This window comes from Sphingobium sp. TA15, assembly GCF_037101235.1.
Lineage (GTDB): Bacteria > Pseudomonadota > Alphaproteobacteria > Sphingomonadales > Sphingomonadaceae > Sphingobium > Sphingobium indicum.
The window spans coordinates 1,063,616-1,287,608 of sequence record NZ_AP025355.1; the positions used below are offsets into that span (position 1 = coordinate 1,063,616).

A 223,993-nucleotide genomic window follows, 5' to 3' on the forward strand; every position below is an offset into this window, starting at 1 on the left:
GCGGTCTTGGAGACGCAAAAGATCAGATATCGTTCGAGCGGTCGAACATAGCGAAGTGGGCGGACCGAGAAAGTGTGTTGTCAGCCGTTCTTGAAGGAGTCCGTCTCGCTGAATCGATGGGCGTCATCGACGAGGACCGCATCGGATTGACAGGACTGAGTGACGGAGTCTCAACCGTCATGCACGCGCTCATCGAGACGCATATCTTCAAGGCGGTGTCGATCAGCCAGTGCTGCGACGACCCAAAGATCCAGACTAACTATGTGGGCTCGCAGTTCTCCGACTTCCTCCATCAGGTTGGCTATCCTTCACTGGATGAGGGCCGCCTCGACTTCTGGCAACCTCATTCGCTGGCACTGAATGCTGCACGTGTTTCGGCCGCGATCCTTATCCAGGTATCCGAGGATGAATATCGCTCCGCGCTGGAGTCGTTCGCTGCTCTTCGCCATAGCGGGAGGCCGGTTGAAATGTATGTCTTCCCGGACGAACATCACATCAAGTGGCAACCCGCGCATCGCATGGCGGTGTATGAGCGCAATCTTGCGTGGTTCGACTTCTGGCTGCGCAGTATCGAGGATACATCGGTGGAGAGAGCCTCCGAGATCGCTCGTTGGAAAGCGATGAGAGACAGCTCGGCATCCGCCCCAGCTAGGCAGGTTGCGACCTGGCCCACGCCTCGACGTCGGCCAGGTCAAGAAGGCGGATATAGTCCGTGCCGGTCGTCGGGCCGGATCGAGCAAGTTGGGCCCGGACGCTGTCGACATCGATGATGTTTCGGCTGGCGAGCAACCCGTCGCACAGCCATTTAATCAGCGCAGGCCTGTTCAATTCGAGAATGGCGAGGAGGAGGCTGTCCGGACTTCCCTTGGATCGTCGCTGGATGATCTGCCGCGGAAGGTCTCGCTCGAAGGCTGCTCGAGCCAAGGCTCGATTGACGCCGCCCGCGCACCACATCCAGCTTGGTACGGCAAGGCAAAGTTCTACCAGCGGCTGAGACAGAAGAGGCGACACCATGAAAATCGGCCCTCCGCTTGCAAACCCTTCCCGATGATAGTGCGATTGGGCGAGGCCGGCGAGTTGTCCCAGTTTGCCAGGCAACAGCGTGGCATCAGAGTCAAGCCAGGGATGGGCTGAGGCATCGGGGCCAGCCGCGATCACGTCGGCGTGAAGATATCTCGTGTCCATCCGCCAGCGATAGGGCCGGCGCCAGGAGGCCGCTCGCGAGATTCCACGGTGTAGCACGGACCATATTCCCACACCGGTGATATGGCTGACATCGACGGATGTCTGGAGGGCACCGCCAATGCCATCCGCAAGCAACCGATCGGCAACGGGACTGGCTGATTGAAGAAAGCAGAAAACCGCGTCTCCTGCGTTCCCGTTGAAAACGACTTCGGCACCCACGGCCTTCGCCGCAAGCAGGGTCAAGCGGTCGGTTTCTTGCACATGGGAGCGAGCGCATGGGCGCGGAAGATGGGCGCCGTCGCAGACGGTTATATCGACCCTTCGCGGGTCGAAAAATGCGTCCTGAAGCGGAAATCCAAGATGGTCTGCCACCAGGCTTGCATGGTCTCGTTCGTCACCCTCGGGTTGTGTCGTTGCTATCGTCAATGCGGAAAGTTGCGCTCGGTTGCCCCGCAAGGCGGCCGCAAGGATCGAGCTATCGAGACCCCCTGATATCTGGATAAGAATGTTACGGTAGCAGGAGGCCCAAGCGTGAACGCTATTGAGCGTCACGCGACGCACACGTTCGATCGCCTCTTGCTTCCCGATCACGTTGTCTCGCGGGCGGGCGAATTTCGCAGGCGACCACAGTTCCTCCAGCTTTGATCCATCTTGTCTCAACGTCAGCCGGTGCCCTCCGGGCAATTCGGTGACCCCTGAAATGCATGTCGTGGCCGTTCTCAGATCGGGCCGCAAGAGCTGCTGGGTGATTGCCGACCAGTCGATTGAGGCAGGCGGCTCTGTGAATTGGCGGGCAGTCGCGATGTCTGACGCTACCAACCAGAGTTCGTCGCATCGAAAATAATAGCACGGGGCAGTTTCGAGGGGGTCGCGCAAAATATGGACTTCGTCAGCGCCGTTTCCGCCGAAAACTGCTACATAAGATCCCCAGTGCCTCTCGACGAATTCGTGTCCCGAGCTTTTCTGCACCCGCTCTGCCAGTGCGCCGTCGAGTTCCACCACTCGTTGCGGTTGGACTGTCCAGAATAGATGCCCGATGACCGCTGAGGACCATCGCTTGTTCGTAACCGCGCTTGTTCCGTCGGCTGCATAGATACTGAACTGTGGAGCTTCAAAGAGTTCGCGAAGTGCGAATTCCGGGTCGTCCTGTGGACGGATTCTCGCTCTCGCTGCGGCTGATCCGACAACGATGACGTATCGCAAGGCCATCAGATTGAAAGGATCGGCGTGAAAAGACGCGTGTGGTCGAGATCGTCGTTGAGCACGCAATCACCGTCCTGCACCCAGCAGTGGGCGGCAAAGGGCGCGAGCTTCACGCCGAATATCAACGTCGGGGAGGTGCCCGATGATAGCAGGAGCTTTGCGAGCGCGAGCGAATAGAGCAGACAGCGCTCGTGCTGGCCAAAAACCGAACCCAGCGTTTTGAGAGCCCCGGCAATTGCGAGGGAGCGCGCCGGTCTTCTCCGCGGCCCCAGCCCGCTCTTTCGCCGACGGATGCTTTCAAGGATCAAATGAAGGCGGCGGTACTTGAGGAGGAGTGCCGAATGACCCAGAGCTACAACCGCGCGAGCGATGTCGGCCGCAGTTGGAATCCGCTCGATGACCGCGCAATCAATACGGGCGATTGGGTGGACAGAGGGAGAAAGCCGGGTGTGACAATCCTTCTCCACGAGATAACCTTGGTCGAGCAACGCTCGCAATCCGGGGGCGACGCGGTCGATCTCTTTGCCAGCCATCATGCATAGCAACGCCGAGGATGTGCTCTCCCTAACGCCAAAATATCTGTCGTTTGCTACGTCGAGGAAAAGCACATGCTGTTCGATGATGCAGAACGAGAGCTGGTCACGCAGTGCCAGCGCCATTAGCTCCTCCGTTGAATGGTGAAACTGGCGCGCGGGCAGCCGCGCGCCAGCCTCTGCTGCAGTCAGTCGTCAGAAATGCCGCCGATCAGGTTTTTGGGCTGACCGTTCTGATCGGTCGAGCCGCTTCCCATCCCCTGGGTAACGGCGCTGGCGGTGCCGAGGTCGATGATCTCATCGACCTCGGAGTTGTCATGACGATCCATCTTCATCTCCATCGTGCGCGCGATATTGCGCGAAGGGAAGACTATCGAGCAGTCGCCATATTCCCGATCTTATATTCTCCCAATTTGAGAGCATATTTACCCGGCATGGCTACCTTCCACCGGGTTTTGAAATGAGAGCAGGCAAATCCTTGAATCTATGTGGCTCAGTCGTGGTTCAGCGCGCCATCATCTCAGCGACAAGCTTCGCCGATCGGCGTAGCCGGCGCCGATGGTACCCCCAGACGGCGTGTCGAATGGATACGGCGTCTCCGGTTGCGGATACAGTGACGAGAGACTCAAGCTCGGACAAAACTCCTTTGATGAGATCAATCTCCGCTAGTCGCACCCGAAACAGGCGAGCTGAGGCATTCGCGATGGCTTCAATATGCTCCGCATTTCCCGATGCGCCGCCGAGGACTGCAAATAGCGTTGTGACCGCTCGAGCGAGTATTTCAGGATCAAGGTCTGGACTTAGTGCGGGCAATATTCCTCGTTCTTCCGCAGTGAGACGTCTTGTTACAGCCTGTCGAATGAGCTTGTCGTGCCAGCTGTAGAGGTCGTGAAGAGACTCCTTCGATGGAATTGGCAGTTGGAACCCGCCAACCGGCAGTGCCTCGATTATTCTCTCTCCGACCAGGCGGTGCATGGCGTCGCGCAACGGGGAAACACTTACATTGAACTCTTCAGCGAGGCGTTGCAGATTTAGAGGCCAACCCGGCTTGATTGCACCAATAATTATTCGTTCCCGTAGAAGACGGTATGTTCGTTCTGCTGCGACAGGTTCGGGCGACATGATGAGTCGTCACGCAGCGGTGAGTGGATCACCGGGCTCGGCGTTGGGCCGAAATTGCCGTGCGATGGACTCCATATAGTAGTCGCCGATGCACTGGATGCACCGCTTCTCCACGCCATCCGGGTCGTCGAGGAACAGTTGGAGTGGAAACTTCATATCATTCTCCATGAAGATCAGAGGAAAGATCAAATGCGATGCCGCCATCCCGAGCGCGAATGCGCAGCGGAAGTGGTTCTCGATCGTCGATTTGGGATTTCCGGACTCGATTTCGCGAAGCCAGCGAACACCGATGCCGACTTTTGCCGCGAGTTGGCTCTGTGTCATCCGTACATGTTTGCGCCGCTCCTCGATGATCTTGCCGGATAACAGCTTGATCTGGCCGAGACGTTCGGGCTCTGTCACCTGGGTTGTACTTCGAAGCGGCATGTCCAGGTACTCCCTGAAACTTGCCCGAAGATCCCATGCGCAGTCCGAGGCTTGACGATGGGTGTTATTCACGCCCTACGTCAAATATTTTCTTTCCCAACTTGGGAGACGAAGTTACTGAACTTCCTTGGAAATCTTACCTTGCGGAGTAAACAGCTTGTTAGCCTTGCCGGCTTCTCCGCCGCGGCGGCGCTACACGCTCGAAGGCCTCGACAAGCTGTCGATCTTCTGCCGATGCCAAGGACAATAGTGCGATGATGTAGAGATGACCCATTTGCGGCGCCGATGGACATTCATGTCGATTCAATAACTTATCAGACACGCGCTTGGTCGCGTCAATAAGCGCCGTCGACGATCCGACGAACCGGATATTGTCGCCGATGCAGTGATGTAGCCGCTGCTCTTCGAGTTCCGCGACGACGTCACATGCGTCCTGGCCTTCCAATATCGCAACAGCCACCATCAGGGTCACACCGTAAGGAATAAAGTTCTGCAGCAAATGCGCGAGACGGCAATGACATTGAAGGAAAAGGTCTATGCCCTCTTTCGAAAGTCGTAATTTGTACGTCCGCGACTGCGCCATGGCTGTCCTTCCTTCGAGTCTCCGACTCGCTCTCTTTCTCCTTCGCTAGACGAAGCTTGCGCCGAAATGGCCAGCGCATGAAGCACAGGACACATAAGCAACCGGCACTACAGTGCCGATTGCGGCTTCTGTAGAGCCGCTAGCGGCGCCGCCAGTGCCTTGACCGGCTCCTGGAGTGCCCTGGCCCTTGCGGACGGCTCCGGCGTTCGATCATGAGTTCGCCATCCCGACAGGGGGACGGCGAGCACAGTCCGAGAAGCCCAAGCTCCCAGCCCGAACCCGGAAACATGGAAACGGAAGATCGGAACACCCGATTTTCCGAACAGGAGGTGCTGTGTCCAATGTACAAACATTCGTCGCGTCTGGTCGCCCTGCTCTGCGCCGTGGCGTCCGGTTCGATCGCCGAAGCCCGGGGCACGCGCCTGGTCTTGCCAACGCCGGCGATCGAGAGTCGCGCGGAAATCCGCGCAACGGAGGGTGGCTTCGCAATCTACACCTTGCCTCTGTCGCTGGACATCCACCCCTCGCCGGTAGCGGTCTCGGTCGGCAGCTCCGTCAGGATCGACAAGGCGATCCTCGTGCAACCGAAGCTGCCGGCCAGGAACGCAGTGCAATGACCGGCGCAAAGCGAGGTCTCCTCGCGGCGAGCGCAGCACTCGCGTTTGTCGGCCTCATCGCAGGTCCGGCTTCCGCGCAGTCGCAATCGGCGGCAGACAAGGATCTCGCAAAGGCGGCGGCGGAAGCTGAGCAGCAGCTCCATCAGACCTTCACGAACCTCAAGTTCGACGATTTCGGCCCGGCGCCGGTCAAAGGTCCGATCTACCAGGCGATCGCCGGCGGCAAGATCATCTATTATGCGCCGCAGAGCGAGCACATCCTGCTTGCCGCGATCTACGATAAGAACGGCGTCAATGTGACCGCGCTTGCGCAGGATGCCAGCACGAGGCGCAAGCTGGGCGTGGTCGATCCTGCAAAGGCGCTGGTCATCGGTCCAGCGGGTGCGCCGACGGTCATCGAGTTCACGGATCCGGATTGTCCCTATTGCCGCGCGCTCGAGAAATTCTGGGCAGTCAAGGAAGCGGAAGGCAAGCCGGTCCGGCGCCTGGTCTATTTCGTGAGCGGCATCCATCCGGAGGCGGCCGCGAAAGCCGAGCATATCCTGTGCTCCCCGGACAAAGCGGCAGAGTTCAAGGCGATCTACGCCGGAGCCGCGCCCAAAGAACTCCATAAATGCCTTCCCGGCCGGTCGAAGGTCGAGGCCGATGCTGAAATCGTCCGTCAGGTCGGGATCAGCGGCACCCCTACGTTGATCGTCGACGGGCGGGTGATCTCCGGGTTCCAGCAGGGCGAGCTCGAGGAATTCCTCTCGAAACCCAAGCAGGAGGGGAAGGCCCCGCAGTAGGCCGGCCAATCCACGGGAACAAACAGGTTTTTGGCGGCCGCCAGGTGCCCTGCCCAACATCGGCAGAGCGTCGACGGACCGGAATGCCGACGGCGGCGCGCTCCAAGGGGGAGCCGTCCAACGCCACCATCGGTGCCACCGAGACAAACTCGAGCGGCGATCGTCCGGACGGCTCCCCAAGCGGAGTAATGGGAATGATCAGGAAAATCGGTAAACATGCGGTGTCGTTCGCGAATGTCGGCGTCCCTTTGGTGCTGTTCGCGGCGATGAGCGGTGGCGCGCATGCCTTCACCGCGCCCGCCACGGGCGACCTTGGTTACGACATCTACGATATCGTCGTGAACAAGGGCGTGAAGGGGCCGCTGGGTTTCGTCGGCGGCGTCGCGGCCTTCCTCTTCGGCGTCTCGCGGCTGTTCTCGAACGTGATGGTCGGCATTCCGACCATCGTCGCCGCGGTCTGCCTGATCAAGTCGGACACGATCCTCCAGACCTTCGGAATGGTGATCTGAACGATCGGCGGTCGCACCTTATCGAAGGCGCCGCCGCGCACAGGTCGGGTCCATCCCGGGCCCGAACGAGGACAACCGGCTTGGCCGGTGTGTCTTGAAGCAGGAGGAGAAGAGCGTTGGACGAACGTCTGCCCCAGTATCTCCATCGGCCGGTGCAGATCCTCTGGTTCGGCTCGGACGAGTTCATATTGGTCATGTCGACCATCTTCGTCGCCGTCATCGTCGGCGGAGTGATCGGCTGGACGCTGATCGGCGCTCTTCTCCTTTTCATTCCCTGGAAGCGCACCAAGCCGCGCGGGTTCATCCCGCATCTCGCCTGGCGTTGGGGCCTGCTGCGCTTCCGTCACTATCCGGGTCCGACACAGACCCGCTTCTTCGAGTGAGGCGCCCCATGCCGTTCCTCAAATCCTGGGCCAAGTCACAGGCCGACCCGCTTTTGGGAAAGCCCGCAAGCTGGGGCATCCACCGCTATCTGCAAGGTTCCTCGAACCTGTTCGAAGAGAACCGGCTGCTAAAGTTCGCGATCGTCGGCCTGTTCGGCGTGGCCGCGGTGCTTGGCGCGCTCATATACACCTCCAATCAGAATCAGCGGACAGTCGTCGTGCCATTCGGTGCAGGTGGCGATCTGTACGTCACCGGGAACACCCCCTCGCCCGGATATCTGCGGATGATGACCCGCAATATCGTCAGTATGGCGGGGACCTATTCGGCCTACTCAGCGGATCGGCAGTTCCAGGAGTTGCTCGCGATCGCGCACCCCTCGGCCTATAACGGCCTGCGCGATAGCCTGAGCGGCATTCTCGACGAGCTTGCCGACAATCCGACCTTGTCCATCGCGACCTATATCCGTCCCGATCAGCCAGTCCTGACCACCAATACCGACATATTGGTGCCGGTCGAAAAGGTGCGCGTCATCGGCGGCGTGATCCGCAAGTTCCGCGGCAATCTGCGCATCGGTTACGCGCTCGAGAACGGCCGCTTCTGGCTCACCTCCCTTCACGAGGAGAATTTCGATGCCGATCGCTGATCGATCCGGCGTGGCACGTCCCTACGCACAAGCCGCCGCTCTTATCGCCTTTGCCGCCGTGATCGCCGGCCAGGCCCAGGCCCAATCCATCACGGCACTGCCCGATCAGACAAGCAGCATCCGCCTCTCCAATCGCGACATCAACCATGTCGTCTGCGAAGGCGGCGAGATCGAGGATGTCAAATTCTCGGCCGAGAAGGCGATAGCGGTCGAACGTGCTGGATCTGACGCCTGGATCAAATTCCTGGTGAAGGAGGTCGAAACCGAGGGCGTGCCAACCCGCACCTACGCGACGGCCGCATCTGAATTCTTTATCAGCTGCAATGGGGCGGTCTATCCGCTCTATGCCGAGCCGTCCGATATCCCCGCGCAGACAGTAATCCTGACGCCGGGCGCTGCCCAGCGCGCCCGAACCAACGCCGATTTACTCGGTCCTCTGGTCGAGGAAGAACGCGCGGTCTCGATCACTCTGGCCCTGCTGCAGGACCGCGTTCCCGCAAGTTTCTCCGAGGTAGCGCCCATCGCGCGCGATTTTGCCCTGCCCTCTCTGCCGGCCGCATCGCTGCATGAAAGGCGGCGGATCTCGATCGACGGCGCGGGGCTTTCCGCGAGTGAATATCTCGTCAGCGTATCGGCGGCCCAGCGCATCGACGAGCGAGCGTTTCTGGTTTCGAACCTCGGCGCCAATATTTTCGCGATTACGCTCGATCGCACGGATCTTCGCGCAGGCGATACCGCCCGGCTGATCGTGGTGCGCCGAGGAGCGGTCCAATGAGCGGCGAACGCGAAGAGATCGCGCCCGAGGATGGCGCACCGATCGAGCATAGCCCCTATCAGCAACGTCTTGCCGAGCAGGCATCCCTCGATCTTGACGTACCGCCGCCAGGTTCAAGCTGGGACGCGGTGCGGGCGCGGTGGGACGGCCTAAGTTCCCGTCAGAAGCTGCGGGCCAAGCAGTTGGGTGTCGCGGCCGCCATCGGCGTGCTCGGCTATGGCCTCTATTCGGCAAGCAGTTCGGATACGCCTGCCGCGACGGCGCCGGCTGCATCGAAGCTCGACATGGGCGCCGGCCTGCGCGGTGACAGTCTCGAAGTCAAACTGCGCGGCGACCTGAAAAAGGTCCTCGACGGCCAAAATCTGCTTGGCGACCGCATCACCGCGATCGAGGAAGGAAAGACGCCAATCGGCCCGCATGCTGCCCCCGGCAGCGATGCGGATGGTGGGCCGCTGCCGCCAGCGCTGCCTGGCAGTCCTCCCGATCTGCCCGCACCACCCTCCCCGTCTGAGATCGGCAGTGCCGATGGCAGCTTGCCCGCACCGCCGGTGCCACCATCTGCGCCCCCGGCGCCCCCCGCGCCGCCTGTCGAAAAAGTCGTAGGCGCGATCGGACAAGCGACGACGCCCGTCGTTCCCAAGGACGCCGCGGGCGGATCGGCGGACTCGAAAAAAAAGAATCGGACGATCTATTTGCCACCTGGTTTCATGAAGGCGAGGCTGCTGACGGGGATCGACGCACTGGCGAGCCGGGACGCGACGTCCAATCCGGAACCGATCATCGCTCGCGTCCAGGCGCCCGCCGTGCTCCCCAATGACGTCAAGGCCAACCTGTCGGGCTGCTTCGTGATCGGCAACGCGACCGGCAGTCTCGCGAAAGAGCGCGTCGAGATCCAGCTCGTCTCGCTCTCCTGCGTCGACTTCGATGAGCATTCGGTGGTCGACCAGCCAGTGAAGGGCTTTTTCGTCGACGCGGATGGGAAGAAGGGTCTGTCGGGCAAGGTCGTGACCCGCGCCGGCGCGGCGCTGGCCCGCACCTTCATTGCCGGCACGATCAGCGGAATCGCGCAGACGGTCGAAAACACCTTCGGCGACACGTCCACCTCGGCACTTGGGACGGTGCGCACGCTCGACGCCGGCGATGCCGCCAAGTCGGGCATTGCCGGCGGGCTCTCCAAGTCCTCGGACAAGCTCACCGACTTCTATCTCGACCTCGCGCGGCAGGCCGGACCCATCGTCGAGGTCGGCGCCGCGAAGGACGTGGTCGTCGTCATCCAGGAGGGCGTGACCCTCGAGATCAAGCCAACCGCGGGGAGCAAATTCTGATGCGCGTTCAATCTGTCATCTGTCAGCCGACGTTTCCGAACGGTCGCCTGGCTCTCCTCCCCGCCCTCGCGCTGCTCTCGTCCTGCGCGACAGTCGGTTCGCTGATGTCGCCCTATTCGGAGAAGTTCAGCTGCAAGAACAGCGACCATGGTCAATGCATCCATCCCGAGAAAGCGTATGAAGATGCGGTCGCGGGACGGGCGTCGCGCTCGGATCCCACCGTCACCGCCGATCGCAAGCTGCTTAAGAGCGGCGCGGCGGACGGCGCGGTTCCATCTGCGCCCGTCGGCGGCCGCACGGCGCGGCAACAGGCGCCGGCACCAGGTGCCTTCGCCGGCTACCGGGACAGCGTCTATCGCGAGCTTCAGGGCCTGATCGATGATCCGGTGACGCCGATGCTCAAATCGCCGCGTACGGTGCGGACTCTGATCCTGCCCTATGCTGACCGCCAACGGCCCGACCGGCTGTACATGCCGCGCTACGTCTATTCGATCCTCGAGGCGCCAAGCTGGGTCGTGGGCGACTATTTGGTCAATCCGGTATCGCCGGCAGCGCAGGCGCCTGTGCTCGGTCAGGTCCGCGACAAGCCGTCAGACGACGGCGCCCCTGCCTCGTCCCCGGAGCCGCGGCCGTGAGGGCGCCGGGAACCCGACATGGGGGCGGGCTTACCTTCACCCGGTTGCGCCAGAGCGTGGCACGCGATCGCTTCTCCGATTTCCTGCCGCTCGTCGCCTGGGACGAAAGAGAGGAAGCTTTCCTCTGCATCGATGATGGCTTTGGCTATGCGTGGGAGCTGGTGCCGTCCGCCTATATGTTCGCGCACGTCCATCAGGCACTGCTCGGGTTGCTCAATGTGCATTTCGATCCAGGCACGGTTCTTCAGATTCACAGCTTTGCCGATCCGCTGATCGACGCCGCGTTGGACGGATTCCTTGATCTCAAGACCCGCGCGGATCCGCTGATCCAGGCGTCGGCCCGGCGCACCGCCGACTATCTGGGGATGGGTCGCCACGGCCTTCGCGCCTTGCACGGCATTCCGCTGCGCGACTTTCGCACGATCCTGTCGGTGAAGACGCGGCGGCCGATGGCGAGCGACATGAAGCGCCAAATCGAGGAGCAGCTCGACAAGCTTGGCATCACCCGGCTTGCGCCCGAAGAGACCGTGTCCTTCTATCGCCGCATCTTCAATGGCGTCTACACGGGCGCGCCGGGCGTATTCACGAGCGAAGCGAACGCGCAAGGGTCGGCGCCACCGATCCGCAAGCAGATCATCGACGCCGGTCCCGATCTGCTTTTCGACGGTCCGGAGGTTTTCCTCGGAAACCAGGTTGCCCGTTGCCTGACGCCAAAATCACCTGCGCGGCGTATTTCCGCCGAACGCGCGAATCGTCTGACCGGCGGTATGCGAGGAAGCGCCGAGGACAGCGACCAGATCGGCGGGCCGTTCCTCTACACCCTCAACGTCCTGTTCGACCATTCCGCGTTCGAGATCCACAAGCGTGCTCAGGTCCTTTCCGCGCAAAAAGCAGCCGGCAGCTTCGCGGTCGAAGTGGGCAAGCAGATTGAGGAGATCGGCTGGGTCCTGGACGAGGCTGGCAACTCGAAATTCGTCCGCGTCATCCCGACGGTCTGGGTGTTCGGCCGAGACAGCGCGCACGCCCGGGAGATGGCCGCACGCGCCAAGCGGTTATGGGAGAGCGAGCCCCTGCCCTTCATGATGCAGGAGGAAAGCTATCTCAACCCGATCCTGCTGCCGTTGAGTCTGCCTTTCGGCCTCTATCCCGACAATCGCACGATGCGAATGCTCGAACGCGACTTTCGCATGCCCGTGAAGGCGGCGGTACTGATGTCGCCGATCCAGACCGATTTTCGTGGGGGCGGCCGCCCGGCCCTTCTCTATACCGGCCGCAAGGGCCAGTTGATCACGCTCGATCTCTTCGATCCGCGCATCAACAATTATAATTTCATTGTCTCCGCCGAAAGCGGCGCGGGCAAGAGCTTCCTGCTCAACAATCTCTGCCAGCAATATTATGCGCAGGGCGCGCTGATCCGCATCATTGATATCGGCGGCAGCTACCGGAAGCTCTGCACGCTCTGCTCGGGTCGCTACATCGACATCGGCGAGGAGCAGCTCGTCCTCAATCCGTTCGATATGGGTTTCGCCTTGGACGGCGAGGATAAGCAGTCCGCAATCTCGATGGCGGTCGCCATTGTCGCTGAGATGGCGAATGCCGCGACCCGCAAGGGTGTCTCAACGTCGGAGTGGAACCTTCTGAAATCGGCGGTCCAATGGACGATCGACGAAGGCCATGCCGAGGAAGGGATCGACGCGGTGCGCGCCTGGCTCGGCGCCTATCCCGAATTCGCCGCGTCGGATCTCGACCGCGTCGATCATCTGGTTCCCGTCGCGCGGGAGCTTGCGTTCAACCTACGCGATTTCGCGAGCGAGGGTGCCTACGGCCACTTCTTCAACGGTCCATCGACCTTCGACATCACCAGCGACGAATTCGTCGTGCTCGAACTCGAGCGCCTGAAGGCGATGCCGGACCTTTTCAACGTCATCGTCATGGTGGTGGTGAACGCGGTCACCCAGGAACTCTACCTCTCCGCCCGCGATCGGCCTCGCTTCGTGCTCTGCGATGAGGCCGCACAGTTCATGACCAAGACCGAGGGGCAGGATCTGTCGCGCTTGGCCGAAGCCTTCGGTCAAGGCTACCGGCGCGCGCGCAAATATCAGGGCAGCTTTGGCATCGTCCTGCAGTCGATGAATGACCTGTTGCTGTTCGGCGGCACCGGCCAGGTGATCCTGGAGAACGCTGCCACGCGGTTCCTGTTGCAGGGCTCGACCTACGATAAGGCCGTCGAGAACAAAATCCTCGACTATTCGGGATTTGTTCTCGAGCTGCTGAAATCCGTCCGCAATTCCAAGCCGCACTATTCGGAAGTCTTCATAGACTCGCCGCTTGGGCTGGGTATCGCGCGGCTCGTCGTCGACCCCTTCTCCTACTGGATCAACACAAGCGCTCCCCAAGAGGTTGCCGCTTTCGAAGCCAAGCTGCGCGCGGGCAAGTCGCCGCTCGAAGCCGTGTGCGAGCTCGCCGGCGTCGATGCGACCGAGATCCTCGGGCCGCGCGCCGAGGCAGCGGAGTGAGATCGATGCTCAAACGCAAACCGAACCTCGATCAATTCGCCTTCGATCTGTCGAAGGATGCTGCGCTCGAGCGTATGATCGAGGCACGCGTAGCGATCCGCTGCGAGAATGACGCAATTCGCTGGCGCTTCCGGCTCATTCTGATCGAGACCTGCATGATCGCGAGCCTGGTGTTGGTCGCGGGGCTCGCGCTCAAGCAGCCGACGGCGCTTGTCATACGCGGATCATTGATCGTCGGCGCGGGCTGCTTTGCAAGTGGCGTGATGCTGATCGGCCTGTCCGGGCTCACCGGCCATCTGCTTTCGATCTACCGGCGATGGAGGCAGCGGTGAGAGGCATTCTCTCTGGCTCGCCCGCGCCGTCCGCAATCCGCCTTCTGGTCGGTAGCCATTTGCTGCTTTTGATCCAGGCCGGACTGGTCCTGAACAGCAGGCAGCCCCTCGACAGGATGCTGGCGGCGCTCGTCCTGATGCTCGCCATTGTCGGGCTCGCTGCGCTCATCGCCGCGATCATCGGTGAGCCTCGCGAACAGCACTGTGATCCGCGCCGGAGATATCGCCATGTCCGCTGATCCTCCTATCCTGTCTGCGCGCATCGCCTGGTTTCAGGCAGGCACCGTCGCTATCCTGCTGATCGCGTCCATCTTTGTCGCGGGCGCGGCGCATGGCGAGACATCTACGATCGGGCGCACCTGGCCGATCGCGGAACCTGATGCGCTGGCCGAGATCGAGGCGAAGGCCGCGACATTGCCTATGGACTTTGGCGCTAAATTCGGGCCTCGCTCGCGCTGGTCGGCGATGAAATCAGCGAGCCTTGCGCCTGCGACTGCAGCGCGCGTGCGCACCCTCGTGCCCTTCTACACGCTCGACATGGATGTAACGCTGCCGGACGGTCGCGTGCTCTATCCCAAGGGCTTCACTTTCAACCCGCTCACCTATGTCTCGCTGCCGCAGCGGCTCGTGATCGTCCATGCACGCGAGCTTGGCTGGGCACTCAAGACTGCAGCGCCGACCGACTGGATACTGCTGGCCGCTGGCGGCGGCACCAGCGCCGATCCCATTGCGCTTGGCGAAAAGGTCGGACGGCCGCTCTTCATCCTCGAAGAGCGTGTGAAGGACCGCCTTGGCCTCACGGTCGCACCCGTGATCGTCCGCCAGGTCGGGCAGAAGCTTGAGTTGACCGAAGTCCGATTGGCGCAAACGGGGAGCGCCGCGCGATGACCCGCCTGAAACGCCTCTTCTGCGCTGGCGCTGCGGCCATTTTGACCGCACTGCTGCCATCCGCGCTCGCACAGGCCTCATCCTGCCCCGCCGGCGCGGTGTTCAACCCGATCACCAAGGTCCGCTGGACCTGCATCTTTCCGATCACGATCGGCGGCGTGCGCATCGGCACCTTCGACAAGCTTTCGAAGGAGCTCGACGCGCAGTCCTCGTCGAAGCCGCTTTGCGCGTGCCGCAAGGGCGCGACCTTCTGGTTTGGGGTGAAAGTAAGCTTCTGGTCGCCCAACCGCATGATCGACGTGGTGACCGAACCGGGCTGCATGATGGCCTTGGGCGCCGACCTGATGCCGACGCATGGCAAGCTGCAGGGCAGCCAGTCATCGATCTCTGACGGCACGAACACGCGCAAGATGTTCGCGCAGATGCACTACTACATCTCTCCCGTCTGGGCGATGCTCGATATGTTCACCGATCTTCCCTGCCTGGAAGATAATGGATTTGACGTAGCTCTGATCACCGAGGTGCTGCCGACCTGGCAGTCGGGAACCTTGGGAGCGATAATCCAGCCGGAGGGCATTCTCTTCGGGAACCCGGCTGCGGGCCTGGCCTGCATGGCGGACAGCGCCGCTGCGGCTGCCGGCAAGGTCATCGATCCGCTTTTCTGGTGCATGGGCAGCTGGGGCGCCACCTATCCGATCGCCGGGGACATCCATTTCGATGACTCGGTCGAGGCTTGGGCAGGACTCGCCGCGCGCGGCACCTTCATGATGGGGAGGCTCGGCGCAGCAACGATCAGCTCCGCCGACGGCTGCTCGTTCAAGGCGGCGCCGATCTGGACCAAGTCCCGCTACAAATATCAGCTGATGGAGCCGGTCAAAGGCGGCTCCTGCGTCAATGTCGGCCGCCCGGGTGCGCTCTGGTCTTCGATGAAACACGCGCCCGGCAAGGACAATGCCCAATTCATGGTCTTCGAAAAGGTGATCTGCTGCGCGGGAATTTCCACGCCATGAGCAGGTCGCCTTCCACCCGTTCCATGCCAGCCCGGCCCAGTGCCCGGTCTGTCCGCCACAGCCAGGATGGCGGTCGCGAGCGGCGTGGAATCGGGGCGGTGTCCTCAAGCCCCCTGGACGCCGTCCCGCCCCCGGTCAGCGCGGTCGATCCTCTCCCGCCGCGGCAAGGGCACGCCCCCCTCGCCCGCGTCGCGGCGGCGGCCGCGCTGACCACCCTGGACGGACAGGCAGTGTTCCGGATCATCGGGTCCGAGGATTCACGGCTGCCCCTGGGCGAAATATTCCGGCTCCGGCGCGGCACCCGCGCGCACCGGCTCTTCTTCCTGGAAGCGCGGACATGAAGCGGGTGTCTCTGATCGCCCTTCTCTGCGCCTGTGTATGCCATTCGGCGCAGGCGCAGACGCTCGAGGATCGCGCACGCTCAGCGGCGGCAGCCGCGCAGGCCAAGACCGGATCGAGCGATGCGCTGCAGCAGAATTATGTGACACCGGGCATGAGCGGGCAGCCGATCACGACTGTCGATAACAGCAAGAGCTTCACCCCGACGATCAACTGCCAAAAGACCGCAAGCCTGCTCGAAGTGCTCATCCAGCCTTCCTCGACCGGCGACATCGGTACAGTCCGCATATCGCAGGACACCGATTTTGACGGCAGTTTCGACAAATCAAGCACCTTGCCCGTCCCTGTGTCAGGCATTTGCGCCAATGGCATCGTCTCCTGCCAGCCCGGCACATGGAATCAGTGTCATTCCTTCAAATGGGACGTGGACGGCGCCAAGGCCTTGAAGCTCACGGAAGTCGCGATGCCCGAGCTGGCCGGCTGCTACTGTGTCAACAACAGCTGCGGGACGAACCTCGTCTTCGGCAATCTTGCCGAGGTGCTGAAGGACCTGGGCGGCGGCATGGTCGGCGCACTCACGACGGTCGATCCCCGGATTGGTGTCGCGCAGGCGCAGGTCAACGGCCCGGTGATCGACTATGTCGGCGCGCAGGCGACGGCATGTGCCGCCGATCCGACCATCGGCCAGACCGCCTATCGCGCGAACCCCGCCGCGATCCAGGGCGACGCCGGGTCGATCGCCGCCGGCAACAGCATCTTCCAGGCGCTCAAGGGCTCGCCAGCCGGGATCGGCAAGGCCGAGCAGCTGCGCAGCTGCACGATCGAACGTGAAGTGACGTTGACCTCTGCCACTTTCGACGACATCGTCTCGGTGAGTGGCGCGTTGCTTGGCGTTTCGAGCTGCGGCACGGATTGCCGCCGCTATCGGATCGGGGGGACAGGCAATTGCAGCGCCGCACCCCCGATTTTCTCCGCCCGCTTCGACATTCACAAACCAGGCCGCGTCGTCTCGGCGCGGATCGTCGGCATGGCTGCCGAGGACTGGGTCCAGGGTCGGGTCGATGGCGCGATCGTCGGCTATGCGGGCAAGCGGCCTTGGCTGACCGAAGCCTTGCCGTCCGGCGATTGCGCGGTCGACGGCACTTGGGGCAACGGCGTGGTCATCGACTTGCTGGACAAGTTCAAAGCGGGCGGCGCGGTCGTCGCGGCCAGGGTGCGAGGCGGCAAGGATGAACGCTGGGGTTATGTCGATGTCGAGGTGAAGGTCGACACCAGCTGTTCAACGTCGGAGCGATTGGTCGATCTCTGTGCTGGCTATGCGGCAGATTCAGCCTGCCGGCTCGACGATGAAGATGTCGACGGTGTCGAGACCTTCCGGAACGGCGTGGGCACCGGCCTTAAACCATTGCCCCAGACCCGGCTGTTTGGAACCGACAGTTGTACCGTTCAGCTCACGCGGGATTTCTTCAAGCGCAGTCGGTCCTACAAATGCGTCCTGGATACCGGCAGCATGCCCGAGCCCGACCTTAGCCGCGGTGCCTACATTATCGATCATTCGACCGAAACGTTGCTCGCCGACCAGATGAAGAAGCCTGACGGCAGCGTGACGCAGACGAGTTCGCCCTTCTCCCTTCCCGACCGTGGATCGGTGCCTGCTTGCGAGGCGATCTGCAAGACCCGGGCCCCAAAGATGAATACCGCAGCGGCTCCCGCAGGCGTGGTGGCGACCCAGCAGAACAATCCGATCGGTTGGGACACGTTCTACCATGTCTGCGAGGTAGCGAACGTTTGCCCGACGGGTCCCGGCGAGGAGGTCGTGAGCGCGTGTGGTTGCCTCGACGATTTCCCTGAGGCGGTCGTAATGATGCAGTCTGTTCGCCTCGCCGGTGCCGACATGACGTGCACGAGTGCTGTACCATGAAGCGGCCTTCTCTCCTGCGCGGCGCGCTGCTCGGCGTATCGCTGGCCTTTGCGGGTGGCATAACCGGACCTGTCCATGCGCAGCAGCTTTGCGCTGTCGATCTCAATGGCAATGGTGACGCTGCCGATCCAGGGGAGACCGCAAGCTGTCTCGGTACCGCGTCGGGCGGATGGCAGTGCCCGATCCAGCAAGTTGCCTGCACGGTGGCCGCGCCAGGTGTCTATGCCTGTCCGCTCGGGGACCAATATGCCTGCGAGGCGCCGGCATCAGGCGGCGCGCCGACCTGTTCGCCCAATGCCTGTATCGACGGCGGTGCGAACCCGATCGAGGATGAACCCGTCGTCGATGATCCAGGTGTGCCGGCTGATGGCGAGATCGACGCCGACGGCAATTGTACGGCCAATATCGAGATTTTCTCAGGCCGCGCGGTCCGCTGCCGGCCACCCGGTCTCAAAACCACCTTCAGCAACTGCTGCAAGGACAAGGGAAAGATCGTCAAGGACGGCATGGGATCGTCCATCTCTTCGATCGGGACCAAGATCGCCATCGCAAAGGGCGTGTTCACGGGTATGAAGGCGGCCTACACGGCATTCAAAGCCGGAGCGACGGCGAGTCAGGCCGCCACGTCGGGCGCCAATGCGATCATAGCGGGTATCGATCCCACCTCAATCGCAATCAGCCTGGCGGTAAATTTCATGATCGAAGTGCTGCTCCAGGGCTGTGACCAGCAGGACATGGAGACCGGCATGCTGCGCGGCTCGGGCATGTGCCATGAGGTCGGCAGCTACTGCTCATCGAAGATCCTCGGCATCTGCGTGCAGAAGGCCAAGGGTCATTGCTGCTTCAACACCAAGCTCGGCCGGATCATCCAGGAGCAGGGGCGGCCGCAGCTCAAATCGTTTAATGGCATCGGTTGGGGCACCCCCAAGAATCCGATGTGTCGTGGTTTCACGCCGGAGGAGTTCCAGGCGCTCGATTTCAGCAAGATGGACCTCTCCGAATATTATTCCGAGATCCAAGCCCGCACCGCCGGTGAGATCCAGGTCGACATGAAGGACAAGATCGATGCCTACATGCAGACGGTCGGCCACTGACGTGCGCCTGAGACCGATAGTCATCATGACCCTATGGGGTTTGGCGCTGCCTGTCATGGTCCAAGCGCAGACGCAGCCTGATGGCGCAAAAGCGCAGATCGAACAGCAAGGTGACGCCGCCGTCGACCGGCTCAAGGGCGCGATTGCTAGACAGAAACCGCACGATGCAAGCAGGACGCCAACAACGCCTTCCGAGGCGACGCCGGAGACCCGTCGGCGCGCCTTTGAGGCGATGCGCCGCCGTGCACCGGCACCCGCGATGGATGCGCGCGCTCGATCAGCGCTCGAGGCTGGTCGCGCGGACGTAGCACGCGAACGCGAGGCGATGGCGAAACGCCTCGGCCAAGCGCTCGGGCTCGAAGCGCCTGACACCACGGCGCTTGCAAAGACTATTGCGCCGCCCGCGAAGGCAGGCTGGGTGCCGGTTCTCTTCGTGTCTTCGTCGATACCGGTCTCGACCTTGCGTACTTATGTGGGACAGCTCGAAAAGGCGCGCGGTGTGATCGCGTTTCGGGGCATGCCGGGGGGCCTCAACAAGGTCGCGCCGATGGCAAAGCTCTCGGCAGAAATCCTGCGTATCGACCCCGGCTGCGAGGGACCGGCTTGTGCGATGCGCGATATCCAGTTGATCGTCGATCCGATCATATTCAGACAGCATGGCATCACCCGTGTGCCGGCACTGGCCATGATCCCTGGTGACCCAACACAGCCCTATTGTGAGCGCGAAGACAATAGTCCGCGTAGCTCGCACATTGTCCAGGGGGATGCCGCCCTTCCCGGACTGCTCGAAGAATATGGCCGCCTCGGCGGCAGGGAGGAGGTGCGCGATGCTCAGGCTCGCCTGGAATCTCGGTAAAAGAGCCTGGCCGGAGGTCAAGCTCCTGCCACTGCGGGCGGCCGTGGCGCTTGGCGCTTCGGGCCTGGGACAGCCGCTGCGCCCCGAGCAGCTCTTCAAGGCTTATTGCATCGTGCTGCCGATCGGACTGCTCACCTGGTGGGCGATCCCGCAGGTCACGTGGGTGATGAGTCCGTCGATCGACGCTTGGGCGGTCCGTGCGGATCCCGGCCCGATCCATCGCGGCGACCTTGTGTCCTTCATGCTGTCGCATCCACTGGCTGGACCAAAGCCCGTCGCGGTCACCAAATATGCGCTCTGCATGCCGGGTGATCGGCTCGACATGATCGAGAAGCCCTCAATGGTGCATGGGCAATGGGATGGCTGGTATTATTGCAACGACAAGCTGCTCGGTGTCAGCAAGCCGATAGGCCGCAACGGACAGCACCTCGAGCATTTCCGACCGACGCAGCGACTGATTCCGGCCGGGTTCATATTCGTCGGCTCGCGCCATCCCAGCGGGTTCGACAGCCGCTATTATGGCCCGATTTCGATCGGACGGCTAACGCGAATGGAGCGCGTGCTGTGAAGGGGAGCGCGATCGTCCTCGCCGCTGCGCTCGGACTTGCGCCGCTGTCGGCTTCCGCGCAGGCGCAGTCAGACCCCGCGCGTGAGGGCTATTGGTGGTATGCACCGAAGCCTGAGCCGGCCGAACCCAAGCCGGCCGAGGAAGATGCGTTGGTCAAGCCGGCGATCCCGCCGATGGCAGAGCTTGCGACATGGACACCCCCTAAGATTCGCAAGCTCATTGAACAGCAGCGCGACTATGCTGCAACCGTGCTCACGGTCGATGCAGTCGCCGACTTCTGGCGGCTCCAGGATTTTGCACGGCGAAAAGCCAGGGCGTTCGCCGGCGTCACGCAACTCGCGATGCTGCAGCATCCCGAGCTCAACTCGAAGTCCGCCAATCCGATGGTCGGCGATGCACGCGATCAACTGCTTGCCTACAAGGACGACACGCGCCGCCAATATCTGCGGGCGCACGCCGGTGAGTTCGCGCTGGTCATGTTCAGCCGCACCACCTGCGGTTACTGCCGTGTCCAGTGGCCGATCGTCCAACGCTTCCAGGACGAGATGGGTTGGCAGGTGACGCTCATGGACATCGATCGCCGCCCGGAGCTCGGGGCCCGCTTTGGGGTCGAGGTGACCCCGACCACGATGATCATTCGTCGGAACAGCCAGCAGCGCATGATCATCGCAAGCGGCGTAGAAGCCTATCCGAATCTCGCGCAGATGGCCTATCAGGCAGTGCGCCTTCTGACCGGCGATATTCGGCCCGAGCAGTTCATGACCGGAGCCGGCGAGGAAGGTGGTTTCTTTGACGCTCTGGGCCTGGGGCCTGTCTCAGCAAGCGATCCACGAGCCGCAGAAGAGATGGTCGGTGGCAATCTCATCAGCTCGCCGCCGGACCAGAAGCCACGATGAATCGGGCAGACTATGAGCGCGTTGATCGCTTCTCCCGACTACTTCGGTGGGCGCGCGGCCTCGCCATTCGCGCGAAGAAGCCGCACGGCTTTTTTGTCGAAGCTCACGAATGCCTCGGCGCCAAGCGACTTTCCCGCTGCGGCAATCACCCCATCCGCGAAATCCCCACCGGCATCGAGCATCTGAAGACCTGCATTAATGGCGATATGATCTGCGGCTACGTTGCTCGCCTCAAGCAACTTGCGGATCGAGGTAGCGATATCGGCCGGCGCCAGTCGATAATTACTCGAGAGCACCCAACCGAACTCGCACAACGCAGGCAGAGTCAAAGCCACGAGAGCGGCCTTGTCGAGTTCATGTTCGGCTGCTTCGGTCTGACGCACGTCGTCCAGAACGATCGCGCGGACAAGCAGATTTGTATCGGCGGTAATCTTCACAGCTTTCCGGCCCATCCTTTTTCGATCGTCTCATTCATGTCCTCAATCGAGATCGTCGGGCCGTCGTGCTTGAACAGCCGGAAGGCATCCGAGATTTTCCCAGTCGCCTTCGTCGCAGTAATTTTGATGCTTCCGTCAGGCAACTTGTCGATATTGATCCTCTCGCCGGGATGCACGCCGAGGTGCTGCATGAACTCCTTGCGCAGTGTGATTTGTCCCTTGGAGGTCAAGGTATACGCATTCATCGCGGCACTCCTTCGGCCAAAGTTTGTAAGGGGAAACCACCTTAAAGTCAACGTCTGCACTGCTATCGTTAAACGGCTCGACCTCGTCGTGGCTCCCACTGCAGCGATCCATGTTAATGTCCAGGACGCGCCTACCAACGGTGACGTTTCGGATCGTGCTTCAGGATCGCCAGCCAAGCTCAAACATAGCCACGCGACCGTCTACGAACGAGGAGACCGGCTATGAGAACGCCTCTCCGATTCCTTCTTGGAATACCGGGAATCGTGATTGGCGGGCTGACTGTCGATCCCGCCGGCGCACAGCAGGTTTCGCAGGATGCATCGCGGCGTGCTGCGATCCACCCGGTGGCCGATCCCGCGGCAATGCAGGCCTGGCTGTCGCGCGTCCCCCTCACCCGCGATTTCCCACCGGATTTTAGTGCGACGCTGAAAGGAGATGCCCCGGCTTTTGTCGTGGAAATGACGACTTCGCCTCAATGCGCGCCCTGCGCCGACCTGTGGGCCAAACTCCAGATCCTGCGCCGTCAGTACGGTGTGAATGTCGCTGTCCTTTCGCGCGAGGAGGCGATCGTGCGATCTGGCCGGCTGGGGCTCCCCTGGGTCGGACATCCCGTGGCGTGGGTGCGAGCCACCAACGATCCCAATCGCGTGATCCCGATCGCGATCGGAACCGACCATAGCGTCAATCTCGCGCGGAACATCTATCTTGCCTTCAAGATGATGACCGGTGTGAGGCCGGACGTCGGCGTCCGTGCCATGGCCAAGTTCACCGGCATTGTCGGCATCGCAGCATCACCTCCACCCTATTCGAAGGGGAATTGAGCATGGCGGGCTCACTCCTCTCGATCGCAGCTCCAACCCGAGGACATCCGCCATGTCTCGCTTATTGTCGCGCCTGAGTATCTCGCTAATTGCCGTGGTTGCCGCGTGCGGCACAACCGTCCCCGCGCATGCCCAGAGCTGGGCCGAGAGCTGGTTCGACAATGTCACCTATACCAGCCCGGGAAGCTTCGAGGATCAAACCCGGGGCTATCTGACCGCCGGCGGGATGTCGGGACGCGTCGACGTGCACAACGACTATCTCATGTCGCTGAGCCTGCCCAAGGTGAAGGCAGGGTGCGGCGGCATCGACATGTTCCTTGGCGGCATGAGCTTCCTGGACCCGGACTATCTCGTCCAGAAGCTGGAGAGCATCCTGCAGGCAGCGCCTGCGGTCGCATTCCAGTACCTCCTCGAAACGCTCGACGAGAAGATGGGCAACATCATTTCGAAGATGGAGGCGGCCACCAATTTCCTGAACTCGATCCAGGTCAACGACTGCCGCCTCGCCAACCGTATGGTCCAGATCGCCAAGGGCGACGACAATATGTCCGGGATCATCGAGGAGATGACTGGATACCGTTCCGTCAAGCAAGGCTTCGCCAAGAGCTATCAACAGAGCCGCGAGAAGATCCAGGCCAACAACAACAACCCGACCGAAGATCTGAAGGACGCGCTGGAGAACTGCCCGGCGGAGGTCACCGACATCTTCCGTACCGGCTCTCTGCTCTCTCACGCGGCCTCGCGCGTCGGCGCGGCCGACTGGGCCGAGGTCATGCGGGCGCGGGTGGGCGACGTCTATATGCGGTGGGATCCGAACGACAAGGTTCCGCTCTTCTCGGCGATCCCCGCCTGCCCGCGCCAGGACACCGAATCCCCGGATGATTTCCTGAGCGGCCGCGTTCAGCGCCGCGTGCTCAACATCCCGGCAACCGGCGCCGACTGCTCAAACGATGGAGGCAAGGGCGCCCTGGAGCTGGCGCGCACGCGCATGGATTCGATTGCAACCAAGATTCGAACGCGCGCGGCGCTCACAGCCGAGGAACGACAGTTCGTAGCCAATGTCAGCACGCTGCCCGTCTACCGTATGCTCGAATGGGGCGTCCGTCAGGGCGTGGCAGGCTCGGTAATCGGCGATACCGACGAATTGGTCGCGCTCACCCTTGCCTATCAGATGCTGAATGACCTCACACGGTCAATCGACTTTGCGCTGAGCAATGCCGAGCGCGGCACAACGGCTGCGGGCGCGGCCGATGCTGCCAACACCAGCATTTGCCAGACTCGCATCCTGACCAAGGGGATCGAGCAGCTGCGCGATCTCCGAGAAGAAGTTCTGCGCCAGCGCGCGCAGATGCGACAATCGTACCTGGCGGCGTTGGGAGCCGCGAACCTGTCCGCCAATTATGCGGGCTTGATGAGACAGCGCGATCGCGATGCCCGCGACGCTGCCGGCGCCGCCGCCGCACGGGAGCAGTGAGATGATGATCCGCCGCCTTATCCGCGTCGCGCTTGCCCTCGCAATGGTGGGCGCCGCAACGCCCGCTTTCGCGATCGACGCCAGCTTCTATACCTATGACGGGTTTGCCGAGACGGTCGATGCCTTTCGCCTCGTCGCAATGATCTTCGCTGATCCGCGCTACGAGACGCTCGTGATCGTGATCGCGACCGTCGGCATCTCGCTCGGCGCGCTGCTGGCGAGCGTTCGCGGACAAGGGATGGGTCTCGTCGCCTTCGGTTTCCAGATGCTGATCGGGATCGGCCTGTTCGTCGGCATGATCGCCACCACTGGGACCGTCCACGTCTACGACAAGGTCCGCAACGCCTATCAGCCGGTCGGTGACGTTCCCAATCTGCTGGTGTTGGTGGCCGGCACCACTAACCTTATCGAGCGCGCGTTGGTCGAGACGATCGACGACAATACGCTCGATCCCAACATCAAGATCGAGTTTGGTGCAGGCGGACACACGTTCGACCTCTTCTTCAATGCCGTATCTCCGCGCGGCCCAATTACCGACACCTTTCTCGACGCGACGATCAAGGATTATGTGCGGCAATGCTATCCCGTGGCCCGGGTCTCCGCAGCCTATGGCGTCGATGATGATAGGCTGTTCCGAACTGCCACCGATCTGCCTGCGGCGTTCGCAGCAATGGCCGGACCAGCGACATTCTCAACCGTCTATACGGCCGCCGACAAGGGCGGAACGACGGTGAGCTGCGACGAGGCATGGCAGCATATCTCGACAGCCCTTTCGGACCCCGCGCTGTTCGACGACTACAGCCGGCAGGTCTGCACACGGACCGGCTTCGATGTGACCCAGCCCGACCAGCTCAATCGCTGCCGGAGCCAGCTGGGCGAAATGGGCGACATGATGATGGGCACTCCGCTCTCTCTCCAGGCGTTCATGACCAATATCCTGCTCGGCAACAGCGTCGGCGACGTTCTCTTCGAGGATAGTCCGGCTTCTGCGGCCAGGGTCATGGCCAATCGTGCCGTGATATCGAACGGCCTTGCCACCATGTCAGTGGCGAACGAATGGATGCCAACCATCCGTGCCGTCGTGTTCGGGATCATGTTGTTCATGATCCCGATCGCGCTGCTCTTCATCCTGACGCCGATCAACCTCCGCGTGGCCAGCTTCGCGCTCGGCCTGTTCGTGTTCGTGGCGCTCTGGGGTGTGATCGACGCCGGCATCTATCAGCTGACACTGGGCCGCGCGATGGATGCGCTCGCCGAGATGCGCTCGAATGCGGTGGCGACCAATGCGTGGCTCCTGGCGCCGTCGGCAGCGCAAAAGGCGCTCGCCATCTTCGGCAGCTTCAGGACAGCAGCGGCGGGTCTCGCCGGTGCCTTTGTCTTCACGGTGTTCCGTTTCTCCGGGAATGTCTTCACATCCTTCACCAGCGGATCTCTCGGCGTACATGGCCAGGCGAGCGCCGCGGCAGCACCGCTCGCCACCGGCGAAGGCTATGCCTCAGCCCTCGAGGCGCAGGCGTCCGCAACGGGCACGATGGCGCGCCGGAACGCCTCGTCGAACTTCGGAGATTTCGGCGAGCGCTCGACGTTCGGAGCAAATCGAAGCTTTGGCGCAGCCGGCGGTCTGCTCAGCGAGCGGGCATCCGGCGTTCCGGGCGTTCCTGCGTTTGGAATGGGCGGCATCGATGCCGCCCGGGAATTGGGCGGCCTGACCCCTGCCCTCGTCAACGGCGATCTCTCGAACCCGGCCGTTCAACGCGCCGTGCGCGCGAACGCGACGACGGCCGCCATCCATCAGTTCGCGGAGAAAGACGCGCTCAGATCTCTCGGGAATCGATATTTCGGAGAGGGCCAGGCGGGCGAGCGCGCTTTTGCATCATTCGCGCAGAATATGGTGCAATGGCGGGCGTTCGGCGACCAGCGTGCATACGACATGATGCTGCAGGGCGCGACACGGCACTTTTCCCGCAACGGTTATGGCGCGGACGATGCGCAGCTAAAGGCGGCTAGCGTCATCAGTGAGGCATCGGCTGATCCGACGTTCGCCAAGCTTATCGCCAATACCTTCGATCAGGAGGCGATGCTGCAAAATGACCTCACGTCAGCGCAGGTGCAGGTAGGCGCGATGGAGGGGCGGCGGGACTATGCGGGCGACCGGGTCGCGCAGGTTGAGCGCGGCAATGTGGCTACCGAGCAGGCGCACCGAACCGGCAGCAATGAAGGTCAGCGCAACGCAGCGGCCATGCTCGGCCTCTCGGTCGACGAAACCAGCCGGCGCATCTCCTTCATCAATGCGCTGTCGGGTGAAGCGCGCTCGTCCGCCATCAGCCAACTCTCCCGCGCAACGGGTCGCAATGAGGCTCAGGTGATGCACGCGCTGGAGAGCTACAATGCGGCGGTCCATGTCGGAACCGCGGACGGCGCTACAGCCGAGGCGGCGCGTGAAGGAACCAGCGTCTACGGTCGGACACGCGAAGCGGCCGGCTATGATTTTGCGGAGCGCGCCGGCAAGCTCGATGCACAGCGCGAAGTTGGTCACGATGGAACGCGCAACGCGGCGCGGATCGGCGAGCAACGTCGGCAGTCGGAGAATTTCGGGTTCGCCGAGGGAGCTGAAGCGGCAGGTGTCTCAACACGCGAGGCCGCTCGGCTCGACAGCTTCATCCAAACGCTGTCGAGAACTGCCGGCAACCAGGTCGACATGGCGGAAGGCGGATCTGCCGGCGTCGCCGATCGCGCTCGGAACGAGCGGCTTACCCGCATCGTGGACAATGAGCGCCTTACAAGGGCTCAAGGATTGCTGCGGAGTCATGGTATCGATCTGACGAAGCGCCAGATCGCGATGGATCAAAATGGAGACTTTAGCCTCAATCTGACACCGGAAACTGCAGCGCAGATGTGGCGGGCCGGGCTGATCAACCAGGACCAGCTTGGCGCGGTCGCCAATGGCGGCAGCGCGCGGTTCAGCTTTGCTCACAATGATCTGCTCATCTCGAGCAGTACGGGCTTCCAGCGGTCGGCGCGGAGCGATACCAGCACACGGTTCGAGGCCGGCAAGCAAGCGGGACCCGATACGATCGAACATTTTCTCGGTAGTGGCACGGAAGGCCAGGCGGCGATGGCGAATTGGCTCAAGGGCGGGTTCGAGATGGATCGCAGCGGCAACTGGCGGCTCAAACCACAGGTTGCCGACACGTTGGAACGCGATGTAACGGCGATCATGGTTCAAACTGGTTGGCAACGCTCCTTGTCTCGCGGTGCCTCCCATCAAGTTACGAATGGCGATGCCGAAAGCATCGGAATTAGTGGCGGAGTTGGGGGACGCGGTAGCCAAACCGCCAAAGGAAAAGCAGGGCAAGCATCTGGGAACGAAGGTGGATCTACCGCTAGTATCAATTTGCAAACATCCGACTTAGGCGTCGGCTCGACAGATGCGCGTTCGTCCATTGATATCGTGAATCATGACGTACGCAACGCTATCGCAAATGCTGAACGAGCTGCCTCAAGGTCCCGCACACCGGAGGCGGCATTCAGTAGCGAGCTGGGTCGCGCGATCCTCGGTGCTGACGGCCTCCGAAATCGTTATTTGGATCAAGCGGATGCGGGGCGTGGCCCTTGGGACGCGACAGCGCCATTCACATCGATTGAACAAAGCCAAATCTTGCGAAGCGGGCGCTTCACTGGCGATCGAACCAATGGCCTGGAAGACGGCGATCCTGAATTTAAGCGCCGTTAGGAATGGCCGCGAACGTGCTGATTACGCCATGCCTCACTGGCCGGATTGCATGGAAGGCCCACAAATCGAGGATCGGCTGGATTCGTCGGGTCCATATTGCGCCCGAGAAATCCGAAGCCGGTCGAACAATCATAGGCCCCTGCGATCCAACCTTCGCCCTCACCACGTGGTTGGTTGGACAGCGCCCACAGCCAACCGAAGGCGAGGACGGGGACGATCAAGAAAGGGTGGAACAGGAGCAGCGCCCCAAGAATCCAGCCTTCATATTGATCGAAAAGTGCGTGCGAGAGAGAACGGGGAACGAAAGCCTCTTCGAGGATGAAAGCGACCCAGAAAATGGCTGCGGTCTTCCACCAAAGCTTGGCGTACCACGGACGCCACAGCCACTGGGACAGGCGCGGTGCCTTAGGCTGCGCCTCGGTCGGACAATCCGAAGTCTTAGGTGTCGCGCCTTGCGGGTCCATCGCCGGCTCCTTTCAGTCCTACTCATAGCACTGAGGCTGTGAAAAAGGAATCGGCAATGATTTCCATTATGGGAGCGATGGCCGCCCTCACTATCGCGGAGGTCAGGCATGATCCTTCGTGTTTCCCGCTGCCTCGATCGAGCCGTTAGCAGCGATAATGTCCTGCCTAATCATCGGGGACAGCATCGCTGTGGGGATCGCCGGGGCACTCGGTGCGCTCCATCCGCATGATTGTGATGTTCGCGCTACGGTTGGTGCCAGTGTCGAAGCGGTAAGTGCCATGCTTCCTCAGCGCCGCTATCGATCAGTCATCGTGGCTGTAGGGTCGAATGATTCGACCCGCGAGCTTCGAGTACGCCTTCCAGATCTTCGCGCGAGACTTGGTGGGGCTCGGGTGACATGGATCTATCCATATGGTCGATCGGTGGCGTGGGAGATCTATGCCGTCGCGAGACTGAACGGCGATCGCGCTTTCGGCTTTTGGAACGTCGGATCGAGCGACAAGGTTCATCCAGCCGATTACCGCGCAGTTATCAAAATGCTAGGGAGGCCAAAATACATCAGCTGGGAGTTCGGGCGAAGGTGATCATGCACTGCACCAAATCGATTGAACAGCAAGAAGGTTCCGTCGCCGAAGCAAGCACAGCGGCAATCTTACTCGCCGCGGGGCAATCGGTGCGATTCGGCAAAGAACACAAAATTGCCACTGCCGTGCGAGGTAAGGCCCTTGGTCATTACGCCGCGAAGCGATTGGCAGCCATACCTTTTGCCGCGCGTTTCGTTGTAACAAGCAACTCGACGCTGCAATGGCCCCATTTTCAGGCTTTGATAAACAATCGACCCGAGGATGGGATTGCGCGCTCGATAGCCTTGGGCATAGCGGCAGCCCACAAGCGCGGTGTAGAAGCTGCCTTGATCGCCTTGGCCGATATGCCATTTGTGCCGATCGTTCATTTCCAACGATTGTTGGCCCAATATAAAGGAACGGGCACCCTCGTTGCGTCAGGGGTTGATGGAAGCCGGATGCCCCCTGCCCTATTCGGTGCGGAATGGTTCGAGATGTTGCAGCAACTTAATGGCGACCAAGGCGCGCGTAGCCTCATTAGCCGTGCTACGTTGGTTGTAGCTAGGCCCGAAGACCTTGTGGATATTGACTCCCCGGCGGACCTTGAACGGAGCATGAAGCATTTCGATTGGTGATGGGCCACTTGAAGTTAATCACGATTTGAGCGTGGTGAGCTTTAGGCTCTCGTCATTCCACCGAGAGGTAATAGTAGGACTGCCACGAAGTTCATCGCGGCCGCGATGAACAAAAAAGCCGGCAAGACGAGCCCGAGGCCAATCACGGCCCAAGTCGCATTTCCTTCAGGGGCGCCGGCCTGATAATGAAACAGCTGGAGCAGGCCATTGACGATCCCGACGGCGACGGCGTAGCCAATGTTGTTGGTCATGGCGAGCAGCGCCAGATGCAGACTTACCTGGTCGCGTCCACTCTCAGCACGGTCCAGGCTCGCGAGGGCGACCATGGCGGCGTTGAGGATGAACTGATAGCCCCGGTGAAAAGGCCGACCAAGCTGTAGGCGATCATGGCGGTCGTTGCGCCGCCGGACGGGATCGCCGTGAACGCCAGGCTCGAGAGAGCAGCGCCCAGCATCGCGCAAGCGACGCCGAAGCGCGTGCCGCGCAACTGGCTGAGCCGTATCAACACGGGAATGCCCAGAACCATTCCGAGCATGAAGCACAGCATGATCGTCGGCTAGCTGGCGCCGAGCCGAAGATGGTCCGAAACGATGAAGAAGGCCCGGGGTCGCGTCTCGGTTAAACATCCGAAGTATCTCGGAGCTTTTCTTTCGACACGATTCGCAGCCTTTTCTTGTCGTAGAGGGTCGGGACTGAGGTTCACGCCGAACCTTCAGTCTCATAGATCTGCCGTGCGAGTCTGTGGTGCGCTCGGCTCGCGCCTTGCCGTGGGCAACGGACCCTGCCTGACTGGAGACCGTTTCGTCGAAGCTGATCTGTGCCTGTTCCCGACGCTCTACAGCGATGACCCCGTCTACTATCTGCGCAAGAAGCTGAACTGCGCCGATGTCCTCGATTACACGACGAAGAACAACGAGTTCGCGCCAGTCGCCAGACGCTAATGCAGGAAGCCGCGAAATGGGGCTATACCCGAGTCCGGCTTGACCAAAGCGGCTCAGCTCAATGGCTCTTTGCCAGTTGGAACGCGGAGCAAGCAGTGACGCGAGAGAAACGCTGCTCCGGTAAGGATCGAGGCCGTCACGGCCACGAGGCCGATCAGTTCGAGCGTTGAGCCGTTTGCCGAAAACATGATGCCGGCATTGGCTATGGCGGGCGGGTGAAGTCGATCCGCGACAAGGACAATCAGCAGCGCAAAGCCGACGGCGGCCGCAACCGACCATGGGCTTATCGGCAAAAAGGATCGTAGCACGAGTCCCGTCAAGGCCGCGACTAGATGGCTCGTGAGCACACGGGCAGGATAGCTCGCCTTGCTCGCAGGCGCCGTGATGATCACGACAGCGCTCGATATGAGCGAAGTCAAAAGGATGCTTGTGTCGACGACCATCTGTCCCACCAGGATCGCCAAGCCGACCAGACACGCGCAGATCAGCGAAAGGAGTATGGGTCGCGCAAATGCACCGCGAGACCCGTCGCCTTGAGACTTCGCAGAGTCCTCGGGCGCGCCGGCGGTTCTGTCGCTTGCCTCAGACCGACTGTTTCCATCCTGATCACCTGAGCAGAACAAGTTCTTCTGCCATTGTCGGATGCAACGCCATCGTGTCATCGAAGTGCTGTTTGGTCGCACCGGCGCGCATGGCCACGGCTGCGATCTGCAGGATCTCCGGCGCCTCGGGTCCGAGCAGATGGAGCCCGATCACGGCGCCTGACGCGCGATCCACGATCATCTTGTAGAAAGCGCGCTCGCATGATCCTTGGAGGGCATGCTTCATGGGGCGAAAATCCGATGAGAAGATATCGACTTCGATGCCTGCGGCCTTGGCGGCCGCCTCCGAGAGCCCGACCGAGGCTAGGGGCGGATCGCTGAATACGGCCGAAGGAACGGCAGTATAGTCGATGTCGGCCGGCCTGTTGTTGAAGAAGCGGTCGGCCAGCGCATGGCCCTCTCGGATTGCAACGGGCGTCAGCTGAATGCGATCGGTCACATCACCAACCGCAAAAATACTCGCCACCGAGGTCCGATTCTCGGCATCGACCGTGACGCCGTCGTTGGGTCCGGTCGCCACTCCTACCTCGTCGAGCCCGAGCGCAGTGATGTTCGGCGAGCGGCCCACAGCGAACATAAGCGCATCGGCCACAAGATGATCTCCGTTGCTGAGTTCCATGGCGATGCGGCCGTTGACGTCCCGCTCGGCGCCCACCAGCGACGTGCTGAAGAGGAGCTTGATCCCGCGCGCCCGGTAGATGTCGACGAGTTTCGCCGTCAGCTCGGCATCATAGCTGCGCAGGATCGTGTGCGTACGGTTCAGGAGGGTCACCTCGCTGCCAAGACTGTTGAGGATGCCGGCGAACTCGATCGCGATATAGCCGCCTCCAATGATCACGATGCTGCGCGGCAAGGATTCGAGTTCGAATATCTCGTTCGACGTGATTCCATGCTCGACGCCGTGAACATCAGGAATTGTCGGCTTTGCCCCTGAGGCGATCAGTATTTTCTCAGCGGTCAGGTGCGAACCAGCAACGTCCACAGCATTTGGGCCGACGATCCGCGCTCCGCCGCGAAAGAGGTTGATATTGTGCGTGAAAAGCGTCTGGCGATACAGCCCCTCTAGCCTGGAGACTTCGGCGCTCACATTGTCGCGTAGAACCTGCCAGTCGAACGTGCCCTCGGTGCCGGCCCAGCCGAGTCTTTCGCGGTATCGCCCGTCCTTGGCGAACTGGGCACCATAGACGAACATCTTCTTCGGCACGCACCCGCGAATGACGCAGGTGCCTCCGACCCGCGACACCTCTGCAACCGCGACCCGCGCGCCAGCAGCCGCGGCAACCCTAGCAGCACGAATACCTCCCGAACCCGCTCCAATCACGAAGAGGTCATAATCGAATTGGGGCATTCTGTTTTCCTGTTCTAGCGATTGGAGCTCCGACCGTCACCCTTCGCGCGGCGCGCGGTTCGGAAGTCTCCCCGGGTAGGTCGCGGCCGAGCCTTAGCGATCAGAGCCGACTCGCATGCCAATTCAGATGGTCTTCCATGAAGGTCGAGATGAAATAATAGCTGTGGTCGTATCCGGCGCGCAGGCGAAGCTCGAGCTCGATGCCAGCGCGCTCGCAGGCGCCCTGAAGAAGCTCGGGGCGCAGTTGTTTTTCAAGAAAACTGTCGGCTTCGCCCTGGTCGACCAGGAGCGCCGGCACCCGAGCGCCGTCCTCAATCAAAGCGACCGAATCATGTCTGCGCCAGGCAGCTTGATCCGCGCCTAGATATCCACCCAGCGCCTTTTGTCCCCAGGGGACTTGGGAGGGTGCGACGATGGGAGCGAACGCGGATACGGCTTTGAACCGGCTCGGAAAACTGAGCGCAATCGTGAGCGCTCCGTGCCCACCCATAGAGTGGCCAAGGATCGACTGTCGATCCAGATCGGCCGGAAAATTCGCGCCTATGAGGCAGGGCAGTTCCTCGGTCACGTAGGTCCACATCTTGTAATGCTGTGCGAAGGGCGCCTGCGTTGCATCGACATAGAATCCCGCGCCCAGCCCAAAGTCATAGGCTCCTGTGGGATCGTCGGCGACGTCTTCGCCGCGCGGCGAGGTATCAGGCGCGACGAAGATCAGGCCAAGATCCGCGCACGCCCGGCGATACTCCCCCTTTTCGGTGACGTTCGCGTGGGTGCAAGTCAGCCCGGAGAGATACCAGACGACGGGCAGGCTGCTTCCGGGCGCATGGACCGGCACGAAGACAGAGAATGTCATCTCCGTCCCCGTGCTGGTCGAGGCATGCTTGTAGACACTCTGGACACCGCCATGGCTGTTGGTGGTGCTGACTTGTTCGATCATCAAATGTCACTCTCCAGCCACGGTCGAAAATGCTCAGACGAAGGTGTAGGCGCACACCTTGTTGCCCGCCGGGTCGCGCAGATACGCGGCATAGGCGTTAGGCAGATGGCCACGCGGCCCGGGCGCCCCCTCATCGACGCCGCCCGCGGCAAGACCGGCCTTATGGAACGCGTCGACATCGGCCTGGCTCGATGCCGCGAAACCGACGGTGACGCCGTTGCTCGATGGGGCCTCGCCGTTGCCGGGCGTGAGGATCAGGAGCGCGGGCTTGTCCTTGCCGTAGAGCACGATGTTATCGCCAAACGGGCCGAGGTTCGCGACACCGAGTGGCCGGAGCGCGGCATCGTAGAAAGCCGTCGACTGCGCCAGATCGCTGGCACCGAGACATGCGTGCGAAAATACACCATCACCGGAAATAACTGCCATAATAATTCTCCTTTACTTGAAATTATTGAATTCTTCTTTGAGTCCCTCAGTGAGACGGCGTGTACCACTTGCGCGAATGCCTTCGCCAAGCCACAGTTTGTCCCCGGTGTTGGGGCTGATCGCGAGCCGCTCCAGAATATGCTCTGGCTTGCGACATTCCCGGCGCCGCTCCATCTGCCCGCACGACGATAGGATCGATCCTGTGTGTTGCGGCGCGCAACGAAACACCGAGCGTGTGGATTTGGCCGCCATCAGAAAACCACGACGGAACGAATACTCTCGCCGGCGTGCATCAGGTCGAAGCCTTTGTTGATCTCCTCAAGCGAGAGGACGTGCGTGATCATCGGGTCAATCTGAATCCTGCCGTTCATGTACCAATCGACGATCTTGGGGACGTCGGTGCGACCCTTCGCGCCGCCAAATGCGGTGCCCCGCCAATTGCGGCCGGTGACGAGCTGGAAAGGGCGCGTGGAGATTTCCTTGCCCGCTTCGGCAACTCCGATGATGATGCTCGTACCCCAGCCGCGATGGCAGGCTTCGAGCGCCTGGCGCATTACGGTCGTGTTGCCGGTGCAGTCGAAAGTATAGTCAGCGCCGCCGTCGGTCAGGGCCACCAGATGCGCAACGATATCGTCGGCGATCTCCTTCGGGTTAACGAAATGGGTCATGCCGAACTTGCGCCCCCATTCTTCTCGGTCGGGATTGATATCGACGCCGATGATCATGTTGGCGCCCGCCATCTTCGCGCCCTGAAGCACGTTGAGGCCGATGCCGCCGAGACCGAAAATGATGACATTGTCGCCGGGAACGACCTTCGCCGTGTTCACGACTGCGCCGACGCCAGTGGTGACACCGCAACCGACATAGCAGCTGGTCTGGAACGGCGCGTCTTCTCGGATTTTCGCAACCGCGATCTCGGGCAGGACGGTGAAGTTGGAGAAGGTTGAGCAACCCATGTAATGGAAGATGCTTTCCCCTTTGTAGCTGAAGCGGCTCGTCCCGTCAGGCATCAGGCCCCTGCCCTGCGTGGCGCGGATCGCGGTGCACAGGTTCGTCTTGCCTGAGAGGCAGCTTTTGCACTGACGGCACTCGGGAGTGTAGAGCGGGATAGCATGGTCGCCGGGTTTTAACGACGTGACGCCGGCGCCCACTTCGCGGACGATCCCGGCACCTTCATGACCCAGGATGCTGGGGAAGATCCCTTCGCTGTCGTAGCCGTCGAGCGTGTAGGCATCAGTGTGGCAGATGCCGGTCGCCATGATCTCCAGCAGGACTTCGCCAGCTTTCGGCCCTTCGACGTCCACTTCCACGATTTCTAATGGCTTTTTGGGTTCGAACGCCACGGCTGCACGCGATTTCATACACCTTATCTCCTAGTTTCGATGAGGAATATTCGCGCTCGCAGCCATTCGGAATAGCTGTTACGGCAAGACATTATTCCAGATTAGGCATAATCAAATGACATCAGAATGGGATGGGATTGAGGAGTTTCTGGCCGTCTATGATCGCGGCCGCTTTGCGCCCGCTGCAAAGTCATTGCGCAAGTCTCCGTCACATGTGAGCCGGGCGATTTCTAGACTGGAGGCGCGGCTCGGCGAACGGCTATTTCAACGCAACACCAGGATCGTGACCCCGACCGAGTTCGCGCACGCTTTTGCGGACCGCTGCCGACACATGGTCGAAGACAGGATTGAGGCTTTCGCGTTGAGCGACGGTCAGGGGCCGCCGCGCGGCGCGCTGAATGTGACGTGCTCCATTGCCTTCGGCGAGCGCGTTATTGCGCCACTCATCCGCCACTTTGTCAAACAGTATCCGCAGGTGATCGCGACATTGGATCTCAACAACCGAGTAGTCGATCTCGTCAGCGAGAATTACGATGTGGCGATCCGCACCGGCCATCTTTCGGATTCTCGATTGATTGGTCGCCGGATAGGGTCACGAAAGCTTTATTTGTGCGCGACACCGGATTATCTGGAGAAGCACGGCGTTCCCTCGGACATCAATGATCTCAAGTATCATGCCTGTATCCAGGGGACCGCGGACGTCTGGCACTTCATCGTTGATGATAAACTCGTCGATTTTCGTCCGAAGGGCCCCTTGCGCGTGAATAGCGGCACGGCCGTCGCCGACGCGGCGCTCGCCAGCTTCGGCATCTGCCAGCTTCCCGATTTCTATGTTGAGCCGTACATCAATTCGGGCTCACTGGTCTCGCTGCTCGAGACGTCCTCCGTCCCGGAAGAACCGATCTGGGTCGTTTATGCGCATCGTCAACATCTGCGGTTGAGCACAAGATTGTTCATCGAGATGCTGCAGGGCGGCGTCGCTCGCAATCCCTAGCGTCGATTGCGCCGCCGGAACCGACCCTAATCGGCTCACCCCCAATTCTGGCACTGTCAGTTTCGCCGTTCGGTAGCGCGTCGAAAATTTGCCGGCGTCATGCCGTTGAACTTCGTGAAAACGTTCGAGAAATGCTGTTGATGTGAGAAGCCGCACGCGAACGCGATCTGGGCGATGGGCTGACTGGTGCCGCGCAAGAGGTGCTGGGCTTTCTCCACGCGTCGGCGAACGATGAACTGATGCGGTGTCTGACCTGTCGCGACTTTGAACAGGCGCAAGAAATGCGAAGGACTTAAGCCGGCAACGTTGCTCAATCGCGGTATGGCAATCTCGCCTGCGAGATTCTCGTCGATGAACTGCGTCACGCACTTGAGCTTGTTGGGTGCAAGACCCCTCTGATCCTGGGGATCCTCCTCCCTTATGAGCATGTTGGACTCGATCAGGCGGGCGGCGATCGCACATGCCAGCCAATCGACATAGACGTGAGAGGCACGGTCCTTGCGCGAGGCGAGCCGGCGCGCTTCCAGTGCCAACTGCTCGAGCAGTTCATCGTAAACGCCCAGGCGTGGTTCGAGCACAAGATCGATGCCGTCATATCCCATCGCCAGCCCTACCTCTTCGACGAGCGAACGCCGCACATAGAGATGAAGAGTTTCCACCGGCGCATCGACGCTGATCTGAAACCCGTGCCCGGCTGGCCAGACGAACAGGCTACGGCGGGGAATGACCGCGCAAGCCGTCATGTTGTCGGCTTCGAGCTGGACCCGCGCCGGATCGCTGAGATGCATGACGATCAGATGATCATTGGTCGCATTCACCTCCGCACTGAACGGCGCTTCATCCTGCTCGGAGAGAAAGAGGCTTGACCATTCCAGTTCGGCGCTCGAGCGGCGCACCCTGCAGCCCGGCAGTTCAAAGATGCCGTGGGTCTCGCAGAGCGTGAAAGGGCTCAACGGCGCGGGGGGCGGCGCGAGCATGCTCAGACCTTCGCCGCATGCAGCGGCAACGGAGGATGTCCCCTTTTGACTGGTTCGATTGCTCTCTCCATGGCCCTGCCTTTTCGTTTTCTCTCTTCTACCTCATTGCGGACCATCGCAACAAGCGCTGCAACATCATCCCGCGAGGTTCCTTCACTCCGCTAAAGATCAAGAACGAGCCGAAGTGATCGCGCGCGCGAGCAGCATGGCGTAAACTGGTCGTTCGCGGCATGCTCCTGGTCCGTCATGAAGAGGTCTCGGTGGTCCGGCTCGCCGCGCAGCACGCGTGTGACGCACGTCCCGCATATGCCTTGCTCGCACGACACCGGTATATCGATGCCGTTCGCGGCAAGGATCTCAAGCACCGTCTTGTCTGGCGGTATGTGAAAAGTCTGGCCGGAGCTGGCGAGCTCGACTTCAAAGCTTTGGTCCTCGGCGCTCGTGGTCGCCGCGGCCGCAAAATACTCCCGGTGAACGCAGCTACCGCTCCAGCCGAGCTGACTGGCAGCGCCCAAAACGAAATCGAGGAAACCCGACGGACCGCACGCATAAAGATGGGTATCGGCACTGGGCGATGCCAAGATGGCGTTCACATCGAGGCGTTGCTCCTCTGGCCCATCGTCGAAATGAAAATGCGCCTGTTTGGAGAAATGCGAGGACGAAATCCGGTCGAGGAAAGCCGTCCGCGATCTTGAGCGCCCACAATAATGGAGTTCAAACGGCGCATCGATTTGCGCCAGTCTTTCGGCCATTGCGAGGATCGGCGTGACGCCTATGCCGCCGGCGAACAAGATGCTTCGGCGCGCGTCGCGCGCAAGCGCGAACAAGTTGCGCGGCTGGCTGATGGTGAGGGTGTCGCCCTGCTGTACTCGATCATGCATGAAAGCCGACCCACCACGGGTGTTTGGATCGCGGAGTACCGCGATGAGATAGCGGTCCGTCTCACCGGGCACGTTGCACAGCGAATATTGCCGCACGAGTCCGTTGGCCATGTTCACGTCGACGTGCGAGCCGGCGCTGAAATGGGGCAGCGATGAGCCGTCGCAGTTCTTCAGCTCGAAGCTCGCGATATCATCCGCCTCAAGGGTCTTTTTTGTTACGCGTACTTCGAGAAGTGTTTGATCCATATAAGAAATCCATGCTCGTCCTGGATTCGAGCGCTGTTGAATGGTCTCGGCCCTGCCGGACGACGCGTTCAGGGCATGGACCGCGTCGCTTGCGGACGGCGCGGTGGTTGCCTTTAGGCGTTGCTCAGGAGATGGATGACATTCTCGCTCGGCGGATGGCCGGGCCACTGGATGATCGCATCCTTGACGGAGGGCCGCGCGAAGAGCCGATTGGCATAGGCCTCGACACGGGGCTTGCCTGCACCGTCTTTCCAGAAACCCGAATAGCCGAGCCAGAGGAAGCGGTAGAGACTGACGGCCCAGAACAGGTCGGCGAGCGTGAAGCGGTCGCCGAACAGCCAAGGTCCGGTGGACGCCCCGAGGTCGCGATCGAGATCGGTAACCAGCTGCTCCGCCTTCGAGATGGCGGTCCGCATTTGCGGCTCGTTGATGACGAACGAGGCGGCGGCTTCCTCCTTCACAATCTTGTGTTGGTAGGCTTCGAGGAGAAGCGGGTCGCCGTCCGCGAGCGGGATATTGCGGCGCACGGCGTCGATCTTGTGTGCGTGGATGCCGGGCATGACCGCCTGCATGCTTTCGGGCCGACGATCACCGTCCGGATCGGCGCCGTAGAGCAGGGCTACATGGGGCGTCGTGTCAGCGAGCTGGACCTGCTTGAGCACAGCCTCCCGTATGTCGGCGGGCAGAAGATCGGTACCGCCGGACAAGGCGTCGCAGAGGTAGAGGCAGATTGCCTTGGAATCGGCGAGGATCCGGCCGGTCTCATGGTCGACGAGGGTCGGTACGACGAGCGGGTCGAACCCTTCGGAATCAACAGACGACTGCCCAGTGAACGAGCTGACAGGACGGTGCTTGGCTGCGGCTTCCGATCGCAACCGCAGCCGGACATATTGCGGACAATAATTCTCATTCTGCGGGGGAAGGATCGTCAACTCGTTGGAGCCGAAGGTCACGCCCTTCTCCATTAGGGTGCCGCGCACCTTTTGCGAGCAGACTGAGAACACGAAGTGGAACAGTTCGAACCGCGGTTCGACCGTCGCTTCGCGGCGAAGGAGGCTCGGTGACTGTCGATCCGGGCTAATCAGAGTCGATTGCTCAGGCTTGATAACCTCTTCACGGACTTTCCTCGCCAGGGTTTCTGTATCAGCGCTCATATTTTTATGATCCTTTTGCCTGGAACTGAGACGTTCGGGGATTTTTGCGGGCTAAATCGTCATGTAGAATGAGTGTGTTCCGCCGGCGGCCGGATGGCTGGTGAACTTTCCCGGCGCTCCTGCCCCACGCAGCGCGCAAGGCCGGTAAGCAGCGGCAGTGCAACATAGGTCGCGGCGGGCACGACAAGCCCCACGACCAAGAAGGAGCGCAGCAAAACGGGAAGATGGGCAATGGTGTCGCCCAAGAGAATGTTGACGAGGGCCACTAGCGGCGCGAGCGTGGTGATCAGCAGCAACACTCTGAGATGGCGTGTGCGGAGCGAAGGTTGGGGCGCAGCGCTCACCCCTTCCTTATTCAGACTTTGATGCGCTGCGTCTTGTCTCTCGACGTTCGCCCCTTGCCAGGGGTATCGCCGATCGAACCCGCCCATCCGCCATTCAAGAATGTCGATGCTTTGACGTGCCCCGGACACGGTCATGGGGTCTTCGGCGATGAAGGCCCGGGCTGCGTTCCAATCGTCGACATCAACGAGATATGTCGATCCGACCAAATCGCCGCCTTCGGCGAAGGTGGTCCCCACTGCCAAAATGCTTGCGGTGTGCGACGCAAGATAGGCGCGGTGTGCCGGTATGGCTGCTGTGCGCTCTGCCAGCTTTTCAGGCGAGATGGTGGTTATGACGGAGAACAGCATGGGACGTTCAATCCGTCAGACTTGGCGTGCTTTGCGGCACGAGCGGCTGATGTCGCGGCCCGCGCGTAGGGACCGGCGGGTTCAGCTCGAAGCGTGCGATCAGGGTGTCTCGCAACAACGCGATCTCGTCCGCCCCAATTCCATGGTCCTTGATCGGTTGAATATACTCGCCGACATCAGCACCAGAGAGTCTAAAGCGCTCAGCTGTCTCCCGCACATGCTCTGCCTTGACCCAATCGTCGTTCAGACCACCTGTGAATATCGCCTTGAGACCGGTAAACCGAGGCTCAACTGGCGCGGTTGGGAGCTCAAAACCCGGGAGGCTTCCGGTCAGCGAGCCCAGGAACCCCATTTTCGCAGCGCCGCACCACATGAAGTGACTGGCGAGGCAGGCACCCTGGCTGAAGCCGACTATGCCCTGACGGTCTAGCGCGACCCAGGCTGCTTCCAGCCGCGAGGAGATCTCAGCCAAGGCGGTGCAGGCGTCAGCCACAGACCTGTCGCCGTCTGGATCGAACCCGTCATATTTGGGCGAGTACCACGCCCCGGCGGGCGCTTGCAGGGCAAGCCAGGCGACAGAGGGCAGATCGAGCTGTCTCGCAAGTTCCAGCATCGCTTGCGCACGCTGGCCACGGCCGTGCAGAAGAATGATCGCAGCATTTGCCTGTTCGACAGGCGGGCCGGTCACGATTGTCCCATAGGGTCCTTCAGGGGAAAACGTCATCGCGGCGCTCCAGCAATATGGCGGCATAGCCGGTCCGCAAAGGCGACAGGATGCTGCATCGCGACCTGGTGCGCGGCACCCGTCACAACTTCGAATGCGGCACCTGGAATGAGAGCGGCGGTCGCGCGGACCGCCTCCGGTGGCACGGCGGCATCGTTCGCACCGGCTATGACGAGCGTTGGCGTTTCGACCTGCGGAAGAAGGCTTCTCGCGTCATGGCCCTTGATCGCTGCGACAGCGCCGGTGAATCCGGCAACTGTCGTGGCCAAGATCATCGACTCAGCAAGATCCAGCAGACCTTGGTCGACCGCTCCGGAAAACCATGCCGGATACACGATCGGCACCTGCGTAATGAGCCCGCCGCTGCGCACTGCGGCCACCCGCTTGTCCCAGATCGGCCAAGCTGGCTCTGGAACGAGAGAACCTGCTGCCACGAGTGTCAGCGAGATAAGCCGGTGTCCCGCCGTGGCGCCAAGATATTGCGCGACCATCGACCCGACCGACGTGCCAACAAGATGAACTCTTGCAAACGCGAGGTTATCCATTACATTAAGCACGTCGGCCGCCAGTTCGGCTAGACTGTAGTCGCCGGCACTCGGCGAACTCGTTCCATGACCCCGCAGGTCCATCGTGATCGCATATACCCCTGAAGGTAAACGACCGGCCACGTCATTCCAGGACCGCCAGTCGGCCAGCAGGGAAGAAAGGAGCAGGATCGGCTCACCGCTCGGCAAGCCAGTGGTATGAACACCGATCCGCGCACCATTTCGGCTATTGACTGCCCGATGTCGCCACATTCTCTTCACCCAGCCTGCGGAGTCATCCTTGCGATCAAATGACGATCGGATCGTTCATCGTCCGGAGGAGCTCGTCCTTTACACCTTCGAGCTGCGGCGCGACCTTGACCTCGCTGCCGAGCTTCTCGGGGCTCTCGTCATGGGTGAAACCAAGCGTGACCGAGGCTTCGAACAACACGCCGCCCGGCGTACGAACGTAGATCGATTCGAAGTAGCCGCGGTGCTTGCGATCTGAGAAATCGGTGTAGCCGAGGCCTTCCACGTCAAATTTGAGCGCGGCCTGCACGTCGAGGTCGGCGACTTCAAACGCGGCGTGATGAACTTGGCCTTCGCCAAGCGCCCAGGTGCCGGGCCTTTCGTCCTCATCGATATAGACGTCTAGCACCTTGGCCGCACCGCCATTGCCGAAAGCGTAGCGCTGGTAATTGCCGTCGCGTCCCTGGGGCTTCAGGTTCCAGGCATTGCGCATGAAGGAGTCCATCTCCTCATTGCGATTTAGGGTGGCCGTCCAGCTGTGAAAGCCCCGCAGCGCGACCTCCTTGGGCACATAGGGAGAGTCCCAGGGCTCGAACTGGCCGTCCGTGTCCTGCTCGATGATTTCGAAGCCGACACCGCAGTCGGGGTGCTCGAACGACAGATATTTCTGCCCGAACCGCTCACGCACTTCCGAGACGGTCACAGCGCGCTTTATGAGATGCTCCTGCCACCAGGAAAGCGTACCGACGGGTGCGTTATAGGAAACCGCCGATATCTGCCCTGCACCACGCTTTCCGGTGTAGCCAGCCTGGCGAACGGGGAAAGTGGTGTACAGCGTGCCCGGTTCGCCAAGCTCATTGCCGAAATACAGATGATAGACCGGCCGTGCGCCGTCGTAGAACATCGTCTTCTTGACGAGCCGCTGTCCCAGCGTCTTGACGAGAAGATCCACGTCGCCTTGCGCGGATCCGGTCGCGACGGTGATGTGATGAAGTCCTTCGACGCGTTCGGGCAGTTGCATCATGATCGCTCTCCACTATTTTCTGCGATTGCGGATCGTCTCTTCAAACCTGCACAACGATCGCTGCTGCAGCCTGTTTGAGGGATCAGGGAGTATTTGACAATTGGCGGACCTTCATAGATACAATTCAGATTGTGAATATAGATGACCTGGATTTTCGGCACTTGGTGCTTTTGGATGCGCTGTTAAAGCGGCACAGCGTCAGCGCCGCTGCACGAGAACTCGACCTACCGCAGCCCACCGCCAGCCATGGGCTGGCGCGCCTGCGCAAAGCATTGGGCGACCCGCTTCTCGTCCGGGCGCGCGACGGCATGGAGCCGACACCACGTGCCGAGGCGATCGCCGGGGTTGTTCAGCAACTGCTGGAACTGCGTCGCGACCTGGCTGAAGGCGGGCAGACATTCTCACCTGACCGTCTCAAGCGCGAATTCATCATTGCCGGATCGGACATCGCCCATCTTGTCGTTTTGACGGCGTTGCATTCGGCGGCGCGGTTCGAGGCACCACACACCAGCTACCGCGCACTCACGCTGAGCGGCGATGAAATGGTGAGCGCGCTCGAGACCGGGCATGTCGATATCGCCGTCGGCGCCTATCCGAGCCTTGTTGCCGGCATCAAGACGCAACGGCTCTACCAGGAGGAATATCTGTGCTTCGGAAAGGAAGGTCATCCGTTCATCAAGTCCGGTGAGACCGATGACTTCATGGCCGCAGATCATATCGTGGTCAGCACCAAGGGTATGGCCCATGCCCATCGTGCCGTCGAACGCGCTCTCCTCGACAAGATCCATCCCGATCGGATCAGGATCGTCGCGAGCAGCTTTCTCGTGGCGTTGGCAGCTTGCTTCGAGTCGGACCTTATTCTTACCGCTCCGGCTCGCGTGATTGGTCGGCTCGCCGAGGTCTACGGACTCCGGGCCGTGCGGCCGCCAATTCTTATGGAAGCATTTGAGGTCAGGCAATATTGGCATGCGAGGAACCAAGACGACCCGCCTCACCGCTGGTTGCGACAGCTCCTGCACAAGGTGCTGTCCGCGCGGATGTGAGAAAGCTGCCATCGACCTAGCAAAGAAAGCCCGGCCTAGGTTAAACCCGGGCCGGACAGATAGGAGCATCCGGAGTGGGATCAGTCCGGGTCGATCAGAATTTAAACCTCAAAGTCGCATAATATTCAGACGGCCTGTTCGGCACCGCGCTCAGCAGGCCAGCTCCATTGAGCTGATTGACGCCATTTGCGATGTAGCGTTTGTTGAAAACATTGTTCCCGCCAATTGCGAGAGACCAGTCGTCGCCGGGCGCGCTGTACGTGAGCGAGGCATTGACGAGGCTGACATTCCCACTGAACAACTCGGGCGTGTTTTCCGCATCCGCCGCCATGGTGGACTTGTAGGAATAATCCGCCCGCAGTGTGACCCGACCTTCATTGGCCAGGAAAACGTTGAACTCGGGAGATAGCGTCGCGGTCCACTTCGGGACACGCGGCAGCCGGCTCGCCAGCGTGATCGTGCCCGACGGATCGTTGATCCTCCGATAGTAAGCGTCAATGTATCCCGCCGACGCGCTCACGCGGAAGACGCGGCTCGGCGCGAAGATCGTCTCGACCTCGAAACCCTTGATTCTGGCGTTGCCGGCGTTCTCGAAGGAGGCACCGATGCCGCGCTGGATCTGGATCTGGATGCCCTTGTAGTCCGTGTAGAATGCCGCAGCATTGACTTGCAGCATTCGATCGAAAAGCTGCGACTTGAAGCCGATCTCGAACGTGTCGGCTTTCTCCGGATTGAAGCTCGGCGCCTGCTTGTCCGCAGGCTTGGTCGGATCCGGCGGGACCGGAGCGGCGACGCGGGTCGTCCAGCCGCCCGACTTGAACCCCTTCGAGAATGATCCGTACAGCATTATCCGCTCGGTCGGATGGAGTTCGATGCCGACGCGCGGCGAAACATTGCTGAACGAGAGCTTCTGCTCCCCTGTCGGGTAGAATTGCGACAGGTCTGTCGGATCCGGGAACAGAAATGCCGGAGTACCGAGTTTGGTGAGAAGCATATTGAGGTCCCGCTGGCTTCCAACGAGCGTCTTATCTTCCTTGGTATAACGTCCGCCCAGCGTGATCCCGATGAGATCGTTCACACGGTAGTTGAGGTGCGTGAAGAGCGCGTAGGACTTGGTGTTGAACCGATAGTTTCCGACGATCTGCAACAGACCGCCGGGAAATGCGACATCCTCCGATTCCCTACCACCTTCTGAGAAATAATACGCGCCGACGAGATAATCGAGTTTGTCATTGAACGCCTTGCCCGAAAGCTGCAGCTCTTCGCTGAACTGATGCTGCTTCACCCGGAATGAGCCCTCGAACCCCACGACCGGTGAGTTGTCGAGATCCTGTCCGAAACGGGTGTCGAGATTGCGATAGGCGGTGATCGACTTCAAGGCAGGTCCACCCAAGTCGATATCGACGGTCCCTGTGAATCCGAAATTGCGCGTGTTGGTAAAATTGATACCCGTGCCGTAACCACGGTTGAGGCTACCGGTAACGAAGCGGTTATCGATCGGAAGCCGACTATTGGTGGGATCGGCGTCCGCGTTCGCGCCGGCGATAGCCGGGAGGCCGCCCGCACGCGGGCCACAGGCGCCGCCGAGACCAATCGCGCCGAGCACTGACTCCGGAAGGCTGATGCAGGTATTATAGAGGTCGGCCAAAGTGGAGTCCGGGACGCCGTTTCCGTCCGCATCGACTGGCGTTCCGGCCGGTGACAACACAGTTGACCGTGTACCGAGAAGAGTGCTTGGCGAAGCGCTCGTTTCCGAGTTGAGATAGTCGCCCTCCAGCGTCACATCGATCGCATTGGTCGCGTTCCATAGCAATTTACCGCGAACGCCCTGTTCGCTGATGCCGCCTGCTGCGGTCCGCGAGGTATAATCGATCTGCTGGAAGGCTTCTGAAGGATCCGAAGCAAAGCCTGCAGCTCCAGGGAACGGGATCCGTTTCTGCCAAGCGTTCCGGTTCTTCGACGAGAAGGCAATGCTGCTCTTGAGCTTGCCCTCGACGATCGGGATGTTGATGACGCCACCGACATCGATTCGGTTGAAGCGACCGCCCGAGACCTGACCCATCACGCTGAAATCGTCTGTCGGTTTGCGGGTGACGACGCTGATCGCGCCACCGATGGTGTTGCGTCCGAACAGCGTACCCTGAGGGCCCTTCAGGATCTCGATGCGTTCCACGTCGAGAAGATCGACATTCGACCCGGCGGTACGCGCGAGGTAGACACCATCGACATAGGTGCCGACGCCCGGGTCGAAGTTGAGTGCGAAGTCGTCCTGGCCGATGCCGCGGATGAATCCGGACAACATCGATGGCGAACTGAAAATCTGCGACGTGGACGATAGCTGCACGCCGGGGGTGAGGTTCGCGAGCTGCGAAACATTGTCGACGCCTTTTTCCTGCAGGGCCGCACCGGAAAAAGCTGCAACGGCAATCGGGACCTGTTGGACATTCTCCGCGCGGCGCTGCGCCGTGACCACGATGTCCCCGATGCCGACATTGGACGCGGGGTCTGTGCTTTCCGCCTGAGCAGGCGCCACGGCTTGAGGCAGCGCCGGAGCAATCTGTGCCTCAGCGGGGGCCTGCGCGTATGCCGGGGTCCAGCCGAGCGCACCAGCCGTGCCGAGCATCAGCCCAATTTTGATGCGGTTTTTCATATTGTACCTCTCCCTCCCTCTTTATTTTTCGCAAGCTGGCTGGCTGCTTTGGCAGCCAGTGGCACTTGCGCGCTTTCAAACAGCGTTAATGCAAGAAGTCATCACACCTGACTTTCAACTCACGTGCAGACTGGATCTCGCTAGACTTACGACAGAAGCGACAGTCAGCCAGGAAACAGGCGGACTGAATCCTAAGCGTCCACTGACTGCTTCTGATCGCTCGCCTCTTCGCCGTTGGATTGCTCCTGCGCGATAAGTTTACGCAGCATGCGACGAGCGCGCACCGCGCCAGCATCGCCAGCCAGGAGCACAGGCCGCATGGACATGATGTCCCGATCGCCGACTTGCGCCTGTTGGAGAGCGATCATCGGCTTGTCCTCTTCCTCGAACGCATATTCGATGCCGGCGCGCAATTTTGCGGAGAACTCCTCATTGTCCGGATGGATGTCGCGCCCGAAAGCCCAGAAATAATGTGTGGTGTCCGGTGACTCCGGCGTCATCACGTGGATGGACGTGTGCATATGCCCGTCCTCCTTTGGCGTGCCAGGCTCGGCATAATAGCTGAGCAGCGACATCGACCCGGGCGCTGTCCACTGAACGTCCGTCCATGCGTCGAAGCGCTTGCCATGCGAGTTGAACATGTTGTTCATGATGTCCGAGATGAAGTCGTTAGGATGAGAGACATTGCTCCACACCGTGTCGCCATCCTGGAACACGTGCCTCTTGCCGATGGTGAAGGCCGGCGCGCTTAGACCAGTATGCAGGAATGCCGCATGGCCAAGGTCGAGAATATTGTCGGTGAAAAGCTCATAATAACCCGAGCCGTGAATATGACCCTTCACGTAGGTCCAGCGCGTGTCGTCCATGAAGTCGAAGTTTGGAAGCTTTGCGGGATCGGCGGCCTTCTGCCCCATCCACACCCAGACGAGTCCGAATTTTTCGAGGACCGGATAGGTCCGGGTGACCGCGGCCTTCGGGACGACCCCGTCGCCGTGCGGGTTGAAGACACATTGACCATTCGAATTGAAACGCAATCCGTGGTAGGGGCACTGTAGTTGATCCGAGATGATCTTTCCCTTGGACAAGGGCGCGAACCTGTGCGGGCACATGTCACGCAACACATGGAGTTCACCATCAGCGGTTCGGTAGATGACGAGCGGATCTTCGATAACTTTGCGACCAAATGGCTGGTCGCCGATCTCGTCACTCCACGCAACCGCGTACCAAGTATTCCATGCTTACACCCTCTCCGGCGCGAGCTCGATTGTGGATCCGAGTTCGTGCAACAACCTTCCTGTCGCCCGGGCCTTGTCGAGCGAACCAAGCCGCATCGCGGGCCCGTTCTATCGGATTTCCGCGCGCCACCTTTTTTCAGTTATCGGACATATCACAGCTTCTGCATTCGAAAGATTGCGAATTTCAGCTCTTTTGGTGCAAATTCTCGCTTTGTTTCCCCGGGCCGATATGGGACAGATCGTTGAACCTACAGGCACTTACCGATCATATTCGTCTTCGGAGGTCTGCATCGCCGAACCGGGCATGACCTTTGGTTAGAACCCATCGCTCGAAGACGACGGTGAGTCTCCGGCCGCTCCCTATGCACATCGCCTGGACTCCCTAGCGCAGGTCCCGCTGGCGCAGTTCGTGGGCGAGTGTCCCTCGAATGCGAGCGCCGGATACCCCGATAGGATGACCAAACGAGATTCCCGACCCATTGACGTTGAGCCGCTCGTGCCAGCTATTATCCGCACTCCGTCCCCAAGCCTTGACTACTGCCAGAACTTGCGGCGCGAAGGCTTCATCGAGCTCAATCAGATCGATAGCGTCCATTCTCTACGACGAGAAGACCCTTCCAGGCGAAGGGGCCAGATGGAGGGGTGCCTTCGCTTGCCCCCGCCTATAGTCGTTCGAGATCGCGAACGGTGCGCTCGTTGGTGACATTGCCCGTGTTGAGCGCCGATTTCGGTTCTAGCAGGATAACGCTGCATTCGTCGGTGAGCGCCTCAGGGCGATGCTCGATCCCCTTGGGCACGATGATGAACTCGCCGGCATCCAGATCGATGTCGCCGGTTCGGAGCCCCATAGGCAAGCGACCGCTGACCACCAGGAACAGTTCGTCCTCATGCTCGTGGTGGTGCCAGTGGAATTGGCCGGAGAATTTCGCGAGCTTCACGAAGGAGTCATTGAGTTCGCCCGCGATCTTCGGGCTCCAGTGATCGCTGAAGCGACCGAACGCCTCGCCAAGATTGATTTTGTACATGTCGGGTCCCTTGCCTATTCAGTCCATGAGAGCGTGCGCGTCCCTATCCGCTTCATCGCTCGATCGAACACTGCATTATCGTCCAGCGAGCGGGCAATGACGATCGCGCCCTGGATGGCGAGCACGGCGTCCTCGGCAAGCGCTGCGGCCACGCCATTTGAAGCCCCTTTGCGCTGCAGCGTCAGCTCGCGACGACCTACGGTGACGCCCGCTGCCAATCGATCAGTGCGCGGCCGGTCGACAAGCTGGTCACGACGCTGATCCTTGAAGCGCTGTCGCCTGCGGCAATCGATGTGAGCCTGCAGGCGGCCGAGGATATCGAACTCGAACGTCAGCAGCTTCATGAGCAATGGAAGCTGCGCCTGGAACGCGCCGGCTACGAGACGGCGCTCGTGCGCCGTCGTTACGAAGCGGTCGACCCGGATAACCGCTTGGTCGCCCGGACGCTCGAGCGAGACTGGGAATGTGCACTCTCGGCCGAACAGGCGCTTCGGGATGAGCAACAGCGTGCCCTGGCCGAGGAACCCGAGCATCTCACCGACGCCGATCGTGAAGCGATACGACAGTTAGCGCAGAATATCCCGGCGCTATGGAGCGCTGCATCGACGACGCCACGTGACCGACAAACCATCGCGCGCATGCTGCTGGAACGCGTCGAAGTTCTGGTTCTGGGCGAAACCGAGCACGCCGAGCTCACCTGTCATTGGTCTGGCGGCGTTGTGACCAAACATGCGTTCATCCGACCCGTGCGGCGCTTCGAGCAACTGGAGCACTTCGACAAACTACTCGCCCGGATTACCCAACTCCGAACCCACGGGGCGACGGCGCAGAGCATAGCGGACATCCTGAACACCGAAGGTTGGGCGCCGCCCAAGAAGGACAGCTTCAACGCCCCGATGATCCACCGCCTGCTTCAGCGGTGCGGACTTGGCACGACACGCCCGATCTGGTCAGGAAACGTCCCGCGCCAACATGATGGCGAGGTCACCCTCCAGGAATATGCCGATCGCGTCGGCGCTCACCGCCAAACCGTTTACGGATGGCTCCGTCGTGGCCAGATCAAGGGCCGACTCGTCAAGGTTGGCTCCCAGCGCATCTGGCTCGTCAACGCCGACGACACCTCAACAGGAATCTGCACTGGAGAGTCATCATGAACACACGATCGAGATGCTGTTCGCGCACCTCAAGCGCATCCTGAAGCTCGACCGGCTTCGCCTTCGCGGTCCGAACGGAGCCCGAGACGAGTTCCTCCTCGCCGCCACCGCCAAGAACCTCCGCAAAATGGCCAAGCTTCTTCCGATGCCGGTCCCGGCAGTTGCCGCCTGAAGCTCACGAAAGCTGCCGTCGCGCTCCGGTCCCGCTCTCAGCTTCGATCTCGAACGCCCTTTTTCAACGCTATCGACCAGGCTCGGTCGTCCGGCCTCTTGTCCGAAATTGCAAAGGCGGACACGCAAGGCCATACCGGAGGGCGTGGGACGGCCCCGATGTTCTGCTAAAGGGTCGAAATGCTCATCCGCCATCTCGCCTATTTCGTGACGCTCGCCAAAGAGAGGCATTTCGCCCGCGCCGCCGATGCCTGCCATATCACCCAACCGACCCTGTCGGCGGCGATCCGCAAACTTGAGGAGGATCTCGGCGTACCGCTCGTGGCGAGAGGCCATCGCTTCACCGGGCTCACGCCTGAGGGCGAGAAGCTCCTCGCCTGGTCGCGCCAGATCCTGACCGACTATCAGAGCCTGATCAACGATCTCGCCGGTGCTCGGACAGGTCTGGTGGGTGAGCTTCGGTTTGGAGTGATTCCTGCTGCCATGCCGGCTGTGTCGTTCATCACGGCGCGTTTCTGTGACGCCAATCCCGGCGCCACGGTTTCGATCCGCTCGCTCACCTCGCGCGCGATCGCTGAGGGGCTTGACGCTTTCGAACTCGATGGCGGGCTTACCTATCTCGAGAACGAGCCGATCGAAAATGTCCGGCGTGTGTCGCTCTATCGGGAACGCTACAAGCTCGCGGTTCCGGCGAACCACAAATATGCACGGCGAAAGGCTGTGAGCTGGCTGGAAGCAGCGGGCGAACAGCTTTGCCTGCTCAGTCCCGACATGCAGAATCGCAGAATCATCGACCGCCTCACCAGCCGGATCGGCCTCACCGTGCATCCGGCGATCGTCAGCAACTCGTTTCTCGGGGTCTGCGCGCATGTGCGACAGGGTGGTTGGGCGAGTATCGTGCCGCACAGCTTCTTTCATGTGCTCGGCCAGCAGCCGGACATCGTCGCCATCGACATCGTCGACCCGGTCCACAGCGAGGCGATCGGTCTCGTAATATCGGATCGTGAGCCGCGCTCCCCCATGGCTGCTGCGCTGCTCGCCGCCGCGATCGATGCCGGCATCGAGGAATCTTTCTCAAGTCTTTGATAGACATCGTCTATCGATCCTTCGAAAGCTTTCATTGGATCGCAAGCAAGCCGAGGATCATGGTCAACCTCACCGACGCGTCGCCATAACGGCGCTATCGGAAGAGGATGCGCTGAGAGGCTCTGTTGCAAAAATCGTGAAGCTTGAGCATGCTTGGCGGAGATTGGACGGACGGAACGATGACGGATTTCAAGTGGCGCCATTTCCAGGGTGATGTGATCCTGTGGGCGGTGCGCTGGTATTGTCGCTATCCGATCAGCTATCGCGACCTTGAGGAAATGCTGGCGGAACGCGGCATTTCGGTCGACCATACGACGATCTATCGCTGGGTCCAGTGCTACGCCCCGGAGATGGAGAAGCGGCTGCGCTGGTTCTGGCGGCGTGGCTTTGATCCGAGCTGGCGCCTGGATGAAACCTACGTCAAGGTGCGGGGCAAGTGGACCTACCTGTACCGGGCAGTCGACAAGCGGGGCGACACGATCGATTTCTACCTGTCGCCGACCCGCAGCGCCAAGGCAGCGAAGCGGTTCCTGGGCAAGGCCCTGCGAGGCCTGAAGCACTGGGAAAAGCCTGCCACGCTCAATACCGACAAAGCGCCGAGCTATGGTGCAGCGATCACCGAATTGAAGCGCGAAGGAAAGCTGGACCGGGAGACGGCCCACCGGCAGGTGAAGTATCTCAATAACGTGATCGAGGCCGATCACGGAAAGCTCAAGATACTGATCAAGCCGGTGCGCGGTTTCAAATCGATCCCCACGGCCTATGCCACGATCAAGGGATTCGAAGTCATGCGAGCCCTGCGCAAAGGACAGGCTCGCCCCTGGTGCCTGCAGCCCGGCATCAGGGGCGAGGTGCGCCTTGTGGAGAGAGCTTTTGGCATTGGGCCCTCGGCGCTGACGGAGGCCATGGGCATGCTCAACCACCATTTCGCAGCAGCCGCCTGATCGGCGCAGAGCGACAGCCTACCTCTGACTGCCGCCAATCTTTGCAACAGAGCCCGAAAGGGTACAAGGCGGGAAGTTTCCCGGGCGTCTCCGCCGGAACGTTCGCGCAATATGCCGCCGTCACGCAGGAATCGCTGGTCGATTACGAAGCAGGCTTCAAGACCACACTGTTCGATCGCAAAGTGACGCTGAATGGCGGCGTTTTCTATTATGACTACAAGAACAAGCAGCTGCGCGCCAAGATCGTCGATCCGTTCTTCAATGCGCTGGATGGCCTGGTCAATGTCCCCAAGTCGCGCGTCAAGGGTGCCGAACTGGAACTGAGCGCCAGAGTGGTCGAGGGGCTCACGGTCAGTGCGGCCGCGACCTATATCGACGCCAAGGTTCGCCACTATCAGGGGATCGTCGGCTCCGTTGCCAACGAAGTGGGCCTGTTCGATCCGATCCGGGGCGATTTCAGCGGCGCACGGCTGCCGTTTTCGCCCAAATGGCAATCGAGCCTGAGCGCGGACTACAGCCTGCCGCTGGGTGGCGTGAACCTAACCATGGGCACGACGATCTCCTCACAAAGCAAATCGCTGGGCGTTCTGGCCATCACCAACGCGGACAAGGATCTCTACGAGGTGAATGGCCGCACGCTCGTTTCCGCGCGGCTTGGCGTGGAAGCGCCTGATGGCCGCTGGGCGGTCTTCGGCTGGGGTCGCAATATCTTCAACAAGTATTACTTGACAAACACGATCCAGACTTACGATACCGTTGTTCGCTACGCTGGTCGACCCGCCGAATATGGCATGACCGTGCGCTTCAAGTTCCAGTAATGAAACCGGAACGCCGATAAGAAACTGTTGGAGGGATAGATGTCTGATTTGAGCGGCAAGACGATAATCGTGACGGGTGGTGGCAGCGGCATCGGGCGCGCCACCGTGGAATTGCTGGTGGCCAGTGGTGCCAACGTCGCGGTGGCGGACATCAACGACGAGGCCGGTGAGGCGGTCGTCGCTGCGTCTGGCGGGAAGGCCGCCTATTTCCGGTGCGACATCGCACAGGAAGAGGACGTGAAGGCACTTGTCGCGCAGACTCTGGCGGCGTTCGGCGGGCTTGACGGCGCGTTCAACAATGCGGCGATCCCGCAGGCCGGACTGCCGCTTGCCGAAGTGTCGCTCGAACGGTTTCGGCAGAGCATGGATATCAATGTAACCGGCACGTTCCTGTGCATGAAGTACCAGATCCTTGCGATGATCGAGCGCGGGACGAAGGGATCGATCGTCAACACCGCATCCGCCGCTGGCGTGGTCGGCGTGCCGATGCACGGCGAATATGTCGGCGCGAAGCATGCGGTGGTCGGGCTGACCCGCGTGGCGGCGGCAGACTATGGCAAGCACGGCATTCGCGTGAACGCGCTTGTGCCCGGCGCGGTGCGCACGCCTATGCTGCAGCGCGCGATGGACAATGATGCGGGCCTTGAGCCCTATCTGAACTCGATCCACCCGATCGGCCGTTTCAGCGAACCGCACGAGCAGGCCCAGGCCGCCGTATGGTTGCTGTCCGACGCGGCTTCGTTCGTCACCGGCTCCTGCCTTGCAGCAGACGGCGGCTTTACCGCGATCTGATCATTTTACGGAGCAGCCTCCATGCACAGCATCAAGATACTCGCGACGATCCCGCGCCGGAAGGACATTTCGGAACAGCAGTTCCACGATCACTGGCGCCATCCGCACGGCACACTCAGCAAGAAGATCGCGTGCCTGCGCGGCTATGTGCAATCGCACCGGATCGTCTCTCCGCTGCTGCCTGATACACAGCTGGCCTACGACGGCATTACCGAGCTGTGGTATGACAGTCTCGACGATGCGCTCAACATGGGCAAAGATCCCGCGCATCGCAAATACAACATCCCCGACGAACCGCTGTTCGTCGACATGGACGGACTGAAGTTCACCTTCTTCGAGGAGGACATTATCCGCTCGCGACCGGCGGTGGACGATCCCGATGATGCGGCCGTGCAGTGGTCGCCCACCGAATGGTCGGTAAGCGTCAAGATCCTGCAACTGGTCAAGGCGGATGGCAATCCGGCCTGGGCAGGCGATCAGGACAAGGCGCTGGGCGATCGCATCGGCGCGTTTCGGCATGTCCGCTCGTTCGCGATAGACGCGGTGCACAAGGGCACCTCGCCGTTCATCGGCGCGCGCGAACTGTGGTGGCCGACGCTATCCGATTTCGAACGCGGCGTGGCGGGTGATCGCGCGGCGTTCGATGCGCTCCTGGCACAGGCCGGCCAGCATTACACGATGCTGGCATCGGCCGAGCGGGTGATCTGATGCCGGCCCCCGCGCTCGACGAGGAGCCCGTGCTGCCCCCCGGCTTCGAGGATCTTCTCGAATTCGTGCCGCACTGGATCGGCGAGACGGCGCAGGAACGATGGGATATCCGGGCGCGCGCGACTATGGCGGAGATAACCCGCTTCTACGATGTGCTGCTCTCCCGTTCGGAAGCCATCCTCGACCATGTCGAGACCTTTCCGCTCGACGCGATGCCGGCGCCGACGCTGCGCCTGTTCAGGCTACAGCTGGCGCTGGCTCACGCGGCGATGTCCGTAGAATTGCACAAGCAGCCGCGCGCGCACAATTCGCCCTATCCGCACCAGGTCCGCATCCTGCGGACGGCAGAGCCAACGCTGTAAAGGAGTTCGTCGCATGAACGAGATGACCGAGCTTGCCAGCATCTGCACCAGCGATCTGACGCAAACCGCCGGACTGGGCACCGGTCCAGTCTCCTGCGAGCCTTATCGTTCACCCGCCTATTTCGAGCGAGAACGCGAAAATCTGTTCAAGCGCGCCTGGCTGACCGTGGGCCGGGTGGAACAGCTTCCCGAAAAGGGCAGCTTCTTCACCAAGACCATCGAGATCTGGAACGCGCCGATCGTGGTGACGCGCGGCAGCGATGACAGAATTCAGGCGTTCTACAATGTCTGCGCCCATCGCGGCAATCAGGTGGTGTTGACCGAGCGCGGCCGCGCCTCGCGCTTCTCCTGCAATTACCACAACTGGGTCTACCGCAACGACGGCAGCCTGATGGGCGTGCCAGACGAGGCGAACTTCTTCGATCTCGACAAGAAGAAATGCGGCCTCGTGCCGATCGCCACCGATGTGTGGGAAGGCTGGATATTCCTCAACCACCAGAAGCAGCCCGAAGTCAGCCTGCAGGAATTCCTTGGAGACTTCGGAACGCGGTTTGCCGGGGTTTCTTGGGAAAATACGGATACGTCACTCTATTTCGAGGCGCATCTCGATGCGAACTGGAAAGTGCTGGCCGATGCCTTTTCGGAAACCTACCATATCCCTTCGATCCACCCGGCGACGATCGGCAAGACTTTCGCCAGCGCGGTCAATCCGCATTCCCGCCCGCTCGATGCACGCTTCTGGGGACCACACCGCCAGTTTTCCACTTTCGGCAATCCGGACTACGCTCCGCCCGAAGATGCGATGGTCGAAAAGATGGCCTATGCGAACCGCGATACCGGCAACGTGCTGGGTGCCGCGGAAACGGCGGGGATGACCGAGTATCTCGATCATCCCGCGATCAATCCCAAGCAATCGAAACACTGGGCGCTGGACATCGCCGTCGCTTTTCCCACGCTGCACATAAACCTTTCGCCCGGCGGTTTCTGGTCGCACAGGTTCTGGCCGATCAGCGTCAATCGCACGCGGTGGGAAGCCGAGTTTCATGTACCCAAGCCACTGACCGGGCGGGAAAAGCTGCAACAGGAACTCTATATCACGCGCATCGCGGGAATCCTGCTGGAGGACGTGACGAACACCGAACGCACCCAGCGCGGCATCGAGGCCGGCGCATACGATACGATGCAGTTGCAGGATGGCGAAGTACAGATCCGCCACAACCTTCACCACGTCGATCGCTGGGTGAACGCCAGGACCGTGCGCGAAGCGCTGGGCATCTGACAGGCAGCGCCCTTCACTTGCCCGTCAGTCAAAAATGGGGTCCTCAATGTCCGGATTGGAGCAACGCAGCTATATCGTGACGGGCGCAGGCGGCAGTATCGGCCGCGCTGCCGCCCTTATTCTTGCCCGTCGGGGCGCGAATGTGGTTGTCGCCGATATCGTCGAAGCCGCAGCCGAGGAAACGGTCAGACTGATACGCGCGGAAGGTGGCAACGCCGTCTACAGCCATTGCGACGTCAGTATCGAGGACAACGCGTGGTCGACCGTGGAACTCGCCATCACCGAATTCGGTCGCCTTGATGGCGCATTCAACAATGCGGGGCTGCCGCCGGTCAACGTGCCGCTTCATCAACTGACGAGCGCCGATTTCCAACGATCCCTGGATATCAACGTGCTCGGCGTTTTTCATTGCATGAAACATCAGATCGCAGCGATGCTGAAAGCGGGGAGCGGCGGTTCGATCGTGAACACGGCGTCGGTTGGCGGCACCGTCGCGATCCCCGCACATGGCGAGTACATCGCAGCCAAACATGCCGTTATCGGGCTGACGCGGATCGCTGCCGTCGATTACGGGCAACAGGGAATCCGCGTGAACGCAGTTCTACCGGGCGCTATCCGCACTCCGATGCTGATGTCGGTGATCGAGAACGAGCCTTCGCACGCGGAATTCCTGAAAACCGCCCACCCGATCGGTCGATATGGCGAACCGGCGGAGATCGGCGAAACGGCAGCCTGGTTGCTGTCGGATGCCTCTTCGTTCGTCACCGGCGCCGCCATTGCTGCCGATGGCGGCTACACCGCAATCTGAACTGCCAGAACCGTTGGGAACCGGACTATGAGCGCAATACGAATGATGGCGGTCTTCGCACGGAGAGTGGGAATGACGCCTCAGGCGTTTCACGATCACTGGCGCTATCCCCACGGCTCGCTGGGACAAGGCATCCGGATTATCAAGCGCTATGTCCAGAGCCATCAGGTCGACGTCGATTTCCTCGATGCCGATCAGAACCGCTACGAAGGCATCGCCGAAGTCTGGTTCGACAGCGAAGCGGACGCTGCCGCCTTCGTGACCGATCCTGATTATGTGGCCTATGCGCTGAAAGATGAGCCGAATTTCGTCGACATGGACAACTTCTTTGCCGTTTTCGCACGCGAAGAGGTTCTCAAAAGCCGCGCCGAAGCGCTGCGCGGTGACGAGGCGGCCTATAACTGGTCGATCGACCGACGACCGAACTTCGCCAAGCTTACCCAGGTGGTGTTCGAGGAAGGCGGCACGGCCTGGGCCGGAGACGACGATTTCGCACTTGGCGAGCGTCTTGGCGCATTTCGCCATACCCGGTGCCATCCGATCGAAAAGCTCGTCCTCCCCGGCCCCTCGGTGATCGGTGTGCGCGAACTTTATTGGCCGACGCGGACATTGGCAGAACAGGGCATAGCTGCAGCAGGTGACGCTTTCCATGCGCTGTTTAGCCGAGCGCCAAAGGCACAAACGATCTTCTCGATAAGTGAGCGCTACGTCTGACGGTGCAGGTTAACCGCCCCTGCGCCTCAAGACGCTTCTCAACCAGACGCCGCTCCTGCGCAGCCCATGGTAGAGCCAGAATGCGATCCATACCGAGCTTCAGCGGCCCTTCCAGGCGCTTCTGCAAATAGCGGCCGATCTCGAACGGGTTAGTCTTCGCCTGCCCTTCCACCACGGTCTTGCCGTCGGGATCGAGAACACAGATGCTCGTGCTGCGCTGGCTGACATCCAGACCCACGCTGTATGTTGCTTCGTGCCGGATAGGCGAGCCGTCCGATCAGGCGCAGGATGTTGCGCTCTGCCGGCGATTGTGGCGCATTGCGCAGCCAGGATAGCCATGTCGCGGCCTGCCCCGGTCGTCGGGCTAGCAAATCGTCCAGACCCTGAGCCAGCCAGCGCGGACGACGGCGATGCTGGCCGATGCGCGAAATCGTCGAAGCCATTTTCTATCTGCTACGGGCAGGATGTCCCTGGCGGCTTTTGCCCGACAGTTTTCCGCCATGGCGCACGGTATACCAGTGGTTCTGCACCTTGCGCGACGATGGGGTATTCGAAAGCCTCAATCATCATCTCGTTCGGATCGATCGCATCCGGACAGGGCGAGAACCAGCACCATCCGCGGCAGTCATCGACAGCCAGAGCGTGAAGACCACCGAAGCAGGCGGACCTCGTGGTTACGACGCAGGCAAGAAGACCATGGGACGCAAACGCCATGCAATGGTCGATACCGATGGTCGCGCCCTTATCATACTGGTCCATCCTGCCGATGTGCAGGACCGCGATGGCGCGGTGCCCTTGCTCCAGCAGTCTCACCAGCGGCATCCCTTCGTCGCGCGCGCCTATGCCGACAGCGCCTACAACAGCGATCGCGTCCGGGACGCCACCTCCATTACGATCGAAATCGTCCGCAAATTCGCCGATCAGACCGGCTTCGTCGTCCATCCCAGACGATGGATCGTCGAACGCACCTTCGCATGGATCAACCGCAATCGCCGTCTGGCCAAAGAGGGGTGACTACACGAAAGTGACGTATCTGCACGCTAAGGGCGAACGGATAGCGAACTTCACGCGGCGAGCAGGGAGCTGACGGCGCGCAGCGGCCGCAAGGCATCCGGATCGGGCCGATCTTCGACATTCCAGCTATAGTCCCCCGTCAGCGAGATATGCTCCCAGCCCAATGGCGCGACGTGGCGCGCGATCTCGTCGGGCGTGCCGATGTCAGCCAGCGCCATTTCGAGATAGCGAGTGTTCCACAGGATGATGGCGGCGACGAGCAGGTTGAGGCCGGAGGCGCGATAAGTCTGGTTTTCGAACCGCCGATCACGCAATTCGCCGAGCTGGTTAAAGAAGAGCGCGCGGGCGAGCGCGTTGCGGGCTTCGCCCTTGTTGAGGCCCGCCTGGGTGCGCCGGCGCAGGTCGATGTCGCGCAGCCAGTCGAGCATGAAGATCGAGCGTTCGAGGCGGCCAAGCTCGCGCAGCGCGAGGGCCAGTCCGTTCTGTCGCGGATAGCCGGATAGCCGGCGCAGCATCGCCGAAGCAGTGACGGTGCCGGTGCGGATCGACGTGGCGAACCGTAGCAGTTCGTCCCAATGCGCCGCGACATGGCCCAATGCGATCGGTTCGGTCGTCATGCCGGCGAGCAAGGGGCCGGATTCCTGGCCGGGAAGGAGGTGCAAACGACGCTCCTTAATGTCGCGCAAGCGCGGCGCGAAGCGGTAGCCGAAGAAGGGCATGAGACCGAACACATGGTCCGATGCTCCACCCGTATCGGTGTAGTGCTCCTCGATCGTCATGCCGGTCTGGTGATACAGCAAGCCATCCAGGACATAGGGCGCTTCGCCTGCGGTCGCCGCGATCACCCGGCTCGCAAAGGGATCATATCGATCCGAGACATGGGTGTAGAAGGCGACGCCCGGTTCGTTGCCGCTGCGCGCGTTGATGTCACCGATCGCGGCCCCACGACCGCCGGCATGAAACTGCTGTCCGTCGCTCGACGAGGTGGTGCCGTCTCCCCACAGCGCGGCGAGCGGCATGGTGCGATGGGCGTTGATCAGCCTTCCCAGCGCCTCGCCATAGGCGGCCTCGCTGATGTGCCAGTCATGCAAGTGAGCAAGCTGGCGCAGACTTGCGCCCCGGCAGGTTTCCGCCATGCGCGTGAGGCCGAGATTGATGCCATCGGCGAGGATGACGGTGAGAAGCGCATTGCGATCGTCGGCCTCCCGGCCCGAACGTCGGTGGATGAAGCATTCGCTGAACCCGGTCCAAGCATCGACCTCAAGCAGCAGGTCGGTGATCTTCACCCGTGGCAGGCGATCATAGGCTGCGCGACGGGCAATTTCGGTAGCGGGCGGCGTTGCCGCCTTCAGCGGCGAGATGATGAGGCCGTTTTCGTCAAGCCTGACCTGGGGCAGCTCGCCTTGTCGCGCGAGGACCGTTACCTGTTCGATGGCCGTGTCGAGCCTGGTGCGCCTTTCCTCAATATGGCGCTCGAAATCCGTTTCGATGGCGAGCGGCAGTGGTCCCTTCTCGCGAAGCGCCGCATAGGTGGCCGGTGGGATGAGGTAGCTGTCGAAATCGCGAAACTGGCGGCTGCCCGCGACCCATATGTCTCCCGCTCGCAGCCGCTCACGTAGCTGCGACAGAGCGCATAGTTCATAGGCGGCGCGGTCGACGATGCCATCGCGCAGGATGAACGGCCGCCATGCGGACGGCACAAAGCGCAGCGGCACGCGATCAGGCAAGCGCCGTTTGCCGGTCCGGTATAGCTCCGCGATAATGGCCAGCGCCGACAGAAGTCCCTGCACCGCACCGGCACCGCGAAATTCGAAGGTGTTGAGAAAGGCGCCGGCAAAGAGCTTTACCGTGCGATGCCGCTCAATCAATTCAGCGGTGCGATCGACGGTTTCCGGTCGGCTGAGCACTTCGGCTTGCTCGACCGACACGGCGAAGCGCTGCCAGTCCAGCGCCTCGATCTGCGCCAGCGAGTCCACGCCGTTGGTTCGCGCGTCGATGAGGATGCGGCAAGACCCTGTGAGCGTCCGGAGATGACCCTGCAGCTCGCGCACCGTCTTGAGGGCTTTGTCGCGGGTCCGGTTTTCGGCGCGGCGCACCATGCTGCCCAACAGCTTGTCGAACATCGTCAGGGTTGCGTCGGTCAGGTCTTCCTCAAGGCGGATGCCGGTTGCCGCCAGCGTCGCATGTCGGCGCAGGGCATTGAGTTCGCCAAGATGCTGGGGCGTGATGCGGCTGCCCTCGTCCGCGAGCCTGTCAAAAGTCGAAGCCGGAATCATGTCAGCCCGCCCGCGATCGAGGCCCAGTGCGCGGACATAGGCGAGCCGTTCGATCAGGCGCAGAATGTTGCGCGCTGCCGGCGATTGTGACGCATTGCGAAGCCAGGATAGCCATGTCGCGGCTTGCCCCGTTCGTCGGGCCAGCAAATCGTCCAGGTCCTGAAGGGTGTCGGGCCGCAGACCGTTTGTGAGCACTTCATAGGTAAGCTGTTCGGCTTGCTGGCGAGCCCGCCGCAGCACCGCTTCTAGAATCGAAGAAGAAGGTAGGAGGATCTGCCGACGCCGGAGTTCGTCGACGATGACGCCTGCCATCTGGCCGGGGTGGATGATGGTCTGTGCGATAGGGATCGAGAAGGCGACGACTTCGCGGAATGCGTCGCGATCGAAAATCCTGAACCCGTGCGATCGTCGGATTTCGACAAGATGCTCGCGGCGGGTCTGATCCCGACGAGCATAGTCCGCAAAGGCGTCGGGCGCGACGCCGAGTTGGCGGGCCACATAACCGAGCACAGGGGCGGGCGGGACTTCGCCCGCTTCCAGCGCACGGCCAGGCCATCTCATGGTGAGCAGGAGCATCGCGAAACCGAGCCGGGTGGCATCGCCGCGACGGCGACCGACAATTTCCAGGTCGTCACTGGTCAGCGTATAGTGACGTGCAATCTCGCGCTCATCGAGCGGCGCGTCATAATGCCCCGCCCAGATTTCCAGGCTCACCAGTCGCCGCCTCGCCAAGCATCATCTCCTTCGCTGTGCCTGTCCGTCAGACGGTCCTCTGGCGGCCAGGATGAATATGTCCGTCAACTCTGGACCTGTGATGGCGATTCGGACAAGATCGCAAAATGATGGGAAAACGGACACGATCGGGCAGCATGTGGCGCTGATCGGCTATGCGCGCGTCTCGACCGCAGACCAGAAGCTGGCGCTCCAGCTCGACGCGTTGAGCGCTGCCGGTTGCGATCGCATATTCGACGATTATGCATCTGGAGCAAAAGCCGATCGGCCCGGCCTGGCCGAGGCGCTCACCTATCTGCGTACCGGCGACACGCTGGTGGTCTGGAAACTCGATCGTCTTGGGCGTTCGATGAGCCACCTGATCGAGAAAGTCGGCGAGCTGGCGGCGCGCGGCGTGGGTTTCCGCTCGCTCACCGAGCAGATCGATACCACCACGTCAGGCGGGATGCTGGTATTCAACATCTTCGGCTCGCTTGCCCAATTCGAGCGCGATCTGATCCGGGAACGCACCCATGCTGGCCTGCGAGCCGCGCGCGAGCGCGGTAGTCAGGGCGGTCGCCGCCCTGTCGTCACTCCCGACAAGCTGCGCAAGGCGCGGGCGCACATCGCAGCGGGCCTAACTGTTCGTGAGGCGGCGGCTCGGCTCAAGATCGGGAAAACCGCCCTGTACAAGGCTCTGGAAAGCGCATGAAACCGCTGCCGATCCAGAACTCGTGGGTGCTGGTTACAGGGGCCTCAACCGGTTTGGGCAGGGCGTCAGCCCTCCGTTTGGCGGCATCGTACCAGGCCAAGCCCCTGATTGTTGGGCGAAGGCTCGACAACTTGCGGGAGCTACAATCCGAAATTGGCGAGCGGTTTAATGTCCCGTGCGAGATCATAGTGGCCGATCAACGTGAAATTGAGGGCAGGGAGAAGATTGCGGCCAAGGTTATAGAATTGAAAGTCAATGCGGCTTTCTTGGCTGCCGGGCTGACGAGCGCCGGTCCGTTTGATGCTAGCCGTGCCGACGCCTATGCCGAGGTGATTGGAACAAACGTAGCCGGCTTCACGGATTTGCTGGCCCGCCTGATTGCGATCTTCCGGCAGCAGCCGTTTGAATCCTCAATAATCGCAGTGTCGAGCCTGGCGGGCGAAACATCCGTACCCTTCCAAGCGGTCTACGGCGCGTCGAAGGCCTATGTGAGTACCCTCATGCGGGCACTTTCCATCGAGCTTGCCGGGACGGGTGTGAGCGTTGGGTCTTTTGCACCCGGTGGCATTGACACCGACATGGCTGCCCTCAGCGATTTGAAGTGGGGAAAGTTGGGCTTGATGAACGTTGATCGCTGCGCGACCCTTGCCGTCGACGCTCTGGTTCATCGGCGATCCTTCGCCATACCGGGGATGGGCAACCGACTCACATACTTGGCGAGCAGGGCTCTACCTCGATCGTTGGTGAGCCGGCTTGCGGCACTCCCATATCGGCGCCCGCAATGATCGACACATGCTCAAAGGATAGGTTGAACACGCCGTTGAGTACCTACAGGTAGCCTCTGCTGGCATTGTACCGGATTTGTTCGCTCTTAGCGTGCAGATACGTCACTTTCGTGTAGTCACCCCAAAGACTTCGAGCGGACCATCAAATCCGCAACCGCGCTCCTCTATGCCGCCGCTGCCATCGTCCTCATCCGACGCATCGCTCGTTACCCATGAGATTCAAGACAGACTCTTAACAAAATTTCGTTACTTGACGGATTTCTTGGACTTAGGGTTGCAGTGCGCCGCATGTAGATGGCTGTTCGTGGAGAAAGACAACGTGATACGTATGTTGGGTGAATTTTGGCCAGATATATTCGTGATCTTACTGGTCTGTTCGCTCGTATCATTTGCAAACCAAAAATTCGGAATATTTGTCGCTACTCCGATAACATTGGGATCGACTGCATTAACGCTATTGCTCGGAGCCGCTGGGGCGACATGATTCTACTCTTATCTTCCTTTTGGCCTTGGCTTGTTCCAGCAATTGCGTGGATCGGATTTTTCACCGGTCGCTATTTTAGAAGAAAGAGCATAGCGAAAAACACATGATTGCCGCAACTCTGGCGGCTTCGCGCGCCTACGCCGGGCCGGGTTACTCCCGGCCGTGAAAGCGGCATCCATCTGCGGCCTGCACGTCAAGCGTGTCGGCGCTCCTTCGCAGCCGCCAACATCTCGCGCCGAAGGATTGCGTTCATGCGAGCCTGATAGCCCTTGCCCTGGGATTTGAGCCAAGCAAGCACATCGGCGTCGAGCCGCGCCGTTACCTGCTGCTTGATCGGCTTATAGAACCGTCCACGCTCGGCGGTCTTCCAGAAATCCTCTGTCAGCGTCGGGGCATCACTATAGTCGATACCGCTATCCGGCATCGCCTGCAGGGCATCCAGCTCGGCCTTCTGTGCCTCGGTCAAGGGGGGCAGATTGCCCGGATCGAGCTGGAAGCGGACGGTATCAGCGTCTTTCTTCTTCATAACGTCGTCTTTCCTTTCGATCGGCTTTTCGGGCCGAAATGATATGGATGATCTCCACATATTCGCCGTCGTCGTCATCCTCAGCGACGGTGTGGGCCACCAGCAGGAGTAAATGTCCTTCGACCAGGCCCAAGGTCTGCCATCGTTGCTCGCCGCCTTCGATCCGATCATGCACGCTAAGCGCAAAGGGGTCTGCGAAGGCGCTGGCGGCCGTCTCGAAACTGATGCCATGCTTTCTCAGATTGCTCTCGGCTTTGGCTGGGTGCCAGGAAAAGCGCATGGATAACATGACGGGAATATAATTATATTTTTGTCGTTATTCAAGGCGTATCCTTGACCGGCGCTGACCACCCGATCCGCTCCAACGTGTCCGTCAATGTTGATCGCGGCACGCTGAACGTGGCTCTGTTGCAAAAATCGTGAAGCTTGAGCATGCTTGGCGGAGATTGGACGGACGGAACGATGACGGATTTCAAGTGGCGCCATTTCCAGGGTGATGTGATCCTGTGGGCGGTGCGCTGGTATTGTCGCTATCCGATCAGCTATCGCGACCTTGAGGAAATGCTGGCGGAACGCGGCATTTCGGTCGACCATACGACGATCTATCGCTGGGTCCAGTGCTACGCCCCGGAGATGGAGAAGCGGCTGCGCTGGTTCTGGCGGCGTGGCTTTGATCCGAGCTGGCGCCTGGATGAAACCTACGTCAAGGTGCGGGGCAAGTGGACCTACCTGTACCGGGCAGTCGACAAGCGGGGCGACACGATCGATTTCTACCTGTCGCCGACCCGCAGCGCCAAGGCAGCGAAGCGGTTCCTGGGCAAGGCCCTGCGAGGCCTGAAGCACTGGGAAAAGCCTGCCACGCTCAATACCGACAAAGCGCCGAGCTATGGTGCAGCGATCACCGAATTGAAGCGCGAAGGAAAGCTGGACCGGGAGACGGCCCACCGGCAGGTGAAGTATCTCAATAACGTGATCGAGGCCGATCACGGAAAGCTCAAGATACTGATCAAGCCGGTGCGCGGTTTCAAATCGATCCCCACGGCCTATGCCACGATCAAGGGATTCGAAGTCATGCGAGCCCTGCGCAAAGGACAGGCTCGCCCCTGGTGCCTGCAGCCCGGCATCAGGGGCGAGGTGCGCCTTGTGGAGAGAGCTTTTGGCATTGGGCCCTCGGCGCTGACGGAGGCCATGGGCATGCTCAACCACCATTTCGCAGCAGCCGCCTGATCGGCGCAGAGCGACAGCCTACCTCTGACTGCCGCCAATCTTTGCAACAGAGCCGCGCCTTGTGGAGAGAGCTTTTGGCATTGGGCCCTCGGCGCTGACGGAGGCCATGGGCATGCTCAACCACCATTTCGCAGCAGCCGCCTGATCGGCGCAGAGCGACAGCCTACCTCTGACTGCCGCCAATCTTTGCAACAGAGCCCATCTGCCCGCGATCCGCATCACCGATCTCCTTGCTGAAGTCGATCGATGGACCGGTTTCAGCCAGTGCTTCACGCATCTGCAAAGCGGTCGGGTTGCCGATGAACCCCGCGCTATCCTGACGGCGGTGCTCGCCGATGCGACCAATCTTGGCCATAAGCGCATGGCAGAAGCCTGCGATCTCGTGACCCAACGCCAACTCAGTTGGCTCGCCTCATGGCATTTACGCGAGGAAACCTACGGTAGGGCTCTCGCCCGGTTGGTCAATGCCCAGCACACCGCGCCGCTCGCCGCCCTGTTTGGGTCCGGGACCTCGTCCAGTTCGGACGGTCAGAACTTCCTGCTTGATCGCCGTGCTCAGGCGACCGGCGCAGTCAATCCGCACAAGGGGGCGGAGCCTGCTGTCTCCTTCTACAGCCATGTCTCGGATCGCTACGCGCCGTTTCATTCCACCGTCATCTCCGCATCCGCAAGCGAGGCGGCGCAGGTGCTGGACGGGCTGCTCCATCATGGTGCCGATCTGCACATTGAGGAGCATCACGTCGATGGTGGGGGCGTTTCCGACCATGTGTTTGCGCTATGCCATCTACTTGGATTCCGGTTCGCGCCGCGCATCCCTAACATCGCCGCGCGCCGGCTTCACCTGTTCAACGGAATCGAACCTGGCCCAGATATCGCGCCGCTGGTCGCGGGCAGGATCGACGAGGCCCTGATCGCCGCACACTGGGACGACGTGCTGCGCTTGGGCACCTCGATCCGCACCGGCGTCGTGAGTGCATCGATCATGCTGGAACGGCTCGGCTCCTATCCACGGGCCAATGGCCTGGCCTTGGCACTGCGCGAGATCGGCCGCGTCGAGCGCACCCTGTTTACACTCGACTGGATCGAGCAGCCCGAACAGCGGCGCCGCGCAACCCGCGAACTCAACAAGGGTGAGGCCGAAAATGCTCTGAAACGCGCCATCTTCTTCCACCGGATCGGCCGCATCCGTGATCACGCCCTGCAAGCCCAGACCCATCGGGCGAGCGCGCTAAACCTCGTCGCCGGTGCTATCGTCCTGTGGAACACGACCTACCTGCAAGCCGCCCGCATGCATCTTGCCAGTCTCGGCCGGTCGGTCCCGCCGGACCTGTTGCAACACCTTTCGCCGCTCGGATGGCAGCACATCAACCTCACCGGCGATTATCTTTGGACCGACCCCGATGCGCCATCGTCCGCCCTCAGGCCGCTTCGCCAGATGCACGCCGTCGAAGGTCCGGCGAAACCTTAGCGTATATCTGGGTCCGTTCTATGTACCGACCCCGTTCTGCCGATGCAGGAACAAGACGCGATCGGTCAAATGTGGCAATTCATCAACACAATCCCAAAATTCATCTTCGGGAAATGTCATGCGCGGTGACGCCATGCACGTATCTATTGATTGTTGCAGATAACAATCTGCGGCTGAATCATCGACCTCAACGAGTATCGCAAGAGCTTTTTCCATGAACTCTAGGGCAACCGCTTTCTGTTGCTCTCGATAGATATTGGAAGAATCAACCATAGCCTAGTCCTCCTTTCGGTCGCTGTAGGGAGGACGATGACTCAACAATAGGGAAATTGCACGCGCAACTAGGGCCAGATTGAGCAGTAATTTTATTACAACGGCAAGCAGCCCTCGCCTGCCCGGACAGGGGCGGCGCGTGGCATCGGCTAGATTGTTTGTTGGTCTTCCGACGATGGCTAGTCCTTGCGGGCCATCGTCGGAAGTGGACGGCCGCACAAATTGGGGGGCGTGGGCCGCGCCGGGCCTCTAGCATAAAATTACGGCCCTGCATCCCCGGCGTTGATACATTCGTCGCGCAGGGCGCTCGATTGAGCCGCCCCGATCGCGGTCGCCTCAATCGGCATAGCGAGCTGGCAATATGCACATACGCGCATAATTTCCGCTTGCGGGCTATGTATATTTGTGCATAATAGCCGCGATGGATACGGAACGGCCGGTTCGATGGGTGGCATCGTCAAAGCGCGATTTTCGGGAGTTCCCGGACGATGTGCAGGACGTAATGGGCTATGCCCTGCACCTTGCGCAGCAAGGCGGGCAGCACGCCAGCACTAAGCCGTTGAAGGGCTTTGGCGGCGCTGGCGTGGTCGAGATCATAGACGACCACCAAGGCGATACGTTCCGCACGGTCTATACGGTCAAATTCGCGGAGGCGGTCTATGTCCTGCACGCCTTCCAGAAGAAATCCAAGCAGGGCAAGGCCACGCCGCAGGCCGATATGGATTTGATCCGAACGCGGCTGAAATCCGCCGAGGAGCATCACCGGCAACACCAGACCCCGCGAGGCACAGCATGAGCGCACAGGACGAAATCATTGAGGAAGGCAGCGGCAATGTCTTTGCCGATCTAGGCTTTGCCGACCCCGACACCCACCTTTTGAAAGCCCAGCTCGTTACCCGTGTGGCCGAGGCCATGCAGGAGCGGAAGTTGACGCAGATCGCCGCCGCCAAGGTTACGGGATCTACCCAACCGGAATTGTCGCGCATCCTGCGAGGCCAGTTCCGCAGCGTCTCGGTTGAGCGGCTTCTAGCCATGCTCACCCGGCTTGGCTGCAAGGTCGATATTGTCGTGCGCCCGCAGGGGCGGACCACTGAATCGGCCGTGATCCACTTCGCCTAATGTGCGATGATTTCGCGCAAGCCCGGCTCGATATGTTCGAGGCCGGGCTATTCGGCCAAGGGCCTGCCTTCTGGCGCTGGATCGAAACCGACGCGGCGCAACCCTATCTTGCCGCTTTCGCCGCCGATCGACGGCCGCCCGAACCCGGCGAACCCTTCGCTATCGACCTTGCGGCCGACGACTTGCTTGCTCCCGATCGCCTCGCCCAGCTCGCCCTACAGATCGAGGCCGACCATGCTTGATCCCAATCCGTCCGTAGCCGACCTTGACGCATTGCTAGATCGCCACCGCAATGACGATGCGGCTATGGAAAAGATCGTTCGCGGGTATCTCCGTTGCGCGATCTACAGCTATCAGAAGCATTGCGTTTGGCGCGCCTTGCGCCACATCGGCAAGGACGATTGGAGTTTCAAAGAGGAAGACGTTGCCGCCTTGAGGGCCGAAGGCGCGAAATCCATTTCGGACTTTCGAGACTGGCTCATTGAGGAGCTGGCCGGGATGGGGATCAGCGCCCACACCGGCTTGCCGAATTGAGCGCCTAGCGCGCCGTCGCTTCAATTGCTGGCGGTGATTGTGCGCGGAATAAATCGCGGGTCCGCCGTGGGATCGGTAGGCGAAGGATGCAGCATGTCGCGCCGGAAATTCACCGCAACGGAAATAGGCGCGGCGTTCGGCCGAGCCGCCATGACGCGGGCTTGTGGAGCTGGCGCAGCCTCATAGCTGGCCATCGGCTGCACGGCCGCCGAGGTTAGGCCCCCTACCCCGCGTTCCGCTCTGGCGACGACAATTTGAGCGCGATCGAGCGGCCGAGTCTGATCGCCGGTATAGAAAGCCAGATGCCAATGATCGGCATGGCCCCGGTCCCCCGGCCCCAGCAGCTCCGCCACGCGAATACCATGTTGCGCCATCACGGCGCGGATTTGCTCGCGCGTGATCGTGTGCAGCCCGGCACGCGGCACGAAATCCACCGCCTGCCCATATTTGTGAAAGCTGTTGGCGGCCCCGTAATTGGCTTCCAGCGCCCGCCACGTATCGGTTATGCGAGCATTGAACGCAGCGGCCAAGATCGAGGCGACATAGCCCGCCGAGGCGTCGGCGCTGCCTTGGGGCTGGACGATCGCCGGTTGCGCCGCGAGCTGGCCCCCGCCCGTCGCGTCGGCCGCCGTGATCGTGAGCGGGATCGAGGCCGATCGCGCAGCAGGAGCGCCGCCGCTTACCGGGATGCCGTTCACGCTGTAGGTATTATAGCGCGAGGAAAGCCACGCCTCCCAGCGCGCACCTTTCGCCATAATCAGCGCCCGATAGCGGGCATTATGGACCGGCGTTCGGGAATGATAATTGGCAACCCGCGTCCACAGGTCGCCCTTGTCATCCCGGATATGGTTTCTGATACGCCATGCAGCGAGGTTGTAGGGATAGCACCCCGCCGCAAGCACATATTCGGGCCGGATGCCGTAGCGTGCCAGCGATTGAATATAGCTGGAATTGAGCTGCATCGAGCCAAGATCGGCGGTGTTATTGGTGTTCTGGACGCGCGCGCCGGGCCGACCGTTCTCTTGTTCCGCGACCGCCAGCATGACGTTCGCCGGAATGTTATAGCGCAGCGCCGCCGCGATCGAGCATTGCACCCGTTCTTCTATGACAACCGGAGGCAGATCAGCGGCCATGATTAGCTGTCCCCCCTTCTCTGGACGAAGGCCGCAACTTCATCCTCTGGCGTCTCCATGTCGCCCGCATCACGGGCGGCCGAAATGGTATCGCCCGCGAATTGCGCCGTGGGGGGTGGCGATGAATCGGACGAGCTGGCGGGACTGCCCGCGCCGGTCGCGGGAGCGAGCGTTTCACTTCCCGACGATGCCGAGGCGGCCGACGCGCGGATATTGGCCGCCAGTCGGCCGCCCACCGTATTTCCCACCCGCTCTTTCAAAGCGCCCACCGCCATACCAGCGGCAGCGCCGCCGAGGATGCTTGCGGTTTTCGCCGCACGGCTAAGGCCGGTGCGTTGCGTGCCGCCAGTGTCGCCACTTTCGGGCGCGCCTTCACCTTGCGAGCTGGCGGAGCTGGCCTCCCCCTCCCCCGCAGGCGAGCCACCGGCAGCGCCGCCGCCGTTGCCGTCTTCACGATCGGCCGCCTCGCTACCCGCAGCGGCGCTTGCAGCCGTGCCGCCGCCCGCGCTGGCGGCTTCCGAGCCGCCTTGAAGGCCGCTGTTGTCATTGGCCGGGGGGGAACCGCCATCGCCGCCCATAGCGACGCTAAGGGGCGTGCCGCCGCCCCCACCGCCACCGCCGCCGCCGTTATCGCCGCCTCCCGGCATGTCGCCCGCCGACGAAAGCGGTTGCCCGCCTCCCATGCCGGTTTGGCCGCCTTCACCACCGCTCCCACCAGCGGCAGCGAAGGCGGCCTTGATCGCGCTGGCTCCACCCGCAGCGTTCATCGCGCCAGCAGCGATCATAGCCCCACCCGTGGCCGCCGCCCCAGCGGCCATCCCGGCAGCACCCAGCGCGGCCCCTGCCCCAAAGGCTCCGATACCGCCCGCCGCGTGGATCGAGCCGCCGCTTATAACGCCCCCGACCATCGCGGGAACCTTGTTTACGAGCGCCAGAAGGACGACCGCGAAGACAAGCATGGTCCCTAAATCTTGGAGAGACGAACCCTCGCCCGTTGCGGGGCTCTGTTGCAAAAATCGTGAAGCTTGAGCATGCTTGGCGGAGATTGGACGGACGGAACGATGACGGATTTCAAGTGGCGCCATTTCCAGGGTGATGTGATCCTGTGGGCGGTGCGCTGGTATTGTCGCTATCCGATCAGCTATCGCGACCTTGAGGAAATGCTGGCGGCTCTGTTGCAAAGATTGGCGGCAGTCAGAGGTAGGCTGTCGCTCTGCGCCGATCAGGCGGCTGCTGCGAAATGGTGGTTGAGCATGCCCATGGCCTCCGTCAGCGCCGAGGGCCCAATGCCAAAAGCTCTCTCCACAAGGCGCACCTCGCCCCTGATGCCGGGCTGCAGGCACCAGGGGCGAGCCTGTCCTTTGCGCAGGGCTCGCATGACTTCGAATCCCTTGATCGTGGCATAGGCCGTGGGGATCGATTTGAAACCGCGCACCGGCTTGATCAGTATCTTGAGCTTTCCGTGATCGGCCTCGATCACGTTATTGAGATACTTCACCTGCCGGTGGGCCGTCTCCCGGTCCAGCTTTCCTTCGCGCTTCAATTCGGTGATCGCTGCACCATAGCTCGGCGCTTTGTCGGTATTGAGCGTGGCAGGCTTTTCCCAGTGCTTCAGGCCTCGCAGGGCCTTGCCCAGGAACCGCTTCGCTGCCTTGGCGCTGCGGGTCGGCGACAGGTAGAAATCGATCGTGTCGCCCCGCTTGTCGACTGCCCGGTACAGGTAGGTCCACTTGCCCCGCACCTTGACGTAGGTTTCATCCAGGCGCCAGCTCGGATCAAAGCCACGCCGCCAGAACCAGCGCAGCCGCTTCTCCATCTCCGGGGCGTAGCACTGGACCCAGCGATAGATCGTCGTATGGTCGACCGAAATGCCGCGTTCCGCCAGCATTTCCTCAAGGTCGCGATAGCTGATCGGATAGCGACAATACCAGCGCACCGCCCACAGGATCACATCACCCTGGAAATGGCGCCACTTGAAATCCGTCATCGTTCCGTCCGTCCAATCTCCGCCAAGCATGCTCAAGCTTCACGATTTTTGCAACAGAGCCCGCTACTCGATCGGCGTTGGCGTCACAGGATTCGAGCTCGATTTCTGGGGCCGGGTGCGCAACCTTTCTGACGCAGCGCGCTCGCAATATCTAGCAACCGTGCAGGCTGAACGGGCGTTCCGCCTCGCGTTGATCCGGGATGTGGCCTCGACCTATTTTGCTTCCCGGGAAGCCGACGAGCGGATCGCCCTTGCCGAAGCTACGGTACGCAGCCGGCAGGAAGGCCTCCGCATAGCCGAGCGTCGCCTTGAAGCCGGGGTGACTTCAGCTCTTGATTTTCGACAGGCGGAGTCGCTACTGACTCAAGCCGAAACGGAGTTGGCCAGCCTGCGCTTGGCCGAGGCGCAGAGTGAGAACTTCCTGGCCGTACTCTTGGGCGGACCCGTTCCTGTCGGGCTCACGGTGCCGCTGACGCTGGCTGACCAGAAAAACGGAACGGTGATTGCCGCCGGATTACCCTCCGAGCTGATGGTGACTCGACCGGACATATTGGCGGCAGAAGAGAAACTGCGGGCAGCGCGTGCCAATATCGGTGCTGCTCGGGCAGCCTTCTTTCCATCCATCTCACTAACCGGTAGTATCGGTTTCGCTTCAACTGATCTTGGGAATTTGATCGGAAACGAAGGACTGAGCTGGAGCTTTGGACCTTCGATCAGCCTACCCATCTTCGATTGGGGTGCGAGGAAGGGCAATCTGAGCGTGGCTGAGGCACGTGAGGATATTGCCATCGCCGAATACGAACGCACCATTCAGGGAGCTTTCCGCGAAGTTGCGGACGCCCTTGCCGGGCGCCGCTGGCTTGCTGAACAGGTCGCCGCGCAGGTTCGTGCCACTGCGGCACAGCGAGCGATCGCCGATCTTGCCCGCACTCGCTACCGCGAGGGCGTCGCAAATTACCTTGAAGTGCTCGATGCCGAACGGAATCTGTTCATCGCGGAACAGACACTGATACAGCTGCGTCGCGCCGAGCTGGATGCTCTCGTCTCTCTGTATGTCGCTCTGGGCGGCGGCCAGCAAGGGTAATGGTGGTAATGTTCCACCGACGGGCCTTGGCTATTGATCATGACAACCTACAGATCGGTCCGCCGATAAATTCCCTGACCTATATATGATAATGTCCTTTTTATCACACATTCAAAAGGACCATGATCGCCATGCCTGAGACGGCCTCGACACCGCCGCAGCGCCGCCCTGTCATCCGGGCCGTGAGCTTCGATGAGGCCGACGCGGCGATCGGCCGCTTGCTGCGGATCGCGCTGCCGCCCACGCGCGCGGCCGAGACCGGCGCGTCGGCCAAGGTCGCGGATTTTCTGTTGGCCTGGTGGAATGGCGACGAGTGCGGGCATTTCCCGATCCTGCACCTTTGCAACGTCGATGCCGTCATTGCCGAGGATATGCTGACGGTCATGACCTATCTGGCGCAGGAGTCGACCACCTACGCCGATGCCTGGGGTTACCGCGACGCGATGCACGACCTTTGGGTGCGCTATCGGGGCGACCCCCGCCGAGAGCGTTTAAACGCCTCCGAAGATCCACCGTAAAAAGGGATGCCGGCATGATCGAAAATGACGACGAGGCTTTTGCCGACAACTACGCCGAGCGCGACCAGGCCAAGGCGCTGCGCGAGCAGGCGCGCGCGGGCGGGCTGCGTTTCGAGGCGTATCTACCCGGCGACATGGCCGATTGGCTGTTGGCGCAGGTCGAGCGGGGCCATTTCGTTGATCCGTCCGAGGCGGTGTTCGCGATCGTCCAGAACTTCATCGAGATGGAGCCGCACCGCGATTTGCGCGACGAGCTGTTGCGCCGGATATTGGACGAGTCGGTTGCACGCGGGCTTGAGGACGTGAAGGCGGGCCGCGTTCGTCCCGCCGATGAGGTGTTTGACGAATTGCGCCGGGAGCTGGCGAAGCCCCGCCCCGAGCCGGCCCGCTGGCAGAAGATCGCACGATGAACCAGCTCGCCCCCCTACCCTCGCCCGCGCTGGTGTTGCCGGCCTTGATCGCGGCGGCCGACGAGCGCGCGCGGCTTCGCTTCCTTGAGTTCTTCGCCGTCACCATCCGCAATCCGCATACGCGCCGCGCCTATGCGCGCGCGGCGGGCGACTTCCTGGCCTGGTGCGAGGCGCGCGGCGTTGCCTCTCTCGCTGGCGTGCAACCGCTCCACGTCGCGGCCTGGGTCGAGGCGCTGGGGCGCGAGCTGGCCGCGCCCAGCGTCAAGCAGCAGCTCGCCGGCGTGCGCCACCTGTTCGACTGGCTGGTGACGGGCCATATCGTGCCGGTGAACCCTGCCGGATCGGTGCGCGGGCCGGCGCATAGCCAGCGGCGCGGCAAGACGCCGGTGCTGGCCCCCGACGAGGCGCGGCGGTTGCTCGACAGCATCGACGTGATCACCCATGCGGGCCTGCGCGACCGCGCCCTTATCGGGTTGATGGTCTATAGCTTCGCGCGGATCGGCGCGGCGCTGGCGATGCGGGTCGAGGACGTGTTCATGCAGAACAGGCGGCTATGGGTCCGCCTGCATGAGAAAGGCGGCAAGCGCCATGAGATGCCCTGCCACCACAATCTTGAGGATTATCTATCCGCCTATATCGACGGCTGCGAGCTGCGCGAGGATCGCAAGGGGCCGCTGTTCCGCACGATCGCGCGCGGCACTAAGCGACTAAGCGAGACCCCCCTCCCCCAAGCCAATGCGTTCGCGATGGTGCGCCGGCGCGCGGGCGCGGCCGAGATCGGGACGGCGATCGGCAACCATTCGTTCCGCGCGACCGGGATCACCACCTATCTGAAAAACGGCGGCACGTTGGAGACGGCCGCGACGATGGCGAACCACAGCTCGACGCGCACCACCCAGCTTTACGACCGGCGACCCGATGACGTGACGCTGGACGAGGTGGAGCGGGTGTTGATCTAGGCGGCGATCGCCGGCGCACACGCCCAGCGGTCGCCATCCCAATGAAACCCTAGCCGCTGCGCGTTGCTGATCGCGGGCGGCTCGCCCTTGCGCCAGAAGGCGCGCATCTTGGCGCGCTCGTCCAGATCGGCGTCGGCGACGATCGTGCGCGCGGCCTGGATGAACTGCCCATGTCCGAACACATAGACGAGCGAAGCGGGCGGCATGGCCGCGAGGCGGGCCAGCGCCGCCTCGCAGCGCCCGAGCAAGGCGCGGAAACTCTCCGCCCCTTCCCCGTCGCAATAGTCCGGATCGGCCGCGCTCCAATAGCGTTCGAGGTGCGGCATCCGTTCGGCGCTGCGCGTGCCGTTACAGCGCGCCGGTTGGAGATAGGTAAATTCTTCGATCGGCCACACTTCGACCGGCACGCCGGGAAAGCGCGCTATCGTCGGCGCGGCCGTTTGCCGGGTGCGGGTATAGGGCGACGTGACGATGAGCGCAGGCGCTTGCGTCCAGCTCGCCGCGACCTGGCGCGCTTGTTCGTGGCCGCGCTCCGTCAGCTCGATCGCCGCGAGATCATGGCACGGCACGCCGGCGTTGCCGGTGGATTCGCCGTGGCGGATGAAGATCGCCCGCATATGCGTCATCTATCCGAATACCTCGCTATGCGAGCCAAGGCGCGCGAGGCGCAGCGTTTCGTCGTCGGGCTTGGCGTAGATCAGCACCAGATCGGGCTTGACGTGGCAATCGCGGTAGCCCGCCCAATCGCCGCTCAGATCATGGTCGCGGTATTTGGGATCAAGCGGCGTGTCGGTCGCGAGCGCGGCCAGGACGGGCAGAAGATCGGCATCGAGGGTCGCTCGATGCCGGCCCTTTGATTCCCGCTTGTAGTCGCGCTTGAACCGGGTCGAACGATCAATCGTCCGCATGGAGGTCCGCCATCAGCGCATCGACGCTGGCGAACTTGGTCCCCTTCCCCGCCGCCAGCTCTGCCATTGCCTCGCGTGTCGCGGCGTTCGGAACCTTGACCTCGAAAGGCAAGCGCCGTTCGTCGGCGATACGCAGCATCAGCAGCCGGATAGCGTCGGAGATCGAAAGGCCCATCGCGCCCAGCGCGGCGGTGGCGCGTTCCTTCGTTGTATTGTCGATCCTGGCGCGGACATAAGTGTCGGAAACAGCCATTGGGATTTCCTTCTGAAAACGTAGTCCCAGTGTAGTCACAAAATCTGATTTTGGCAATGGGTGCGGTGATTATGCGCCTGCCGCTGGCGCGGCACCGTGGCTCTAGTCGCTCACGCTCCCCAAGCCCGCAAGCGGTCTTGGCCCAAGGTGACGATCCACATGGCGGAAGCGAGATCGCTGCGCGGATCTCGCGCAGCAGTGCCGGCGTGCGCCGGCGCCGATCCTGTTTGAAGGGGGAAAGGCGGTCCCGGCCGCCTCTCCCCCGCAACGGCAATCAGCGGGACCGTGGCTCACTCGCTTCGCTCCCTGCGCCGCGCACCACTCCCGCAGATTCCCGCTGCCCCCCTCTCTCGCCGGCGTTCTTGGGCGTCCGTGTTCCGGCCGATGGCATGGCCATCGCCGGACAGGCGATTTGAAGGGAGTAAAGACGATGACCCACGAAATCCGCGAAAGCTGGCTCAATGCCGTGGCGCAGGGCATGGCTCCGCTGTTCGAGGCGCTGGACGCCCCCCTGCCCGACCGCGTGCGCGTGGCGATCGGCTTCACCAGCAGAGGCGCGAAGGGCAAGGCGATCGGCGAGTGCTGGGACAACCGACTTAGCGCGGACGGGCATTTTGAAATCTTCATCCGCCCGGACCTAGCGCACGCGCCCGATGCGATGCCGGCGCAGATCGCGGCCATCCTCGCGCATGAGCTGGTCCATGCCGCCGTCGGCATCCCGGCAGGGCATGGGAAGGCGTTTAAACGGGTCGCGCTGGGGCTGGGGTTGGTCGGGCCGATGCGTGCCACCACCCCCGGCGAGGCGTTCCTTGCGGCCGTCGCATCGATCCTCGATGTCGCTGGCCCCCTCCCCCATGCCCGTCTCGACACGGACGGGGAGTCGACCGCGCCCAAGAAGCAGAAAACCCGGATGCTGAAATGCGAGTGCGCGACGTGCGGCTATACCGCGAGGACCGCGCGCAAATGGCTTGAGCAGGCCGGAGCGCCGCTTTGCCCGATCGAGGATCACGGCCAGATGCAGCATAAGCCGCTGGACGATGACAGCGAGGAGGAGGGCGGCGAGGACGGCTAGACGCCCTGCCCTTTCATCCGATAGCCTCTTGCGCTATGACCACATTCAAACATGAGTTCATGTAAGGATATTCACATGCCAACAATCGCGATCATCAGCCAGAAGGGGGGGGCGGGCAAGACCACCCTCGCCTTGCACCTGGCCGCAGCCGCCGAGGATTCCGGGCATACCGCGCTGGTGATCGACCTCGACCCGCAGGCGACGGCGAGCCAATGGGCGGCATGGCGGCAGGACGTGCCCCCGGTCGTGATCGACAGCGCCCCCCCTCGCCTCGCCGCCAAGATCGAGCAAGCGACGGCGCAGGGCGCGGAGTTCATCGTGATCGACACCCCGCCCCATGCCGACAGCGCCGCCAGCGCCGCCGTCGAGGCTGCCGACCTGGTGCTGATCCCATGTCGGCCGAGCGCGTTCGACCTGGCCGCGATCAAGACGACCGCCAGCCTTGTGAAGATGCGCGGCAAGCCCGCTTTCGTGATCTTCACGGCGGGAAGCCCGACCGCGCCGCGCATGTATGAGGAAGCGACGCAGCTCGTGCAGGATTATGGGCTGGACGCCTGCCCGCACCGTGTTGCGGATCGCGCCGCGTTCCGTCACGCGGCGGCCGAGGGGAAAACCGCGATGGAGATCGAGCCGGACGGCAAGGCGGCAGACGAGGTGCGCCAGCTTTACAAGTGGACATGCGAGCATGTAAACATGCAAGCATCAACGAAGCGGAGGGCCAGCGCATGAGCCGGAAGGGATCATTGCTTGCATTGCGGGATCGCGATCCCGCACCAACGCCGGCGTCGGCCGAGCCGGAGGGAAGGGCGGCCGTGCCGATCGCCGGCAGCACTGGCGTAGGCACCGGCAGCAGTTCGAGCAGCAGCCCGGTTGCGCCGAGCCGTCAGGGCAAGAAGGCGATGACGGGCTATTTCAGCCCGGAAATGTCGTTCGCCATGCACATGACCGCCCGCAAGCACGGCATGAGCTTGCAGGACGCGATGGCCGAGGCGTTCAACGACTGGCTCCGAAAGATGGGGGAAAGTCCTGTAGGCAAGTGAGCATGTTCACATGCAAACATGGCAGTTAACGCCACGACACTGTCCTATTGCCGCCACGATTTTCGGCGAAGCAATCACGCTATGGTAGTTATTAGGCACGCGATCTTTCCTCGTGACACAGCTTCGGTGCTGGGCATCTGGCGTGAGTTCATCGCTAATTCGCCGGTCAATCTCGACTATCAGAATAATGACGCTGAGTTTGCAAACTTGCCTGGGAAGTATGCGGCGCCCAAAGGATGCGTGCTGCTTGCGGACCGGGAGGGGGAAATCGAAGGCTGCGTAGCGATGCGCCAAGTCACACACGAGATATGCGAGATGAAACGACTATATGTTCGTCCCCAGGCTCAGGGACGGCATCTTGGTCGCGCGCTCGCTGAACGTCTGATCGAGGAAGCTCGCACTGTGGGCTACAGCGAAATGAGGCTCGATGTGCAAGCGAAGTTCGTCCCCGCGCGCAAGCTGTATGAGACTCTTGGTTTCGTCGCGGCGGAGCCGATTTCCTTCAACCCGGTTCCCGGCGCATCCTTTCTTGGACTTCACCTGTAGTCGAGTCCGTAGCTATCGACCAGAAAGTGATAAAGCCGGATCAGTCGATATGTTTGCATGTGGACATGAACGCTTGTCCACATAAGGGATCAGCGCAGTGGCTTGCGTTCGTGCCGTTTCTTGCAGAAGCCTAGGAAAGCGGCGCGGGGGCTTTTCAACTCGGGCTTGCCCATGTCGTGCCACCACGACACCCATTCGTCATAAAGCGCATACACGTCATAGCCTGGCGCGGCCGTCTTGGCGTCGTGCATGGTTTCCGGGTCGATATAGGGCGCATCGTCGCCGGCGTTGGCGAGCGGATCGGGCTTGGACTTGAGGCCCGAGCGGTTGCGGAACAGGATCACGTCATCATCCATCGTCACCGCATAGTCGGGGAAATGGCCGTGGTCCGCGTCATGCTCGCAGACCTTCTTGACCAAGGCCCGAAACACCCGGAGCGGGCTGTTCGAGCCGCATTTCTTTTGCAGCAGCTCCAGGCCGATCTTCCATTCGTCCTTCACGCCGCAATGCTTGCGGGCCAGCTCATACATGCGCCGCTCGAACGGCTTGCGGAGCCGGAAATAGTCGCGGTGAAGCGTCAGAACATTCTTGCTGATGACCGAGCGATAGACCCAATCCGACAGGGTGATTTCCAGATCGAGCATACGGCCGTCGAACGTCTTGCGCGTGATTCTGGCTTCTTCGATCAGCCCGAAAATCCGCGTTTCCTCGACACCGCCCGTCTGGAGGCTCTGTTGCAAAAATCGTGAAGCTTGAGCATGCTTGGCGGAGATTGGACGGACGGAACGATGACGGATTTCAAGTGGCGCCATTTCCAGGGTGATGTGATCCTGTGGGCGGTGCGCTGGTATTGTCGCTATCCGATCAGCTATCGCGACCTTGAGGAAATGCTGGCGGAACGCGGCATTTCGGTCGACCATACGACGATCTATCGCTGGGTCCAGTGCTACGCCCCGGAGATGGAGAAGCGGCTGCGCTGGTTCTGGCGGCGTGGCTTTGATCCGAGCTGGCGCCTGGATGAAACCTACGTCAAGGTGCGGGGCAAGTGGACCTACCTGTACCGGGCAGTCGACAAGCGGGGCGACACGATCGATTTCTACCTGTCGCCGACCCGCAGCGCCAAGGCAGCGAAGCGGTTCCTGGGCAAGGCCCTGCGAGGCCTGAAGCACTGGGAAAAGCCTGCCACGCTCAATACCGACAAAGCGCCGAGCTATGGTGCAGCGATCACCGAATTGAAGCGCGAAGGAAAGCTGGACCGGGAGACGGCCCACCGGCAGGTGAAGTATCTCAATAACGTGATCGAGGCCGATCACGGAAAGCTCAAGATACTGATCAAGCCGGTGCGCGGTTTCAAATCGATCCCCACGGCCTATGCCACGATCAAGGGATTCGAAGTCATGCGAGCCCTGCGCAAAGGACAGGCTCGCCCCTGGTGCCTGCAGCCCGGCATCAGGGGCGAGGTGCGCCTTGTGGAGAGAGCTTTTGGCATTGGGCCCTCGGCGCTGACGGAGGCCATGGGCATGCTCAACCACCATTTCGCAGCAGCCGCCTGATCGGCGCAGAGCGACAGCCTACCTCTGACTGCCGCCAATCTTTGCAACAGAGCCAGCGGCACGGATGCGCGAACGACCTCGGATTCCCGCAATGCGTTGTGGCGGGTCAATGCGCCGATGTGCAGCGTGTCACCGCGCACTTCATGATAGGCGAGTTTCTGGATGCCATTGATATCGATGACCATCTCGGGCTGGGCGAGACGGAAATTCATCATCGCGACCAGGCTCTGGCCCCCCGCAAGTATCTTGGCCGCACTTCCATAAACGGTGAGGAGCTCAAGCGCCTCGTCGATCGTGTCCGGTCGCTGATATTCAAACGGTGCTGGTTTCATTCTGGTCCTCTGCGGGCCGGGCCGCCTGTCCGCACATGATAGGGCGCCATTCCGGACTGGATAGCGCTGCGAAGCTTAGTTGTTCTTACCGCCTTGTGCGATCCAGACACGCACAATTTCGATCTCACTATTCAAAAGCGGAGGCTGGCCGATCGGCATTGCATTGCCCTTGCCCCGCACCGAACCGTGCGTACCGAGGATCTTGTTCATAATATAGCTTTTGTCAGGCTTTCCAGGCGCTACGCGGAGCATAGACGTCTGCACCGAACCTACATTTGCAAGATTGGCGTAAGCATAGGCCGGTAACAAGACGAGGCCTCCGGACGGCACCGTCTCCTGATGACAAACCGCGCAATTTGTCTGAAAAAGCGGTATCACGTCGCGCTTGAAACTCACTATCCGCGCCGACGCTTTCGGTTGTGCGGCCGTCGCCGACCACCCTGGCATCAGCGCCGCCGTCGCCGCCAAGGTCGCAGCCACCGCACCGATCAAGCCAAAGCGTCGCATGGAACTGCCTCCCAACCTTCGACAAGCGCAGTTTGCGCCAACCAGTTCTTCACGATCACATCATGCTCACGCCAATCGACTTCGGCATGCGCTTGCGTCACCCGCGCACCGCGACGACGAAGCTCCGTGGCGGCGTCCTCCGCCGGCCGATCATTTATCATCAACACCGGCAAAGCCATCTCGCGATCCGGCAGCGACCAACCATGAACCCGTGGCCAGAAGCCGTTAATGGCGATGATGCCTTTTACTCTTTCGGGCCACAGCGCCGCAAGCATCAGCGACATGACCGCCCCCTGATCGTAGCCAAGAAGCGTGCAGGGCCGCTCCGATGCGTCCGTTCGCTCAAGCATCAATAATTCGAGCTGGCAGAGGCCATCGCCAAAACCGATCGGCTCCACCACCGGCGGTTCCATGCTCGAAAACCAGTTGAAGCAACCAAACGCATTGAGGCCCGCCCACCGCGCGGAGCGCGGCGCCACGACATGATAGTCGCCCAGCGCACTGGCGAAGGGCAGAACCTGATTCTGATCCGCTTCCCGGCCATGCAACGCAATCATCAGGCCATCGGCCGCATCAGCATGCCCTGCGCTCGAACATTCGAGAACGAATCGGCGGTTGATGGCCTCATCCCGCATCGGCTGCTTGGCGGCCAGGCTCATAACGTTCGTGTCGGCGAGGCGACTGCGCTGCGTGCCGCAATATAGCCAAACGTCATCCCCGCGCCGAGCGTTGCTCCGGCAGCCCAATAAGCGTCATGAGCGGGCGAGGCGATGCAATTGCCTGCTCCATAAAGGCCACTGATCGGACTTCCATCATAACGCAGCACCTGGGCGTTGGCATCGACAACCGGGCCGCCATTTGTGTCGAGCGTGCCGGCCGCGAGAATGATGCAATAATAGGGGCCCTTGGGCTGCAAGGGATAAAGCACAAGATTCTTGCCCAGCTCGTCGCCCCATTTCGTACCCTGCTTCGGCATGCCGTACACAGGGCGCGTTTCGATATCATAGGCGAAGTCACCCCGCAGGAAGTCTTCATCCTTGCCGGCCTCCGCGAAAGCGTTGAACCGGCTCACCGTTTTGGCAAGCCCTTCACGGAAAGTGGGAGCGAGCTTCACATTGCCCGTGCGATCAGACAATTCCGCGAGCCGCGCCTCGACCCCCGCGACCAGGGCGTCCCAATTCTCTCCCACGATCACAGCCGAGGAGCCGTCCGGAATATTCGGCAGCGGATGGACGCCGGCGAACAGATCGGCATTTCGCTGATCATATATGAAGAAAGTGAGCTGGTTTGGAAATTCGGCCCTGTTGGGATCATAATGTTGATGTACGCGCGCACGGTCATGGTAATTGCGCTTCTCGTTGAAGACACGATTCCCATAGCGATTGACAATGAACATGCTGTCGCCCGGCGGAATCCATACGTCGCTTGGCACGCTTACATATTCCAGCGCCTCTTCCAGCACGATCTCGGCGCGCCAGGCGCTTCCCATATTGCCAAGCTTCGCTCCAACAGCCCCGGCAATCGATACAAAGTCGCCAGTATTGGTCGGCACCCCGCAACCGCCATAGACCGGCCCTGTCTGATGGAGATTGAGCATTTCGCGATTATAGGTGAACCCGCCCGTTGCGAAGATCACGCCTTTGCGCGCGCCAAAGGAAACCTCCTTCCCGTCGTTCAGCGCCTCGACGCCGAGCACCGCGCCATCCCCGTCGGTAACCAGGCGGACAACCTGGTGGCTGGTGAGCAGGGGAATGCCATAAGCGTCGATGCGCGCCTTGATCTGGCGCATCAACTCCGCGCCGAATCCTGGCGACCCATCAGGCTTGATGGGTCCGAGGCACCGTCCGCGAGGCACCTTATTGTTGCCGTCGAGCACGCCATAGTCAGGCAGATCGGTTCCCTGGCCGTCGGGAAGGACATGAAAGCGGCCTATCTCGGCTGCCTTGATTTCCCGCAACATGTCCGTCATCGGCGACGCGTTGTCGTAAAACGCCTCAAGCAGTTTGTAGACATCCTCACCCAGGCCGAGCGTCGGTGAATTGCTGTCGAAAAGATGCGGATATGAATAGGCAGCGCAATAAGCCAGGAGCGAAGCCTTTGGATCCTCGATCCCCCGCTCCTTCAGCCTGAAATTATTGGGCACCCAGAAAGCCCCACCGGATTTCGCGGACGTACCGCCATATACCGGCGCTTTTTCCAGCATGAGGACCTTCGCGCCGTCCTTGGCAGCCGCAAGTGCGGCAACCGAGGCGGCCGCGCCGCTGCCGACCACGACTATATCCGCGATTTGGGTCCACTGCCGGCCCACCGCGGCAACAGCCGGAGCAGATGCCGCAGCACCCAGGGTGGAAACCGCCAGCCCCGCGCCGCCGGCCTGGATGAAAGCGCGGCGAGATAACCGCGATCGCTCTGCCGATTGCTTCAAGAATGCCCTCCACCGGTCGAACGACCCAAAGCCGCCGACCGTCTCTCCTGCGTCGAAGTCAATGCTCCGCCCTTCTTTTACCGAAGCGAGATCACGTCGCACCTCGATACAAGGAAAGGATAGATTACCAAATGGTCACATGTCAACCGCGCCTGATCTCCGCATCGGCAAGCACGAGAAGGCAAATGGGGCCATCCCGAAACATCTTTCGATGGGCGGCGCTCATGCTTCTAACGGACCAGGCGGGCGAAATTGCAAGCCCGATCGGCAATGCTGAATGGGGGGCCACCATTCGGCGCCAGGTGCCCCGGCGTGACTCATCTCCAATCGCGAGTCGCGTTGTGTTTGAGTTCTCCATCCATATAAAATTGGGCATCCACACGACAAGCGTCATGTGAATGCCCAACTAATCACTTGTATATATAAGATTATGCGCCGGACGGTGCGAAATGAATGCCGGGCGGTGCGAAATGAATGCCGGCCAGCGGGGTGAAATAGTTCGTGCATGCGTTGCGCTTAGAGAACTTCCACACCCCGTCACGGCGCTCATACTCATCCGTGAAGACCGCAGCGATAAGAATCGACTGATTACCTTCGACGAGATTTCCAAGGAGAAGGACGTCGCCAATACCATTTACCTTGTCCGCGCTCACAAATTCCAAGCGCAGATTGGTTCCATAATGAATACATTCGTGAAACATTGGCCAGAGTACGTTATTGGCCAAATCGAGGGCGCCTTCCGGGCCCTTGTAGGTGCCGATTCCCTCAATGGTCCACTCTGCATCATCCCACCAAATAGAAGCGAGACGGCCCTCTTGGCGCTTGTCTACGGCAATGAGCTTGTCAGAGTAGAGGTCCTGAATCGCGGCCCGGCTTGCAAGTCTGTCTAGATCACTCATTTTGTATCTCCTAGTTGAATATAATCCCGTAATCTTAGCAGGATCGAGGGCATCAAGGATTTAGGCCGCAGAAGACCAGCCGCCATCGATGAACAGTTCCGTTCCAGTAACATATTTAGCTTCGTCTGACAGAAGATATAGCGCCCCATAAGCGATATCGTTCGGCTCGCCAAGATCGCCCATCGGGATCTGCGCTTTGTACCATTCAACCTGCTCGGGCGTGACGTTCGCCTGCATCGGCGTCTTCATGCCACCAGGAACGATGGTGTTCACCCGCACCCCTTGCCCGACATATTCCAGCGCAGCCACCTTGGTCATCGCGCGTACCGCAGACTTGGTCGCCGCATAGCTGATCAAGCCAGGCTCACAGATGACGCTGACGAGCGAACTGATGTTTAGGATCGCACCATTTCCCGACTTCGCAATTTCCGGCGCAACCATCTTCAGGCCCAGGAAAAGCGCAGTCTGGTTGACCGCGATCATCTTGCTCCAGCCTTCGAGCGTCTCGTCCTGGATCATCGCGCCGTGGATGATGCCCGCGGTGTTGTAAAGCGTCGTGAGCTTCCCAAAGGCCCCAACCGCCGCCTCGACAGCCCCCGCCCAGCTCGCAGCATCGGTGATATCCAGCCGCACGATAGGGCCTCGCCCCCGCTTTCCTGAATCTCGGCCACGACCTTGTTGCCCATTTCGACATTCAGATCGGCGACGACGACCTTGGCGCCCTCCTTGGCAAAAAGCCGAGCCTGCGCTGCACCCAGGCCGCTCGCCGCGCCCGTTACGAGCGCGACTTTTCCTGCCATTCTGTTGCTCATCCTGTGCCTCCTAAATAGCTTGAGCGCGCAATTCAGACCCGCGTCGCTGAGGGTTCTTTTTTCCGATGCACAACAACTGGGCCGATCACCGGACCTTGATCCAAGCACAATTACCAGTTGGTAGTCAAGCTGGATTCTGAGGAACCGGACCGAAAAGTGAGACTAAATGTCCAAGTCCCCTGGCCCGCTAATGCTGCCCCTTTGCGCGCGGCACGCAGCCGCGCGCTTTCACTTTCTAATGCTGTGTTTTCACAAATAATATCAATGAGTTCAAACACCCACGGACCAGCCTCCGTCAATCGGCAGATCCACGCCAGTAATATATTTCGCCTCGTCAGAGGCCAGAAAAAGCGCGCCGTTGGCAATGTCGATCGGGTCACCGAGCTTTCCCATGGGGATCTGGCTTGTCTGCTGCTTCAGCACGTCAGGGGGGACATTCGCCGTGATCGGCGTGTTCATTCCGCCGGGCACGATCGTATTCACCCGAACGCCGCGGTCCACAAACTCCAGCGCCGCCGCCTTGCTCATGATGCGCACGGCCGCTTTGGTGGCACAGTAGCTGGCATTGCCGGCGGTGGGAAACATGCCGATCAACGAACTGATGTTGATGATCGAGCCATTGCCCGACTTCACCAGCTCGGGGATTGCCGCCTTGATTCCGAGGAAGATAGCAGTCTGATTGACCGCCACCATCTTGTTCCAGCCTTCAATGCTCTCCTCCTCGAAGCCGCCAGGATGAATGATACCGGCAGTGTTGGATAGAGTCGTAAGCCCGCCAAAAGCCTCGACGGCAGCGGCAATCGCATTATTCCAGCTCGCCGCATCGGTAACATCCAACCGAATGAAGAGCGCATCGCCACCAGCAGCCCTGATTTCGGCTACGACGCCCTTGGCCATCTCTTCATTGAGGTCGCCGATTACGACCTTGGCGCCTTCTTCCGCGAAACGCTTCGCCTGAGCGGCGCCGAGCCCGCTCGCTCCACCCGTGATGAGCGCAACCTTGCCTGCGAGTCTGTTAGCCATTCTTCATCCTCCGAAAATGCTCAACTGCGCGAATTGACTTCGCTTCAGCCTTGACCACATCGCCAGTGGCCCCATGTGCCTGGCACCAGCCTGAAAGATCAGAGCATACTTACCACATGGTTACAAGCCTGCTTTGCGAGAGGACGAAATGCCCTCTTGTCCAGCCGGGGCGAAAGGCGCTGGTTCATACTCTATGTTCTACAATGGCTTCCTTTACAGCGTTCGCGGCCTGCAATCTCCGACTCGAAGTGAAAAAGCCTACGCAGATGGCGCATGCCCTCCTTTTATCGAATCGCTTGGATCATGCAGGGGTTAATGATAATTACCATGTGGTCATCATGCCCATGGGCCAGATAAGGACTGCAATATGAATTTCACGATGTCGCCCGCGGAAACCATGTGGCGTGATCGGGTCCGTAATTTCATGAACGATGTGGTTCGGCCCCATGATGAGACCTATGCCGCGCAGCAGGCTAGTGGAGAGCGGTGGAAGACTCTGCCGATAATCGAGGAATTGAAGGAGCGCGCGAAAGCGGACGGCATATGGAATCTTTTCATGCCGCCGCTGGCCGGCCACAATCCCGTCGACAGCAGCTTCGAGTTCGTCGCTCCGGGCCTTACCAATCTGGAATATGCCTCCTGCGCGGAAGAGATGGGCCGCATCGAATGGGCGTCCGAGGTGTTCAACTGCTCCGCGCCCGATACCGGCAACATGGAGGTCCTGCACCGCTATGGAACTCGCGAGCATAAGGAGCGCTGGCTCCGGCCGCTGATGGAGGGGAAGATTCGCTCGGTCTTTCTGATGACCGAGCCGCGAGTCGCATCCTCTGACGCCACCAATATCGAAACCTCCATCGTTTGTGACGGCGACCATTATGTGATCAACGGCCGCAAATGGTGGTCTTCGGGCATAGGCGATCCTCGATGCTCGGTCGGCATTCTCATGGGAAAGACCGATCCTGATGCCCCGCGCCATGCTCAGCAGAGCATGATCCTCCTGCCGCTCGACACGCCGGGGGTTAAGGTTCTGCGAATGCTTCCTGTGTTTGGCTATGACGATGCGCCTCATGGTCATGGCGAAGTCGAGCTGAAGGATGTTCGCGTTCCGGTCGAGAATATGCTGCTCGGCGAGGGGCGCGGCTTTGAAATTGCTCAGGGGCGATTGGGGCCAGGCCGAATCCATCACTGTATGCGCACGATTGGCTTGGCCGAGGAAATCTTGAAGAAAATGGTGGAGCGGCTCCTTTCGCGCACTGCCTTTGGGAAACGCCTAGCAGAGCATTCCATCTGGGAGCAGCGGATCGCCGAAGCACGGACGTCACTTGAAATGACCCGCCTCCTATGCCTCAAGGCCGCCGACGTGATGGACAAGCTTGGGGCCAAGGCAGCACAAGCGGAAATCGCGATGATCAAGGTGGCGGGGCCGCATATGGCGTTGAAGATCGCCGACGATGCGATCCAGGCGCATGGCGGCGCGGGCGTCGCCGACGACTTCGGCCTTGCGCGCGCCTATGCACATCTCCGCACAATGCGCCTGGTGGATGGGCCGGATGAGGTTCACAACCGCGCGATCGCTCGCCTCGAAATGCGCCGCTATCGTCAATAGTTGAATTGCCGACCCTGTTATTCGGTCGCAATGACCAGCTAACGGCCTGCCGGTCGCGTTCAGGCGAACGGCAGGCCAAGCGCATGACCGACGCAGCGCCCAGGCGCATACGTCGGTAGCTGGCAACCCAAGCCCTACCGCATCAGCACCAGTTCCTCGGCCATAGAGGGATGCAGTGCTACGGTATCGTCGAACTGGGCCTTGGTGAGCCTCGCCTTCACCGCGATCGCGGCGGCCTGCAGGATTTCAGGCGCGTCGGGGCCGATCATGTGGATGCCGACCACCACGTCGGTCTCAGGATGGACGACCAGCTTGTAGAGCGCGCGCTCGTGGCGGTCGGCGAGCACATTCTTCATCGCCCGGAAGTCGGAGGTGTAGACCTTGACCTCACCGAGCTTGTTGCGCGCCTCGGCCTCGGTCATGCCCACGCCCGCCATCGGCGGATGGCTGAATACGGCGGACGGGATGCAGCCATAATCGACCCGGCGGGGATTATTGCCGAACACAGTGTCGGCAAAGGCCTGGCCCTCGCGGATCGCGACCGGCGTCAGCTGCACCCGGTTGGTGACGTCGCCCACCGCATAGATGCTGGCGCAGCTCGAGCGGTTGTCGTCGTCCACCTTGATCGCGCCCTTGGCGTCGAGTGCGACGTCGGCCGTCTCCAGCCCGAGATTTTCGGTATGCGGGCGTCGGCCGGTGGCGAATAGCAGCATGTCGGCCGGGATCGGCTCATGGCCGGTCATGTGCACCAGCAGCGAGCCGTCCGGTTGCTTGTCGACCTTCTCGAAGGCGACGTGGAATTTGAACTCGATCCCCTTGGTCATCGAGATCTGGAGCAGCCGGTCGCGGATCTGCTCGTCATAGCCGCGCAGGATCACGTCGGTGCGGTTGACCAGCGTCACATGCGCACCAAACTGGTGGAAGATGCCGGCAAATTCATTGGCGATATAGCCCGCCCCTGCGATCACCACGCGCTTGGGGAAGGTATCGAGATGGAACACTTCATTCGAGGTGATGCCATGCTCGGCCCCCGGAAAATGGGGTACGATCGGCCAAGCGCCGGTTGCGATCAGGATTTTGCCGGCGGTGATCGTCTGGCCCGAGCCGAGCAGCACCTCATGCGGCCCGGCGACGGTCGCCCGCTCGCGGATGATCTCGACCTTATTGTTGCCGAGCGTCTCGGTGTAGAGACCTTCGAGCCGCGAGACCTCGGCGAGCACATTGTCGCGCAGCGCCGACCAGTCAAATTCGCAATCGGGCACCTTCCAGCCAAAGCGCCGTGCATCCTGCAGATCCTCGGCGAAATGCGAGCCATAGACGAGCAGCTTCTTGGGCACGCAGCCCCGGATCACGCAGGTGCCGCCCACCCGATGCTCCTCGGCGACCGCCACCCGCGCGCCATAGGCTGCCGAAACCCGCGCCGCGCGCACTCCGCCCGAGCCCGCCCCAATGACGAACAGATCATAGTCGTAGGTCAACATCCAATAATCCCAACCAAGTAAGTGTTGTTTTTCTACAGCTAGAGGGCGCGCGCATCGAGTCGTCCGCCTCCATCCCCGAGCAGACCGCCGACTCCCATGCCGGCGATCACATCGCTATCCACGCCGAACCCAGCGAAGAGCCGCTCCAATATCAGATCAACTCCATTACGCAGGGGGCTACGTGCACAACCCGGCAACCCAATGACAGCCCGCCTGCGCAACCAACCGAGGCACAGGAGATTGCCGGGATCGACCGGCATTCCCACCCGCTCCACGCGCCCGCCCGCTTGTCGAATGGCCGCGGGGACCACATCTTCGCGGTCGGCCGTCGCCGATGCCGCCATGATCAGCACAAGATCCGCCTCCGAAGAGTCCGCGAGCAAATTGGTTAGAGCCGCTTCATCATGATCGCAGATCCACACATGATTCAAATGTCCGCCAAGCCTCTCGACTCGCTGCCTTATAACGGTTTCGGTCTTGGCGAGAAGCTTGAGGCTTACGCTGCCTAGACTGGTTTGCACGAGATTGACCGAGAGGGGCCCGAATGCAGCTATACGGACCTTGCAACCATCCGCGACTTGCCCCGCTGAGACAAGTTCGGCTCGGGGCACCGCATAGGGAATTATCTTGACGGTGCCTACCACGTCGCCCGCGCGCACCGGCGTCATCGGCGCGACGGCGGCGAATGTGATCGCCTCCGTTGCCCGATTGAGCTTGCCTATGCCGTCGGGTGCATAAACGAGAAGGCCGTTCGTCTCGGCGATCAGATCAGCCCGCCCATGGACGGGAGGTTCGGCGCGGACATGATCTCCGGCCAGCCTCTGCGCAATCGCCATCGCGACATCATTTTCACCAATATCGTCCGTATCGAGCCGAGCAACGGTGAGCGCTTCCAATCCCGCATGCCGGACCGCCGCCAGATCATCGCAATCGAGCACGCGCCCTTTTGGCAAGCGGCGTCCCGGAATCGAGAGGCTATGGGCCAGGATCGCACCCTCGGCCTCTTCCAGCGATACCCGTCCAAACCTCACTTCGAGCTCCGCAAGACTGTCGTCATCTCGGCCAGGATGGAAACGGCGATCTCGGCTGGTCCCGCCGCACCGATTGGGAGCCCTGCCGGCCCATGGATGCGGGCGAGCTCCTTATCCGTGAAGCCGGCGGCGCCGAGCCGCTCGAGCCGGGCAGCATGTGTTTTTCGTGATCCCAATGCGCCGATATAGAAGGCCGGCGAGTTCAGAGCGCGCGCCAGCGCCGGATCATCAAGCTTTGGATCATGCGTCAAACTGACTACCGCGGAGCCGCCGTCCGGGCGCCAACGATCAAGCGCTTCGTCGGGCCAATTCTCGTCTACAGGTTGATCAAATCGGGCAGCCGCCGCGAACATGCCGCGCGGATCGATAACGGTTGTCTCATAGCCCGCAAGGCGCGCCATCGGGACGAGCAGCTGGGCGATATGAACCGCCCCCACGATCGCGAGACGACGGCGCGGAGGATAGAGATTGAAGAACCATTCCTTCAGAGGGGCCGCATTCTCGCGGGTCGCACCGCTTGTCAGATCCGTCGCCAGACCCAGCGGCAAACCCTGCGCCCGTGCATCAACGATACGCTCGATCAGCGCAGGCGGAAAATGTGCCCCATCGACGGTCTGTAACAGGATGGAGATTCGGCCGCCGCAAGCAAGTCCCACCTCCCAGGCCTGCGCGTCAGCCACGCCATAATCCAGGCGACGAAAGCCGCCCCCTGCCGCAATCAATTCGAGAGCCTGAACGATGACGTCGCCTTCGACACAACCGCCGCTGACGGAGCCTTCGAAAATTCCGTCGTCGCGGATCACCAGATGGGATCCCGCCCGCCGAGGCGCCGACCCCCAGGTCTCGATCACTGTGGCAAGCGCGACATGACGGCCCGCCGCAAGCCATAGCGCCGCGGCATCTATCACGACATCCAGGTCATCCGCTGCCTCAGCCATGATCCCATTCTGATCCAAAAAATGCTGAACTTAAAGGATTACGGCCGGAGCGTCCGAAAAATCGGATGCTCCGGCCGTATCCATTCAATGCACCACCGGCTTCATGCCGGCAGAGGAGGGGAGATCCCAGGCCAATCTCGACAGACCAACCCAAGATCCTCCGATCAGCTTTAGAAACGGAAGCTGGTCTTTACTCCGTAGGTGCGTGGCATGGCCGCATACCGAACCGCCGTATCGTACAGGAACGCTACGTTGTTCCAGTAATATTCGTTGGTCAGATTCTTCACCCAGAACTGGACCTGCCATGCATTGTCCGCATCCTGAAGTGCAATGCGAGCATCAACGGTGGTAAACGGCTTGATGTAGGTTACCGCCTTCGTCACCGCATCATGACCGATCGCAGCCTGCGTGCTGCTGTTATAGGTCAGGCTGGCACCCAAATTCACTGCCAGGCTGGCGCCAAGCGGAACGGTATAGTCGGCGTTTGCACTCGCATTCCATTTCGGAGCGAATGGCACCCGGTCGCCGGCAAAGTCAGTAAATACCCCGTCGGAATTCAGATCGGAGTATTTTTTGATCTTCGTGTCGACATAGGTCACCGCGCCACTGAGGTTGAGGCCATCGACCGGCCGCCATACGATGGCCAGCTCACCGCCCTTGACGGTGGACTTAGGCACGTTGTCGAGTGCGAACACGGTGCCGAAAGGCGGCTGATCGAAGAAGCCCATCAGCTGCTTGTTGCGGTAGTCATAGTAGAAGCCAGCACCGGTGAGCAGCACCGAGCGGTCGAACAGCTCCTGCTTGAAACCCGCTTCGTAGGCAATGACCGATTCCTGAACGACCGGACGATATTGACTGACAGTCGCCGCCCCAATCGTTGGGAAGCTGCCTGCCTTATAGCCCTTGGTCACGTTCGCGTAAAATAGCGAACCAGCCACCGGCTTGAAGTCGACGCCAACCTTCCAGGACAGATTATCCTCATTGAGGTTGGTATCGCCGAGGATGCTCTCAAAGGCATCCGGCCGTTGCCCATTCTCTACACCGATAAGTGGATTGCCGTTGGCATCCGTCAGCGGGTCGATCGCACTGGTGCAGTCACCCGGCTGCAGGGGGGTCGATGCTCCCAGGCCCACCAGGGATCTGGCGAACGTGTGGATAATGTCGAACAGCCTGCGCTGGGCGTCGTCGCCATGTATCGGGTCGAAATTATTATCAAAGGTACAGCCGACGAAATGGCGCTTGCTGTTCGTATAGCGAAGGCCACCCTTCACCGTGATGGTGTCTGTCACATCGAAATCGACGTTTCCAAAGAACGCATAATTTTCGATCGTCTGCCGGCTGAAATCCGATGCTCTGGAAAATGGCACCGGCAGCAAAGTGCTCGTCCCGTCTATCTGAGAGAAATTCGAGACGATGCTATCTCCATAGGAAAGCTTGCTTAGCTCATAGACTTTGCTGTGCTGATAATTAGCACCGACGGTGACCCGCATGCGCGATGCGGCGTCGTTCGACAGGCGCAATTCCTGGTTGAAGTCACGAATATATCCGTCGTTGGCGACATAATCATAGTCTTGCACCGCAGTGCCGTCATTCGCCGCCCGGCTATTACGCTTATAGTCCGAATAAGAAGTGATCGAGGTCAGGGTCAGATTATCGGTCACGTCATAGTCGGTACGCAGCGCGGCATTATACATTCTGTCGTCACGGAAAGGTTCAGCATCCGCGGACCAATCGGCGGCGCGCGCCTTGCGCGGCGCATATGGCGTCACCAATGTACCCGTTTCGAAATTATAAAGCTGAGGGCTCAAAAATTGCTCCTGCCCCGCCGTGGCAGGACGCAGGAAGATGTACTGCCCGATCTGCGGCTCGCTGCCGTCATGCCAACCACTCAGGCTGGCCATGAAACTGAGTCTATCGGTGGGCTTCCAGTCTAGAGTGATACGGCCAGCGAATTCCCGCCGCTTCCCGAACTCGTCACCTGGACGAGAGAAGTAATTTTTCTGCCACGATCCCGCATAAGTGCTGCGGCCAGCGAGCCGTATATTGAGCGTGTCGGTCACAGGTCCACTGATGAAAGCTTCGCCTTCAACCGTGCTAAATCGTCCATAGCCAAGGCTGAACCCGCTCGTCAGAGTGTCGGTCGGCTTGTTGGCGATGTAGTTGATCGCGCCGCCGGTGGAATTCTGGCCGAACAGAATGCCCTGCGGACCTTTCAGTACCTCAACACGCTCCATGTCCAAACCGACCCCGATGCCGGGCAGCGCGGAGAAGCTGAGAGGCGCCTGGTCGACATAAACGCTAACCGCAGGCGATGCCGCCAGAGCGGTATCGAAATAGCCGACGCCACGCAGCGTGAACACCGGGGTGCCGAATGCCGACCGCGCATAGGTCAGACCCGGGACGGCCTTGGTCAAATCCTGGACGCTGCTGATACCCTGCTTGACGAGCTGATCGCCACTGACCGCCGCAATCGTGAGGCCGACCTTGTTGATCGATTCAGCGCGCTTGCTGGCGGTGACGATGATCTCGCCGGCACCCAGACTTTCACTCTGCGGCGCTTCGGCGGCTGCGGATTGGGCAGCAGGCTGCTCCGCCGGAGCCTCGCTCTGGGCGAATGCGGGCGAACAGAAGCAAAGAAGCGCGACGCCCGATGCGTATAAGTTAATGCCGTGCCGTTTCGTTGTGCTTTCTGGTCTGACAATCATAACCATCCCTCCCTAGATATGACCGAAGTATCGTTTCGCGCTCTTAAACATTTTTTCTTCGGTCGCGTTGAAAAACTATCCGTGTCTCCTGCCCACTTCACTCCGGTGTCAGGACAATTATTTCGTTTCTATTCGGCAGACTGCCGCTCCAACAGCAGCATCATCACCTTCAGAAACCAATATTTCAATGAGAGTTCCATCGCACGGGGCTTCCACCTCGGACGTCACCTTTTCGGTTTCCACCTCATAAAGGATGTCACCGAGAGCAAAGTCTGCGCCCAGCTGTACGTGCCAGCGAGCGATCGTGCCTTCTTCCATGTTCATGCCAAACATCGGCAACTTAAGCGACATCTTCATGCAACGTCTCCATCGCGTACAGCCGCGCGGATCGCAGCCTCAACCATAGCCTCATCAGGGATCACCGCATTTTCGAGATGGGGCGCGAACGGGATCGCCACATCCTGCACGGTGACCCGGCGCACGGGACCACGCAACGAAGCAAAACCCTGTTCGGCGACGATAGCGGCAATTTCACTTGCGGCGCTGCATGTAGCACGCGCCTCATCGAGGATTACTAGGCGCCCGGTCTTGCGAACCGAGGCCAGGATCAGCTCCTTATCGAGCGGGAAGAGCGTCATCGGATCGACAACTTCGACCTCGATCCCCTCTTCGGACAATGTCGCCGCTGCGCGCATTGCATGACGCACCATCACACCGATCGCGACCACCGTGACATCGCGACCCTCGCGCTTCACCGATCCCTTGCCGAGCGGCACGACATGATCGCCATCGGGCACTTCTCCTTGCTCGCCGCCGCGGCGGGTGGGCAGCAGGAAGAGGACCGGATTATCCTCACGGATGCTGGCCTTCATCAAACCCTTGGCGTCGGCTGGCGTGCTGGGGATCACGACCTTGATGCCGCCAAGGTTCATAACGCCTGGATAGGGTGCATCGGAATGCTGGGCGCCAGATGAGCGGCCGGCACCTGTAGATGCCAGGTAAACGAGCGGCAGCTTGAGCTGGCCCGCCGTCATATAGCGAAGCTTGGCGGCCTGGTTCGCGATGGAGTCAAAGCCGGTATAAAGGAAGTTGCCATACATCATGTGGCAGATCGGGCGATAGCCGGCCGCTGCCATCCCAACCGCCATACCGGTCATGACAACCTCGGAGATTGGCGTGTTGATCACCCGCTTGCCCCCGAACTTGTCGAAGAGGCCGCGTGTATCGCCGAACAAGCCGATCCTGACATCCTCGCCATAGAGGATCACACGATCGTCGCGCTCCATTTCTTCATGAAGCGCTTCGTTGACAGCATGGATGAGGCGCCGCTTAGCCATTGGCGAACATATCCTCAAAAGCACGGGAGACAGGGGGAAGAGGATCATTCAAAGCATCGGTGATGGCGCTTTCGGTAACGCCCTCGACCCTGGCCCGGATAGCGGCCACGTCCTTTTCCAGATCCTCGGAGACGAGAAATTCTTCCAGCCGGCTAATCGGATCGCGCTGCTTCCAGCTCTCGACTTCTTCCTGGGTGCGATAAGGCGCTGCAAGGAAGCTTTCTTCGGATTCGACATGAGTCCGCCAGCGATAGGTACGAGCCTCGATGAGCGTGGCCCCTTCGCCTGAGCGCGCCCGCGCAACCGCCTCGCCAACGACCCGCCATACGGCGTGGACGTCATTGCCGTCGACCAGCGCGCCGGGCATGCCAAACGGTTCGGCGCGGCGCCAGATATCGCCAGCGTTCACCGTCTCATAAGGGGAGAATTGAGAAAATCCGTTATTCTCGCAGACCAGCAACAGTGGAAGCTTCCACAGGGCGGCGATGTTCAGCGCCTCGGAAATGACGCCCTGGCTGGACGCACCGTCACCGAAAAACACCACGGCAACCCGGCCCTCGCCGTCAAGCTGCGCGCCGAGTGCCGCACCGACCGCGAGCCCTACGCCACCGCCGACAATGCCGTTGGCGCCCAATATGCCCTTCGAGACGTCGGCAACATGCATCGAGCCGCCCTTGCCGTGGCAAATGCCGGTCTCTTTGCCCATGAGCTCCGCCGCCATAGCGCGCGGATCTCCGCCCTTCGCCAGGAAGTGACCGTGCCCGCGATGAGTGCTGGCAACCCAGTCGCTGTCGTCAAGATGTGCGCAGACGCCGGTGGCCACCGCTTCCTGGCCAATATAAAGATGCACATTGCCAGGAAGTTCGCCGGCTTTCCCGAGGTCACCAAGCCGCTCCTCCATCCTGCGGATAAGCAGCATGCGCTCAAAAAGCCGTAATGACCGTTGAAGGTCCGGACCATTCATAAGGACGCCTCCGTGGGCTGAGCCTGCGCAACCAGGCGATCACGCAGGATATTCTTCTGGACTTTGCCCGAAGCCGTGCGCGGAAACGCGTCGACCATCTCCACGCGCTCCGGCCATTTCTGTCGCGCTAGCCCTTGCTCCCCGAGGAAGCTGCCAATGTCGGCGACGGAAACGGGCGCATCCGCAATCACATAGGCGCAGACCCCTTCACCCAGCCTTTCATGCGGCATCGCCACCACTGCGACGTCGGTGATTGCAGGATAGCGATGCAGCGCATCTTCGATTTCCTGAGGGCTGATATTCTCGCCCCCGCGCACGATAACATCCTTTTTACGGCCGCTCACCGCCAGGAAATCGCCAAATTCGATCCGTCCGAGATCACCCGTGCGGAAGAAGCCGTCCTGATCGAACGCATCGTCCGTCAGCGCTTGATCGGTATAGCCCAGCATCACCTCCGGGCCGCGAACAAGGATCTCTCCTTCCGCCCCCTCGCCCAGCAACGCTCCCGTCGCTTCGTCGATGATCCGCACTTCATTGTTGACGATGCGCCCGTCCGTGGTCGCGCCAAGCTCAAGCTCTTCGACGCCCCGGACACCCAGCGTGACCGTTGGCGCCTCGCTGCTTCCGAAGGCGCGCGATATGGCGCACCCCGGGATCGCCTGCGCCGCCCGGCGCACAAGTTCCGGCGCAACCGGCGCCCCGCCGCAGATAAACAAACGCATCGTGGGGAGCAGAGCCCCGGCCGACACGACCGTATCCGTAAGTTCCCTGAGGAAGGGAGTTGCGCCAACGCTCATCGTTACGCCGTGCCGCTTGATCAGCTCGACCGCCTCAGAGGCGTCCCATCGCTCCATCAACACCGCGGCACAGCCGGTGACGAAACCCATTTCGAGCGCGTAAAGATAGCCGGTTATATGCGTAACCGGCGAGGGCATCAGCACCACATCGCTCGCACCAAGGCCCCAATAGTCCCGAGCGGCAAGGAGCTCGGCCATTAAGCTATTGTGGCTGTGCAGAACGCCCTTGGGATGGCTTGTCGTGCCCGATGTATAGAGCAGCAGCTTGACGGCATTGGGATCGGGATGGCCGCTTGCCACGTCAGGCGCGTTTGAAGCGAGAAGCTCCTCATAACCAAGACAGCCCTCCGCCTCACCCCGGACGGTAACGATGGTGGCAAGATCGGGAAGGCCCGCCTGAAGCGCGCGCGCCATATTGACATAATCGAAGCCACGGAAGCTCGTCGGCACGAACAGAATCTTAGCACGGCCGTCGCGCAGGATGTAGCCGACCTCCGCCTCGCGATAGATTGGGATGATGGGATTGCAGACAAAGCCGCCGATACAACAAGCCAGGTTGATTACCGCGGTTTCGAGCCAGTTGGGAAGCTGGAAGCTTACCACATCGCCCGGAACTAGGCCACGCGTGGCAAGTACCGCAGCAATCTTTCTTGCCTTGGTAACAAGATTACCCAGATAAAGCGAGCGATCGCCCTCAATAAATGCGAGCATGTCAGGCTTTTCGATCACCAGACGCGCAGCGATATCGGCGATCGACTCATTCCGCCATGCGCCTGAAGCTGTGTAGTTGTCGATCATCGCGTCGTTCAGACGGGTGATCCAACCGCTCACGTCCTTTCGCACGTCTATCCCCTCACTCGCGAAACACACCGACCACGAGCTTTCCCGATTCGTCTTCCGTACATGGGAAACTAGCCTGCCAACCCGCTCACGCAGGCCCCTGGCAGCATCCGATCCATCCGTTCAGCATTTCCGGCCGGATGGCCCCAACTTGCACGGCGCTTATCGTCTCTGCGTCTGTTTGAAACTTTAGGTCACCGTTTGGTCATTTGTCAATAGCCCTATGCGCCACAAACATCGCCAAAAAGAAGCTACGTAACGACCAATTCCCAACTCCTGCCCGCCGGCCACAATGCTGCAAGCGCACATGCAACAACTCACAGAGTAAGGACCTCTTCCAGCGGCGGCGCGTATTCAGCGCGCACCGCCGTCAGCTGGAGCGAAGCATCCGCCTATGCACTTGACCAGCCGGTCATTTTTTAGCATTCACGACCATTGGCATCGGCGCCAAGGCGCTTGGTTATGAAAGAAGGGAATGAGGTGACGACCCCGCGTAAGAAAACGCAGACCGACACTCCGCGGTTGCCGCGCGCCGAACGCGAGCGGCTTATCGTGGAAGGCGCCGTGCAATTCTTCGCGGAAGTAGGGTTTGGTGGTGACACACGCGAGCTAGCGAAGCGGCTGAACATCACGCACCCTTTGTTATTTCGCTATTTTGCCAGCAAGAACGCACTGATTGAACGCGTGTATCAGGAAGTATTCATCGGCCGGCGGAATCCATACTGGGAAATTGTAATCAGCAACCGCAATGTTCCGTTGCGAGAGCGGCTGGTAAATGTATACCAGGCGCTCGCCCAGACAGTGCTTAATTATGACTGGGTCCGCCTATTCATGTTCGCAGGTCTTAAGGGATCCGACATAAACGGTCGCTGGTATTCTTTCATGCAAGAACATCTCGTCAGGCCGGTTTGCGCCGAATTTCGTCACGATCTTGGCCTGCCTACGATTGAAGAGATGCCTCTCACACAGAACGAATCCGAACTCGTGCTTGGCGTCAATTCGCGCATCTTTTATCTCGGCGTCCGGAAATTCATATATGGGGTCGACACGCCTGAAAACGTCGATGCCTGGGTAGAGATGGAAATTATTCTGTTTCTGGATGGGGTCGTCAACATTTATCCCGGGCTGGTGGCTCCTCCCCAGCGCCGCGTCCGCAAGCCACGACTGGCCAGGGCCACCAAAAAAAGGCCTTCTCCCCTTGATGTAGCGTCGATAGGCTGAACCCGGCAAAACTTCCTGCTTTCAAATAAGTTAACGGCACGGCCTCGGCCCCATTGGGCCGAGGCCCATGCATATCGGGTGCCAAGCTCTGGAGGCGCAGAGAAGCTATCTTGACACGTTACCAGTTGGTCACTTAGTTAGGGCAATGATAGCGATGAGGATGGGCGCCACGGCGCGACCGTCCGGCCGCGGCTCTAATTAAGCGAGGGAGGGCAAGGGTAATGGTGCAGAGGCTCGACGTAGAGTTCCAGTCCGAAGGTGATACTGTTCGGGGTTGGCTCTACACACCCGACGAAGGCGGGCGTCGGCCCACTGTCGTGCTCGCTGGCGGCTGGTGCTATGTGCGTGAGGTCACGATGCCGACCTATGCGCAGAAGTTCGCTGAAAATGGCTTTAACGCGCTCATCATCGACTATCGCAACCTCGGGGTCAGTGGCGGCGACAATCGCCAGCATCTGGATCCCTGGGCGCAGATCCGGGATTATCAGAACGCCATCAGCTTCCTCGAGCGCCACCCTGCGGTCGACCCCGACAAGATCGGGGCCTGGGGCATTTCCTATTCCGGCGGCCATGTCATCATCCTTGCAGCGATCGACGAGCGGGTGAAAACGGTCATCAGCCATGTTCCCGTTATCGACGGATATGAGAATATGCGTCGTATCCATGGCGTAAACGGCTGGCGCCAACTTCTGAAGCTGATCGCCGATGATCGCGCGCTACGTTATGAAAAGCCCGGTGAGCAACTCTATTTGCCGCACGCCACCATTGATTACGTCAATGACATTCCTTGCTGGCCGGTGCCGGAAGCGGAAATTGTCTTTAACGAGATCAAGAAAAATGACGCGCCGCTCTATCAGAACAAGAGCACTGTCGAATCGGTCGAATTGCTCCTAAATTACAATGTGAACAGCTTTGTTGGTCGCGTCATCAACACACCTGTCATGATGGTGGTTGCCGAAGGGGACGATATTACCCTATGGGATCTTGAAATCGATACGTTCAATGCCATTCCTTGCCCCCGCAAGGAACTTGTGGTGTTGCCGCACACGACCCACATAACGCTCTATTCCGACAAGGCGAGAGGCATGATGGCCGCCGAGGCGGGACTGAGGTGGCTCAACGAGACGCTCCGCTAAGGCGAACGCTTTTCACGGCCGCCTGCGGGGTAGCCAAAGAGATATCCTCTGCGGAAAACAGGACCGGTGATCATGTCCGAAGTATATCCTCTCCAGGACCGTATCGCATTGGTGACCGGCGCATCGAGCGGTCTTGGGCGCCATTTCGGACTGCTGCTCGCGGCGAACGGCGCACATGTCGCCCTCGCGGCGCGCAGCATCGACCGGGTCGCGGACACGGCAAAGGCGATTACCGACCAAGGCGGCAAAGCACTTGCCGTAGCGCTCGATGTTACCGATCGGGCCAGCGTTGATGCGGCCGTCGCACGGATCGAGGACGAGCTCGGCCCGATCCAGATCCTTGTCAACAATGCCGGCGTCGCGGCGACCGCGCCTTTTCTCGATATGACGGAACAAGATTGGGCACAGGTTCTCGATACCAACCTGACCGGCGTCTGGCGCGTCGGCCAGGCCGTTGCCCGCCGCATGGCCCCTCTTGGGCGAGGCAGCATTATCAACATAAGCTCAATCATTGGTCATGGCGTGCAACGCCAGCAGGCAAATTACTCTGTCGCCAAAGCAGGCGTGGCCCAGCTCACCCGTATCATGGCGCTTGAGCTGGGCGAACTTGGCATCCGGGTCAATGCGCTTGCGCCGGGATATGTCGCCACGGAGATAAATCACGATTTCTTCGCAAGCGAGAAGGGCAAAGCCTATATCACGCGCCTGTTCCCGCGGCGCCTGGGCGAGGCATCCGAACTCGACGGGGCGCTCATGCTGCTCGCGTCCGATGCCGGGTCCTACATTCAGGGCACCACCATTACCGTGGACGGCGGAAGCCTTTTGAAGGGCCTGTAATCTTGACCGCCTCCCCCAGCACAATCGAATCACAAAGGTCCGCGAGCGGGCTGCCGCTGGAGGCGTTCACGGCGATATTACGGGAGCAGCTTCCAGACCTGCGCGGACCCATCGAAGTGCGTCCTATCGCGGCCGGTCAATCCAATCCGACATTTTTTGTCGAGTTTGGCGGTCGATCATTTGTCCTGCGCAAACAGCCGGATGGGGAACTGCTGCCCTCGGCACATGCGATAGATCGCGAATATCGGGTAATGAAGGCGCTAGCCGCCAGCGCCGTGCCCGTGCCGCAAATGCTGTTCTTTCATGCAGATCGCGATGCGCTGGGTACGCCTTTCTATTTGATGGAAAAGGTGAACGGGCGTGTTTTCCACGATAGCGCAATGCCCGACCTCACAGTAGCGGACAGGCATTCCGCCTATCTGGCTTCAGCCGCCACGCTGGCGGATCTGCATTCGATCGATCCCGCTTCGATCGGTCTGGCCGATTATGGTCGCCCCGGTGATTATTTCGAGCGGCAGATCAAGCGCTGGTCGGGACAATATGAGCGCGACCGCACGCGCGATTTGCCAGGCATGGACCGCCTGATCGCATGGCTGCGCGCGGAGATTCCGCAAGACGACGGGCTTACAAGCATTTGCCACGGCGATTATCGCATGGGCAATTTGATGTATCAGCCGTCCGGCAGCGGCATTGTGGCGGTGCTGGACTGGGAGTTATCTACTCTCGGTCACCCACTCGCCGATCTCGCCTACAGCATGATGTTCTGGCGGCTTCCGCCCAATATCTTCTCTGGCATTGCCGGCCTGGATTGGAATGCGCTCGGCATCCCCGACGAACGCGCTTATGCCACCCATTATTTCGAACGGCGAAATATGGACGACACGCTATCGGCCTTTCACCGCGCCTTCGCATTCTTCCGCTTCGCGCTGATCGCGGAAGGCGTTGCCGTACGCGCCCAGAAGGGCAACGCGGCGGCGAATGACGCCGAAGAAGTCGGCGGCTTCGCCCTGGCCTTTACCGAGGCGGCGCTCAGTTTCGTGGATGGCGGCGCGGCCTATTGAAGGGCTCGGGCGATACTGTTTCCCCGCCCGGCCCAATTTTTTGGCAAGAAACATCGCTGGTGCGCCAGCGAGCATGAGGAGTCGATAATGTCTCAAGCTTGGTATCTCGTTTCCCGCCCGGCCGGCATGCCGACGATGGAAAATTTCGCGTTGCGCGACGTTCCCGCCAGCCCGCTTGCCGCAGGCGAGGTTCGCATCGCCAATCGCTGGGTTTCGGTCGACCCCTATATGCGCGGTCGCATGAATGAGGGGAAAAGCTATGTCCCCCCCTACGCGCTGGATGCCCCGATGGAGGGCGGCGCCGTCGGTGAAGTGATCGAATCGGCTTCCAGCGATTTCGTCCCCGGCGATAAGGTCCTCCACATGGGTGGATGGCGCGACGAGGCTGTGCTGCCTGCCACCGAAGTGGAAAAGCTTCCCGCCGATCTCGGTGTGTCCGACACCGCCTGGCTGGGCATGCTGGGGCTGCCGGGCTTCACCGCCTGGTTCGGCCTGCTTTCCATCGCGTCTGCCAAGCCGGGGGATATCGTGTTCGTCTCCGCTGCAGCCGGCGCGGTCGGCTCCGCCGTGGTCCAGATTGCAAAGGCCAAGGGCATGACGGTGATTGGTTCGGCCGGCGGCCCGGAAAAATGCGCATGGGTCCGCGAAATCGGCGCCGATGCCGTGATCGACTATAAGGAAGAAGGATCGCTCGTCCGCAAACTTCGGACGGTCGCACCGAACGGCATCGATGTCTATTATGACAATGTCGGCGGCGACCATCTCGACGCGGCGATCGCGCTTTCAAATGACCATGCGCGCTTCGCGATCTGCGGGATGACATCCATCTATAATGGTGGCGGTGCAACCCAGCTTCGTTACGCCCCGAAAATAATTGGCAGCCGCATTCGCATCGAAGGCTTCATCTATTCCGATTTCGAGGCTCGTCGGCCGGAATTTCTGCAGGGAATGACGGAACTGCTGAAATCCGGCAAGATCACCACGCGCGAAACCATCCATGAAGGGCTCGCCGCAATGCCGGATGCGTTCATCGGCCTGTTCAGCGGCGGCAACACCGGCAAGATGCTCGTCAAGATCTGATACCGGATTGATAAAAGTCTGAAGAAGACCCGGATCGTTTTACGCCGCGATCCGGGTTTTCGCGCTGTTCTGATGATAAGGATCCCATGAGCTACATCGCCCCGATCGCCGAACAGTCATTTGTTCTGGAAACCATCGCCAACCTTCCCGCGCTGGCGATGCTGGCTGGTTTCGATCACGCCAGCAGCGATCTGGCGAACTCCGTTCTCGAGGAAGCAGGCAAGCTCGCCGCCGGGGTGTTCGCGCCGCTCAATCGCAGTGGCGACGTCGAGGGCGCGCGCTGGTCGCTTGATGGGGTAATCCTCCCCGCGGGTTTTCGCGAGGCTTACGCCACTTTCGTTGCCCATGGCTGGAACTCGCTCGCCGCCGATCCGGACCATGGCGGCCAGGGCCTGCCCTTCATACTTTCCGTTGCCGTGCAGGAGCAGCTCAGTTCCGCCAATATGGCCTTTGCTCTCTGCACCATCCTTACCCAGGGCGCGATCTCGGCGATCCAGGCACATGGCTCCGATGAGCAGAAGCAGCTCTATTTGCCGAAGCTGGTTTCCGGCGAATGGACCGGAACGATGAACCTCACCGAGCCGCAAGCGGGTTCCGACGTGGGCGCCATCCGCTCGGTCGCGACGCCGGCGGGTGACGGGAGCTATCGCATCACTGGCTCCAAGATATTCATCAGCTGGGGCGACCATGATGTCGCCGACAATATCGTCCATCTGGTTCTCGCACGGTTGCCGGGCGCGCCTGCGGGAAGCAAAGGGCTGAGCCTCTTTCTCGTTCCCAAATATCTGCCAGACGCGGATGGCGCACCGGGGCAGCGCAACGGCGTTCGATGCGTATCGATCGAGCATAAGCTTGGCATACACGCCTCGCCTACGTGCACCATGAGCTTCGGCGAAGAAGATGATGCCTGTGTCGGCTGGCGCATCGGCCCGGAGCAAGGCGGCATGCGCGCGATGTTCACGATGATGAACCATGCAAGGATTTCCATCGGGCTTCAGGGCGTCGCAATCGCGGAACGCGCCTATCAGGGCGCCCTCGCCTTTGCCCGTGAGCGCATTCAGTCCGTCGCGGCCGGCGGTGACGGTACGCCGGTGGCCATCATCGCCCATCCGGACGTGCGCCGGATGCTGATGACGGCTCTGTTGCAAAAATCGTGAAGCTTGAGCATGCTTGGCGGAGATTGGACGGACGGAACGATGACGGATTTCAAGTGGCGCCATTTCCAGGGTGATGTGATCCTGTGGGCGGTGCGCTGGTATTGTCGCTATCCGATCAGCTATCGCGACCTTGAGGAAATGCTGGCGGAACGCGGCATTTCGGTCGACCATACGACGATCTATCGCTGGGTCCAGTGCTACGCCCCGGAGATGGAGAAGCGGCTGCGCTGGTTCTGGCGGCGTGGCTTTGATCCGAGCTGGCGCCTGGATGAAACCTACGTCAAGGTGCGGGGCAAGTGGACCTACCTGTACCGGGCAGTCGACAAGCGGGGCGACACGATCGATTTCTACCTGTCGCCGACCCGCAGCGCCAAGGCAGCGAAGCGGTTCCTGGGCAAGGCCCTGCGAGGCCTGAAGCACTGGGAAAAGCCTGCCACGCTCAATACCGACAAAGCGCCGAGCTATGGTGCAGCGATCACCGAATTGAAGCGCGAAGGAAAGCTGGACCGGGAGACGGCCCACCGGCAGGTGAAGTATCTCAATAACGTGATCGAGGCCGATCACGGAAAGCTCAAGATACTGATCAAGCCGGTGCGCGGTTTCAAATCGATCCCCACGGCCTATGCCACGATCAAGGGATTCGAAGTCATGCGAGCCCTGCGCAAAGGACAGGCTCGCCCCTGGTGCCTGCAGCCCGGCATCAGGGGCGAGGTGCGCCTTGTGGAGAGAGCTTTTGGCATTGGGCCCTCGGCGCTGACGGAGGCCATGGGCATGCTCAACCACCATTTCGCAGCAGCCGCCTGATCGGCGCAGAGCGACAGCCTACCTCTGACTGCCGCCAATCTTTGCAACAGAGCCGCACGCTCCACGATTGCATCCAGATCGGCTCGGCGCGCAGCGGGGACCAACATTCGCGACGGCGCATTGCATGACTGTCCGGAATTCAGCATCATTGCCGCCACGCCAGAGGAAACGGCGACCTCGAAATCTGCATCGTCTAGAATGATATTCGCCGACTTGCCGCCCAACTCCTGAGCTACCCGCTTGACCGTGGGTGCCGCCGCCTGCGCAACAAGCACTCCCGCGCGAGTCGATCCTGTAAAAGAAATCATGTCGATTCCGGGATGCGCGGCCAAAGCCGCTCCGACTGGGTCTCCCTTGCCATGGATAAGATTGAATACGCCCGGAGGAACGCCGGCCTCCTCAAATATCTCAGCCAGAATATGCGCACTGAGCGGCGCCAACTCGGATGGCTTGAGTACCATCGTGCAGCCCGCCGCCAGCGCCGGCACCACCTTAGCTGCGACCTGATTGATAGGCCAGTTCCAGGGCGTGATCATTCCGACGACTCCGATCGGCTCCCGATGGATCGTTGCGCTTCCGCGCGCTTCCTCGAAGGGAAAACTGCCGAGTGCATCAATCATCAGCTTCAGATGCGCCGCGCCCGCAAAGACATGAGCATAGCGGGAGAGCATGTAGGGCGCACCAATCTCGGTGCAGATCGCCTGGGCAAGATCCTCCTCACGCTTTTCATAGACCGAAAGAATCGCGGCAAGCAGCGCCGCCCGCTCTGCGGCTGTCGATGACGCATAGGCGGGAAATGCCGCTTGAGCGGCGGCCACAGCCATGTCCACGTCGGCCGGAGTTCCCAAGGGAATAGTGGCGCATGGCTGGCGCGTCGAGGGATCAATCAGGGGAAGTGTATCGGCGCCGGAATTGTCTATCCAGCTGCCACTGATGAAGAAGCGGAGGAAATGCATCTGATTTTCCTTTCTCGATCCTGTTCCCCTGGGGTGGGGCAAGCTGTCACGGAGCCCTTTTCCAATCATGGCCATCGCCGCTCAAGTTCTCCCAACGCGAAGCTGCCCGCCGGCTTCCGCTTCAAGCCGTCGGGCAGCCAGCATCCCTATGACAAGCACCACCGCCACTGCCAGAAAAGCGCGCTGGAAGTAGGCAGGTCCCGCGACCTCGCCACCACCAAGCCATTGCTGCGCGGCAAGCAGAAGCACGCCCAGCGACACGCCAAACGACATCGTCAACTGCTGCACCGTCGAATAGAAAGCCGTTGCCGCCGACATCTGTTGGGGCTCGATGTCCACATAGGCGACAGCGCCCAGCACGCTCAATGCAAGCGAGTGTAGGAAGCCGACCGTGACCAGCAGCGCCCAACTGGTCCAGATCGGCCATCCCGGTCGCATCAGGGAGAGCGCGGTCATGGCGACTGCGGCCGCTCCGGTCGCGACAAGGATAACACGCCGTGTCGTGAACCATCCGACAATGGCAACGCTCGCCGACCGGGAGAGCAGTGCGCCGGCTACGCTGGCGAAGGTTATCACGCCGCTCTCCGCGGGCGTCAGTCCAAAGCCGATCTGGAACAGCATCGGCAACAGGAATCCGGAAGCCGTCGAGGCCATCCGCATAAAGGAGCCTGCGATCATCGATATGCGGAAGGTTGGAATGTCGAGAAGAGAAAGGTTGAGCAGGGGTTGCGGCGTCCTTCTTGCGTGAAAGACATAGGCACGGCCAAAAACAAGGGCGACCAGAAGGAGACTGAAGCCCCCGACGGAAGCGGCCCGACCCTCGGTAAACGCCTGCAATCCAAAGACGAGGAGGATAAGGCCCGATCCCGCCAGAAACATTCCTCGCCAGTCGAAGCGGGAGAGAACACCGTCGCGGATCGGCGGAATCAGTCGTTGTGAGAGAATCAAACCCAGAACGCCGACTGGGATATGGACCGCGAAGATCCAGCGCCAGGACCATTGGGTGGCGATAAAACCGCCGATAACCGGCCCCATCAGCGGGCCGATGATCGTCGGGACCATCAGCCAGTTCATTGCTGAGAGCAAATTTCCCGACTGCGATGATCGGAGAACGATCAGACGCCCGACCGGGATCATGATGGCGCCGCCGATGCCCTGTACCAGCCTGGCGCACACGAGAAGCGGGAGGGTCGGTGCGAAAGCGCATGCCATCGCGCCTAAAAGGAACAAGACCAGGGACAACTGGAACATACGGCGCGCACCGAAGCGTTCGGCCAACACGCCTCCTGCAGGAATGAACACGGCAAGGCTGATCAGATAGGCCGTCAGCACGACGGTCATCTGCGTGGCTGGTATGGCAAAGTCGGCACTCATCGACGGGAGAGCCGTCGTAAGGGCTGCCGTGTCGAGATATTGCATGAACAGGGATGTCGAGACAACAAGCGCGACGATCCGGTAATTCGGCCCAGGATCAGACACCGGCATCGATCGCGTTGCCGTGCCGAACCGCATCACCGGCCGCCCGTCACATGGACCGTGGTGCCGGTGATGTAGGCAGCTTCGTCGGATGCGAGGAAAAGAGCCGCGTGAGCGATCTCAACCGGCTCACCCAGGCGCCCGAGGGGTGTCATCCGGCTCGGGCTATATGGCAGTCCGCTTTCGTCCATTGCGCGCAACGGTGGACCGGCCCGCGCGGTATTGATCGGGCCGGGAGCAACGGCGTTCACCGTGATTCCATATTCCGCCACTTCGAGCGAAAGGTCTCGAATAAAGCCATGGACGCCTGCCTTGGTGGTCGAATAGGCGGCGCCACCGGCATAATATGCGGTCCAAGGTGTTCCCTCCCGCGCACCGGAAGACATGCAGATCACGCGTCCGCTGCGGCGGGCGATCATGTGCGGGAGGACATGTTTCGAGAAGAGGAATGTCGGCCGGAGGTTGAGCCTCATCGTAAAGTCCCAATCCTCGACGGGCATATCCCATACCCGGCCGACACGGGCGCCACCGACATTGTTGACCAGAATGTCCACGGTCTCCCAGACGGACAGAGTCTCCGAAACAAGCCGGACTGCGCTCTCCTCCTCGGTAGCATCAGCAACCAGACCCGTTGCCTCGCCGCCGGCTGTACGGATAGCATTGACGACCTGGTCGAGGCCTTCACCATCCATGTCTATCAAGGCAACCTTGGCGCCTTCCTCGGCGAACCTAAGCGCGATGGCGCGGCCCAACCCTTCCGCCGCCCCGGTGACGATCGCCGTCTTGCCTGCAATCCGTCTGCGGCCTGCGCTCTCGCCGTCAGCCATGATCGTGATCGTGGATGATCATGCAGCCATGGGGATCAATCGTCGCCGTCTGGCCGGGCAATAGCAGGATCGTCGTGTCCACCTGCCGGAAGATGGCCGGGCCTGCAACCTGTGCGCCCGCGCCCATCGCTTCACGATCGTAGATGGGACAATCGAGGGAACCGGCCTCGAAAGCGACCCGCATCTTGCCGGTGATACACGCCTCAGGAGGTTGGCCGCTGCCGATCCGCGGAAAGTGCGGATGAGGCAATGTTCCGGTGGCGCTGACCCGCAAGGTCACGATCTCCACGGGCACGTCGGGCTGGGCGAAGGTGTAGAGTTCGGCATGCCTGTCATGAAAGGCCTGGACCGTTGCGGCGATGGTATCGGCATTCACCTCGTCACCCTGCCAAGGGACGCTCAGCTCGAAACCCTGGTTCATATAGCGCATGTCGGCGCTCCACCCGATCGAACGGGCCTCCCCCGCGATATCTTCGCTATCCAGCCATGCCGAACCTTCGGTCCCGAGTTCCGCATAAGCTTTGGCGATCGCTTCTGGATCGATGCCGCTCCCCTGCACCAGCGTCCTGGAAAATTCAGAACGCAGGTTGGAAACGAGCAGACCGATGGCCGAAAGGACACCCGGTGCCGGAGGGATCACGATGGTCCTCACTCCCAGAAGGCGGGCGAGCGCGCCACCGTGCAATGGTCCCGCGCCGCCAAAGGGCATCAACGCAAAATCGCGCGGATCCAGTCCCCGTTCGACCGAAACAAGCCGAATGGCGCCCATCATCTTATTGTCGGCGATGGACAGAATGCCGCGTGCCGCCTCCGTTACATCCATGCCGAGCGGTTCTGCGACTTCACGCTGGATTGCTTCTGCTGCCCCCTCGACGTCGAGGCTCATTTCACCGTTCATGAGATAGGGAGGCAAGTGACCCAGCACGACATGGGCGTCCGTGACGGTTGGGCGCGTGCCCCCGCGACGGTAACAGACCGGTCCCGGCTGAGCGCCGGCGCTTGCGGGCCCCACCTTTAGCGTTCCATTCACCACTTCTGCGATTGAGCCACCCCCGGCGCCAATCGTATGAACATCGATCATGGGCAGCGTGATCGGCCAGTCGGCGATACGGGATTCGACGCTCATATTGGGCGTACCGCCCCGAATTACGGAGATGTCTGCCGACGTCCCCCCAATATCGATGCCGATGATGTTGTCGAACCCGGCCATCCGTCCGAAGAAGCTGGCCCCCACCACGCCGGCTGCGGGGCCTGAAAGGGCGGTCTGCACTGGCTGACGGCTGATCTCGCCTGCGCCCGCAACGCCGCCATTGGACTTCATCAGCAGCAGCGGCGCCTTGATCCCCAGAGCATCGATACGGTTATGAAGGTTGCCGACATAGCCCGCCACGGCCGGCGCGACATAGGCATTAAGCAGAGTGACCATGCTTCGCTCATATTCACGGAATACCGGCAGGATCTCGCTCGAGAGAGAGATGATGGCGCCCGGGCAGCTTTCGACAAGGATGTCCCGGACGCGCAGTTCATGCGCCGACGAAACATAGGCATTCAACAGGCACACCGCGATGGTGCCGATGCCGAGCTGCGCGATTTTCGCGCCAGCGGAGCGCACGGCCGCCTCATCGAGAGGTTCCAACTCCTCCCCATCCTTGGAGATGCGCCCTCCCACTTCGAAGATCAATTCGGGCGGCACGGGCCTTTTCGGCTTAACCCATGTGTAGGGATTTGCACCACCCGGAATGTCGTGCCGCCCGATTTCAAGCACATGACCAAACCCGCTGGTAGCCAGAACCGCCGCCTTCGCGCCCTTCCCTTCAAGGATCAGGTTAGTCGCTACGGTGGTTGCATGGAATAGCTGAGCCACGTCCGTTTCTTCACGGCCGGCCAACCCAGCGATCTTCCGTATACCCTCGACAAAGCCGATCGACTGGTCCTCGGGCGTGCTGGGCGTCTTGGTCCTCCAAATCTGCCCCGTGGCGCGATCAAGCAAGGTAACGTCGGTGAAGGTGCCGCCGATATCGATCGCGACGGCGACATTGGAAGGAGATGCGAAAGTCATGCAGCGGCAACCTTGTTCCCTTGGGCAGCGCTTCTCGCACTGGAGGATCGGAGTTCATTCGTGGCGTCGTAATCGATGTGAAGGTCAGCGCCGGTGAGCACCACGCCATAGTCGTCCCGGGCCGACGCGCTACTGATGAAGCGTCCGAGCACATCGGCTCTCACGTGCTCAGGGCTCCGCTCCAGCGGATTGCCCCAACCGCCGCCGCCCACCGTCTCGATACGAAAAACGTCACCCCTTTTGAGCACGGTGCCGTCGCTGAGCGCTTCAATCATGCGCTCGTCGGAGCGGCCCGGATTGACGACAGCGCGGCCGCCACGGCCGGGCATTCCACCTAAGACGCCCCAGGGCGGGTTGCCGACACCGTCGATACGCACCGAGAGCAGTGCTTCGTCCGCCAATATTTCGATTTCGCGGAAAACGCCGCACCCGCCACGCCAGCGTCCAGGGCCTCCACTATCCTTGAGCAGCCCATAGGAGCGCATCCGTATGGGATAAACGGTTTCCATGAATTCCGCCGGGTAGTTCTTTTGGCCGACGAGATAGACGGCATCAATGCCATCCGCGAAGGCGCGCGCTCCGTAGCCGATTGCCACGCCATCGCTGAGCAGGAACGGCTTGCCCGCATGGGAACCACGCATATTATAGATCACATAGGCGCTGTTCGAGGCGCCGCCTTGGCCATTCGTCGCCTGATTTACGATACCAAGAATGCAGTTCATCGACCGGATTGCCGTAATCCCCCGCATGCCAAGCGCTGCAGGTGGATTCGGTTGGAGCAGGCTCCCATGGCGCAAGACCACTTCGTCGATAAGCGCCTGCACGCCATGGTTCGCCCGCGCTTCCGGGACAAGCGACAAGAGATAGCGTCCGAGCGTCGAAGCGGGTACGCCGACATGCATCAGATAGTTGATCGGACCGAGCGCCTGATCATCTGTGCCGGAGGCGTCGAGCTTCACATGGTCCGGCGTGACCGTCAGGTCCATGTGGATATTGAATGGCCCATTGCCCTTGCCGTCAGTTGCGACCACTTCGGAGAAGCTGTAGGTGCCGGCGGCGAAGAGCTCGCGAAACCGAGTTGTCAGGAGGCTCGCCGTCCGCTCAAAGGACTGCTCAAGCCCGGCCAATGTTACATTGAGCCCGAACCGGTCGAACAACTCCGCCAGCCGCCGTTCGCCAAGAGCGACAGCTGCAAGTGAAGCGCGAATGTCGCCTCGTACCATCTGTGGATACCGGCTATTCCGTTCGAACAGGCGCTGAAGGTCTTCATTGCGCCGCCCGCCTTGCTGTAGCCGCACCACCGGTACGATGATGCCTTCCTGATAGATGCTGGTGGCGTCGGGGGAGATCGTACCAGGATGCATGCCGCCGATATCGTTGAAATGCGCCCAAGCCTGGGAAAAACCGACAAGCCGGTCCTCGAAATAGACGGGCGCCACGAAGACCTGATCGGGAGAGTGCGAGACGATGCCGCGCGAGCTGTAGCAGTCGTTGTACCAGTAGATGTCGCCCGCGCTCATCTCCTGCGCGGGAAACGCCTCGAAGATCGCGCTCATGAACTCGCCGGTGTGGCCGCCCGATGCAACGATCACCCGACCCTCGGCATCCGCCAGCGCAACGTGAAAGTCCTTCTTTTCCCGGATGAAAGGCGACATCGCCGTACGCTCAAGCAATGTCTCCATCTCGCTCACAGCCATGCCGAGGGCGCCGGCAATCAATTCGAGCGTAACCGTGTCGCATGTCGCTAACGTAGATGCCTTTTGTACCATGGCTTACATCATCCTAGTTTGTGCTTGGCGAGATCGATCACATCGTTTCATAATGCGAAACATGGCAGCTCCCTGTCTCCCGTAACACCCCTGAAAGTGCGAACCCGCCGGGAGTTCGACCCTCCATTGATGAATTTTGGGTTTAGATCGGCGTCGGTTACCGGTACGTCAGCTCCCTATCCGGCCAAGCGTGATCGAGCACGGACTCGACTCCTGTGATGCATTGTTTCGAAATACGGAATGAGTTGCAAGCCCCTAATGGGCACTGGCTTTCTGACGATTTTGAGCACTGAACGACAGAGGAAAGTTAAGGTATTTTTATCAATGCTTTATAGAAAATCGTTGCCGGTTAGGGCGGGAGACAGCTAGGTGAGCCAATGTGATGTAGTTATGCCGTCGATTACGATGTTTCGATTCCAGTGATGGATTCAGGTCGAATGCAAGGACTGAGGCAGAAATGGACCGGATGACGAAATTGTGTTAGGATTTCCCAAGTGGGCAATGCTAAGGCTGCGTCGTTGATGCCTCTGATCGAGTATATACTGCACCTGGATTCGAAACGTCGTTAGCATGTAAGCACTTCATATATCAGGAGATTCGGATGGCCCGGTCCGGCCAGCGCACAATCGCCACTGCAGTGGGAGCCGCAAAAAAGCCTCGGGAGATCAAAACCAGGAAAGCGACAATCCAACCTATCGGCAACGATATAAGTGCCCAGCGCATTGGCGCGGAGGCAGGCGATCCGCAAGCGCGCCGCTTGTCACCGATTGTTCCGGTAAAACGGAAGGTGACGGATTGCCAGATCATCAATTCGCTTGCTCGAGGCCTCAAAGTTCTGACGGCCTTCGGCCCAGATGATATAGCGTTGAGCAACAAGGATCTTGCAGTTCGAACCGGGCTGCCCAAGCCGACGATCTCTCGGCTCACCAACACGCTCGTGCGCCTGAATTTCCTAGCTCAGGACGGCGAAACCGGGGGATATCGGCTTGGCGAGGCAACATTGACGCTGGGGTTATCCGCCACTGCCAGCGTTGACCTGCCACATATAGCCCGCCCGTTCATGCGCGCCTTTGCGGAGGAGCACAATGTGGGCGTCAGCCTGGGCGTCCGCGATGGACTCGAGATTCGGGCTCTAGCCTATAGCCTAAGCGATCTCTACAACAGTTCCGACGGCTCGCCGGGTGCCCATCTGGCACTTTATGCGCGACAACCACTCGGCGCCTCGGGTATCGGTTATGCCTTACTGGCCGCGATGACCCCACCGGAACGCGCGACGGTCCTGGAGCAACTTGCAGCGCAAGCAGGCAACGTCGGCTGGCCCAACATGGAGCGCCGCATTCAGTTTGCGATCGAGGACATCAATCGCTACGGCTATTGCGCGTCGATTCGCGAATGGGACCGCACAATCAATTGCGCGGCCACTCCGGTTGCCTTTTCCACGAAGGGAATTCCGCTGTCTTTGGCTTGCGTCGCTCCACTTTCGATGCTGCCTGAAAATCGCATCCGGAATGTCATTGGCCCGGCCCTTGTCGACCTGAAGCAAACAATTCGAGATGCCTTTCACGAGCAAGGTGGAAGATAGTCTATTTCGGCGACCCGAGCCACCAGCTAGGTGGCCCATGCTTCCGGTTCCTCAGGGTACAAATGTATCCATTAACCAGCGCCCCTGAGCGATCAGGCTCTGGTCCGCATGCCATTGGCCGATAACCTGGACGCCAAGCGGCATGCCTTGCATCGAAAGCATCGGAAGCGACAGTGCTGGAGCACCGAGAAGAGAAGGCACGATGTTGTAGATGGGGTTCCCGGTTGCCATCTGACCAGGAGCGCGATCTGGATCGTCAATCAATGGGGCGATCCCGGGCGCAGCGAGGCTTATCACGGCGTCGCACACATCCGCTAATTCAGCATGTTTTTGGCGAAACAGATTGCGCTTCTCCAGAGCGTCGCGATAATCTACCACGCTGAGCTTGCTGCCATATTCATATTGCGCCAATGTGGGCCCACTCAGCTTATCGGGAATGCGCGCCATGAGGTTGGCAAGTAGGGGGCGGTTTTCCCAAGCGACGATGAGACCGACCATCCGGTAAGCGTCAGCCACCATATCGTGAAATGCATCAAAGCGTGACTCTGCTCCGGGACGGATTATTACTACGCCCGCGGTTTCGATCCTTGCCAATAAGGCGTTGAATAGAGCCTGCGCGCCCGGATCGGTAGCATCCCAGCCGGGCCCTTCCAGCACTCCTACGCGACGCAGGGGCTTGCTTGCAGGTAGTGGTAATGCACCAAAAAGCCCTGGATAGCCCGGGTCTCCACCCGACCGCGTGGCAATTTCCACCGATGCCGTCCAAAGATCTTCAAAACTATTGGCGTGGACGCCGATACATGCGTGGCTGAGGCCCAGCCGTTCCCCGCGATGGAACGCGCCCATAGTAGGTTTGAGCGCCATATTTCCGCAAAATGCGGCTGGCCGAAGGATTGATCCTCCCACCTGAGTGCCTAACGCGACTGGAATCATACCCGCTGCAACTGCCGCCGCCGACCCACTTGAGGAGCCTCCCGGTGTACGGGCCGGATCGAACGGATTCGTTGTCACACTTGGCGTGCCGCCGCCAAGCTCTGTCGTCGTCACTTTACCAAGAATGATGGCACCGGCAGCGCGCAAAGCTTGAATTGTAGCGGAATCGTCGCCTGTCATGGGGCTGTGGCCAGCGATCCCAAGGCCAGTGGGAAGGTCGCGGGTCGAAATCAGGTCCTTGATCCCGATGGGCATGCCATCGATGAGCGATAGCGGCGCGCCTGCACGATAGCGCTGGGCCGATTCCTGGGCATCCTTTCGGGCGCCATCAAATCTGGTGGAAGCCCATGCGCGAACAACCGCCTCCTGACTTTCAATTGCGGCGATGCAGTGGTCCAGATAGGCAATAGGGGTGTCTTCTTTGCCTAAGAATCGCCGTTGGGCCTCACTAAACGTAAGAGGCGCGGCAGCTATGTCATGGATCACGAAGCGACTCCTCATATGTTTCGTATATCGGAATACACGACAAATTTATCCCCATTCAAGGACGAACACGATCACATTGGTCCGCAGAGCGAAATTTTTTCCACTCAGCCTCCGCACTCGTGGTGTAATTTTCCGGTGGGGATTGTGCTGCCGCAGTGTTGCGCATGCCCTCCCTATATTGCCGATTTCCATGTACACTAGGCTCATCGGTAGCGCGGAATTTCCCTATTTCTGAGGCGCATCGAGGGGTAGATTCCGATGACTGAGGCTAGGCTTTGCTTGCCGAGCTGAAGCCGGAGATGCCGATTTCTTGCAACGATCGCGGAGAGCATACTCCAGACGGAAGTCGACCGCGTGGCCCAAATCGGGCGCCACGAGCGGCTCGGCGACCGCACGACCTGGCGCAACGGCTATCGCGAACGCGACATTCATAACCGCTTGGGAACGCTCAATCTAAAGATTCTGAAGCTGCGTAGTGGTGCGTACTACTATGGCTTCACCAAGCCCAAGACGGTCGCCGAGAAGGGGCTGGTTTCCGTGATCCAAGAAGCCCGGACATCGGCGTGAGACCGCGGCGCGTTAGAGAACTGATTCACGCCATGAGTATGACCAGCATCTCCAAGAGGTCGGTGTTCAATCTGTTCTGTCCAATCTGTTCAAGGATATCGTCGAGCGAATGCACGCCTTCCTCAAGCAACCGCTCGCCCGGGATTAGCCGTTTCTTTGGCTCGATACGACCTGCCTCAATGTAAGGCGCCCGTATCATCGGCGTCGCCGCGATATTCGCCTTGGCCGTCACGTTGTAGGCAAGCGCGAGAGGGCAACACCGACGCCGGTCGCGGTACTGGACGCGTCGGTCACAGCTCCAGCAAGACCGCTTACTGCTGAGCTAAGCAATTGATCGCTCCGAGTACCAACGCGCAGAGGCGCGTTCCCGGAACAGGCTCCCAGCATCAACCAGTGATGAAAGCTGCATCGGAACACTCTTGAGCAACGGGTGCGAAGATGAGCCATCACAATGCGTTCGGCAGCAACGACTTGAGAGATGTTGTATCATCTCCTATCTATCCTGACAGACAAGTTCCCATTGGCCACGGATCTCCATTCATGCGTCTGCTCGCCCGTCTTTCCCTATTCGCCCTGCTTGCCACCGCAACACACATCCCCCTTCCGGCGCAGACGGCTCCGCCACTGATCGAGCGCTCGCGCCTGTTCGGGAATCCCAGCAAGGTGCAGGCGCGGCTCAGCCCCGACGGCAAATGGATTTCCTGGATCGCGCCACGGGATGGCGTGCTCAACATCTGGGTTGCGCCGTTCGGCGACCCTACGAGCGGTCGCGCCCTCACCGCGGAGACAGCGCGGCCGATCCGCAGCTATTTCTGGGCGCCGGACAGCTCGCAGATCCTCTTTCTCAACGACAAAGGCGGTGACGAGAACTTCCTGCTCTACAGCGTCGACCCAGTCACCGGCCAGCAGCGCCCGCTGACGCCATTCGAGAAGACCCGCGTCGAGGTCGTTGCGACCAGCGATCACGTTACGGGCCGTATCCTTGTCGGGCTTAACAACCGCGACCCGCGCTGGCACGATGTCCACAGCCTCGACCTCAAGAGCGGGCAACTCACGCTGCTGCTCCGGAATGATGGTTATGCCGGCTTCATCGCCGACGAAAGCCTGGCCCTGCGGATCGCCAGCAAGGAGCGCGAGGATGGCGGCACCGACTATTTCCATATCACGGGCACGAGGGTCGACCCCCGCCCCTTCGTCTCAGTCGGCCTCGATGATGGTCTGACCACCGGCCCGGCCGGTTTCACCACCGATGGCAAGACGCTCTACTGGACAGATTCCCGCGATCGCGACACCGCCGCGCTGTTCGCGCAGGATGTCGCGACGGGGAAGATGACGCTGATCGCCAGCGATCCCAAGGCCGATATCGGCGGCGTCATGGCCGATCCCGAAACCGGCCGCGTGCAGGCCTATTCGATCGACTATCTGAAGGACGAATGGACCGCGCTCGATCCGGCGATCGGCGCCGATCTGGACTGGCTGCGCGGCCAGCTCAAGGGCGAGCCTATCGTGACCTCGCGCACGCGCGTCGACGATCGCTGGACTGTCGCGGTCGATCCGGTCACCGCGCCGGCGGCCAGCTATCTTTTCGACCGCAAGGCACGGACGCTCACCAGGCTGTTCGTTTCCCGGCCCGAGCTTGAAGGCGCGCCTCTGGTCGCCATGCACCCGGAGGAGATCCGTTCGCGCGACGGGCTCACGCTTGTCTCTTATCTGACGCTCCCCAAGGACGCCGACAGCGATGGCGACGGCAAGGCCGATCATCCTGTCCCGATGGTGCTGCTCGTCCATGGCGGTCCCTGGGCGCGCGACGATTATGGCTATGATGGCGAGCATCAGTGGCTCGCCAATCGCGGCTATGCGGTCCTGTCGGTCAATTATCGCGGCAGCACTGGACTCGGCAAGCGCTTCACCAATGCCGGCAACCTGCAATGGGGCACACGCATGCAGGACGATCTGCTCGACGCAGTCGACTGGGCGGTCGGCCAAGGCGTGACGACGCGCGACAAGGTCGCCATCATGGGCGGCTCCTATGGCGGCTATGCGACACTTGCGGGCCTCGCCTTCACGCCGACCTCCTTTGCCTGCGGCGTCGATATCGTCGGACCCTCCAATCTCCAGACCCTGCTCAAGACCATTCCGCCCTATTGGGAAGCGGGCCGGCAGCAATTCTACAAGCGCATGGGGGATCCGACCACGGAGGCCGGCCGCAAGCTGCTTGAGGAGCGCTCCCCCTCACCCGCGCCAGTGCGATCGTGCGTCCGCTGCTGATCGGCCAGGGGGCGAACGATCCGCGCGTCAACAAGGCGGAATCCGACCAGATCGTCGGGGCAATGGCCGCAAATAGCATCCCGGTCACCTATGTTCTGTTCCCTGACGAGGGCCATGGCTTTGCGCGCCCCGAGAACAATATCGCGTTCAATGCGATCGCGGAAAACTTCCTCAAGACCTGCCTTGGTGGGCGTTCCGAGCCGATCGGCGACGCACTGAGGGCATCCACCGCCCAGGTTCCGCACGGCGCCGAATTCGCAGCCGGTCTGAGCAAAGCACTTTTGGCACGATGAGCATGACCGTGGTTTCCCTTTCTGTGCCCGACGCAATCGGCCGGGAATCTCCAACCCATGTGGTTGAGGACAGCGACGGCGCCGTGCTTGCCATCATCCGAGCGCCTGAGATCAACCTCGCGATCTGGCGCCGGCCACTCGGCGCGGCGCTGGTGGACTGGATCGGCAGACTCGACCTCCAGGCGATTGAGGATCTCCGCTTCGAAACGGCGCTGGCTACTCTCGATGAGGACATTCGCGATGGCCTCGGCGAGGCTGGCTATCCCGAGGGCGACATTCTGGCCGCCGACATTGTCGACCTCGCTCGGCACGTGATGAGCGTTACGGGCGAAGAGGATGCGGTGATCCGCCTTGAAATTGTCGAGGATGATGCCTGCCGGCGCTTCCATGCCGACTATGTAACAGCGCGCCTGATTTGCACTTACGCAGGCCTCGGCACGCAGTGGCTCAGCTCTGAGGATGCAGCGGCGCGGGACGCGGGCATGCCCTTGGCGGAACACGCCATTCGGAGCCTGGCAGCCGGGGATGTCGGCCTGTTCAAAGGTCGGATCTGGGCGCCGGAGAACGCCATCATCCACCGATCCCCGCCGATCTCGGGCACTGGCGCAAAGCGCCTGGTCCTCGTCGTCAGTCCCGGCCGCGAAAAGCCGGCCGTCCTGATCCAATAAGGCCGGGGTGCCGCGCTGACGCGCATCCAGGATGTAGCGCCAGGGGATGCTACACCGAAACCTCCGTCACTCGCAGTTGGAGTCGCGCACGCGCCCGCTCCGCGCAATCCAGCGTCTCCGACGGTCGCGCGAGTTCCACCGCGGACGGGCTTCGAGATCGAGCCAGTGAAAATGCCTCCCGTTTGCTACGTTGAAGACGCCGGCGTCTCTCGCCCTATCGATGGGGCTGATCGCACTCGGCTTTGCGCGTCGATCTACCTGGTGAAGCACGCCACCGCATTCTTCTTGAGAGCAATCGTTCCAATGCCCATATTGGGGTATGGCCCGACCTTCACATTCCCACGTCAAACATGAGGGAGCATCCCTGACGGACGCTGCCCGCGATGTCCTGCTCAACGATGGCGAGCAGTGGACCGAGATGCGCGCCCAGGTCTTCGATGTCCTAGCCGAATTCACCAAGCCGGCCAGCGCCTATGATATTGCAGAGCAACTGGGAAAGATGCTCGGGCGCCGGGTCGCTCCCAACAGCATCTATCGCATTCTCGACCTGTTCGTCGCCCATAATCTGGCGCTGAGGGTCGAGAGCCGGAATGCCTATCTGGCGAACGATCACCCAGGTTGCATCCACGACTGCATCTTTCTCGTCTGCGACGATTGCGGAGCGACAACTCATATCGACGACGACGAGACTGGAAAAACCGTCCGCAAGGCTGCATCGCAAGACGGGTTCCGGGTGAAACGGCCCGTGATCGAGGTGCGCGGCCAGTGCACGGCGTGCAGTGAGGCCTGACTGCCGATCGGCGACACGCGGCTTTCCGGAAAATTGAGAAGCGACTAGGGTAACATGTTCGTTGAGGAGCAGTCCGGGCATTTGCCTTGCAGTTCCACGACCTGCTTTTCCACGTCGAGATGCCGGTCTGTCGCGGCGGTGAGGAGCGCCTCGGACAAACCCGCTAGGGCAAGGCCCATGGCGCGCCGACATTTAGCGCAAACAAAGACAGCGTTGGTGCCTTCGACTTCAAGCATATAGGCGGAAAGCAACTCGACACGGCGGACGAGCTTCTTCTTTGTGAGCCGCTCCAGGACGCGATAGATCTGGGCAACGGCGACCCTGCTCCCACGCGCGGTTGCAATGTCCGAAATCTGGTAAGCGGAGAGAGGCGTAGCCGAGCCCCCTAAAATCGCCAACACGAGTACATCGTGGTCGCCGACCTTGCTTCGGGTCATCGCGCGAGGCTCCGCGCCCCCTTCGGCTCCCGGTCGCGCGGCGCTGATGCTCACCTTTTCTCCCACGACCGCCGGAGGCTGGCAGCGGGTCGCGCCGGCGGCGGCGCGACCCGGGCCCCACGGCTAGAAGCTGACGCGGGCTGTCACGCGAATGTCGCGGCCAGCCAGCGGCGCGAAGTCCTTCAAGAAGGACGAATGCCTGCGTGCGTTCACATTGAAGATATTGTTCGCCGAGAGTGCGAAGCTGACGGGTCGCTCCGTTCCCCACGGGCGAACATTCACCTCGGCATTCACCATCGTATAGCCATTGGTCGGTGTTTCGAACGCGGAAATCCGCCCCTGGTCATCGACCCATTCGACTTCGCCGCGTACATCCAACTTCGGGCTCTTCACCGCAAGGCCACCGAGCAACCGGAGGGGCGGAATCCGCGGAGCCGGGCCAACGTCGACGATATTGGCATGCACATAGTCGGCAAGGCCGTCGGCAACGACGATGGCGTCGCCAAATTTTGCGAGGTCTACCGAGCCCTGTACCTCGAATCCATAGTAACGGGCCTTGGCCTGGTTGAACTGATATACAGGAAGCCCATCCTCGATTTCGCCCGTCAGATCCTCGTAGATGAAGTTCGAGAACCAGTTGTAATAGGCCGAAGCTTCCAGCGTGTAGCCCGTTCCTCGGCCGCGCAGCACGGCTTCCACGCCCCAGGAGCGCTCCGGCCGGAAGTCCGGACTGCCGACTTCGAACGCTTCCGTTCCGGCGTGCGGACCGTTCGCATAGAGCTCCTCAGCCGAGGGGGCGCGGGTCGTTCGCGAGACATTGGCGCCGATCCGCCAGTCGTCGCCCAGGCCATACGAAGCACCCAATGATGCCGAGAAGGCGTCGAATGTACGACGACCCGAGAAAAATTGGGTCTGCTCCTCGGTCGGATTGGCTTCCAGGGCCGTCCGCTCATAGCGGGCGCCAGCTTCCACCTTGAAGGCACCATAATCGAGCTGCTGCAGCGTGAAGATACCGAACTGCTCGGTTGAGTTCTTCGGCAGGAAAGCTTCTTCGCCGACGACATTGAAGTCACGGATGAAGAACTGGGCGCCGGTCGCGCCTTTCCAAGGTCCATGCTGGGCCTGGACCAGTTCGAGCCGGCCTTCCATGCCTTTGTTGTAGAAGGCTGTGCCGATCTCGCCGCTTTCCTCCAACTCGAAGTGGCGATAATTCGCATAGCCGTAGCGCATACGAATGCTCTGCAGGATATCGCCGCCTGTCTCGATCTCAGCCCGCGCATCGATGCGGTTCTGTAGCAGGCTGAGCCGCGGCGCTTCCTGCTCCTGACCTGGCTCGGTGGCATAACGGACGGGGATGCCGTAAAGACTGTCATAGTGACTGTAGGCAATCCCGAAGTTGCCCGTGTCGGTGATGAGGGCAGCGCCCACGCCCGCTGTCCATGTCTTGCTCGCTGAATTGGGCAGTTTCCCTCTGATTCCGGCGTTCCCGGCGAAATCAATGGGTTCCTCGCCCTCTTCTCCTGGCTCCTCGGGCGGCAGTAGGCTCGATTGAAGCGCGCGAGCCCGCGCCGCGGGCGCGAGAGCGTGCCCACCGATCTTGATATCGTCCGTTTTCAGATAGCTGCCGTCAGCATGGATCACGAACTTGTCGCCGAGCGGCGCTTCGATCGAAGCTGCGCCTGACCGTTCGTTGGCGGCCGAGCCGTAGGTCGCGATTGCGTCGGCATGGATCGGTTCATCCGGTATCGAGCGAGGGATGCGCCTGTCGATCACGTTCACCACGCCCCCGATCGCCGAGGATCCGTAGAGCAGCGCTTCCGGACCGCGCAGCACTTCGATGCGCTCTGCCAGCAACGGGTTGACGACGACGGCGTGATCGACGCTCGTGTTCGACACGTCGATCGACCCGATGCCGTCCGTCAGAATGCGAACGCGCTCCCCCTGCTGACCGCGCAGGATTGGGCGCGAAGCGCTTGGGCCAAAGGATGTGGCGGATACGCCCGGCGTATGCTGCAGTGTTTCACCGATCGAGGGACGGATCGCCTGGGTGAGCTCCGGCCCCTGCAAGACCGAGACGCCAGAAAGAACATCGCGGCGATTGCGTTCGAAGGGCGCCGTTACGATGATGTCCGAGGGCGGTTGATCATGATACCGGGAATCCGCGCCGCCCTCGGGGCCTTCCTGTGCAAGCGCGGGATTGGCGGTGCCTCCGATTGCGGCGAGGCAGGTCGATATCAAGAGCAGTTGCCGCATATTCAAAACTCCGTCCCTGATTTGATGTTATACCATCACCATATCGCGCCACGTGCTGGTGAATGCGTCGCTTCATAAACGCATCACCACGATGATACAAGATAACATCTCACAGATTTATCGCTTCCGACGCATGCTCCGGCGATTTTCAACGCCCCCTCGGCCCTAATCAGCACTCATTGAAGGTCCTGGGTGGACCAGCATGATAGCACACGGCCGGCCCTTCCGGCCGACCAGCGGACGTCGTTCGGCTGAACCGCACGCCGATCGCCATGGCCGCGGCGAAGTTGCAATCACCATATCGCCGTAACCGATCGGAGCCGGTATTCTAGGAGTAACCGCCTATATCGCCCTCTTCCAAAATGGGGCGATCGATGCTCACACCACCTCAGGCGTCCTCGTCGTGCACATGATCAGCCGTTCGCTGACACTCCTGGCAGTAGCCTGTCACCTCGATCGCGATACCGTCAGAACAAAAGCCCGTCTCGGACATGATTTGCACGATGGCATCATGCAGCTTCGAAGCTGACACGGAACGCGTGCGGTCGCATCCCTGACAGATCATCAGCAGTGCCTTCGCCCTATCCTTGATTCGGTACGCTGAAAGCGTCACCACCTTTTCCGCCTCGTGGCGCCGGCAGAGGCGATCCAGTGAGCGATAAACGGCCACGGGTGTAATCCGCATCCCGTCGCCGCGGATCAGTGCCGCCAGATCATAGGCACTGAGTGGCACCTCTGATCGCGAAAGCATCTCCGTCACCGCCCGATCGAGAAGCGGACCCGGGCAAATCGGAGCCCGACTCCGTCTGCGGGACGGCGGGTTTCCCGGGTTGCGCAACTTGGGAACTGATTGCGGCATAGAAAACACCTCCATGCCCGGCCTGACCGGCTCCGGAGGCGGCCTCCGGCGCGAGCAGACCGGAATGAGCCTTGATTGCGCTGTCGACCTACTCTGGCCGCCGCCGCAGATCGGCTGCGGCGGCGGAGAGCACGTCAGAACGTCGCGACCTTGAGCACAAGCCGGATGTTTCGTCCGGGCATGACGACATCGGCCTTGTTGAGCGCGGCCGCGTCGCGCTGAACATCGTTGGTGAGATTCTGTCCCACAACCGCCAGTTCGACCCCCGGATAGGCCTTGAGCGGGTGGACCGCGACATGCGCGTTGAGCTCGTTATAGCCCGGGGTGGGCGTGTCGAATGCACCAAAGCGGTTCTGTCGGCCGGCATGCAGGAGCAGGAAGCCGGCATCGAATTGGCCGGCCGTCCAGGTCAGTCCGCCGCCGTACCGATAGGGCGGGATGCGCGGCACATTTCCACCGTCGTCGAGCTTTGCCCGAGTATAGTCGCCGAGCAGCCGGGCCTGGAGAGTTCCGCCCGCGGCCTTCAGGACATTATAGGTGGCTTCTCCTTCGAAGCCCCAGAAATGGGCGTCCTGCTGGCGATAGTTGAGTTCCTTCAACTCTTCGTCGAGCCCGTCCACGCAGACTCCGTCGTCATCGCAGCTTCGCCCGGTGAGATCCCCATAGATATAATTGTGGAACCATGTGCTATAGGCGCTGCCCTCGAACTTGAGGCCGCCGGTATTCACGCGAACGGTTCCCTCGAGCGAATTGGCCCGCTCGATCCTGAGGTTCGGATCGCCTGTTTCATAGGTGTCGGGACCATCATGGCCACCACGCGCGAACAGCTCGGTCATCGCCGGCGCTCGGCCGGTGCTCGAGAAGGTCAGGCCGAACTTCACGGCCTTGCTCGCATCGAACAACGCGCCGATCGCGCCGCTCACCGGCGTATAATCTGTCTTCGTGAAGATATCCGAACGCGGTGTTCCGGTGACATGGACGTGTTCGATCCGGCCGCTGGCCTGAAGGTGAAGGCTATCGCCAAGCGGCAGTTCGGTGAACAGATAGCCTGCCTCGCTCTGCGTCAGCGTCGGGAAGAGATAGCTGCTGTCCTCGCCGATCGCCGAGAACTTTCGATGCTGGATCTCTACACCGATCGCCGTATTCCGAAGCGGACCAAGCGGACCGAGCAGCAATTCGGCGTGGCCATCATATTCCTTGTTGCGGAAGGTGGTATCGATCGTGCCGTCCGGTTCGTCCTCGTCATGGGTGTAGTCGGCATAGCTGCCGTCGATGTTGAGCGTCCGAACAAGACCCGAGCCGACATCGAAAGAGGACCGCGTCAGCACCTTGGTCTGACGCATGTCGATATAGGTGCTGTCGCTGGGGATGCCGTATTTGGCGTCATATTGCATGATCGCCACGCCGACATGACTGTCCGAGCTGGGACCGAAGAAATATGAAGCACCGGCGGTTTCACCGTAGCCACGGAAGAAGCTGTTCTGCTGTGTTCCGTGCGGGATGTCGTAGTCCCCGGCGTTTCGATAAAAGCCGTCCGCATGAACGGCGAGGTTGCCCGCCCTTCCATCCATCAGCGCTGATCCTTGGCCTGTGTCGGCGACGGAATCATAGCTTCCCGTCAGCTCGCCGGAGAGCGGCTGGCTTGGCAGCGTCATCGGCACGCGGTTGTTGAGCACATTGACTACACCGCCGATCGCCTGGCTGCCATATCGCAACGTGGCCGCGCCGCGCACGACCTCGATGCTCTGCGCCGAAAGGGGGTCGATCGGAATGCCGTGATCCGGACCGATATCCGAGACGTCCGAACTGCTGCTGCCGTCCTCGAGAATGCGCACGCGCGTCGCGTCCATGCCGCGAATGATAGGCCGGCTCGCCCCGGCGGCAAAACCGGTCGCTGCGATGCCGGGCACGTCCGCAAGCGCGTCGGTGATGCTGGCGCCGCCGGAGCGGAGAATTTTCTCCCGATCGACCTTGGCGACGATCGTCGGCGTCTCGTCCCGGCTGATGGCATAGGGTGAAGCGGTCACCACGATGTCGGACTGCGAAGCGGGCGCATCTTCGGCCTTCGCAACGGCGGGCAGGAGCGCGGCAACAGCCGCGCCCATCAAAAAATGATGTCGCATAACAGAATGCTCCATGAACCTTGGATCCGGCTTCCTCAGGCGGAGGCCGGTTGAATGGGACGCAATGTCCCCTGATTATGTGGTGCTGGGCATCTGCCGGCTGGGAGGCGCTCGGCTTCTCCAGCTGTGAGAACGGTCGGATTTGAAGGAAAAGAGGAATATCGATGCCCAGACCCACGCCACCGCGACGGCGGGCTCCGGCAAAGATGGAACGGGCGGCAGGAGATAGTCGCCGGAAAGGCCAATCTCGTCGCAGAGTGGGCAATTGGTCGGTGCGTCTTCAGGATTGTCATGCGAGTGCTCGTGCGGCGAGACCCGCTTCGCCTCCCCGCCATGTGTCACCGTCACGGAAACACGATGAACATGCGTCTGAACGACCAGGCTGTGCCATGTGAAGGCGAGCAAGGTTGCGAGCAGGACAGCCAGCCCGCGGCCGGCCAAGGTCGCCTCCCTTCGGGCGGAACCCCGCTTTCGAACCGACCCGTAAGCCGACCGGAATATCAGAGACTTACCAGCCAAACCGATCCTGACCGAAGAAGGGGAATCGACTCACGCGACACCGATTAGGAGATGATATACTATTTCGCAACGTACCTTGTCCACGAGAGACCCCGCTTTATCTCGCACTGCATCAATTCGGCTCGCGCGTTGCCGCACCGCTGCTGGGTGCTGCGCCCGGCTGATAGGTGCAAACGAAGTCCAGGACGGCCTCTCCAATCGTATCTGGTACGACGGGTGCCATGGTGGCTGGAGCCGGCCCAGGTGACTTATGGTCGACCACCGAGCCGTCATCCGCATAAGCCACATAACCCAGCAGCGCCCAGTGGCGGGTCGCGCAGTCGAAGCGCTCATATTGGCGCGCCTCGACGATTTTGCCCGCGAGCGATCCCGGACTGCCGAGACGGATCGTGGCGGTGCGTTCGGGGCCGGACGACTGGATCGATCCGGCGTCGACGAGGATACGTACGCCTGAATTGGTTGTGCCGATCATCTCCCATTGCTCCGACTGGGACACGACGAGCAAAATTGAGAGCGCCCAGCCGACGATCACCGCACGGTGGCACCCGTCATCTGAAAGAACAGGCCCTGCTCGCCATTGTTCTGCAGGGCGAAGCGGCCAGTCACTGTCACCAGCTTCTGGACGAATACGATCGGGCTTGCTGTGCGCACCTCGACGACCTCATTGGGTTCGCCCGGCGGGCAGAAGGAGCAGACCGGAGTATATTTGGAGAGCAGGAAATGCGTGCCGCGAGTCTGGGCATCCAGTGGATTGATGAAGCCGGCAAGGGTCACTGTTTGTCCAGCGAGCCCCTTCACCGGTGCGGGGAAGGTGGCGGTAAAAAGGCCCCGTGCTTCGTTGATACCGATCTTGGTCAGGCGGAGGGTGACCCAGAGGGGGGATCTGCCTTGGGGTAACCTAGCCTGCGTCGACCGCTCGCCATCCTCCTGATATTGCGCCGCCACGGGCGAGGACAGCGCGATGAGGAGCAGTAAGGGAGCCAAAAGGCGCAGGTCTCGGATCATGGGTTCAGCTCACTTTGGCGCGATCGAGGCGATAGAAAAGGCCTGTCTCGCTGCGCGCGATCAGGTGGAGACGGCCTTCGACAGTGACGGGTGTCTGGCGATAGTCGACAGGTCCGGTCGCGAAGATCTCGATAGCCTCGGTCGGCTCGTTGGGTGGACAGAAGGGGCAGCCCGCGCTGCGCCGGGTCAGCACGAAATGCGCCGACTTCGTGCTCGTCTCGATCGGCAGCATATAGCCGGTGATGCTGAAGCTCTGCCCTTCCATCTTTGAAAGAGACGGACTGAACGCCGCGTTATACTCGCCCTTCGCCTCATCAGCCGTTACGCGCGCGTCGTGGAAGAAGACCCAGCGCAGGTCATCCTCGTGATCAAGTGTACCGGGCGGGCGCGGCGCAGTGCCACCCAATGTCATTGCGGTCGTCATCAGCCAGACCGTAAGAGGCATCAGGAAGCGTACCGGTCTCATGCTCGCAGCACCTGGGCCGGCCGGAGCCGATAGGCGGCCAGTGCCGGAAAAAGAGCGGCCACTCCCGCAAGCAGGACGGCGACGGCAACGATCGCCAGGTCGCGCCCGCCGACGGGTGGCAGCGTCAGCGCCGGCCCACCACCCCGCGCGACAATCGTCGCCGCGACATGGGCCGCAATACGACCGATGGCGAGGCCCAGCAGCCCACCGGCAAGTCCCAGCATCAGGGCCTCCACCAGCACCAGACGTAGCAGCAGGCCCGGTCCGCCTCCCAGCGCCCGCAAGAGGGCAAGTTCGCGCTGTCGCTCCTGGACCGCGGAGAGCAGTGCGACGAAGAAACCGATGCCGGACAGGATCAGCAGACCGATGCCGAAAGCGCGAAGCACTGAACTCCCGGTTCCGAGCAGTGCGTTAAGCCGCATCATCTCGACAGCCGGCACGGCGGTCTGGACGTTCGGTTCATTCTTCAAGAGGCGCGGGACCATGAGTGCCCCCATCGCCGAGCGATAGCGGACGAGGATCGAGGTCACCTCCTGCCCGACCGCCGGATAGGTGTCGGGTCCTTCATGCTCGACCGTCTCGGCGGCGACCGCTGCGGCATGCTCGGCATTCTCATGCTCATGCACTTTCCAGACGCTCGCCGTGTCGGTCAGCGCAAGACGGTCGATCACTGAGCCGGTCGACGCGAGCACACCGACCACCCGATAGGGGCTATGCTCGTGCCTCTCCCCTCCCCGCGCCAGTCCGTGCTCGCCGACGAACACATCGCCTACCTTGAGCTTCTCCTCCCGCGCCACCTCCGCGCCCAGCACCGCTTCCAACGGCTTGGCCCACCAGCGCCCTTCCGCGAGCTTGGCGTCATAGAGCCCGGCATAGTCAGGGCTTGTGCCGACGATCCGATAGCCGCCGATATTGTCACCGAGCGAGACCGGGACGGCCTCCTTGACCAGCATGTTGCGCTTGAGCCGCGTCAGCACGGTGATGGGGATATTCCCGGTCGGTGCGTCGAGTTGGAAGACGGAAGACAGAATCACCTGGAGCGGACTGCCCTTGGCGCCAACCACCAGATCGATGCCGCCCAGATCGTGGGCGAAGCGCTGGTCGAGGCCATCATCGATCGCCAGCAGCGCGACGACCACAGCGATGCCGAGCGCCAGCGACAGGAGATGAAAGGCCCAGCCCAGCGGCTTGCGGCGAACGGAAGCAAAGGCGAGCTTGGCGGCGTTCATGCGGCTACCACGAGGGCGATGTTGGAGACCCGCGCCTTCACGCGGCTGTCGTGGGTCGCGATCACCAGCGCCGCGCCGCTCTCGCGCGTGGCGTCGAGCAGGAGCGCCAGCACTGTCTCGCAGGACTCATCGTCAAGGCTGGCCGTCGGCTCGTCGGCGAGGATCAGTGAGGGACCGATGAGCATAGCACGCGCGATCGCGGTGCGCTGGGCCTCGCCCCGGCTCAGCGTCTCCGCACCGGCATGGACGCGATCGGCGAGGCCAAGCCGCGTGAGCAGCTCCGTCGCGCGTGCCCGATCCTGCCGCTGACCGCTCGCAAACGGCGCCAGCAGAAGATTGTCGAGCGCGCTCAGGCCCGGCACCAGATGAAGATCCTGGAAGATTGTGCCGATATGCCGACCACGGTGGCGATCGCGCTCGCGGGCAGGCAAGGTCGCCATGTCGCGCCCGGCGACCTGGACATGACCTTCGAGCACATCCGCCAGTCCCGCGATGGCGAGCAACAGGGTTGTCTTGCCCGCTCCCGAAGGCCCGGTCAGCAGCGCCGCCTCGCCATCTTTCACCTGCAGATGTCCTAGTTTCGCCAGCGCCCGGCGACCATAGCCTGCAACGAGACCGCTCAACTCAAGCATGCTTTGGCCCATTGTTTCATCTGATCGCTGCCGAGCAGTCCATGCTTGCGCCCGCAAACCCTGCCCTGCGCGTCGATCGCCACCGCGAGCGGCAGCGCCGTTCCGCCCCATTTGGCGAGCACTGCAGCCGGTTCGCCGGGATCGGCAAAAGCATCGCGCGTATCGAGCCCCGCCTGTTGCATCGCCCGCCGCGCCCGCTCTGGCGGGTCAATGGCGAGCGTCACGACAGGAAGCGGCCTGGCGGCATTTGCGAGCGCCGGCAGCCGTTTGAGCTCGCCAATGCAGCTCGCGCACCATGTTGCCCACAGCACGACGACGGCAGGTCCAGAACGCGTCGCGTCGGCGCCATCGATGCGCATCGGCAAGCGCGGCGCCGGAGTCGCAAGGGATGCTCCGGACGTCAACGCGGCCAATCCGGCCAGCGCGGCCGCCATGTAGAGTTTCTGCATCGACCCGCCCTCATTTCACGATGCGTTATATCATCTCCTTTTCTAAGCGATAGTTACCCTCCTGTCATGTTATCGCCAGAGGGCCACGGCTGAACCCGATCAGGGAACGTGTGGACGAGACGAACCTGTTCCGCGCCAGTTGAGGATATGCGCCGCCGAAACCAGAAGTCCCCCGAACACCGTCAGCGCCGGTTCGGCGAGCCCGCCCCTCGCAAACAATGCGGAGGCAATAAAACCCAGGCCCAAAGCACCGAGAAGCGCCGGGACCGCGCGCAAGTGAGTCCGATATCCGCGCCACAGCGCACCACCGGTCACCGGCAGTGCCAGACCGATCAAGACAGGGTGCACCCAGCTGTCGGACGGAAGCGAGGAGGCAATGGCGGGAAGAAGCGCGATAGCAAGCGGCAGCGCAAGGCAGTGTACCAGACAGGCGCTTGAAATGATGATGCCCCAACGGTCCATCCTGGACAGGCGCGGCCCGAGAACTTCCTGATGGCTCACGTCTACGGTCTCCGGATTGCTTGCTTCACCGGAACGGTCTGGAAGCACGGCCGTCGTTCACTTGGGGACGAACCGCGTCCCGTGCGTCCATCGAACTGTCGCTGAAGGCTCGAAAGCGACCGTGGCTGTAGGTCGAGCGCTGCTGGTCGGCCATGCGTTCGACCGCCTCATCGGGATCGGCGAGCTTTGAAGTGCCATCGCGATTGATCGGCGGGGCCTGGGGCGACATGGCCGACGCCGCAGGGGTGAGGAAAAGGCCGGCGGCAATAAGCCCAGCCCCGGCAGCCTTGCTGAAATATCTCATGATTTGATCCTCACGGTCTCGAGTCCGCTTGACGTCGTCTGCATTGTGAGAGACGATATAACATCTCCTGAACATTATACAATCGATGAAAGCACTGCGGTCCATGCCAGACTCACAACTCCCCGTCACCGTCCTTTCCGGCTTCCTGGGCGCCGGCAAGACAACGCTCCTCAACCACATCCTCGCCAACCGCGCCGGTCTCAAGGTTGCGGTCATCGTCAACGACATGTCAGACGTGAACATCGATGCGGCCCTGCTGCGCGAGAGCGGTGTGGAGCTCAGCCGTACCGAAGAAACGCTGGTCGAGATGACCAATGGCTGCATCTGCTGCACGCTGCGCGATGACCTGATCACGGAAGTGAAGCGGCTCACCGGCGAGAAGCGCTTTGACCATCTCGTGATCGAGTCGACCGGCATCTCCGAACCCCTCCCCGTCGCCGCAACCTTCGACTTCCGCGATGAAGAAGGATTTTCGCTGGGCGACCTGGCGCGGATCGATGCCATGGTCACAGTGGTCGACGCCGCGCAGCTTACCAGGGATTATTCGAGCCACGACTTCCTCGCTGATCGCGGCGAGACGGCGGGTGATGGCCACACCCGCGCGCTGGTTGATCTGCTCGTCGAACAGATCGAGTTCGCGGACATCGTTGTCCTCAACAAGGTCTCGACCGCGACCGACGAGGCGCTGGGCAACGCGCTCACCATTGTGCGCGGGCTCAACCCCGAGGCGCGGATTATCGAGACGGACTATGGGCAGGCTCCGCTCGACCAGTTTCTTGGCGTCGGCCTGTTCGATTTCGAACGCGCGCAGCAGCATCCGCTCTGGTTCAAGGAACTGAACGGCTTTGCCGATCATGTGCCCGAGACCGAGAATTACGGCATCCGCAGCTTCACCTTTCACGCCAAGCGACCCTTCGATCCGGCGAAGTTCAGCGCGTTCACCAACGAAAGTTGGCCGGGGGTGGTGCGCGCCAAGGGCTTCTTCTGGCTGGCGACACGCCCTGATTGGGTCGGTGAATTGAGCCAGGCCGGGGCGCTGATACGCACCCTGGGCTTTGGCCGCTGGTGGGCTTCGGTGCCACGGCAGCGCTGGCCACAAGGTGAGGAATGGGAAGCGTTCATCCGGGTCAATTGGCACCCGGCCTATGGTGACCGGCGCCAGCAACTCGTTTTCATCGGCGCGGCCGACGTCATGGACGAAGAGGCGATCCGCGCCCGGCTCGATGCCTGTCTCGTGGGCGCGCAGGATCGGTTCGAGCCTCGCGAGTTCGCGCGCATGCCCGATCCGTTTCCCGAGTGGCGTCGGCAGGAGGAAGCGGCGTGAACGCTTCTTCCTGCGCCTTCTTCGCCGAACGATGTTCGATTGAGCAGGTCGAACTGGGCGATGAACTCGCGCCACGCTTCGACCGCGCAGGCCTGCTTCCTGCGATCGTCGTCGACGCAACCACCGGTCAGGTGCTGATGCTGGGCTACATGAATGCAGAAGCCTTTGCGCGCACGCTTCACAGCCGGGAGGTGCATTTTTGGTCGCGAAGCCGTCAGGCAATCTGGCGCAAGGGTGAGCATAGCGGCTTCACCCAGAGCGTCGAGCGCGTCCTCGTCGACGACGATCAGGATGCGCTTGTCGTCCATGCTCGCGTGAATGGTCCGGGAAGCTGCCATGTCGGCTTCCGGTCCTGCTTCTATCGCGAGATCGATCTGGATACGATCGCGGGCACGAACCCGGTCCACCTCCGCCAAATCGAGCCCAATTCCGCGTTCGATGCGGCCGCCGTCTATGCGGGCCTACCGAACCCCACCCGGGTATGATGATGCTGGACCGGGCGATCAGATCCCACTCAGCTGATCGCCGGCTCGATGCGCGCCGCCGTTCCGCAAGCGAGAATGACGCGCTCGTGATGACCCAGATCCAGCAGGCCAACCGCCCGGTCAGCGCCTACGACATCGCCGACCGCGTAAGCCAGATAAGTTCGTTCATGGTGCCGAACCAGGTCTACCGCACGCTCGCGCGGTTGATCTCCCAGGGGCGGGTCGTCCGCATCGAATCCCTCTCCGGCTACTTCCCCGCGCAGCCCCAGGGCGACGTCTGCCTGATCTGCACGCACTGCCACGCGGTGTCGTTCCGACCGGCTCCGGAGGTCGTGGCTACGTTGCGCAGGCTCGCAAAGGCGGGCGGCTATGCCGTCAGCGCGGTCGTCATCGAAGCGCATGGGCAATGCGCAACCTGTGCCCGCACTGTTTAAGGAGCCGACATGAGCGGATTGGGCGCGCTGGCGCTATTGCTGACAACAAGCGCCGCGGCTGACGCCGCCGCGCAAATGCAGCCTGCCCCTGCCGACAGTAGCGAGCCTGGTGACATCGTCGTCACCGCGCGCGCGGACCGGAAGATCGGCCGGGCGGAATCGGCGAGCGAAGGTGCGGTGAGCGGCGCAGAACTGATGACGCGCCCCATCCTGCGCACCAGCGAACTGGCGGAAGCCGTGCCCGGGATGATCGCGGTCCAGCATTCGGGCGGCGGCAAGGCGGCGCAATATCTGATACGCGGCTATAATCTCGACCATGGCACCGATTTCAGCATCGCCGTCGACAACATGCCTTTCAACCTGCGCAGCCACGCGCATGGGCACGGCTATCTTGATCTCAACGGCCTGATCCCCGAGACGATCGACCACATCGCCTATCGCAAAGGCCCCTATCGGGCCGGCGATGGCGACTTCTCCTTCGTCGGCGCCGCCTCGCTCGACACGAAAGATAGGTTCGAACAGCCTTTCGCCACCGTTTCCGCTGGGAGCTACGGCTATCGCCGGCTGGCGGGTGGCGGCTCGTTCGACCTCGCATCAGGCACGGTGCTGCTCGCGGCCGATCTCAATACGAATGACGGCCCGTGGCAACTCGCCGAGCATCTTCGCCATGTGGCCGCGTTCGCCAAATACAGCCAGGAGACGCCGCTGGGCACCTTGCGGGCCAGCCTCTCGATCTACGACGCGAGCTGGCGGCCGACCGAGCAGATCCCGGTCCGTGCCATCGGCACGATCCTCGACGATCGCTTCGGCTCGCTCGACCCTTATCTGCGCGGCTCAACCAACCGCGAGGTCTTCAATATCGGGATCACCGGTAAGGAATGGACGCTGACCGCCTATGCCCAGCACTACAAGTTCGACCTGCTTTCGAACTTCACCTTCTTTCTCGACGATCCTGTGCACGGCGACGAGCTCGAGCAGGCCGAGAATCGCTGGACCTTTGGCGGACGGATCGCGCGTCGCATCACACTCACCGATCGGCTCGGCCTGACGCTCGGCCTCGACGCCCAGACCGACAAGATCGACGGGCTCGGTCTCTACCATACCGAGCAAGGCACTCGGCTCGAAGCCCGCAGCCTGGTCGATGCCAGGGAGACCTCGGTGAGCGGCTATGCCGAAGCGACCTGGAAGCCCATGGACCGCCTCAATCTGCTCGCCGGCGCTCGCGTCGATCATTTCGCGTTCCGCACCGTGGCGCGCGGTGGCGACGCGACCAGCGGCACCGCCCAGGACACGATCGTCACCCCCAAGCTGGGTGCGAACGTGACGGTCACGCCGAACTTCGCACTCTATGCCAATTACGGACAGGGCTTCCACTCCAACGCCATTCGCGGGATCATCAGCCCCGATGACCCCACCCCCGGGCTTGCCCGCGCAACAGGCTATGAGGTCGGCGCACGCTTCGAGAAGGGACCGTTCAACCTCTCGTTCACCCATTGGTGGAGCCGCTCGTCGAGCGAGCTCATCTATTCTGGCGATGACGGCACGGTTTCGCCCACCGGTCCCAGCCATCGGCATGGGTTCGAGCTGGTGGGCTATTGGAAGGCGACCCGCTGGCTGACGTTCGACGGCGTCTATGCCACGAACCATGCCCGGTTCGTCGATGCGCCCGGCGCCGATCGCGTCCCCAATGCCCTCGAGTCCGCAGGCGAGTTCGGGATGAGCGCGGCATTCGAGAAATTCAATGCCGCAGTGCGCCTCCGCTATCTCGGTCCTCACTCGCTGATCGAGGACAACAGCGTCCGTTCGCCCGCGACCACCGTCGTCAACCTGCGTCTCGGACGGCAATTCGGTCCGTTCGACGTCGATCTCGAGCTGCTCAACCTGTTCGACACGGCGCGCGCCGATGCCGATTACTACTACGCTTCGCGGCTACCTGGCGAGCCGCTTGACGGCGTCGAAGGGATCCACAGCCGCACGGTCGAGCCACGCATGATCCGGATCGGAGCAACTGTCCGGCTCTGATGTGACAGGTGTGACGTTGATCGCTGTCAGATGTCTATCGCCAGATAGGCCGAGACCTGCCTGCCGGGGATATAGTCGAACGTCATCGGCCCGTTATAGTCATAGGCATAGACGTCGAAGAGATTGCTGACCGACACACGAAGCGTTGCTTTCGACTTGCCAAGCGTGAAGCGATAACGGCCGCCGATATCGACGAGCGTACGGCCGGGAATAAACAGGCTGTTGTCGACCGCTGACGCTATGCGACCCTGATCGCTGACGCCGAGGTCAACCGAAGCCACGGACGCTCGAACTGCTGTAGATGCCGATGGTCTCACGCCCGATTGTCGTTCCGAATGCGTCCTCGGCCTGACGGACCGCATTCTCGTCCGCGCGGCCGGCGGGAACGGCGGGAGGCGCGCTGTCCTGGGCCCAGCTCTCGACGGGAAGGCCAATGGCGGCGGCGACAAGCAGGAGTGCCGGTCGCGCCGGGCACAAAATTGCCGCGTTCACGCCGCCTCGACGGCACCGACTGCACGAAGATACATGGCTTCCAGATCGTGCTCGGCAAGGTCGCTGGTCTTGTGCTCCTCGACCAGCCGGCCGGCAACGAGGATCCCGACGCGGTCGGCGTCGCGCATCGTACGGTAAAGATCGTGCGTCGCCATGAGGATGGCGGTGCCGCGATCGCGAAGGCGGCGCAGCGCCGTGCTGAACTCATGCGCGGACGCCGGATCGAGGCCGCTGGTCGGCTCGTCGAGCAGAAGCACCTGCGCCTGCTTGGCCTGCGCGATGGCGATGCCGACCTTCTGGCGCATCCCCTTGGAGTAGGTACCGGTGCGCCGATCATGGGCATCGGCCTGGAGTCCTGCCTCGCTCAGCAATGCACTGAGTTCTTCCCTCGATCGGGGATGCCCGGCAAGTTCGGCGAAATAGGCGACATTCTCGATGCCGGTGAACGCCTCATAGAGGCTGACCTGCTCGGGGATATAGGCGGTGCGGCTGCGCGCTGCATCGGGATCGCTGGCGACGTCGATCCCGTCGATGACGGCGCGGCCTTCGTCGGGGCGCTCGAAACCCAGCAGGCAGGCGATGGTGGTCGATTTGCCCGCGCCATTGGGGCCCAGCAGCGCGTAAAGCTCGCCCGGCGCCACGGTCAACGTCAGCTGGTCGACGGCCGTGTGGGCGCCGAAGCGGCGGACCAATCCCTCGATGTTGATCATGTATCCATCCTGCTGAAATGGGAGAGACGGCCAAGCCGGAGCGATGCCGCCGCGATCAGAATTCCCGCGAGGACAAGCAGGCCGAGCGCCTGCAGCAACGCATTGTTGATCGCGCTCGCGCGGGGAGGCTCTGCCCAGCGGAATCGCGGCCAGTCGTCCCAGTCGGTGAAGCTCTTGTCCGCGCGGATCGCGCGGGGTTCGAAAAAGTCGCGCAGCCGAGCGATATAGCCGCGGGTCTGGCTCACAAAGACGCGCTGGCGGGTGAGACCGGTGCCGGTCAGCTCCACCATCGCGGATTGCGCCAGGATCGGCGGCGACAACCAGGCGAGCCGGTCGACCAGTTGTTGTCGCTCGGTCATCCGGGCATCGAAACCTGCGTCGATCCTCGCCTGACCCTGATCGGTCAGCCGCGTCGCCATGATCTGGCGGACCATATAGTCCTCGGGATCGACAGTCTTGCTGCCGGCCAGCTCCGGATGGTCCTGGAGAAACCGACCGAGCAGCTCGCCTCCGGACTTGGCGGCCTCGTCGGTGGCCTCCCGCGCGGCCAGGACCTGCTCGACCCGTGACGGCGTCGGATGGATGCTTTCAGCGACGAGCGAGACGCTCCACGGCAGCACAAGCACGAGCAACACCCAAAGCGCGCCGAGCGCCGCGGCGGCGGTGGCGGCGCGCCGCGTCGAGGCTACGACCAGGAAGGTCAGGCCGATCCAGAAGGCGGCGTAGGCCGCGGCGACCGCAAGCCAGGCGAGGAACGATCCATCGAGCGCAATGCCGGCAAGCAGGAGCGGGATCAGGATCGCGAGCAGCCCTACCCCGAGGAGCGTGACTGCGCGTATGCCAAGGCGCCATGCCGCTACGGTTCGCGGCGACAGTCCGTGCATGGCGAGAAGCGGCAGCCGTCCGTTCTCCCGCTCCAGCGCAAGCGCGCCATGACCCGCCGCAGCAATGACGAGCGGAAGCAGGAAGATGATGACAAAACTTGCGTCGAGCCGGCCCAACGACAGGCGATCGGGATTTTCGACATCATAGGCGGCCGCGAGGCCGGTCATATTGCCCGGCCCAACCCGATAGGCGCGCGGCAGCACGTCGCTCGAGCCGATCGTCAGCGCCGAGAGCGGCGTTGGCGGCTTCACGCTGTGGACGGCCAGCAGGTAGAAACCGAATCCGCGCACGTCGGTCGGATCGTTCCAGTAGCTGGGCTTCGCCTTCTCGCCCGCCAGGATCGCCTGTCCGGTCGCCTTCACCTCGCCAAGCTTGCGGGCCTCATAGCTCGCGATCTCATCCAATCCGGCGCGCTGAGCTTCCATCGCGGCGATGCCGCTTCCGACCGCGAGGACGAGGCTGACGGCGAGCAGGAGAACAGCGACCAGCATGGCGCGATCGCGCAGCATCTCGCGAGCCAGGAAGCGGAGCAAGGCGAGGTTCCGGGAACTCATGCGCGCAGCCTCCGCAGGGCGAACCAGAAGAGGAAAGCCGTTCCCGCCAGCCAGAAGGCCAGCGCCAGCAGGGCCGGCACGATCCCACCGAGCATCATGGTGAGACGCGGCTGCACGTAGTGGAACGCGGGGATATTCTTCCAGAAGTCGGCGGCCGAACGATATTCCGTCCCCTCGCGATCATGGAGCAGCACTTCGCGGTTGAGCAACCGCTGCATCAGCCGGCGATGCGCTTCGGCAGCGGCCACGAACCTGCGGTGGTGCGCGAAGTCCGTGCCAGCGGCGGACTGGCTGATCGTGCGGATCGCCAGCTCGGGCGCGAGAAACCCAATGGCCTGCAGCCAGCGGTTCTGGACCTGATAGGTGTCGAACAGCGCCCCGAAATGCTTGTCGAACACCGTATTGCCATGCTCCTCGCCTTCCTGGAGCGAGATGCCGCGCCAGTCGAAGGGAAGCTCGGCCGTGCTGGCCACGCCATATTGCTTGAGAATCCGCGCCTTGATCTTGTTGGCCTGCTCACTCGAGTGGGAGGCGCCCAGATCCTTCTCGAGATCGTCCCGGAAGGTCATTTCCGAGGGAACCGGCGCGACGCGCGCGGCCACCTCGCTTGCGAGCCGCGGCCCCAGAATGCAGCCGAACAGCCAGACCGAAAGCAGGATGACCAACGCGCTTCGCGCGGTCCGCGCGAGCGCCGATACCGCCAGGGTCAGGCAGGTCCACCCCGCGAGCCAGACAATGTAGGCCAGTAGCAACAAGAAGATCCGGCCGAGTTCAGGTGCCGTAGGTTCGATCGCGGCCGCGGCCACGCCCCCCAGGACCGCAGGGGCCAGGATCAATCCCGCGCCGAGCAGGATCGCGCCCAACTTACCAAGCCCGATCCGGGTGCGCGTTATACCTGAGACAAGCAACTGCCGAAGCGTGCCCCGCTCGCGCTCGCCGGCGAACATCGCATAGCCCGCCAGGATGATGATGAGCGGAACGAGCTGACGCAGGATCGTCGCGGCCGAAAGATCGCCGAAGCGGCTGGCGGGTCCGGCATCCTGCGCCGGCCGGTATACGAAGCCGTTCATCTTGTGCGCTTCGAGCCAGACGCCCACCCCGACGAACGGCTCGACGCCCCGATCGAACAGCACCAGCGGGGACGCCGGCTTGAAGGCGTAAACGCCATAGTGCGCGGCGCTGTGCGGGTTCTTCGGCCCCTGATTGAGCCAGCGCTCCCGCTCGACCTGGTCGGCCTGGGTCCGTTCGGCCGATAGCGCCCGCTGATATTGCGCGCCACTGACCAAAGCGACCAACAGCAGCAGCAGTGCAACGCCCGCGGCGATACGCAAGCGGCCATCGCGCCAGAGCGCGCTCAGCTCATGAAGCGCAATAACCCGGATCGGGCGGCTGGCATTGCTCATCGGGCTCTCGCTCCCCCGCGCCAGCCTAGCGACACGAAGAATTGCCGCGGCGCCCCCGGAATGATGACGCTGGACCCGGACTCGAAATATTTTTTGTCGGCGATGTTGTTGACGTTGAGGCCGAGGCGCCAAGGCCCCAGATCGTAGCCGATGCGCGCGTCGAAACGGGTATAGGCCGGCAGGTCGAAGAGGTTCGCATTGTTGATCGCGCGATTGCCGACATGGAAGACGCCGCCGCCAAGCTCGAGCCCCGCCAGCGCTCCATTGCCGAAACGCTGGCTGATCCACAGCGAAGCGGTATCGCGCGGGGCGTTGTAGATGCGATTGCCGATCAGCGCGGCATTGGTGTCCTCGGTGATCTTGCTGTCGGCATGGGCATAGCTGCCGATCAGGTTCAATCCTTCGGCAAGGCTCGCATTCGCCTCCAGCTCGACGCCGCGGCTGCGCTGCTCGCCGGTCTGGGTCGAGAAACCCGGATTGGCGGGGTCGGAGACCACGACATTGGTCTTGGTGAGCTGATAGATTGCGGCGGTTGCTGTTACTCGGCCGCCGAACAGCTCGGCCTTGATGCCGCCTTCGATATTCTCTCCATGCGAGGGATCTGGGAGACGGCCATCGGGCAATGTGCCGCTAATAACAGTCAGGAAAGATTTCGCGTAGCTCGCGTAGAGCGATACCTGCGGCGTGACCAACCAACTTGCGCCAACGCGCGGCGAGAAGGCATTGGTCGTCCGCTTCTCAGCGGGGGCACCAGGAGTACTGATCCGCTTACCCTGCGTGGTATCAAAGCGTCCGCCCAACAGCAGTCGCAAATCGCCTAGCGCGAGTTCGTCCTGCGCATATAAGCCGAGTGCGCGGTAACGGTTCGTGCCGCCAAATGCGAGCACAAGATCAGGTCCATAAATTCCCTTGCCATAAACCGGCGCGAACGGGTCGATCGGCGAGTTGATCGGAACGCGATGAGCGATGTAGTTATAATCCTCGACGCTGCCATCGATGCCGAACAGCAGTTTATGTCCGATTGCGCCGGTCGTAAGCGCGCCTGACACCTCGATGCTGCCGTTGATGTCGTCGGGATTGTCGTTGGCGTAGAGCATGCGCCGGTTGTAGACGTTCGGGCTCGGGAAGAGCGGTGTCCCGCTGGTGAAGAAATTGTCCGTCAGCCGCACGCGCGAGTAGAAAATCCCGGCCCGCAGCGACCAACTGTTGCCAAGGTCCTGCGTCAGGATCGCATCGAGCCGGAGCTGCCTGATCCTGGCGCTGTCGGTCGGCTCACCGAGGTTGCGGCTGACGGGAAGCGTCATCAGCAACCGACCGGCAGCTGCGTTTTGGACGGCGGTGGGGAAGTTGGAGGGCACGAGCCAGCCGCGGTCGAACCCGCCGTTGCGATGGAGATACTCCGCTTCGAGAAGCAGCGAGGTGCCCGCCGTAGGTCGCCATTCCAGCGAAGGCGCGATCACGAATTTCTCGGTGTCGACGAAATCGCGATAGCTGCCGCTGTTCTGATAGACACCATTGAAGCGGAACAGCAGTTGGTCCGCCACGATGGGACCGCCGATATCGATGGCGCTACGGTAGAAATCGTCGCTGCCCGCGCTCGCGTCGAATGCATAATAGGGTTGCTCGGTGGGCTTCTTGGAGACGATGTTGACGGCACCGCCTGCTTCGAACCGGCCGTAGAGAGCAGAGGCAGCGCCTTTAAGGACCTCGATCTGCCCGACCGTCGCCATGTCGAGCCCGGAATAGAAAGGGGCCTGGCGGAAGCCGTCGCGCAGGTTGCTGTTTGCCTGAAAGCCCCGGATGCGCGGCACGGTATTGATGCCGCCAAAGCCGGGCATGGGCGAGGAACCCGCCACGTTGCGCAAGGCATCGCCCAGCGTGAGCGCGAACTGATCGTCGAGCACGGCGCGGGTGATCGCCGTCACCGAAACCGGCGTGTCCTTGCTCGGCGTATTGGACTTGGTCGCCGTCACCACCTTGTCGGCGATATATTTCTGCTGCTCCTCGAAGCGCTGGCCGGTGACGATGATGTCTTCCTCCGCCCGCTCCTCAGCGGCAGCGGCGGGCGAGGCCAGCAGGGCGCCGGCAAGGACAATGAGACGAGAGCTTTGCAAGACCATGAATCCCCCCTGTTGGGTGAGACATGATATATCGTCACACGATTCGCAATCTGTTTTTTGTGTGCGGCATGCTCGAACGCGCGAGTGGGCCAAGCGTGGGCTGAGCGCCTGCTTTTAACCCTGCCCCGCGCTCGACTGAGCCAGCGAACCGGCCCAGCGCGCATGGCACCCGTGGCCGATCGGCGACGGGCCGCCTCCCAGGTCGTGGCGAAAACGGGCGTGCCCCTCTCCCCGCTCCCCGCTCCATTGAATGATTAGCGAAGGAGACTTCCCCCGCCACATTCGTCTCAGCGAGCGGTCGGTCGGACGGCGCGTATAATCAATCCAGCGTTGGTTGGATGATCCGACCGGGTTTCGACAAGACAATTGATTCTTGCCAGTATCATCGAAACGCTGGCCGCCCGCTCGGCGGCTATAGAGGGCCTTGCGGTAGCGCCCCAAGGGAAACACCTCTAGGCTGCCAGGGCGGTCGCGAAGCCTTCGGCGCGCACGCCGTTTATGACCTCCCGCTCGAGCAGGTCAGCCCACGCCTGGAGGGCCTTCTTGCGCGGTTCGAACAGCTCCGCCCGATTATAGATCCGCATAACCTTAGATGTTGTTGCGGTCGCGACGTGATTGAGGATGCGATCGGCGACATGGGCGTCGACGCCAAGCACGTCGCAAGCGAGTGTGTTGAAGGTCGTCCTGAGATCGTGAAGAATCCAGTGTGGCATCGTGACGGCCTTGGTGCCCTGCGTGGCAGCAAGCTTCACGCGCGCAGCTTGAATCTCCGCGTCGAGGCGCTTCTTCGCCTTGGAGAAGCCCGAGACGGAGGTTTCGGCAGTGGTTGTGAAAACGAACTCGGACTCTTTCGGTCGATCGGGATGTGCGATCGCCTCCTTGATGATCGAGCGGGCGAGTGACGAAAGTGGGACGCGCAACGCATTGGCCTTCTTGGTACGGCCCGATGGAAGGGTCCAGACGGCATCGTGGGGCGCCTCATCGGACGCAAGGTCCAACTCCGCTATGGGGATGGCGGCGTTCTCCTCGCGGCGCATAGGAAGGACGATCAGGAGCTGGTACAATTGCTCGAACGGATAGCCCAATTTTTTCGTCGCAGCCCAGATCTCCCTTAGCTCGGCCAATGAATGGTGACGGTCGCGTACATTCTCCTTCGAAGGCTTTTTTACCTTTTCAACCGGATTGGCGGTGAGCAGCTCCTCATCGACGCACCAATTGAAAAAGGCGCTGGCATATGCGAGCTGGCGGTTTGCGGACGTCGATGCCACCTTGGCACGCTGCTTCAGCACCAGAACGATTTCGGACCGTGTCAGTGAGCCGGGATCGCGATCGACAAAATTTTTGAGAAGGCCCTTCTTGCCGTCCAGCGCACGTCGCGTCGCGGCGCCCCGCTTGTGGTGCACGAGGACTTCTTTGTCATAGGTGTCGAGCAGGTCTTTGAGCGATTTCTGATTGCGCGTAGCTTCCTCTTCGGCCTCGCGCTGACGATCGGCTTCCCGTTGCGCGGCTTCCTGGGCATCTTGTTGCTGCCGCAGTTCGGCAGCTGGATCGATCCCTTCGGCAATCTTGCCTTTCCATTCGCGCGCTTTATCGCGTGCCGCTTGAAGCGTCAGCGGACCGCCGTCTCGGCTGTAGCGGCCCAACGCTCGCCGAGTGGGATTAAGGCTAGGCGGAAAACGTGCGACAAGCACGAAGGTGATGATGGAGGCTTTTCCTTTGAAGCGCCCTGCCGCGACCTCGGAATCGGCTACCCTCACCCGTAGGCCCGGAACGAGCGCGTCAGCAATCTCGTACAGGCGACCAGGATCGGCTGGAGGGAGATTGTCGAGTGAAAGTTTGGTAAGTTCTATCTTGCGTGTTGCCATGAGATCAGCATAATCCCATGGCAACGCTATGGCAACATTTTCGCGATGGTTCAGCGAGATCGCTTGAGACGAGATAAGACATGAAACGAAGGATTATCAATGATATAGGGGGTACCAGACGATTTGCGGAGACGCTTTGCGCCGCCTTGAGATGAACTCTGCGCTGACTCTTAATCAGCGGGTCCTAGGTTCGAGCCCTAGTGCGTCCACCAAATTCCCGGCATGAAGGCACAAGCCGAAAGCGGGCGTGGACGCATAGCTCAGTTGGTAGAGCAGCTGACTCTTAATCAGCGGGTCCTAGGTTCGAGCCCTAGTGCGTCCACCAAAAATGTGCATCCACCAAATAATCTTCATAACGGCTTACGCTGTTTTGGTCGCGGGCGTCGCCGCGCCCTTTGGGCGCCCCCTCCGCCAGCCTTTGGCTGGTTCCCCTCCCCATCGATGATGGGGAGGAACAGGTTAGACCGGGAGGGCGGTGGTGAACTTCGTCATGGACAGCGCAAAGTGGGAAGCGGCCCCCGCCACCGAGGGATGGCCCAGCAAGGTCATCATCAGGAAGCGGTTATAGTCCGCCACATCCGCCACCACGACGCGTATCAGATAGTCCCATTCCCCCGACATCGAAAAGCATTCGACGATTTCCGGCCGGCTTTCCACGAACTGCTCGAATGCGCGGCGGGCTTCCTGCGCGTGGCTGCGCATGCGGATGTTGCAGAGGACGTTGACGCCGCGCCCGACCTTTTCCGGATCGACCAGCCTGACGGTGGCCGCGAGTATGCCCGCAGCCTCCAGCGCCTTGATCCGGCGCCAGCAGGAAGCGCTGGAGGCCCCCACCCTTTCAGCCAGTTCGGCATGGCTGAGCGTCGCATCCTCCTGCAAGGCCGTAATGATCTTTCGGTCGACGGCATCGATCTGTCGGTCCTGTTTCATGAAAGACAGGATAGTCGAGGCCTGCATTTCATCCAAGCGTTCAGTGGAATGATCCAGGGCGGACGCATTCGCTCAGTCCTGGCCCGGAATTCGCTTTCCTTTTCGACGAAGCGAGCTATCCTGTCGGCAGGTCGCATCGGGATGACCAGGACCGGAAAATGATCGACCTTTCTCCCCAACCGCAGGACAAGGGCAGCAGCGCCAACACGGCTCCCTCCGCACCTCGGCACGATCCTGTGCATCGGGAGAGCATGGATGGCGAAGGCCCGCATTCCCGGTGGCATTTTCCGCAAGAGCAAATAGAGGCCGCCATACAGCGCCTGTCGCGCTGGGCAGGCCCCTTTGCCTTGCTGACGACGCTGCTTCTGCTGGGGTGGTGGATCATCGGCTGATCCCGATAATGATTCGGATCGGACCGGCCTTTACCGGGCCGGACGTCCAACATGGCAAAGCGGCGCTGTTTCAGGTCGTCGCAAATCTGGGGCGGAGCATCTTCCAGGACGAACAGGTCATCGGAAAAGCGGGTCCGCGCACCCCAAGCCCGATTGTCAGCCCAAAACATTTATGCCCTGCTGCTGCGCAACATAAATCAAAACGCTGCGGATGTCTGATGGTTAACACACTGCCGCGCGGCGGTGGCCGGCTTGACGTCAAGACATAAAAAGGGTTGCAGATGTCGAAAATTGATCTGGCGATCAAAGGTGTTCCCAGTCGCCAGCCCTCTACAGCCGCAGGGCAGCGGAATGCGCGGCTTTGGCTGTGCATGCTCCTGCTCGTGGCCGACATGGCGGCGCTTGCGACGGGCTTTGCCTTCGGGCTGCGCGCCGCCGGCCTGCAATGGCTGGCGGACGGGCAGTGGCAGCCGCTGGCGGGCGGCATGATCGTGTACGCGGTCCTGGCTTTCCATAATCAGGCCTATAATCCCCATTGCCTGATGCACATGACCCAGTCCTGCCGCAGCGCGACCATGGCTTTCGCGGGCACATTGCTGATCTTCCTGCTGGTCGTCTTCTCGCTCAAGGCAACCGGACAATTGTCGCGGCTAGGCATTTCGGCCGGAATATTGTGCAGCGGCACCTTGCTCGTTCTGCAACGGCTGATGATCGTGCGCATGGTTCGCCGCAACTTTGCAGACGGGCTGTTCGCGCAGCTCCTGATCATCGACGACGGCGCCATTCCCGACGATGTCGGCGGCATGGTGATCGTCGATGCGGCGGCGATTGGATTGAAGGCCGACCTGGACGATCCCTATATGCTGCATCGTCTGGGCACCTTGCTCCGCGACTATGATCGCGCGGTCATCTCCTGCCCGGCCGAACGCAAGGCCGATTGGGCCCAGATGCTGAAGGGCGGCAACATATTGGGCGAGATCATCGTGCCGGAACTGGACCCGATGGCGCCGCTGGCGGTGCAGTCCTACCGCGGCACGCCCACTCTGGTGGTGTCGCGCGGGCCGTTGAACCTCGCCAACCGGGCGAAGAAGCGGCTGCTGGACATCGCTCTGACGGTGCCGGTGCTGATCCTTCTCGCCCCGCTGATGGCGGTGGTGGCGATCCTGATCAAGCTGGACTCGCCCGGCCCCGTCTTCTTCAAGCAGGAACGGATAGGGCGCGGCAACATGCTGTTTCACATCCTGAAATTCCGCAGCATGAAGGTTGAGCAGTGCGACAGCGCGGGCGCGACTTCGACGCAGCGGGACGACGATCGCATCACGCGGGTCGGGGCCTTCATCCGCAAGACCAGCATTGATGAACTGCCGCAGCTCATCAACGTGCTGCTGGGCGAGATGAGCCTTGTGGGGCCGCGCCCCCACGCCCTGGGATCGACGGCTGAGGAACAGCTATTCTGGCAGGTGGACCGGCAATATTGGCACCGCCATGCGCTGAAGCCGGGGATCACCGGCCTGGCGCAGATCCGCGGCTTTCGGGGCGCGACGGAAACGCGCCGCGACATATTGAACCGGGTGGAGGCGGACCTGGAATATCTGCATGGCTGGAGCCTGATGCGCGATATCGCGATCCTGTTGGGTACGCTCAACGTGCTGGTCCACAAGAACGCTTATTAGGGTTCAGCGTCCATCTTCCTGCTGGGGGAGGACTGAATTGGGATGGCGAATCGGGCGATCGCCCAACACGCAAAAGGACGAAAAAGGTTCCGGGAGAAAAATAAAATTTGCGACGAAGCGTTGCGCAAAACGCTTCATCGCAAAAAAATTTGATCCAGATTAGAAATGTGGCGCTGAATCATCGTCATATGCGACGAATGGATGTCAGTACGTCCCCCTTCCCAACTATTTGTTAACCGCAAAATCGGATATTAACGTCATCACCAATCGGGCGGCGGGAATATCGACGTGGCGGAAGAATTTGCAGCAGTTGCGACGGCACCATCATTGATCGAAACGGCGGAGGTGCGCCGTGATTTTCCCGTACGCGTAGAGGGCAAGACCTTTGCCGATCGCGCCGAAAGCGGCGTGCAGGTGCTGTCGCGTTGGGCCGGTATCCTGGCCTTTGTCGGCACTGTGGCCGCCATTGCCTGGCTGATCTTCTGACCGGACTCGCAAAGCCCAATCTTTCTCTCAGATTAACAGCGACAGGGTGCGCCGGGACTGGTCCCGCCGCGCCCTCCTTGCGATGAACCGAGCCGTTGTTTTGACGCGACAAGCTGCTTTCCGGGCAGTGGTTTTACGTAAAAATACTTCTAGCATGCCCTGATTGCTGCAATGCAATAAGGGTCGATTGATTTTGAACGAATATAATAATCCGCGATTGCGGGGCTGTATTTTTGCGCCTTTCGATCGACAGACTTCCCCGTCCCGCACCTGCTTCGCTGCGGCCCTGAGTGGTGCCGTAATGCTGGTGGCCATGCCCACAGTCTTGCGCGCGCAGGATAATGACGGATCGACTGATCCGAAGCGCGTCAACAATGCAACGGAACAGAGGCGCATCAGCGATTACGGCCTTCACCTGACGGCCGGTCTCGATCTACTTTATGACGACAATGTCTATCGCGTGGACGACCGCGTCGAAAACCCGACCGATGACCTGATCGTCACGCCATCCCTGGAGGCGACCTACGGCATGCCTGTGGGCCGGCACGACATATTGCTGCGCGGTAAGATCGGCTATGACCGTTTCGTTTCCGAAGGGCAGCGAAGCAAGCTGCGCCTCGACACGGAAGCGAAGGCCAATGTCCGCTTCGGCGCGACCTGCCTGATCACCCCGCGCGCCGCCTATCGCCAGCAGCGCGCCGATTATGGCGACATCAATTCGGCGACCGAAAATCTCCAGAAATTCGCCACCATCGGCGCGGATTTCACCTGCGAACGGCCGGGGCTGTTCCCGGTGGCGAGCTACGAGCATGACACCACGCGCAACGCCGACCAGTTCGACTATGCCGACCAGACCAGCGACTTGTTCATGGGCGGGATCGGCTATGCCATGCCCAGCCTGGGCACCCTGACCGCTTATTATGAGCGGGTGAACAGCAAGCGCGACACGCTGGGCATAGAGAACCGCATCAACAGCTATGGCCTGCGGTTCCAGCGCGCGGTGACGCCGATCACGCAGATCGACGCCGATGTCCGCTGGCTGGACGTCAGCAGCGAAAGCGCGGCGGTCGGCGGCTATGACGGGCTGGGCTGGAAGGTCAGCCTGTCGACGCAAGCCATTCCGCGCCTGAAGCTGACCGCGACGACGGAGCGCGCCATCATCAACGACAGCCTGATCGCGAGCGGCTTCGCCATCGACACCAGCTACCGCATACAGGGTGAATTTTCGATCTCGGAACTCACCTCCGCGGGCCTTTATGCGGAATGGGACCGCAGAAAGTTCCGGCAGGATGCGGCGCTTCGTCCCTATTCGATCACGGCCGACCGCAATCGTCGGTTCGGCGGCCTGCTCAAAAGGAAACTTTCGGATCGTTTCGATCTTTCGCTGGATGCCCAGCATTACACCCGCAGAACAGATACCAGCATATCGAACTATAGCGGCACGCAAGTAACGCTGGGCGCTGCCCTGCATTTCTAGATCCTCAATATATTGGGAGCATGAGCTGTGAAAGCCGATACTCTCCTGAAATCCATCTTTACCCTGCTCATCATTGCAGGTCCGATGACCGCGACTGCCCAGACCGCCGCCGGAAACGCGGCGGCGACCGCAACCGCCGCTCCCGCCGCGCAGACGGCGAGCGCGGGCTATCAGCTCGGTCCCAATGACGAGCTGAAAATCTCCGTCTTCGGTCAGCCGGACCTGTCGACCACGACGCGCATCAAGGAGGACGGCACCGTCCTGCTCGCGCTGGTCGGCCCGGTTTCGGCCAAGGGCAAGACGACCACTCAACTGGCGCAGGACATCGCCGCGGGATACGCCAGCGGCGGCTATCTCACCAAGCCGTCCGTCAGCGTGGAGGTCAGCAACTATGTCAGCCGGTTCGTCACCGTGCTCGGCAATGTGCCGGAAGCGGGCAATTATCCGCTCGACCGGGATTATACGGTCGCGTCGATGCTCGCCAAGGCGGGCGGATCGACCAAGGACGGCGCCAATGCCGTCATCCTGACGCCCGCCGACGGCAGCGGGCCGGTGCGCATTTCGCTGGCCGACATGGGCGCAGGCGCGATGCGGCCGTTGAAGGCAGGCGACACGCTGTTCGTGCCGCCGGCGGAGAAAGTCTATGTCTATGGCCAGGTCCAGCAGCCCGGCGCCTTTTCCTATGTGCCGGGGCAAAGCTTCCGGCAGGCATTGGCGTTGGCGGGCGGGCCGACCCTGGCGGGTTCCACGAAAAGGATAAAAGTCCGGCGGGAGGGGAAGGAAATACAGGCCAAGCTGGACGATCCAGTGAAGCCTGAAGACGTCCTCATCATCCGGGAGAAGCTGTTTTGACGACCCTCGATCAAGGCTTCGCGCAACCACGATCCGGCCAGAAATCCGGTATTTTCGATCGCTTCCTGTCCCTCGCCCGAAACGGTGAGAGGCGCAATGAGCGCACCATTCCCGACGACGTGCCGCTGCACCTCGACGTGCCGGCCTTGCCCGGTTTCCGCCATGAGGCGCCCGAAGCGCAGCCGGAGGAACCGTCGCACCGCCCGCTATCGATGAGCGCCATGGCCGCGCCGATCAAACCGATCAGCCTGCGCCGCGACAGCATCTATGCGGCGTTCAATACCGCCATGCCGGTGACGGACCGCCACGGCCTGGCCGGGCGCAACAGCGAACTGGAAAAGCTGGTCGAGGCGATCGTCGTGCAGCGCAAGCATGCCGTGATCTTCGGCACGCGGGGATCGGGCAAGACATCGCTCGCCCGCGTGTTCGGCGACCTGGCGGACGAGGCGGGATGCGTCGCGCTCTATGCCTCCGCCAATGGGGAGGCAGATTTCGATTCCCTTTTCCGCCCCTTCCTGACGGAACTGCCGATGAGCAGCGCCGGACAGGAACGGGCGCGCAAGATGATGGGCGAGCCGCTGGACGTGTCGCGCCTCTCCGCCCTGCTGGTGGAGGAGGTGCGGGAACGGTCCATCCTGATCATCGACGAATATGACCGGGTGCAGTCCGAAACGGCCAAGCAGGATGTGGCGACGCTGCTGAAGCTGCTGACCGACATCCACTCGCCGGTCCAGGTCGTGCTGGTTGGCATCGCCAGCGACATAGACGGGCTGATCGCCGCCCACCCCTCGCTGCGCCGCCATCTGGTGCCGCAGCGGGTCGCGCCGATCCCCAAGCCGGAACTGGAGCGGCTGCTGCTGTCCTGCGCGGGCAATGCGCGGCTTTCCATCGACGAGGATGCGCTGGACGCGCTGGCGAGCGCGGCCATGGGTTCGCCCTATCATGCCCGGCTGTTCGGCATGTCGGCCGCCCTGGTGACGGAAGCGGCCGCGCGCGACCGGATGCTGCTTTCCGATGTCGAGCAGGGACTGATTTCCGCGCTGGAGGACTGGGAGGAGATGAGCGGCCAGACCCATGCGCTGTTCCGCCGCATCCTCTGGGAAGCCGGTTCGACGCGCCGGATGATCGCTCTTGCCGCCGTGGTGGCCTCCCAAATGTCCGCCATCAGCTATGAGCGGCTGGTGAAGCTCGGCCATGAGGTGCTGGGCGGCGGGTCCATCAACGAAAGCCAGGCGCGCGACGCCATGGTGCGGCTGCAACCCGCCCTGGTGGCGACGCCCAATGGCGAACTGTGGATGTTCGAGGATACGCTGGCGCCGCAATTCCTGCTGCTGATGGCCAAGCAGCCGGTGCAAAGCGCGCCGCCTGTGCAATCGCCCGCGGAGGAAATGCGCGCGCTGCTCAAGGGAGTGGACGGGCTATGACCATGAACCCGATGGATTTGCTGGCGGCGCTTCAGGCGCGCTGGCGCACGGCGGCGATGATCGGGGGCATATTGTTCCTGCTCGTCGCGATCACCGCCTTTTTGCAACCGCGGCAATATATGGGCACGGCCTCGCTGCTGCTCGACCTGTCGCAGACCGACCCGACCGATACCAACAGCGCGCAGGGGACCAAGCCGGACACGGAATCCATCCTGGGCACGCAGACGGACATCATCCGCAGCGGCAAGGTGATGAACGCGGTGGCGAGGGAAGCGGGTTTCGTCGACGCGATGCCGACGGACATGCCCGCCGACGCGCGGGTGCAGGCGGCGGCCGCCATGCTTTCGAAGAACATGACCATCACCACCGGGCGGCAGAGCAACGTGCTCCAGATCCAGTATCTGAACGCCGATCCGCAGGTCGCCGCGAAGGTCGCCAATCTGATCGCCAGGATCTACATGCGCGAACAAGTGGAACTGCGCGCCTCACCCGCTCGCGGATCGGCAAAATGGTTCGACGAGCAGACGGAGGAAGTGCGCCGTCGCTACGAGATCGCGCAGAAGAAGCTGTCGGATTTCCAGCGGGCGCATGACATCATCGGCATCAACCGCATGGACCTTGAGGCGGAGAAGCTCAAGAATCTGTCCTACCAGCTTACCCAGGCGCAGGCGGAGGCCGCGGCTGCGCGGTCCAAGGCCGGTGCGGGCAGCGTTTCCGACATCGAAGGATCGCTGATCGTCCAGAATTTGCAGGAACAGGTGGCGGCGCAGTCCGCCAGGGTGTCCGAACTGCAAAAGACGCTGGGCCCCAATCATCCGACCATGGCGGCTGCCACCGCCCAATTGTCCGAGCTTCAATCGAAGCTGGCGGCGGCCCGCGCCAGCCAGGCCGGCGCGGTCAGCGCCAACAGCGTGGCGGCCAGCCGGCGCGAGGGCGACCTCAAGTCCAACATGGCGGGGCAGGAGGATCGCATGATCCGCATGTCGGACGTGCAGGACCAGCTCATGGTCCTCCAGCGCGACGTCGACGCGGCGCGACAGACCTATGACACGGTGCGCCAGCGCTTTAACGAAGCGGTCCTCAAGAGCCAGATCTCGCAACCCAATGCCAGCCCGCTCGATGAGGCGACCGTGCCCCTGCTGCCGGCCAAACCCAATATCATGCTGTGGCTGATCGGCGGGATCGCGCTTGGCCTGGTCGGCGGCGTGGCTGCGGTCATCCTGATGGAGATCGTCCATCCCCGCGTTCGCTCGGCGGCCGGCGTGGCCCGCGCCACCGAAGTCGACGTCATCACCGAATTGGTGCCGGTTCCCGCGCGCCAGGCCAAGTTCTTCAAGCAGCAGGAGGCCGCATGAGACTGCGTTCCACGGCGGGCGCCCCGCATCAACTGGCATCGGGCGGCATGGCAGGCGGCGGCGCCGCGCTGCGTCCCCGCGCCCGCGACAGCCATAATTTCGCCCGGCTGGCGGTAGAGCATGGCTTCCTGGCCGAAGCCGAAGTGCACAAGGTCGAGGCGCATGCCCGATCCCAGGGGCTGGCGCTGCATGATGCGGCGGTCGACCTGGGGCTGCTGGACCCGGAAGATGCGGGCATGCTCGCGGCGTTGCAGGGCGGCTTCGCCCTGCTGCCGGAGGGCGACCAGCGGGTCGATCCGCTGGTGATCGCGGCCTTCGACCCCGCCGACGCCTATGCCGCCAAGGTGCGGACGATCCGCGCCAAGATGCGCGCCGTCGCCAAGGAGGGCGACCCTGCCGCCCTGCGGCTGGCGGTGCTGGCCATAGAGGCGGGCGACGAAGCGGCGATCATGGCGGCGAACCTTGCCGTCGTGCTGGCGCAGATGGACGGCCAGACGATGCTGATCGACGTCGACATGGGCCGGCCCTCGCTCGACCGGCTGTTCCGCATCGCCAACAAGGCCGGGCTGGCCGAACAACTGATGGGCAGCGCGGCGCTGCTGCCTGCGGCCAAGACGGCGGTGGAGGGCCTCTGGCTGATGACCGCCGGCCGCGCATCGGGCAGCGCGGCGAGCCTGGTGACGCGTGGTCCTCTGGCGGAAACGGCCAATGGCTGGGGCCTGCGCGACACGTCGATGCTGTTCTACCTCGCGGAGCGCAAGGGCGACCAGACGCCCTATGGCAGCATATTGGCGGGCTTCGACGCGGTGGTGATCGTGGCCCGGCGCGGGGATACCGCCATTGCCGACATGCGCCGGGTCATCGACGATCTCGACCGCCATGGCGTGCCCATCGCCGGGACGGTGATTGCATGAGCGTCGAACAAGCGCTGGCGCATCGCCAGCCCCTTCCTTCGCCCGGCATCGGTCCGGGCATAGGGAATGAAGCCCCCGTGGCGCATGTCGGCGGCCTGCCGGTGTCCACCCTGTCGCTGGATGCGCTGATCGCGAAGATGCTGGTGGAAGCGCCCCTGCGCCGCAGCCTGGAGCAGCAGCCGCTGCTGGTGTTCGACGCCAACGGCCAGGGCCTGTCGATGAACGCCACCGATCCCGAATTCCGGGCCAATCTGGCGCAGGCGGACCTGATCCATGCCGACGGACAGATCGTCGTCGCGGCATCCCGCTGGTTCGGCGGACCGCCCATCGCGGACCGTTCCAGCACGACGGACATGTTCATCGACAGCCTGAAACCGGCGGCGGATGCCCAGGTCAGCTATTATCTGCTCGGCGGAGAGGAGAAGGTGAACGCCGCCTGCGCGAAGGAGATTCTCGCGCTCGCGCCGGGTCTTCAGCTCGCCGGACGGCGCAACGGCTTCTGGAAGCCGGAGGAGGAAGATGCGGTGATCGACGCGATCAACGCGGCCGCGCCCGACGTCCTTTGGGTCGGCACCGGCAAGCCCCGCGAACAGGCCTTTTGCGTGCGCAATCGCGACCAGATCAAGGCGGGCTGGATCGTTACCTGCGGAGGCCTGTTCAACTATATCACCGGCGACTATCCGCGCGCCCCGCTCTGGATGCAGAAGTCCGGTTTCGAATGGCTGCACCGCATGGCGACGCGGCCCAAGGAACTGGCCTGGCGCTACATCACCACCAATCCGCACGCGCTCTGGCTGATCTGGAAACATCGCCATGGCTGAGGCCCAGGCGGCTGAAAATCTCCCCGCAGGCCGGGTCCAGCGCCTTGGCAGCCTGTTCGGCCGCTTCGGCCTGGCAAGCCTGTCATCGGCCATCGTCTCGGTCAGCCATCTGCTGGTCCAGCTCTTTTCCATCCATCACCTGGAAACGGCGGCCATCGGCACGCTGGCCTTCCTGCTGGTGATCATCCAGTTCGGCTATGGCCTGTCCAATGCGCTGGTGTCGACGCCCTACACCATCGCGGTGAACCAGGGGGACGATGCCGATGCCCGGAGCTTCGACTTCTTCTTCCCGGTCAACCTGATGCTGGCGGCCAGCCAGGGGCTGATCTGCGCCGCCATCGCCTGGGCGACCGCCTCTCCGGCAGCCGCTTCGCTGTTCGGGCTGGCGGGCATGCTGTCGCTGATCCGCTGGTTCGGGCGGTCCAACGCCTATGCGCATCACGCCCCGGCCAGGGCGGCGCGGTCCGACCTCGCCTATGCCGGAACGATCCTGGCGGGCCTGCTGATCGCGATGCGGACCGGGGCTGACCTGCCCGCCATCGGCGGCATGCTGGTGGCCGCCAGCCTGGTTGGACTGCTGCCCTTCGGCCTCGCCTATCTGCGGCGGCACTTCGCCATGGCGCCCGGCCGGGCGCTGGGCGCCTATCGGCCGATCTGGAAGGAGCAGTCGGCCTGGACGCTGGTCGGCGTGCTGTCGACGGAGGCGACCTCCAACTCGCACAGCTATATCGTGACGCTGCTCGCCGGGCCGACCGCCTTCGCGCCGATCGCGGTAGGGATGCTGTTCTTCCGCCCGGTCAATGTCTGCATCACCGCCCTCACCCAGTTGGAGCGTCCCCGCATGACGCGCGCCGTGGCGCGGGGCGATCATGACTCGGCGATCAGGTCGGAACGGGTCTTCATGGCCGCGCTGGTCATGCTGTGGCTGGCGACCTGCGTCGTGGCGGCGATTGCCCTCCATGCCTTTCCCGGCCTGATCCTGAAGCCCACGCTGGACCATCGGCTGGTGATGATCGCCGTGGGCCTGTGCGCCCTCCTCTCCCTCGTCCAGTGCGTGCAGACGCCGATGAGCGTGATGACCCAGGCGCGAAAGGCCTTCCGCCCGCTCGCGGCGCAGAGCATGCGCAGTTGCGGCGTCGGGCTGGTCGCCGTGACGCTGCTGGTGCTGGGCACCGCACCCATCTTCTCCATCGGCGGGGTCGTGCTGTCGCAGCTCGTCATGATGCTCGGCATCTGGCAACTCGACCGCAAATGGCGGCGCGACCGGCAGGGAGCCGCCTGACCATGGCGACAAGCTGGCATCGCGGCGGCGCGGCCGCCCTCCCCGCCCAGACCGGCGGCCAGAGCATGCGCATGATCTGGATCACCCAGATCTTCTATTTCGTCTTCCTGATGATGGTCTTCATCGGGCAGCAGCCCTTCGCCTCCCGCACCCAGGACGAACTGGTGGCGATGGCGCAGGAAAATGACGGGTCGGACCTGTTCAAGCAGATGCTGTTCATCGGCTTCGCCCTGCTGTTGACCGGCGTGCAGATCATCCGCAAGCATCCGCTGCAATACAGGTTCACCTTCTGGCCGCTGGCGATCATGCTGGCCTGGTTCTTCATTTCCTGCACTTGGGGCGTGGACCCGTTCGTGTCCTTCAAGCGGGCGATGCAGCAGCTCATCGTGATCTACATCACCTTCTGCGCGCTCTCCCTGATGGGGCCGCAGCGGCTGTTCGACGCGCTGCGCGCGGCGCTGATCCTCTCGCTTATCATCTGCTGGGCGTCGCTGCCGCTGACGCCCGCCGCCGTCCATCCGCCGACCGAAAGCGACAAGGCGCTGATCGGCGCGTGGCGCGGCTTCTTCTTCCACAAGAATATCGCGGGCGCCGTCATGGCGCTGACCTTCATCGTCTGCGGCAATGCATGGATCGACCGGCGCAAATGGTATTATGCGCTGTTCGCGGTCATGGCCTTCGTCTTCGTGATCGGAACCAAGAGCAAGACCTCACTCGCGCTGTGCGTCGGCATGCTGGCGATCAGCAACATCTATCGGGCGCTGAGCGACAACACGCAGAAACGCGCGATATTGCTGCTGATGCTGGGGTTCGGCATGGTCGGCTTCCTGGCGCTCTACATCGCTTACCAGCCGACCATCGAGCGGCTGTTCGCCGATCCGACCAGCTTCACCGGCCGCGTGTCGATCTGGCAGGTGGTGTTCGACTATCTGGCCGATCATCCCTATCTGGGCGCGGGCTTCGGCGGCTTCTGGCAGGTCGGCGTGAACAGCCCGGCGCATGACTATCTCAACCAGCAATTCCAGATGCTGACCGCCCATTCGCATGACGGCTATCTGGAAATCCTGGTGACGACCGGGCCGCTGGGCCTCGCCATGCTGCTGGTCAGCTTTCTTGCCTTGCCCGCCTACTGGTTCCTGACCGGCTCGACCAGGGAGAACCAGGCGCTGATGGTGCCGGCCTTCGCGATCTGGGTGTTCGTCATGTACCAGAATCTGCTGGAAACCAGCTTCTTCGACAAGGATCGCCAGGTCTGGGTGATCTTCCTCGCGGCCATCGCGGCCGCGCACGCCACCTTCAAGGCCAAGCCGCGCCCGCAATGGACCCGGCGCCATCACCTCCGGCAGGAGAGCGTCCATGGCTAATATCATCGTCTGCATCGCCACCTGCAACCGTCCGCAGGGATTGCGGCGGACCCTGGAATCCCTTGCTGCGCAGCAAACGCGGCACAATCTGGAAGTGCTGGTGGCCGACAATGACGCCGCCCGGCAGGAAGGGCTGGCCGTGGTCGAGCAGCTTGCCTCCAAGGGCTATCGCTGGCCGATCGAAGCCGTGCTGGTGGCGGAGCGCGGCATTCCGCTGGTGCGCAACGCGCTCGTCGCCGCCGCGCTGGCGCGGCCCGGCGCGACCCATGTCGCCATGCTGGACGATGACGAGGCCGCCTCCCCCGGCTGGATCGACGCCATGGCCGATACGGCGCAACGCTGGGACGCGGACGTGGTCGGCGGCGCCGTGCTGCGGGAAATGGACAGCGCCGTCGCCCCCTGGGCTGCCCGCCATTCCCTGCTCGCCCCCAAGCGGCGCGGGCAGTCCGGCCCGGTTGCGCTGGTGGACAGCACCGCCAATGTGCTGATCGCCGCCACGGCCCTGCGCGCCATGGGGGAGCGCCCCTTCGACGAGCGCATGGCGCTGACCGGCGGGTCGGACAAGCAGCTTTTCACCCGCATGCAGCGTGCCGGTTTCCGCTTCGCCTGGTCGGAGCAGGCGGTCGTGACCGAACTCATCCCCGCCAGCCGCGTCACCGCCCGATGGCTGCTGATGCGCGGCTATCGCGTCGGCATGACCGACATGATGGTGGAGCGGTTCCACAAGGGCAGGCTGCGCGCCTCCCTGGGGGAGGCGCCGCGCATCGCCGCGGGCTTCCTCGTCGGATCGCTGGGCGCGGTCGCCACGCTCGACCGGGGGAAGCGGGTCGAGCGGCTGGGCAAGCTGTATCGCGCGGCCGGCAAGATCGCCGGCCTCGCCGGATTCCACTATGAAGAATATCGAAAGGTGCATGGCGCATGAGCGATGCCGCGCTGGGCAAGCAACCCTTTTTCTCCGTCGTCATCCCGCTCTACAACCGGGCGGAAATCGTCGGCGACACCATCCGGTCCGTGCTGGCGCAGGACTGGCGGGATTTCGAGATCGTCGTGATCGACGACGGGTCGCGGGACAATCCCGGCCCGGTCATCGACGCGATAGGCGATCCTCGCGTCCGTTATATCCGGCAGGACAATGCCGGCGGCGGCGCGGCGCGCAATGCCGGGATCATGGCGTCGGACGGGCGCTATATCGCCTTTCTGGACTCCGACGACCTGTTCCTGCCCGGCAAGCTTTCCATCATGGCGAAGGCGCTGGCGGGAGACGACGGGCGAACGGTGCTCTATTCCCGGATGAAGGTGGACCGGGGCGTCGACCGCTACTGGATCAGGCCCGACCGGGGCATTCGCGAGGGCGAGGATGTCGGGGAATATCTGTTCTGCGCCAACCAGTTCATGCAGACCAGCACCATGGTCGTGCCGACCGGCATGGCGCAGCATGTGCTGTTCGACCCGGCGCTGAAAAAGGGGCAGGATCTGGACTTCTGCGTCCGGCTCCAGGGCGCAGGGGCGCGGTTCCGGATGATCGACCAGCCGCTGACCATATGGCTCGACGCGACCGAGGCCGGGCGGACTTCCTATGTTAAAGGGTATGAGACCTCGCTCGACTGGCTGGACCGCTGCGGCCACATGCTCACCAACCGGGCGCGGCGGGGCTATCGCGCGACCGTGCTCGCCTATCACATGGCGCCGATCAGGCCGGTGGCGGCGATCAAGGATCTGGCGGTCGGCATGGTGGCCGGCGGCGTTCCGCCCCGCGTGATCGCGCGGCAGGTGCTGCGGTCCTACCTGCCCAAGCCGCTCTACCGTTCGCTGGTCAACGGCTTCGTCCTGCGCTTCGGCAAGGCCGAGCCCGCGACAAGTGGAGCCGGTTCGTGATGACCGCCTGGCAACCTCCATCCAGCCTGAAGGCGGCGGCCGCCGCGCCGCTGTTTTCCGTGGTGATCCCGACCTATCAGCGGCGCGAGGCGGCGGTCGCCGCCGTCATGTCCGCCCTGGAACAGACCGTCGCGATCATCGAGGTGATCGTGGTGGTGGACGGGTCGACCGACGGGACGGAGGTTGCCCTGGGCGCGATCAACGATCCGCGCCTCAAGGTCATCGTGCAGGAAAATCGCGGCGCGGCAGCGGCGCGCAACAAGGGCATAGACCATGCCCGCGGACGCTATATCGCCTTTCTCGACTGCGACGACCGCTTCCTGCCCCATCACCTCGCCGACCTGCTGCCGCTGTTGCAGGAGAGCGAGGACATCGTCGCCTACGGCCAGGTGCTGGCCGACCGGGGCGCGGGACGCAATTTCCTGAAGCCGCCGCGCGCCATCGCGCATGGCGAGACCATGGACCGCTATCTGATGTGCGACCGCGGCTTCATCCAGACCAGCAGCATGGCGCTCAGCCGTACGCTGGCGGGGAAGGTCCGCTACCGCGAGGATGTGAGGTTCGGCGACGATACCGATTTCGCCCTGCGCCTGTCGCTGGCCGGCGCGCGCTTCCTGATGACGGAGCGGCCCGGCACCATATGGGCGGACCGGGATGCCGACGACCGGCTTTCCCAAGTACGCGGCAGCATCGGCAGCCTGACCTGGTTGCGGGACCTGCGTCCCCATATCAGCCCGCGCGCCTTTTCCGCCTATATGGGCTGGCACGCCGCGAAAAGCATCTGGCCGACCAGCAGGCGGCGGGCGATGCGCTATTATCTGGGCGCGGTCTGCCGGGGGGCGTTCGGGCCGCGGCTGGCGGCGACGGTGCTGTTGCAGATCGTGATGCCCGATCCGGTCTATCGCCGCATTTCCGACCGCTGGATCGACCTGTCCCACATGTTCGCCGGCAAGGGGCAGAGGCTGTGAGACGGCGCGAATTCCTGGCGGGCGCGGCGGCGCTTTCCGCATGCTCCCCCATCCAGCCGAGCGCCGCGCAGGTCGGCGGCACGGCGGGCCTTGCCGCCCATGCCCGCAAGTCTGGCCGCTATTTCGGCGCCGCGATCAAGTCGCGCCAGTTGCGCGAAGACCCCGATTTCACGGCCGCCGTCGCCCACGAATGCGACATGGTCGTCCAGGAATATGAACTGAAGCGCGGCACGACCGAGCCGAAGCCCGGCCGATATGATTTCAGCGGCGCGGACCAGATCATCGCCTTCGCGCAGCGGCACGGCATGCGCGCAAGGGGCCATGCGCTGGTATGGTATGCCGCGCAGCCGCCCTGGCTGGAGCCGGCGCTGAAGGCCGCCGGCCGTGCCGAACGCGAAACGCTGATGACCAGCTATATCGACACCGCCATGCGCCGTTACGCGGGCAAAATCCGCGAATGGGACGTCGTCAACGAAGCCATCGAGCCGAATGACGGCCGCGCCGACGGCATGCGCGCCAAGAGCATGTGGATGGACGCGCTGGGAGAGGATTATGTCGACATCGCCTTCCACCGCGCGCGGGAGGTCGACCCCCGGCCCATGCGGTTCCTGACCGATTTCGGGATAGAGCACGACTCCCCCCGCTGCGAGCGTCGCCGCACCGCCATGCTGAAGCTGCTCGACCGGCTGATGGCGCGCAACGTGCCGGTGGACGCCATCGGCATACAGGGGCATTTGAAGCCCTATAGGGAGGGCTTCAACCAGGCCCGGTTCGCGCGCTTTCTGGATCAGCTCAGCGGCTATGGGCTGGCCCTTTCCATCACGGAATTCGACGTCGCGGACCGGGGCGGGCCGCCCAATCCGGAAAAGCGGGACAAGGAGATCGCCTCCGTCGCCAAGGCCTTTCTGGACGTGGCGCTGGACAATCCGGCCATGCGGTCGGTGCTCTGCTGGGGGCTGTCGGACCGCTATAGCTGGCTGTCCAATTTCAAGGATTACAAGTGGCCCGACGGCCAGTTGTCGCGCGGCCTGCCGCTTGACGGCGGGATGCGCCGCAAGCCGTTGTGGGACGCCATAGCCGCCGCCTTCGACGCGGCCCCCGCCATGAGGAGCGCAGGCGCATGAGAATTTCCTCGCTGACCGGCCTTCGCGGCGTGGCGGCGGTGTCGGTGCTGCTGTACCACATCCCGCACAACCCGGCGTTCGAGGCGTTTCGCCTGCCGCTTTTCTCCCGCGCCTATCTGGCGGTCGACCTGTTCTTCATCCTGAGCGGCTTCGTCATCTCCTTCGGCTATCACGACCGGGTGGTGAACCATCTGGGGCGGGCGAGCTATGTCGACTTCCTCGTCAACCGCATGGCGCGGGTATGGCCGCTGCACCTGATCGTGACGCTGGTGTTCATGGCGCGCATCGTCCTCAACATCTCCGGCAGCCAGGCGATTGCGCTCGACGCGCCGAACATCCTCACCAACCTGCTGATGGTGCAGAGCTGGGGTTGGGGAACGGAGCCGATCGCGGGCAATAGCTGGTCCGTCAGCACGGAGGTCGCGGCCTATCTCATCTATCCCTTGATCGCCATCATCGCCCTTTCGCGATGGGCATGGGCGCAGGCCTTGCTGTGCGTCGGCATTTTGGGCCTGGTGGCGCTGTCCGGCCGGGGTTCCAGCGGACCGCTGGACGTCAATGACAGCGACAGCGTGCTGACGCTGCTGCGCTGCCTCGCGGGTTTCTCGCTGGGCGTTCTCAGCTATCGCTGCGCAGAAAAGGCGTGGTGCCGCCGGCTGATCGACCGGACGGGCGCATTCGCCATGATCTGCGGGCTCATCGCGCTGGCGCTGCTGCTGCCTGGAAAGGCCGACCTGCTGGTGGTCTGCCTGATGCCGGCGCTGGTGCTGAGCTGCTATTATAACGGCGCGGCGGCGCGGGCGGTGATGGCCAATCCGGTCAGCTTCCATCTGGGTCTCATCAGCTATTCCATCTATCTCTGGCATCCGCTGGTGCGGGACGTGTTCGCCCGCGGCATGGGCGTGGCGCACAGGCATGGCGTCAACGGCTTCGACGGGCTGATCGTCCTCGCCATGCTGGCGGCGACCTGGCTGCTCTGCTGGGCAAGCTATGCGCTGGTGGAGGTGCGCGGGCATCGGCTCATAAAATGGCTCCAGCGCGGCGGACGCAGCCGCAAGCCGGTGGTGGAGGCCGCCGTCTGATGCCCGCGGTCTGGATCGCCATTCCCACCTTCCGCCGGCCCGATCAGCTCCGTCACCTGCTGGAGACGCTGCCGGGCGTGACCGGCCGCCATGACGTGATGGTGCTGGTGGCCGACAACGATCCCGTCAGGCAGGAGGGGGCAGCCGTGGTCCGCGCCATGCTGGCGGAGGGTTATGGCCTGCCCGTGACGCTGCTGTCGGTGGCCCAGCCGGGGCTTTGCGCGGTCCGCAATGCCATCGCCGCCGCAGCGCTGGACGATCCGGCGATGCGTTTCGTGGCGATGATCGACGATGACGAATGGCCCCAGCCCGGCTGGCTCGACGCGCTGCTGATCTGCCAGGCGCAGGTGGGCGCGGATGTGGTCGCCGGCCCCGTGGATAGCCGCTTCGTGGGGCAGCCGCCGCGATGGGCGCGCGAAACGCTGGTCTTCCGCGCCGAGGAACGGCCATGGGGCGCGACCGGCATGCTGTGGGCGAGCAACAATCTGCTGGTCAGCCGCCGCGCCTTTGCCATGATCGGAGAGCCCTTCTTCGATCCGCGCTTCAACTGCAGCGGCGGGGAGGATCTGGACTTCCTGGCCCGGCTGCATGATGCGGGTGCCCGCTTCGGCTGGTCGCCCGATGCGCGGGTCGGCGAATGGGTTTCGGCTGAGCGGGCGCGCCTTTCATGGGTGCTGAAACGCATGTGGCGCATCGGCTGCACCGAGACGATGGCGCGGCGCAAGGCCCTGCCCGGCCGCATCGGCGCCGCGAAGCTGCTGGTCCGGTCGGTCGCCATATTGGGATTGCGGACGGCCGGCCTGGCGGCCCTGCTGCTGCCCGGCGCGCGTCGGGTGGACATCGCCGGGCAGTGGGTCAAGAGCTGGGGGCGCCTCTATGCCCTGGCGGGAGGCGCCCAGGATCATTATGGCGCGCTGTAGATTTTGAAGCTCTTGATGACCATGTCGCCCGACCCGTCGTCATAGGCGCCGTTGGTCTTCACCGCGACGTCCATGATCGGATAGAAGCGGAAGCCCCGGAAGGGGTTGACCGACTGATAGGTTTCCACGCCATCCACGAACCAGGTGATGTAATCCCGCTGGATGTCGACGGCGAAGCGGTGAAAGCCCTGGGAATAGCCGCTGAGGCCATAGGCCTGCTGCGTCTGGATCGTGACTCCCCGCTGATCGTAGCGGGTGCTGTTGGCGCCGATATGCAGGGTATGGGCGACATGACGGTCGAAATCCCAATAGCTCTGATAGCCGAACCCCTCGTAAATATCGATTTCGGGCGGCCAGCCGCTGGTCGACACCAGCCAGAAGGCGGGCCATGACCCGCGTCGGCTGGGCATTTTCGCTTCCCATTCATATTGGCCATAACCGATCTGCGTCGCCAGGAAATTGCGGCCGTCCAGCACCGACGAACCGTAATACCAGCTCTGGCCGTCATAGCTGATCGGCGTCTTCAGCTTCTGCGTATGCAGGACGAGCCCGTTCGCGCCCCAATAGACCGGCCCTTCGATGCCGGGGAAAATGCTGGAATCGAGGTAGAGCCCGGTTTCCCCGTTGGCGACCTGCGTCCGCCCATGGGCAAGCGAAGTCGCCCAGCGGTCCCAGCCGCCGTCGGGTGACCGCCTGTGGGTGTCCTTGCGCAGTTCGAACTGAAGCGTGCCGGTCGCCGCGAAGCTGCGCGGGGCGCGGAACGTGCCCGTCGCCCTGGCCGTCGCCATGGCCGTGCTGCTGGCCGTGATCGTCGCGGTCGATTGCCCCTGGAGGCCACCCCAGGGCGCCTCCCGCAGCTTGACCTGGAACTGCTGTCCTTCCGTGGCGCCGATGATCGGCACCGCGACGGTCTGCACCAGCGGATCGCCGGGGCGGAAGATCACTACCGTGTCGACCGTCTGGTAATTATAGCCCGACAGCGCGCGATAGATGCCCGATCCGTTGACCGTGATGATCCGCGCGATCACCGTATTGGGCGTCGGCCGGTCCAGCGTCACGGGCACATGGGCCACGCTGCTGCCCGGACGAAAGCTGGCATTGCCCAGCGACAGAGTCGCCTTTGCCGGCAGCTTCGTCCCATTGGCGAAGTCGAAGTCGGAAAAATCGGATACAGTGCTCGTCGTCGCGGAACCGCTGGTCGTCGACGACGTTATCGTGGTCGAAGTCGTGGCGGAAACAAGCTGCGACCCGGTCGTTGTTGCGGTCGACATCGTGCTCGATGTCGACAGGCTGGTCATGATCGTTGCGGCTCCCGCCGCGAAAATACAAAGCATTCCGGCTCCAAAAATGGAGCCAGTCATTTTGACAGACATGGTTTGCGACCCCCGAAGTTATCCCCTGTAGGGTCTTCCAAGAAGGTTAACAAAAAGCTGGGGTCAACGACGACTCGTCGTATCCTTTGGGAATTTGCGACGAGTTGTGGTAAGGCGCGCCGGAAACTGGCTCGACCCCGCCATGTTTTCAGAATCGATATGATCGCGAAGGGGACCGCGCCGGAAATGAAAGGGCGCCCCCGACCCAATGCCGGGAGCGCCCTGCTCAATCCCATCGCGCACGCGAGATGGGATTTGGGTCGCGGCCTACTCCGCCGCCTGCACCAGTTCCTCGATCTCCGGCGCGGCGCCGCGGCCCACGCTGACATAAACGAAGCCGGCAGCCTCCGCATCGGCCGGGCGATAGATGTTGCGCAGGTCGACCAGGCCATCGCCGCTCATGATCCCCTTGAGGCGCGGCAGATCGAGCGCCCGCAGCGCGTCCCATTCCGTAACGATGACGACCGCGGCGGCTCCTTGCGCCGCGACATAGGGATTGTCGCAGAATTCCACGCCGCTCATCATGGCGCGGGCGGCGTCCATCCCCTCCGGATCATAGGCCCGCACCTGCGCGCCGCCATCCTGCAGGGCCTGGATGATGGCGATCGACGGCGCGTCGCGCATGTCGTCGGTGTTGGGCTTGAAGGTCAGGCCCAGCACGGCGATCGTCTTGCCGCGCACCGACCCGTTGCAGACCGCGACCACCTTTCGCGCCATAGCCCGCTTGCGGCTTTCGTTGATGGCCACGGTGGTTTCGATGAGGCGGATCGGCGCGCCCGCATCCTCCGCCGTCTTGACCAGCGCCAGCGTGTCCTTCGGGAAGCAGGAGCCGCCATAGCCCGGCCCGGCATGAAGGAATTTCGAACCGATGCGATTATCCAGGCCGATGCCGCGCGCCACCTGCTGAACGTCGGCGCCGACATTCTCGCACAGGTCGGCCATCTCGTTGATATAGGTGATCTTCATCGCCAGGAAGGCGTTGGCGGCATATTTGATGAGTTCGCTGGTCCGGCGGCCCGTGAACTGGATCGGCGCCTGGTTGAGGTAGAGGGGACGATAGACCTCCTCCATCACCGGGCGGGCGCGTTCGTCCTCTATGCCGACAACGATGCGGTCGGGCCGCTTGAAATCCTGGATGGCCGCGCCTTCGCGCAGGAATTCGGGGTTGGAGGCGACGGCGAACTGCGCGTCGGGATTGGTTTCGCGGACGATGCGGTCGACCTCGTCCCCCGTGCCGACCGGCACGGTGGACTTGGTGACGATGACGGTGAAGCCGCTGAGGTTGGACGCGATCTCCTGCGCGGCGGCATAGACATAGCTAAGGTCGGCATGACCGTCGCCCCGCCGCGCGGGCGTGCCGACGGCGATGAACACCACATCGGCCTGGCTGACCGATCCGGCCAGGTCGGTGGTGAATGTCAGGCGCCCCGCCTTCACGTTGCGGGCGATCAGGTCGGCAAGGCCGGGCTCGTAGATCGGCACGCCGCCGCCCTGCAACAGCTCGATCTTGCGCGCATCCTTGTCCACGCAGATGACATCATGGCCGAAATCCGCGAGACACGCGCCGGATACCAGGCCGACATAGCCAGAGCCGGTCATAACGATCCGCATCACTATTCTCCTTCTTCAAACGGCTTTCGACCGACAGCCAACCGATCATGAAAGGACGCGCGAATCCATTCCGGGAAACCCCGGATGCACGGACCCTCATCCCTCATCATGGGTTGGGCGCCGAGCGAGCGAGCCCGATGCCCCTTGGCCGGAACCAGCCGGCGATTGACGCAGCGCAGCATACCGCCCTGCGCGGCATGGATGCAACGCAGCCCGCCGCTCTACGGACACATATGGGCGCGGATCAGGCGCTTAGAGCATCGTGCGGCTGAAGTTTTGCGAAAACTCCGGCACTTCACCGGGCCATCCGACCAGGGGACCGATGTCCGCTCCCACCGACGCAATCGATGGGACCGTCTCAGATCCCTCCAGCCACCACCGGCCAGCCGCCCCGTTCCAGTCCGGCGCTCAGATCCGCAACGCAGCGATCCAGCGCCTCCGCATCGACCGAGCGGATCACGAAATTCGCGCCGGTCTTCCCCTCGCGAAAGAAGGGATAGCTGCCGATCTGGCACCCGTCATGCGCCCGCTCCGTCGCGCCGAGCAGGTCCGCAATCTCGCTTTCCGCCACCCAGCAACCGATGGTGGCTGACAGCACCGGGAGGCCGCCTTCCAGCTTCCCCGTCAGGCTGTCCAGCATTCCGGCGGTGATATGCGGCACGCCGGCCATGATGAAGACATTGCCGTGCCGCAGGCCGGGAGCGCCCGACATGCGGTTTTCGATCAGGCTCGATCCCGCAGGCGCGCGGGCCATGCGCAGCCGCGCCTCGGTCAAGCCGCCCCGCGTCTCGTAATAGGCGAGGAGCATGGCCCGCGCTTCTGGGTGGATTTCCACGGCAACGCCCAGCGCCGCGGCAATGGCGTCCACAGTGATGTCGTCATGCGTCGGCCCGATGCCGCCGGTGGTGAACAGATAGTCGTTCCGCGCCCGAAGGGCGTTCACCGCTTCTGCGATGGCGTCGCTGTCGTCCGCGACCACCCGGACTTCGCGCAGGCGGATGCCCTGCACGTTCAGCCATGTCGCAATCTGCGACACATTCCTGTCCTGCGTCCTCCCCGAAAGAATCTCGTCGCCGATCACGATCAGCGCTGCGGTCCATATGCGGGTCGGGTCGGCCATGGGCTGGCCATAGCCTCTGCCGCGCGCCCTGCCTAGCCGCCCCCTCGCATTATGCGGCATCCCCGCCTATAATCACGTCCATGACCGAATATATGACGATGACGGCGGACGCGCCGATTTCCCGCTCGACCGCGATCAAGCTCTATGACGCGGCCGGTTTCGAAGGCATGCGCAAGGCCGGGCGGCTGGCGGCGGAGATACTGGACGCGCTGGTTCCCCATGTGGTTCCGGGCGTCACCACCGGCGAGTTGGACGACATCGTCCGCCGCATGACGCTGGACGGCGGCGGCGTGCCCGCGACCCTGGGCTATCGCGGCTATACGCATAGCTGCTGCATCTCGCTCAACAATGTCATCTGCCACGGCATTCCCGGCGATCAGAAGCTCAAGGAAGGCGACATATTGAATATCGACGTGACGCCGCTGGTCGACGGCTGGCACGGCGACAGCAGCCGCATGTATATTTGCGGCGAAGCCCCGATCAAGGCGCGCCGCCTGGTCGAGGTCACCTATGAATGCCTGATGCTGGGCATCGAGCAGGCGAAGCCCGGCAACACGCTGGGCGACATCGGCCATGCCATTCAGCGGCACGCGGAAAAGCACCGCTATGGCGTCGTGCGCGATTTCTGCGGCCATGGCCTGGGCCGCGTGTTCCACGACAGCCCGGAAGTGGTCCATGTCGGCCGCCCCGGCACGGGACCGGAACTCAAGCCAGGCATGTTCTTCACCATCGAACCGATGATCAATATCGGCAAGCCCGGCGTGAAGATGCTGGAGGACGGCTGGACGGCGGTCACCCGCGACCGCACCTTGTCCGCGCAGTTCGAACACAGCATCGGCATTACCGAAACAGGCTGCGAAATCTTCACCAAAAGCCCCGCTGGCCTCGACGCGCCGCCCTATCAGCGCTGATCATGGCGGCCATGCCTAAAAAATGGGCATCGCCTCATAATACTGCCCGGAATCCGGGCAATATGGACAAAAGTTGCTGCATCGCGGAAAGCAGTTCCTGGCGATTCGCTATTTGGCACGGTAATTGATTAGGAAGAGGGGCGACGCGTGCCTTCGGGGGGCATGGTGATCGTCACTCGAGAAGGACGAAAGGCGGGATCATACCCGCCATCTGGCGCGCGTTTGAGTTGGGATAATTAGAGATGAAGAAGATCGAAGCGATCATCAAGCCGTTCAAGCTCGACGAAGTGAAGGAGGCGCTTCACGAAGTCGGCGTGTCGGGCATCACCGTCACGGAGGCCAAGGGTTTCGGCCGCCAGAAGGGCCATACCGAACTTTATCGCGGCGCCGAATATGTGGTCGACTTCCTGCCCAAGGTGAAGCTGGAGGTCGTGGTCGACGATTCGCTCGCGGAACGGGTGGTGGAGGCGATCTCTGCCGCCGCTCAGACCGGCCGCATCGGCGACGGCAAGATCTTCATTTCCAACATCGAAGGCGCGGTGCGCATCCGCACGGGCGAGCGCGACAGCGACGCCATCTGATTTTCCACCGACTTCTCGCCGGCTTGCAGGGGATCATTTCCAAAAGTCTTGGCGGCTGACCACATCAACCTACCCCTTCGGGGGGGTATCATGAAAGAAGGGCAAGGTTCACATGGCTAACACGCCTAAAGACATCCTGAAGATGATCGAGGAAAAGGAGATCGAATGGGTCGATGTCCGCTTCACCGATCCCAAGGGCAAGTGGCAGCACCTGACCATGGTGTCTTCGGTGCTGGGCGAGGATGAACTGACCCAGGGCCTGATGTTCGACGGTTCGTCCATCGAAGGTTGGAAGGCGATCAACGAATCGGACATGATCCTGAAGCCGGACCTCGACGCCGTCTATGTCGATCCGTTCAGCGCCACGCCCATGCTGATCATCTTCTGCGACATCGTCGAACCCGACACGGGCGAACTCTACAGCCGCGACCCGCGTTCGACCGCGAAGCGCGCGGAGGCCTTCGTCAAGTCGGCCGGTTTCGGCGACACCGTCTATGTCGGCCCGGAAGCCGAATTCTTCATGTTCGACGATGTCCGTTTCAATTCGGACTATAACGAGTCCTTCTTCAAGATCGACGATGTCGAACTGCCGACCAACACCGGCAAGGAATATGAGGGCGGCAACCTGGCCCACCGTCCTCGCGCCAAGGGCGGCTATTTCCCCGTCGCGCCGGTCGATCCCTGCACCGACATCCGCGCCGAGATGGTTTCGACCATGCTCGAAATGGGCCTGCCCTGCGACAAGCACCACCATGAGGTGGCCGCCGCGCAGCACGAACTGGGCCTGACCTTCGGCACGCTGGTGCAGACCGCCGACCGCATGCAGATCTACAAATATGTCGTGCAGATGGTCGCCCAGGCCTATGGCAAGACCGCGACGTTCATGCCCAAGCCGATCGCGCAGGACAATGGTTCGGGCATGCACACTCACATGTCGATCTGGGAAGGCGGCAAGCCGCTGTTCGCGGGCGAAGGTTATGCGGGTCTCAGCGAAACCTGCCTCTACTTCATCGGCGGCGTCATCAAGCACGCCAAGGCCCTCAACGCCTTCACCAACCCGACCACCAACAGCTACAAGCGCCTGGTGCCGGGCTTCGAAGCCCCGGTTCTGCTGGCCTATTCGGCCCGCAACCGCTCGGCCTCCTGCCGCATTCCCTATGGCGCGGGCGCCAAGGCGAAGCGCGTGGAATTCCGCTTCCCCGACGCGATGGCCAACCCCTATCTGTGCTATTCGGCGCTGCTGATGGCCGGCCTCGACGGCATCGAGAACAAGATCCATCCGGGCGCCGCGATGGACAAGAACCTCTATGACCTGCCGCCGGAGGAACTGAGCCAGGTGCCGACCGTCTGCGGTTCGCTGCGTGAAGCGCTGAACTCGCTGGCCGCCGACCACGACTTCCTGCTGAAGGGCGACGTGTTCACCAAGGACCAGATCGAGGCCTATCTCGAACTCAAGTGGCCCGAAGTGTACCGCTGGGAAATGGCTCCCTCGCCGGTCGAATTCGACATGTACTACAGCGCCTGATCCGTTCGGGACTGTTGGGAAAGGGGCTCGGTCGCACTGGCGACCGGGCTCTTTTCATTTCGGACGATAGAGATGACGCGAACGCCACCTGAACGCGGAAGCCGGATCTCCAGTCCCAATCCTCCCCATTGCCCGCCTCCCGCAAAGCTCCGACAATCGTCCCATGTCGATCATCGAGTCGCTCGGCCTGTCCCATCCCATCGTCCAGGCGCCCATGGCCGGCGTCTCCACGCCCGCCATGGCGGCAGCCGTCTCCAATGCCGGGGCGCTCGGCTCCATTGCCGTAGGCGCGACCGATGCGGCAGGCGCCCGCGCCATGATGGAAGCCGTCCGCGCCCGGACCGACCGCCCCTTCAACGTCAATCTCTTCACTCATGCGCCGGCCCGTGGCGACCCCGCCAGGGAAGCGGCCTGGCTGGCCGCGCTGACGCCGCTGTTCCAGGCCTATGACGCCCGCCCCCCAGCCGCCCTTCACGAAATCTACCGCAGCTTCGTCGAGGACGACGCGATGCTTGCCGTCCTGGTCGAACTCGCGCCGCCGGTCGTCAGCTTCCACTTCGGACTGCCCGATCCAACCCGCATTGCGGCGCTCAAGCAAGCCGGATGCCTTCTCCTCGCCACCGCCACCAATCCTGCCGAAGCGCGGGCCGCGCGGGAGGCAGGCGTCGACGCCATAGTCGCGCAAGGCCATGAGGCAGGGGGCCATAGAGGCGCCTTCGATCCCGAGGCGCCTGACGACCAGCTCGGCACCTTCGCCCTCACCCGGCTGCTCGTCGCCCAATGCGGACTGCCTGTGATCGCGGCGGGCGGCATCATGGATGGGCAAGGCGTTCGCGCCGCTCTTGCGCTCGGCGCGGTCGCAGCGCAGCTCGGCACCGCCTTCATCGCCTGCACGGAAAGCAGCGCCGACGAAGCCTATCGCGCCGCCCTCGCGGGCCCCGGCGCCCATCATACCGTGATGACGCGCGCCATTTCAGGCCGCCCGGCCCGCTGCCTTGCCAATCGCTTCACCGCCTGGGACTCCGAAGCCGCGTTGCTGCCGCCCGCCTATCCGATCGCCTATGATGCCGGCAAAGCGCTCAACGCCGCGGCGAAGGCCAAGGGCGAAGGCGGCTTCGGCGCGCAATGGGCCGGCCAGGGCGCGCCGCTGGCTCGCGCCATGCCGGCCGCCGACCTTATCCGCCTTCTGGCGAGGGAAATGCGGGAAAGCGCTTAACGCGCCTCCGGAATGGACGCCCCGAACAGCAATATCGGCTCGCCGGCAGGCGATAGCGCGATCTCACCGCCGACGCTCGTCACCAGGGTACGCACCATCCACGCCGCCGACGTTCGCGAAGCCAGCCCCTCCGGCGGCAAAGTCCCCGCCAGCGCGGCCCGCAGGTCAGGATCGAGCACCAGCTTCGGCCCTTCCGCCCGCACGACGATCTCCGTCACGCCTGGCCGCTTCTCCGCCCCGATGTCGAGCTGACCGCCCCGCACCAGCGCATCTCCCGCGATCAGCGCCAGGTTCAGCAGCACCTTGACCGGCAGCTTTTCCAGCATGTCATCCTCGACCAGCCAGCCGATCTTCACCCGGCCCGAAGCCGCGAACATGCCCTCTATCGCCACCCGCGCCTCATGGGTCGGCACGGCATCGCCGAAGCCGCCAGCCGAACCGAAGGCCAGGCGAAAGAATTTCAGCTTGTTCGCGGACGTCCTGGCGCTGTCCGCCAGCAGGTCCAGGCAGCGTTGCCGCATTTCCGGGTCCGTCTCGTCCGCCATCAGCTCAAGCCCGTTGTTGAGCGCGCCGACCGGACTGAGAAGGTCATGGCACAGGCGCGAGCAGAGCAGGCTGGCAAAATCGATGCTGTCGATCGGATTGGTCATGAAGGTTCGCTGCCGCCGCAAAAATGAACAGGAAGGAATGAACGGCTAATGCGCTGCCCCGCCGCGCGATGCAACCCTCCCTCACATGATGTCGAGCAAAGCCTCGACAAATTGCACCCGTCCGTCCTGCCCCGGCATGGCCACCCACAGGCGGGCCGCCTCTCCGCCGACGATCAGCCAGAGGCCGCCGTCGGGCGCGGCGCAGGCCGCGTCGGTTTCGGACGGCACGGCCAGGCCACCGGGGTGCGAATGATAATGGCCGGCGATCCGCGCCCCGCCCGCCCGCGCATCGCGATGGGCCGCGATCAGCACCGCGGGGTCCAGTTCGAAATGGCGTGCCGGATCGGGCGCGACATTGGCGGCGGGCAGAACCGCCTCGATCCGTCCCGCCTCCCCCAGAAGCAGGCCGCAGACCTCATGCCGGTCGGCCGCCGCTTCGGACATGATTTGTTCCAGCAGACCCCTTGAAATCGAAACCCTCATTCCTACCTTCCTACCCAATGGTTTCGGGGGTTTCCATCATTGAAGCGACAATCGGCGAGGCGCAGGACGGCATGCGCCTCGACAAGGCGCTTGCCGAGCTGGTTCCCGACCTGTCGCGCGAACGGCTGAAGGCGCTGATCGCGGAAGGCCAGGTGACAGGCCGCCCCGCCCATGCCGGCCGATCCCCCAATCCCTCCATGAAGGTCGCCGCAGGGCAGGCCTTCGCCATCGTCCTGCCCCCGCCGATGGAGGCGGAGGCCGTGGCGCAGGACATCCCCCTGGCCATCGTCCATGAGGACGCGGACCTGATCGTCATCGACAAGCCCGCGGGCCTGGTCGTCCACCCGGCGGCGGGCAATCTGGACGGGACTCTGGTCAATGCGCTGCTCCATCATTGCCAGGGCCGACTCTCCGGAATCGGCGGCGTGGCGCGCCCCGGCATCGTTCATCGCATCGACAAGGATACTTCTGGCCTGCTGGTCGTCGCAAAGTCCGACCGCGCGCATGAAGGACTGGCGCAGCAGTTCAAGGCGCATTCGATCGACCGGCTCTATGCCGCCATCGTCTATGGAGTGCCGCAACCGGCGGCCGGCACGGTCGACAGCTGGATCGGCCGATCCGACGCCGATCGAAAGAAGATGGCGGTTCATCGGGAAGGGCGGGGCAAACATGCCGTGACGCATTACCGGACAATGGAAAGGCTGCGCGGCGCAGCCATGGTGGAATGCAGGCTGGAAACCGGGCGGACGCATCAGGTCCGCGTCCATATGGCGCATCTGGGACACCCCTTGATCGGAGACCCGGTTTACGGTAGAGAGAGAAAAGGTTTCAAATCGATACTGGAAACGCTGGGTTTCAACAGGCAGGCATTGCATGCGAAGAGGCTGGGGTTCATACATCCGGTAACGGGTGAGGCGCTCAGCTTCGACAGCAAACTCCCTGCCGATATGCAGGAACTGTTAAGCGAGCTTCACGTATAGTTTTGGACAAGTTTGCGACGGCGCCTTGGACGCCTCTTCTGGGTCCCGCCGCGCATGAAAGGGAAAGGTGACGACATGGCTGACAAGAGCAATGTCCCCGCGGTTCCGGCGCTGGGCGGTGAAGCCAGCCTCAACCGCTATCTGTCGGAAATCCGCAAATTTCCGATTTTGACGCCCGAGCAGGAATATATGCTCGCGAAGCGCTATGCCGAACATCAGGATTCGGAAGCCGCGGCGCAGCTCGTGACCTCGCACCTGCGACTGGTCGCGAAGATCGCCATGGGCTATCGCGGCTATGGCCTGCCGGTCAGCGAGCTGATCAGCGAAGGCAATATCGGCCTGATGCAGGGCGTCAAGAAGTTCGAGCCGGATCGCGGCTTCCGTCTGGCGACCTATGCGATGTGGTGGATTCGCGCCTCTATCCAGGAATTCATCCTGCGGTCGTGGAGCCTTGTGAAGATGGGCACCACCGCCGCGCAGAAAAAGCTGTTCTTCAACCTGCGCCGGATGAAGAACAATATCGAAGCCTTCGAGGATGGCGACCTGCACCCCGACGACGTCAAGAAGATCGCCACCGATCTGGGCGTCACGGAGGAGGACGTGATATCCATGAACCGCCGCATGGCGATGGGCGGCGACACGTCGCTCAACGTGCCGATGCGCGAGGATGGCGAGGGCCAGTGGCAGGATTGGCTGGCCGATAGCGATCCATTGCAGGACGAACGCGTCGCCGACCGACAGGAAAGCGAACTGCGCCACGACATGCTGGTGGAGGCGATGGACGACCTCAACGATCGCGAGAAGCATATCCTGGCGGAACGCCGCCTGGCGGAAGAACCCAAGACGCTGGAGGAACTCTCGCAGGTCTATGGCGTCAGCCGCGAACGCGTCCGTCAGATCGAGGTCCGCGCCTTCGAGAAGCTGCAAAAGGCGATGATGCGGATTGCGGGCGACAGGCTGGGCAAGATTTCCCGCCTCGCCGCCGTCTGATCGGATTTGCGGAACGCAAAGGAGCCCCGGAGTAAAATCCGGGGCTTTTTTGTATCCGCTCGCCCTTTCCCACTCGTCATTCCAGCGGAGGCCCGAATGACGAAGCATAGGCTCCCATCTTGAACCGCCGCGCAACCGCGCTACCACGGAATGATGAACGCCAAGTCCGCCGCCCCTCGCCGCCGCTCCCGATGGATCGGGATATTTCTCAAAATCGTTGGCGGCTTCGTCGCCCTGTCGCTGCTGATGGTGGTGATCTATCGCTTCGTGCCGCCGCCGGTGACGTGGACGATGCTGCTGGACCCCAACGGCATAACCAAGGATTGGATGAGCCTGGACAGGATGGACCCGGACATGGCGCGCGCCGCCATCGCGGCGGAGGATAGCCGCTTTTGCAGCCATCACGGCTTCGACGCGGTCGCCATCGCCCAGGCGATGCGCCACAATGCCAGCGGCGGCCGCATCCGGGGCGGATCGACCATCAGCCAGCAAACAGCGAAAAATGTTTTCCTGTTCCAGGGCGGCGGCTTTGTCCGCAAGGGGCTGGAGGCCTGGTTCACGCTGCTGATCGAAGCGATCTGGGGCAAGCGGCGGATCATGGAGGTTTATCTCAACGTCGCGGAAACCGGCATCGGCACCTATGGCGCGCAGGCCGGCGCGATCCGCTATTTCCGCCATGGCGCCCAGCGCCTGACCCGCGCCGAAGCGGCCCGCCTGGCCGCCGTTCTGCCCCTGCCCAAGAAACGCGCAGCGATCGATCCGCACGGCTTCACCCGCCGCTACGGCAACAGCATTGCCACCCGCATCGGCATAGTCCAGCGCGACGGGCTGGACAGCTGCCTGAAATGAGAAAGGGCACGGATTTCTCCGCGCCCTTTCCTTCTCCGCTACCGGAATGGCTGCTTAAAAAGCGAACACCACCGAACCGATGAACGTCCGCGGGGAGCCGATCTGCACGAAAGGCAGGTTGCTGGCCGCAGCGAAGCCGGCGTCAAGGCGTCCGTCAAAGCCGCCATAATAGAGCTTGTCGAACACATTGCTGACGTTCAACTGCAGATAGGTCTTGTCGCCCATTCCCAGTGGAGCAAGGCTAAGACGCGCATCCAGATCGACCAGCGTATACGCCGGCGCCTTGGCATCCATGACCTGCGCGCCGCCGCTGACCGCCACGCCGCCGATGATGGTGCCGCCCAAGGTGAACGGACGGTTGAGGTCGTTGACATAACGCGGCCCGGTGCGCTTCACCTGCACGCCCAGTTCCACCGGCCCCAGGGTCGCCTGCGCGCGACCGCCGATAGTATAGACGGGTGCGCCTGATTCCCGCTTGCCGCTGGTCTGTGCATAAATCGGGTCGCCAACTGCAGCGCAGCCCGCAATGCCCCCCGAAACATTGCCGGACGTGCATTCGCCATACAGCACGTCATCCTTGATCTTCGACTTCAGGTAGGAGCCGAAAGCATAGAGGACGAGTTCCGGGATCGGACGGTAGGACAGGCTGCCGTCGATGCCATATTTGTCGACGCGGCCCAGATTACGGTACAATGTGCGATCCGTTTCCGGATCATAGGCAGACGCCAGCCGGTTCTGATAGATGGTGTACCAGAGCGATAGCTGCGCCTGAACCTTGCTGCTGCGATAGCGCACGCCCAGGTCGAAATTGTCCGTGGTTTCGGGCGACGGCTTGGCCGATGCCGTATCGGGCGCAAAGAAGAAGCTGTTGTACAGATTGTCGGTGCCTGGAACCTGCAAGCCCTTCGAATAATTGCCGAAAAGGCCAATTGCATCGGTCACGTCATAGGTCAGGCCGATGTTGGGCAGGATCTTGTCATATTTGAACACCCGCCGCTGCGGTCCCTGGATGGTCGGATTGAGCGCCGCGTATTGCGCCGCGCCCGCGCTGTTCGTGCCGAAACATTCCACGAAGCCCGTAGCGCTCGACGTCGCGCAGTAATTATTGAGGTCGCGTTTGAAGAAAGGCGCGCGCACGCCGGCCGTTACGGTCAGCGCGTCGAACTTGCCACGATATTCTCCGGCGATCTGATGCAGGATCGCCTTTGAGAAACGATCACGCTTCTGCAGGACCGAACCCGTCGCATCCCTGAGCGGATTGCCCTCCTGGGGAAAGGCATGGAGCGGTTGGCCATCATTGCGCAGGAACTCAATCTCCCCGGTCTGGCGATGCCGCGCATAATCAAGGCTGTAGGCGACACGGATCGACTGATCCTCTGAGAAATTATAGCGCAGCGAAGCAATCAGGCCGTAGCGGCGCGTATTGGTTTCACTGGGCGCGAGCACGCGGATCGAGTCCAGCAGATCGCCGTCCCCATTGACGTCATAACCGAAATAGGGGCTGCCCCCCAGATAGCCGACTGCATTGGTGACGCCGCTACCCGGATTGATGTCGCGAAATCCCTCCCGCGCGGTGGCCGTGCCGCCGCCATTGGCACGTACATATTGGAAGCTGGGATCGACCGTCAGGACCAGGTCATCGGCCAGCGTGAAGCGCGAATTGATGCGGATATTTCCGGTCTTCGAGGGATTGACACGCTCGTCGAAGGTCGAACCGCAATTTGTCGCGGCGTCCGCTACCCCTGCAATAGCGGGCATCTGCGTCGTGCAATAAGGGATCACATAATCGCGCTCGTCGCGATTGTTCGGAAAGCGGCTGGGCACGGCGCCCGCGCCGTCGTTGCGGAACGTCACCGAACCGAAACGATTATTATAGGCTTCGTTATAATGCGCCGCGATGGAGATGAAATCGCCATTATCGCCAATGGGTTGATAGATTTTGGCATTATATTGCTGCTTGCTGATTTCGCCGCGATTATTGAAGATGGTATCGTTCGTTGCCTTGCTGGCGGCGAAGAAAGCCTTGGTGCCCCAGGGCGTGAACACGCCGGTATCGACCGACCCGAACATGCGGAAGAAGGAGAAATCGCCAGCAGAGCCCACGATCTTCACGCTGAAATCATCGGTGGGATTGCGGGTGCGGTAATTGACCGTCGAGCCGGTTGCCGCGGCAGTGGGGCTGTCGACATCGGTCGTGCCGAGATTGACGTTAACCTGCTCGATCAGTTCGGAATCGAGTTGCTGGCTGGAATAGATCGAATAGCCGCCGGAATCGTTCAACGGAACGCCGTCGAAGGTCTGCGAAATTCGAGTATTGTCAAAGCCGCGAATATACATGGTGCCGCCAGCCGAGCCGAACGGATCGTTGTTTTGGAAACTGACGCCCGGCAGCAGGTTGATGATATCGTTGACGGATTGCCCCGGAATCTGCCGCTCGATGATTTCCTGGTTCAGAACACCGCGAGCCTTGCTGGTTTCGGGTAATTCAACGCCCGCCAGCCCCTTGGGCGTGGTTGCGCCGGTCACGACGATCTCATTTTCGAAGTCGATCGAGCCGGTCGATTGAGCAAAAGCTGCGGCCGGTGCGGCCACGGCAACCAGCGCGGCGCTACACATAAGAAGCTGTTTCATTTGAGCATTGTCCCTTTGAAAGTTTGGCGCGTCGCGCCGGCTTTATTTTGCTCTATGGAGCTGGCACCGCCTGTGGCGGCCAATGGCGACGGACCTGTGATGCTCTGATTACAGTTTTACGACAATATAATAGAAACGCGGTGGCAGCAGGCGCCACATGGCAAAAATTCCCGGAAGACATCCGGGGAAATTCATATAAGATATTGATATTTAAAATTTAAATTGCAGCACACCTGCTAGTTTGACAGTGGTGCAATTTTGCAACGCAGCAGGAATTTTTGTGCGATTGCGATAGGCGCGAAGAAAAAGGGCCGGCGAAACATCGCCGGCCCCCTATTTCAAAGCGTCAGCCTATCGATTCAGGCCGCGTCTTCGGCCCGCTTGTCCTTCTCGCTGAACACGCGAATCGGTTCCTTGCTGCCCGCGACGACGTCCTTGTCCACGACGACCTCGCCTACGCCTTCCATCGAAGGCAGGTCGAACATGGTGTCGAGCAGGATCGCCTCCAGGATCGACCGCAGCCCGCGCGCGCCGGTCTTGCGCTCGATCGCCTTCTTGGCAATCGCAGTGAGCGCATCGTCGGTGAAGCTGAGTTCGACATTCTCCATGTCGAACAGCTTGGCATATTGCTTCACCAGCGCATTTTTCGGCTCGACCAGGATCTTCACCAGCGCGGCCACGTCCAGATCCTCCAGCGTCGCGATCACCGGCAGGCGACCGACAAACTCGGGGATCAGGCCGAATTTCAGCAGATCCTCCGGCTCGCTCTGACGCAGCAGTTCGCCCGTCTTGCGCTCCTCGGGCGCGGCGACATGGGCGCCGAAGCCGATGGACTTGGCCTCCAGCCGGTCGCCGATGATCTTTTCCAGTCCCGCAAAGGCGCCGCCGCAGATGAACAGGATGTTGGTCGTGTCGACCTGGAGGAATTCCTGCTGCGGATGCTTGCGCCCGCCCTGCGGCGGAACCGAGGCGGTGGTCCCTTCCATCAGCTTCAGCAGCGCCTGCTGAACGCCCTCGCCCGACACGTCGCGCGTGATCGAGGGGTTCTCGGCCTTGCGGCTGATCTTGTCGATCTCGTCGATATAGACGATGCCGCGCTGCGCCTTCTCGACATTATAGTCGGACGCCTGGAGCAGCTTGAGGATGATGTTCTCCACATCCTCGCCCACATAACCCGCCTCGGTCAGCGTGGTCGCGTCGGCCATGGTGAAGGGCACGTCGAACGTCTTGGCCAGCGTCTGCGCCAGCAGCGTCTTGCCGCAGCCGGTGGGGCCGACCAGCAGGATGTTCGACTTGGCCAGTTCCACCTCGCCCGGCTTGGTGCCGTGGTTGAGGCGCTTGTAATGGTTGTGGACCGCCACCGACAGGACGCGCTTCGCCCGGTTCTGGCCGATCACATAATCGTCCAGCACATCGCAGATTTCCTGCGGGGTCGGCACGCCGCCATCCTTCTTGCCGACGAGACCGCCCTTGGTCTCCTCCCGGATGATGTCGTTGCACAATTCCACGCATTCGTCGCAGATGAACACGGTCGGCCCCGCGATCAGCTTACGCACCTCATGCTGCGACTTGCCGCAGAAGGAGCAGTAAAGCGTGCTTTTAGAATCGGAGCCCGTAAGCTTAGTCATTCGCCAATCTCTCTTCCCTCTTTAGAGGCGAACAGCCGCCAATGCCGAGGGATATTCTGGTCCTGGGATCATCCTAGACCGCGACGCGCCCGTTTCACAAGGGGAGAAAAGGGCGCGCGCGGTAAACATAGGTTTTAGCCCTCAGGGGTTTCCGCCATGGCCGGCCGACGGTCGAACACTTCGTCGACCAGGCCAAACGCCTTGGCTTCCTCCGCCTCCAGGAAGGTGTCGCGATCCATGGCGCGCTCCACTTCCTCCAGCGAGCGCCCGGTATATTGGACGTAGAGGTTGTTGAGGCGGCTGCGGATGCGCAGGATTTCCTTCGCCTGGATCTCGATGTCCGACGCCATGCCCTGCGCGCCGCCCGACGGCTGGTGCACCATGATGCGGGCGTTGCTGAGCGCGATGCGCTTGCCCGGCTCGCCCGCCGCGAGCAGGAAGCTGCCCATGGAGGCGGCCTGGCCGATGCAGACGGTGCCGACCTGCGGGCGGATATATTTCATCGTGTCGTGGATCGCCATGCCGGACGTCACCACGCCGCCGGGCGAGTTGATGTACATCCAGATGTCCTTCTTCGGATTTTCCGATTCAAGGAACAGCAACTGGGCGACGATCAGGGAGGCCATATGATCCTCCACCTGGCCGGTCACGAAGATGATCCGCTCCCGCAGCAGGCGCGAATAGATGTCGAAGCTGCGCTCGCCCCGGTTCGACTGTTCGATGACGATGGGGACCAGAGCGGCCATGGGATCGGACATGATATCGGTCATTTTGCTCTTTCAGGGTGTGTTGCTTTTGCCCGTTCTCTACATCGGCACAAAAAGCGGACTGTTCAAGGGGTCGCGTGAAACGCGGTCGGTTTGCCCGGCCGAACGGGGCGCGATCAGTCGCGCCGGGCGAAGTCGGAAGGCGCCTTGAAGGCGAGATAGGCAAGCCGGCGAACCTCCCGCCGCCCGCGCACCACGGTATCCAGTATAAGGCCGCACATGCCCGAAAGCGTGGCGAGGATCATGAGGCCGGTCACCAATATGGCGGTCGGGAAGCGCGGCACAAGCCCCGTCTTCATATAGGTGACGATCAGCGGCGCCGCCAGCACGAGCCCCGTCGCCGCCAGCAGCGCCGCGATGATCCCGAAGAACAGGATCGGCCGCTCGATGCGATAGAGCGTGAGGATCGTGCGCAGGATGCGCCAGCCGTCGCGATAGGTGCTGAGCTTGCTCACCGACCCTTCGGGCCGCGCACCATAGGCCGTGACGACCTCCGCCACCGGCATGGCGAGTTCCAGCGCGTGGACGCTGATCTCCGTCTCGATCTCGAAACCGGCGGACAGGACGGGGAAGCTCTTGACGAACCGTCGGGAAAAGACGCGGTAACCCGACAGAATATCGGTGAAGCTGCGCCCGAAAAGCTGCTTCAGCAGGCCGGTGAGCGCCCAGTTGCCGAAGCGATGGCCGCGCCGATAGGCCTCCTCGATCTCGCTGCGCCTTGCGCCCACGACCATATCGAGATTGTCCTCCAGCATCGCCGCGACCATCTTCGGCGCGGCGGCGGCCTCATAGGTCGCGTCGCCATCGGCCATGATGTAGATGTCCGCATCCACATCCGCGAACATGCGGCGAACGACATGGCCTTTTCCCTGCTGCGCGACCCGGCGCACAATCGCCCCCGCGCCCGCCGCCAGTTCGCGGCTGGCGTCGCTGCTGTTGTTGTCGAACACGTAGATTTCGGCCGACGGCAATGCGCGGCGGAAATCCTCCACCGTCCGCACGATCGCTTCCGCCTCGTTATAGCAAGGCAGGATGACCGCGATCCGGGGGCTTGCAATCCCCTCCCCGCTTTCCACCGCCGGAAATTCCTTCATCGACCCCAAAACCTTTTCCGCCCCTTGCGTCGTCCCGGAAACCTGCCGCGCTCCATCGAAGGCAGGAGCGCAGCTCAGACGGGTGAACCAGGCTCCCGCCTTTACAGGAGCACCTCGCGACTTGCCCAATCGCCGCAGGAATGACGAGACGACATCATTTCGTCTGCCACGCCGAGCCCGAAATGAAAAGCGCCCGGGCTTCCTCACGAAGCCGGGCGCTTGTCCATTCTGGCCGAGAAGGCCTTATTCGGCCTTGGCGGCAGCCTTCTTGGCCGGAGCCTTCTTCGCCTTGGGCTTGTCCTCGGCAACCGCTTCCTCAGCCACGGCCTCGTCCTTCTTGGCGGCCTTCTTCGCCGGCGCCTTCTTGGCGGGGGCTTCGGCCTCGCCCGCAGCAGCCGCTTGCTCAGCGTCGGCGGCCTTCTTCTTCGAAGCAGCCTTCTTCGCCTTGGGCTTCTCGCCATGATCATGATCATGGTCATGATCGCAGTCCGGACCATGGACATGCGGCTTCAGGTCGCCATCCTCGGCCTCGATCGCCGCTTCCAGTTCCTCGCGGCTGACGGCGCGGTCGGTGATTTCCGCCTTTTCGAACAGGAAGTCGACCACCTTGTCCTCATAAAGCGGCGCGCGAAGCTGCGCGGCGGCCATCGGATCCTGCCGCACATATTGCACGAAACGCTCGCGATCCTGCGGGCTGTACTGCTGGGCCGCCTGCATGATCAGGCGGTTCATTTCCTGGTCGCTGACGACCACGCCATGGGCCTGGCCGATTTCCGAAAGCAGCAGGCCCAGGCGGACCCGGCGCACGGCGATGGCGCGATAATCTTCCTTCTCCGCCTCCATCTCCTTGAGGGCCGCTTCGGGATCTTCCTCATGGCTGGCCTCATGCTGAAGCTGCGCCCAGATCTGGTTGAACTCGGCCTCCACCATGCTCGGCGGCACATCGAAATCATGCGCGGCCGCCAGTTGGTCGAGCAGCTTGCGCTTCATATAGGTGCGGGTCAGGCCATTATGTTCCTGCTCGATCTGGCCCTTCAGCAGTTCCTTGAGCTGGTCCAGGCCTTCCAGGCCCAGCGACTTGGCGAAATCATCGTCCAGCTTGGGCTTGTCGGCGTCCAGGATCGCCTTGACTGTGATGTCGAAGGTCGCCTCCTTGCCCGCCAGGTGCGCCGCGCCATAATCTTCCGGGAAGGTGACGGTGATGGTCTTCTCGTCCCCCTTCTTGACGCCGGTCAACTGCTCCTCGAAGCCGGGGATGAACTGGCCCGAACCGATCTTCAGCTTCACGTCCTCGGCCGAACCGCCCTCGAACGCCTCGCCGTCGATCTTGCCCACGAAATCGATGGTCAGCGTGTCGCCGTCCTTCGCCTTGTGGCTTGCGGCATGCTCCTCAAGGGCGCCCTGCTGCGTCGCGATGCGGCCCGCGGCTTCATCCACCTGCGCGTCGGCGACCTCGACGGTCAGGCGCTCCAGCTTCAGCCCTTCAATGCTGGGCGCTGCAATCTCCGGCAGAACTTCCAGTTCGACCTTCACTTCGGCGTCCTTGCCGAATTCGAAGCCCTCGTCCAGTTCGACGGACGGCTGCATGGCGGGACGCAGCTTGTTGTCGGCGATCAGCTTCTGGATGCCGTCCTGGATCGAGTTGTTGAGCGCATCGCGCTGCAACGATTCGCCGTGCATCTTCTTGACGAGGTTGGCCGGCACCTTGCCGGGGCGGAAGCCGGGCATGCGCACCTGCGGCGCGATGGCGGCGACTTCCTTTTCCACGCGGGCGTCGATGTCCTTCGACGTGATGGTCACGGTATAGGCGCGCTTCAGGCCCTCGTTCAACGTCTCGACAGTCTGCATCTCTTCTCTCAAACGCTTTCTTAAAGCTGAATTTCGTTGGCGCCTGGCGCAGTTCCACGGTCTGGCGCACTGGTGCGGGCGAAGGGACTCGAACCCCCACATCTTGCGATACCAGAACCTAAATCTGGCGCGTCTACCAATTTCGCCACGCCCGCATCGGTCGCCGGTCGGCGCGGCATAGAGAAAAGCGGCCCATGAAGCAAGGGCCAGAGGTCCGGCCTGTGGATAACCAGTGGATAAGTCCGGACGGAACCGATCCGCCTGCCCGCGCTTACCCCTTATGCACCCCACCTTATCCAGGAGAGACAGCGATGGCCACCCGCCCCGACCCCGCGCCAGATGGCATGCCGCCCCCTGACAGGATCGACCCGCAATCGCCGCCCGAAACCCCCGCCCCCCTCCCGCCCGATGAGGCCCCCGCCGGGCAGCCGCCCGAAATCGTGCCGGATGCGCCCGACTTCGACCAGCCAGACCGCGCCCCGCCCGAACTTCCCCCCGGCTGATCGACATTTTGGCCACAGCAAGACGGGTTTTCCACAGAAACCCGCAATAATGCCCGCGCAAGCGCTGGACAGGCCCCTGCATCCATGATTGAACTATGACAAACAGATGAAATCGGGAGAGGCGCGGCTGACAGCAAGGGGGTCATCGTGCACGGGGTTCGCGCTAAGCTGGAATGGTTCAAGACAGTGATCCTGCCGCAGGAAGCTGCCCTAAGAGGGCGCCTGCGGAGAATCCTGCCTGCCAATCAGGAACTGGAAGACATGGTCGCGGAGGTACTTGCCCGCGCCTATGCTACTGAAAATTGGGAAAATGTAACGACGGGCCGCGCCTATCTGTTCACGATAGCGCGCAATCTGGTGATCGACACCGCCCGCCGGAACAAGGTGGTGAGTTTCGAAACCATCGCCGACCTGGAACTGTTGCAGGGCGAAAATAACGTGGAAGCGCAGCTCCACGCCCGCGAGGCGCTGCGCCAGGTGGAAACGATCGTCGATTCGCTTCCGACACAATGCCGCCGGGTCTTCATTCTCCGCCGCATCCACGAAAAATCGATGCTGGAAATAGCGGAGGAAATGTCCCTGTCCGTTTCTACAGTTGAAAAACATCTGGCCAAAGCGATCGCAATAGTTATGCGGGCCTGGGCAGAACGTGAGGAAACGGATTTCGAACGTGCAGGCGTCGGGACCAGATTCGGGCTACGAAAGCAGGGGCAAGATCGAGGCGGAAGCCGCGCGCCTGCTGGCAAGGCTTAACAGCGGCCCTCGCACCGAGGTCGAAGCCGAGATCTGCCATTGGGTCGAAGCCGACCCCCGCCATGCCGTAGCGTTCGCCCGGGCCGAAGCCGCCTGGGAAGCGGCCGAGCGACTGAAAAGCGCCGCCGCCGAAGTCAACCTGCCCCCGCTGGAAACCATCGTCAGCGAGGAGCAGCAGCGCCGCCTGTCGCGCAACATCATGATCGCCGCCGCCGTTGCGGTGATGCTGTTCATCGTCGCCGCCATCGTCACCGTCCGCACCTTCAGCGGCGTGGACCATTATGAGACGGAGATAGGGCAGATCAGCGACATCGCGCTGGACGACGGCTCCACTTTGCATCTCAACAGCGACAGCGCCGCGGAAGTCCGCTTCACCGATCACGGCCGCAAGGTCCGCATCCTGAAGGGCGAAGCCTCTTTCGACGTCGCTCATGACCGTTCCCGCCCCTTCGACGTGGAGGCCCGGTCCGCCGTCATCCGCGCCGTGGGCACCGCCTTCAACGTGCGGCTGCGCCCTTCGCTGGTCGAACTGACGGTTACGCAAGGCACCGTTACCGTCCATTCCGGCAACAAGCTGGCTCAGCAGATCAGCGCGGGCAGCGGCGCCGTCATCCAGCCGCGCAGCGTGTCGCTCACCCATCTCGACTCGCGCCTGATCGGCCAGCGCACCGCCTGGCGCGAGCAGATGGTGGAATTGGACGGCGAAACCATCGAACAGGCCGCCAGCGAGTTCAACCGCTACCGCGCCGCGCCGATCCTGATCGGGGACACGCGGGTTTCCTCGCTCCGCATCGGCGGCCGCTTCCGCATCACCGACAGCAAGGAATTCCTTTCCGCGCTGCGATTGAGCCTGCCGATCCGCGTGGTCGACGGACAGGACGGCTCGGTCATGCTGCTCTATCAGGATGAGCAGGAACCTGCGGGCGAATAAGATCGGGGGCTACGCGGCCCGTTCCGAACTTATCCCAGCAATTCCCTGACCAGTTCGGGCACAAGGACGCTCGCGGCTCCCATCCGGCTTTCCTCGAAATAGAAGCTCCCGGCCGACGGTTCCAGGTTCAACTCCAGCGTCCGGGCGCCGACATGGCGCGCCGTCTGCACGAAACCCGCCGCCGGATAGACCGCCCCGGACGTCCCCACCGAAACGAACAGGTCGGCCCGCCGCAACGCGTCGTCTATCGCGTCCATTTCATAGGGCATCTCGCCGAAGAACACGATGTCGGGCCGCAAAAGCGCCCTTCCGCAGCCATCGCAGACCGATCCGGGCGGCAGGGCCTCCGTCCAGCGCTTCGCCTTCCCGCATCCCGCGCAGAGCGCCGAGCGCAACTCCCCGTGCATATGGATGAGCCGTTTCGCCCCTGCCCGCTCGTGGAGATCGTCCACATTCTGCGTGACGATCAGCAATTCCCCCGGCCATTGCGCGTCCAGCGCCGCCAGCGCTTCATGCGCGGCGTTCGGCCTCACATCCGCCAGTTTCGCCCGCCGCTCGTCATAGAAGCGGTGCACCAGCGCCGCATCGCGCGCCAAGGCCTCTGGCGTGCACACATCCTCCACCCGATGCCCTTCCCACAGTCCGTCCGGTCCGCGAAAGGTCGCCAGCCCGCTTTCGGCGGAAATCCCGGCGCCGGTCAGGATCACGATATTGCGAATGTCGTCCATTTATCTTTCCCGTCCCGTTGCGCGATAAGAGGGCCGCCCAAGTCCCTATGCCACCCACTTCCCATTGCAAGAACCGATAGCAAAAGGATGACAAGAGCCATCCATTCTGGCATCCGCCACGCGACTTTTTAAGGAATGACTGTGATGACCAGCATCGGGATTTTCGGAGCGGCCGGCCGCATGGGACGCGCCATCGCGCAGATCGTGCAGGAAGCGGGCCTGAAAATCGCCGGAGGCACCGACCGCGACGGCGAAGGCGAAATCGCCCCCGGTGTCCCGATCACTGCCGACCCCCTGGCGCTGGCGCAGCGGAGCGACGTGCTGATCGACTTTTCCGTGCCCGCCGCGCTGTCGGCCCATCTGGACGCCTGCATCGCCGCGAAGAAGCCGGTCCTTATCGGCACCACCGGGCTGGAACCCGCGCATCATGCGCTGATCGATGAAGCGGCGAAGCGCATTCCGCTGCTCCAGACCGGCAACACCTCGCTCGGCGTCAATCTGATGGCGGCGCTGGTGGAACAGGCGGCAACCCGCCTTGGCGACGACTGGGACATAGAAATCGTCGAAATGCACCACCGCCACAAGGTCGACGCCCCGTCCGGCACCGCGCTGCTGCTGGGCGAAGCCGCCGCGCGGGGACGCGGCATCGCCCTGGCCGACCATAGCGAGCGCGGTCGCGACGGCATCACCGGCGCGCGCGCCAGGGGAGCCATCGGTTTCGCCGCGCTGCGCGGTGGTTCCGTGGCGGGCGATCATCAGGTCATCTTCGCCGCCGATGGCGAACGGATAGAGATCGGCCATCGCGCCGAAAGCCGCATCATCTTCGCCCGCGGCGCGGTGAAGGGCGCGCAATGGCTGATCGGCCAACCCGTGGGCCGTTATGACATGAAGGGCGTCCTGGGCCTCTGATCGTGAACAAGGACAGGATATTCGACTTTTTCAGCCGCCTTGCGGAGGCCAATCCGGCCCCTCGCACGGAACTGGAATATGACAATGACTATCAGCTTCTGGTGGCGGTGGTCCTGTCGGCTCAGGCCACGGACGTCGGCGTCAACAAGGCGACCCGCGCCCTGTTTCGGGAGGTCCGCACCCCGCAACAGATGGTCGACCTAGGGGAAGAGGGCCTGAAAGCCCATATCAAGACGATCGGCCTGTTCAACGCCAAGGCCAAGAACGTCATCGCCCTGTCGGAAATATTGGTCCGCGATTTCGGCGGAGAAGTGCCGCAGGACCGCGACATCCTCACCACCCTGCCCGGCGTCGGGCGCAAGACCGCCAATGTCGTCATGAACACCGCCTTCGGGCAGGAGACGTTCGCGGTCGACACCCATATCTTCCGCGTCGGCAACCGCACCGGCCTGGCGCCCGGAAAGACGCCGCTGGCGGTCGAACTGAAGCTGGAAAAGCGCGTCCCCGGCCCCTTCCGCCGCGATGCGCACCACTGGCTGATCCTGCATGGCCGCTATGTCTGCAAGGCGCGCAAGCCCGAATGCTGGCGCTGCATCGTCGCCGACCTCTGCCGCTTCAAGCCCAAGACGCCCGCGCCCGGCGCCAAGCCCTGATTATTGTGCGGTTCAGGCGCCGTGCGGTAAAAGGAGCGGCAGGACGGATGATGCGTTCCCGCGACGTCATCCAGACAGTCAACAGGAGAGACGTCATGTCTGCCCCCCTCATCCGCAAACTCGCGCTGGCGGCCGCGCTCGCCTGCGCTGCCGCCCCTGCCGTCGCCAAGAAAGCGCCGGACAATCTGGTTCCCGCCGGAAAGCCGGTCGATTGCATTCAGTTGAGCGCGATCCGCTCCACCGACGTCCGCGACGACCGGACCATCGACTTCATCATGAACGGCAACAAGGTGTATCGGAACAGGCTGCCCATGAGCTGCCCCAGCCTGGGTTTCGAAAAGCGCTTCCTCTACAGGACCAGCCTGTCCCAGCTCTGTTCTGTGGACATCATCACCGTGCTCTATCAGACTGGCGGCTTGCAGCGCGGGCCGAGTTGCGGGCTGGGGAAATTCCAGCCGATGCAGAAAATGGCGAAATAACTTTGGCCTGAGACGATTTTGATGCTGGCGCGAGCGATTGGCCTTTGCTAAGCGGCCCTTCGCACTAGCGACACGCACCCATAGCTCAGCTGGATAGAGCGTTGCCCTCCGAAGGCAGAGGTAAGTCAAGCCTGCGGTGTGATGAATTTGAAAAACGAAGCAAAATCAATATCTTGATTGCGCTTCAAAATGTGAGTTTCTCTGGTCCGTGGCTGCGGAAGCACTGCGGAAGCAAACTGGAAGGAGGTTGTGGAGAACCGTCGGCGACAAAAAGGTAGGGTGAAAGCCGTGCCGTTGTGTCCGTCGAATCGACGTTGAGAATTTCGTGTTTGAGATTGACCCCGTTCAGGCTCAGGCACTATCGAGTCCCAAGATGCACCCGTAGCTCAGCTGGATAGAGCGCCACCCTCCGAAGGTGGAGGCCACACGTTCGAATCGTGTCGGGTGCGCCATTCTCTCGGAAGATCAGGCGTTGAAGTCACCAGCGCCCTTTTAGGGTTTTTCTGAAATAGCAGAGCTTTCCAGTGTCGACCATTGCTGCTTCACTTGGAACCGCCTCGTCGATCGGCCCTGGCGCATCATGACCCTCGGACTCCGCAACTGGGCTAACAGGTTCTAATCAGCGAGTCTTGGTATGAGGCCAAGTAGGAGAGTCAGCGTTCGATCGCGTAGTTGGATGGGAACATCGCCCGCCGCGCAGTTTCGTCCATCTCGGTCTTGAAGGCGTGGTCCGCGCCCACGCGGCGTGCGCGGGCTACAGCCGGTCGCGCCTCAACGGCGGCAAACCATCGCCTCAGATTGGGGTACGCGCTGAGTGGATCCTCCTCCTTGGAAAGCACGAAGGCCGCGCGGTCCAGCCACCCCCAGGCGGATATATCAACGATCGAATAGTTGCTTCCCACGATCCAGTCTCGACTCGCCAGATGCGCGTTCAGCACCTCGTAATGCCGCTGGGCTTCTCGACGGTAGCGATTAATGGCGTAGGGCAAGGGCTCGGGAGCGGCGCGCTGGAAGTGAACCGCCTGCCCTGAGAATGGTCCAAGCCCGGTGCCAATAAAAAACAACCAGGACAGCAACTCCCCGCGATCGGCCGCGGTCCCGATGAATGTACCGGTCTTGTCGCCCAAGTAGAGCAGTATGGCACTGGAATCGAAAGCCCGGGTTTCCCCGCCGACCCCGTCCGTGTCCACGATCGCTGGGACCTTGCCGTTCGGATTGACGGCCAGAAACGCCGGACTGTGTTGCTCACCCTTGCGTGTGTCGATGGGTAGGACCTCGTATGGCAGCTTGGCCTCTTCAAGAAACAGAGCCACCTTGGCGGGATTTGGCGTCGGGTGAAAATAGAAATGGATCATCGGCGTGCTCCTTTTCAACAGGTGAAGCATTTGGAGGCTCCCACTTTGGGGTCCCCGACAAAAACCGGTCCGGCCGACGCACTGCGCCCCATTGCGGTTGACAAAGATCATTTCGGCCAATTGCGCTGAGCCGCCGCCAGCGGGCACGGTGTCATCCAAATTACGTCGTCAAAATTCGTTAGACCCGCTGCGGCGCCAAAACCCGCCTGAGACACACCGCCAGCCGTCAGGCGCATCCTGCGTTTCAGTGGGGATGTCCCGGTTACACGCTGCCAAATCCGTGGCCCGGCTCTCGGGGAGCAAAGCGCATCAGCCGGTAATCCAGAATTCCGGCTGACCGATGAACCCAGGCTGCTGGAAAATCCGGATCTTTAATCAACTCAAAGAAAATTTCGGTGCTTGGATAGTGCGCAATGAATGCGTCATCCCAGATCTGGCCGGGCTCCCCGATGACGAGGGCCTCAAATGCACCACGCCAGACAATATTTCCGCCAACGCGCCGCAGGATGGGTTCGCTCAGTCGCCCGTATTCTGCGTAAGCCCGACGTCCGCTCCACTGCGCATCGACTTGCGGATGGTCCGCCGGATATTCCGCCATGTCCTTGTACCGCGCCAGGTTGAGCATGTGGATCGGCGTATCGCGCGGCAGCGATTTGAAAAAGGCAAAGGCCGCCGGCAGTGGGTCGATAAATTGTTCCATATCCCCTCCTTGTGTCGTGCGTGCCGTGTCGATGGGCTCGATCGCAATTGCCATGCGGGGATCGATGTCGCATGATTGGTATCATGTCAACTGGGGCATGGTTGCGGCATTTGACGCCGAGGGCAGAACCGCAGCCCGACACCAGACCCATGGCGCAAGGGGATTTGCCATGTTGCCCGCCCACCTCAGACGCAACGACGACGCATTGAAGGTGATCCGCGAGATCGTCGAGAGCGGCAACGACGGGCCGGTCCTGATGATGAATTTGAACCGCTACACGCAGGAAGCGGCGGTGGGCGCGCGGATCCTGTGGTGCACGCCCGTGTTTGGCCAGGCCGTGGGCACTCAACATATCGATGAGATTCTCGCGGTCTGGTATCCGACTCACAAAACCTTCCTCGATCTTTCGGATGCGCCCGGGGCTAAGGAAAGCTACCGCCTGAGAGGCGCCTGCGTGGCCTACGCCGTCATCCATCGATGCTCCGGCAGCAACTCTCCGCTCGACGGCAATGGCTAGAACGATTCCTCGATTGACATGATATTCATCATGCGATATGCATCGCCGACCGGGCAGACCAGAAAATCGCTCAAGGAGAATATCGATGAGCCTCGGCGCAAAGCCATTTGGCGAGAAGAAATTCATTGAGATCAAGGGCCGGCGCATGGCCTATATCGATGAAGGGACCGGCGATCCGATCCTCTTCCAGCACGGCAATCCGACGTCGTCCTATCTGTGGCGCAATATCATGCCGCATTGCGCCGGGCTGGGACGGCTGATCGCCTGTGACCTGATCGGCATGGGCGATTCGGACAAGCTCGATCCGTCGGGGCCCGAGCGTTATGCCTATGCCGAGCATCGTGACTATCTCGACGCGCTGTGGGAGGCGCTCGATCTCGGGGACAGGGTTGTTCTGGTCGTGCATGACTGGGGGTCCGCCCTCGGCTTCGACTGGGCCCGCCGCCACCGCGAGCGTGTACAGGGGATTGCCTATATGGAAGCGATCGCCATGCCGATCGAATGGGCGGATTTTCCCGAACAGGATCGCGATCTGTTTCAGGCCTTTCGCTCGCAGGCGGGCGAAGAATTGGTGTTGCAGGACAATGTTTTTGTCGAACAAGTTCTCCCCGGATTGATCCTGCGCCCCTTAAGCGAAGCGGAGATGGCCGCCTATCGCGAGCCCTTCCTCGCCGCCGGCGAAGCCCGTCGACCGACCCTGTCTTGGCCTCGCCAAATCCCGATCGCAGGCACCCCGGCCGACGTGGTCGCGATCGCCCGGGACTATGCCGGCTGGCTCAGCGAAAGCCCGATTCCGAAACTCTTCATCAACGCCGAGCCGGGAGCCCTGACCACGGGCCGAATGCGCGACTTCTGCCGCACATGGCCAAACCAGACCGAAATCACGGTCGCAGGCGCCCATTTCATCCAGGAGGACAGTCCGGACGAGATTGGCGCGGCGATTGCGGCGTTTGTCCGGCGATTGCGCCCAGCATAATCCGGAACCGGCTCATTTTCTAAGATCCGAACAAACCACAGACGCGGCGACGCCGATCACCCGCGCAGGACAATAGGAGAGACCGACATGAGCGACGACATTTTTCACACTGAAGATAGCGTGGTCGAGGCCGGGCTGAAGCGTTTTGCCGCCGATCAGCCGATCGTCATGGTCAACCTCCTGCACTATCGCGAGGTGGCGGATTACGGCGTGCTTATCCGTTTATCACCCACAGGAGCTAGATGTTGTGCCATCACAACGCCTCTAACTCTCTTACGATGAGATTGAGCTTGTGCTCGACGTGGCCGGTGGGGAGCGGGTAGTAGCCGCTGCCAGCACTCCTGCGACGAACGCGCCTGTCGATGTTAACCCCGGCGGCCTGGCGCTTCTCATTGAGCCGAGCGATGCGGTCCTTCTCTGCGAGGCACAACGCGCCAGCCCTTACAAGATTTTGGCGGCGGTCCTTGGGTTTGAACCATTCCGAAGCCCACGGCCAAGACGCGGGACGCCCATCCTCCATGACCGGCGCGGCCTTCTCGGTGCCATGCCATAAGTAAATAACGGCAGCGTGGAGCATCTCACCATCGCTGTGCTCGTCGTCATGTTCGGGTGTCCAACCCTCGACTTCGATTTGGCGCTGCCGTTCAGCCAATATTTCATCCATCGCGCACATCAACATCTAGCTCCTGTGGGTGATAAACGGATAAGCACGGATTACGGCGAGGGCAGCGAGTTCACACGCTGCTCCGGGCGGGAAGCCTATTATCAGCGCTATGCCCCGCCGATCATCGAGGTGATCCGTCGCTTGGGCGGCGGGCTGGTGTCCTTCGCTCATGTCGGAATGCCGATTTCCGCGGCACCGGGCGAGCATTGGGATGACGTGATGCTGATCGAATATCCCTCTTTCAAAGCAGTGGCAGAGTTGCTGGCCACCAGTGAATATGAACGCCAACTCGTCCACCGCATTGCCGCACTCGCGGATACCAGGGTGTTCGCTACCGTGCCGGGGACCGAAATCCGCTGAGGCTGGCACCGATGAACCATGACCAAAGCGAGGCGAAACAATGCGGACCGTCGAAGTAAACGACGCGGTGGTCAAGGCCCTGAACCGATCGATGTCGGCCGACCACCCCGAAATCATGATCAACCTGCTTCGCTACCGCGAACACGCCGATTACGGCGACCGCACCGACGTCACCCCCTGCTCCGGACGCCAGGCTTATCGCCGATTCAGCCAGGCAGCGTTGCCCTGTGTTCAACGGGTGGGCGGCCGGGTGTGCTGGTCGGGACCGATCCTCGGTCGCGTCCTTTGTCCGGAGGATCAACGCTGGGACACCCTCTTCCTGGTCGAATATCTCTCGTTCACCTGCCCGCCGAGAATCTATTCCGACCCGGAATTCCAGTCAATCATGTGTCACCGCACCGCCGCGCCGGAGGATTCGCGCCTGATCGCGACGCGGACAGTAATACGGCAGGGCATCTCGGCAATGCCGAAGGCCATCGAGATCCAGTGAACTGAAACCGAGACCCCGGCGTCAAGCCGGATACGCTCACCTAAAGGGAGGAAGAAATGCGTACAGTCGAGATAACCGCAGACGCGCTTGATGCGGCAAACCGCATCGTCCCCGCCGACACCCCGGTGATGATGATCAACCTGTTGCGATACCGCGATCAGGCCGACTACGGCGACCGAACGGACGTCACGCCCTGCTCGGGTCGCGAGGCCTATCGCCGCTACGCCGACGTTGCGCTGAAATGCGTGGAGAAGGTCGGTGCCCGGGTGTTCTGGTCGGGTAGCGTCCTGGGCAGCGTGCTCTGCCCGGACGGAGAGCGCTGGGATGATGCCCTGCTGGTCGAGTACCCCTCTTTCGCCTGCTCTCCGCAAGCTTTCGTCGATCCGGAATACCAGGCCGTCGCTTTCCACCGAACGGCCGCGCTTGAGGATTCACGGCTTATTGCCACGACACGGTAAACCGGCCGGAGCGCTTCGGTCGCGATGACAAAACAACACAAATGGGAGAACTGCTATGCAAACCGTCGACATCGATCCCGCGGCCGTACTGGCGGCGGCCAGCGTGATCCCCGAAGGCCAACCGATCGTGATGATCAATCTGCTGCGATATCGCGAACAGGCCGACTACGGCGGGCGCACCGAGTTCCGGCCCTGCTCGGGACGCGAAGCCTATTATCAGCGCTACGCCTCGGTGTCATCGCGGCTGGTGATGGCGGACGGCGCGAAGATATTGTGGTTCGGCGATGTTCTTGGTCGTGTGATTGGGCCGCCCGAGGAGCGATGGGACGACGCTTTGCTTGTCGAATATCCCAGCTTCGGGACGCTCCAGCGGCTTTTCGCCAACCCCGAATACCAAGCCGCCGTTATCCATCGCACGGCTGCCCTCGAGGACTCGCGGCTGCTCCCTGCTATGACTTCCACCGCGACGGTCACGGCCTCGGGAATTCGCTGATCTGATCGTGGGCAGGGACTCGTTTGCCAATGGTTGATTCAGCTCGTGCAGTAATCGCTCGGAGCCTCGGCTTCGAGCCATCTATTTCGAGTACGAATCGCGGTTGGTCGCGCGCGAGCATGTATGCTTGGCGAGGACATGCCGAAGGAAGCCGATGTGAAACTGACGACGAACTCGTAATCATCTACCACGCAGGAGGTACCTCGAAGGTTCTGGTCGGAATCAACGACGCTGGCCCTGCATTTCCCTCAAGGCCCGGCCTTCTTACAATAGTTCCACCCCAAAGTCGGACCAGTTGGCAATTTCGGGGGCCCGTACACAGCTACAGCTTCCACGTCTTCCTGTCTCAGTTCGATGAGTTGGGTAGCGCTTCATCGCTTTCTCTTAGAGACGTGTTCCGATTTTCCTCTCCTTTTCAAGACTCTACGCTTGCACATTTGTTGACGGCCTTAGCTGACGAGTTAGCGAGTCCGACCCAGGCCGGACCAATATATGCCGAGTCGTTGGCGACTGGCATCGTGCTTCATTTGTTTCGCCGGATCGAGCGGCAGGGGAACAACGACGCGCCGGCCGGACTGGACCATCAGACGATGCTCAGGATTACGGAGCATATCGAAGCGAATTTGGGGGAAGCGATCCACTTCGACGAACTTGCTCTCGATGCCGAGATGAGCCGATGTCGGTTCTTCAGCGCTTTTAGGCAGTCCATGGGTGTCACCCCGCACCGTTACGTGACGCAGCGCCGGGTGCAATTGGCCGCTTGCCTCATTCGGTCCACCGACCAAGAACTCTCACAAATTGCTTTGGAGAGCGGGTTTTCAAGTCAATCGCACCTTACCAGCACATTCCGACGAATGCTGGGCATGACGCCTTACCAATATCGTATGCGGCGGCACTAGAGTCTGCCTCAGGCGATGCAAATCGGCCGGTCTGGGACGAGGTTGTTCGATCGGGACTGGCGCTCATACCGGCTGGCGACCAAGCCCGGCACGACACCGCGCGGGCTGGCGGCGAACCCATACGATTTTGACAAGGCTTATACCGGGCTGAAAGACGGCCACTTCTAAATGCCATATCGTCTCTGCGTTACAACAAGTCGAAAACGCGCGGCTCAATCATGGGTGTGTAATAGCGCCGCAGTGGGAAATGATCATTACAGGTATCATGGTCGTTCCGCGATCGGGAGGAAATCATGCGAACCAAGAATAGGCAAAGTTTCGATCACGATACAGCGAACGCCGTCTTCGATACGGCACTACAATCTGTTCACCCCCATCCATTTACAAAGATCCGTCAGCTGGGCCTTGAATCAAAGGTGGCGGAACTCGTCACCGATGGCTACACGGTGGTTCGGCCCCATGAATTCAATGATCGAGGTCTGACGGAGCGCATCCGAGGCGCGCTTTTGCGTGCTTCGGAAAGACGAAACGGGGTGGAACCCGATTTCGAAGGCGGCACAACCCACAGCATGACCAATCAGTCGACGGGAGAGCAGATGTTTTACGTCTTGCTCGAGGACCCGGTCTTCGAAGAGGCAATCATGCATGAGGTGCCACTGACCTTGATCACCTATTTGCTGGGTGAGAACATCCTGCTGAGCAGTCTGTCGGGTATGTTACGCGGGCCGGGTTCACCGGCTCTCGACCTTCACACCGACATGCTCCTCGCACCGTCACAGTACCCGGCCTACGCCCAGGTTGCCAATGCGACCTGGACGCTGACAAATTATTCGGTCGAGGATGGCTCGACCTGCTTCTGGCCAGGCAGCCACAAATTCTGCCGTCGTCCGGTTAGCTCGGAGGTTGCCGATACCTCAAAGCTGGTACCTGTCGTTGCGCCACCCGGCTCTCTGATAATTTGGCACGGCAACACATGGCATGGCTCACTCGCCCGAAAAAACGCCGGGCTAAGAATGCAGCTGATCGCCGTCTATTGCCGGAGCTATTTCTTTCCGCATGAAAGCTATCGCGAAAAGATTTCGCCCGAGGCTCTGGCCCGTAACGATCCCAAATTTCACGACCTGTTGGGATTGAACCATCCATTTCCGTTCAATCTTTCCGGTTACGATCCCGTTCTGCTTTCAAGAGGCAATGCTTACCGCGACGTGTGATTTTTCTGATCCGATAGAAAGCGGAATCGGTGACAGAACGGCTCGCGGATCGAACCCGCCGAATAAAAACAAACAGGAGGATTGGCAATGACCAGGAACTCGACAGCCGAAACAGCGAGGTTATTCGCCGAAGTCGATGAAACAAAACGTGTCTGGCGCTATCTTGAGCAGCCTGTCGTCGAGCAAGGGAGGCCACTGCCCGCGCCGAGCCAAGACTGGGAAACGCTTCGCGCCGATTACGATGCCCACGGCTACTGCTTTGTCGCAGACGCGGCTGGGCCAGACCTCATTCGTTCCCTGAAAGAGCGGGTCATCGAGCAGTTCATCGGCGAGCAGGGTTTGGACGGTGTGCAAGATCGCCCCTATGGGACAGAGGCGGTTTATAATCTTCTGAACAAGGGTGAGGTGTTCAGCCGGTTGCTCCTGCATCCACTGGTCGATAAGGTCATCGAACATTCGCTCGGAGAGTCGTTCCTGCTTTCGGCGTTCAACTCGCACAGCACGAAACCTGGCTCGCTTGCTCAAGGGTTGCACTTGGACCAGATGTACATCGGCGCTCCGACGCCAATGGCGCTCGTCTGCAACGCCGTTTGGATGCTTGACGATTTTACCGAAGAGAATGGCGGCACGCGCGTCATCCCAGGGAGTCATCGGTGGTCTGCCGAAGCGGTCGCAGCCGCCTATCAGGGCTTGGAGCCAGCATCGGTTAATGCCCCCGGGACCATTGCTTCGCAGGCACCTGCCGGAACCTGCATGGTCTTTGATGGCCGTCTGCTGCATGGTGCCGGGAGCAACTGCACTTCCGACCAGGCTCGCCACGCCTTGTTCGCCTATTATTGCCGCCCGTTCATACGACAGTTGGAAAATCCGTTTCTGTCGATCGACGACTCGGTGATGATGTCGTTCTCACCGGAAATCCGAAAGCAACTCGGATACCAATCCTGGGCTTTCTGTGGGGGCTGCGAGGGACCAGGACGGGCGCCGCCGCTCGACATCGTCCGTCCTACCCGGCGCATCGGCGTCATGCACCGCACGGCTGCCCTTGAGGACTCGCGACCGCTCCCGGCGATGACCTCCACCGCGACGGTCACAGCCTCGGGTATCGGCTAATGCCCCCCTCGAAATCTCTCTGACCAATTAACTGGACTGATGGAACTTCCCGGCGCCGGGTATGAAGTTCCCTCCCGTCCCTGTTGTCTTCCCTGCCGGCAAACGAGGCTTTCATGACGCAAACGATAAAGTCGGGCGACATCACGCTGTCGGTGACCGTCGCCGGCGAGGGGCCGCTGGTCATCCTGATGCATGGCTGGCCGGAACTGGGCCTGTCGTACCGGCACCAGATCGCGCCGCTGGCGCGCGCCGGCTATCGCGTCGCGGTGCCCGACATGCGCGGCTATGGCGGCTCGTCCAAGCCCGCCGATGCCTCGGCCTATGACATCGACAGCATGGCCGACGACATGGCGGCGATCGCGCGCGATCTGGGCGCGGCGCGCTGGGTGGCGGTCGGCCACGACTGGGGATCGCCGGTCGCGTGGCGCTGTGCCCAGCGCTTCCCCGATGCGGTGGCGGCGGTTTTCTCGCTGAGCGTGCCGCACAGGCTGGCGGCCGAGATCAGCGCGAACGACTGGTTCGACGCGGTCTATCCCAACCGCTTTTACTACATGCGCTATTTCCAGCCGATCGGCGTGGGCGAGGCCGAACTGGAGCGCGACCCGCGCGAGGCGCTGAAGCGGATCTTCTATGCATTGTCGGGCGATGTGCCGTTTGGCGAGTGGCTGAAACCGCGCCCGATCACCGCGGCGCTGCTCGACGGGCTGGCGGTGCCGCCGCCCGGGCCGCTGTCCTTCATGACCGACGCCGAACTCGATGCCTATACCACGCAATTCGCAAAAGGCGGCTTTTTCGGGCCGCTGAGCTGGTATCGCAACTGGGACGTCAACGAGGCGCAATCCAAGGCCTATGGCGACCAGCGCATCCACCAGCCGGCGGGATTCCTCTGCGGCGACAAGGAGATCGTACTCGCCATGTTCGATGGCGTCGTCGAGGGTCAGCGTGCCTTGCTCGACGATCTGCGCATGGAGCGCATCCTGCCCGGCGCCGGCCACTGGATCCAGCAGGAGCGCCCCACCGAAGTGACCGCCGCGCTGATCGAATTCCTCGATGGCGTGCGCGAACATATCTGAACACCCGTCCTCGCCTGCCTATTCGATCTCCGCAAGCCCCTTCCATCCCCCCACGGGAGCCATCCGATGATCCTCACCCCCGCCGACGGCAAGACTGACGACGAACGCTTCGTGCTCGCCTTCCTCGACCTGTGGGATAAGCAGGATGTCGATGGGCTGATCGCCAGCTTCACACAGGACGCGACCTATAAGGACATGCCGCTACCCCCGCGCGTCGGGCTGGACGCCATTCGCGCCTATATCGAACGCATATTTTCGGCGTTCGGCGTGCGGATCGAGACGGCGCACATCGCCACCACGGGCTCGGTTATCTTTACCGAGCGGATCGACTATCTGACGCAGACTGGCCCGAACGAACCGACCGTCCCCTTGCCGGTGACCGGCGTCATGGAAATGCGCGACGGCAAGATTGCTTTCTGGCGCGATTATCTCGACCTCAGGACCGCCGAGGAAGGTCTCGGCATCAAGATCCGCGCCGACGTCGAAGGCCAGCACATCGGCTGACTCTACGGCAAAACGCAGAATGCTTTCGGCAAGAAAAGAGGAGGAAACGAGCGGCCATGAATGTGCAGCAAGGGAACCACAATACGGCGCCAACCAGCGGTGTGATGGCGACTGCGTTGGGCTTTGATCGGTGAGCTGCGCAGGAAGATCGCCGTTTAAAGCAGCCAGGGTTGGCGCCGTCATGTTTCGGCGGAAGTCGGGTGTCTGACAGGCGTTTGTAGCTTTCAGAGTCCCAACTCTGTCAAGCCCGGGTGTGCGACCGGGCGCGACCCGGACCGATCCCAGTGAAACTTCCGATCTGCGACGCCGATCGCGACGTCGTTTATGCTGGCGTGCCGCTCTCGCATCAGGCCGTGGGCGTCGAAGGCCCAATTCTCGTTGCCGTAGGATCTGAACCAGGACCCCGTCAGGTCGTGCCATTCATAGGCGAAGCGGACGGCGATGCGATTTTCTGTGAACGCCCAGAGTTCCTTGATCAGCCGGTAGTCACTCTCGTGCGCCCATTTGCGCTGCAAGAACGAGACGATGGCCGGGCGCCCTTGGAGAAACTCGCTGCGATTACGCCATCGACTATCCACGGTATAGGCAAGCGACACCCGTTCCGGATCGCGGCTGTTCCAGGCATCTTCCGCCTTCCTGATCTTTTCGATGGCGGATTCACGGGTAAATGGCGGCACAGGGGGACGAGCTTCGCTAAGCGTGTTCACGGGTTGATCTCCTGGTTTTGCGCGCGAGCGACTTGCTCGCGAAGAATTTTCAGTTCGGCTTCCGCTTCTGCGAGGCGCGCGTGAAGACCAGACGACGCGACAGCAACCTCTGCGGCGGTGAAGCGCGGTGTGATGTGCTGGGGACAGTTCCAATCGAACGTCTCAAGCTCGAGGATAAAGGCCCGTTCAGGCCGCCCCTTGTAGCCGGGCGACGACAGACGCTCGGCGAGATCAGGTTCAGCGGCGAGATCTCGGACGCTCATGTGCGCCAGAATCTTCAGGCGCTTGCGGTTGGGATAGTCCATCAGGAATAGGGCGGCGCGGTCGTTCGAGGCCACATTGCCAAGGCTGATGTACTGGCGGTTCCCACGGAAATCGGCGAACCCAAGCGTCCTTTCGTCCAGGACCTTCAGGAAGCCAGCAGGGCCGCCGCGGTGCTGAATATACGGCCATCCCGATTCCGAAACCGTGGCTATATAGAAGCTGTCACGCACCTGCACGAAGGCCGCCTCAGCGGCAGTAAAGCGGTCGAAAGCACGATGGCCGCTGAAGTCCTCCCACATCTCAAGGCTGCCGTTGGCGGCCTGTGCGGCACGCACGCCAGGCGTCGAGAGGATGTCGAGAAATCCGTAAGCCATGACTGAGACCTCATTCCAAGAGGCTGCTGTCGGCGGTCATCTGCCGCCGACAGCCAGTTACTTCAGGCCGCTTCGGAGGCAAGGACGACCGGGAAGTCGATTTCCGTACCGGCGACGATGTTCACCATGTTGGTGTAGATGTTTTCGGCCACTACGGCGATGATCTCGATGATCTGCGCGTCGGTGTAGCCGGCAGCCCGAACCGCCTGAAGATCGGCCTCGGCGGCGCGTCCGTGATTTTCGGTGATCTTGCGGGCGAACGCGACGGCCGCATTGGCCTTGGGGTCAGACGATGCGCCACGACGGTTCAGCGCGATCTCGGTGTTGTCGATCTTCGCCAGGTTCAGACCGAGATATGTATGGGCAGAGAGGCAGTAGTCGCAACCATTGGCTTGGGCGACGGTGATGGCGATCCGCTCGCGCGTCTTGACATCCAGTGCCTTGCTCAAGGCACCATTGAAGCCGAGAAAGCCTTGCAGGGCGGCCGGGCTCAGGGCCACGAGACGGAAAAGGTTGGGAACGACGCCCAATTGTTTCTCCACGGCGTCCAGCAAGGGCTGGGAGGCGGCGGGAGCGGCTTCGCGGGCGGGAACGGTTATACGGGACATGGCATCCTCCAGAGGGGTTCTGATCCGGCGGCGCCGGCGTCCCGTTGCATGTACGACCATCTCCAATCCGCGATAATCTTGTTTATTGACAAGTCATTATTGTCATTTATGCAATAGTGCATGGACCGTCTTGATACCATGCGAGCGTTCGTCACCGTCGCCACTGTTGGCAGCTTCGCAGAGGCGGCGCGGCAGCTACGCCTCTCGCCGTCTGTCGTCACCCGCTCGATCGCCGACCTGGAGGACTGGCTGGGGCTCATCCTTCTCAATCGCACCACGCGCTCGGTCCGTCTGACCGATCGTGGCGAGATTTTCCTGGATAGCTGCCGGCAAGTGCTTGAGGACATTGAGGGGGCCGAGCGACGTGTCCGGGGCGAGGACGCCGAGCCCCGGGGAGCACTGAAAGTCGCAGCGCCCATTCTGTTTGGTCGGCTGCATGTGTTGCCGATCATCACGCGGATTTTGACGAAACATCCGAGCCTGACCGTCCATTTGACATTGTCGGATCGCAACATCCACCTGGCGGAGGAATCCGTGGACGTTGCCGTTCGCGTTGGCGACCTAGCCGACAGTAGCATGAAGGCAATCCGCCTCGGATCTGTCAGCCGAGTCCTGGTGGCGAGCCGCAGATATGTGGAGCGTCGCGGAATGCCGAAGGCGCCGAATGACCTATCGGCCCATGACATTATTGCCTTCGAGAGTCTCGACGCGACCAACGAATGGCGCTTCGGGCCGAGCGGCAAGGTGGTTCGCGTTGAGCCCCGATTGACTGTAAATAGCGCTGATGCTGCGATCGCAGCCGCAGAAGCGGGCCTCGGCATTTCCAGGACCCTGTCCTATCAGGTGATGGACAGCGTGCTCGCTGGCCGCTTGGTCCCGCTCCTAGTCAGTTTCACCGCCGAAAAGCTTCCAGTCAGCGCGATCTATCCAGCGCGCCGCATCGCCTCAACCAACCTCGGCGCATTTATTAAAAACGCCCGGGAATACTTCAATGACGCCCCGCTTGTTCCGATCGAAGAGTGGAAGATGCCGGCAAGCAGCGATCTCGCAACGCATCAATAAAGGCCCGCACCCTGGCAGGCATTTGGGTGCGGGTTGGAAAAACGGCCCAGATCCCAACTTCCAGCGGTTCGACATCGGCGAGGACGATGCGCTGCAATTCTCCGCGCGCGATCTGCTTGTGAACGTCCCAGTAGGTCAACATGGCGATGCCGACGCCCGCGATGCAGGCTGCTCGCACCGCATCGACGGTGCTGGCCGAGAAGGGACCACTAATCCGAACTCTGTGCACTTCGCCGCCACGCGTGAACGGCCAATTGTCCATCGCATGAAGCTTAATACATGGGTGGCTGACCAGGTCGTCTGTCGTGGCGGGCTGTCCGAAGCGTGCGACGTAACCCGGCGACGCGATTAAAGTGAATGGATTGTCGGCCACCCTCGTCGCTATCATGTCCGAAGGCTTCATCACCGCCACGCGAACGGCGACATCCAATCCTGCCGTCGCAATATCGATGACACCATCGCTCAGGGTTAAATCGACCTGTAGCGCGGGATTGTCAGCAATCAACTCGGCCACGACAGGAACAACGACGGAATGGCCGATGACATTCGGCGCTGTAATCTTCAACACGCCAGAGAGGCCGGAGCCACCGGACGAGACCGAGTCGAACGCCGAATCGCGGGCTTCGATGAGCGTGATTGCGTGAGGCAAAAAAGCCTCTCCCTCCGGCGTCAGTGATAGGGATCGCGTGGTGCGATGGAACAACCGCGCGCCCAACTCAGCTTCGAGGCCTGCCAACCTGCGGCTGACCAACATCGGCGTCGTGCCCATCTGTCGAGCCGCAGCCGAAAGACTGCCGACGGACGCAATGGTGCGAAATAGAGCTACATCTGAGAGATCCATATTATAACGATAATTGATATACTCCTTATCGTCCACTCCATCTTCTGCACCCCTCACGCAAAAGCTAAATCTAGGCTCAGCGAAGGCAATTACCCAGCGCTCGTGGGCTAAAACGCGCGATTTGATACTTCTGGAGATATGGACGATGGGCATCGACACTAGCGCGCTTTTCGCGCCAATCGTTATAAACGGCCATACTGTGAAGAATCGCCTTTCTGTCGCGCCGATGACGCGCGTCACTGCGACCGAGGACGGCCGGCCGACCGAGACGATGACCCGCTACTATGAGCGTTTCGCGCGGGGTGGATTCGGGGCGGTCAGCACCGAAGGCATTTACACTGATCAGGCTTTTTCACAGGGCTATGCCAATCAGCCGGGCATGACCGACGAAGCGCAGGCCAATGCGTGGAAGCCCGTCGTTAGCGGCATCAAGGCGCACGGCGCGCTCGCCATCGCCCAGATCATGCACGCCGGAGCAATCAGCCAGGGCAATCGCTTTCGTGACACCACGGTGGGGCCGTCTTCGATCCAGCCTAAGGGCGAACAGATGGCGTTCTATAACGGCAAAGGCCGCTACGCTTTGCCGGTCGCGATTGCCGATGCGCAGATTGCAGACGCTATCCACGGCTTTGCTGAGTCGGCAGGGCGCGCAATCGAGGTCGCCGGGTTTGACGCAATCGAGATCCATGGCGCCAATGGGTATCTTCTCGACCAGTTTTTGACCGACTACGCCAACGACAGGGCGGATCGGTGGGGAGGCCCCACGGAGAACCGTGTCCGATTGATTCTTGAAACCTTCAAGGCGGTGCGAGCGAAGGTTGGAGCCAAGGTGCCGGTCGGCGTCCGCATCTCTCAGGGGAAGGTGAACGACTACCATCACAAGTGGGCCGATGCAGAACGTGATGCAGAAATCATCTTCGGTAGTCTCGCGGAGGCCGGCGCGGACTTCATCCATGTGACCGAATTTGAGGCGTGGAAGCCAGCATTTGCGCCGGAAGGTCCATCATTGATGCGCCTCGCAAAACGCTACGCCCCCAAAGCCGCGATCTTTGCCAATGGCGGTCTGCATAACATCGAGCAAGCGGTGGCCGCGCTCGATGACGGCGCCGATATTGTCACCATCGCCCGTGGGGCGTTGGCGAATCCAGACTTACCCAAGCGTTTGTCCGATCGAAGCATCCTCAAGGACTTCGATCCAACGATCCTTGGCCCTATCGCCAATATAAAAGAATCTGAACTGGCTATGTGAAGGCAACTCGATTGCCACAAACTTGAATGGAGGCAGCCATGGGCATGCATCTCGCGATCGACAATGTTACAATATTTTGGATGCAAATACTTACGAGTGCTTTCGTGTGCACGCTCGTTTCGGTGTGGTATGTCTGGCCGTCTCTACTCAAAATTTCCCGTAATTCCGCGCTTACTCTACTGCTATTTGTGCATGTGCCCCGCTATGTGGGCATGACGTTATTAGTTACGGGCATGGTTGACCCGAAACTGCCCAGCGAATTCCTTTCCGCTGCGGCTTACGGTGATCTCTTGGAGGCGGCGCTGGCCCTCGCTTCGATCTTTGCTCTGCGAAGCAATTGGCGTGTTGCCATTCCTTTGGTGTGGGTGACGAACACCTGGGGATTCCTGGACCTACTAAACGGACTGCGCGGCGTCTTGAACTTGAATGTTCCGAGCTTCAACCTGGCCACCTTCTGGTATGTCTATACGTTCTACGCACCTCTCGTGCTTGTTTCGCACCTGATGATCTTCCGGATACTACTCAGCAAGTCCTGGAAGAAATAGGTTTTCAGGGAGATCGTCGGCGCTCGCCGCCGCAACATGGTCAACGTGCCGGCCATCCGCCACGTCTTTCAACGGCCTTCCGAGTGAATGGAGTGATCTGAACATGCCATCGCGCGAAACGGCGATCGTCTTCGGTGTAGGCCCCGGTCTTGGCTGGGCCCTTGCAAGGCGTTTCGCAACAGAGAACATGCAGGTCGCAGCAATCGCTCGCGACGAAACGAAGCTCAATTCCCTGATCCAGTCTGAAGGTGGTCACGACATTCGCCCTTATGCCGCTGACGTCTCAAGTGGCGATGATGTCCTCCGTGTCTTCGACGGCGTCGATCGCGATCTCGGAGAACCAGACCTCGTCGTGTTCAATGCCGGCGCCTTCCAGAAGGCCAATGTCCTCGACATCGATCCGGCCGATTTTGAGCGATGCTGGCGCATCGGCTGCCTCGGAGGCTTGCTCGTCGGGCAGGCGGCCGCGCGGCGTATGGCCAAGCGAGGGCATGGGACGATCATCTTCTCTGGCGCAACGGCCGCACTGCGCGGCAGCGCCGGCTTCGCCAATCTGGCCGTTCCGAAGTTCGGCTTGCGCGCGCTCGCCCAGAGCATGGCTCGTGAGCTTGGACAACAAGGGATACACGTCGGCTTCGTGATCATTGACGGACAAATCGAGTCCGAGCGCTATCGGCATCTTATCGATGAGCGCGGCGAGGATTCCCTGCTCGCGCCGGATGCGATCGCTGAAACCTATCTGCAACTGCATCGGCAGCCGCGCAGCGCCTGGTCTCACGAAATCGATGTTCGTCCGTGGTCGGAGAAGTTCTAGGCCGTGATTGGACACGTTCACCCCGACAGTAAAAGGACGGTAATATGACCCAGCCTGAAGCAGTGTTTCCCGCCAACCGACACGCTCTTTACGAGGCTCACGGTTATTCCGCCGCTGTGCGGTCGGACAATCTTCTGTTCGTGTCGGGTCAGGTCGGCGCTCGCCACGACGGTTCGCCCGAACCCGATTTCGAAGCTCAGGTTCGCTTGGCCTTTGCCAATCTGGAAGCCACATTGCTCGCCGGAGGATGCGGGTTCGATGACATCATTGATGTCACGACGTTTCATACCGATCCCGAGAAGCAGTTCGAAACCATCATGCCTGTAAAGAACGAAGTATTTAAACGCACCCCTTACCCCAGCTGGACAGCGGTTGGGGTCAACTGGCTTGCGGGCTTCGACTTCGAGATCAAGGTGATCGCGCGCATACCGAACGAGACATGATTCATTGCATCTGAGAGCGCGAGAATCGGTAGTTATCCAGGCCAGCCTATTTGGAAGCTGCCGGTCCGTTCTCCACCACTTCTGCGCGTTCGGACCCTGAGCCTAAGGCCTAATTCGTTGAGAAACACTCGGCGAACCAGTTGACGAAGGCGCGCGCCTTCGCCGTCGGCAGTCTCCCGCTTGGATAGAGAGCCCACAAATCGGCGCTCGGAAGCTTCCAGTCGGTAAGCACCGGGACAACGCTCCCACTCGCAAGCTCTGGTTCCATCATCCAGCGCGAACTGATCGCGAGGCCAAGACCGGCAATCACCGCTTCACGAACGCCCTCGGCCGCACTGAACGAGAGCCGGGTGGGAATGCGCACGGACGTATCTGCGGTCGCGCGACGAAAGCGCCATTCCTCCGCCACCAGCCCCTGTGTGTAGACAATTGCGGTGTGGTCGAGGAGATCACTCGGAGCGGACGGTGTGCCCATTCGCGTGAGATATGCCGGGCTCGCCACCACATATCGGTCGCAGGTGGCAAGTTTTCGTGTGGTCAAGCTCGAATCCGGTAGCTCGCCTGCACGCAAGGCAACGTCGATATTCTCTCCCAGCAAATCGATGTAGCGGTCGTCCATGACGAAATCGACGCGAAGATTGGGATGCGCGTCCAGGAATGCGCCGATCCTTGGCACAATGTGCAATCTTGCGAAGGTGACGGACGCACAAACGCGCAGTCGTCCATCGAGCCCCTTGCCCAACCCGCGAGCAGCAGTCTCAGCCTCATCTGCTTCCGCGAGGGTGCGACGTGCGCGCTCATAAAAGGCTTGGCCGGCTTCGGTGGGGTGAAGTTGGCGCGTTGAACGGACGAGAAGCCGCACCTGGAGTCGATCCTCCAATGCCGCGACCAATTTCGACACGGCCGGTTGCCCAATCCGTAAATCGCGAGCGGCCGCCGAGAAGGAGCCGGTCTCAACGACGCGGACAAAGACTTCCATCGTGTGCAATCGATCCATTTGACTCGCCATATATTCCACTGAGGAATATATTTTATCGCTTCAGCCCTTCTTCTGCAAGAACCCAGAATAGCTCATTTGGGTTCCACGCCAGCGATGTTGCTGGACCGACTAGGAGAAGTTCGATGACCCTTCAGCAAACCCTCGCCACGATCGCGAAATCTGGTCTGCCACTGCAAGGCAAGCTCGATGCGCTGAAATACGAATTCGATAACAACCTCGCGCCACCGGCAGCAGTCGAAGTGCTTCATCGCTCCACCGACGAACTGATCGCGTCCGGCGCGCAGGATCGCGCACTGAAAGTCGGGAGCATCGCCCCGGAGTTCACACTTCCCGACCCCGACGGCAATCCCGTCTCTTCCAAGGTGCTGCTCGAATATGGGCCGCTCGTGGTCACATTCTATCGCGGCGCCTGGTGTCCGTTTTGCAACTTCGACCTGAGCGCGCTGGAAGAAGCCCGCTCGGAAATTGAGGCGCGCGGTGCGACTCTGGTTGCGATCTCGCAGCAGACGGCGCCCAATAGCCGCAAATCGCAGCGGCAGAACGGACTGGGGTTCCCGATCCTCGGCGACCATGGCGGGGAAATCGCCGCTTAGTTCGGCGTGCGCTGGACCTTGCCGGACTATCTGCGTGAGGTCCAGAAGGCGCTCGGTGCCGACCTGACGCAGTTCAACGGCGAGGACAGCTGGACCCTGCCGATGCCCGCTCGTTATGTCATCGCGCAGGATGGCACGATCGCTTACGCCGAGGTGAATGCCGACTACACCCGGCGCCCTGAGCCTTCGGCCATTTTCCCGGTTCTTGAGCAACTGGGGCACTCGCAGGTCGCCTGATTTCTCTCGACAATTTGCTCCAATCGGATCTTCGGCGCTCAGGGGTGCCGAAGATCAGGTTTGGCAATTGGAGAGGGCAGCTTTCTGAGCCCAGCCTACGGCACGGGCAGCGGAGAGAATGCGACAGCATCGAGATCTGCGTCATTCGCCAGAGGAATACTCCATGTCACTCCGCGCCGAATTAAGAGCCTTCCACGCCGATTTCATGGGCCAAGTGCCCGCCGAGATCGCCGCCGCCATGACCCAAGCTGATCTTGACCTCAGTGCCACGGGTATCCTCGATCGAGCGTTGAAAGCTGGCGACCGTGCTCCGCATTTCACCCTGCCGAACAGTACAGGTGGCGTCATGAGCCTCGCTGGAGCCATCAAGGACGGCCCAGTGGTGTTGAGCTTCTATCGCGGAGGCTGGTGCCCTTACTGTAATCTCGAGCTGCGTGCGCTGCAAAAGGCTCTACCCGACTTCACTGCGTTGGGAGCGTCGCTCATCGCTGTCTCGCCACAAACGCCGGATGAGTCTTTGAGCACCGCCGAGAAGAACGATCTTGCGTTCGCGGTGCTCAGCGACACTGGCTCGTCCACGGCAAAAGCGTTTGGGATCGCATTCGATCTCGCCAAAGAGTTGCGGCCAATCTTTACAAAATTTGGCCAAGCTTTGCCCGACCGCAACGGGGATGGCAGCTGGATGCTGCCGCTCCCCGCCACTTATGTGATCGACCGCGACGGCATCATCGCCTTCGCCTATGTCGACGTCGATTATCGTAATCGGCTCGAACCCGCCACCATCGCAGCGACGCTTGCGGCGCTCGCGCGCCGCAAGGTGGCATAGGTGAAGTATGGCACGCGCCGCACTCTCCTTGGCCCATCGGCTCTACGATAATTCGGAGGCGCTGATCGCGGCGTTCGCTGCGGCCAACTATCCCTACGCAGCGCCGATGCTCCTGTCGCTCCAAATCGCCAAACCGCTCGTCGCGCGTGCTCTGACATTCCTGGTCGCGAGCCCCGTCAAGCCATCCAGCCACTGAATTCCACTTAGCCAGACAAGGACACCTGCCATGATAGACGTCTATGCATTCGCCACGCCCAACTCAGTCAAGGTTCCCATCGCGCTCGAGGAGATGGGGCTCGACTATACCCTTCATTCGGTCGACATCCGCACTGGTGGTCAGAAAGATCCGGTCTTCCGCGCGTTGAACCCCAACGCCAAGGTGCCTGTTCTGATCGATCATGACGCCAGCGGTGGCCCGCTCGTTCTGAGCGAGAGTGCCGCCATTCTGATCTATCTCGCCGAGAAGACAGGTAAGCTCCTGCCCGCGTTCGGCGCCCCGCGTGCCCGGGTGTTCGAGCAACTCTTCTTTCACGGCACCGCCATGGGTCCGGCCTTTGGTAATGCGGGCTATTTCCAGAAATTCGCTCCGGAGCGCATCCCACACGCCATCGAGCGCTTCCTGGGCGAAGCCAACCGTGTGACGGGTGTGCTCGACGCACTGCTCGCGAAGCAGAAGTTCGTTGCCGGCGACGAGTTCAGCATCGCCGACATCGTTAATTTCGGCTGGCTGTGGCAGCGTGAGTTCGTTGGCGTCAATTTCGACGCGACGCCCAATCTCGCACGCTGGTTTGCCGAGCTCGACGCGCGCCCCGCCTTCCGGCGCGCGATCTCCAAGACAACCGCGCTCGCCGCGAGCTAGACGGCATCACGATTCCCGACACGTCACCCTCAACTTAGCGTTGGGGCTTATCTCTTGAAGGAGCGTCACATGTCCGATCATCAAGAATATACCGCACCCAAGGTCTGGGTCTGGGACAAGCCCAATGGCGGCCAGTTCGCCTCGATCAACCGGCCCATCGCGGGCGCCACTCACGATAAGGATCTGCCGATAGGCGAGCACCCGTTGCAACTCTATTCGCTCGCCACGCCGAACGGTCAGAAGGTATCGATCCTTCTCGAGGAGTTGCTCGCGCTAGGACACGAAGGTGCCGAGTACGACGCTTGGCCGATCCGCATTGAGGATGGGGACCAGTTCGGAAGTGGCTTCGTCAAGGTCAATCCTAACTCCAAAATCCCTGCCCTGCTTGACCGTTCAGGCGCCGCGCCGATCCGCGTGTTCGAATCTGGCGCAATCCTGACCTATCTGGGCGAGAAGTTCGGCGCCTTTCTGCCGACCGATCCGGCCAAGCGCGCGGAGACCTTGTCCTGGCTCTTCTGGCAGATGGGCAGCGCGCCTTATCTCGGCGGTGGCTTCGGCCATTTCTATGCCTATGCGCCGACCAAGATCGAATATGCGATCGATCGTTTTGCGATGGAGGCCAAGCGCCAATACGACGTGCTTGATCACCGTCTGGCGGATAGTCCCTATCTGGCAGGCGATGACTATTCGATCGCAGACATTGCGGCATGGTGCTGGTACGGGAATGTCGCACTGGGTCGGCTCTATGGGAATGCAGCGGAATTCCTGGCGCTCCACGAATATGTCAATGTCCAGCGTTGGGTGGCGGCGATTGCCGGCCGCCCCGCCGTGAAGCGCGGGCGAATGGTCAACCGTGTTAGCGGCGAACTGTCCGAACAACTTCATGAACGCCACGACGCGAGCGACTTTGACCTGCGGACGCAGAACCGGATTCGCCTCCCTTGAAGCGATCGAATGGAGCTGAGCTTCGTCATCTGCGCTATTTGCTGGCCGCTGCGGATCATGGCAGCTTTCGCAAGGCGGCATTTTCACTCAACGTCCAGGAATCTTCTGTCAGCAGGCGAATCCGTGATCTTGAGGACCAACTCGGTGCTTCCTTGTTTCAACGTCATCCTGGTGGCGTAGATTTGACGCTGGCAGGAAAACGCTATCTCCGGCGAATACGGATCGCTCTTCAACATATCGACGATGGCGCCAAGGATGTCGCCGCCATCGGGCGTTCTGAGGACGGTTGTATAAAGGTCGGCATTTTTACGTCCCTGGCGTCCGGCTTCCTGTTCGAATTGCTCCGGACCTACGCGAAGAAGCATGCGGGAGTCCGGGTGGAGTTAATTGACGGCAATCCTGCCGAGCATGTGGCGGCCGTGCGCCAGCTTCGGCTCGATGTCGCCTTCATAACCGGCACGGCGGAATGGGCGGATTGCGAAACGGAACAGCTTTGGTCGGAGCGTGTGTTTGTTGTCCTGCCGAGTGAACATCCGCTGACAGACAGGGATGAGCTTCATTGGCACGAACTCGCCGCCGAGAGCTTCATTGTCAGCGATGCGGCGCCAGGACCGGAGATCCATGACTATCTGGTGCAGCGACTTTCTGACCTCGGCCGTCACCCCGAAGTCCACGCCCAATATGTCGGGCGAGACGTCTTGCTGTCCATGGTTGCGGTAGACCGTGGGCTAACGCTCACGAGCGAGGCGACCACAGGAGCGCAGATCCCTGGAATTGCCTACCGGCCAATCGCCAACGAGGTGCTGCCATTCAGTGCCATTTGGTCGCCACGCAATGATAACCCTGCTTGTCGCCGCCTCCTGAGTCTGGCCCGATCGATGGCACGAAGCGGCGCTGTGACCGTTACTCCTGCGGTTTCGGGATCGCCATTGCCCGCCGCGCTCTTGCAAAGCCTCGATCCGTCTCAATGAACCGTTGCAGCATCGGCACGATCAAACGCGCGGGATCGGTTGGTGGATGGTTGTTCTCTCGGCCAAGAATTTCGGCATAGGCAGCCAAGTCGCGATGGAGCACCGCCGGCAGATCCAACGTGACCTTGACCGGCTTATCGTCCGCGAGCGGGCCGAGTTTCAGCTTGGTCATGGCACGCTCCCATAGGATTCGAGTACAAGATCGCGGGTGACAATCACACGGACGGGGAATCCCGGCCGGATTGTCAGGGTTGGTGCGATATTGAGCTGACGACTGACGATCTGCTGGCCGGTCTGGCTGACACTGTTGGATGCACCCTGGCGGAGTGCGCGCAAGATGTCGCTCTCCTGGCCGGACGATCCCGCTTCGGCGCCCACGCTGAGCAGGGTCGAGAGTGCTGCGGCCTTGAACAGTTCGCCCCAGTGATAGTCGACGCCGTCTTCCAGGCCAGCGTAGCCTTCGGAGTCCGCGCCCGGTTGGCGTTCCATGACAATGCTGCGCCCGTTCGGAAAGATCAGCCGGTTCCAGACGAGCAGGATGCGCCGTTGGCCGAAGCCGACGCCGTTGTCATATTGCCCAATGATGCGTGTGCCCTGGGGCACGAGCAGAATCTTCCCCGTTGGGCTGTCATAGACGTTTTCCGTCACCTGAGCGGTAATCTGACCGGGAAGATCGGAACGAATGCCGGTGATGAGCGCAGCGGAAATCACCGCCCCGGCCTGAAGCACGTTCGGCGAAACGGGCGCGGCGACACGATCAGGCGAGACGGTGCGCTTGTCCGGCGTTTGGTTAAGGAAGGCGAGCTGACGATCCTGCGCCGAAGGTGTCGCCGGCTGTGGCGCAAGGCCCAGGCTGGCAAGATCGGTCTGCGGCAGGGCCGTGGTGTTGGGTTGTGCGATCGTCCCGGAATTTGCGGGTCGCGTCTCGGTGGACGCAAACAGACGTGCTGTCCTTGCTGATTCCAGTTCCTGCGCTCGCCGTTGCTCCTCCGGGCTGGGGCCAGTTGGCGCGGTCGCAACAATTCCCGGCGTCGGGACAGGTTGCCCGGCATTCTGCGCATTGAGGATCGGACGACCGAGATCGCCTGGCAGCGGGGGGCCGAGCTTCGGCACGCCGCTATAGTCCTTCGGCAGTCCGGCAAGCCCATCCGGCGTTGTGCGGCTGTCGGTCGAATAGAGTTCCTGGCTCTGGTTGCCGCCGTTCCGGGTCTGGAGCGCATCGATCAGCGCGCCGCCGATGCCGACGCTGGCAAGAAGGCCAAGGCCGGCGAGCACCTTGCGCGACAGGCGGGTGACGCGCGGCGGCTCGGGGCGCAGCCGCATAGGTGCGACGGGCTCACCGGTCAGCGGCCGGGCATCGTCTTCACCCGACGCTTCGGGCTGCGCAGCAGCGTGCGTTTCCGGCCCCTTCTCCTTCTCGGGCTCGAACTCACTCACGACGCGGGCCTCCCGTCGGTGCGGGAGATGCGGACGCGCTTCTGATTCTTGTCGGCTCCGAAACGCAGTTCGGCGGCGGCAAAGAGCCTATCGACGATCATGTAGTTGCCGCGCACGCGGTAGTTCACGAGTTCAGAGGTGTCACCTTCCGGGCCGACGACAAACAGAGGCGGCATCTCGCCCTGGCCGATCCCGCGCGGAAACTCGATGAATATCTGCTTGCCGTCATCAAAGGCGCGCAGCGGTCGCCACGGGGCACGGTCGCCTGTCACCTCATAGCGGAAGTTGACGCGGGCGAGATCGATGCCGTTCGCAACGGGCTGCGTGGCCTCCGCCTGTTGGTTCTGACGGCGCAGCGCGATGAGCTGGTCTTGCGGATATTGCCAGGATACCGACGCCATGTAGGTCGTGGGCGTCGAGCGCAATTCCATATGATAGGTGCGGCGGTCGGTATTGATGACGAGATTCGTCATGAGGTCGGCGCGCGTCGGTTTGACGAGGATATGGACCTGCTTGGCCGCACCCGTCCCGCTCTCGGTGTCGCCGATGATCCAGCGCACGGTGTCGCCGGCGGCGACAGGGCCAGAACCCACGAGCTGTTCGCCAGGCTGGAGGCCGATGTCGGTGATCTGTCCCGGCGAGGCATAGACCTGATAGAGGGCGCCATCGACGAAGGGATAGACCTGCATCGAATTGATGAAGCCGTTGCGTACCGGCTGCACGCGCGCGGCCGCATTGGCCTGGTTGACCCGCGCGGTCGGATCGACGGCTTCCGGCTCGGGCTTGGCATCCTTGCCGACAGGCTTCAACTGTCCGGGAAGCGGTAGTGGTTTCGGCAACTCCACGATCTGCACCGGCTTGGGCGGATCGGCGGCCTGCACGGCGGGCATGGCGTCGTCGTAGGAGATTTCCGGCGGCGGCATGTGGCCAGCGCATCCGGCGAGCGCCGAGGTGTAAAGCAGGAGAAGCGGCAAGCCGGATTTACGGAAAGCCGGAATGGCGTTGATGAGGAAAGCCGGACGCCCTGCACTCCAGGGGGCGGCTTTGTGGAGTGCTGGCGTCATTGTCCAAGCTCCTTCGACCAGTTGATGGCGTTGATGTAAATTCCGAGCGGGTTCTTCCTCAGCGTGTCGGCATCGCGTGGTGGCTGCACGGCGACGGTGAGGATGGCGGACCAGCGTTCGGTGGAAGCGAGCGTGCCGTCCTGATAGCGGCGCTCGCTCCAGGCGACGCGGAAGCTTGATGGCGAAGCGCGGATGACGCTCGACACGTCCACCGCGATCTGCGTCTTGCCGACCTTGGCGAAGGGATCGTTGGCGCGGGCATAGTCGTTGAGCGCCAGCGCGCCGCCCTGCGTGGTGAAGTCATAGGCGCGCAGCCAGTTCTGCCGCACGATGATGACATCGGCCGGGATCGAGCGAACCTGTTCGATGAACCGCGCGAGGTAGAAGGCGATCTGCGCGTCGTTCGGCTGATAGTCGGCCGTCGCAGGCGCGACGGCCTGCGCCTGGCCGAGCTTGTCCACCTGCACCACCCAAGGAACGATCGAGCCACTCGTCGATTGCCACACCAGCGCGGCAGAGAGACCGGCCGACAAAGCGAGCGAGCCGAAGGCCATGAACCGCCAGTTTCTAGCCTGCACGCGGGCGGAACCGATGCGGTCGTCCCAGACCTGTGCCGCACGTTGATAGGGCGTCTCAGGACCAGGGGATTTGCCGTAATGGGTGGACGGTCGTTTGAACATCAGCGGTCACTTTCGGAGAGGTTGATCGAGGAGCCGCCGCCATGGCTGTCGCCTGACTTGACGGCGTGTGCGGCAGCGGAAACGCCATGTGAAAGCTGCTGCGAACGCTTCATGCGCCTGGCCCAGGACGGCGGGCCGTCAGGCGGCGCGGCGGACGCGGGGGCCGCTCCGGCCTCTGCGGTTTCGCCGCCGATGGTGCCGGCAGTGGACGAGCCGCCCGACACCTCGAACGCAGCGCGTGCGCCCGACTGATAGCTGGACTTGAGGCTGTCAGCCGCGCGGCCGGCGGCACGCTTCAATGGCGAGACGGCGGCCTGTGCCCCCGTGCTGGCGACATTGCCAAGGCCGGACGCTACGGCGGATGCACCGGATTCTCCGGCGGCGCCAAGGCTGTAAGCCGTCGAAGCACCGCCGGCGAGCGCTGCCCCGCCACGGGCGGCAGCGGCAGCGCCACCGGCGAGAGCGCCTACACCGCCCGCGGCAGCCCCAAGGGCAGCGCCGCCCGCCATCACCATGCCGCCAGCGGCCAGGCCGGTTCCGACCGCGGCTCCCGCCCCAAGCTGGGGGCCGCCAGAGACGAGTCCGTTGGCGATGCCGGGGCCGAAGATGCCAAGGCCGAGCAGCGACAGCGCGGCCAGCACGATCGCCATCGCGTCGTCGATCGTCGGCGTGGCGCCGCCAAAACCTGCGGTGAATTCGGAGAAGAGCGTCGAGCCGATGCCGATGATGACGGCGAGCACCAGAACCTTGATGCCGGACGAGATGATGTTGCCCAGCACCCGCTCCGCCATGAAGGCGCTCTTGCCGAACAGGCCGAAGGGAATGAGGACGAAGCCGGCGAGTGTTGTCAGCTTGAACTCGATCAGGGTGACGAAGAGCTGGACGGCGAGGATGAAGAAGGCGAGCAGGATCAGCGCCCAGGCGAAGAGCAGGCAGGCAATCTGGATGAAATTCTCGAAGAACGAGACCCAGCCCATCAGGTCGGAGATGGAATCAAGCAGCGGGCGGCCGGCGTCGAGGCCGGTTTGCGCCACCTTGCCGGGGCGCAGCAGGTCGGCGACGGAGAAGCCGGTGCCGCTCGCCTTCAGGCCGAGCCCCGCGAAACTCTCGAAGACGATGCGGGCGAGATTGTTCCAGTTGCCGATGATGTAGGCGAAGACGCCAACGAACAGCGTCTTCTTGACCAGCCGGGCAATGATGTCGTCATCGGCGCCCCATGACCAGAACAGGGCGGCGAGCGTCACGTCGATGACGATCAGCGTCGTGGCGATGAACGCGACCTCATCGCCGAGCAATCCGAAGCCGCCGTCGATATAGCGGGTGAAGACCTCAAGGAAATGGTCGATGACGCCAGTGCCTTGCATATCAGCGGACCTCCGGCCGAGCCGGTTCAGGCTGTGAGTCTGGTGAGGGCTTCTCGGCCGCCGGCACACTTTCCTTGCGGGTCGGATCTCCGGCGGGGAACAGCGTGGTCGGCGCTTGCGGCGCCGTTGCCGACCGCGGTTGAACGCTCCGACCGAGAAAGCGGTCACGGTTCTCGGCCCAGAGATCGAGACAGGCGGGATCGCGCGTGGCCGCTTCGCCCTGGTCGCGGCAGTCCTTGAGGAGCTGACGCAGCGCTCCGGTATCGGCGCGCTCGCGAACAAGCGCGTGGCTCTGTGGCTCCTCGGGCTTGCGCGTGAACTCGATCACGGTTGCGGTGATGGCGATGCCGACGAAGACGACGGCGCCGATCCGAGCAATCATCTTGCCGTCCATTGGCGTCGCCCCCTCAGTTGCCGCTGTTCGGGAACATCCGGGCGTTGCCCGGCTGGTAGCCCGTGCCCGGCGTCAGGAAACGGCGACGCTGCTCGCGGCCCTGTTCGGCGGCCGCAGCGCGCTCGGCGTCGGACAGGGCCTGCGCCCGGCCGTTCGCGGCGACGACAGCTGTGAGGTCGGCAAGCTGCTGCGCCTGCAATGCGAGGAGCTGGTTGCCGGCCTGCGTTGCCTGAAGCGCGCCGGTCGCCGACTGGCTGGCGCCGACCAGCGCCGACATCTGCGTGCGGTTGGTGTCGATATTGCCGACGACGGTGGCCTGCACGCGCATGGCGTCCTGAAGGCTGCCGACCGTGTTCTGCCAGCGCGAGCGAGCGTCAGCCACGAGCTGCTGGTCCGGGGCCGACATCGAGGCGGTCGAGTATTTCTGCTGAAATGCCCGGTCGATCTGCTGCACGTCATAGGCAATGTTTTGTGCCTGTTGGAGCAGCTGCTGCGTCCGTTGAACGGACTGCTGAAGCTGTTGCAGCGACGAATATGGCAGACTCGCCAGATTGCGGGCCTGATTGATCAGCGACTGCGCCTGATTCTGAAGCGAAGTGATCTGGTTGGTGATCTGCTGGAGCGATCGCGCCGCCGTCAGCACATTCTGCGCATAGTTCGAGGGATCGAAGACGATCCCGCCGAAGCCGAACTGGGCGAAAGCGGGCGTCGCCAGCATAGGAGCGACGGCGATGGGAGCGATAAGCAGCGCGGCAGCGAGCCGCGCTGCGCGGGTACGGCGCAGTTTCATGAGGGTTTCTCCAGGTTGGTGAGGTTGGCAGTTAGATCGGCCGCCCAGCCCACGCCGCGCTGGCGTAACCAGGCGTCGAGGAAGTTGTCAGGCCCGTGATCGGCGATGATGCGGGCGATAGTGGCCTGGTCGGCTTTGGAAGAGGCCGCGCAGAGCGCCAGCGCCACCTCGGACAGGCCTAACTCGAACAGCCGGTTGCCGCGCCGGGACTGGCAGTAGTAGTCGCGCTTGGGCATGGCCCTCGCGAGGATCTCGATCTGGCGATCATTGAGACCGAAGCGGCGATAGATGGTTGTGATCTGCGGCTCGATCGCTCGCTCGTTCGGCAATAGGAGCCGGGTCTGGCAGCTCTCGATGATGGCAGGCGCGATGGCGCTGCCGTCGATGTCCGACAGCGATTGAGTAGCGAAGATGACGGAGGCGTTCTTCTTGCGCAGCGTCTTCAGCCACTCGCGGAGCTGGCCGGCGAACCCCTCATCGTCCAGCGCGAGCCAGCCTTCATCGACGATGATGAGCGTGGGCGATCCGTCGAGTCGATCTTCGATCCGGTGAAAGAGATAGGCGAGCACGGCGGGCGCGGCCTCGGTGCCGATCAGCCCCTCCGTCTCGAACGCCTGGACCGTCGCCGTGCCGAGATGTTCATTCTCGGCGTCGAGCAACCGCCCCCATGCACCACCGATGCAATAGGGGCGCAGCGCCTGCTTCAAGTCATTAGATTGGAGCAGGACACAGAGGCCGGTGATAGTGCGCTCTTCAACCGGAGCGGAGGCCAGGGATGTCAGCGCTGTCCAGATGTGCTCCTTCACCTCGGGCGTGATGGCAACGCCTTCGCGGGCAAGGATGGCGATGATCCAGTCGGCCGCCCAGGCGCGTTCGGCCGTTGCCTCAACGCGGGCGAGCGGTTGAAGGCTGACGGACGTTTCCGAGCCCTCCGTCAGTCCACCGCCCAGATCATGCCAGTCGCCGCGCATGGCGAGCGCGGCTGCGCGGATCGAGCCGCCGAAATCGAAAGCGAAGATTTGCGATCCGGGATAGCGCCGGAACTGAAGCGCCATTAGCGCCAACAGCACGGACTTGCCCGCGCCGGTCGGGCCGACGATCAGCGTATGGCCGACATCGCCGACATGAAGAGAAAACCGGAACGGGGTGCTTCCCTCGGTCTTGCCGAACAGCAAGGGGGGCGACCCGAAGTGCTCATCCCGTTCCGGCCCCGCCCACACGGCGGATAGGGGAATCATGTGGGCGAGATTCAATGTGCTGATGGGGGGCTGCCGGACATTGGCGTAGACGTGACCTGGCAGGCTGCCGAGCCAGGCATCGGCCGCGTTGATGGTCTCCGCCATCGCGGTGAAATCGCGGCCCTGGATGGTCTTCTCGACCAGTCGCAGCTTTTCGTCGGCCGTGCGCGGATCGGCGTCCCACACCATCACCGTCGCGGTGACATAGGCGATCCCGGCATAATCGGCGCCCAACTCCTGAAGCGCGAGGTCCGCATCCGCCGCCTTGTTCGACGCATCCGTATCCACGAGGATGGATGCCTCGTTGGTCATCACCTCCTTCAGGATCGCGGCGACGCTCTTGCGCTTGGCGAACCATTGCCGCCTGATCTTTGTCAGCAGCTTTGTCGCGTCGGTCTTGTCGAGGAGGATCGCGCGCGTTGACCAGCGATACGGAAAGGCCAGGCGATTCAGATCGTCGAGCAACCCTGGCGTCGTCGCGGTTGGAAAACCGGTGATCGTCAGGACGCGCAGATGCGACGCACCCAATCGTGGTTCCAACCCTCCGGTGAGAGGCTGATCGGCCAGCAGTGCATCGAGATATATGGGCGTTTCAGGAACGCGGACGCGGTGCCGTTTGGTCGAGACGCAGCCGTGCAGATAGGTCAGCGTTTCGCTGTCCGACAGCCAGGCGCATTCCGGCATGAAGGCTTCGACCAGCCGGAGGATGCGGTCGGTGCGATCAGCAAAGCCGGTCAGCGTCTCGCGCGGATCAAGTCCGACCTTCTCCCGCCCCTCATAGAGCCAGCTTTCCGCGCGCGCGGCATCCTCGGCCGGCGGCAGATAGGTGAAGGTCAGGAAGTAGCTCGACTCGAAATGCGCGCCCGCTTCCTCGAAATCCGCCTTGCGTTCGGCATCCACCAGCGCCGATGCGGCGTCGGGGAAAATGCTGGCCGGATAGGTCGCGGCGGCATGGCGCTGTGCTTCGACGAAGATCGCCCAGCCGGAGCCGAGACGACGGAAGGCGTTGTTGAGGCGACCGGCGACGGCGACCAGTTCGGCCGGAACAGCGCTGTCGAGATCCGGGCCACGGAAACGGGCCGTGCGTTGGAAGCTGCCGTCCTTGTTGAGCACGACGCCCGCGCTGACTAGTGCGACCCAGGGCAAGAAGTCGGCGAGCCGGCTGTTCTTGTTGCGATATTCGGCAAGGTTCATCATGGGCGTGTCCTCGCTCAAACCGTGAGATGCGCAGGGACGCGCAGATGCCGACGCACGACGTCGACGAAGAGCGGATCGCGTTTGGCCGCCCACACCGCCGCGAAATGGCCAATCGCCCAAATGGCGATGCCGATCAGCCAAAGGCGCAAGCCGAGGCCCACGGCACCGGCCAGCGTCCCGTTCAGAATCGCGATGGCGCGCGGGGCGCCGCCGAGCAGGATCGGCTCGGTCAGCGCCCGGTGGACCGGCACGGTGAAGCCCGGAACCTCATTCCCCTGATCGACAGCGCCCACCATCAGACCAGCGCCCCACCGCCGAACGAGAAGAACGACAGGAAGAAGCTCGACGCGGCGAAAGCGATCGACAGGCCGAACACGATCTGAATCAGGCGGCGGAAGCCGCCCGATGTGTCGCCAAAGGCCAGCGTCAGGCCGGTCGTGATAATGATGATGACGGCGATGATCTTGGCGACCGGGCCTTCGATCGACTGGAGGATTTGCTGGAGCGGTTGTTCCCACGGCATCGATGAGCCGGAGGCATGGGCGGGCGCGGCCATCACAACGGAAAGCGTGGCGATGGAAACGGTCATGGCGAGACGGCGGCGCGCAAGGCGCAGGCGTTGAACGGCAGGCATCATGAGGAAGCTCCTTCTTCGGGCTGGGGGAAAATGGCGGCGTGTGCGACGCGGTAATCGCCGTCCGGGCCGAGGCCCTCGACACGGGCGAGTTCGGTGAGCCGGCGCGCGGAACCGCGGCCGGAAAGGACGGCCACGAGGTCGATCGTCTCGGCGATCAAGACGCGCGGAACGGTGACGACTGCTTCCTGGATGAGTTGTTCCATGCGCCGCAGCGCGCCGATGGCGCTGCCGGCGTGGATTGTGCCGACGCCGCCAGGATGTCCGGTGCCCCATGCTTTCAGAAGGTCCAGCGCCTCCGCGCCGCGCACCTCGCCGATGGGGATGCGATCAGGACGCAAGCGCAACGAGGAGCGGACGAGATCGGAGAGCGAGGCGACGCCATCCTTGGTGCGCATCGCAACGAGGTTGGGCGCGGCGCATTGCAGTTCGCGCGTATCCTCGATGATGACGACGCGATCGGCGGTCTTTGCCACCTCGGCGAGCAGCGCGTTGGTCAGCGTCGTCTTGCCGGTGGAAGTGCCGCCCGCGACAAGAATGTTGGCGCGCGAAGCGACGCCTTGGCGCAGCGCGTCGGCCTGCCCGGCGGACATGATCCCGGCCCGAACATAGTCGTCGAGCGAGAACACCGCGACGGCGGGTTTGCGGATCGCGAAGGTCGGCGCCATCACCACGGGCGGCAGAAGTCCCTCGAAGCGTTCTCCCGTCTCGGGCAGCTCGGCCGAGACACGAGGCGCCCCGGCATGGACTTCTGCGCCAACATGGTGTGCGACGAGGCGCACGATGCGCTCGCCATCCGCCGGCGACATATATTCGCCCGTGTCGGACAGTCCTTCGGAGAGCCGGTCGATCCAGATGCGCCCGTCCGGGTTCAGCATCACCTCGACGACGGACGGGTCTTCCAGAAACCGGCCGATGGCAGGACCGAGCGCAGTGCGCAGCATCCGCGCGCCCCGTGCCAGACCTTCCGAATTGTGATGTGAAGCGGCCATCTGATCCCCGATCTCGCCGGGGAGACATCAGACGGTCCCCGGACGGGGATGATTAAAAGAGCCAGAAGTTGGGCCGATTCAACAAGAAATCAGAGGCGTAGTAGTGCAGCGTGCAAATACAGGAGAACGGCGGTAACAGCATTGGCGTTCGGCTTCTGATCCGATCAGCGCTATGCTTGAGACATGAACACGACTGACCAACTCCCGCGAGTTTTCCAGGCAAACGCCGACCGCTTTTATCAGCGCGTGATCCTGGGGGCGCTCGACCAGCTCCCGACGCACGGCACGCTGCTCGTCGGGGAAGCGAGCACCATGAACGAGTTCCTGGATCGCTGCGCTGCTCAGGTCGACAACTACACGGCCAACGAAGCCGCGAAGGCTTTCGCGCTCACGTTTGACGGCATGTTCGAGCGTCAGCTTAGCCGATGGGCGAGCGGGCACGGCGTGACGGCAAAAGGCTGGGAGAAGTTGCTCAAGGGCTGCGCGCAGATCGCCTCGCTCGATCTTGCGGCCATGGCAATCGACGATGACCTCAATGAACTGCATCTGGTGGCAAACGTGGTTCGTCACGGAGACGGTCGATCATGCGATGAACTGAAGGCACACGCGCCGCGACTTTGGGACAACCCGTCTCTGGACTATTATGATCTCGCGCCCGGTCCGGTGCCGGTGAGCGATGAGCTTCGGATTCGGCTCGATGATTTGCGGCGCTACGCGCGTGCTGTCACTCGATTTTGGGGTCATGTGGACCCGCTCCCGAACGCTGTGCTCGATCCGCCATACTGACATCGGCTTGCGTCGATTGTGCGCCCACGTCTTCGGATAGCTCCTGTCTCAGCTTCGGCCCCTTCGCCAACCGCCGTCCGAGCGCCGTGACGAAGGCGTCGTAGCGCTCGCCGGCCTTGGCGCGGGCGGCCTGCGCGGCAGGCTCGGGCAAGGCAGGCGTGGTCGCAAGCCAGAAGCGGATGAACACCGCCAGGCTCTCGACGGCGATGCCGACATCACGTTCCAGTCGGGTCATGCGCCGGTCGAGCTGATCGAGGCGCTTCGCCAGCACCGCTTCCTGGCGCTCGGCTGCGTCAGGCGACAGAAAGGAGGCGATGGCGGCCTCCGCGATCATGGACTGCGGCTGATCTCTTCGCGCGGCATGATCGGCCAGCATCGCCAGAATGTCGGGGTCGAGATAGACAGAGATCTGCGCCTTTTTCTTGCGGAGACCCTTATTGTGATCCGCCATGGCCGTCACAGCTCCATGCCGTCGTTCGGATCGAGCGAGACCTGCCGCGCCACGCCCTGCATGATCCCGGTCATGCGCCTGTTGAGCGCAGCGGCGTCCTCCATGTCGTCGTCGCGATCAGCATCGATCTCGAACTCGTTTTCGATAGGCGCCTTTTTCTCAACCGGCTTCACCCGGTTGAGTTCGGGTTGCTGGCGGCGCTCGGATTCGGTCGGGTCATCGCCCTGACTCTCAGGCGCAGGCTTCGCCTCCACGAGTTGGGGCCGTGGCGGCAGTGGCAAGACTGTCCAGTGGTCAGGCCGTGCTTGCTTCGGCGCGACCAGCGCCGGTGGCGGCAGGATGCGCTCCTTGAATCGGGCATCCTCATAGTAGCGGGCCTTCTTGGCCCGGATCGGCGGCGTACCGGCCACCATGACGATCTCGTCGGTGGGCGGAAGCTGCATGATCTCGCCCGGAGTAAGCAATGGCCGAGCGGTTTCCGAGCGCGACACCATCAAATGCCCGAGCCAGGGCGACAGCCGGTGGCCGGCATAGTTCTTCATCGCCTTCATCTCGGTCGCCGTGCCGAGAGCGTCGGACACACGCTTGGCGGTGCGTTCGTCGTTGGTGGCGAAGCTGACGCGCACATGGCAGTTGTCGAGGATCGAGTTGTTGGCACCATAGGCTTTCTCGATCTGGTTCAGCGACTGCGCGATCAGAAAGCTCTTCAAGCCATATCCCGCCATGAAGGCCAAGGCTGACTCGAAGAAGTCGAGACGACCGAGCGCCGGGAACTCATCGAGCATGAGGAGCAACCGATGGCGTCCGGCTTTGGCCTGGAGGTCTTCGGTCAGACGCCGTCCGACCTGATTGAGGATCAGGCGGATCAGCGGCTTGGTGCGATTGATGTCGGAGGGCGGCACCACAAGGTAAAGCGTCGTCGGATGCCTGGCCGTCACGATGTCGGTGATCCGCCAATCGCAGCGCCGGGTCACTTCGGCCACCACCGGATCGCGGTAGAGGCCGAGGAAGGACATGGCGGTGGAAAGCACGCCCGACCGTTCGTTGTCGGATTTGTTCAGCAGCTCGCGCGCGGCGCTGGCGATGACGGGATGCGCCCCGGCCTCGCCGAGGTGGGCCGTCTTCATCATCGCGGCAAGCGTTGACTCGATCGGTCGCTTCGGGTCGGACAGGAAGGCGGCGACGCCGGCGAGCGTCTTGTCCGCCTCGGCATAAAGGACATGGAGGATCGCGCCGACCAGAAGGGCGTGGCTGGTTTTCTCCCAGTGGTTTCGCTTTTCGAGGCTGCCTTCCGGATCGACCAGGATGTCGGCGATGTTCTGGACGTCGCGCACCTCCCACTCGCCGCGGCGAACCTCGAGCAGTGGATTATAGGCCGCCGACTTGGCATTGGTCGGATCGAACAGCAGCACGCGGCCATGCTGAGCGCGGAAGCCGGCCGTGAGCTGCCAGTTCTCGCCCTTGATGTCGTGGACGATCGCCGAGCCCGGCCAGGTGAGCAGCGACGGCACGACCAGACCCACACCTTTGCCGCTCCTGGTCGGGGCGAAGCAGAGCACATGCTCCGGCCCGTCGTGGCGAAGATAGTCATGATCGTAGCGGCCAAGCACGACGCCATCGGCGCCAAGAAGCTCGGCGGCCTGCACCTCCTGTCGTTCGGCCCAACGCGCCGAGCCGTAGGTTTCGACTTTTTTCGCCTCGCGCGCGCGCCAGACCGACATTCCAATGGCGACCGCCACGGAGATAAAGCCGCCAGACGCGGCGATATAGGCGCCCTCCACGAAGATCGACGGCGCATAGGCGTCATAGCCATACCACCACCAGAAAAAGGCGGGCGGCAGATAAAAGGGAAAGCCGAACAGCCGAAACCAAGGCTGCCCAAGCTCCGGCTGGAATGCGAGACGCCATGCGACCCACTCGGTTGCGCCCCAGACGCAGACGAGGATGATCGAGAGGACGGCGAGGATCTGACCCCAAAGAATTTTCGTTGCGGGCATGGCAATGGGTCTTTCTGTAAATGGTCAAAGGCCGAGACCGCGGTTGCGGCCGAAACTCCAGTCAATGCCGCCGTCACCGCGAACGACGCCGGAGACATGCCGACCGAGATGCTTTTCAAGAGCGGGCGTCCAGGGCACGAGCTGGAAGCCGAGGCCACCGTCTCCGCTCATCACCTCGATCATGGCGAAGCGGCCCGAGGCGAGCGTGAGCCGCTGGCGATAGGCGCCAGCGACATATTCGCCGCCGCCCGCGCGGTTGAACGCCTGCCCGGTGTCGGCCGCGAGCTTTTCGCCCAGCGCCTCCAGTTCGCGGCGGCGCAGCGTGTCGATCAGATTGCGAGTGAAGGTGATGCGCTGGCCGTGCCGCTCAGCGAAACCCTGTTCGACCAGATGCCCCGCACGGGCATCCATGGCCTGCCGCACCTCAGCGCCGAAGCCGCTATCCGACAGCGCGGCTGGCTCCCGAGCAATGTTCTGCCGATCGAGCCAGGTCGCACCTGGCGCCGTGATCTGCCGCTCGATGTCGAGATCGGATCGCACGGCCAGTGCAATCCGGCGCTGCCCGCGGGCATCATCGAACCGGCGCAGTTCGACGATCGACCCTGGCGTGCTGTCCCCGGCCGCATCAAGGTCCGGCAGTTTGATGTGGTGGGTGCGCCCATCAACACCATCGACCACGGCATAGGCTGTCCCGTTCAACTCATCATCGAGGCCGCGTTCGACCAGCCGCCCGACGACGGGCAGGTCGAGGCCTTCGCTCGCCAGCACATAGTTTGCCGAGCCGCGCTCGATGCCGCGGTCGGTCAGAGCCTTGTGCATGCGTTTGATGATGTCGCCGCGTTCACCCAATTCGCGCAGCGTCGCCTCGGCTTCGGGCTTGATGGCCCATTGCGCATTGCCGACCGGGTTCGCGACGCCGAGGGATTCGAGTTTGCGCAGGCGTCCGACCTTCAGGACGTGGAATTCGT

The 223,993-nt window shown here is 61.9% G+C and carries 237 protein-coding genes, 3 tRNA genes and 8 pseudogenes (2 of these 248 cut by a window edge); 136 read left to right on the forward strand and 112 right to left on the reverse strand.

Features of this window, described 5'->3' with window-relative positions; genetic code table 11:
* A pseudogene (locus Sj15T_RS05280) lies at positions 1–554 on the forward strand (Atxe2 family lasso peptide isopeptidase) (its annotated part extends 1,318 nt beyond the left edge of the window); the annotation flags it as partial.
* A gap of 94 nt (positions 555–648) precedes the next feature.
* Here Sj15T_RS05280 and Sj15T_RS05285 read toward each other — a convergent pair.
* The 6 genes from Sj15T_RS05285 to Sj15T_RS05310 all read right to left on the reverse strand — a co-directional run bounded on the left by Sj15T_RS05285 (position 649) and on the right by Sj15T_RS05310 (position 5,052).
* The gene (locus Sj15T_RS05285; RefSeq protein WP_161601892.1) at positions 649–2,184 is read right to left on the reverse strand and encodes an asparagine synthetase B family protein; all 1,536 of its coding nucleotides are present in this window, start codon (positions 2,182–2,184) and stop codon (positions 649–651) included.
* Between the two features lie 209 nt (positions 2,185–2,393).
* Positions 2,394–3,047: a lasso peptide biosynthesis B2 protein gene (locus Sj15T_RS05290; protein ID WP_013041638.1), complete on the reverse strand. Its 654-nt coding sequence runs from the start codon at positions 3,045–3,047 to the stop codon at positions 2,394–2,396.
* Positions 3,048–3,109: 62 nt separating this feature from the next.
* Positions 3,110–3,250 (reverse strand): benenodin family lasso peptide, encoded by a 141-nt coding sequence (locus Sj15T_RS05295; protein WP_013041639.1) that lies wholly within the window; start codon positions 3,248–3,250, stop codon positions 3,110–3,112.
* A gap of 175 nt (positions 3,251–3,425) precedes the next feature.
* Positions 3,426–4,043, reverse strand: coding sequence for a GntR family transcriptional regulator (locus Sj15T_RS05300; protein WP_013041640.1), 618 nt, complete (start codon positions 4,041–4,043; stop codon positions 3,426–3,428).
* A gap of 9 nt (positions 4,044–4,052) precedes the next feature.
* Positions 4,053–4,541, reverse strand: a complete 489-nt coding sequence (locus Sj15T_RS05305) for a helix-turn-helix domain-containing protein (RefSeq protein WP_148225630.1) — start codon at positions 4,539–4,541, stop codon at positions 4,053–4,055.
* An 88-nt stretch (positions 4,542–4,629) separates the two neighbouring features.
* The gene (locus tag Sj15T_RS05310; RefSeq protein WP_013041642.1) at positions 4,630–5,052 is read right to left on the reverse strand and encodes a hypothetical protein; all 423 of its coding nucleotides are present in this window, start codon (positions 5,050–5,052) and stop codon (positions 4,630–4,632) included.
* Between the two features lie 287 nt (positions 5,053–5,339).
* Here Sj15T_RS05310 and Sj15T_RS05315 point away from each other — a divergent pair, with 287 nt between their 5' ends.
* The 19 genes from Sj15T_RS05315 (at position 5,340) to Sj15T_RS05405 (ending at position 21,145) form a co-directional block, all read left to right on the forward strand.
* Positions 5,340–5,669, forward strand: coding sequence for a hypothetical protein (locus Sj15T_RS05315; RefSeq protein ID WP_148225631.1), 330 nt, complete (start codon positions 5,340–5,342; stop codon positions 5,667–5,669).
* Positions 5,666–6,454, forward strand: coding sequence for a DsbC family protein (locus Sj15T_RS05320; protein ID WP_013041644.1), 789 nt, complete (start codon positions 5,666–5,668; stop codon positions 6,452–6,454). The genes Sj15T_RS05315 and Sj15T_RS05320 overlap by 4 nt, the downstream gene beginning before the upstream one ends.
* A 194-nt stretch (positions 6,455–6,648) precedes the next feature.
* Positions 6,649–6,963: a hypothetical protein gene (locus tag Sj15T_RS05325; protein WP_013041645.1), complete on the forward strand. Its 315-nt coding sequence runs from the start codon at positions 6,649–6,651 to the stop codon at positions 6,961–6,963.
* 116 nt (positions 6,964–7,079) lie between these two features.
* Positions 7,080–7,346 carry a type IV conjugative transfer system protein TraL gene (locus tag Sj15T_RS05330; protein WP_013041646.1) on the forward strand — a complete coding sequence of 89 codons (267 nt, stop codon included), beginning with the start codon at positions 7,080–7,082 and terminating at the stop codon, positions 7,344–7,346.
* A gap of 8 nt (positions 7,347–7,354) precedes the next feature.
* A complete protein-coding gene (locus Sj15T_RS05335) occupies positions 7,355–7,990 on the forward strand; it encodes a TraE/TraK family type IV conjugative transfer system protein (RefSeq protein WP_013041647.1) in 636 nt (211 codons plus the stop codon).
* Positions 7,977–8,765 carry a type-F conjugative transfer system secretin TraK gene (locus tag Sj15T_RS05340; RefSeq protein ID WP_013041648.1) on the forward strand — a complete coding sequence of 263 codons (789 nt, stop codon included), beginning with the start codon at positions 7,977–7,979 and terminating at the stop codon, positions 8,763–8,765. The genes Sj15T_RS05335 and Sj15T_RS05340 overlap by 14 nt, the downstream gene beginning before the upstream one ends.
* Positions 8,762–10,090: a TraB/VirB10 family protein gene (locus Sj15T_RS05345; protein ID WP_013041649.1), complete on the forward strand. Its 1,329-nt coding sequence runs from the start codon at positions 8,762–8,764 to the stop codon at positions 10,088–10,090. The genes Sj15T_RS05340 and Sj15T_RS05345 overlap by 4 nt, the downstream gene beginning before the upstream one ends.
* A complete protein-coding gene (locus Sj15T_RS05350) occupies positions 10,090–10,725 on the forward strand; it encodes a TraV family lipoprotein (protein WP_013041650.1) in 636 nt (211 codons plus the stop codon). Before Sj15T_RS05345 ends, Sj15T_RS05350 begins: the two co-directional genes overlap by 1 nt.
* Complete coding sequence (locus Sj15T_RS05355) at positions 10,722–13,241, forward strand: TraC family protein (RefSeq protein ID WP_013041651.1); 2,520 nt, start codon at positions 10,722–10,724, stop codon at positions 13,239–13,241. The genes Sj15T_RS05350 and Sj15T_RS05355 overlap by 4 nt, the downstream gene beginning before the upstream one ends.
* Positions 13,242–13,246: 5 nt before the next feature.
* Positions 13,247–13,573, forward strand: a complete 327-nt coding sequence (locus tag Sj15T_RS05360) for a hypothetical protein (protein WP_013041652.1) — start codon at positions 13,247–13,249, stop codon at positions 13,571–13,573.
* Positions 13,570–13,812 carry a hypothetical protein gene (locus Sj15T_RS05365; protein ID WP_013041653.1) on the forward strand — a complete coding sequence of 81 codons (243 nt, stop codon included), beginning with the start codon at positions 13,570–13,572 and terminating at the stop codon, positions 13,810–13,812. The genes Sj15T_RS05360 and Sj15T_RS05365 overlap by 4 nt, the downstream gene beginning before the upstream one ends.
* On the forward strand, positions 13,778–14,461 hold the full coding sequence (locus Sj15T_RS05370) for a conjugal transfer protein TraW (protein ID WP_253720791.1): 684 nt from the start codon (positions 13,778–13,780) through the stop codon (positions 14,459–14,461). Before Sj15T_RS05365 ends, Sj15T_RS05370 begins: the two co-directional genes overlap by 35 nt.
* Positions 14,458–15,471 carry a TraU family protein gene (locus Sj15T_RS05375; protein WP_013041655.1) on the forward strand — a complete coding sequence of 338 codons (1,014 nt, stop codon included), beginning with the start codon at positions 14,458–14,460 and terminating at the stop codon, positions 15,469–15,471. Before Sj15T_RS05370 ends, Sj15T_RS05375 begins: the two co-directional genes overlap by 4 nt.
* A 98-nt stretch (positions 15,472–15,569) precedes the next feature.
* Complete coding sequence (locus Sj15T_RS05380) at positions 15,570–15,812, forward strand: hypothetical protein (RefSeq protein WP_013041656.1); 243 nt, start codon at positions 15,570–15,572, stop codon at positions 15,810–15,812.
* Positions 15,809–17,731 carry a hypothetical protein gene (locus Sj15T_RS05385; protein ID WP_013041657.1) on the forward strand — a complete coding sequence of 641 codons (1,923 nt, stop codon included), beginning with the start codon at positions 15,809–15,811 and terminating at the stop codon, positions 17,729–17,731. The genes Sj15T_RS05380 and Sj15T_RS05385 overlap by 4 nt, the downstream gene beginning before the upstream one ends.
* On the forward strand, positions 17,728–18,825 hold the full coding sequence (traN, locus tag Sj15T_RS05390) for a conjugal transfer protein TraN (RefSeq protein WP_013041658.1): 1,098 nt from the start codon (positions 17,728–17,730) through the stop codon (positions 18,823–18,825). Before Sj15T_RS05385 ends, traN begins: the two co-directional genes overlap by 4 nt.
* A 55-nt stretch (positions 18,826–18,880) precedes the next feature.
* Positions 18,881–19,681 carry a type-F conjugative transfer system pilin assembly protein TrbC gene (locus Sj15T_RS05395; protein WP_013041659.1) on the forward strand — a complete coding sequence of 267 codons (801 nt, stop codon included), beginning with the start codon at positions 18,881–18,883 and terminating at the stop codon, positions 19,679–19,681.
* Complete coding sequence (locus Sj15T_RS05400; RefSeq protein WP_013041660.1) at positions 19,653–20,249, forward strand: S26 family signal peptidase; 597 nt, start codon at positions 19,653–19,655, stop codon at positions 20,247–20,249. The genes Sj15T_RS05395 and Sj15T_RS05400 overlap by 29 nt, the downstream gene beginning before the upstream one ends.
* Positions 20,250–20,293: 44 nt before the next feature.
* Complete coding sequence (locus tag Sj15T_RS05405; protein ID WP_253720793.1) at positions 20,294–21,145, forward strand: conjugal transfer protein TraF; 852 nt, start codon at positions 20,294–20,296, stop codon at positions 21,143–21,145.
* A gap of 38 nt (positions 21,146–21,183) precedes the next feature.
* Here the strand turns inward: Sj15T_RS05405 and Sj15T_RS05410 are convergent, their stop codons facing one another.
* Positions 21,184–21,582, reverse strand: a complete 399-nt coding sequence (locus Sj15T_RS05410) for a type II toxin-antitoxin system VapC family toxin (RefSeq protein WP_013041662.1) — start codon at positions 21,580–21,582, stop codon at positions 21,184–21,186.
* Complete coding sequence (locus Sj15T_RS05415; protein WP_013041663.1) at positions 21,579–21,827, reverse strand: AbrB/MazE/SpoVT family DNA-binding domain-containing protein; 249 nt, start codon at positions 21,825–21,827, stop codon at positions 21,579–21,581. Before Sj15T_RS05415 ends, Sj15T_RS05410 begins: the two co-directional genes overlap by 4 nt.
* A 222-nt stretch (positions 21,828–22,049) precedes the next feature.
* On the opposite strand from Sj15T_RS05415, the gene Sj15T_RS05420 reads away from it, so the two are divergent.
* From Sj15T_RS05420 to Sj15T_RS05430, 3 genes are read left to right on the forward strand one after another with little or no spacing between them, the layout of a single operon-like run.
* Positions 22,050–22,649 carry a hypothetical protein gene (locus tag Sj15T_RS05420; RefSeq protein WP_013041664.1) on the forward strand — a complete coding sequence of 200 codons (600 nt, stop codon included), beginning with the start codon at positions 22,050–22,052 and terminating at the stop codon, positions 22,647–22,649.
* Between the two features lie 52 nt (positions 22,650–22,701).
* On the forward strand, positions 22,702–24,123 hold the full coding sequence (locus tag Sj15T_RS05425; protein WP_049775278.1) for a conjugal transfer protein TraH: 1,422 nt from the start codon (positions 22,702–22,704) through the stop codon (positions 24,121–24,123).
* A 1-nt stretch (position 24,124) separates the two neighbouring features.
* Positions 24,125–27,856, forward strand: coding sequence for a conjugal transfer protein TraG N-terminal domain-containing protein (locus Sj15T_RS05430; protein WP_244884592.1), 3,732 nt, complete (start codon positions 24,125–24,127; stop codon positions 27,854–27,856).
* On the opposite strand, the gene Sj15T_RS05435 is transcribed toward Sj15T_RS05430, so the two are convergent.
* Entirely contained in the window at positions 27,853–28,320 is a 468-nt protein-coding gene (locus tag Sj15T_RS05435; RefSeq protein WP_013041667.1) for a hypothetical protein, read from the reverse strand. The two genes, Sj15T_RS05430 and Sj15T_RS05435, sit on opposite strands and share 4 nt — an antisense overlap.
* 588 nt (positions 28,321–28,908) lie before the next feature.
* Here Sj15T_RS05435 and Sj15T_RS05440 point away from each other — a divergent pair.
* From Sj15T_RS05440 to Sj15T_RS05455, 4 genes are all read left to right on the forward strand, one after another.
* The gene (locus Sj15T_RS05440; RefSeq protein ID WP_013041669.1) at positions 28,909–29,520 is read left to right on the forward strand and encodes a nucleotidyltransferase family protein; all 612 of its coding nucleotides are present in this window, start codon (positions 28,909–28,911) and stop codon (positions 29,518–29,520) included.
* Positions 29,521–29,705: 185 nt separating this feature from the next.
* Positions 29,706–29,900 carry a hypothetical protein gene (locus tag Sj15T_RS05445; protein ID WP_148225634.1) on the forward strand — a complete coding sequence of 65 codons (195 nt, stop codon included), beginning with the start codon at positions 29,706–29,708 and terminating at the stop codon, positions 29,898–29,900.
* A gap of 6 nt (positions 29,901–29,906) precedes the next feature.
* Positions 29,907–30,080 carry a hypothetical protein gene (locus Sj15T_RS05450; protein WP_154651063.1) on the forward strand — a complete coding sequence of 58 codons (174 nt, stop codon included), beginning with the start codon at positions 29,907–29,909 and terminating at the stop codon, positions 30,078–30,080.
* 171 nt (positions 30,081–30,251) lie between these two features.
* A complete protein-coding gene (locus Sj15T_RS05455) occupies positions 30,252–30,461 on the forward strand; it encodes a hypothetical protein (protein ID WP_193377944.1) in 210 nt (69 codons plus the stop codon).
* Between the two features lie 53 nt (positions 30,462–30,514).
* Here Sj15T_RS05455 and Sj15T_RS05460 read toward each other — a convergent pair whose 3' ends face one another.
* From Sj15T_RS05460 to Sj15T_RS05480, 5 genes are all read right to left on the reverse strand, one after another.
* Positions 30,515–30,904, reverse strand: coding sequence for an HPP family protein (locus Sj15T_RS05460; RefSeq protein ID WP_338756207.1), 390 nt, complete (start codon positions 30,902–30,904; stop codon positions 30,515–30,517).
* A gap of 163 nt (positions 30,905–31,067) precedes the next feature.
* Positions 31,068–32,411, reverse strand: coding sequence for a glutathione-disulfide reductase (gene gorA, locus Sj15T_RS05465; RefSeq protein WP_013041674.1), 1,344 nt, complete (start codon positions 32,409–32,411; stop codon positions 31,068–31,070).
* A gap of 100 nt (positions 32,412–32,511) precedes the next feature.
* Complete coding sequence (fghA, locus tag Sj15T_RS05470; RefSeq protein WP_041386981.1) at positions 32,512–33,345, reverse strand: S-formylglutathione hydrolase; 834 nt, start codon at positions 33,343–33,345, stop codon at positions 32,512–32,514.
* Positions 33,346–33,381: 36 nt separating this feature from the next.
* Positions 33,382–33,780, reverse strand: coding sequence for a VOC family protein (locus tag Sj15T_RS05475; RefSeq protein WP_148225636.1), 399 nt, complete (start codon positions 33,778–33,780; stop codon positions 33,382–33,384).
* A 245-nt stretch (positions 33,781–34,025) separates the two neighbouring features.
* On the reverse strand, positions 34,026–35,135 hold the full coding sequence (locus Sj15T_RS05480) for an S-(hydroxymethyl)glutathione dehydrogenase/class III alcohol dehydrogenase (protein WP_013041678.1): 1,110 nt from the start codon (positions 35,133–35,135) through the stop codon (positions 34,026–34,028).
* Positions 35,136–35,232: 97 nt separating this feature from the next.
* On the opposite strand from Sj15T_RS05480, the gene Sj15T_RS05485 reads away from it, so the two are divergent.
* Positions 35,233–36,111: a LysR family transcriptional regulator gene (locus Sj15T_RS05485; protein WP_013041679.1), complete on the forward strand. Its 879-nt coding sequence runs from the start codon at positions 35,233–35,235 to the stop codon at positions 36,109–36,111.
* Positions 36,112–36,167: 56 nt separating this feature from the next.
* On the opposite strand, the gene Sj15T_RS05490 is transcribed toward Sj15T_RS05485, so the two are convergent.
* The 7 genes from Sj15T_RS05490 to linE form a co-directional block, all read right to left on the reverse strand.
* The gene (locus Sj15T_RS05490) at positions 36,168–37,088 is read right to left on the reverse strand and encodes an AraC family transcriptional regulator (protein ID WP_013041680.1); all 921 of its coding nucleotides are present in this window, start codon (positions 37,086–37,088) and stop codon (positions 36,168–36,170) included.
* A gap of 161 nt (positions 37,089–37,249) precedes the next feature.
* Positions 37,250–38,215: a PDR/VanB family oxidoreductase gene (locus tag Sj15T_RS05495; protein ID WP_013041681.1), complete on the reverse strand. Its 966-nt coding sequence runs from the start codon at positions 38,213–38,215 to the stop codon at positions 37,250–37,252.
* Positions 38,216–38,328: 113 nt separating this feature from the next.
* Entirely contained in the window at positions 38,329–39,369 is a 1,041-nt protein-coding gene (gene linD, locus Sj15T_RS05500) for a 2,5-dichlorohydroquinone reductive dechlorinase (RefSeq protein WP_013035740.1), read from the reverse strand.
* A 59-nt stretch (positions 39,370–39,428) separates the two neighbouring features.
* The gene (locus Sj15T_RS05505; RefSeq protein ID WP_007686013.1) at positions 39,429–40,061 is read right to left on the reverse strand and encodes a YciI family protein; all 633 of its coding nucleotides are present in this window, start codon (positions 40,059–40,061) and stop codon (positions 39,429–39,431) included.
* 7 nt (positions 40,062–40,068) lie between these two features.
* On the reverse strand, positions 40,069–40,785 hold the full coding sequence (locus Sj15T_RS05510; protein WP_007686010.1) for an esterase: 717 nt from the start codon (positions 40,783–40,785) through the stop codon (positions 40,069–40,071).
* Positions 40,782–41,582, reverse strand: a complete 801-nt coding sequence (locus Sj15T_RS05515) for an alpha/beta fold hydrolase (RefSeq protein WP_218847786.1) — start codon at positions 41,580–41,582, stop codon at positions 40,782–40,784. Before Sj15T_RS05515 ends, Sj15T_RS05510 begins: the two co-directional genes overlap by 4 nt.
* Before the next feature lie 34 nt (positions 41,583–41,616).
* Complete coding sequence (gene linE / locus Sj15T_RS05520) at positions 41,617–42,582, reverse strand: chlorohydroquinone/hydroquinone 1,2-dioxygenase (protein WP_007686007.1); 966 nt, start codon at positions 42,580–42,582, stop codon at positions 41,617–41,619.
* Positions 42,583–42,746: 164 nt separating this feature from the next.
* Between linE and Sj15T_RS05525 the strand changes: the two genes are divergently transcribed.
* The gene (locus tag Sj15T_RS05525) at positions 42,747–43,625 is read left to right on the forward strand and encodes a LysR family transcriptional regulator (RefSeq protein WP_233431924.1); all 879 of its coding nucleotides are present in this window, start codon (positions 42,747–42,749) and stop codon (positions 43,623–43,625) included.
* Positions 43,626–43,719: 94 nt separating this feature from the next.
* Here the strand turns inward: Sj15T_RS05525 and Sj15T_RS05530 are convergent, their stop codons facing one another.
* The 5 genes from Sj15T_RS05530 to Sj15T_RS05550 all read right to left on the reverse strand — a co-directional run bounded on the left by Sj15T_RS05530 (position 43,720) and on the right by Sj15T_RS05550 (position 48,879).
* Positions 43,720–46,275: a TonB-dependent receptor gene (locus tag Sj15T_RS05530; protein WP_013041684.1), complete on the reverse strand. Its 2,556-nt coding sequence runs from the start codon at positions 46,273–46,275 to the stop codon at positions 43,720–43,722.
* A gap of 191 nt (positions 46,276–46,466) precedes the next feature.
* Positions 46,467–47,474: an aromatic ring-hydroxylating dioxygenase subunit alpha gene (locus tag Sj15T_RS05535; RefSeq protein ID WP_081440727.1), complete on the reverse strand. Its 1,008-nt coding sequence runs from the start codon at positions 47,472–47,474 to the stop codon at positions 46,467–46,469.
* Between the two features lie 418 nt (positions 47,475–47,892).
* Positions 47,893–48,105, reverse strand: coding sequence for a putative acetyl-CoA acetyltransferase (locus Sj15T_RS05540; protein WP_013041687.1), 213 nt, complete (start codon positions 48,103–48,105; stop codon positions 47,893–47,895).
* Positions 48,106–48,172: 67 nt separating this feature from the next.
* Complete coding sequence (locus tag Sj15T_RS05545; protein ID WP_013041688.1) at positions 48,173–48,535, reverse strand: cupin domain-containing protein; 363 nt, start codon at positions 48,533–48,535, stop codon at positions 48,173–48,175.
* A gap of 14 nt (positions 48,536–48,549) precedes the next feature.
* A complete protein-coding gene (locus Sj15T_RS05550; RefSeq protein WP_081440728.1) occupies positions 48,550–48,879 on the reverse strand; it encodes a hypothetical protein in 330 nt (109 codons plus the stop codon).
* Here Sj15T_RS05550 and Sj15T_RS05555 point away from each other — a divergent pair.
* The 11 genes and pseudogenes from Sj15T_RS05555 to Sj15T_RS05605 all read left to right on the forward strand — a co-directional run bounded on the left by Sj15T_RS05555 (position 48,829) and on the right by Sj15T_RS05605 (position 57,371).
* Positions 48,829–49,689, forward strand: a complete 861-nt coding sequence (locus tag Sj15T_RS05555; RefSeq protein WP_013041689.1) for a putative DNA-binding protein — start codon at positions 48,829–48,831, stop codon at positions 49,687–49,689. The two genes, Sj15T_RS05550 and Sj15T_RS05555, sit on opposite strands and share 51 nt — an antisense overlap.
* Positions 49,690–49,696: 7 nt before the next feature.
* A pseudogene (locus tag Sj15T_RS05560) lies at positions 49,697–49,861 on the forward strand (transposase); the annotation flags it as partial.
* Positions 49,862–50,040: 179 nt separating this feature from the next.
* Positions 50,041–50,946 (forward strand): LysR family transcriptional regulator, encoded by a 906-nt coding sequence (locus Sj15T_RS05565; RefSeq protein ID WP_013041691.1) that lies wholly within the window; start codon positions 50,041–50,043, stop codon positions 50,944–50,946.
* A gap of 179 nt (positions 50,947–51,125) precedes the next feature.
* Positions 51,126–51,890 (forward strand): IS6-like element IS6100 family transposase, encoded by a 765-nt coding sequence (locus Sj15T_RS05570; protein WP_001389365.1) that lies wholly within the window; start codon positions 51,126–51,128, stop codon positions 51,888–51,890.
* A 41-nt stretch (positions 51,891–51,931) separates the two neighbouring features.
* Positions 51,932–52,708: a TonB-dependent receptor gene (locus tag Sj15T_RS05575; protein WP_013039119.1), complete on the forward strand. Its 777-nt coding sequence runs from the start codon at positions 51,932–51,934 to the stop codon at positions 52,706–52,708.
* A gap of 39 nt (positions 52,709–52,747) precedes the next feature.
* Positions 52,748–53,500, forward strand: a complete 753-nt coding sequence (gene linC / locus Sj15T_RS05580) for a 2,5-dichloro-2,5-cyclohexadiene-1,4-diol dehydrogenase LinC (protein WP_013039118.1) — start codon at positions 52,748–52,750, stop codon at positions 53,498–53,500.
* A gap of 21 nt (positions 53,501–53,521) precedes the next feature.
* Positions 53,522–54,208 (forward strand): EthD domain-containing protein, encoded by a 687-nt coding sequence (locus Sj15T_RS05585; protein ID WP_007682394.1) that lies wholly within the window; start codon positions 53,522–53,524, stop codon positions 54,206–54,208.
* A complete protein-coding gene (locus tag Sj15T_RS05590) occupies positions 54,208–54,570 on the forward strand; it encodes a hypothetical protein (RefSeq protein ID WP_007682395.1) in 363 nt (120 codons plus the stop codon). Before Sj15T_RS05585 ends, Sj15T_RS05590 begins: the two co-directional genes overlap by 1 nt.
* A 13-nt stretch (positions 54,571–54,583) precedes the next feature.
* Positions 54,584–55,849, forward strand: coding sequence for an aromatic ring-hydroxylating dioxygenase subunit alpha (locus Sj15T_RS05595; protein WP_013039117.1), 1,266 nt, complete (start codon positions 54,584–54,586; stop codon positions 55,847–55,849).
* Between the two features lie 46 nt (positions 55,850–55,895).
* A complete protein-coding gene (locus Sj15T_RS05600) occupies positions 55,896–56,657 on the forward strand; it encodes an SDR family oxidoreductase (protein ID WP_007682039.1) in 762 nt (253 codons plus the stop codon).
* A gap of 45 nt (positions 56,658–56,702) precedes the next feature.
* Positions 56,703–57,371 carry an EthD domain-containing protein gene (locus tag Sj15T_RS05605; RefSeq protein WP_081440685.1) on the forward strand — a complete coding sequence of 223 codons (669 nt, stop codon included), beginning with the start codon at positions 56,703–56,705 and terminating at the stop codon, positions 57,369–57,371.
* On the opposite strand, the gene Sj15T_RS05610 is transcribed toward Sj15T_RS05605, so the two are convergent.
* The gene (locus tag Sj15T_RS05610) at positions 57,316–57,609 is read right to left on the reverse strand and encodes a hypothetical protein (RefSeq protein WP_145907151.1); all 294 of its coding nucleotides are present in this window, start codon (positions 57,607–57,609) and stop codon (positions 57,316–57,318) included. The genes Sj15T_RS05605 and Sj15T_RS05610 overlap by 56 nt on opposite strands.
* A gap of 161 nt (positions 57,610–57,770) precedes the next feature.
* On the opposite strand from Sj15T_RS05610, the pseudogene Sj15T_RS05615 reads away from it, so the two are divergent.
* A pseudogene (locus Sj15T_RS05615) lies at positions 57,771–58,376 on the forward strand (IS5 family transposase); the annotation flags it as partial.
* A 59-nt stretch (positions 58,377–58,435) separates the two neighbouring features.
* Here Sj15T_RS05615 and Sj15T_RS05620 read toward each other — a convergent pair.
* Positions 58,436–61,393 carry a Tn3 family transposase gene (locus Sj15T_RS05620; protein WP_013039096.1) on the reverse strand — a complete coding sequence of 986 codons (2,958 nt, stop codon included), beginning with the start codon at positions 61,391–61,393 and terminating at the stop codon, positions 58,436–58,438.
* A 139-nt stretch (positions 61,394–61,532) separates the two neighbouring features.
* Here Sj15T_RS05620 and Sj15T_RS05625 point away from each other — a divergent pair, with 139 nt between their 5' ends.
* Both Sj15T_RS05625 and Sj15T_RS05630 read left to right on the forward strand, forming a co-directional pair.
* Positions 61,533–62,084, forward strand: a complete 552-nt coding sequence (locus Sj15T_RS05625) for a recombinase family protein (RefSeq protein WP_041386225.1) — start codon at positions 61,533–61,535, stop codon at positions 62,082–62,084.
* Entirely contained in the window at positions 62,081–62,869 is a 789-nt protein-coding gene (locus Sj15T_RS05630) for an SDR family NAD(P)-dependent oxidoreductase (protein WP_013039098.1), read from the forward strand. The genes Sj15T_RS05625 and Sj15T_RS05630 overlap by 4 nt, the downstream gene beginning before the upstream one ends.
* 677 nt (positions 62,870–63,546) lie before the next feature.
* Here Sj15T_RS05630 and Sj15T_RS05635 read toward each other — a convergent pair.
* Both Sj15T_RS05635 and Sj15T_RS05640 read right to left on the reverse strand, forming a co-directional pair.
* Positions 63,547–63,879, reverse strand: a complete 333-nt coding sequence (locus tag Sj15T_RS05635) for a BrnA antitoxin family protein (protein ID WP_007682049.1) — start codon at positions 63,877–63,879, stop codon at positions 63,547–63,549.
* Positions 63,860–64,159 (reverse strand): BrnT family toxin, encoded by a 300-nt coding sequence (locus Sj15T_RS05640; RefSeq protein WP_013041561.1) that lies wholly within the window; start codon positions 64,157–64,159, stop codon positions 63,860–63,862. The genes Sj15T_RS05635 and Sj15T_RS05640 overlap by 20 nt, the downstream gene beginning before the upstream one ends.
* A 182-nt stretch (positions 64,160–64,341) precedes the next feature.
* On the opposite strand from Sj15T_RS05640, the gene Sj15T_RS05645 reads away from it, so the two are divergent.
* The 3 genes and pseudogenes from Sj15T_RS05645 to Sj15T_RS05655 all read left to right on the forward strand — a co-directional run.
* Positions 64,342–65,106 (forward strand): IS6-like element IS6100 family transposase, encoded by a 765-nt coding sequence (locus tag Sj15T_RS05645; RefSeq protein WP_001389365.1) that lies wholly within the window; start codon positions 64,342–64,344, stop codon positions 65,104–65,106.
* 49 nt (positions 65,107–65,155) lie between these two features.
* Positions 65,156–65,251, forward strand: a pseudogene (locus Sj15T_RS05650) (IS6 family transposase); the annotation flags it as partial.
* A 51-nt stretch (positions 65,252–65,302) separates the two neighbouring features.
* A pseudogene (locus Sj15T_RS05655) lies at positions 65,303–66,574 on the forward strand (Tn3 family transposase); the annotation flags it as partial.
* 18 nt (positions 66,575–66,592) lie between these two features.
* Here the strand turns inward: Sj15T_RS05655 and Sj15T_RS05660 are convergent.
* Complete coding sequence (locus Sj15T_RS05660; RefSeq protein WP_013041563.1) at positions 66,593–66,847, reverse strand: hypothetical protein; 255 nt, start codon at positions 66,845–66,847, stop codon at positions 66,593–66,595.
* A gap of 421 nt (positions 66,848–67,268) precedes the next feature.
* Here Sj15T_RS05660 and Sj15T_RS05665 point away from each other — a divergent pair, with 421 nt between their 5' ends.
* From Sj15T_RS05665 to Sj15T_RS05680, 4 genes are read left to right on the forward strand one after another with little or no spacing between them, the layout of a single operon-like run.
* Positions 67,269–67,643, forward strand: coding sequence for a type II toxin-antitoxin system RelE/ParE family toxin (locus tag Sj15T_RS05665; RefSeq protein WP_013041565.1), 375 nt, complete (start codon positions 67,269–67,271; stop codon positions 67,641–67,643).
* A complete protein-coding gene (locus Sj15T_RS05670) occupies positions 67,640–67,966 on the forward strand; it encodes a helix-turn-helix transcriptional regulator (protein WP_006964370.1) in 327 nt (108 codons plus the stop codon). Before Sj15T_RS05665 ends, Sj15T_RS05670 begins: the two co-directional genes overlap by 4 nt.
* The gene (locus Sj15T_RS05675) at positions 67,966–68,208 is read left to right on the forward strand and encodes a hypothetical protein (protein ID WP_013041566.1); all 243 of its coding nucleotides are present in this window, start codon (positions 67,966–67,968) and stop codon (positions 68,206–68,208) included. Before Sj15T_RS05670 ends, Sj15T_RS05675 begins: the two co-directional genes overlap by 1 nt.
* The gene (locus Sj15T_RS05680; RefSeq protein ID WP_013041567.1) at positions 68,201–68,500 is read left to right on the forward strand and encodes a hypothetical protein; all 300 of its coding nucleotides are present in this window, start codon (positions 68,201–68,203) and stop codon (positions 68,498–68,500) included. The genes Sj15T_RS05675 and Sj15T_RS05680 overlap by 8 nt, the downstream gene beginning before the upstream one ends.
* Before the next feature lie 20 nt (positions 68,501–68,520).
* On the opposite strand, the gene Sj15T_RS05685 is transcribed toward Sj15T_RS05680, so the two are convergent.
* Together Sj15T_RS05685 and Sj15T_RS05690 are read right to left on the reverse strand one after the other, a co-directional pair.
* Positions 68,521–69,633, reverse strand: a complete 1,113-nt coding sequence (locus Sj15T_RS05685) for a transglycosylase SLT domain-containing protein (RefSeq protein ID WP_013041568.1) — start codon at positions 69,631–69,633, stop codon at positions 68,521–68,523.
* Between the two features lie 2 nt (positions 69,634–69,635).
* Positions 69,636–70,592, reverse strand: coding sequence for a hypothetical protein (locus Sj15T_RS05690; RefSeq protein WP_021244631.1), 957 nt, complete (start codon positions 70,590–70,592; stop codon positions 69,636–69,638).
* A 102-nt stretch (positions 70,593–70,694) separates the two neighbouring features.
* On the opposite strand from Sj15T_RS05690, the pseudogene Sj15T_RS05695 reads away from it, so the two are divergent.
* A pseudogene (locus Sj15T_RS05695) lies at positions 70,695–70,802 on the forward strand (IS6 family transposase); the annotation flags it as partial.
* A gap of 53 nt (positions 70,803–70,855) precedes the next feature.
* Here Sj15T_RS05695 and Sj15T_RS05700 read toward each other — a convergent pair.
* Positions 70,856–71,620: an IS6-like element IS6100 family transposase gene (locus Sj15T_RS05700; RefSeq protein ID WP_001389365.1), complete on the reverse strand. Its 765-nt coding sequence runs from the start codon at positions 71,618–71,620 to the stop codon at positions 70,856–70,858.
* On the opposite strand from Sj15T_RS05700, the gene Sj15T_RS05705 reads away from it, so the two are divergent.
* The 4 genes from Sj15T_RS05705 (at position 71,607) to Sj15T_RS05720 (ending at position 74,591) form a co-directional block, all read left to right on the forward strand.
* The gene (locus Sj15T_RS05705; RefSeq protein ID WP_236613037.1) at positions 71,607–72,704 is read left to right on the forward strand and encodes an efflux transporter outer membrane subunit; all 1,098 of its coding nucleotides are present in this window, start codon (positions 71,607–71,609) and stop codon (positions 72,702–72,704) included. The two genes, Sj15T_RS05700 and Sj15T_RS05705, sit on opposite strands and share 14 nt — an antisense overlap.
* 131 nt (positions 72,705–72,835) lie before the next feature.
* On the forward strand, positions 72,836–73,222 hold the full coding sequence (locus Sj15T_RS05710) for a hypothetical protein (RefSeq protein ID WP_148225626.1): 387 nt from the start codon (positions 72,836–72,838) through the stop codon (positions 73,220–73,222).
* 14 nt (positions 73,223–73,236) lie between these two features.
* A complete protein-coding gene (locus Sj15T_RS05715) occupies positions 73,237–73,632 on the forward strand; it encodes a CopG family transcriptional regulator (RefSeq protein WP_013041572.1) in 396 nt (131 codons plus the stop codon).
* Positions 73,629–74,591, forward strand: a complete 963-nt coding sequence (locus Sj15T_RS05720) for a tyrosine-type recombinase/integrase (RefSeq protein ID WP_013041573.1) — start codon at positions 73,629–73,631, stop codon at positions 74,589–74,591. Before Sj15T_RS05715 ends, Sj15T_RS05720 begins: the two co-directional genes overlap by 4 nt.
* On the opposite strand, the gene Sj15T_RS05725 is transcribed toward Sj15T_RS05720, so the two are convergent.
* From Sj15T_RS05725 to Sj15T_RS05735, 3 genes are read right to left on the reverse strand one after another with little or no spacing between them, the layout of a single operon-like run.
* Positions 74,588–75,208, reverse strand: a complete 621-nt coding sequence (locus Sj15T_RS05725; RefSeq protein ID WP_013041574.1) for a histidine phosphatase family protein — start codon at positions 75,206–75,208, stop codon at positions 74,588–74,590. The genes Sj15T_RS05720 and Sj15T_RS05725 overlap by 4 nt on opposite strands.
* A 9-nt stretch (positions 75,209–75,217) precedes the next feature.
* Positions 75,218–75,499 (reverse strand): type II toxin-antitoxin system YafQ family toxin, encoded by a 282-nt coding sequence (locus Sj15T_RS05730; protein WP_004212931.1) that lies wholly within the window; start codon positions 75,497–75,499, stop codon positions 75,218–75,220.
* Positions 75,486–75,752, reverse strand: a complete 267-nt coding sequence (locus Sj15T_RS05735; RefSeq protein WP_004212930.1) for a type II toxin-antitoxin system RelB/DinJ family antitoxin — start codon at positions 75,750–75,752, stop codon at positions 75,486–75,488. The genes Sj15T_RS05730 and Sj15T_RS05735 overlap by 14 nt, the downstream gene beginning before the upstream one ends.
* 430 nt (positions 75,753–76,182) lie before the next feature.
* Between Sj15T_RS05735 and Sj15T_RS05740 the strand changes: the two genes are divergently transcribed.
* The 4 genes from Sj15T_RS05740 (at position 76,183) to Sj15T_RS05755 (ending at position 78,410) form a co-directional block, all read left to right on the forward strand.
* Positions 76,183–76,824 (forward strand): transcription elongation protein SprT, encoded by a 642-nt coding sequence (locus Sj15T_RS05740; protein WP_013041576.1) that lies wholly within the window; start codon positions 76,183–76,185, stop codon positions 76,822–76,824.
* Between the two features lie 75 nt (positions 76,825–76,899).
* Complete coding sequence (parA, locus tag Sj15T_RS05745; RefSeq protein WP_013041577.1) at positions 76,900–77,553, forward strand: ParA family partition ATPase; 654 nt, start codon at positions 76,900–76,902, stop codon at positions 77,551–77,553.
* A complete protein-coding gene (locus Sj15T_RS05750; RefSeq protein ID WP_013041578.1) occupies positions 77,550–77,864 on the forward strand; it encodes a ribbon-helix-helix domain-containing protein in 315 nt (104 codons plus the stop codon). Before parA ends, Sj15T_RS05750 begins: the two co-directional genes overlap by 4 nt.
* A 126-nt stretch (positions 77,865–77,990) precedes the next feature.
* Positions 77,991–78,410, forward strand: coding sequence for a GNAT family N-acetyltransferase (locus tag Sj15T_RS05755; protein WP_231472260.1), 420 nt, complete (start codon positions 77,991–77,993; stop codon positions 78,408–78,410).
* An 89-nt stretch (positions 78,411–78,499) separates the two neighbouring features.
* Here the strand turns inward: Sj15T_RS05755 and Sj15T_RS05760 are convergent, their stop codons facing one another.
* Positions 78,500–79,222, reverse strand: a complete 723-nt coding sequence (locus Sj15T_RS05760) for a replication initiator protein A (protein WP_338756209.1) — start codon at positions 79,220–79,222, stop codon at positions 78,500–78,502.
* Here Sj15T_RS05760 and Sj15T_RS05765 point away from each other — a divergent pair.
* Both Sj15T_RS05765 and Sj15T_RS05770 read left to right on the forward strand, forming a co-directional pair.
* Positions 79,199–79,963 carry an IS6-like element IS6100 family transposase gene (locus tag Sj15T_RS05765; protein ID WP_001389365.1) on the forward strand — a complete coding sequence of 255 codons (765 nt, stop codon included), beginning with the start codon at positions 79,199–79,201 and terminating at the stop codon, positions 79,961–79,963. The genes Sj15T_RS05760 and Sj15T_RS05765 overlap by 24 nt on opposite strands.
* Positions 79,964–80,082: 119 nt before the next feature.
* On the forward strand, positions 80,083–80,334 hold the full coding sequence (locus tag Sj15T_RS05770; RefSeq protein WP_041385897.1) for a hypothetical protein: 252 nt from the start codon (positions 80,083–80,085) through the stop codon (positions 80,332–80,334).
* Between the two features lie 36 nt (positions 80,335–80,370).
* On the opposite strand, the gene Sj15T_RS05775 is transcribed toward Sj15T_RS05770, so the two are convergent.
* The 6 genes and pseudogenes from Sj15T_RS05775 to linX all read right to left on the reverse strand — a co-directional run bounded on the left by Sj15T_RS05775 (position 80,371) and on the right by linX (position 85,961).
* Entirely contained in the window at positions 80,371–80,802 is a 432-nt protein-coding gene (locus Sj15T_RS05775; RefSeq protein ID WP_013040168.1) for a hypothetical protein, read from the reverse strand.
* Positions 80,784–81,461: an alpha/beta hydrolase gene (locus Sj15T_RS05780; protein ID WP_013040169.1), complete on the reverse strand. Its 678-nt coding sequence runs from the start codon at positions 81,459–81,461 to the stop codon at positions 80,784–80,786. The genes Sj15T_RS05775 and Sj15T_RS05780 overlap by 19 nt, the downstream gene beginning before the upstream one ends.
* Positions 81,458–83,227: an FAD-dependent oxidoreductase gene (locus Sj15T_RS05785; protein WP_253720635.1), complete on the reverse strand. Its 1,770-nt coding sequence runs from the start codon at positions 83,225–83,227 to the stop codon at positions 81,458–81,460. Before Sj15T_RS05785 ends, Sj15T_RS05780 begins: the two co-directional genes overlap by 4 nt.
* 428 nt (positions 83,228–83,655) lie before the next feature.
* Complete coding sequence (gene linA, locus Sj15T_RS05790) at positions 83,656–84,126, reverse strand: hexachlorocyclohexane dehydrochlorinase (protein WP_013040172.1); 471 nt, start codon at positions 84,124–84,126, stop codon at positions 83,656–83,658.
* Between the two features lie 60 nt (positions 84,127–84,186).
* Positions 84,187–84,938 (reverse strand): annotated as a pseudogene (locus Sj15T_RS05795) (glucose 1-dehydrogenase).
* Between the two features lie 270 nt (positions 84,939–85,208).
* Entirely contained in the window at positions 85,209–85,961 is a 753-nt protein-coding gene (gene linX, locus Sj15T_RS05800) for a 2,5-dichloro-2,5-cyclohexadiene-1,4-diol dehydrogenase LinX (RefSeq protein ID WP_007682029.1), read from the reverse strand.
* Between the two features lie 367 nt (positions 85,962–86,328).
* Between linX and Sj15T_RS05805 the strand changes: the two genes are divergently transcribed.
* Complete coding sequence (locus Sj15T_RS05805; protein ID WP_007682027.1) at positions 86,329–87,567, forward strand: acyl-CoA dehydrogenase family protein; 1,239 nt, start codon at positions 86,329–86,331, stop codon at positions 87,565–87,567.
* 134 nt (positions 87,568–87,701) lie between these two features.
* Here the strand turns inward: Sj15T_RS05805 and gorA (Sj15T_RS05810) are convergent, their stop codons facing one another.
* The 8 genes from gorA (Sj15T_RS05810) to Sj15T_RS05845 form a co-directional block, all read right to left on the reverse strand.
* The gene (gene gorA, locus Sj15T_RS05810) at positions 87,702–89,048 is read right to left on the reverse strand and encodes a glutathione-disulfide reductase (RefSeq protein WP_007682024.1); all 1,347 of its coding nucleotides are present in this window, start codon (positions 89,046–89,048) and stop codon (positions 87,702–87,704) included.
* A 38-nt stretch (positions 89,049–89,086) separates the two neighbouring features.
* Positions 89,087–90,079 (reverse strand): molybdopterin-binding protein, encoded by a 993-nt coding sequence (locus Sj15T_RS05815; RefSeq protein ID WP_007682023.1) that lies wholly within the window; start codon positions 90,077–90,079, stop codon positions 89,087–89,089.
* Positions 90,076–91,017, reverse strand: coding sequence for an XdhC family protein (locus Sj15T_RS05820; protein WP_007682022.1), 942 nt, complete (start codon positions 91,015–91,017; stop codon positions 90,076–90,078). The genes Sj15T_RS05815 and Sj15T_RS05820 overlap by 4 nt, the downstream gene beginning before the upstream one ends.
* Positions 91,018–91,187: 170 nt before the next feature.
* Complete coding sequence (locus tag Sj15T_RS05825; RefSeq protein ID WP_013040174.1) at positions 91,188–93,722, reverse strand: TonB-dependent receptor; 2,535 nt, start codon at positions 93,720–93,722, stop codon at positions 91,188–91,190.
* Between the two features lie 117 nt (positions 93,723–93,839).
* Positions 93,840–94,079 (reverse strand): lipoyl domain-containing protein, encoded by a 240-nt coding sequence (locus Sj15T_RS05830; protein WP_007682525.1) that lies wholly within the window; start codon positions 94,077–94,079, stop codon positions 93,840–93,842.
* The gene (locus Sj15T_RS05835; protein ID WP_013040175.1) at positions 94,076–95,059 is read right to left on the reverse strand and encodes an alpha-ketoacid dehydrogenase subunit beta; all 984 of its coding nucleotides are present in this window, start codon (positions 95,057–95,059) and stop codon (positions 94,076–94,078) included. Before Sj15T_RS05835 ends, Sj15T_RS05830 begins: the two co-directional genes overlap by 4 nt.
* Positions 95,052–96,023, reverse strand: coding sequence for a thiamine pyrophosphate-dependent dehydrogenase E1 component subunit alpha (locus Sj15T_RS05840; protein WP_013040176.1), 972 nt, complete (start codon positions 96,021–96,023; stop codon positions 95,052–95,054). Before Sj15T_RS05840 ends, Sj15T_RS05835 begins: the two co-directional genes overlap by 8 nt.
* Positions 96,020–97,663 carry an AMP-binding protein gene (locus Sj15T_RS05845; RefSeq protein WP_007686272.1) on the reverse strand — a complete coding sequence of 548 codons (1,644 nt, stop codon included), beginning with the start codon at positions 97,661–97,663 and terminating at the stop codon, positions 96,020–96,022. The genes Sj15T_RS05840 and Sj15T_RS05845 overlap by 4 nt, the downstream gene beginning before the upstream one ends.
* Positions 97,664–98,122: 459 nt before the next feature.
* Between Sj15T_RS05845 and Sj15T_RS05850 the strand changes: the two genes are divergently transcribed.
* The 7 genes from Sj15T_RS05850 to Sj15T_RS05880 all read left to right on the forward strand — a co-directional run bounded on the left by Sj15T_RS05850 (position 98,123) and on the right by Sj15T_RS05880 (position 104,956).
* Positions 98,123–98,881: a TetR/AcrR family transcriptional regulator gene (locus Sj15T_RS05850; RefSeq protein ID WP_013040177.1), complete on the forward strand. Its 759-nt coding sequence runs from the start codon at positions 98,123–98,125 to the stop codon at positions 98,879–98,881.
* Positions 98,882–99,102: 221 nt separating this feature from the next.
* Entirely contained in the window at positions 99,103–100,017 is a 915-nt protein-coding gene (locus Sj15T_RS05855) for a CocE/NonD family hydrolase (RefSeq protein ID WP_013040178.1), read from the forward strand.
* A 72-nt stretch (positions 100,018–100,089) separates the two neighbouring features.
* Positions 100,090–100,854 (forward strand): SDR family oxidoreductase, encoded by a 765-nt coding sequence (locus Sj15T_RS05860; RefSeq protein WP_041386398.1) that lies wholly within the window; start codon positions 100,090–100,092, stop codon positions 100,852–100,854.
* A 2-nt stretch (positions 100,855–100,856) separates the two neighbouring features.
* Positions 100,857–101,915, forward strand: coding sequence for a phosphotransferase family protein (locus Sj15T_RS05865; protein WP_013040180.1), 1,059 nt, complete (start codon positions 100,857–100,859; stop codon positions 101,913–101,915).
* Positions 101,916–102,002: 87 nt separating this feature from the next.
* Positions 102,003–102,995, forward strand: coding sequence for an NADP-dependent oxidoreductase (locus tag Sj15T_RS05870; RefSeq protein WP_013040181.1), 993 nt, complete (start codon positions 102,003–102,005; stop codon positions 102,993–102,995).
* Between the two features lie 86 nt (positions 102,996–103,081).
* A complete protein-coding gene (locus Sj15T_RS05875; protein WP_013040182.1) occupies positions 103,082–104,152 on the forward strand; it encodes an acyl-CoA dehydrogenase family protein in 1,071 nt (356 codons plus the stop codon).
* 39 nt (positions 104,153–104,191) lie between these two features.
* Complete coding sequence (locus Sj15T_RS05880; RefSeq protein ID WP_001389365.1) at positions 104,192–104,956, forward strand: IS6-like element IS6100 family transposase; 765 nt, start codon at positions 104,192–104,194, stop codon at positions 104,954–104,956.
* 89 nt (positions 104,957–105,045) lie between these two features.
* Here the strand turns inward: Sj15T_RS05880 and Sj15T_RS05885 are convergent.
* The 5 genes and pseudogenes from Sj15T_RS05885 to Sj15T_RS05905 all read right to left on the reverse strand — a co-directional run.
* Positions 105,046–105,987 (reverse strand): annotated as a pseudogene (locus Sj15T_RS05885) (aldehyde dehydrogenase family protein); the annotation flags it as partial.
* Between the two features lie 6 nt (positions 105,988–105,993).
* Positions 105,994–107,424: an MFS transporter gene (locus tag Sj15T_RS05890; RefSeq protein ID WP_013040184.1), complete on the reverse strand. Its 1,431-nt coding sequence runs from the start codon at positions 107,422–107,424 to the stop codon at positions 105,994–105,996.
* On the reverse strand, positions 107,424–108,215 hold the full coding sequence (locus tag Sj15T_RS05895) for an SDR family NAD(P)-dependent oxidoreductase (RefSeq protein WP_013040185.1): 792 nt from the start codon (positions 108,213–108,215) through the stop codon (positions 107,424–107,426). Before Sj15T_RS05895 ends, Sj15T_RS05890 begins: the two co-directional genes overlap by 1 nt.
* A complete protein-coding gene (locus Sj15T_RS05900) occupies positions 108,208–110,274 on the reverse strand; it encodes a hydantoinase/oxoprolinase family protein (protein WP_013040186.1) in 2,067 nt (688 codons plus the stop codon). Before Sj15T_RS05900 ends, Sj15T_RS05895 begins: the two co-directional genes overlap by 8 nt.
* On the reverse strand, positions 110,271–112,043 hold the full coding sequence (locus Sj15T_RS05905; RefSeq protein WP_013040187.1) for a hydantoinase B/oxoprolinase family protein: 1,773 nt from the start codon (positions 112,041–112,043) through the stop codon (positions 110,271–110,273). The genes Sj15T_RS05900 and Sj15T_RS05905 overlap by 4 nt, the downstream gene beginning before the upstream one ends.
* A 601-nt stretch (positions 112,044–112,644) precedes the next feature.
* On the opposite strand from Sj15T_RS05905, the gene Sj15T_RS05910 reads away from it, so the two are divergent.
* Positions 112,645–113,625 carry an IclR family transcriptional regulator gene (locus tag Sj15T_RS05910; RefSeq protein ID WP_013040188.1) on the forward strand — a complete coding sequence of 327 codons (981 nt, stop codon included), beginning with the start codon at positions 112,645–112,647 and terminating at the stop codon, positions 113,623–113,625.
* A 51-nt stretch (positions 113,626–113,676) separates the two neighbouring features.
* On the opposite strand, the gene Sj15T_RS05915 is transcribed toward Sj15T_RS05910, so the two are convergent.
* Entirely contained in the window at positions 113,677–115,044 is a 1,368-nt protein-coding gene (locus tag Sj15T_RS05915; protein ID WP_013040189.1) for an amidase, read from the reverse strand.
* A 354-nt stretch (positions 115,045–115,398) separates the two neighbouring features.
* Between Sj15T_RS05915 and Sj15T_RS05920 the strand changes: the two genes are divergently transcribed.
* Positions 115,399–115,611 carry an IS256 family transposase gene (locus Sj15T_RS05920; RefSeq protein WP_013040190.1) on the forward strand — a complete coding sequence of 71 codons (213 nt, stop codon included), beginning with the start codon at positions 115,399–115,401 and terminating at the stop codon, positions 115,609–115,611.
* A gap of 25 nt (positions 115,612–115,636) precedes the next feature.
* On the opposite strand, the gene Sj15T_RS05925 is transcribed toward Sj15T_RS05920, so the two are convergent.
* Entirely contained in the window at positions 115,637–115,843 is a 207-nt protein-coding gene (locus Sj15T_RS05925) for a hypothetical protein (protein WP_013040191.1), read from the reverse strand.
* 308 nt (positions 115,844–116,151) lie between these two features.
* Here Sj15T_RS05925 and Sj15T_RS05930 point away from each other — a divergent pair, with 308 nt between their 5' ends.
* From Sj15T_RS05930 to Sj15T_RS05945, 4 genes are all read left to right on the forward strand, one after another.
* Entirely contained in the window at positions 116,152–117,879 is a 1,728-nt protein-coding gene (locus tag Sj15T_RS05930; RefSeq protein WP_013040192.1) for an alpha/beta fold hydrolase, read from the forward strand.
* A complete protein-coding gene (locus Sj15T_RS05935; protein WP_013040193.1) occupies positions 117,864–118,172 on the forward strand; it encodes a prolyl oligopeptidase family serine peptidase in 309 nt (102 codons plus the stop codon). The genes Sj15T_RS05930 and Sj15T_RS05935 overlap by 16 nt, the downstream gene beginning before the upstream one ends.
* Entirely contained in the window at positions 118,169–118,840 is a 672-nt protein-coding gene (locus Sj15T_RS05940) for a DUF1826 domain-containing protein (protein WP_013040194.1), read from the forward strand. Before Sj15T_RS05935 ends, Sj15T_RS05940 begins: the two co-directional genes overlap by 4 nt.
* Positions 118,841–119,159: 319 nt before the next feature.
* Positions 119,160–119,630: a transcriptional repressor gene (locus Sj15T_RS05945; protein ID WP_013040195.1), complete on the forward strand. Its 471-nt coding sequence runs from the start codon at positions 119,160–119,162 to the stop codon at positions 119,628–119,630.
* Between the two features lie 44 nt (positions 119,631–119,674).
* Here the strand turns inward: Sj15T_RS05945 and Sj15T_RS05950 are convergent, their stop codons facing one another.
* The 12 genes from Sj15T_RS05950 to Sj15T_RS06005 form a co-directional block, all read right to left on the reverse strand.
* Positions 119,675–120,067: a transcriptional repressor gene (locus Sj15T_RS05950; protein WP_013040196.1), complete on the reverse strand. Its 393-nt coding sequence runs from the start codon at positions 120,065–120,067 to the stop codon at positions 119,675–119,677.
* Positions 120,068–120,190: 123 nt separating this feature from the next.
* Positions 120,191–122,320: a TonB-dependent receptor gene (locus tag Sj15T_RS05955; protein ID WP_013040197.1), complete on the reverse strand. Its 2,130-nt coding sequence runs from the start codon at positions 122,318–122,320 to the stop codon at positions 120,191–120,193.
* A 388-nt stretch (positions 122,321–122,708) separates the two neighbouring features.
* Positions 122,709–123,080 carry a hypothetical protein gene (locus Sj15T_RS05960; RefSeq protein ID WP_148225548.1) on the reverse strand — a complete coding sequence of 124 codons (372 nt, stop codon included), beginning with the start codon at positions 123,078–123,080 and terminating at the stop codon, positions 122,709–122,711.
* Positions 123,081–123,313: 233 nt separating this feature from the next.
* Positions 123,314–125,302 (reverse strand): TonB-dependent receptor, encoded by a 1,989-nt coding sequence (locus Sj15T_RS05965; protein ID WP_013040199.1) that lies wholly within the window; start codon positions 125,300–125,302, stop codon positions 123,314–123,316.
* A 631-nt stretch (positions 125,303–125,933) separates the two neighbouring features.
* A complete protein-coding gene (locus Sj15T_RS05970; RefSeq protein ID WP_013040201.1) occupies positions 125,934–126,353 on the reverse strand; it encodes a surface-adhesin E family protein in 420 nt (139 codons plus the stop codon).
* On the reverse strand, positions 126,350–126,826 hold the full coding sequence (locus tag Sj15T_RS05975) for a DUF3299 domain-containing protein (protein WP_013040202.1): 477 nt from the start codon (positions 126,824–126,826) through the stop codon (positions 126,350–126,352). The genes Sj15T_RS05970 and Sj15T_RS05975 overlap by 4 nt, the downstream gene beginning before the upstream one ends.
* A 4-nt stretch (positions 126,827–126,830) precedes the next feature.
* Positions 126,831–127,292, reverse strand: coding sequence for a DUF3299 domain-containing protein (locus tag Sj15T_RS05980; protein WP_148225549.1), 462 nt, complete (start codon positions 127,290–127,292; stop codon positions 126,831–126,833).
* Positions 127,289–128,521: an ABC transporter permease gene (locus tag Sj15T_RS05985; protein WP_013040204.1), complete on the reverse strand. Its 1,233-nt coding sequence runs from the start codon at positions 128,519–128,521 to the stop codon at positions 127,289–127,291. Before Sj15T_RS05985 ends, Sj15T_RS05980 begins: the two co-directional genes overlap by 4 nt.
* Positions 128,518–129,153, reverse strand: coding sequence for an ATP-binding cassette domain-containing protein (locus tag Sj15T_RS05990; RefSeq protein ID WP_013040205.1), 636 nt, complete (start codon positions 129,151–129,153; stop codon positions 128,518–128,520). Before Sj15T_RS05990 ends, Sj15T_RS05985 begins: the two co-directional genes overlap by 4 nt.
* On the reverse strand, positions 129,141–129,602 hold the full coding sequence (locus tag Sj15T_RS05995) for a TlpA disulfide reductase family protein (RefSeq protein WP_013040206.1): 462 nt from the start codon (positions 129,600–129,602) through the stop codon (positions 129,141–129,143). The genes Sj15T_RS05990 and Sj15T_RS05995 overlap by 13 nt, the downstream gene beginning before the upstream one ends.
* A 99-nt stretch (positions 129,603–129,701) precedes the next feature.
* Positions 129,702–130,103, reverse strand: a complete 402-nt coding sequence (locus Sj15T_RS06000; protein ID WP_148225550.1) for a MerC domain-containing protein — start codon at positions 130,101–130,103, stop codon at positions 129,702–129,704.
* A gap of 25 nt (positions 130,104–130,128) precedes the next feature.
* Positions 130,129–130,407 carry a hypothetical protein gene (locus Sj15T_RS06005; RefSeq protein ID WP_013040208.1) on the reverse strand — a complete coding sequence of 93 codons (279 nt, stop codon included), beginning with the start codon at positions 130,405–130,407 and terminating at the stop codon, positions 130,129–130,131.
* Between the two features lie 103 nt (positions 130,408–130,510).
* Between Sj15T_RS06005 and Sj15T_RS06010 the strand changes: the two genes are divergently transcribed.
* The 4 genes from Sj15T_RS06010 to Sj15T_RS06025 are packed head-to-tail and all read left to right on the forward strand — an operon-like array spanning position 130,511 to position 134,672.
* Positions 130,511–131,731 (forward strand): GTP-binding protein, encoded by a 1,221-nt coding sequence (locus Sj15T_RS06010; protein ID WP_013040209.1) that lies wholly within the window; start codon positions 130,511–130,513, stop codon positions 131,729–131,731.
* Positions 131,728–132,216 (forward strand): phosphoribosyl-AMP cyclohydrolase, encoded by a 489-nt coding sequence (gene hisI / locus Sj15T_RS06015; protein WP_013040210.1) that lies wholly within the window; start codon positions 131,728–131,730, stop codon positions 132,214–132,216. Before Sj15T_RS06010 ends, hisI begins: the two co-directional genes overlap by 4 nt.
* Positions 132,213–132,650: a Fur-family ferric uptake regulator gene (locus Sj15T_RS06020; protein ID WP_013040211.1), complete on the forward strand. Its 438-nt coding sequence runs from the start codon at positions 132,213–132,215 to the stop codon at positions 132,648–132,650. Before hisI ends, Sj15T_RS06020 begins: the two co-directional genes overlap by 4 nt.
* Positions 132,651–132,659: 9 nt before the next feature.
* Positions 132,660–134,672, forward strand: a complete 2,013-nt coding sequence (locus tag Sj15T_RS06025) for a TonB-dependent receptor (RefSeq protein ID WP_013040212.1) — start codon at positions 132,660–132,662, stop codon at positions 134,670–134,672.
* A 26-nt stretch (positions 134,673–134,698) separates the two neighbouring features.
* Here Sj15T_RS06025 and Sj15T_RS06030 read toward each other — a convergent pair whose 3' ends face one another.
* The 7 genes from Sj15T_RS06030 to Sj15T_RS06060 form a co-directional block, all read right to left on the reverse strand.
* Positions 134,699–134,953 carry a TonB-dependent receptor gene (locus Sj15T_RS06030; RefSeq protein ID WP_013040213.1) on the reverse strand — a complete coding sequence of 85 codons (255 nt, stop codon included), beginning with the start codon at positions 134,951–134,953 and terminating at the stop codon, positions 134,699–134,701.
* Complete coding sequence (locus Sj15T_RS06035; RefSeq protein WP_013040214.1) at positions 134,940–135,164, reverse strand: hypothetical protein; 225 nt, start codon at positions 135,162–135,164, stop codon at positions 134,940–134,942. The genes Sj15T_RS06030 and Sj15T_RS06035 overlap by 14 nt, the downstream gene beginning before the upstream one ends.
* On the reverse strand, positions 135,161–135,874 hold the full coding sequence (locus Sj15T_RS06040; RefSeq protein WP_013040215.1) for an ABC transporter ATP-binding protein: 714 nt from the start codon (positions 135,872–135,874) through the stop codon (positions 135,161–135,163). The genes Sj15T_RS06035 and Sj15T_RS06040 overlap by 4 nt, the downstream gene beginning before the upstream one ends.
* Positions 135,871–137,268: a DUF3526 domain-containing protein gene (locus Sj15T_RS06045; RefSeq protein ID WP_161601882.1), complete on the reverse strand. Its 1,398-nt coding sequence runs from the start codon at positions 137,266–137,268 to the stop codon at positions 135,871–135,873. The genes Sj15T_RS06040 and Sj15T_RS06045 overlap by 4 nt, the downstream gene beginning before the upstream one ends.
* 41 nt (positions 137,269–137,309) lie before the next feature.
* The gene (locus Sj15T_RS06050) at positions 137,310–138,716 is read right to left on the reverse strand and encodes a DUF3526 domain-containing protein (protein WP_013040217.1); all 1,407 of its coding nucleotides are present in this window, start codon (positions 138,714–138,716) and stop codon (positions 137,310–137,312) included.
* Positions 138,713–140,689 carry a TonB-dependent siderophore receptor gene (locus tag Sj15T_RS06055; RefSeq protein WP_338756212.1) on the reverse strand — a complete coding sequence of 659 codons (1,977 nt, stop codon included), beginning with the start codon at positions 140,687–140,689 and terminating at the stop codon, positions 138,713–138,715. Before Sj15T_RS06055 ends, Sj15T_RS06050 begins: the two co-directional genes overlap by 4 nt.
* A 599-nt stretch (positions 140,690–141,288) precedes the next feature.
* Positions 141,289–142,701: a site-specific integrase gene (locus Sj15T_RS06060; protein ID WP_013040219.1), complete on the reverse strand. Its 1,413-nt coding sequence runs from the start codon at positions 142,699–142,701 to the stop codon at positions 141,289–141,291.
* A 249-nt stretch (positions 142,702–142,950) separates the two neighbouring features.
* On the opposite strand from Sj15T_RS06060, the gene Sj15T_RS06065 reads away from it, so the two are divergent.
* Positions 142,951–143,026: transfer RNA gene (locus Sj15T_RS06065), tRNA-Lys, on the forward strand.
* A 134-nt stretch (positions 143,027–143,160) separates the two neighbouring features.
* Here the strand turns inward: Sj15T_RS06065 and Sj15T_RS06070 are convergent.
* Positions 143,161–143,631 carry an Lrp/AsnC family transcriptional regulator gene (locus Sj15T_RS06070; protein WP_041386418.1) on the reverse strand — a complete coding sequence of 157 codons (471 nt, stop codon included), beginning with the start codon at positions 143,629–143,631 and terminating at the stop codon, positions 143,161–143,163.
* 158 nt (positions 143,632–143,789) lie between these two features.
* Between Sj15T_RS06070 and Sj15T_RS06075 the strand changes: the two genes are divergently transcribed.
* The 17 genes from Sj15T_RS06075 (at position 143,790) to Sj15T_RS06155 (ending at position 161,640) form a co-directional block, all read left to right on the forward strand.
* Positions 143,790–144,023, forward strand: coding sequence for a hypothetical protein (locus tag Sj15T_RS06075; RefSeq protein WP_013040221.1), 234 nt, complete (start codon positions 143,790–143,792; stop codon positions 144,021–144,023).
* A 281-nt stretch (positions 144,024–144,304) separates the two neighbouring features.
* Complete coding sequence (locus Sj15T_RS06080) at positions 144,305–145,696, forward strand: sugar transferase (RefSeq protein WP_013040223.1); 1,392 nt, start codon at positions 144,305–144,307, stop codon at positions 145,694–145,696.
* Positions 145,697–145,984: 288 nt separating this feature from the next.
* Positions 145,985–146,182, forward strand: coding sequence for a hypothetical protein (locus Sj15T_RS06085; RefSeq protein ID WP_129965396.1), 198 nt, complete (start codon positions 145,985–145,987; stop codon positions 146,180–146,182).
* A gap of 301 nt (positions 146,183–146,483) precedes the next feature.
* A complete protein-coding gene (locus tag Sj15T_RS06090; protein ID WP_013040224.1) occupies positions 146,484–147,659 on the forward strand; it encodes a hypothetical protein in 1,176 nt (391 codons plus the stop codon).
* Positions 147,660–147,686: 27 nt separating this feature from the next.
* Positions 147,687–148,511 (forward strand): polysaccharide biosynthesis/export family protein, encoded by an 825-nt coding sequence (locus Sj15T_RS06095; RefSeq protein WP_013040225.1) that lies wholly within the window; start codon positions 147,687–147,689, stop codon positions 148,509–148,511.
* Positions 148,508–149,935 carry an ATP-binding protein gene (locus Sj15T_RS06100; protein WP_013040226.1) on the forward strand — a complete coding sequence of 476 codons (1,428 nt, stop codon included), beginning with the start codon at positions 148,508–148,510 and terminating at the stop codon, positions 149,933–149,935. Before Sj15T_RS06095 ends, Sj15T_RS06100 begins: the two co-directional genes overlap by 4 nt.
* Positions 149,932–151,290: a GNVR domain-containing protein gene (locus Sj15T_RS06105; protein WP_013040227.1), complete on the forward strand. Its 1,359-nt coding sequence runs from the start codon at positions 149,932–149,934 to the stop codon at positions 151,288–151,290. Before Sj15T_RS06100 ends, Sj15T_RS06105 begins: the two co-directional genes overlap by 4 nt.
* A complete protein-coding gene (locus Sj15T_RS06110) occupies positions 151,287–152,204 on the forward strand; it encodes a capsular polysaccharide biosynthesis protein (RefSeq protein WP_013040228.1) in 918 nt (305 codons plus the stop codon). Before Sj15T_RS06105 ends, Sj15T_RS06110 begins: the two co-directional genes overlap by 4 nt.
* Positions 152,201–153,025 carry a WecB/TagA/CpsF family glycosyltransferase gene (locus Sj15T_RS06115; RefSeq protein ID WP_013040229.1) on the forward strand — a complete coding sequence of 275 codons (825 nt, stop codon included), beginning with the start codon at positions 152,201–152,203 and terminating at the stop codon, positions 153,023–153,025. The genes Sj15T_RS06110 and Sj15T_RS06115 overlap by 4 nt, the downstream gene beginning before the upstream one ends.
* Positions 153,018–154,307, forward strand: coding sequence for a polysaccharide biosynthesis protein (locus Sj15T_RS06120; protein ID WP_013040230.1), 1,290 nt, complete (start codon positions 153,018–153,020; stop codon positions 154,305–154,307). The genes Sj15T_RS06115 and Sj15T_RS06120 overlap by 8 nt, the downstream gene beginning before the upstream one ends.
* 2 nt (positions 154,308–154,309) lie before the next feature.
* Positions 154,310–155,671 (forward strand): O-antigen ligase, encoded by a 1,362-nt coding sequence (locus Sj15T_RS06125; RefSeq protein ID WP_049775153.1) that lies wholly within the window; start codon positions 154,310–154,312, stop codon positions 155,669–155,671.
* Entirely contained in the window at positions 155,664–156,593 is a 930-nt protein-coding gene (locus Sj15T_RS06130; RefSeq protein WP_013040232.1) for a glycosyltransferase, read from the forward strand. Before Sj15T_RS06125 ends, Sj15T_RS06130 begins: the two co-directional genes overlap by 8 nt.
* A complete protein-coding gene (locus Sj15T_RS06135) occupies positions 156,590–157,546 on the forward strand; it encodes a glycosyltransferase family 2 protein (RefSeq protein WP_007685656.1) in 957 nt (318 codons plus the stop codon). The genes Sj15T_RS06130 and Sj15T_RS06135 overlap by 4 nt, the downstream gene beginning before the upstream one ends.
* Positions 157,546–158,514: a glycosyltransferase family 2 protein gene (locus Sj15T_RS06140; RefSeq protein WP_041385909.1), complete on the forward strand. Its 969-nt coding sequence runs from the start codon at positions 157,546–157,548 to the stop codon at positions 158,512–158,514. The genes Sj15T_RS06135 and Sj15T_RS06140 overlap by 1 nt, the downstream gene beginning before the upstream one ends.
* A complete protein-coding gene (locus Sj15T_RS06145; protein ID WP_013040234.1) occupies positions 158,511–159,638 on the forward strand; it encodes an endo-1,4-beta-xylanase in 1,128 nt (375 codons plus the stop codon). The genes Sj15T_RS06140 and Sj15T_RS06145 overlap by 4 nt, the downstream gene beginning before the upstream one ends.
* Positions 159,635–160,720 carry an acyltransferase gene (locus Sj15T_RS06150; protein WP_013040235.1) on the forward strand — a complete coding sequence of 362 codons (1,086 nt, stop codon included), beginning with the start codon at positions 159,635–159,637 and terminating at the stop codon, positions 160,718–160,720. The genes Sj15T_RS06145 and Sj15T_RS06150 overlap by 4 nt, the downstream gene beginning before the upstream one ends.
* Positions 160,720–161,640: a glycosyltransferase gene (locus Sj15T_RS06155; RefSeq protein ID WP_013040236.1), complete on the forward strand. Its 921-nt coding sequence runs from the start codon at positions 160,720–160,722 to the stop codon at positions 161,638–161,640. The genes Sj15T_RS06150 and Sj15T_RS06155 overlap by 1 nt, the downstream gene beginning before the upstream one ends.
* Here Sj15T_RS06155 and Sj15T_RS06160 read toward each other — a convergent pair.
* The 3 genes from Sj15T_RS06160 to Sj15T_RS06170 form a co-directional block, all read right to left on the reverse strand.
* On the reverse strand, positions 161,625–162,974 hold the full coding sequence (locus tag Sj15T_RS06160) for a family 16 glycosylhydrolase (RefSeq protein WP_007685648.1): 1,350 nt from the start codon (positions 162,972–162,974) through the stop codon (positions 161,625–161,627). The two genes, Sj15T_RS06155 and Sj15T_RS06160, sit on opposite strands and share 16 nt — an antisense overlap.
* Positions 162,975–163,280: 306 nt before the next feature.
* Positions 163,281–164,624 (reverse strand): UDP-glucose/GDP-mannose dehydrogenase family protein, encoded by a 1,344-nt coding sequence (locus Sj15T_RS06165; protein WP_013040238.1) that lies wholly within the window; start codon positions 164,622–164,624, stop codon positions 163,281–163,283.
* Positions 164,625–164,982: 358 nt separating this feature from the next.
* Entirely contained in the window at positions 164,983–165,744 is a 762-nt protein-coding gene (locus tag Sj15T_RS06170) for a molybdopterin-binding protein (RefSeq protein ID WP_020819198.1), read from the reverse strand.
* An 80-nt stretch (positions 165,745–165,824) separates the two neighbouring features.
* Between Sj15T_RS06170 and map the strand changes: the two genes are divergently transcribed.
* From map to Sj15T_RS06190, 4 genes are all read left to right on the forward strand, one after another.
* Positions 165,825–166,655 (forward strand): type I methionyl aminopeptidase, encoded by an 831-nt coding sequence (gene map, locus Sj15T_RS06175; RefSeq protein WP_007685087.1) that lies wholly within the window; start codon positions 165,825–165,827, stop codon positions 166,653–166,655.
* Between the two features lie 242 nt (positions 166,656–166,897).
* Positions 166,898–167,236, forward strand: a complete 339-nt coding sequence (locus Sj15T_RS06180) for a P-II family nitrogen regulator (RefSeq protein WP_007685085.1) — start codon at positions 166,898–166,900, stop codon at positions 167,234–167,236.
* Positions 167,237–167,348: 112 nt separating this feature from the next.
* On the forward strand, positions 167,349–168,761 hold the full coding sequence (gene glnA, locus Sj15T_RS06185; protein WP_007685079.1) for a type I glutamate--ammonia ligase: 1,413 nt from the start codon (positions 167,349–167,351) through the stop codon (positions 168,759–168,761).
* A gap of 163 nt (positions 168,762–168,924) precedes the next feature.
* Positions 168,925–169,977, forward strand: a complete 1,053-nt coding sequence (locus Sj15T_RS06190; RefSeq protein ID WP_013040241.1) for a nitronate monooxygenase — start codon at positions 168,925–168,927, stop codon at positions 169,975–169,977.
* Here the strand turns inward: Sj15T_RS06190 and Sj15T_RS06195 are convergent.
* Positions 169,974–170,627 (reverse strand): histidine phosphotransferase family protein, encoded by a 654-nt coding sequence (locus tag Sj15T_RS06195; RefSeq protein ID WP_013040242.1) that lies wholly within the window; start codon positions 170,625–170,627, stop codon positions 169,974–169,976. The genes Sj15T_RS06190 and Sj15T_RS06195 overlap by 4 nt on opposite strands.
* Before the next feature lie 81 nt (positions 170,628–170,708).
* Complete coding sequence (locus Sj15T_RS06200; protein ID WP_041385911.1) at positions 170,709–171,110, reverse strand: M67 family metallopeptidase; 402 nt, start codon at positions 171,108–171,110, stop codon at positions 170,709–170,711.
* A gap of 17 nt (positions 171,111–171,127) precedes the next feature.
* Between Sj15T_RS06200 and Sj15T_RS06205 the strand changes: the two genes are divergently transcribed.
* The 3 genes from Sj15T_RS06205 (at position 171,128) to mtgA (ending at position 173,929) form a co-directional block, all read left to right on the forward strand.
* On the forward strand, positions 171,128–172,090 hold the full coding sequence (locus Sj15T_RS06205) for an RluA family pseudouridine synthase (protein ID WP_007685075.1): 963 nt from the start codon (positions 171,128–171,130) through the stop codon (positions 172,088–172,090).
* Between the two features lie 75 nt (positions 172,091–172,165).
* Positions 172,166–173,080, forward strand: a complete 915-nt coding sequence (gene rpoH, locus Sj15T_RS06210; protein WP_007685074.1) for an RNA polymerase sigma factor RpoH — start codon at positions 172,166–172,168, stop codon at positions 173,078–173,080.
* A 150-nt stretch (positions 173,081–173,230) separates the two neighbouring features.
* Positions 173,231–173,929 (forward strand): monofunctional biosynthetic peptidoglycan transglycosylase, encoded by a 699-nt coding sequence (gene mtgA / locus Sj15T_RS06215; protein ID WP_013040244.1) that lies wholly within the window; start codon positions 173,231–173,233, stop codon positions 173,927–173,929.
* Between the two features lie 54 nt (positions 173,930–173,983).
* On the opposite strand, the gene Sj15T_RS06220 is transcribed toward mtgA, so the two are convergent.
* From Sj15T_RS06220 to Sj15T_RS06245, 6 genes are all read right to left on the reverse strand, one after another.
* Complete coding sequence (locus Sj15T_RS06220) at positions 173,984–176,560, reverse strand: TonB-dependent receptor (protein ID WP_013040245.1); 2,577 nt, start codon at positions 176,558–176,560, stop codon at positions 173,984–173,986.
* 359 nt (positions 176,561–176,919) lie between these two features.
* Positions 176,920–178,188 (reverse strand): ATP-dependent Clp protease ATP-binding subunit ClpX, encoded by a 1,269-nt coding sequence (gene clpX / locus Sj15T_RS06225; RefSeq protein WP_007685071.1) that lies wholly within the window; start codon positions 178,186–178,188, stop codon positions 176,920–176,922.
* 134 nt (positions 178,189–178,322) lie between these two features.
* Complete coding sequence (gene clpP, locus Sj15T_RS06230; RefSeq protein ID WP_007685070.1) at positions 178,323–178,958, reverse strand: ATP-dependent Clp endopeptidase proteolytic subunit ClpP; 636 nt, start codon at positions 178,956–178,958, stop codon at positions 178,323–178,325.
* A 113-nt stretch (positions 178,959–179,071) separates the two neighbouring features.
* Positions 179,072–180,049, reverse strand: a complete 978-nt coding sequence (locus Sj15T_RS06235; protein WP_007685067.1) for a glycosyltransferase family 2 protein — start codon at positions 180,047–180,049, stop codon at positions 179,072–179,074.
* A 243-nt stretch (positions 180,050–180,292) separates the two neighbouring features.
* Complete coding sequence (tig, locus tag Sj15T_RS06240) at positions 180,293–181,897, reverse strand: trigger factor (RefSeq protein WP_013040247.1); 1,605 nt, start codon at positions 181,895–181,897, stop codon at positions 180,293–180,295.
* Positions 181,898–181,967: 70 nt separating this feature from the next.
* Positions 181,968–182,052, reverse strand: a tRNA-Leu gene (locus Sj15T_RS06245).
* Positions 182,053–182,208: 156 nt separating this feature from the next.
* Between Sj15T_RS06245 and Sj15T_RS06250 the strand changes: the two genes are divergently transcribed.
* The 3 genes from Sj15T_RS06250 (at position 182,209) to Sj15T_RS06260 (ending at position 184,084) form a co-directional block, all read left to right on the forward strand.
* Positions 182,209–182,400 carry a hypothetical protein gene (locus Sj15T_RS06250; protein ID WP_013040248.1) on the forward strand — a complete coding sequence of 64 codons (192 nt, stop codon included), beginning with the start codon at positions 182,209–182,211 and terminating at the stop codon, positions 182,398–182,400.
* 147 nt (positions 182,401–182,547) lie between these two features.
* Positions 182,548–183,153 (forward strand): sigma-70 family RNA polymerase sigma factor, encoded by a 606-nt coding sequence (locus tag Sj15T_RS06255; RefSeq protein WP_013040249.1) that lies wholly within the window; start codon positions 182,548–182,550, stop codon positions 183,151–183,153.
* Positions 183,071–184,084: a FecR domain-containing protein gene (locus Sj15T_RS06260; RefSeq protein ID WP_007685060.1), complete on the forward strand. Its 1,014-nt coding sequence runs from the start codon at positions 183,071–183,073 to the stop codon at positions 184,082–184,084. Before Sj15T_RS06255 ends, Sj15T_RS06260 begins: the two co-directional genes overlap by 83 nt.
* 29 nt (positions 184,085–184,113) lie before the next feature.
* Here the strand turns inward: Sj15T_RS06260 and Sj15T_RS06265 are convergent, their stop codons facing one another.
* Positions 184,114–184,812, reverse strand: coding sequence for an NAD-dependent deacylase (locus Sj15T_RS06265; protein WP_013040251.1), 699 nt, complete (start codon positions 184,810–184,812; stop codon positions 184,114–184,116).
* Positions 184,813–184,956: 144 nt separating this feature from the next.
* Here Sj15T_RS06265 and dapB point away from each other — a divergent pair, with 144 nt between their 5' ends.
* The 4 genes from dapB (at position 184,957) to Sj15T_RS06285 (ending at position 187,305) form a co-directional block, all read left to right on the forward strand.
* On the forward strand, positions 184,957–185,721 hold the full coding sequence (gene dapB, locus Sj15T_RS06270; RefSeq protein ID WP_013040252.1) for a 4-hydroxy-tetrahydrodipicolinate reductase: 765 nt from the start codon (positions 184,957–184,959) through the stop codon (positions 185,719–185,721).
* Between the two features lie 2 nt (positions 185,722–185,723).
* A complete protein-coding gene (gene nth / locus Sj15T_RS06275; RefSeq protein ID WP_007685054.1) occupies positions 185,724–186,374 on the forward strand; it encodes an endonuclease III in 651 nt (216 codons plus the stop codon).
* Positions 186,375–186,421: 47 nt separating this feature from the next.
* The gene (locus tag Sj15T_RS06280) at positions 186,422–186,853 is read left to right on the forward strand and encodes a hypothetical protein (RefSeq protein WP_007685051.1); all 432 of its coding nucleotides are present in this window, start codon (positions 186,422–186,424) and stop codon (positions 186,851–186,853) included.
* Between the two features lie 375 nt (positions 186,854–187,228).
* Positions 187,229–187,305 (forward strand) — tRNA-Arg (locus tag Sj15T_RS06285).
* A 201-nt stretch (positions 187,306–187,506) separates the two neighbouring features.
* Here the strand turns inward: Sj15T_RS06285 and Sj15T_RS06290 are convergent.
* Positions 187,507–188,208, reverse strand: coding sequence for a glutathione S-transferase C-terminal domain-containing protein (locus tag Sj15T_RS06290; RefSeq protein WP_013040253.1), 702 nt, complete (start codon positions 188,206–188,208; stop codon positions 187,507–187,509).
* Positions 188,209–188,470: 262 nt separating this feature from the next.
* On the reverse strand, positions 188,471–188,908 hold the full coding sequence (locus Sj15T_RS06295) for a DUF1330 domain-containing protein (RefSeq protein ID WP_013040254.1): 438 nt from the start codon (positions 188,906–188,908) through the stop codon (positions 188,471–188,473).
* Positions 188,909–189,077: 169 nt separating this feature from the next.
* On the opposite strand from Sj15T_RS06295, the gene Sj15T_RS06300 reads away from it, so the two are divergent.
* The 12 genes from Sj15T_RS06300 (at position 189,078) to Sj15T_RS06355 (ending at position 197,663) form a co-directional block, all read left to right on the forward strand.
* Positions 189,078–189,425 carry a hypothetical protein gene (locus Sj15T_RS06300; protein WP_013040255.1) on the forward strand — a complete coding sequence of 116 codons (348 nt, stop codon included), beginning with the start codon at positions 189,078–189,080 and terminating at the stop codon, positions 189,423–189,425.
* A gap of 85 nt (positions 189,426–189,510) precedes the next feature.
* A complete protein-coding gene (gene linB, locus Sj15T_RS06305; RefSeq protein ID WP_013040256.1) occupies positions 189,511–190,401 on the forward strand; it encodes a haloalkane dehalogenase in 891 nt (296 codons plus the stop codon).
* Between the two features lie 87 nt (positions 190,402–190,488).
* Positions 190,489–190,683: a hypothetical protein gene (locus Sj15T_RS06310; RefSeq protein ID WP_148225552.1), complete on the forward strand. Its 195-nt coding sequence runs from the start codon at positions 190,489–190,491 to the stop codon at positions 190,681–190,683.
* A gap of 286 nt (positions 190,684–190,969) precedes the next feature.
* Positions 190,970–191,425, forward strand: a complete 456-nt coding sequence (locus Sj15T_RS06315; protein WP_013040259.1) for a hypothetical protein — start codon at positions 190,970–190,972, stop codon at positions 191,423–191,425.
* Positions 191,426–191,465: 40 nt separating this feature from the next.
* Positions 191,466–191,915, forward strand: coding sequence for a hypothetical protein (locus Sj15T_RS06320; protein ID WP_013040260.1), 450 nt, complete (start codon positions 191,466–191,468; stop codon positions 191,913–191,915).
* A gap of 56 nt (positions 191,916–191,971) precedes the next feature.
* A complete protein-coding gene (locus Sj15T_RS06325; RefSeq protein ID WP_013040261.1) occupies positions 191,972–192,373 on the forward strand; it encodes a DUF1330 domain-containing protein in 402 nt (133 codons plus the stop codon).
* Positions 192,374–192,428: 55 nt separating this feature from the next.
* Positions 192,429–192,866 carry a DUF1330 domain-containing protein gene (locus Sj15T_RS06330; RefSeq protein WP_013040262.1) on the forward strand — a complete coding sequence of 146 codons (438 nt, stop codon included), beginning with the start codon at positions 192,429–192,431 and terminating at the stop codon, positions 192,864–192,866.
* Positions 192,867–193,369: 503 nt separating this feature from the next.
* Positions 193,370–193,765 carry an AraC family transcriptional regulator gene (locus Sj15T_RS06335; protein ID WP_161601884.1) on the forward strand — a complete coding sequence of 132 codons (396 nt, stop codon included), beginning with the start codon at positions 193,370–193,372 and terminating at the stop codon, positions 193,763–193,765.
* Positions 193,766–194,058: 293 nt separating this feature from the next.
* Positions 194,059–194,976: a phytanoyl-CoA dioxygenase family protein gene (locus tag Sj15T_RS06340; RefSeq protein ID WP_013040265.1), complete on the forward strand. Its 918-nt coding sequence runs from the start codon at positions 194,059–194,061 to the stop codon at positions 194,974–194,976.
* Between the two features lie 87 nt (positions 194,977–195,063).
* A complete protein-coding gene (locus tag Sj15T_RS06345) occupies positions 195,064–196,086 on the forward strand; it encodes a phytanoyl-CoA dioxygenase family protein (RefSeq protein ID WP_013040266.1) in 1,023 nt (340 codons plus the stop codon).
* Between the two features lie 113 nt (positions 196,087–196,199).
* The gene (locus Sj15T_RS06350; protein ID WP_013040267.1) at positions 196,200–197,159 is read left to right on the forward strand and encodes an alpha/beta hydrolase; all 960 of its coding nucleotides are present in this window, start codon (positions 196,200–196,202) and stop codon (positions 197,157–197,159) included.
* A gap of 66 nt (positions 197,160–197,225) precedes the next feature.
* Positions 197,226–197,663, forward strand: a complete 438-nt coding sequence (locus tag Sj15T_RS06355; RefSeq protein WP_013040268.1) for a nuclear transport factor 2 family protein — start codon at positions 197,226–197,228, stop codon at positions 197,661–197,663.
* A gap of 224 nt (positions 197,664–197,887) precedes the next feature.
* On the opposite strand, the gene Sj15T_RS06360 is transcribed toward Sj15T_RS06355, so the two are convergent.
* The 3 genes from Sj15T_RS06360 to Sj15T_RS06370 form a co-directional block, all read right to left on the reverse strand.
* A complete protein-coding gene (locus Sj15T_RS06360) occupies positions 197,888–198,370 on the reverse strand; it encodes a nuclear transport factor 2 family protein (RefSeq protein WP_041385916.1) in 483 nt (160 codons plus the stop codon).
* Positions 198,367–199,008, reverse strand: coding sequence for a pyridoxamine 5'-phosphate oxidase family protein (locus Sj15T_RS06365; protein ID WP_013040270.1), 642 nt, complete (start codon positions 199,006–199,008; stop codon positions 198,367–198,369). The genes Sj15T_RS06360 and Sj15T_RS06365 overlap by 4 nt, the downstream gene beginning before the upstream one ends.
* A gap of 62 nt (positions 199,009–199,070) precedes the next feature.
* Positions 199,071–199,616 (reverse strand): peroxidase-related enzyme, encoded by a 546-nt coding sequence (locus Sj15T_RS06370; protein WP_013040271.1) that lies wholly within the window; start codon positions 199,614–199,616, stop codon positions 199,071–199,073.
* A gap of 120 nt (positions 199,617–199,736) precedes the next feature.
* On the opposite strand from Sj15T_RS06370, the gene Sj15T_RS06375 reads away from it, so the two are divergent.
* Complete coding sequence (locus Sj15T_RS06375; protein ID WP_013040272.1) at positions 199,737–200,678, forward strand: LysR family transcriptional regulator; 942 nt, start codon at positions 199,737–199,739, stop codon at positions 200,676–200,678.
* On the opposite strand, the gene Sj15T_RS06380 is transcribed toward Sj15T_RS06375, so the two are convergent.
* Positions 200,605–201,555, reverse strand: a complete 951-nt coding sequence (locus Sj15T_RS06380; protein ID WP_253720640.1) for a LysR family transcriptional regulator — start codon at positions 201,553–201,555, stop codon at positions 200,605–200,607. The genes Sj15T_RS06375 and Sj15T_RS06380 overlap by 74 nt on opposite strands.
* 109 nt (positions 201,556–201,664) lie before the next feature.
* On the opposite strand from Sj15T_RS06380, the gene Sj15T_RS06385 reads away from it, so the two are divergent.
* The 4 genes from Sj15T_RS06385 to Sj15T_RS06400 all read left to right on the forward strand — a co-directional run bounded on the left by Sj15T_RS06385 (position 201,665) and on the right by Sj15T_RS06400 (position 204,570).
* Positions 201,665–202,768 (forward strand): NADH:flavin oxidoreductase, encoded by a 1,104-nt coding sequence (locus Sj15T_RS06385; protein ID WP_013040274.1) that lies wholly within the window; start codon positions 201,665–201,667, stop codon positions 202,766–202,768.
* A gap of 38 nt (positions 202,769–202,806) precedes the next feature.
* Positions 202,807–203,313 (forward strand): hypothetical protein, encoded by a 507-nt coding sequence (locus Sj15T_RS06390; protein ID WP_070108717.1) that lies wholly within the window; start codon positions 202,807–202,809, stop codon positions 203,311–203,313.
* A gap of 103 nt (positions 203,314–203,416) precedes the next feature.
* Positions 203,417–204,127, forward strand: coding sequence for an SDR family NAD(P)-dependent oxidoreductase (locus tag Sj15T_RS06395; RefSeq protein ID WP_013040276.1), 711 nt, complete (start codon positions 203,417–203,419; stop codon positions 204,125–204,127).
* 44 nt (positions 204,128–204,171) lie between these two features.
* Positions 204,172–204,570, forward strand: coding sequence for a RidA family protein (locus tag Sj15T_RS06400; RefSeq protein WP_013040277.1), 399 nt, complete (start codon positions 204,172–204,174; stop codon positions 204,568–204,570).
* A 109-nt stretch (positions 204,571–204,679) separates the two neighbouring features.
* On the opposite strand, the gene Sj15T_RS06405 is transcribed toward Sj15T_RS06400, so the two are convergent.
* A complete protein-coding gene (locus tag Sj15T_RS06405) occupies positions 204,680–205,567 on the reverse strand; it encodes a LysR family transcriptional regulator (protein WP_193377917.1) in 888 nt (295 codons plus the stop codon).
* Between the two features lie 125 nt (positions 205,568–205,692).
* Here Sj15T_RS06405 and Sj15T_RS06410 point away from each other — a divergent pair, with 125 nt between their 5' ends.
* From Sj15T_RS06410 to Sj15T_RS06440, 7 genes are all read left to right on the forward strand, one after another.
* Positions 205,693–206,163: a peroxiredoxin-like family protein gene (locus tag Sj15T_RS06410; RefSeq protein ID WP_013040279.1), complete on the forward strand. Its 471-nt coding sequence runs from the start codon at positions 205,693–205,695 to the stop codon at positions 206,161–206,163.
* 18 nt (positions 206,164–206,181) lie between these two features.
* Positions 206,182–206,400, forward strand: a complete 219-nt coding sequence (locus Sj15T_RS06415; RefSeq protein WP_253720641.1) for a hypothetical protein — start codon at positions 206,182–206,184, stop codon at positions 206,398–206,400.
* 163 nt (positions 206,401–206,563) lie between these two features.
* Positions 206,564–207,226 (forward strand): peroxiredoxin-like family protein, encoded by a 663-nt coding sequence (locus Sj15T_RS06420; RefSeq protein WP_013040281.1) that lies wholly within the window; start codon positions 206,564–206,566, stop codon positions 207,224–207,226.
* Between the two features lie 7 nt (positions 207,227–207,233).
* Positions 207,234–207,422 (forward strand): hypothetical protein, encoded by a 189-nt coding sequence (locus tag Sj15T_RS06425; RefSeq protein ID WP_013040282.1) that lies wholly within the window; start codon positions 207,234–207,236, stop codon positions 207,420–207,422.
* A 30-nt stretch (positions 207,423–207,452) separates the two neighbouring features.
* The gene (locus Sj15T_RS06430; RefSeq protein WP_013040283.1) at positions 207,453–208,085 is read left to right on the forward strand and encodes a glutathione binding-like protein; all 633 of its coding nucleotides are present in this window, start codon (positions 207,453–207,455) and stop codon (positions 208,083–208,085) included.
* A gap of 69 nt (positions 208,086–208,154) precedes the next feature.
* The gene (gene yghU / locus Sj15T_RS06435; protein ID WP_013040284.1) at positions 208,155–209,030 is read left to right on the forward strand and encodes a glutathione-dependent disulfide-bond oxidoreductase; all 876 of its coding nucleotides are present in this window, start codon (positions 208,155–208,157) and stop codon (positions 209,028–209,030) included.
* Positions 209,027–210,001: a LysR family transcriptional regulator gene (locus Sj15T_RS06440; RefSeq protein WP_013040285.1), complete on the forward strand. Its 975-nt coding sequence runs from the start codon at positions 209,027–209,029 to the stop codon at positions 209,999–210,001. Before yghU ends, Sj15T_RS06440 begins: the two co-directional genes overlap by 4 nt.
* Here Sj15T_RS06440 and Sj15T_RS06445 read toward each other — a convergent pair.
* The 11 genes from Sj15T_RS06445 to trbB all read right to left on the reverse strand — a co-directional run bounded on the left by Sj15T_RS06445 (position 209,934) and on the right by trbB (position 219,791).
* Positions 209,934–210,173 carry a DUF2274 domain-containing protein gene (locus Sj15T_RS06445; protein ID WP_013040286.1) on the reverse strand — a complete coding sequence of 80 codons (240 nt, stop codon included), beginning with the start codon at positions 210,171–210,173 and terminating at the stop codon, positions 209,934–209,936. The genes Sj15T_RS06440 and Sj15T_RS06445 overlap by 68 nt on opposite strands.
* Positions 210,170–211,324 carry a TrbI/VirB10 family protein gene (locus Sj15T_RS06450; protein WP_081440649.1) on the reverse strand — a complete coding sequence of 385 codons (1,155 nt, stop codon included), beginning with the start codon at positions 211,322–211,324 and terminating at the stop codon, positions 210,170–210,172. Before Sj15T_RS06450 ends, Sj15T_RS06445 begins: the two co-directional genes overlap by 4 nt.
* A gap of 110 nt (positions 211,325–211,434) precedes the next feature.
* Positions 211,435–212,502, reverse strand: coding sequence for a P-type conjugative transfer protein TrbG (trbG, locus tag Sj15T_RS06455; protein WP_013040288.1), 1,068 nt, complete (start codon positions 212,500–212,502; stop codon positions 211,435–211,437).
* Positions 212,499–213,182: a conjugal transfer protein TrbF gene (trbF, locus tag Sj15T_RS06460; protein WP_013040289.1), complete on the reverse strand. Its 684-nt coding sequence runs from the start codon at positions 213,180–213,182 to the stop codon at positions 212,499–212,501. The genes trbG and trbF overlap by 4 nt, the downstream gene beginning before the upstream one ends.
* A complete protein-coding gene (trbL, locus tag Sj15T_RS06465; protein ID WP_013040290.1) occupies positions 213,182–214,546 on the reverse strand; it encodes a P-type conjugative transfer protein TrbL in 1,365 nt (454 codons plus the stop codon). The genes trbF and trbL overlap by 1 nt, the downstream gene beginning before the upstream one ends.
* Before the next feature lies 1 nt (position 214,547).
* Positions 214,548–214,940, reverse strand: coding sequence for a putative entry exclusion protein TrbK-alt (gene trbK-alt / locus Sj15T_RS06470; RefSeq protein ID WP_013040291.1), 393 nt, complete (start codon positions 214,938–214,940; stop codon positions 214,548–214,550).
* Positions 214,941–214,953: 13 nt separating this feature from the next.
* The gene (gene trbJ / locus Sj15T_RS06475) at positions 214,954–215,730 is read right to left on the reverse strand and encodes a P-type conjugative transfer protein TrbJ (protein ID WP_013040292.1); all 777 of its coding nucleotides are present in this window, start codon (positions 215,728–215,730) and stop codon (positions 214,954–214,956) included.
* A complete protein-coding gene (trbE, locus tag Sj15T_RS06480) occupies positions 215,727–218,165 on the reverse strand; it encodes a conjugal transfer protein TrbE (protein ID WP_013040293.1) in 2,439 nt (812 codons plus the stop codon). Before trbE ends, trbJ begins: the two co-directional genes overlap by 4 nt.
* 14 nt (positions 218,166–218,179) lie before the next feature.
* A complete protein-coding gene (locus tag Sj15T_RS06485) occupies positions 218,180–218,461 on the reverse strand; it encodes a VirB3 family type IV secretion system protein (protein WP_013040294.1) in 282 nt (93 codons plus the stop codon).
* Complete coding sequence (locus Sj15T_RS06490) at positions 218,461–218,802, reverse strand: TrbC/VirB2 family protein (RefSeq protein WP_013040295.1); 342 nt, start codon at positions 218,800–218,802, stop codon at positions 218,461–218,463. Before Sj15T_RS06490 ends, Sj15T_RS06485 begins: the two co-directional genes overlap by 1 nt.
* On the reverse strand, positions 218,799–219,791 hold the full coding sequence (gene trbB / locus Sj15T_RS06495; protein WP_081440650.1) for a P-type conjugative transfer ATPase TrbB: 993 nt from the start codon (positions 219,789–219,791) through the stop codon (positions 218,799–218,801). Before trbB ends, Sj15T_RS06490 begins: the two co-directional genes overlap by 4 nt.
* 183 nt (positions 219,792–219,974) lie before the next feature.
* Here trbB and Sj15T_RS06500 point away from each other — a divergent pair, with 183 nt between their 5' ends.
* Positions 219,975–220,577: a hypothetical protein gene (locus Sj15T_RS06500; RefSeq protein WP_041385923.1), complete on the forward strand. Its 603-nt coding sequence runs from the start codon at positions 219,975–219,977 to the stop codon at positions 220,575–220,577.
* Here Sj15T_RS06500 and Sj15T_RS06505 read toward each other — a convergent pair.
* The 3 genes in view from Sj15T_RS06505 to Sj15T_RS06515 are tightly spaced (at most 24 nt apart) and all read right to left on the reverse strand, a layout consistent with a single transcriptional unit that may run on beyond the window.
* Positions 220,516–221,028 carry a hypothetical protein gene (locus Sj15T_RS06505; RefSeq protein ID WP_041385925.1) on the reverse strand — a complete coding sequence of 171 codons (513 nt, stop codon included), beginning with the start codon at positions 221,026–221,028 and terminating at the stop codon, positions 220,516–220,518. The two genes, Sj15T_RS06500 and Sj15T_RS06505, sit on opposite strands and share 62 nt — an antisense overlap.
* A 5-nt stretch (positions 221,029–221,033) precedes the next feature.
* On the reverse strand, positions 221,034–223,025 hold the full coding sequence (locus Sj15T_RS06510; protein WP_013040299.1) for a conjugal transfer protein TraG: 1,992 nt from the start codon (positions 223,023–223,025) through the stop codon (positions 221,034–221,036).
* 24 nt (positions 223,026–223,049) lie between these two features.
* Positions 223,050–223,993 carry the 3' portion of a VirD2 family relaxase/mobilization nuclease gene (locus tag Sj15T_RS06515; RefSeq protein WP_013040300.1) on the reverse strand. The gene runs 811 nt beyond the window's last position, so 944 of the gene's 1,755 nt are visible here — the last part of the coding sequence; the start codon falls outside the window, past its right edge; the stop codon is at positions 223,050–223,052.

Coding starts and splice junctions, on each gene's coding strand:
- Sj15T_RS05290 (WP_013041638.1), bottom strand. CDS start 3,047: ATGGCGCTGGCACTGCGTGACCAGCTCTCGTTCTGCATCATCGAACAG.
- Sj15T_RS05295 (WP_013041639.1), bottom strand. CDS start 3,250: ATGGATCGTCATGACAACTCCGAGGTCGATGAGATCATCGACCTCGGC.
- Sj15T_RS05300 (WP_013041640.1), bottom strand. CDS start 4,043: ATGTCGCCCGAACCTGTCGCAGCAGAACGAACATACCGTCTTCTACGG.
- Sj15T_RS05310 (WP_013041642.1), bottom strand. CDS start 5,052: ATGGCGCAGTCGCGGACGTACAAATTACGACTTTCGAAAGAGGGCATA.
- Sj15T_RS05315 (WP_148225631.1), top strand. CDS start 5,340: ATGGAAACGGAAGATCGGAACACCCGATTTTCCGAACAGGAGGTGCTG.
- Sj15T_RS05320 (WP_013041644.1), top strand. CDS start 5,666: ATGACCGGCGCAAAGCGAGGTCTCCTCGCGGCGAGCGCAGCACTCGCG.
- Sj15T_RS05325 (WP_013041645.1), top strand. CDS start 6,649: ATGATCAGGAAAATCGGTAAACATGCGGTGTCGTTCGCGAATGTCGGC.
- Sj15T_RS05335 (WP_013041647.1), top strand. CDS start 7,355: ATGCCGTTCCTCAAATCCTGGGCCAAGTCACAGGCCGACCCGCTTTTG.
- Sj15T_RS05340 (WP_013041648.1), top strand. CDS start 7,977: ATGCCGATCGCTGATCGATCCGGCGTGGCACGTCCCTACGCACAAGCC.
- Sj15T_RS05345 (WP_013041649.1), top strand. CDS start 8,762: ATGAGCGGCGAACGCGAAGAGATCGCGCCCGAGGATGGCGCACCGATC.
- Sj15T_RS05350 (WP_013041650.1), top strand. CDS start 10,090: ATGCGCGTTCAATCTGTCATCTGTCAGCCGACGTTTCCGAACGGTCGC.
- Sj15T_RS05360 (WP_013041652.1), top strand. CDS start 13,247: ATGCTCAAACGCAAACCGAACCTCGATCAATTCGCCTTCGATCTGTCG.
- Sj15T_RS05375 (WP_013041655.1), top strand. CDS start 14,458: ATGACCCGCCTGAAACGCCTCTTCTGCGCTGGCGCTGCGGCCATTTTG.
- Sj15T_RS05385 (WP_013041657.1), top strand. CDS start 15,809: ATGAAGCGGGTGTCTCTGATCGCCCTTCTCTGCGCCTGTGTATGCCAT.
- traN (WP_013041658.1), top strand. CDS start 17,728: ATGAAGCGGCCTTCTCTCCTGCGCGGCGCGCTGCTCGGCGTATCGCTG.
- Sj15T_RS05395 (WP_013041659.1), top strand. CDS start 18,881: ATGGTCCAAGCGCAGACGCAGCCTGATGGCGCAAAAGCGCAGATCGAA.
- Sj15T_RS05400 (WP_013041660.1), top strand. CDS start 19,653: ATGCTCAGGCTCGCCTGGAATCTCGGTAAAAGAGCCTGGCCGGAGGTC.
- Sj15T_RS05415 (WP_013041663.1), bottom strand. CDS start 21,827: ATGAATGCGTATACCTTGACCTCCAAGGGACAAATCACACTGCGCAAG.
- Sj15T_RS05420 (WP_013041664.1), top strand. CDS start 22,050: ATGAGAACGCCTCTCCGATTCCTTCTTGGAATACCGGGAATCGTGATT.
- Sj15T_RS05425 (WP_049775278.1), top strand. CDS start 22,702: ATGTCTCGCTTATTGTCGCGCCTGAGTATCTCGCTAATTGCCGTGGTT.
- Sj15T_RS05430 (WP_244884592.1), top strand. CDS start 24,125: ATGATGATCCGCCGCCTTATCCGCGTCGCGCTTGCCCTCGCAATGGTG.
- Sj15T_RS05435 (WP_013041667.1), bottom strand. CDS start 28,320: ATGGACCCGCAAGGCGCGACACCTAAGACTTCGGATTGTCCGACCGAG.
- Sj15T_RS05440 (WP_013041669.1), top strand. CDS start 28,909: ATGCACTGCACCAAATCGATTGAACAGCAAGAAGGTTCCGTCGCCGAA.
- Sj15T_RS05445 (WP_148225634.1), top strand. CDS start 29,706: ATGAAACAGCTGGAGCAGGCCATTGACGATCCCGACGGCGACGGCGTA.
- Sj15T_RS05450 (WP_154651063.1), top strand. CDS start 29,907: ATGGCGGTCGTTGCGCCGCCGGACGGGATCGCCGTGAACGCCAGGCTC.
- Sj15T_RS05460 (WP_338756207.1), bottom strand. CDS start 30,904: ATGGTCGTCGACACAAGCATCCTTTTGACTTCGCTCATATCGAGCGCT.
- gorA (WP_013041674.1), bottom strand. CDS start 32,411: ATGCCCCAATTCGATTATGACCTCTTCGTGATTGGAGCGGGTTCGGGA.
- Sj15T_RS05480 (WP_013041678.1), bottom strand. CDS start 35,135: ATGAAATCGCGTGCAGCCGTGGCGTTCGAACCCAAAAAGCCATTAGAA.
- Sj15T_RS05485 (WP_013041679.1), top strand. CDS start 35,233: ATGACATCAGAATGGGATGGGATTGAGGAGTTTCTGGCCGTCTATGAT.
- Sj15T_RS05490 (WP_013041680.1), bottom strand. CDS start 37,088: ATGCTCGCGCCGCCCCCCGCGCCGTTGAGCCCTTTCACGCTCTGCGAG.
- Sj15T_RS05495 (WP_013041681.1), bottom strand. CDS start 38,215: ATGGATCAAACACTTCTCGAAGTACGCGTAACAAAAAAGACCCTTGAG.
- linD (WP_013035740.1), bottom strand. CDS start 39,369: ATGAGCGCTGATACAGAAACCCTGGCGAGGAAAGTCCGTGAAGAGGTT.
- Sj15T_RS05505 (WP_007686013.1), bottom strand. CDS start 40,061: ATGCTGTTCTCCGTCATAACCACCATCTCGCCTGAAAAGCTGGCAGAG.
- Sj15T_RS05510 (WP_007686010.1), bottom strand. CDS start 40,785: ATGACGTTTTCCCCTGAAGGACCCTATGGGACAATCGTGACCGGCCCG.
- Sj15T_RS05515 (WP_218847786.1), bottom strand. CDS start 41,582: ATGTGGCGACATCGGGCAGTCAATAGCCGAAATGGTGCGCGGATCGGT.
- linE (WP_007686007.1), bottom strand. CDS start 42,582: ATGATGCAACTGCCCGAACGCGTCGAAGGACTTCATCACATCACCGTC.
- Sj15T_RS05530 (WP_013041684.1), bottom strand. CDS start 46,275: ATGAAAAACCGCATCAAAATTGGGCTGATGCTCGGCACGGCTGGTGCG.
- Sj15T_RS05540 (WP_013041687.1), bottom strand. CDS start 48,105: ATGGACGCTATCGATCTGATTGAGCTCGATGAAGCCTTCGCGCCGCAA.
- Sj15T_RS05545 (WP_013041688.1), bottom strand. CDS start 48,535: ATGTACAAAATCAATCTTGGCGAGGCGTTCGGTCGCTTCAGCGATCAC.
- Sj15T_RS05550 (WP_081440728.1), bottom strand. CDS start 48,879: ATGAAGCTGCTGACGTTCGAGTTCGATATCCTCGGCCGCCTGCAGGCT.
- Sj15T_RS05565 (WP_013041691.1), top strand. CDS start 50,041: ATGCTCATCCGCCATCTCGCCTATTTCGTGACGCTCGCCAAAGAGAGG.
- Sj15T_RS05570 (WP_001389365.1), top strand. CDS start 51,126: ATGACGGATTTCAAGTGGCGCCATTTCCAGGGTGATGTGATCCTGTGG.
- linC (WP_013039118.1), top strand. CDS start 52,748: ATGTCTGATTTGAGCGGCAAGACGATAATCGTGACGGGTGGTGGCAGC.
- Sj15T_RS05585 (WP_007682394.1), top strand. CDS start 53,522: ATGCACAGCATCAAGATACTCGCGACGATCCCGCGCCGGAAGGACATT.
- Sj15T_RS05590 (WP_007682395.1), top strand. CDS start 54,208: ATGCCGGCCCCCGCGCTCGACGAGGAGCCCGTGCTGCCCCCCGGCTTC.
- Sj15T_RS05595 (WP_013039117.1), top strand. CDS start 54,584: ATGAACGAGATGACCGAGCTTGCCAGCATCTGCACCAGCGATCTGACG.
- Sj15T_RS05600 (WP_007682039.1), top strand. CDS start 55,896: ATGTCCGGATTGGAGCAACGCAGCTATATCGTGACGGGCGCAGGCGGC.
- Sj15T_RS05605 (WP_081440685.1), top strand. CDS start 56,703: ATGGCGGTCTTCGCACGGAGAGTGGGAATGACGCCTCAGGCGTTTCAC.
- Sj15T_RS05630 (WP_013039098.1), top strand. CDS start 62,081: ATGAAACCGCTGCCGATCCAGAACTCGTGGGTGCTGGTTACAGGGGCC.
- Sj15T_RS05635 (WP_007682049.1), bottom strand. CDS start 63,879: ATGAAGAAGAAAGACGCTGATACCGTCCGCTTCCAGCTCGATCCGGGC.
- Sj15T_RS05640 (WP_013041561.1), bottom strand. CDS start 64,159: ATGCGCTTTTCCTGGCACCCAGCCAAAGCCGAGAGCAATCTGAGAAAG.
- Sj15T_RS05645 (WP_001389365.1), top strand. CDS start 64,342: ATGACGGATTTCAAGTGGCGCCATTTCCAGGGTGATGTGATCCTGTGG.
- Sj15T_RS05660 (WP_013041563.1), bottom strand. CDS start 66,847: ATGGTTGATTCTTCCAATATCTATCGAGAGCAACAGAAAGCGGTTGCC.
- Sj15T_RS05665 (WP_013041565.1), top strand. CDS start 67,269: ATGGATACGGAACGGCCGGTTCGATGGGTGGCATCGTCAAAGCGCGAT.
- Sj15T_RS05670 (WP_006964370.1), top strand. CDS start 67,640: ATGAGCGCACAGGACGAAATCATTGAGGAAGGCAGCGGCAATGTCTTT.
- Sj15T_RS05675 (WP_013041566.1), top strand. CDS start 67,966: ATGTGCGATGATTTCGCGCAAGCCCGGCTCGATATGTTCGAGGCCGGG.
- Sj15T_RS05680 (WP_013041567.1), top strand. CDS start 68,201: ATGCTTGATCCCAATCCGTCCGTAGCCGACCTTGACGCATTGCTAGAT.
- Sj15T_RS05685 (WP_013041568.1), bottom strand. CDS start 69,633: ATGGCCGCTGATCTGCCTCCGGTTGTCATAGAAGAACGGGTGCAATGC.
- Sj15T_RS05690 (WP_021244631.1), bottom strand. CDS start 70,592: ATGCTTGTCTTCGCGGTCGTCCTTCTGGCGCTCGTAAACAAGGTTCCC.
- Sj15T_RS05700 (WP_001389365.1), bottom strand. CDS start 71,620: ATGACGGATTTCAAGTGGCGCCATTTCCAGGGTGATGTGATCCTGTGG.
- Sj15T_RS05710 (WP_148225626.1), top strand. CDS start 72,836: ATGCCTGAGACGGCCTCGACACCGCCGCAGCGCCGCCCTGTCATCCGG.
- Sj15T_RS05715 (WP_013041572.1), top strand. CDS start 73,237: ATGATCGAAAATGACGACGAGGCTTTTGCCGACAACTACGCCGAGCGC.
- Sj15T_RS05720 (WP_013041573.1), top strand. CDS start 73,629: ATGAACCAGCTCGCCCCCCTACCCTCGCCCGCGCTGGTGTTGCCGGCC.
- Sj15T_RS05725 (WP_013041574.1), bottom strand. CDS start 75,208: ATGCGGGCGATCTTCATCCGCCACGGCGAATCCACCGGCAACGCCGGC.
- Sj15T_RS05730 (WP_004212931.1), bottom strand. CDS start 75,499: ATGCGGACGATTGATCGTTCGACCCGGTTCAAGCGCGACTACAAGCGG.
- Sj15T_RS05735 (WP_004212930.1), bottom strand. CDS start 75,752: ATGGCTGTTTCCGACACTTATGTCCGCGCCAGGATCGACAATACAACG.
- Sj15T_RS05740 (WP_013041576.1), top strand. CDS start 76,183: ATGACCCACGAAATCCGCGAAAGCTGGCTCAATGCCGTGGCGCAGGGC.
- parA (WP_013041577.1), top strand. CDS start 76,900: ATGCCAACAATCGCGATCATCAGCCAGAAGGGGGGGGCGGGCAAGACC.
- Sj15T_RS05750 (WP_013041578.1), top strand. CDS start 77,550: ATGAGCCGGAAGGGATCATTGCTTGCATTGCGGGATCGCGATCCCGCA.
- Sj15T_RS05765 (WP_001389365.1), top strand. CDS start 79,199: ATGACGGATTTCAAGTGGCGCCATTTCCAGGGTGATGTGATCCTGTGG.
- Sj15T_RS05760 (WP_338756209.1), bottom strand. CDS start 79,222: ATGGCGCCACTTGAAATCCGTCATCGTTCCGTCCGTCCAATCTCCGCC.
- Sj15T_RS05775 (WP_013040168.1), bottom strand. CDS start 80,802: ATGCGACGCTTTGGCTTGATCGGTGCGGTGGCTGCGACCTTGGCGGCG.
- Sj15T_RS05780 (WP_013040169.1), bottom strand. CDS start 81,461: ATGAGCCTGGCCGCCAAGCAGCCGATGCGGGATGAGGCCATCAACCGC.
- linA (WP_013040172.1), bottom strand. CDS start 84,126: ATGAGTGATCTAGACAGACTTGCAAGCCGGGCCGCGATTCAGGACCTC.
- linX (WP_007682029.1), bottom strand. CDS start 85,961: ATGGCTAACAGACTCGCAGGCAAGGTTGCGCTCATCACGGGTGGAGCG.
- Sj15T_RS05805 (WP_007682027.1), top strand. CDS start 86,329: ATGAATTTCACGATGTCGCCCGCGGAAACCATGTGGCGTGATCGGGTC.
- gorA (WP_007682024.1), bottom strand. CDS start 89,048: ATGTTGACCTACGACTATGATCTGTTCGTCATTGGGGCGGGCTCGGGC.
- Sj15T_RS05820 (WP_007682022.1), bottom strand. CDS start 91,017: ATGGCTGAGGCAGCGGATGACCTGGATGTCGTGATAGATGCCGCGGCG.
- Sj15T_RS05825 (WP_013040174.1), bottom strand. CDS start 93,722: ATGATTGTCAGACCAGAAAGCACAACGAAACGGCACGGCATTAACTTA.
- Sj15T_RS05830 (WP_007682525.1), bottom strand. CDS start 94,079: ATGAAGATGTCGCTTAAGTTGCCGATGTTTGGCATGAACATGGAAGAA.
- Sj15T_RS05835 (WP_013040175.1), bottom strand. CDS start 95,059: ATGGCTAAGCGGCGCCTCATCCATGCTGTCAACGAAGCGCTTCATGAA.
- Sj15T_RS05840 (WP_013040176.1), bottom strand. CDS start 96,023: ATGAATGGTCCGGACCTTCAACGGTCATTACGGCTTTTTGAGCGCATG.
- Sj15T_RS05850 (WP_013040177.1), top strand. CDS start 98,123: ATGAAAGAAGGGAATGAGGTGACGACCCCGCGTAAGAAAACGCAGACC.
- Sj15T_RS05855 (WP_013040178.1), top strand. CDS start 99,103: ATGGTGCAGAGGCTCGACGTAGAGTTCCAGTCCGAAGGTGATACTGTT.
- Sj15T_RS05860 (WP_041386398.1), top strand. CDS start 100,090: ATGTCCGAAGTATATCCTCTCCAGGACCGTATCGCATTGGTGACCGGC.
- Sj15T_RS05870 (WP_013040181.1), top strand. CDS start 102,003: ATGTCTCAAGCTTGGTATCTCGTTTCCCGCCCGGCCGGCATGCCGACG.
- Sj15T_RS05875 (WP_013040182.1), top strand. CDS start 103,082: ATGAGCTACATCGCCCCGATCGCCGAACAGTCATTTGTTCTGGAAACC.
- Sj15T_RS05880 (WP_001389365.1), top strand. CDS start 104,192: ATGACGGATTTCAAGTGGCGCCATTTCCAGGGTGATGTGATCCTGTGG.
- Sj15T_RS05890 (WP_013040184.1), bottom strand. CDS start 107,424: ATGCGGTTCGGCACGGCAACGCGATCGATGCCGGTGTCTGATCCTGGG.
- Sj15T_RS05895 (WP_013040185.1), bottom strand. CDS start 108,215: ATGGCTGACGGCGAGAGCGCAGGCCGCAGACGGATTGCAGGCAAGACG.
- Sj15T_RS05900 (WP_013040186.1), bottom strand. CDS start 110,274: ATGACTTTCGCATCTCCTTCCAATGTCGCCGTCGCGATCGATATCGGC.
- Sj15T_RS05905 (WP_013040187.1), bottom strand. CDS start 112,043: ATGGTACAAAAGGCATCTACGTTAGCGACATGCGACACGGTTACGCTC.
- Sj15T_RS05910 (WP_013040188.1), top strand. CDS start 112,645: ATGGCCCGGTCCGGCCAGCGCACAATCGCCACTGCAGTGGGAGCCGCA.
- Sj15T_RS05930 (WP_013040192.1), top strand. CDS start 116,152: ATGCGTCTGCTCGCCCGTCTTTCCCTATTCGCCCTGCTTGCCACCGCA.
- Sj15T_RS05940 (WP_013040194.1), top strand. CDS start 118,169: ATGAGCATGACCGTGGTTTCCCTTTCTGTGCCCGACGCAATCGGCCGG.
- Sj15T_RS05945 (WP_013040195.1), top strand. CDS start 119,160: ATGGCCCGACCTTCACATTCCCACGTCAAACATGAGGGAGCATCCCTG.
- Sj15T_RS05950 (WP_013040196.1), bottom strand. CDS start 120,067: ATGACCCGAAGCAAGGTCGGCGACCACGATGTACTCGTGTTGGCGATT.
- Sj15T_RS05955 (WP_013040197.1), bottom strand. CDS start 122,320: ATGCGGCAACTGCTCTTGATATCGACCTGCCTCGCCGCAATCGGAGGC.
- Sj15T_RS05965 (WP_013040199.1), bottom strand. CDS start 125,302: ATGCGACATCATTTTTTGATGGGCGCGGCTGTTGCCGCGCTCCTGCCC.
- Sj15T_RS05975 (WP_013040202.1), bottom strand. CDS start 126,826: ATGATCCGAGACCTGCGCCTTTTGGCTCCCTTACTGCTCCTCATCGCG.
- Sj15T_RS05980 (WP_148225549.1), bottom strand. CDS start 127,292: ATGAGACCGGTACGCTTCCTGATGCCTCTTACGGTCTGGCTGATGACG.
- Sj15T_RS05985 (WP_013040204.1), bottom strand. CDS start 128,521: ATGAACGCCGCCAAGCTCGCCTTTGCTTCCGTTCGCCGCAAGCCGCTG.
- Sj15T_RS05990 (WP_013040205.1), bottom strand. CDS start 129,153: ATGCTTGAGTTGAGCGGTCTCGTTGCAGGCTATGGTCGCCGGGCGCTG.
- Sj15T_RS05995 (WP_013040206.1), bottom strand. CDS start 129,602: ATGCAGAAACTCTACATGGCGGCCGCGCTGGCCGGATTGGCCGCGTTG.
- Sj15T_RS06005 (WP_013040208.1), bottom strand. CDS start 130,407: ATGAGATATTTCAGCAAGGCTGCCGGGGCTGGGCTTATTGCCGCCGGC.
- Sj15T_RS06010 (WP_013040209.1), top strand. CDS start 130,511: ATGCCAGACTCACAACTCCCCGTCACCGTCCTTTCCGGCTTCCTGGGC.
- Sj15T_RS06020 (WP_013040211.1), top strand. CDS start 132,213: ATGATGATGCTGGACCGGGCGATCAGATCCCACTCAGCTGATCGCCGG.
- Sj15T_RS06025 (WP_013040212.1), top strand. CDS start 132,660: ATGAGCGGATTGGGCGCGCTGGCGCTATTGCTGACAACAAGCGCCGCG.
- Sj15T_RS06040 (WP_013040215.1), bottom strand. CDS start 135,874: ATGATCAACATCGAGGGATTGGTCCGCCGCTTCGGCGCCCACACGGCC.
- Sj15T_RS06045 (WP_161601882.1), bottom strand. CDS start 137,268: ATGCTGCGCGATCGCGCCATGCTGGTCGCTGTTCTCCTGCTCGCCGTC.
- Sj15T_RS06050 (WP_013040217.1), bottom strand. CDS start 138,716: ATGAGCAATGCCAGCCGCCCGATCCGGGTTATTGCGCTTCATGAGCTG.
- Sj15T_RS06060 (WP_013040219.1), bottom strand. CDS start 142,701: ATGGCAACACGCAAGATAGAACTTACCAAACTTTCACTCGACAATCTC.
- Sj15T_RS06070 (WP_041386418.1), bottom strand. CDS start 143,631: ATGAAACAGGACCGACAGATCGATGCCGTCGACCGAAAGATCATTACG.
- Sj15T_RS06075 (WP_013040221.1), top strand. CDS start 143,790: ATGATCGACCTTTCTCCCCAACCGCAGGACAAGGGCAGCAGCGCCAAC.
- Sj15T_RS06080 (WP_013040223.1), top strand. CDS start 144,305: ATGTCGAAAATTGATCTGGCGATCAAAGGTGTTCCCAGTCGCCAGCCC.
- Sj15T_RS06090 (WP_013040224.1), top strand. CDS start 146,484: ATGCTGGTGGCCATGCCCACAGTCTTGCGCGCGCAGGATAATGACGGA.
- Sj15T_RS06105 (WP_013040227.1), top strand. CDS start 149,932: ATGACCATGAACCCGATGGATTTGCTGGCGGCGCTTCAGGCGCGCTGG.
- Sj15T_RS06110 (WP_013040228.1), top strand. CDS start 151,287: ATGAGACTGCGTTCCACGGCGGGCGCCCCGCATCAACTGGCATCGGGC.
- Sj15T_RS06115 (WP_013040229.1), top strand. CDS start 152,201: ATGAGCGTCGAACAAGCGCTGGCGCATCGCCAGCCCCTTCCTTCGCCC.
- Sj15T_RS06120 (WP_013040230.1), top strand. CDS start 153,018: ATGGCTGAGGCCCAGGCGGCTGAAAATCTCCCCGCAGGCCGGGTCCAG.
- Sj15T_RS06125 (WP_049775153.1), top strand. CDS start 154,310: ATGGCGACAAGCTGGCATCGCGGCGGCGCGGCCGCCCTCCCCGCCCAG.
- Sj15T_RS06130 (WP_013040232.1), top strand. CDS start 155,664: ATGGCTAATATCATCGTCTGCATCGCCACCTGCAACCGTCCGCAGGGA.
- Sj15T_RS06135 (WP_007685656.1), top strand. CDS start 156,590: ATGAGCGATGCCGCGCTGGGCAAGCAACCCTTTTTCTCCGTCGTCATC.
- Sj15T_RS06140 (WP_041385909.1), top strand. CDS start 157,546: ATGACCGCCTGGCAACCTCCATCCAGCCTGAAGGCGGCGGCCGCCGCG.
- Sj15T_RS06150 (WP_013040235.1), top strand. CDS start 159,635: ATGAGAATTTCCTCGCTGACCGGCCTTCGCGGCGTGGCGGCGGTGTCG.
- Sj15T_RS06155 (WP_013040236.1), top strand. CDS start 160,720: ATGCCCGCGGTCTGGATCGCCATTCCCACCTTCCGCCGGCCCGATCAG.
- Sj15T_RS06160 (WP_007685648.1), bottom strand. CDS start 162,974: ATGCTTTGTATTTTCGCGGCGGGAGCCGCAACGATCATGACCAGCCTG.
- Sj15T_RS06165 (WP_013040238.1), bottom strand. CDS start 164,624: ATGCGGATCGTTATGACCGGCTCTGGCTATGTCGGCCTGGTATCCGGC.
- Sj15T_RS06170 (WP_020819198.1), bottom strand. CDS start 165,744: ATGGCCGACCCGACCCGCATATGGACCGCAGCGCTGATCGTGATCGGC.
- map (WP_007685087.1), top strand. CDS start 165,825: ATGACCGAATATATGACGATGACGGCGGACGCGCCGATTTCCCGCTCG.
- Sj15T_RS06180 (WP_007685085.1), top strand. CDS start 166,898: ATGAAGAAGATCGAAGCGATCATCAAGCCGTTCAAGCTCGACGAAGTG.
- glnA (WP_007685079.1), top strand. CDS start 167,349: ATGGCTAACACGCCTAAAGACATCCTGAAGATGATCGAGGAAAAGGAG.
- Sj15T_RS06190 (WP_013040241.1), top strand. CDS start 168,925: ATGTCGATCATCGAGTCGCTCGGCCTGTCCCATCCCATCGTCCAGGCG.
- Sj15T_RS06195 (WP_013040242.1), bottom strand. CDS start 170,627: ATGACCAATCCGATCGACAGCATCGATTTTGCCAGCCTGCTCTGCTCG.
- Sj15T_RS06200 (WP_041385911.1), bottom strand. CDS start 171,110: ATGAGGGTTTCGATTTCAAGGGGTCTGCTGGAACAAATCATGTCCGAA.
- Sj15T_RS06205 (WP_007685075.1), top strand. CDS start 171,128: ATGGTTTCGGGGGTTTCCATCATTGAAGCGACAATCGGCGAGGCGCAG.
- rpoH (WP_007685074.1), top strand. CDS start 172,166: ATGGCTGACAAGAGCAATGTCCCCGCGGTTCCGGCGCTGGGCGGTGAA.
- mtgA (WP_013040244.1), top strand. CDS start 173,231: ATGATGAACGCCAAGTCCGCCGCCCCTCGCCGCCGCTCCCGATGGATC.
- Sj15T_RS06220 (WP_013040245.1), bottom strand. CDS start 176,560: ATGAAACAGCTTCTTATGTGTAGCGCCGCGCTGGTTGCCGTGGCCGCA.
- clpX (WP_007685071.1), bottom strand. CDS start 178,188: ATGACTAAGCTTACGGGCTCCGATTCTAAAAGCACGCTTTACTGCTCC.
- clpP (WP_007685070.1), bottom strand. CDS start 178,958: ATGACCGATATCATGTCCGATCCCATGGCCGCTCTGGTCCCCATCGTC.
- Sj15T_RS06235 (WP_007685067.1), bottom strand. CDS start 180,049: ATGAAGGAATTTCCGGCGGTGGAAAGCGGGGAGGGGATTGCAAGCCCC.
- tig (WP_013040247.1), bottom strand. CDS start 181,897: ATGCAGACTGTCGAGACGTTGAACGAGGGCCTGAAGCGCGCCTATACC.
- Sj15T_RS06250 (WP_013040248.1), top strand. CDS start 182,209: ATGGCCACCCGCCCCGACCCCGCGCCAGATGGCATGCCGCCCCCTGAC.
- Sj15T_RS06265 (WP_013040251.1), bottom strand. CDS start 184,812: ATGGACGACATTCGCAATATCGTGATCCTGACCGGCGCCGGGATTTCC.
- dapB (WP_013040252.1), top strand. CDS start 184,957: ATGACCAGCATCGGGATTTTCGGAGCGGCCGGCCGCATGGGACGCGCC.
- Sj15T_RS06280 (WP_007685051.1), top strand. CDS start 186,422: ATGATGCGTTCCCGCGACGTCATCCAGACAGTCAACAGGAGAGACGTC.
- Sj15T_RS06290 (WP_013040253.1), bottom strand. CDS start 188,208: ATGATCCATTTCTATTTTCACCCGACGCCAAATCCCGCCAAGGTGGCT.
- Sj15T_RS06295 (WP_013040254.1), bottom strand. CDS start 188,908: ATGGAACAATTTATCGACCCACTGCCGGCGGCCTTTGCCTTTTTCAAA.
- Sj15T_RS06300 (WP_013040255.1), top strand. CDS start 189,078: ATGTTGCCCGCCCACCTCAGACGCAACGACGACGCATTGAAGGTGATC.
- linB (WP_013040256.1), top strand. CDS start 189,511: ATGAGCCTCGGCGCAAAGCCATTTGGCGAGAAGAAATTCATTGAGATC.
- Sj15T_RS06310 (WP_148225552.1), top strand. CDS start 190,489: ATGAGCGACGACATTTTTCACACTGAAGATAGCGTGGTCGAGGCCGGG.
- Sj15T_RS06320 (WP_013040260.1), top strand. CDS start 191,466: ATGCGGACCGTCGAAGTAAACGACGCGGTGGTCAAGGCCCTGAACCGA.
- Sj15T_RS06325 (WP_013040261.1), top strand. CDS start 191,972: ATGCGTACAGTCGAGATAACCGCAGACGCGCTTGATGCGGCAAACCGC.
- Sj15T_RS06330 (WP_013040262.1), top strand. CDS start 192,429: ATGCAAACCGTCGACATCGATCCCGCGGCCGTACTGGCGGCGGCCAGC.
- Sj15T_RS06340 (WP_013040265.1), top strand. CDS start 194,059: ATGCGAACCAAGAATAGGCAAAGTTTCGATCACGATACAGCGAACGCC.
- Sj15T_RS06345 (WP_013040266.1), top strand. CDS start 195,064: ATGACCAGGAACTCGACAGCCGAAACAGCGAGGTTATTCGCCGAAGTC.
- Sj15T_RS06350 (WP_013040267.1), top strand. CDS start 196,200: ATGACGCAAACGATAAAGTCGGGCGACATCACGCTGTCGGTGACCGTC.
- Sj15T_RS06355 (WP_013040268.1), top strand. CDS start 197,226: ATGATCCTCACCCCCGCCGACGGCAAGACTGACGACGAACGCTTCGTG.
- Sj15T_RS06365 (WP_013040270.1), bottom strand. CDS start 199,008: ATGGCTTACGGATTTCTCGACATCCTCTCGACGCCTGGCGTGCGTGCC.
- Sj15T_RS06370 (WP_013040271.1), bottom strand. CDS start 199,616: ATGTCCCGTATAACCGTTCCCGCCCGCGAAGCCGCTCCCGCCGCCTCC.
- Sj15T_RS06375 (WP_013040272.1), top strand. CDS start 199,737: ATGGACCGTCTTGATACCATGCGAGCGTTCGTCACCGTCGCCACTGTT.
- Sj15T_RS06385 (WP_013040274.1), top strand. CDS start 201,665: ATGGGCATCGACACTAGCGCGCTTTTCGCGCCAATCGTTATAAACGGC.
- Sj15T_RS06390 (WP_070108717.1), top strand. CDS start 202,807: ATGGGCATGCATCTCGCGATCGACAATGTTACAATATTTTGGATGCAA.
- Sj15T_RS06395 (WP_013040276.1), top strand. CDS start 203,417: ATGCCATCGCGCGAAACGGCGATCGTCTTCGGTGTAGGCCCCGGTCTT.
- Sj15T_RS06400 (WP_013040277.1), top strand. CDS start 204,172: ATGACCCAGCCTGAAGCAGTGTTTCCCGCCAACCGACACGCTCTTTAC.
- Sj15T_RS06405 (WP_193377917.1), bottom strand. CDS start 205,567: ATGGATCGATTGCACACGATGGAAGTCTTTGTCCGCGTCGTTGAGACC.
- Sj15T_RS06410 (WP_013040279.1), top strand. CDS start 205,693: ATGACCCTTCAGCAAACCCTCGCCACGATCGCGAAATCTGGTCTGCCA.
- Sj15T_RS06420 (WP_013040281.1), top strand. CDS start 206,564: ATGTCACTCCGCGCCGAATTAAGAGCCTTCCACGCCGATTTCATGGGC.
- Sj15T_RS06425 (WP_013040282.1), top strand. CDS start 207,234: ATGGCACGCGCCGCACTCTCCTTGGCCCATCGGCTCTACGATAATTCG.
- Sj15T_RS06430 (WP_013040283.1), top strand. CDS start 207,453: ATGATAGACGTCTATGCATTCGCCACGCCCAACTCAGTCAAGGTTCCC.
- yghU (WP_013040284.1), top strand. CDS start 208,155: ATGTCCGATCATCAAGAATATACCGCACCCAAGGTCTGGGTCTGGGAC.
- Sj15T_RS06445 (WP_013040286.1), bottom strand. CDS start 210,173: ATGACCAAGCTGAAACTCGGCCCGCTCGCGGACGATAAGCCGGTCAAG.
- Sj15T_RS06450 (WP_081440649.1), bottom strand. CDS start 211,324: ATGCGGCTGCGCCCCGAGCCGCCGCGCGTCACCCGCCTGTCGCGCAAG.
- trbG (WP_013040288.1), bottom strand. CDS start 212,502: ATGACGCCAGCACTCCACAAAGCCGCCCCCTGGAGTGCAGGGCGTCCG.
- trbF (WP_013040289.1), bottom strand. CDS start 213,182: ATGTTCAAACGACCGTCCACCCATTACGGCAAATCCCCTGGTCCTGAG.
- trbL (WP_013040290.1), bottom strand. CDS start 214,546: ATGCAAGGCACTGGCGTCATCGACCATTTCCTTGAGGTCTTCACCCGC.
- trbK-alt (WP_013040291.1), bottom strand. CDS start 214,940: ATGGACGGCAAGATGATTGCTCGGATCGGCGCCGTCGTCTTCGTCGGC.
- trbJ (WP_013040292.1), bottom strand. CDS start 215,730: ATGAAACTGCGCCGTACCCGCGCAGCGCGGCTCGCTGCCGCGCTGCTT.
- trbE (WP_013040293.1), bottom strand. CDS start 218,165: ATGATGAACCTTGCCGAATATCGCAACAAGAACAGCCGGCTCGCCGAC.
- Sj15T_RS06485 (WP_013040294.1), bottom strand. CDS start 218,461: ATGGTGGGCGCTGTCGATCAGGGGAATGAGGTTCCGGGCTTCACCGTG.
- Sj15T_RS06490 (WP_013040295.1), bottom strand. CDS start 218,802: ATGATGCCTGCCGTTCAACGCCTGCGCCTTGCGCGCCGCCGTCTCGCC.
- trbB (WP_081440650.1), bottom strand. CDS start 219,791: ATGGCCGCTTCACATCACAATTCGGAAGGTCTGGCACGGGGCGCGCGG.
- Sj15T_RS06500 (WP_041385923.1), top strand. CDS start 219,975: ATGAACACGACTGACCAACTCCCGCGAGTTTTCCAGGCAAACGCCGAC.
- Sj15T_RS06505 (WP_041385925.1), bottom strand. CDS start 221,028: ATGGCGGATCACAATAAGGGTCTCCGCAAGAAAAAGGCGCAGATCTCT.
- Sj15T_RS06510 (WP_013040299.1), bottom strand. CDS start 223,025: ATGCCCGCAACGAAAATTCTTTGGGGTCAGATCCTCGCCGTCCTCTCG.